General features: G+C 47.0%; 185 protein-coding genes, 12 tRNA genes, 6 rRNA genes, 2 other RNA genes, 1 pseudogene and 2 riboswitches (2 of these 208 cut by a window edge). Of the genes and pseudogenes, 29 read left to right on the forward strand and 177 right to left on the reverse strand.

Annotated features, from left to right (window positions below):
* A protein-coding gene (locus ACDJ59_RS24750; protein ID WP_413406496.1) for a DUF5704 domain-containing protein crosses the window boundary here: on the forward strand, positions 1 to 1,891 show its 3' portion. It extends 1,013 nt beyond the left edge of the window; 1,891 of the gene's 2,904 nt are visible here — the last part of the coding sequence; its start codon lies beyond the left edge, outside the window; it ends in the stop codon at positions 1,889 to 1,891.
* A gap of 717 nt (positions 1,892 to 2,608) precedes the next feature.
* Positions 2,609 to 2,796, reverse strand: a riboswitch (cobalamin riboswitch).
* A gap of 77 nt (positions 2,797 to 2,873) precedes the next feature.
* Here ACDJ59_RS24750 and ACDJ59_RS24755 read toward each other — a convergent pair.
* Positions 2,874 to 3,701, reverse strand: a complete 828-nt coding sequence (locus ACDJ59_RS24755) for an AraC family transcriptional regulator (protein WP_413406498.1) — start codon at positions 3,699 to 3,701, stop codon at positions 2,874 to 2,876.
* 204 nt (positions 3,702 to 3,905) lie between these two features.
* On the opposite strand from ACDJ59_RS24755, the gene ACDJ59_RS24760 reads away from it, so the two are divergent.
* On the forward strand, positions 3,906 to 5,207 hold the full coding sequence (locus tag ACDJ59_RS24760) for an alpha-glucosidase/alpha-galactosidase (protein ID WP_413406500.1): 1,302 nt from the start codon (positions 3,906 to 3,908) through the stop codon (positions 5,205 to 5,207).
* A 115-nt stretch (positions 5,208 to 5,322) separates the two neighbouring features.
* Here the strand turns inward: ACDJ59_RS24760 and ACDJ59_RS24765 are convergent, their stop codons facing one another.
* The 10 genes from ACDJ59_RS24765 to ytxJ all read right to left on the reverse strand — a co-directional run bounded on the left by ACDJ59_RS24765 (position 5,323) and on the right by ytxJ (position 16,844).
* Complete coding sequence (locus tag ACDJ59_RS24765; protein WP_076210273.1) at positions 5,323 to 6,024, reverse strand: response regulator; 702 nt, start codon at positions 6,022 to 6,024, stop codon at positions 5,323 to 5,325.
* A 1-nt stretch (position 6,025) separates the two neighbouring features.
* The gene (locus tag ACDJ59_RS24770; RefSeq protein ID WP_413406501.1) at positions 6,026 to 7,624 is read right to left on the reverse strand and encodes an ATP-binding protein; all 1,599 of its coding nucleotides are present in this window, start codon (positions 7,622 to 7,624) and stop codon (positions 6,026 to 6,028) included.
* Between the two features lie 7 nt (positions 7,625 to 7,631).
* Complete coding sequence (locus ACDJ59_RS24775; RefSeq protein WP_413406502.1) at positions 7,632 to 9,971, reverse strand: histidine kinase; 2,340 nt, start codon at positions 9,969 to 9,971, stop codon at positions 7,632 to 7,634.
* Between the two features lie 88 nt (positions 9,972 to 10,059).
* The gene (gene kdpC / locus ACDJ59_RS24780; protein ID WP_413406504.1) at positions 10,060 to 10,620 is read right to left on the reverse strand and encodes a potassium-transporting ATPase subunit KdpC; all 561 of its coding nucleotides are present in this window, start codon (positions 10,618 to 10,620) and stop codon (positions 10,060 to 10,062) included.
* A 61-nt stretch (positions 10,621 to 10,681) separates the two neighbouring features.
* A complete protein-coding gene (kdpB, locus tag ACDJ59_RS24785) occupies positions 10,682 to 12,682 on the reverse strand; it encodes a potassium-transporting ATPase subunit KdpB (RefSeq protein ID WP_413409912.1) in 2,001 nt (666 codons plus the stop codon).
* Positions 12,683 to 12,890: 208 nt separating this feature from the next.
* On the reverse strand, positions 12,891 to 14,570 hold the full coding sequence (gene kdpA, locus ACDJ59_RS24790; RefSeq protein WP_413406506.1) for a potassium-transporting ATPase subunit KdpA: 1,680 nt from the start codon (positions 14,568 to 14,570) through the stop codon (positions 12,891 to 12,893).
* A 58-nt stretch (positions 14,571 to 14,628) separates the two neighbouring features.
* The gene (locus ACDJ59_RS24795) at positions 14,629 to 14,706 is read right to left on the reverse strand and encodes a potassium-transporting ATPase subunit F (RefSeq protein ID WP_074096687.1); all 78 of its coding nucleotides are present in this window, start codon (positions 14,704 to 14,706) and stop codon (positions 14,629 to 14,631) included.
* 21 nt (positions 14,707 to 14,727) lie between these two features.
* Positions 14,728 to 14,910 carry a hypothetical protein gene (locus ACDJ59_RS24800; RefSeq protein WP_413406508.1) on the reverse strand — a complete coding sequence of 61 codons (183 nt, stop codon included), beginning with the start codon at positions 14,908 to 14,910 and terminating at the stop codon, positions 14,728 to 14,730.
* A 121-nt stretch (positions 14,911 to 15,031) separates the two neighbouring features.
* Positions 15,032 to 16,228 carry a helix-turn-helix domain-containing protein gene (locus ACDJ59_RS24805; protein WP_413406510.1) on the reverse strand — a complete coding sequence of 399 codons (1,197 nt, stop codon included), beginning with the start codon at positions 16,226 to 16,228 and terminating at the stop codon, positions 15,032 to 15,034.
* Between the two features lie 76 nt (positions 16,229 to 16,304).
* Entirely contained in the window at positions 16,305 to 16,844 is a 540-nt protein-coding gene (ytxJ, locus tag ACDJ59_RS24810; RefSeq protein ID WP_413406512.1) for a bacillithiol system redox-active protein YtxJ, read from the reverse strand.
* A gap of 416 nt (positions 16,845 to 17,260) precedes the next feature.
* On the opposite strand from ytxJ, the gene ACDJ59_RS24815 reads away from it, so the two are divergent.
* Positions 17,261 to 18,115, forward strand: coding sequence for a hypothetical protein (locus tag ACDJ59_RS24815; protein WP_413406514.1), 855 nt, complete (start codon positions 17,261 to 17,263; stop codon positions 18,113 to 18,115).
* 102 nt (positions 18,116 to 18,217) lie between these two features.
* Here ACDJ59_RS24815 and ACDJ59_RS24820 read toward each other — a convergent pair whose 3' ends face one another.
* The 3 genes from ACDJ59_RS24820 to ACDJ59_RS24830 all read right to left on the reverse strand — a co-directional run bounded on the left by ACDJ59_RS24820 (position 18,218) and on the right by ACDJ59_RS24830 (position 19,681).
* A complete protein-coding gene (locus ACDJ59_RS24820) occupies positions 18,218 to 18,646 on the reverse strand; it encodes a VOC family protein (protein ID WP_413406516.1) in 429 nt (142 codons plus the stop codon).
* 167 nt (positions 18,647 to 18,813) lie between these two features.
* Positions 18,814 to 19,374 (reverse strand): hypothetical protein, encoded by a 561-nt coding sequence (locus ACDJ59_RS24825; RefSeq protein WP_413406518.1) that lies wholly within the window; start codon positions 19,372 to 19,374, stop codon positions 18,814 to 18,816.
* A gap of 79 nt (positions 19,375 to 19,453) precedes the next feature.
* Positions 19,454 to 19,681 (reverse strand): hypothetical protein, encoded by a 228-nt coding sequence (locus ACDJ59_RS24830; protein WP_017691180.1) that lies wholly within the window; start codon positions 19,679 to 19,681, stop codon positions 19,454 to 19,456.
* A gap of 177 nt (positions 19,682 to 19,858) precedes the next feature.
* Between ACDJ59_RS24830 and ACDJ59_RS24835 the strand changes: the two genes are divergently transcribed.
* Both ACDJ59_RS24835 and ACDJ59_RS24840 read left to right on the forward strand, forming a co-directional pair.
* Entirely contained in the window at positions 19,859 to 20,734 is an 876-nt protein-coding gene (locus tag ACDJ59_RS24835; RefSeq protein ID WP_413406520.1) for a type II CAAX prenyl endopeptidase Rce1 family protein, read from the forward strand.
* Positions 20,735 to 20,751: 17 nt separating this feature from the next.
* Positions 20,752 to 21,513, forward strand: a complete 762-nt coding sequence (locus ACDJ59_RS24840; RefSeq protein ID WP_413406522.1) for a MerR family transcriptional regulator — start codon at positions 20,752 to 20,754, stop codon at positions 21,511 to 21,513.
* Positions 21,514 to 21,561: 48 nt separating this feature from the next.
* Here the strand turns inward: ACDJ59_RS24840 and ACDJ59_RS24845 are convergent, their stop codons facing one another.
* From ACDJ59_RS24845 to ACDJ59_RS24960, 24 genes are all read right to left on the reverse strand, one after another.
* A complete protein-coding gene (locus ACDJ59_RS24845) occupies positions 21,562 to 22,434 on the reverse strand; it encodes a sugar phosphate isomerase/epimerase family protein (RefSeq protein ID WP_413406524.1) in 873 nt (290 codons plus the stop codon).
* 12 nt (positions 22,435 to 22,446) lie between these two features.
* Complete coding sequence (locus tag ACDJ59_RS24850) at positions 22,447 to 23,322, reverse strand: sugar phosphate isomerase/epimerase family protein (RefSeq protein ID WP_413406526.1); 876 nt, start codon at positions 23,320 to 23,322, stop codon at positions 22,447 to 22,449.
* A gap of 38 nt (positions 23,323 to 23,360) precedes the next feature.
* Positions 23,361 to 26,507 (reverse strand): alpha-mannosidase, encoded by a 3,147-nt coding sequence (locus tag ACDJ59_RS24855; RefSeq protein ID WP_413406528.1) that lies wholly within the window; start codon positions 26,505 to 26,507, stop codon positions 23,361 to 23,363.
* The gene (locus tag ACDJ59_RS24860) at positions 26,504 to 28,816 is read right to left on the reverse strand and encodes a glycoside hydrolase family 3 N-terminal domain-containing protein (protein WP_413406530.1); all 2,313 of its coding nucleotides are present in this window, start codon (positions 28,814 to 28,816) and stop codon (positions 26,504 to 26,506) included. Before ACDJ59_RS24860 ends, ACDJ59_RS24855 begins: the two co-directional genes overlap by 4 nt.
* 45 nt (positions 28,817 to 28,861) lie before the next feature.
* Positions 28,862 to 31,081: a helix-turn-helix domain-containing protein gene (locus ACDJ59_RS24865; RefSeq protein WP_413406532.1), complete on the reverse strand. Its 2,220-nt coding sequence runs from the start codon at positions 31,079 to 31,081 to the stop codon at positions 28,862 to 28,864.
* Between the two features lie 175 nt (positions 31,082 to 31,256).
* Positions 31,257 to 32,894: an ABC transporter substrate-binding protein gene (locus tag ACDJ59_RS24870; RefSeq protein WP_413406534.1), complete on the reverse strand. Its 1,638-nt coding sequence runs from the start codon at positions 32,892 to 32,894 to the stop codon at positions 31,257 to 31,259.
* Positions 32,895 to 33,023: 129 nt separating this feature from the next.
* Complete coding sequence (locus tag ACDJ59_RS24875; RefSeq protein ID WP_017691189.1) at positions 33,024 to 33,932, reverse strand: carbohydrate ABC transporter permease; 909 nt, start codon at positions 33,930 to 33,932, stop codon at positions 33,024 to 33,026.
* Positions 33,933 to 33,947: 15 nt separating this feature from the next.
* Entirely contained in the window at positions 33,948 to 34,925 is a 978-nt protein-coding gene (locus tag ACDJ59_RS24880) for an ABC transporter permease (RefSeq protein WP_074093076.1), read from the reverse strand.
* A 497-nt stretch (positions 34,926 to 35,422) separates the two neighbouring features.
* Positions 35,423 to 36,835, reverse strand: a complete 1,413-nt coding sequence (locus tag ACDJ59_RS24885) for an alpha-L-fucosidase (protein ID WP_413406537.1) — start codon at positions 36,833 to 36,835, stop codon at positions 35,423 to 35,425.
* A 496-nt stretch (positions 36,836 to 37,331) separates the two neighbouring features.
* Positions 37,332 to 38,390, reverse strand: a complete 1,059-nt coding sequence (locus ACDJ59_RS24890; RefSeq protein WP_413406539.1) for a Gfo/Idh/MocA family protein — start codon at positions 38,388 to 38,390, stop codon at positions 37,332 to 37,334.
* A gap of 252 nt (positions 38,391 to 38,642) precedes the next feature.
* Positions 38,643 to 39,509, reverse strand: coding sequence for a sugar phosphate isomerase/epimerase family protein (locus tag ACDJ59_RS24895; RefSeq protein WP_413406541.1), 867 nt, complete (start codon positions 39,507 to 39,509; stop codon positions 38,643 to 38,645).
* A gap of 266 nt (positions 39,510 to 39,775) precedes the next feature.
* A complete protein-coding gene (locus tag ACDJ59_RS24900; RefSeq protein ID WP_413406543.1) occupies positions 39,776 to 41,557 on the reverse strand; it encodes a beta-galactosidase in 1,782 nt (593 codons plus the stop codon).
* 1 nt (position 41,558) lies between these two features.
* Entirely contained in the window at positions 41,559 to 43,019 is a 1,461-nt protein-coding gene (locus ACDJ59_RS24905) for an alpha-L-fucosidase (RefSeq protein WP_413406545.1), read from the reverse strand.
* A gap of 73 nt (positions 43,020 to 43,092) precedes the next feature.
* Complete coding sequence (locus ACDJ59_RS24910) at positions 43,093 to 43,815, reverse strand: copper homeostasis protein CutC (RefSeq protein WP_413406547.1); 723 nt, start codon at positions 43,813 to 43,815, stop codon at positions 43,093 to 43,095.
* Positions 43,816 to 44,265: 450 nt separating this feature from the next.
* Positions 44,266 to 44,439 (reverse strand): hypothetical protein, encoded by a 174-nt coding sequence (locus tag ACDJ59_RS24915; RefSeq protein ID WP_244661153.1) that lies wholly within the window; start codon positions 44,437 to 44,439, stop codon positions 44,266 to 44,268.
* A 207-nt stretch (positions 44,440 to 44,646) separates the two neighbouring features.
* A complete protein-coding gene (locus ACDJ59_RS24920) occupies positions 44,647 to 47,430 on the reverse strand; it encodes a glycoside hydrolase family 3 C-terminal domain-containing protein (protein WP_413406549.1) in 2,784 nt (927 codons plus the stop codon).
* A 456-nt stretch (positions 47,431 to 47,886) separates the two neighbouring features.
* The gene (locus tag ACDJ59_RS24925; protein WP_413406551.1) at positions 47,887 to 48,975 is read right to left on the reverse strand and encodes a low temperature requirement protein A; all 1,089 of its coding nucleotides are present in this window, start codon (positions 48,973 to 48,975) and stop codon (positions 47,887 to 47,889) included.
* 241 nt (positions 48,976 to 49,216) lie between these two features.
* Positions 49,217 to 50,173: a ring-cleaving dioxygenase gene (locus tag ACDJ59_RS24930; protein WP_413406553.1), complete on the reverse strand. Its 957-nt coding sequence runs from the start codon at positions 50,171 to 50,173 to the stop codon at positions 49,217 to 49,219.
* A 132-nt stretch (positions 50,174 to 50,305) separates the two neighbouring features.
* Positions 50,306 to 50,536, reverse strand: coding sequence for a DUF896 domain-containing protein (locus ACDJ59_RS24935; RefSeq protein WP_164783174.1), 231 nt, complete (start codon positions 50,534 to 50,536; stop codon positions 50,306 to 50,308).
* A gap of 247 nt (positions 50,537 to 50,783) precedes the next feature.
* On the reverse strand, positions 50,784 to 51,827 hold the full coding sequence (locus tag ACDJ59_RS24940; protein ID WP_413406555.1) for an SPFH domain-containing protein: 1,044 nt from the start codon (positions 51,825 to 51,827) through the stop codon (positions 50,784 to 50,786).
* A 77-nt stretch (positions 51,828 to 51,904) separates the two neighbouring features.
* Positions 51,905 to 52,705: a TPM domain-containing protein gene (locus tag ACDJ59_RS24945; RefSeq protein WP_413406557.1), complete on the reverse strand. Its 801-nt coding sequence runs from the start codon at positions 52,703 to 52,705 to the stop codon at positions 51,905 to 51,907.
* Complete coding sequence (locus tag ACDJ59_RS24950; RefSeq protein ID WP_413406559.1) at positions 52,702 to 53,733, reverse strand: TFIIB-type zinc ribbon-containing protein; 1,032 nt, start codon at positions 53,731 to 53,733, stop codon at positions 52,702 to 52,704. Before ACDJ59_RS24950 ends, ACDJ59_RS24945 begins: the two co-directional genes overlap by 4 nt.
* A gap of 36 nt (positions 53,734 to 53,769) precedes the next feature.
* Positions 53,770 to 54,474: a PspA/IM30 family protein gene (locus ACDJ59_RS24955; protein ID WP_413406561.1), complete on the reverse strand. Its 705-nt coding sequence runs from the start codon at positions 54,472 to 54,474 to the stop codon at positions 53,770 to 53,772.
* Positions 54,475 to 54,678: 204 nt separating this feature from the next.
* Positions 54,679 to 55,632, reverse strand: a complete 954-nt coding sequence (locus tag ACDJ59_RS24960; protein ID WP_413406563.1) for an alpha/beta hydrolase — start codon at positions 55,630 to 55,632, stop codon at positions 54,679 to 54,681.
* Between the two features lie 235 nt (positions 55,633 to 55,867).
* On the opposite strand from ACDJ59_RS24960, the gene ACDJ59_RS24965 reads away from it, so the two are divergent.
* The 7 genes from ACDJ59_RS24965 (at position 55,868) to ACDJ59_RS24995 (ending at position 63,893) form a co-directional block, all read left to right on the forward strand.
* Positions 55,868 to 57,550, forward strand: coding sequence for a PrpR N-terminal domain-containing protein (locus tag ACDJ59_RS24965; RefSeq protein ID WP_413406565.1), 1,683 nt, complete (start codon positions 55,868 to 55,870; stop codon positions 57,548 to 57,550).
* 167 nt (positions 57,551 to 57,717) lie between these two features.
* Positions 57,718 to 58,704 carry a 2-keto-3-deoxygluconate permease gene (locus ACDJ59_RS24970; protein ID WP_211083811.1) on the forward strand — a complete coding sequence of 329 codons (987 nt, stop codon included), beginning with the start codon at positions 57,718 to 57,720 and terminating at the stop codon, positions 58,702 to 58,704.
* 95 nt (positions 58,705 to 58,799) lie between these two features.
* Positions 58,800 to 60,095: a four-carbon acid sugar kinase family protein gene (locus tag ACDJ59_RS24975; protein WP_413406568.1), complete on the forward strand. Its 1,296-nt coding sequence runs from the start codon at positions 58,800 to 58,802 to the stop codon at positions 60,093 to 60,095.
* Positions 60,092 to 61,093, forward strand: coding sequence for a 4-hydroxythreonine-4-phosphate dehydrogenase PdxA (pdxA, locus tag ACDJ59_RS24980; protein WP_413406570.1), 1,002 nt, complete (start codon positions 60,092 to 60,094; stop codon positions 61,091 to 61,093). Before ACDJ59_RS24975 ends, pdxA begins: the two co-directional genes overlap by 4 nt.
* A gap of 306 nt (positions 61,094 to 61,399) precedes the next feature.
* Positions 61,400 to 61,966 (forward strand): TetR/AcrR family transcriptional regulator, encoded by a 567-nt coding sequence (locus tag ACDJ59_RS24985; protein WP_413406572.1) that lies wholly within the window; start codon positions 61,400 to 61,402, stop codon positions 61,964 to 61,966.
* 122 nt (positions 61,967 to 62,088) lie between these two features.
* Positions 62,089 to 63,210, forward strand: a complete 1,122-nt coding sequence (locus ACDJ59_RS24990) for an ABC transporter permease (RefSeq protein ID WP_413406574.1) — start codon at positions 62,089 to 62,091, stop codon at positions 63,208 to 63,210.
* Positions 63,210 to 63,893, forward strand: a complete 684-nt coding sequence (locus ACDJ59_RS24995; protein ID WP_413406576.1) for an ABC transporter ATP-binding protein — start codon at positions 63,210 to 63,212, stop codon at positions 63,891 to 63,893. The genes ACDJ59_RS24990 and ACDJ59_RS24995 overlap by 1 nt, the downstream gene beginning before the upstream one ends.
* A 123-nt stretch (positions 63,894 to 64,016) precedes the next feature.
* On the opposite strand, the gene ACDJ59_RS25000 is transcribed toward ACDJ59_RS24995, so the two are convergent.
* On the reverse strand, positions 64,017 to 64,958 hold the full coding sequence (locus tag ACDJ59_RS25000) for a helix-turn-helix domain-containing protein (protein WP_413406578.1): 942 nt from the start codon (positions 64,956 to 64,958) through the stop codon (positions 64,017 to 64,019).
* Positions 64,959 to 65,157: 199 nt separating this feature from the next.
* On the opposite strand from ACDJ59_RS25000, the gene ACDJ59_RS25005 reads away from it, so the two are divergent.
* Positions 65,158 to 68,331, forward strand: a complete 3,174-nt coding sequence (locus tag ACDJ59_RS25005; protein WP_413406580.1) for an alpha-mannosidase — start codon at positions 65,158 to 65,160, stop codon at positions 68,329 to 68,331.
* A 116-nt stretch (positions 68,332 to 68,447) separates the two neighbouring features.
* Here ACDJ59_RS25005 and ACDJ59_RS25010 read toward each other — a convergent pair whose 3' ends face one another.
* The 25 genes from ACDJ59_RS25010 to ACDJ59_RS25130 all read right to left on the reverse strand — a co-directional run bounded on the left by ACDJ59_RS25010 (position 68,448) and on the right by ACDJ59_RS25130 (position 99,842).
* Positions 68,448 to 69,302 (reverse strand): aldo/keto reductase, encoded by an 855-nt coding sequence (locus ACDJ59_RS25010; RefSeq protein WP_315370701.1) that lies wholly within the window; start codon positions 69,300 to 69,302, stop codon positions 68,448 to 68,450.
* A 165-nt stretch (positions 69,303 to 69,467) separates the two neighbouring features.
* Positions 69,468 to 70,715: a macrolide family glycosyltransferase gene (locus ACDJ59_RS25015; protein WP_413406583.1), complete on the reverse strand. Its 1,248-nt coding sequence runs from the start codon at positions 70,713 to 70,715 to the stop codon at positions 69,468 to 69,470.
* A gap of 184 nt (positions 70,716 to 70,899) precedes the next feature.
* Positions 70,900 to 71,349 (reverse strand): hypothetical protein, encoded by a 450-nt coding sequence (locus ACDJ59_RS25020; protein ID WP_413406585.1) that lies wholly within the window; start codon positions 71,347 to 71,349, stop codon positions 70,900 to 70,902.
* A gap of 380 nt (positions 71,350 to 71,729) precedes the next feature.
* Entirely contained in the window at positions 71,730 to 72,983 is a 1,254-nt protein-coding gene (locus ACDJ59_RS25025) for a mechanosensitive ion channel family protein (protein ID WP_221822323.1), read from the reverse strand.
* Between the two features lie 116 nt (positions 72,984 to 73,099).
* Positions 73,100 to 75,904 (reverse strand): AAA domain-containing protein, encoded by a 2,805-nt coding sequence (locus ACDJ59_RS25030; RefSeq protein ID WP_413406587.1) that lies wholly within the window; start codon positions 75,902 to 75,904, stop codon positions 73,100 to 73,102.
* 132 nt (positions 75,905 to 76,036) lie between these two features.
* Positions 76,037 to 76,678: a polysaccharide deacetylase family protein gene (locus tag ACDJ59_RS25035; protein WP_413406589.1), complete on the reverse strand. Its 642-nt coding sequence runs from the start codon at positions 76,676 to 76,678 to the stop codon at positions 76,037 to 76,039.
* A 182-nt stretch (positions 76,679 to 76,860) separates the two neighbouring features.
* A complete protein-coding gene (locus ACDJ59_RS25040) occupies positions 76,861 to 77,736 on the reverse strand; it encodes a carbohydrate ABC transporter permease (protein WP_413406591.1) in 876 nt (291 codons plus the stop codon).
* A gap of 15 nt (positions 77,737 to 77,751) precedes the next feature.
* Complete coding sequence (locus ACDJ59_RS25045; protein WP_413406593.1) at positions 77,752 to 78,621, reverse strand: carbohydrate ABC transporter permease; 870 nt, start codon at positions 78,619 to 78,621, stop codon at positions 77,752 to 77,754.
* 206 nt (positions 78,622 to 78,827) lie between these two features.
* Complete coding sequence (locus ACDJ59_RS25050; RefSeq protein WP_413406594.1) at positions 78,828 to 80,141, reverse strand: extracellular solute-binding protein; 1,314 nt, start codon at positions 80,139 to 80,141, stop codon at positions 78,828 to 78,830.
* Between the two features lie 187 nt (positions 80,142 to 80,328).
* Positions 80,329 to 82,086, reverse strand: a complete 1,758-nt coding sequence (locus tag ACDJ59_RS25055) for a response regulator (protein ID WP_413406595.1) — start codon at positions 82,084 to 82,086, stop codon at positions 80,329 to 80,331.
* Positions 82,077 to 84,209 carry a cache domain-containing sensor histidine kinase gene (locus ACDJ59_RS25060; RefSeq protein WP_413406596.1) on the reverse strand — a complete coding sequence of 711 codons (2,133 nt, stop codon included), beginning with the start codon at positions 84,207 to 84,209 and terminating at the stop codon, positions 82,077 to 82,079. The genes ACDJ59_RS25055 and ACDJ59_RS25060 overlap by 10 nt, the downstream gene beginning before the upstream one ends.
* 562 nt (positions 84,210 to 84,771) lie before the next feature.
* The gene (locus ACDJ59_RS25065; RefSeq protein ID WP_074093049.1) at positions 84,772 to 85,134 is read right to left on the reverse strand and encodes a hypothetical protein; all 363 of its coding nucleotides are present in this window, start codon (positions 85,132 to 85,134) and stop codon (positions 84,772 to 84,774) included.
* A 108-nt stretch (positions 85,135 to 85,242) separates the two neighbouring features.
* Complete coding sequence (locus ACDJ59_RS25070; protein ID WP_413406597.1) at positions 85,243 to 85,950, reverse strand: uracil-DNA glycosylase; 708 nt, start codon at positions 85,948 to 85,950, stop codon at positions 85,243 to 85,245.
* A 213-nt stretch (positions 85,951 to 86,163) separates the two neighbouring features.
* On the reverse strand, positions 86,164 to 86,736 hold the full coding sequence (locus ACDJ59_RS25075; RefSeq protein WP_413406598.1) for a zeta toxin family protein: 573 nt from the start codon (positions 86,734 to 86,736) through the stop codon (positions 86,164 to 86,166).
* Entirely contained in the window at positions 86,729 to 86,926 is a 198-nt protein-coding gene (locus ACDJ59_RS25080; RefSeq protein ID WP_076329609.1) for a hypothetical protein, read from the reverse strand. The genes ACDJ59_RS25075 and ACDJ59_RS25080 overlap by 8 nt, the downstream gene beginning before the upstream one ends.
* Before the next feature lie 88 nt (positions 86,927 to 87,014).
* Positions 87,015 to 87,379: a transfer-messenger RNA gene (gene ssrA / locus ACDJ59_RS25085) on the reverse strand.
* Positions 87,380 to 87,956: 577 nt separating this feature from the next.
* Positions 87,957 to 88,439 carry an SsrA-binding protein SmpB gene (gene smpB / locus ACDJ59_RS25090; protein WP_413406599.1) on the reverse strand — a complete coding sequence of 161 codons (483 nt, stop codon included), beginning with the start codon at positions 88,437 to 88,439 and terminating at the stop codon, positions 87,957 to 87,959.
* A 261-nt stretch (positions 88,440 to 88,700) separates the two neighbouring features.
* On the reverse strand, positions 88,701 to 91,499 hold the full coding sequence (rnr, locus tag ACDJ59_RS25095) for a ribonuclease R (RefSeq protein ID WP_413406600.1): 2,799 nt from the start codon (positions 91,497 to 91,499) through the stop codon (positions 88,701 to 88,703).
* Between the two features lie 560 nt (positions 91,500 to 92,059).
* The gene (gene secG, locus ACDJ59_RS25100; protein ID WP_339298775.1) at positions 92,060 to 92,293 is read right to left on the reverse strand and encodes a preprotein translocase subunit SecG; all 234 of its coding nucleotides are present in this window, start codon (positions 92,291 to 92,293) and stop codon (positions 92,060 to 92,062) included.
* Between the two features lie 213 nt (positions 92,294 to 92,506).
* Complete coding sequence (eno, locus tag ACDJ59_RS25105) at positions 92,507 to 93,793, reverse strand: phosphopyruvate hydratase (protein WP_036616228.1); 1,287 nt, start codon at positions 93,791 to 93,793, stop codon at positions 92,507 to 92,509.
* Positions 93,794 to 94,032: 239 nt separating this feature from the next.
* A complete protein-coding gene (gene gpmI, locus ACDJ59_RS25110; RefSeq protein WP_413406601.1) occupies positions 94,033 to 95,577 on the reverse strand; it encodes a 2,3-bisphosphoglycerate-independent phosphoglycerate mutase in 1,545 nt (514 codons plus the stop codon).
* Position 95,578: 1 nt separating this feature from the next.
* The gene (gene tpiA, locus ACDJ59_RS25115; protein WP_413406602.1) at positions 95,579 to 96,331 is read right to left on the reverse strand and encodes a triose-phosphate isomerase; all 753 of its coding nucleotides are present in this window, start codon (positions 96,329 to 96,331) and stop codon (positions 95,579 to 95,581) included.
* Positions 96,332 to 96,367: 36 nt separating this feature from the next.
* On the reverse strand, positions 96,368 to 97,549 hold the full coding sequence (locus ACDJ59_RS25120; RefSeq protein WP_127546334.1) for a phosphoglycerate kinase: 1,182 nt from the start codon (positions 97,547 to 97,549) through the stop codon (positions 96,368 to 96,370).
* Between the two features lie 151 nt (positions 97,550 to 97,700).
* Complete coding sequence (gap, locus tag ACDJ59_RS25125; protein WP_017691243.1) at positions 97,701 to 98,708, reverse strand: type I glyceraldehyde-3-phosphate dehydrogenase; 1,008 nt, start codon at positions 98,706 to 98,708, stop codon at positions 97,701 to 97,703.
* Between the two features lie 108 nt (positions 98,709 to 98,816).
* Positions 98,817 to 99,842, reverse strand: coding sequence for a sugar-binding transcriptional regulator (locus ACDJ59_RS25130; protein ID WP_036616216.1), 1,026 nt, complete (start codon positions 99,840 to 99,842; stop codon positions 98,817 to 98,819).
* 426 nt (positions 99,843 to 100,268) lie between these two features.
* On the opposite strand from ACDJ59_RS25130, the gene ACDJ59_RS25135 reads away from it, so the two are divergent.
* Together ACDJ59_RS25135 and clpP are read left to right on the forward strand one after the other, a co-directional pair.
* A tRNA-Arg gene (locus tag ACDJ59_RS25135) sits at positions 100,269 to 100,343 on the forward strand.
* A gap of 176 nt (positions 100,344 to 100,519) precedes the next feature.
* Positions 100,520 to 101,116, forward strand: coding sequence for an ATP-dependent Clp endopeptidase proteolytic subunit ClpP (clpP, locus tag ACDJ59_RS25140; protein ID WP_017691245.1), 597 nt, complete (start codon positions 100,520 to 100,522; stop codon positions 101,114 to 101,116).
* A gap of 168 nt (positions 101,117 to 101,284) precedes the next feature.
* Here the strand turns inward: clpP and ACDJ59_RS25145 are convergent, their stop codons facing one another.
* The 10 genes from ACDJ59_RS25145 to ACDJ59_RS25190 all read right to left on the reverse strand — a co-directional run bounded on the left by ACDJ59_RS25145 (position 101,285) and on the right by ACDJ59_RS25190 (position 112,554).
* Positions 101,285 to 102,382, reverse strand: a complete 1,098-nt coding sequence (locus ACDJ59_RS25145; RefSeq protein WP_413406603.1) for a stalk domain-containing protein — start codon at positions 102,380 to 102,382, stop codon at positions 101,285 to 101,287.
* A 387-nt stretch (positions 102,383 to 102,769) separates the two neighbouring features.
* Positions 102,770 to 103,522 (reverse strand): SIMPL domain-containing protein, encoded by a 753-nt coding sequence (locus ACDJ59_RS25150; protein ID WP_047841458.1) that lies wholly within the window; start codon positions 103,520 to 103,522, stop codon positions 102,770 to 102,772.
* A gap of 156 nt (positions 103,523 to 103,678) precedes the next feature.
* On the reverse strand, positions 103,679 to 103,948 hold the full coding sequence (locus ACDJ59_RS25155) for an HPr family phosphocarrier protein (protein WP_017691248.1): 270 nt from the start codon (positions 103,946 to 103,948) through the stop codon (positions 103,679 to 103,681).
* 255 nt (positions 103,949 to 104,203) lie between these two features.
* Positions 104,204 to 105,142 carry a DNA-binding protein WhiA gene (whiA, locus tag ACDJ59_RS25160; RefSeq protein ID WP_413406604.1) on the reverse strand — a complete coding sequence of 313 codons (939 nt, stop codon included), beginning with the start codon at positions 105,140 to 105,142 and terminating at the stop codon, positions 104,204 to 104,206.
* Between the two features lie 6 nt (positions 105,143 to 105,148).
* Positions 105,149 to 106,135, reverse strand: coding sequence for a gluconeogenesis factor YvcK family protein (locus tag ACDJ59_RS25165; RefSeq protein ID WP_017691250.1), 987 nt, complete (start codon positions 106,133 to 106,135; stop codon positions 105,149 to 105,151).
* A 13-nt stretch (positions 106,136 to 106,148) separates the two neighbouring features.
* Complete coding sequence (rapZ, locus tag ACDJ59_RS25170; protein ID WP_017691251.1) at positions 106,149 to 107,048, reverse strand: RNase adapter RapZ; 900 nt, start codon at positions 107,046 to 107,048, stop codon at positions 106,149 to 106,151.
* Between the two features lie 51 nt (positions 107,049 to 107,099).
* Positions 107,100 to 108,050: an ROK family glucokinase gene (locus ACDJ59_RS25175; protein ID WP_017691252.1), complete on the reverse strand. Its 951-nt coding sequence runs from the start codon at positions 108,048 to 108,050 to the stop codon at positions 107,100 to 107,102.
* 445 nt (positions 108,051 to 108,495) lie between these two features.
* On the reverse strand, positions 108,496 to 109,527 hold the full coding sequence (locus ACDJ59_RS25180) for an AI-2E family transporter (RefSeq protein ID WP_036616412.1): 1,032 nt from the start codon (positions 109,525 to 109,527) through the stop codon (positions 108,496 to 108,498).
* Between the two features lie 162 nt (positions 109,528 to 109,689).
* Positions 109,690 to 110,649 carry a thioredoxin-disulfide reductase gene (gene trxB / locus ACDJ59_RS25185; RefSeq protein ID WP_036674745.1) on the reverse strand — a complete coding sequence of 320 codons (960 nt, stop codon included), beginning with the start codon at positions 110,647 to 110,649 and terminating at the stop codon, positions 109,690 to 109,692.
* A 171-nt stretch (positions 110,650 to 110,820) separates the two neighbouring features.
* Positions 110,821 to 112,554 carry a tetratricopeptide repeat protein gene (locus ACDJ59_RS25190; RefSeq protein ID WP_413409913.1) on the reverse strand — a complete coding sequence of 578 codons (1,734 nt, stop codon included), beginning with the start codon at positions 112,552 to 112,554 and terminating at the stop codon, positions 110,821 to 110,823.
* Between the two features lie 477 nt (positions 112,555 to 113,031).
* Between ACDJ59_RS25190 and ACDJ59_RS25195 the strand changes: the two genes are divergently transcribed.
* Positions 113,032 to 113,439, forward strand: coding sequence for a hypothetical protein (locus ACDJ59_RS25195; RefSeq protein ID WP_413406605.1), 408 nt, complete (start codon positions 113,032 to 113,034; stop codon positions 113,437 to 113,439).
* Between the two features lie 139 nt (positions 113,440 to 113,578).
* Here ACDJ59_RS25195 and ACDJ59_RS25200 read toward each other — a convergent pair whose 3' ends face one another.
* From ACDJ59_RS25200 to rpoE, 49 genes are all read right to left on the reverse strand, one after another.
* Entirely contained in the window at positions 113,579 to 115,330 is a 1,752-nt protein-coding gene (locus tag ACDJ59_RS25200; protein ID WP_413406606.1) for a hypothetical protein, read from the reverse strand.
* Positions 115,331 to 115,585: 255 nt separating this feature from the next.
* Entirely contained in the window at positions 115,586 to 116,536 is a 951-nt protein-coding gene (locus tag ACDJ59_RS25205) for a sugar phosphate isomerase/epimerase family protein (RefSeq protein WP_413406607.1), read from the reverse strand.
* Between the two features lie 49 nt (positions 116,537 to 116,585).
* Positions 116,586 to 117,458: a carbohydrate ABC transporter permease gene (locus ACDJ59_RS25210; protein ID WP_036616194.1), complete on the reverse strand. Its 873-nt coding sequence runs from the start codon at positions 117,456 to 117,458 to the stop codon at positions 116,586 to 116,588.
* A gap of 70 nt (positions 117,459 to 117,528) precedes the next feature.
* Complete coding sequence (locus tag ACDJ59_RS25215; protein WP_036616191.1) at positions 117,529 to 118,428, reverse strand: ABC transporter permease; 900 nt, start codon at positions 118,426 to 118,428, stop codon at positions 117,529 to 117,531.
* A gap of 114 nt (positions 118,429 to 118,542) precedes the next feature.
* A complete protein-coding gene (locus tag ACDJ59_RS25220) occupies positions 118,543 to 120,144 on the reverse strand; it encodes an extracellular solute-binding protein (protein WP_047841539.1) in 1,602 nt (533 codons plus the stop codon).
* 448 nt (positions 120,145 to 120,592) lie between these two features.
* Complete coding sequence (locus tag ACDJ59_RS25225; protein ID WP_413406608.1) at positions 120,593 to 122,854, reverse strand: helix-turn-helix domain-containing protein; 2,262 nt, start codon at positions 122,852 to 122,854, stop codon at positions 120,593 to 120,595.
* Between the two features lie 254 nt (positions 122,855 to 123,108).
* A complete protein-coding gene (locus ACDJ59_RS25230) occupies positions 123,109 to 124,056 on the reverse strand; it encodes a ribose-phosphate diphosphokinase (protein ID WP_405158265.1) in 948 nt (315 codons plus the stop codon).
* 80 nt (positions 124,057 to 124,136) lie between these two features.
* Positions 124,137 to 124,961: a histidinol-phosphatase HisJ gene (gene hisJ, locus ACDJ59_RS25235; RefSeq protein WP_047841451.1), complete on the reverse strand. Its 825-nt coding sequence runs from the start codon at positions 124,959 to 124,961 to the stop codon at positions 124,137 to 124,139.
* Between the two features lie 13 nt (positions 124,962 to 124,974).
* Positions 124,975 to 125,709 carry a bifunctional phosphoribosyl-AMP cyclohydrolase/phosphoribosyl-ATP diphosphatase HisIE gene (gene hisIE / locus ACDJ59_RS25240; RefSeq protein WP_370739117.1) on the reverse strand — a complete coding sequence of 245 codons (735 nt, stop codon included), beginning with the start codon at positions 125,707 to 125,709 and terminating at the stop codon, positions 124,975 to 124,977.
* Complete coding sequence (hisF, locus tag ACDJ59_RS25245; protein WP_413406609.1) at positions 125,702 to 126,463, reverse strand: imidazole glycerol phosphate synthase subunit HisF; 762 nt, start codon at positions 126,461 to 126,463, stop codon at positions 125,702 to 125,704. Before hisF ends, hisIE begins: the two co-directional genes overlap by 8 nt.
* 30 nt (positions 126,464 to 126,493) lie before the next feature.
* The gene (gene hisA, locus ACDJ59_RS25250; RefSeq protein WP_047841450.1) at positions 126,494 to 127,228 is read right to left on the reverse strand and encodes a 1-(5-phosphoribosyl)-5-[(5-phosphoribosylamino)methylideneamino]imidazole-4-carboxamide isomerase; all 735 of its coding nucleotides are present in this window, start codon (positions 127,226 to 127,228) and stop codon (positions 126,494 to 126,496) included.
* A gap of 62 nt (positions 127,229 to 127,290) precedes the next feature.
* Positions 127,291 to 127,917 (reverse strand): imidazole glycerol phosphate synthase subunit HisH, encoded by a 627-nt coding sequence (gene hisH, locus ACDJ59_RS25255; RefSeq protein ID WP_047841449.1) that lies wholly within the window; start codon positions 127,915 to 127,917, stop codon positions 127,291 to 127,293.
* A gap of 3 nt (positions 127,918 to 127,920) precedes the next feature.
* Positions 127,921 to 128,550 (reverse strand): imidazoleglycerol-phosphate dehydratase HisB, encoded by a 630-nt coding sequence (hisB, locus tag ACDJ59_RS25260; RefSeq protein ID WP_036674766.1) that lies wholly within the window; start codon positions 128,548 to 128,550, stop codon positions 127,921 to 127,923.
* The gene (gene hisD / locus ACDJ59_RS25265) at positions 128,543 to 129,847 is read right to left on the reverse strand and encodes a histidinol dehydrogenase (protein WP_413406610.1); all 1,305 of its coding nucleotides are present in this window, start codon (positions 129,845 to 129,847) and stop codon (positions 128,543 to 128,545) included. The genes hisB and hisD overlap by 8 nt, the downstream gene beginning before the upstream one ends.
* A 182-nt stretch (positions 129,848 to 130,029) precedes the next feature.
* Complete coding sequence (gene hisG / locus ACDJ59_RS25270; RefSeq protein ID WP_413406611.1) at positions 130,030 to 130,689, reverse strand: ATP phosphoribosyltransferase; 660 nt, start codon at positions 130,687 to 130,689, stop codon at positions 130,030 to 130,032.
* A gap of 1 nt (position 130,690) precedes the next feature.
* Positions 130,691 to 131,890 (reverse strand): ATP phosphoribosyltransferase regulatory subunit, encoded by a 1,200-nt coding sequence (locus ACDJ59_RS25275; protein ID WP_076254314.1) that lies wholly within the window; start codon positions 131,888 to 131,890, stop codon positions 130,691 to 130,693.
* A gap of 404 nt (positions 131,891 to 132,294) precedes the next feature.
* On the reverse strand, positions 132,295 to 132,837 hold the full coding sequence (locus ACDJ59_RS25280) for an acyltransferase (RefSeq protein WP_413406612.1): 543 nt from the start codon (positions 132,835 to 132,837) through the stop codon (positions 132,295 to 132,297).
* Positions 132,834 to 133,490, reverse strand: coding sequence for a pyrophosphatase PpaX (gene ppaX, locus ACDJ59_RS25285; protein ID WP_413406613.1), 657 nt, complete (start codon positions 133,488 to 133,490; stop codon positions 132,834 to 132,836). The genes ACDJ59_RS25280 and ppaX overlap by 4 nt, the downstream gene beginning before the upstream one ends.
* Positions 133,491 to 133,496: 6 nt before the next feature.
* Positions 133,497 to 134,522 carry a prolipoprotein diacylglyceryl transferase gene (gene lgt / locus ACDJ59_RS25290; RefSeq protein WP_076320055.1) on the reverse strand — a complete coding sequence of 342 codons (1,026 nt, stop codon included), beginning with the start codon at positions 134,520 to 134,522 and terminating at the stop codon, positions 133,497 to 133,499.
* A 121-nt stretch (positions 134,523 to 134,643) separates the two neighbouring features.
* Entirely contained in the window at positions 134,644 to 135,582 is a 939-nt protein-coding gene (hprK, locus tag ACDJ59_RS25295) for an HPr(Ser) kinase/phosphatase (RefSeq protein WP_017691278.1), read from the reverse strand.
* 418 nt (positions 135,583 to 136,000) lie between these two features.
* Complete coding sequence (locus ACDJ59_RS25300; RefSeq protein ID WP_017691279.1) at positions 136,001 to 137,128, reverse strand: ABC transporter ATP-binding protein; 1,128 nt, start codon at positions 137,126 to 137,128, stop codon at positions 136,001 to 136,003.
* A gap of 103 nt (positions 137,129 to 137,231) precedes the next feature.
* Complete coding sequence (locus ACDJ59_RS25305) at positions 137,232 to 138,449, reverse strand: PucR family transcriptional regulator (protein ID WP_413406614.1); 1,218 nt, start codon at positions 138,447 to 138,449, stop codon at positions 137,232 to 137,234.
* Between the two features lie 119 nt (positions 138,450 to 138,568).
* Positions 138,569 to 138,641, reverse strand: a tRNA-Lys gene (locus tag ACDJ59_RS25310).
* Positions 138,642 to 138,648: 7 nt separating this feature from the next.
* Positions 138,649 to 138,734, reverse strand: a tRNA-Tyr gene (locus tag ACDJ59_RS25315).
* Positions 138,735 to 138,746: 12 nt separating this feature from the next.
* A tRNA-Phe gene (locus tag ACDJ59_RS25320) sits at positions 138,747 to 138,819 on the reverse strand.
* A gap of 21 nt (positions 138,820 to 138,840) precedes the next feature.
* Positions 138,841 to 138,918 (reverse strand) — tRNA-Asp (locus ACDJ59_RS25325).
* 9 nt (positions 138,919 to 138,927) lie between these two features.
* Positions 138,928 to 139,003 (reverse strand) — tRNA-Thr (locus ACDJ59_RS25330).
* A gap of 5 nt (positions 139,004 to 139,008) precedes the next feature.
* Positions 139,009 to 139,084 (reverse strand) — tRNA-Val (locus ACDJ59_RS25335).
* A 9-nt stretch (positions 139,085 to 139,093) separates the two neighbouring features.
* Positions 139,094 to 139,170 (reverse strand) — tRNA-Met (locus tag ACDJ59_RS25340).
* A 43-nt stretch (positions 139,171 to 139,213) separates the two neighbouring features.
* A tRNA-Ser gene (locus ACDJ59_RS25345) sits at positions 139,214 to 139,305 on the reverse strand.
* An 81-nt stretch (positions 139,306 to 139,386) separates the two neighbouring features.
* Positions 139,387 to 142,312 (reverse strand): 23S ribosomal RNA (locus tag ACDJ59_RS25350).
* A gap of 209 nt (positions 142,313 to 142,521) precedes the next feature.
* A tRNA-Ala gene (locus ACDJ59_RS25355) sits at positions 142,522 to 142,597 on the reverse strand.
* 22 nt (positions 142,598 to 142,619) lie between these two features.
* Positions 142,620 to 142,696: transfer RNA gene (locus tag ACDJ59_RS25360), tRNA-Ile, on the reverse strand.
* Positions 142,697 to 142,732: 36 nt separating this feature from the next.
* A 5S ribosomal RNA gene (rrf, locus tag ACDJ59_RS25365) occupies positions 142,733 to 142,849 on the reverse strand.
* Between the two features lie 100 nt (positions 142,850 to 142,949).
* A 16S ribosomal RNA gene (locus ACDJ59_RS25370) occupies positions 142,950 to 144,502 on the reverse strand.
* The 16S, 23S and 5S rRNA genes sit together here with 10 tRNA genes alongside, the layout of an rRNA operon.
* A 349-nt stretch (positions 144,503 to 144,851) precedes the next feature.
* On the reverse strand, positions 144,852 to 145,121 hold the full coding sequence (locus tag ACDJ59_RS25375; RefSeq protein ID WP_074092952.1) for a pro-sigmaK processing inhibitor BofA family protein: 270 nt from the start codon (positions 145,119 to 145,121) through the stop codon (positions 144,852 to 144,854).
* Between the two features lie 34 nt (positions 145,122 to 145,155).
* The gene (locus ACDJ59_RS25380; RefSeq protein WP_413409915.1) at positions 145,156 to 145,383 is read right to left on the reverse strand and encodes a DUF2508 family protein; all 228 of its coding nucleotides are present in this window, start codon (positions 145,381 to 145,383) and stop codon (positions 145,156 to 145,158) included.
* A gap of 232 nt (positions 145,384 to 145,615) precedes the next feature.
* The gene (gene recR, locus ACDJ59_RS25385; protein WP_413406615.1) at positions 145,616 to 146,215 is read right to left on the reverse strand and encodes a recombination mediator RecR; all 600 of its coding nucleotides are present in this window, start codon (positions 146,213 to 146,215) and stop codon (positions 145,616 to 145,618) included.
* 36 nt (positions 146,216 to 146,251) lie between these two features.
* Positions 146,252 to 146,563 (reverse strand): YbaB/EbfC family nucleoid-associated protein, encoded by a 312-nt coding sequence (locus ACDJ59_RS25390; RefSeq protein ID WP_036607248.1) that lies wholly within the window; start codon positions 146,561 to 146,563, stop codon positions 146,252 to 146,254.
* A gap of 41 nt (positions 146,564 to 146,604) precedes the next feature.
* A complete protein-coding gene (dnaX, locus tag ACDJ59_RS25395) occupies positions 146,605 to 148,350 on the reverse strand; it encodes a DNA polymerase III subunit gamma/tau (protein ID WP_413406616.1) in 1,746 nt (581 codons plus the stop codon).
* Between the two features lie 174 nt (positions 148,351 to 148,524).
* Positions 148,525 to 148,792: signal recognition particle sRNA large type (gene ffs, locus ACDJ59_RS25400), an RNA gene on the reverse strand.
* A gap of 146 nt (positions 148,793 to 148,938) precedes the next feature.
* Entirely contained in the window at positions 148,939 to 149,136 is a 198-nt protein-coding gene (gene rpmE / locus ACDJ59_RS25405; protein ID WP_036607255.1) for a 50S ribosomal protein L31, read from the reverse strand.
* 102 nt (positions 149,137 to 149,238) lie between these two features.
* On the reverse strand, positions 149,239 to 150,513 hold the full coding sequence (locus ACDJ59_RS25410) for a radical SAM protein (protein WP_413406617.1): 1,275 nt from the start codon (positions 150,511 to 150,513) through the stop codon (positions 149,239 to 149,241).
* A 96-nt stretch (positions 150,514 to 150,609) separates the two neighbouring features.
* Complete coding sequence (rho, locus tag ACDJ59_RS25415) at positions 150,610 to 151,935, reverse strand: transcription termination factor Rho (protein WP_036607258.1); 1,326 nt, start codon at positions 151,933 to 151,935, stop codon at positions 150,610 to 150,612.
* Between the two features lie 465 nt (positions 151,936 to 152,400).
* Complete coding sequence (locus ACDJ59_RS25420; RefSeq protein ID WP_036607261.1) at positions 152,401 to 153,654, reverse strand: UDP-N-acetylglucosamine 1-carboxyvinyltransferase; 1,254 nt, start codon at positions 153,652 to 153,654, stop codon at positions 152,401 to 152,403.
* A gap of 147 nt (positions 153,655 to 153,801) precedes the next feature.
* Positions 153,802 to 154,656, reverse strand: coding sequence for a class II fructose-1,6-bisphosphate aldolase (gene fba / locus ACDJ59_RS25425; protein WP_036607263.1), 855 nt, complete (start codon positions 154,654 to 154,656; stop codon positions 153,802 to 153,804).
* Positions 154,657 to 154,916: 260 nt separating this feature from the next.
* On the reverse strand, positions 154,917 to 155,303 hold the full coding sequence (locus ACDJ59_RS25430; RefSeq protein ID WP_017691292.1) for a response regulator: 387 nt from the start codon (positions 155,301 to 155,303) through the stop codon (positions 154,917 to 154,919).
* 229 nt (positions 155,304 to 155,532) lie between these two features.
* A complete protein-coding gene (locus tag ACDJ59_RS25435) occupies positions 155,533 to 157,137 on the reverse strand; it encodes a CTP synthase (RefSeq protein ID WP_076217010.1) in 1,605 nt (534 codons plus the stop codon).
* A 451-nt stretch (positions 157,138 to 157,588) separates the two neighbouring features.
* On the reverse strand, positions 157,589 to 158,158 hold the full coding sequence (gene rpoE, locus ACDJ59_RS25440) for a DNA-directed RNA polymerase subunit delta (RefSeq protein ID WP_047841137.1): 570 nt from the start codon (positions 158,156 to 158,158) through the stop codon (positions 157,589 to 157,591).
* 461 nt (positions 158,159 to 158,619) lie between these two features.
* Here rpoE and ACDJ59_RS25445 point away from each other — a divergent pair, with 461 nt between their 5' ends.
* Complete coding sequence (locus ACDJ59_RS25445; protein WP_017691297.1) at positions 158,620 to 159,774, forward strand: S8 family peptidase; 1,155 nt, start codon at positions 158,620 to 158,622, stop codon at positions 159,772 to 159,774.
* 288 nt (positions 159,775 to 160,062) lie between these two features.
* Here ACDJ59_RS25445 and argS read toward each other — a convergent pair whose 3' ends face one another.
* From argS to ACDJ59_RS25470, 5 genes and pseudogenes are all read right to left on the reverse strand, one after another.
* Positions 160,063 to 161,742, reverse strand: a complete 1,680-nt coding sequence (argS, locus tag ACDJ59_RS25450; RefSeq protein WP_405171223.1) for an arginine--tRNA ligase — start codon at positions 161,740 to 161,742, stop codon at positions 160,063 to 160,065.
* Positions 161,739 to 162,164, reverse strand: a complete 426-nt coding sequence (locus tag ACDJ59_RS25455; protein WP_017691299.1) for a DUF1934 domain-containing protein — start codon at positions 162,162 to 162,164, stop codon at positions 161,739 to 161,741. Before ACDJ59_RS25455 ends, argS begins: the two co-directional genes overlap by 4 nt.
* Before the next feature lie 266 nt (positions 162,165 to 162,430).
* Positions 162,431 to 162,700, reverse strand: a complete 270-nt coding sequence (locus ACDJ59_RS25460; RefSeq protein WP_413406618.1) for a DUF6171 family protein — start codon at positions 162,698 to 162,700, stop codon at positions 162,431 to 162,433.
* A pseudogene (locus ACDJ59_RS25465) lies at positions 162,700 to 164,179 on the reverse strand (alpha-N-arabinofuranosidase). Before ACDJ59_RS25465 ends, ACDJ59_RS25460 begins: the two are co-directional and overlap by 1 nt.
* A gap of 218 nt (positions 164,180 to 164,397) precedes the next feature.
* A complete protein-coding gene (locus ACDJ59_RS25470) occupies positions 164,398 to 165,585 on the reverse strand; it encodes a WD40/YVTN/BNR-like repeat-containing protein (protein WP_413406619.1) in 1,188 nt (395 codons plus the stop codon).
* A gap of 628 nt (positions 165,586 to 166,213) precedes the next feature.
* On the opposite strand from ACDJ59_RS25470, the gene ACDJ59_RS25475 reads away from it, so the two are divergent.
* Entirely contained in the window at positions 166,214 to 166,345 is a 132-nt protein-coding gene (locus ACDJ59_RS25475) for a hypothetical protein (protein WP_017691304.1), read from the forward strand.
* 308 nt (positions 166,346 to 166,653) lie between these two features.
* Here ACDJ59_RS25475 and speB read toward each other — a convergent pair whose 3' ends face one another.
* Positions 166,654 to 167,523 (reverse strand): agmatinase, encoded by an 870-nt coding sequence (gene speB / locus ACDJ59_RS25480; protein WP_036607280.1) that lies wholly within the window; start codon positions 167,521 to 167,523, stop codon positions 166,654 to 166,656.
* Positions 167,524 to 167,538: 15 nt separating this feature from the next.
* Positions 167,539 to 168,366 (reverse strand): polyamine aminopropyltransferase, encoded by an 828-nt coding sequence (gene speE, locus ACDJ59_RS25485; protein WP_017691306.1) that lies wholly within the window; start codon positions 168,364 to 168,366, stop codon positions 167,539 to 167,541.
* A 412-nt stretch (positions 168,367 to 168,778) separates the two neighbouring features.
* Here speE and ACDJ59_RS25490 point away from each other — a divergent pair, with 412 nt between their 5' ends.
* On the forward strand, positions 168,779 to 170,857 hold the full coding sequence (locus ACDJ59_RS25490; RefSeq protein WP_413406620.1) for a transglycosylase domain-containing protein: 2,079 nt from the start codon (positions 168,779 to 168,781) through the stop codon (positions 170,855 to 170,857).
* Between the two features lie 197 nt (positions 170,858 to 171,054).
* On the opposite strand, the gene ACDJ59_RS25495 is transcribed toward ACDJ59_RS25490, so the two are convergent.
* Positions 171,055 to 171,558 (reverse strand): YwhD family protein, encoded by a 504-nt coding sequence (locus ACDJ59_RS25495; RefSeq protein ID WP_017691308.1) that lies wholly within the window; start codon positions 171,556 to 171,558, stop codon positions 171,055 to 171,057.
* Positions 171,559 to 171,659: 101 nt separating this feature from the next.
* On the opposite strand from ACDJ59_RS25495, the gene ACDJ59_RS25500 reads away from it, so the two are divergent.
* From ACDJ59_RS25500 to ACDJ59_RS25520, 5 genes are all read left to right on the forward strand, one after another.
* A complete protein-coding gene (locus ACDJ59_RS25500; protein ID WP_413406621.1) occupies positions 171,660 to 173,651 on the forward strand; it encodes a M1 family metallopeptidase in 1,992 nt (663 codons plus the stop codon).
* 10 nt (positions 173,652 to 173,661) lie between these two features.
* Positions 173,662 to 174,513, forward strand: a complete 852-nt coding sequence (locus tag ACDJ59_RS25505) for a hypothetical protein (protein ID WP_413406622.1) — start codon at positions 173,662 to 173,664, stop codon at positions 174,511 to 174,513.
* 245 nt (positions 174,514 to 174,758) lie between these two features.
* Positions 174,759 to 174,896, forward strand: a riboswitch (cyclic di-AMP (ydaO/yuaA leader).
* Positions 174,897 to 174,899: 3 nt separating this feature from the next.
* Entirely contained in the window at positions 174,900 to 175,370 is a 471-nt protein-coding gene (locus ACDJ59_RS25510; protein WP_036607285.1) for a C40 family peptidase, read from the forward strand.
* 351 nt (positions 175,371 to 175,721) lie between these two features.
* Entirely contained in the window at positions 175,722 to 176,216 is a 495-nt protein-coding gene (locus ACDJ59_RS25515; RefSeq protein ID WP_413406623.1) for a GNAT family N-acetyltransferase, read from the forward strand.
* 150 nt (positions 176,217 to 176,366) lie between these two features.
* Positions 176,367 to 176,723, forward strand: coding sequence for a c-type cytochrome (locus ACDJ59_RS25520; RefSeq protein WP_036607288.1), 357 nt, complete (start codon positions 176,367 to 176,369; stop codon positions 176,721 to 176,723).
* Positions 176,724 to 176,797: 74 nt separating this feature from the next.
* Here the strand turns inward: ACDJ59_RS25520 and rbsK are convergent, their stop codons facing one another.
* The 4 genes from rbsK to ACDJ59_RS25540 form a co-directional block, all read right to left on the reverse strand.
* Complete coding sequence (gene rbsK, locus ACDJ59_RS25525; protein WP_413406624.1) at positions 176,798 to 177,781, reverse strand: ribokinase; 984 nt, start codon at positions 177,779 to 177,781, stop codon at positions 176,798 to 176,800.
* Between the two features lie 44 nt (positions 177,782 to 177,825).
* Positions 177,826 to 178,122, reverse strand: coding sequence for a 4a-hydroxytetrahydrobiopterin dehydratase (locus ACDJ59_RS25530; protein WP_017691315.1), 297 nt, complete (start codon positions 178,120 to 178,122; stop codon positions 177,826 to 177,828).
* A 30-nt stretch (positions 178,123 to 178,152) separates the two neighbouring features.
* Positions 178,153 to 178,308, reverse strand: coding sequence for a hypothetical protein (locus ACDJ59_RS25535; RefSeq protein WP_413406625.1), 156 nt, complete (start codon positions 178,306 to 178,308; stop codon positions 178,153 to 178,155).
* A gap of 64 nt (positions 178,309 to 178,372) precedes the next feature.
* On the reverse strand, positions 178,373 to 178,666 hold the full coding sequence (locus ACDJ59_RS25540) for a hypothetical protein (protein WP_413406626.1): 294 nt from the start codon (positions 178,664 to 178,666) through the stop codon (positions 178,373 to 178,375).
* Between the two features lie 233 nt (positions 178,667 to 178,899).
* Here ACDJ59_RS25540 and motA point away from each other — a divergent pair, with 233 nt between their 5' ends.
* Positions 178,900 to 179,700, forward strand: coding sequence for a flagellar motor stator protein MotA (gene motA / locus ACDJ59_RS25545; protein ID WP_036607291.1), 801 nt, complete (start codon positions 178,900 to 178,902; stop codon positions 179,698 to 179,700).
* Entirely contained in the window at positions 179,687 to 180,505 is an 819-nt protein-coding gene (gene motB / locus ACDJ59_RS25550; RefSeq protein ID WP_036607292.1) for a flagellar motor protein MotB, read from the forward strand. The genes motA and motB overlap by 14 nt, the downstream gene beginning before the upstream one ends.
* 213 nt (positions 180,506 to 180,718) lie before the next feature.
* Here motB and rluF read toward each other — a convergent pair whose 3' ends face one another.
* A complete protein-coding gene (gene rluF / locus ACDJ59_RS25555; RefSeq protein ID WP_036607293.1) occupies positions 180,719 to 181,420 on the reverse strand; it encodes a 23S rRNA pseudouridine(2604) synthase RluF in 702 nt (233 codons plus the stop codon).
* A gap of 18 nt (positions 181,421 to 181,438) precedes the next feature.
* The gene (locus ACDJ59_RS25560) at positions 181,439 to 183,778 is read right to left on the reverse strand and encodes an ATP-binding protein (RefSeq protein WP_413406627.1); all 2,340 of its coding nucleotides are present in this window, start codon (positions 183,776 to 183,778) and stop codon (positions 181,439 to 181,441) included.
* 332 nt (positions 183,779 to 184,110) lie between these two features.
* Between ACDJ59_RS25560 and tadA the strand changes: the two genes are divergently transcribed.
* Positions 184,111 to 184,617: a tRNA adenosine(34) deaminase TadA gene (gene tadA / locus ACDJ59_RS25565; protein WP_413406628.1), complete on the forward strand. Its 507-nt coding sequence runs from the start codon at positions 184,111 to 184,113 to the stop codon at positions 184,615 to 184,617.
* Between the two features lie 43 nt (positions 184,618 to 184,660).
* Positions 184,661 to 185,230, forward strand: a complete 570-nt coding sequence (locus ACDJ59_RS25570) for a GNAT family N-acetyltransferase (RefSeq protein ID WP_413406629.1) — start codon at positions 184,661 to 184,663, stop codon at positions 185,228 to 185,230.
* Positions 185,231 to 185,489: 259 nt separating this feature from the next.
* On the opposite strand, the gene ACDJ59_RS25575 is transcribed toward ACDJ59_RS25570, so the two are convergent.
* The 16 genes from ACDJ59_RS25575 to ACDJ59_RS25650 all read right to left on the reverse strand — a co-directional run bounded on the left by ACDJ59_RS25575 (position 185,490) and on the right by ACDJ59_RS25650 (position 204,269).
* Entirely contained in the window at positions 185,490 to 186,584 is a 1,095-nt protein-coding gene (locus ACDJ59_RS25575; protein WP_036607295.1) for a hypothetical protein, read from the reverse strand.
* A gap of 235 nt (positions 186,585 to 186,819) precedes the next feature.
* Positions 186,820 to 186,972, reverse strand: a complete 153-nt coding sequence (locus tag ACDJ59_RS25580; RefSeq protein WP_036607296.1) for a small acid-soluble spore protein P — start codon at positions 186,970 to 186,972, stop codon at positions 186,820 to 186,822.
* A gap of 21 nt (positions 186,973 to 186,993) precedes the next feature.
* A complete protein-coding gene (locus ACDJ59_RS25585; RefSeq protein ID WP_017691325.1) occupies positions 186,994 to 187,170 on the reverse strand; it encodes a hypothetical protein in 177 nt (58 codons plus the stop codon).
* A gap of 29 nt (positions 187,171 to 187,199) precedes the next feature.
* Positions 187,200 to 187,538, reverse strand: coding sequence for a hypothetical protein (locus tag ACDJ59_RS25590; RefSeq protein ID WP_036607297.1), 339 nt, complete (start codon positions 187,536 to 187,538; stop codon positions 187,200 to 187,202).
* A 462-nt stretch (positions 187,539 to 188,000) separates the two neighbouring features.
* Positions 188,001 to 188,786: a toll/interleukin-1 receptor domain-containing protein gene (locus ACDJ59_RS25595; protein WP_413406630.1), complete on the reverse strand. Its 786-nt coding sequence runs from the start codon at positions 188,784 to 188,786 to the stop codon at positions 188,001 to 188,003.
* Positions 188,783 to 189,409 (reverse strand): hypothetical protein, encoded by a 627-nt coding sequence (locus ACDJ59_RS25600; RefSeq protein ID WP_413406631.1) that lies wholly within the window; start codon positions 189,407 to 189,409, stop codon positions 188,783 to 188,785. The genes ACDJ59_RS25595 and ACDJ59_RS25600 overlap by 4 nt, the downstream gene beginning before the upstream one ends.
* A 30-nt stretch (positions 189,410 to 189,439) precedes the next feature.
* Entirely contained in the window at positions 189,440 to 190,723 is a 1,284-nt protein-coding gene (locus tag ACDJ59_RS25605) for a hypothetical protein (protein ID WP_413406632.1), read from the reverse strand.
* A 1,301-nt stretch (positions 190,724 to 192,024) separates the two neighbouring features.
* Positions 192,025 to 192,113, reverse strand: a tRNA-Ser gene (locus ACDJ59_RS25610).
* 197 nt (positions 192,114 to 192,310) lie between these two features.
* Complete coding sequence (gene serS / locus ACDJ59_RS25615) at positions 192,311 to 193,594, reverse strand: serine--tRNA ligase (RefSeq protein ID WP_076254817.1); 1,284 nt, start codon at positions 193,592 to 193,594, stop codon at positions 192,311 to 192,313.
* A gap of 273 nt (positions 193,595 to 193,867) precedes the next feature.
* A complete protein-coding gene (pdxT, locus tag ACDJ59_RS25620) occupies positions 193,868 to 194,458 on the reverse strand; it encodes a pyridoxal 5'-phosphate synthase glutaminase subunit PdxT (protein ID WP_036671585.1) in 591 nt (196 codons plus the stop codon).
* Positions 194,459 to 194,674: 216 nt separating this feature from the next.
* Complete coding sequence (locus ACDJ59_RS25625; RefSeq protein ID WP_413406633.1) at positions 194,675 to 196,063, reverse strand: D-alanyl-D-alanine carboxypeptidase family protein; 1,389 nt, start codon at positions 196,061 to 196,063, stop codon at positions 194,675 to 194,677.
* A 416-nt stretch (positions 196,064 to 196,479) separates the two neighbouring features.
* A complete protein-coding gene (gene guaB, locus ACDJ59_RS25630) occupies positions 196,480 to 197,937 on the reverse strand; it encodes an IMP dehydrogenase (RefSeq protein ID WP_413406634.1) in 1,458 nt (485 codons plus the stop codon).
* A 367-nt stretch (positions 197,938 to 198,304) separates the two neighbouring features.
* A 5S ribosomal RNA gene (rrf, locus tag ACDJ59_RS25635) occupies positions 198,305 to 198,421 on the reverse strand.
* 74 nt (positions 198,422 to 198,495) lie between these two features.
* Positions 198,496 to 201,421: ribosomal RNA gene (locus ACDJ59_RS25640) — 23S ribosomal RNA — on the reverse strand.
* A 305-nt stretch (positions 201,422 to 201,726) separates the two neighbouring features.
* Positions 201,727 to 203,279: ribosomal RNA gene (locus ACDJ59_RS25645) — 16S ribosomal RNA — on the reverse strand.
* 438 nt (positions 203,280 to 203,717) lie between these two features.
* On the reverse strand, positions 203,718 to 204,269 hold the full coding sequence (locus ACDJ59_RS25650) for a hypothetical protein (RefSeq protein ID WP_127551168.1): 552 nt from the start codon (positions 204,267 to 204,269) through the stop codon (positions 203,718 to 203,720).
* Between the two features lie 86 nt (positions 204,270 to 204,355).
* Between ACDJ59_RS25650 and ACDJ59_RS25655 the strand changes: the two genes are divergently transcribed.
* Complete coding sequence (locus ACDJ59_RS25655) at positions 204,356 to 204,946, forward strand: TetR/AcrR family transcriptional regulator (RefSeq protein WP_413406635.1); 591 nt, start codon at positions 204,356 to 204,358, stop codon at positions 204,944 to 204,946.
* A gap of 83 nt (positions 204,947 to 205,029) precedes the next feature.
* Here ACDJ59_RS25655 and ACDJ59_RS25660 read toward each other — a convergent pair whose 3' ends face one another.
* From ACDJ59_RS25660 to spoIIE, 24 genes are all read right to left on the reverse strand, one after another.
* Positions 205,030 to 206,367 carry a TrkH family potassium uptake protein gene (locus ACDJ59_RS25660; protein WP_076320270.1) on the reverse strand — a complete coding sequence of 446 codons (1,338 nt, stop codon included), beginning with the start codon at positions 206,365 to 206,367 and terminating at the stop codon, positions 205,030 to 205,032.
* Positions 206,368 to 206,570: 203 nt separating this feature from the next.
* Positions 206,571 to 208,082, reverse strand: a complete 1,512-nt coding sequence (lysS, locus tag ACDJ59_RS25665) for a lysine--tRNA ligase (RefSeq protein WP_413406636.1) — start codon at positions 208,080 to 208,082, stop codon at positions 206,571 to 206,573.
* 116 nt (positions 208,083 to 208,198) lie between these two features.
* Positions 208,199 to 208,678, reverse strand: coding sequence for a transcription elongation factor GreA (gene greA / locus ACDJ59_RS25670; protein ID WP_036606099.1), 480 nt, complete (start codon positions 208,676 to 208,678; stop codon positions 208,199 to 208,201).
* A gap of 251 nt (positions 208,679 to 208,929) precedes the next feature.
* Positions 208,930 to 209,949, reverse strand: coding sequence for a tRNA dihydrouridine synthase DusB (gene dusB / locus ACDJ59_RS25675; RefSeq protein ID WP_413406637.1), 1,020 nt, complete (start codon positions 209,947 to 209,949; stop codon positions 208,930 to 208,932).
* A 96-nt stretch (positions 209,950 to 210,045) separates the two neighbouring features.
* A complete protein-coding gene (locus ACDJ59_RS25680; protein ID WP_036668438.1) occupies positions 210,046 to 210,240 on the reverse strand; it encodes a helix-turn-helix domain-containing protein in 195 nt (64 codons plus the stop codon).
* Entirely contained in the window at positions 210,201 to 210,749 is a 549-nt protein-coding gene (gene folK, locus ACDJ59_RS25685; protein ID WP_047844503.1) for a 2-amino-4-hydroxy-6-hydroxymethyldihydropteridine diphosphokinase, read from the reverse strand. The genes ACDJ59_RS25680 and folK overlap by 40 nt, the downstream gene beginning before the upstream one ends.
* A gap of 9 nt (positions 210,750 to 210,758) precedes the next feature.
* Complete coding sequence (gene folB, locus ACDJ59_RS25690) at positions 210,759 to 211,121, reverse strand: dihydroneopterin aldolase (RefSeq protein ID WP_036606103.1); 363 nt, start codon at positions 211,119 to 211,121, stop codon at positions 210,759 to 210,761.
* A 117-nt stretch (positions 211,122 to 211,238) separates the two neighbouring features.
* On the reverse strand, positions 211,239 to 212,102 hold the full coding sequence (gene folP / locus ACDJ59_RS25695; RefSeq protein ID WP_413406638.1) for a dihydropteroate synthase: 864 nt from the start codon (positions 212,100 to 212,102) through the stop codon (positions 211,239 to 211,241).
* A complete protein-coding gene (locus ACDJ59_RS25700) occupies positions 212,099 to 212,983 on the reverse strand; it encodes an aminotransferase class IV (RefSeq protein WP_413406639.1) in 885 nt (294 codons plus the stop codon). The genes folP and ACDJ59_RS25700 overlap by 4 nt, the downstream gene beginning before the upstream one ends.
* Position 212,984: 1 nt before the next feature.
* The gene (gene pabA, locus ACDJ59_RS25705; RefSeq protein WP_036606106.1) at positions 212,985 to 213,560 is read right to left on the reverse strand and encodes an aminodeoxychorismate/anthranilate synthase component II; all 576 of its coding nucleotides are present in this window, start codon (positions 213,558 to 213,560) and stop codon (positions 212,985 to 212,987) included.
* Between the two features lie 55 nt (positions 213,561 to 213,615).
* Positions 213,616 to 215,229, reverse strand: a complete 1,614-nt coding sequence (locus ACDJ59_RS25710) for an anthranilate synthase component I family protein (RefSeq protein WP_413406640.1) — start codon at positions 215,227 to 215,229, stop codon at positions 213,616 to 213,618.
* 140 nt (positions 215,230 to 215,369) lie between these two features.
* The gene (gene cysK / locus ACDJ59_RS25715; RefSeq protein WP_413406641.1) at positions 215,370 to 216,308 is read right to left on the reverse strand and encodes a cysteine synthase A; all 939 of its coding nucleotides are present in this window, start codon (positions 216,306 to 216,308) and stop codon (positions 215,370 to 215,372) included.
* A gap of 345 nt (positions 216,309 to 216,653) precedes the next feature.
* On the reverse strand, positions 216,654 to 217,604 hold the full coding sequence (locus tag ACDJ59_RS25720) for a peptidyl-prolyl cis-trans isomerase (RefSeq protein ID WP_413406642.1): 951 nt from the start codon (positions 217,602 to 217,604) through the stop codon (positions 216,654 to 216,656).
* A gap of 23 nt (positions 217,605 to 217,627) precedes the next feature.
* Positions 217,628 to 218,518: an Hsp33 family molecular chaperone HslO gene (gene hslO, locus ACDJ59_RS25725; RefSeq protein ID WP_413406643.1), complete on the reverse strand. Its 891-nt coding sequence runs from the start codon at positions 218,516 to 218,518 to the stop codon at positions 217,628 to 217,630.
* A 103-nt stretch (positions 218,519 to 218,621) separates the two neighbouring features.
* Positions 218,622 to 219,392 (reverse strand): type III pantothenate kinase, encoded by a 771-nt coding sequence (locus ACDJ59_RS25730; RefSeq protein ID WP_026081372.1) that lies wholly within the window; start codon positions 219,390 to 219,392, stop codon positions 218,622 to 218,624.
* 6 nt (positions 219,393 to 219,398) lie between these two features.
* Positions 219,399 to 220,265, reverse strand: a complete 867-nt coding sequence (nadC, locus tag ACDJ59_RS25735; RefSeq protein WP_413406644.1) for a carboxylating nicotinate-nucleotide diphosphorylase — start codon at positions 220,263 to 220,265, stop codon at positions 219,399 to 219,401.
* Positions 220,262 to 221,893, reverse strand: coding sequence for an L-aspartate oxidase (gene nadB / locus ACDJ59_RS25740; protein WP_413409917.1), 1,632 nt, complete (start codon positions 221,891 to 221,893; stop codon positions 220,262 to 220,264). Before nadB ends, nadC begins: the two co-directional genes overlap by 4 nt.
* A gap of 35 nt (positions 221,894 to 221,928) precedes the next feature.
* Positions 221,929 to 222,867, reverse strand: coding sequence for a quinolinate synthase NadA (nadA, locus tag ACDJ59_RS25745; RefSeq protein WP_017691350.1), 939 nt, complete (start codon positions 222,865 to 222,867; stop codon positions 221,929 to 221,931).
* A gap of 299 nt (positions 222,868 to 223,166) precedes the next feature.
* On the reverse strand, positions 223,167 to 225,212 hold the full coding sequence (gene ftsH, locus ACDJ59_RS25750; RefSeq protein WP_100528131.1) for an ATP-dependent zinc metalloprotease FtsH: 2,046 nt from the start codon (positions 225,210 to 225,212) through the stop codon (positions 223,167 to 223,169).
* A 100-nt stretch (positions 225,213 to 225,312) separates the two neighbouring features.
* Positions 225,313 to 225,852 (reverse strand): hypoxanthine phosphoribosyltransferase, encoded by a 540-nt coding sequence (gene hpt / locus ACDJ59_RS25755; protein ID WP_017691352.1) that lies wholly within the window; start codon positions 225,850 to 225,852, stop codon positions 225,313 to 225,315.
* A gap of 52 nt (positions 225,853 to 225,904) precedes the next feature.
* The gene (gene tilS, locus ACDJ59_RS25760; protein ID WP_413406645.1) at positions 225,905 to 227,344 is read right to left on the reverse strand and encodes a tRNA lysidine(34) synthetase TilS; all 1,440 of its coding nucleotides are present in this window, start codon (positions 227,342 to 227,344) and stop codon (positions 225,905 to 225,907) included.
* Positions 227,345 to 227,388: 44 nt separating this feature from the next.
* Entirely contained in the window at positions 227,389 to 228,336 is a 948-nt protein-coding gene (locus ACDJ59_RS25765; RefSeq protein WP_036668459.1) for a serine/threonine protein kinase, read from the reverse strand.
* Positions 228,320 to 229,072 carry a VWA domain-containing protein gene (locus ACDJ59_RS25770; protein WP_413406646.1) on the reverse strand — a complete coding sequence of 251 codons (753 nt, stop codon included), beginning with the start codon at positions 229,070 to 229,072 and terminating at the stop codon, positions 228,320 to 228,322. The genes ACDJ59_RS25765 and ACDJ59_RS25770 overlap by 17 nt, the downstream gene beginning before the upstream one ends.
* 85 nt (positions 229,073 to 229,157) lie before the next feature.
* On the reverse strand, positions 229,158 to 230,686 hold the 3' portion of the coding sequence (gene spoIIE / locus ACDJ59_RS25775) for a stage II sporulation protein E (protein ID WP_413406647.1). It continues 979 nt past the right edge of the window; the window shows 1,529 of its 2,508 coding nt (coding positions 980–2,508); its start codon lies beyond the right edge, outside the window — the gene reads right to left on this strand; the stop codon is at positions 229,158 to 229,160.

Below are 230,686 nucleotides of genomic sequence, written 5' to 3' on the forward strand. Positions count from 1 at the left end.
TGTACGACCAGGGCAAACCACTTCAATCTCATATACTCCACCCAAATTAACAGGTGGTTTGAACCAACCTCCCAGTGTGCCTGATGATACATCACGGTTAAAAGGGATGGCTGAATCCAACACACCTCAAAGTAAAGTGAATAATGATTTAGTGAAATTCAACAACACACCCATTATGAATGATGTGGAAGCAACCAAAGATGGCCCAACACCATCCAACATTCCTAATCCAACAACGATTGGGCGGGATGTGCTGTACAAACCGGGTAATATGATCAGCAATTCCCTGCTGAATAAAGCAAACACCACAAGCTCTGGTGAGATCTATTATGATTTGCTACCGGGTAACGTGAATGGCGGCTCCAATAAAATATTACCGATTAACGGCATCAACACCGTCACGGTACACACCCCTGTCGTCAACTACGCCTGGGTATCGGATGATCAGCCCCATAATCAGAAAACCGTACCAGACCCAACCAGCGCTGCACTCATTCTGGAACGCCCGTTCATTGTGCGAATTCCCACATCGGGACAGCACTTGGACGCAGCGAGTTATCCCGGTTATGGGAATCGGGACTATGCCAAATATTTTCGAATCAAACAGGTGCAATTTCCGTTTGATGTCTACAATGCTGACTGGAGTCAGTTTATCCCTGCCAAGACATGGGTTGATATTCCGGTCAATCAACTGGATACCACATTTTATCTCCCTGTCTGGGTAGAAGAAGGCAAATATCACATTGCATTCCGCAATATTGCAGAGAATGCACCTGCAAACTTTACTGAGCAGCAAGATGCCAATACCAATCTGGCACATCATGTTGCAGCAGACACCGTACCGGTAGATGTTATCGGAAGGTTATATGATTTTCACGTCACTGATATCTCTGATTACAACTGGGAAAGTGTATTTCGCAAGCGGTTGGGTAGTCCCGAACCAACGGGCTATAGCTACTGGACCGGGATGAATAGCATTGATGGTGATCCGCGAGGTAACCTGGCTCCATTTGCATTGCCTATTCGACCAGGAAGCCATCCGGTGCAGGGATTCGCTAACGCAACTGTGAAGACAGGGTACCATTTCAAGTTCGATCTGAAGACCAAGGGCAATATGTTTGGCAAGCAGGATGGTATTCGAATTACACCCACTTTTGCTTTTGTGAGTAAAGATGGGTCCTCCCGGCAAGAAGTGGATCTGTACTACCATCGAGGCCAGGAACGCCTAATCCGTATCGGATCGGCTCAGGATCTGGAGAAACGCTTTGTTGTCCTTAACTCACGTCTTCGAAATGTACCCGGTACAGAGTTAGGCGATACAGCGCGTTATCAGTATACTTATGAGCTGACAGCGGAAGAACGCAACCAGCGTACGTTGGCAGAACATATGGTTCGCCTGGTCGATCAGACTTCCCATCAAAAAACATGGGTAGGTCGTTATGACTGGATGATCCTGTCTGCTCCGATTCGGACACTCATTGGGCCGAAAACGGACATTCCTTCCGGGGTCAACGTGGACCGGGCCAATGCAGCAATCCAACGCTGGTACGGGGAGTACAGCTTACCGGCCGATGTATATGCCGTACCAAAAGGTACGGATCTTGAACCCCTCGCCCGACAAAATCAGCTGGATGAGAAATCGAATGTTTTTCTAAAGAATGGTTATATCGTGGTCAACTTCAACATGGAGAGCCTGCGAAATGGAAATACAGAGGCACCCCATCTGCAATACATTCATGCACCTCTGATGAATCAATGGCAGATGGAAGGTTTCAACAAAACCCCAACAGACAGTCAAGGCAGAACCTGGCCGCTGGAGGATGGCGACATTGTCTTTTACCATGCTGATCAGTCCAGCCGGAATGACTTCCAATCCCAAGTACCACACTAGTTTGAATCTCTCATGTCAGTACGACTGGCTAAGCATATGTGGCCAACTACTTGTGGACAAAAGAGTCTATATGTGGAGTACCTCTCCAAAATAGACTGACTGTCTTTATAGCGTTCATCACCCAATGAAGCAATCAATAATTGTATGATAAAATAGCCATGAAGTGTCAGACTAAGTACTATACAGCCTGCGTAAAACTATGGTGTACTGAATGACATAGGTGCACTGAACCACATACGATAAAACTTTCACAAGTTATTCCATTGTCACATCCCAGATACACACAACATGCCTGTTATACAACAAAAGGGTTATCCTGAAAGTCATCTATGGACTTCTGGGGTAACCCTTCTTGCATCATTCTCTTTTTAAAACCTTACTTAGACTATAAAGAAAACCAGCACATTAGTATTATCCTGACAGACTTTCTCCAGGAGACAGGTAGGTTAGCAGGAACGTCAGGAACGTGATGCCGAACAATACGACTACGAGTTGTAATAATCGTTTAACGATATATCTGCTCAAGTGCTCTAACGTCCTTCCCCAAAACTTTATGTATGTGTCATGATGTTCTTCATCCACAGCTCCGCTGAAAACTTATAAATTCTATCAAAAAAGGCCTCCCTCTCTGTGTTACTGGATGAGGACGCCTTAAATAAATAGATTTTCAGAAAAAATCATGCTCTCTAAACACCTTCCTATCTCCCGTAGGGTACTACTGTGTTTGTTAAACCTGGCACCTGGCTCCAGAATCATGGTCATTGCAGCTCCTTCCCGGTCTAAAACAGTGGATTATCGCTACCTCACTCCTCTGTTACAGTGACGGGACCGCGCCGGTATTACACCGGACTTCCCTATTAAGCTTTCACCCTGACGGGCAAAGCACCAAGTTCCACATATGCAATTACACTTCTGTATCAGTATGGCGGGACGACGAATACTGATCAAAATTTTTCTTTTAAATTTAAAACACTAGATGCATTTAATCTCGATTTCTCGAACCCTTTGGAGACACACCCGTCACACGCTTGAACATCTTGGAAAACAGTAATGGGTCCGTATAACCGACAGAATGAGCCACTTCACTGACCGACAGCCCTGGATTCTGAAGAAGTTCGGCAGCCCGATTCATACGGTACTCCAGGAAAAAGGACTGTAGCGACATGCCATATCGCTCTTTGAACAATCCCGACAGATACGTGCGATCCAGCCCTACAGCTTGGGCAATATCCAGAATGGAGGTTCGCTGACTGTACCTGTTCTCCATAAACTGCACCGCCTGCCTGATATACGTCTCTTTGTTCGAAAGAAGCTGTCCTATTTCTTCCTCTACAGGAGAAGAAGAGATTAATTCTGCCATCAAGCGGTACAAGAGACTCTGATTCATCACATCGCCTCCCGGACGCGTGAAAGCCTGGACCATCTCCGTATACAACTGTTCCATCGTATTTGTATCATGGGCATCATATATCGGGCGCTCCGGGCTCAATTGGGCACGTTGCATGAATGCTTTGGCTTGTACGCCTTTAAAACCAAACCACGAATACGTCCAGGGTTCCTGCGGATCTGCCTCATAATGAATAAGTGTGTCTGGGAGAATGACAAACCCCTGTCCCTGAGTCAGCTTGTACTCCTGATCCCCCATGTACACAGTGCCACGTCCTTCATGGATGTAGTGCACAATGTAAGAATCACGTACACCCGGTCCCCAATAATGCGCAGGATCACATGCCTCCCACCCAAAAAACAACAAAATCAATTCCATCTGTGTCCAGCCGGCGGGAACCACATTCATCTCAATGCGACTCACTTTTTCGCCCTCCCTCCTTATTTCCTTCCGCGGTTCACCATCTGTATGTCTAATTAAATTATAACAGCTAAAGTACACAATTATTAGTTGAAAGCGAAAACAAAAATGGGATTATGACATGTTTGAGAGGGGTTGAGCCATAGTTATATGTGCCGAATCGGCCTATAGTTGGGGTACAACATTTTTCAGGGAGGCTAAACTTAAATGAATAAAATTACGTTTCTTGGTGCGGGAAGCACCGTCTTTGTCAAAAATGTATTGGGTGATGTCATGATGACCGAAGCACTGCAGGATTTTGAATTGGCATTGTTTGATATCGATGCTGAACGTTTGAGCGATTCAGAGCGTTTGCTGACCAGTCTGGCCCGTTCACTCGGAAGTCGTTGCGTTGTGAACGTATATCATGACCGCAAAGAAGCGCTGCGCGGGGCCAAATATGTCATTAACGCCATACAGGTCGGTGGATATGATCCATGTACCATTACAGACTTCGAGATTCCGAAGAAATACGGTCTGCGTCAAACGATTGCAGATACACTCGGTATCGGTGGAATTTTCCGTAATCTGCGTACGATTCCGGTCATGCTGGATTTTGCCCGAGATATGCAGGAAGTATGTCCGGATGCGTGGTTCCTGAACTACACCAACCCGATGGCCGTGCTTACCAACGTCATGAATGTGCATGGCCGGATCAAAACCGTAGGATTGTGTCATAGTGTGCAGGTATGTGTACCACATCTGTTTGATGCGCTGGGGATTGATCAGACAGGTGTCGTGGCTAAGATTGCAGGGATCAACCACATGGCGTGGCTGCTCGAAGTTACCAAAGACGGGCAGGATCTGTACCCCGAGATTAAACGTCTGGCGAAGGAAAAACAGAAGGAGCAGCATGACGACATGGTTCGTTTTGAGCTGATGCAGCGTTTTGGCTATTATGTAACGGAATCCTCCGAGCACAATGCTGAGTACCACCCGTACTTCATCAAGCAGAATTACCCAGAGCTGATTGAACGTTTCAACATTCCACTGGATGAGTATCCACGCCGCTGTGTGAACCAGATTGAAGGTTGGAAGGAAATGCGTACCAAGCTATTTGCCAGCGAAAATATTGAACATACCCGCAGCCGGGAATACGCATCGCATATTATGGAAGCGATGGAGACGAATAACCCGTACAAGATTGGCGGCAACGTTATGAACAACGGATTGATTACGAACCTGCCGCGTGAGGCATGTGTCGAGGTACCTTGTCTGGTCGATGGATCAGGAATCAGCCCTACGTACATTGGGGATCTGCCACCACAACTCGCAGCACTGAACCGGACAAACATCAACACGCAACTGCTGACAATTGAAGCGGCAATCACTGGCAAAAAAGAACATATCTATCACGCCGCTATGCTTGATCCACATACGGCTGCGGAACTGTCTATCGATGACATCGTAGCGATGTGTGATGAGTTGATTGAGGCTCACGGCGACTGGTTGCCAAAATATACGTCATAATATAAAAGCACTGTTTCCTTTGCTGTTAAAGGGGACGGTGCTTTGTCGTTCCATAGCGCTCACCCGCTGAAGCGTGCATCACATCATTTATAAGAAACGCCCCGCTCCCTTGAACCTATTCGGCGGGGAGCAAAAAGCGATAACCAATGCCAGGCTCCGTTTGAATATATCGCGGATTCGTCGGATCTTCATTTAATTTTTTACGCAGATGTCCCACATATACCCGAAGATAATGGCTGTCAGACTCATGATGATGCCCTCCCCATACTTGCTGCAAAAGCTGGCGCTGAGTGATGATTTTCCCCGCATTCGAGGCGAGCACCTTCAGCATCTCATATTCCGTTGGGGTTAATTTGACCAAAGTCCCCTCCAGTTCCACCTGCCTTTGGGCCAGATCAATCGTGAGTGATCCGAAACGCAGTATTGGCTCATCCGTCGTTTTGGCTACATGACGTAGCGCCACCCGAATACGGGCGACCAACTCACCCATCCCGAATGGTTTGGTTACATAATCATCTGCACCACCATCCAACGCGGCAATTTTGTCTCCCTCCTGATCCTTCGCTGTCAGCACAATAATCGGTACCTGTGACCATTCGCGAATCCGACGAAGTACTTCCATGCCGGACATGCCTGGCAAACCAAGATCAAGGATGATCAGATCCGGATGTACAATACTTGCCTGAATAACGCCCTCTTCGCCATCCCCACACTCGTGGAGTTCGAATTGGTGTGCCTGAAGGGTAACCTTGAGCAATTTGCGAATCTGCGGCTCATCATCGATCACCAGTATGCGAGCCCCTAGTGGTGCGTTCATGTTATTCTTCAACCTCTCCTTGTTCTGAATAGGGAAACCGTGATCCGTGAGCCTCTATGGGGATATCTATGCGCATTCTCGTTCCCCCGCCCGGATTTGGCTCTGCCACAATGGTACCTCCGTGGACTTCCACAATGCCTTTGCAGATCGCCAGACCAAGCCCCGTTCCTGTGACATGCTGAGTCGACTCCGAGCGATAGAACTTATCAAATATACGCAATCTTTCCGCTTCCGGTATACCGATGCCTTGATCAGCTACCACGATCGTCAATTGACTTGGACTCTTATCACTCACCACAGTAATGACAATCAGGCTCTCATCAGGCGAATATTTGATGGCGTTGCTGACGATATTGACCAGTACCTGTTCCAGCAACACCTCATCTCCGTAGATGAAGGCCGGAGCATCAGGCAGTTCAACTTGAATGTTACGATGCGGACTGAATTCCCGAACTTGTGTCAGTACAACGCTAATTATGTCTCCCACGTCACACCATTTCCGGTTCAGTTGCAACATGCCGCTCTCCAGCCGAACCATACCCAGCAGATTCGTGACGAGACGATTCATACGCATGGCCCCATCCCGAATGTTGCCTGTTAATTCTCTCCGATCCTCGGGTGTAAAAAGCGTATCATTCTCCAACAATCCCGTAGCCGAGCCGATAATGGCGGTTAGGGGCGTACGCAATTCATGAGAGACAGAATCCAGCAGCGCTGTGCGTATGCGCTCTGATTCAGCAGTAATCTGCGCCAATCTGGCCTCTTCCGCCAGCTTCACTCGGGCAATAGCACCTGCGGCCAGTCCTCCGCATGCTTCCAACAGACGAAGCTGTTCTTGCTGCTCATGAACCTCACCAGCGTCCATGCTCACGGCGAGCACGCCATGAATCTGCTCCTCTGTGCGTAGCGGCACATATAGCCCGAGAGATTCCCGCAATGTGGATGATCCTTTACCAGCGATGTGTCCATGATTATACACCCATTTGGCAATGGCAATCTCCGACTCTCCATCTCCCCAGCCATCCTTTTCCCATTCTGATGCGGGTGCAGAAGAGCTTGTAACCAGCAGATCCCCCTGCCCATTCGGAAGATACACAGCTGCTGGCTTACCCAGTGTAAGCGATACTTGGGTTGCGATGTTAACCAGTAATGTGTTCAGATCCGTAATAGCTGTCATCTGACGACTCAATGCGTACAGGGAGTTAGTCGTGGCCTCCCGTGCTTTTACCATCTCCAACTGTTGTCGCAATCGACCTGCAAGACTCGCTGTCAGGATCGCCACCGCAAGATACACAACAAAGGAGATGAGGTATCTCAAGTCTTCAACCGTAAAACTCAAATATGGCGGTACAAAAAAGAAGTCAAACATAATCACGCTAAAACTCGCGGCATATATAGCTGGCCCCATTCCCCAATACACGGCACTCACCAGTACAGGAAATAGGTATACTAGTGCTACATTAACCAGATCTCCACTCATGCCGATGGTATGAAGCAGCAAAGTTAGCAGCGTCACCCCGAGGGTCACCCATACATATGCATATGCCGGAACCCTTTTCCCATGGGCTGCCCGCGTTTCTTTTTTTATTTGTTCAGACAAAATCCATTCACATCCCGCTCAGTTCATAATCATAATCTGCAACGATCAATACATCCAGATGCCGCGACAAGCGTACAAGTCGGTTGACCACCGAGCCTGAGCCTCGGTAGCCATTCAGCCACCACACCCGTCTTGCCTGCCCGACCACCAGCTGGGTTGCTCTCGCCTCCGATGCCTTTCTGGCCAAAATCTCAGGTATATCCCGCAGCCTTGGACTGTGATGAATATGAAATTGACCACCAAGCCGAATCGTCAGCTGCTCCAACGCCTCCAGATGGCACTTCACTTCGTCACTCATGGACTCACCGATGTGTATATGATGTACATGCCAGATGGCTTTTAGACGAAAAGCCATGCGGAATCCACGTCGGATCAGCCGCTCGGCATGACGATCACTGCTTACACATACAAAGACCGCTTCCTGTCTGCGCCAAGGTCCTCGAAGTGTAATTTTGGCCTGCTGTGTTTCAAGCCGTTCATCCACATCGTCCGCCAGCTCGCGCAGAGCAAGTTCTCGCAGGGCAATCAGATTACCGATTTTGAAGAAATTCGCAAGGGCTTGCTCGACCTTGGCAGTTGCATAGATTTTACCCTCCCTCATGCGCTGCCGCAAGGCCTGGGGTGCCACATCAATCAGCTGCACCTCATCCGCCATCTGAATGATCCGATCGGGTACGGTCTCGCGGACACGAACACCTGTAATATGTTCAACGGCATCATTCAGACTTTCGAGATGCTGTACATTCATTGTGGTAATCACCGAGATGCCTGCATTCAACAGGAGCAGAATATCTTCATAACGCTTTTGCCGAACACTCCCGGGTACATTCGTATGCGCCAGTTCATCCACAAGCACCACTTCTGGGCAAAGATGCAGAATGGCCTCCGTGTCCATCTCTTCCAGACGAGTTTCCTGATAAACGCGCTTCGCACGAGGGATCACAGACAGGTGACCCATCTGCTCCACGGTTTCCGCCCGCCCATGTGTCTCCAGCAAGCCGATCTGCACATCGATGCCCTTGCGGAGCAAATCATTGCCTTCCCGAAGCATCATGTAGGTTTTGCCTACTCCTGGTGCAGCTCCGATATATATTTTGAATGTGCCTCGCTGAATCTGACCAATCTGTTCCTTCATTTCCTGCTCGCTTAGTCTGCGGTATGTCAGCGACTCCACATCGTTAACTTTAGCCGGAACCACACGTTCACCCTCCCGGGCAGCTCGATCAGCAACCAGAAACAGGTCGACACTACGTAATCTGCGCAGCAACGAGTTAACAACGGACCCTTGCCACAGTTCCTGCCAGCGCGTACGTCGGGAGTGTCCCATCACAATGCGGGTAATCTGGTGCTCCATTGCGTAACGTGCCAGGGTAGACGGGATGTAGCGACGGTGTAATATAGACAGCTCCTCCATATGGCCGCCAAACTTCTCTACCAACTTGATCATATTGCGCCGAAATACGATTGCCTCCTTGGTTAATGGCTGCTTCATATTCCGAAAAACCACGGCGCACAAATCACCATTCAGCCGTTTGGCAATCTGTTGTCCACGCCGAATATAGATCGAGCCGTTCCAATGATATTGCGTGGACACCAGAATCCGTTCCATGATGCCTGTTGTGACGGTAATTCCCATCTCCTCCCGATGCTCACGCAGGGATTCATTCACCCCTTCTGCAACCAATCTCAGGGCCAGTTCGCGCAGAATACCCAGATTACCTTGACGAAATACAGCTTCTCCCTCATGCCCCTTCAGATGACCTTCTGCCAGACGGCTCAGTATGGTTTCTGGTGTGACGTCAATCAGCTTGACTTCATCCGCTAGTTCCAGTGTATCCGCAGGTACCGTATGTTCTGCTGCGATCCCTGTAAGTTGTCGTGCCAGCTCGGTATACCCTTCCAGCTCATACACATTCACCGTTGTCATGACACTGATGTTGTTTTGGAGCAAGAACTGAATATCCTCCAGCCGGGTAGCATACCGGGCGCCTTCTCTGTTGCGATGTGCCAAACCATCCACCAGCACAACCTCCGGATTACGCGCCAACAGTGCATCCAAGTTCAGATCCTTCATCTCTACATCATCACTCTGGCGTAACCAGTGAATGCTTGGAATCCGTTCGAGTGCGCCAAGCTGTTCCACCGTTTCCGGTCTGCGCATTGTGGAGACGGCGCAGATGACCACATCAATGCCCTGCTCACGCAACGTGTTCCCTTCCCGCAGCATGTGATACGTTTTGCCCGATCCGCTGACTGGGCCGATGTAGATTTTGAGGGTACCCTGTTGCAGCTTCGTAATCATCTTCAACATCTCTTCCGGTGACTTGCGCTTAAAGCTGTCTTCCATCCGTCCTCTCCCCTTTCTTGATAATGTGAAGATAAAAATGGAGAAAGCCCCTCCCGATATATCGAGAGCAGGCTAATATGTTCGTTCGTTAGTTCAGTTCTGCTGTCAGCGCCAGATTCAGAGCCGTTACATTTACACGTGGTTCCCCGAATATACCCATTTGCCTGCCTTGCATATGCTCATTTACAAGTTGTACAAGTTGTTGTTCACTAAGCCCTGTAGCTTCACTAATGCGCGGGATCTGTGCCTCAGCGGCTTCGGGAGAGAGATCCGGGTCAAGTCCAGAGCCTGAACCCGTCACGAGATCAGCAGGGATCTGCTTCAATCCCGGGTTTTCCTGCTGGAGCTGAGCAATCTTTTCTTTCATCTCGCCGATATACTCCTCCGAGGCTACGGCGCGATTCGAACCGGCTGAAGCCGTTGGATCATAATCGGCATTTGATGCCCGGGGCTGGAACAGCCCCGGCGATTGGATTTCCTGCGCCAGCAGGGACGAGCCGATGATTTTCTCATCTTGCGTAATCAAACTTCCATTCGCCTGCGCAGGAAAGAGAAGTTGAGCTACGCCAGTCGTTACGAGGGGATAGATTAGGCCGCATATCAGCATAAGCACAACGGATAACCGTATGGCGGGCAAGAACATGTTCATACAGATCACTTCCTGAATTCATTAGGATAAAAGAACAGTTTTGATAAGTGTTGTTATCTCGTTAAAGAATCCCCGACAGAACCATATCAATCAGCTTAATCCCGATAAAAGGCACAATCACACCGCCTACGCCATAAATGAATACATTGCGGCCAAGCATTCGTTCGGCTGACATCGCCCGGTACTTGACCCCTTTCATCGCGATGGGAATGAGCAGTGGAATAATAATAGCGTTGAAGATGAGCGCCGACAGGATCGCGGACTGCGGCGAAGCCAGATTCATAATGTTCAGCGCCTGAAGCTGCGGCATGGCGAGAATAAACATGGCTGGAATGATGGCAAAATATTTCGCGATATCATTGGATATCGAAAAGGTTGTGAGCGCGCCGCGTGTAATCAGCAGCTGCTTGCCAATGGAGACGACCGACAATAATTTCGTCGGGTCAGAGTCCAAATCAATCATGTTGGCCGCTTCCTTGGCCGCCATGGTGCCCGAATTCATCGCCAGGCCCACATCGGCCTGCGCCAGAGCAGGAGCATCGTTGGTACCGTCGCCCGTCATGGCGACGAGTTTGCCCTCCTGCTGCTCTTTTTTGATCGCTGCAATCTTGTCTTCGGGCTTCGCTTCGGCAATGAAATCATCCACGCCCGCTTCCAGCGCTATGGTCGCTGCGGTCAGCGGATTGTCGCCTGTACACATAATGGTCTTGATGCCCATGGCGCGCATCTCGGCGAACTTCTCCTTCAGCCCTGGCTTCACAGTGTCTTTCAGATAGATCACACCGTAGATTCGCTCATCGACGGCTACAGCAAGCGGCGTGCCTCCAGCCTTCGCAATACGATTTGCAATCTCATCCAGATCATCGGGTATGCGACCTCCTTCGGAAGCAATATAACGTTTGATCGCATCCACGGCACCTTTACGAATCTTCATACCGTTACTCAGATTGAGACCGGACATCCGAGTCTCTGCTGTGAATTCCACATTTTCCGCATTTGCATACTCCGTCTCAGACCAGCTCTGACCTTGTTTGCCTGCCAATTCCACAACAGAACGTCCTTCCGGGGTCTCATCCCGCACAGAAGCCTGTAAAGCAGCTTGCGTCATCTCTGAAGTAGTAATGCCCTGAACGGGAATAAACTCAGATGCCATGCGGTTTCCGTATGTGATCGTTCCTGTTTTGTCCAAAATCAACGTATCAATATCTCCGGCCGCTTCTACCGCTTTACCCGACATAGCCAGCACATTGAACTGCGTAACACGGTCCATCCCGGCAATACCAATCGCAGACAGTAACCCACCAATTGTGGTTGGGATCAAGCAGACGAGCAGCGCGATTAGGGTTGCCAGATCCAGTCGAATACCCAGGTAATTCGCCATCGGGACCATCGTCAGAATGACGATCAGAAAGATCAGGGTTAATACGGCGAGCAGGGTTGTCAACGCAATTTCATTGGGTGTTTTCTGGCGCTGAGCACCCTCAACCAGAGAGATCATCCGGTCAAGGAATGACTCACCCGGATCGGTCTGAACACGCATGACGATGTAATCGGACACGACGCGTGTACCTCCGGTAACCGAGGAGAAATCCCCTCCTGCTTCCTTGATGACAGGGGCAGATTCTCCCGTAATGGCCGATTCATCAATGGAGGCCAAGCCTTCCATAATTTCACCGTCCGTCGGGATCAGTTCACCGACTTCCACACGGACCATATCGCCTTTTTTCAATTGGGTCGAAGACACTTGTCTAACCGTTCCATCCTTCTGCACCAGGTTGGCCAGGGTGTCCGACTTCGTCTTGCGTAACGTATCCGCCTGCGCCTTGCCTCTTCCTTCTGCAAGTGCCTCCGCGAAGTTAGCGAATAGCAGCGTGAACAGCAAAATGAAAAATACAGCAATGTTGTACCCGCGCCCAGCCTCGGATGCGGTGAAAAGATCGGGATTGATGCATAATAAGAGTGTAATGAATGTACCTACCTCGACAATAAACATGACCGGATTTTTGATCATGACCACCGGATTTAGTTTCTTGAACGCATCGAGTGAAGCCTGAAGTATCATATCCTTGTTTAACGACCGTTTCGATCCGGAATCACGTTGAATATTACCGCGGTTGTTATCTGGCTCATTGCCCTTCGTTCTAAACATTTCTGTATCCATGTGTTGCATCGTCTGCTCCTTCTTTCGTTCGACTGCATTCATCGTGCACTGCCACCTCCGTACGTTACGTCCTTATACCAATTCCTCTTTTGCTCCCCTGTCATATCTCTCATTGAATCATTGCCAGATGCTCTGCGATCGGTCCAAGGGCAAGCGACGGGAAGAACGTAAGCGCACCGACTACAATGATCATCATGACCAAAATGCCAGCAAACAGAGGTGTGTGTGTCCGCAACGTGCCCGTAGTTACCGGTACAACCCGTTTCGTAGCGAGTGAACCCGCAATAGCCAGCATGGCGATCATTGAAACGTACCTTCCCAGCAGCATAACGATACCAATCGCGATGTTGTAAAAGTCTGTATTGGCATTCAGTCCGGCAAAGGCCGATCCATTATTGGCTGCACCCGAGGCAAAAGCATAGAGAACTTCAGTCAGGCCATGCATGCCCCCGTTCGAGATGGACGCAATGGCTTCGGGCCGCATAAGCGCGATTGCCGTTGGCCCCAGAATAATCAAAGGATGAATGAGCAAGGCGATGGATGCGAGCTTCACCTCTTTGCCCTCGATTTTTTTGCCCAGAAACTCAGGTGTTCGTCCCACCATCAATCCACAGATAAACACAGCCAGAATCACATACAGCAGTCCGTTGATCAGCCCTACCCCTTTGCCCCCAAACACGTTATTGAGCATCATTTGGGCCAGTGAAACCAGACCTCCAAGCGGGGTAAGCGACTCGTGCATATTGTTGACCGAACCTGTTGTAGCCGCCGTCGTGACTGCCGTGAATAAAGCCGATTCGGGTATGCCAAACCTGACCTCTTTCCCCTCCATATTGCCCTGCAGACCTGCTGCATCCAGCGCGGGTACACCGCGATATTCGGAGACAAATACGGTGGTCAACATCACAAGGAAAAGAAAACTCATCGCTGCGAACAATGCCCAACCCTGCTTCCGGTTATTGACCCTCAAGCCGAAGGCATATACCAGTGCTGTTGGCAGCAGCATCATGCAGACGATATGCACCAAGTTGCTCAGGGCCGTTGGATTCTCGAATGGATGTGCAGCATTGGTTCCAAACCAGCCGCCACCGTTGGTGCCAATGTGTTTGATCGACTCCAGTGAGGCGACCAGTCCACGTGAAATGGTCTGCTGCGCGCCTTCTAGCGTGGTTGCATTCACTGCTCCCGCAAGCGTCTGAGGCACCCCCTGGAACACGAGGAACAAGGCTACGATGAAACTCAGCGGTAAAAAAATACGTGTAATCGACCGGACAAGGTCGACGTAAAAGTTCCCCAGTTCATCCCGGCGGCCTATCAGCCCGCGAATGAACGCAATAGCCACCGCAAATCCCGTTGCTGCGGACGTAAACATCGGGAACGTCACGGCCAGCATCTGTGACAGATACGACAAGGCGTTCTCGCCCGTATACGACTGCCAGTTCGTGTTGGTCATAAAAGATACGGCTGTATTAAATGCCTGCGCCGCTGGCATATTGCCGATGCCATCCGGATTGAGCGGTAAATATTTTTGCAGTCGCAGCACCAGAAACATCAATACCAACATTACAAAGTTCGAGAGGAGAACCGCCGTGAGGTACTTTTTCCACCCCATGGATTCGTCCTCACGTACGCCCATCACTCGATAGAGCAGTCGCTCCGGCCCACCAAAAACCCGATCCAGCCCCGTTCGCTGTCCGTCGAACACCTTCACTACATATTTTCCCATCGGTTTCACCAACAGCAAGATGATTAGTAGCGTCACCGCTACTTGCACTACACCGATACCCATATCCGCATTTCCTCCCTATTCGACGTTCCCTTGTTCCGCATTACGCACATCGCCAGCATCAGAATTTCTCCGGCTTCACCAGCACATAACCGAGATATATCACCAGTGCGAGCACAATCATGCCAATGACGATCATCTGGCTTCCCCCTCTCTACCCTCAAGCCTTCTCGCAGAATTTCAAGAATCCCCAAAACACCGCAAACAACAGCACAAGCAATCCAATCATCGTGGCATCATTCACCATGCGCCCTTCCTCCCTCTCTCTACCGTTCTCTGCACCTGCTACATGTAAAATCGTAATACGAAACGCTGTAAAAAAGGGGTAAAGAAATGCCTCCATGGGTGTAAAAAAAACGTAAAAAAGACCCGATCTCCTCAGCTAAGGGCTGAAAAGAACGGGTCTATCATCATTTTTATACGGAGCAATCCATTACGTGCCGATCTATTACCTACCCGTCATTTCAAGAGCTACGTGTGGGCATTTTCCTAACATTTTGAATACTAGTTTCAGGCTTGTTCGTCATGTACTTGTTAAAAAAGTCCGTGTTTATTCCTGTCATATGATGAAAGAAAGAAGTTTCCACTTTCCAATCCTCCTCAATCATATAACGGATATCCACAAGACCTTTCTTGGAAAGCAGGTCAATAATGGTTTTAATTCGCATCGGCTTTTGAAGTGGAATCTCCCTGTCGAAAGGCTCCTTTTCCAGATATCCTCTTCGGTGCATCGCCGCATAGAAATTACGATGATCCTTAGCTTCCATCATTCCTAGATGTGCTGCTCTGTATCCCAGCACTTGTAGGGAAGTCTTCCATTTATTTTTCAAATCAAGATATTGATCGGGATTCGTCTTATAAGTGATTTCATTCATGTCCGATGAAAACTCTTCTTCGGGCAATAAAAATGCACCCGCAAACAGATTAGCTTCATTTTCAATCAATTTGTGTTCTTTTCGGTCCAGATTGACAAATTCAAGACGATAATGAAGCAACAAATGACCAAGCTCATGTGCAATATCGAAATTCCTGCGAACCGCAGAACGTTTGATGTTGCCCAGTATGATAAACGGACGATCATTTCGTGTCCAAAGGCTGTACGCGTCAATTTCTTCACCAATCGCTTTTTCAAAAACATATACACCACTTTTTTCGATCCGGAACATCAGGTTCTCATTCGTGGATGGCTCCATATTCAGCCGTTGTCTCGCAAGATGGGCAACATAATGAATCTGAGTTGTACGATCATCGTCTGTATGGTTCATGTACTCAATTGCCTCTTCCCGCAATTGGATAATATTCAGTGTGGGAAGGCTAATCTGAGCGGTAATATAATTAATGAACGTGTCCAGATATTCTACATGCTTTGCTTCTGTCTGTATCTTGGATATCACATTCATCACTTTCGAACGATAGGCAATGTTCATAACATCAATGTTGGCTGCGTTATTACGCTGTGTAAGCATATCTTTCGTATAAAAATACTTGCTTTTTACACTGAAAATGCGTTTCAACTCATTCACAATTGGCACCTTCGGAGAGGTATACGCATTTTCATATTGCCAGACTGCTTGTTCTGTCACACCTAATTGTTCGGAGAGCTGTTTTCTCGAATACCCATGCATGATCCGCAAATTGGTCAAATTTTCACCAACGAACATGCTGCTCCCTCCTTACTGGACTGCGAACTACCAAGGAATCAACCTCGCTGTTCTTCTTCCAAGATTTCAATGGCCTTCATCCAAACGGATTCTCTGCCCACTGCAATAATCTCTTCTTCGTGATTTTGCCATGGGAGGTATGTTTGACAACTTGTCCATGATCGAGCAAAAGTACCTGTGGTGACTCATGATGAACCTCTGTTTCCTCTGCAATATGACGGGATAACGAGCGATTTTCAATCACTTTGACGATGCGGTAATCCATGGGTTGTTTGGGATCTGATGCATGGGTGCCTACAAACGCCATAAACTCTCTGTACGCTCTCGCACTGGTTGGACAAGTTGTGCTGTGTTTCAGGATAAGCACCGGATGATCCTGCGAGCGGTGAAGCGCCTCTTCCCAGTCACCTGGTTTGTGCAATTCCCGGACATGCTCGCTGAGCATATGTTCCGAGTCTGACCCTGCACGTTTGCTAACCACCGAACCAATCACAATGCCAAGCACCAAGCCAAAAGCAATCCCGAGTCCTAGCTGCTGCGTAGCCGTACCAATGCTGACTCCCATGGCAACACCTATAGCAAGCCATACGGCTTGATTATTTACTTTTTTATCCATACGAATCTTCCCTTCCTGATATATGTATATCAAGGCTATACAAGTTCAACTAATCATTTACACAATAACGGAGAGGACAGAAAAAACCTGAAAAAGCGAAGCGTTCGCGTTTATCACCGGATTTTCCTTTAGAAAAAGGGAATCGAAAAAATCTGGGGATAACAGCGGTTGGAAGGTTGCTCTGTCATCGTAGTGTCTGTGTAAATAATCTTTAGTTCAACATATATAGTAACAACTTCCCACCTTATATTCTGATCAAATTATAGCATAGGCCTCTGCGAGCAGGCTTTGATAATCTTCATCTTCGAGTACAGATTTCAACGTTTCGATTTATGCAAAATGCTCATTTGTGATACACTGGTTGTAATTTGGAAACGATGAACATGAAGAATGGATTGGAAGGGCGGAAATTCCATATGACATACGCGTTTATGATTGAACCGCAGGATTTTATTGCGCTGGATAACGAAGATGAGCTGATTGAGAAATGTCAGGAGTGGGGCCTGCTTTCTGGTAAAGCGACCAAACTCAAAACGTTCTATTATAAAGGAAACGGATTAAACATGCCGTGCACCATCATTGGATATGTGGATCACATGGCAGCCGTTATTCAACTGGATAATGGTCAAAAGCATTGTATTCACCCGTCTTATCTGAAGGAAATGCAAGCATCCAGTTACAGCGCCAGAAGCATAAGTAATGCCGGGTCAGATCGCAGCACAGAATCGACAACTTCGGTTACAGTCGCACCAGTCGCTGCTAATGTTACGCCAACTCCAGATGCCTTGGTTAACCTGGATGAAATTTCGCCGGATCTGGATGATTCCGACGATACGGACACAGATGAATTCTCCTCTGGGCTGAAGGGTGATCCGGATGGGCTAGTAGAGGAGTATGTTGGACCTCAGTCTGGGGCAGCCAGTGAAGCCAAACCTAAAGCCAAAACAGCGAGCAAAGCTAAGAGCGTCAAGATTGATCTACCAGAAGGTAAAGTGAAGATGAGTGCCGTTGTCAAAGAGTTCACCACCGTACCGAATCACTTCTCGGACAATGACGATGAAATCATCATCTATGAAGCAGTTACCATTACGGAGCCAGACGTCATCGATGTTGGGGAAGCCTGGTCAAGCCACAGTGCTACCGTTAAGAAACAGGAACTGGAAGTGGGCGATGTTATCACGTTTGAAGCGAAAATTATCAAGAAGAAGCTGACACGTAACCCGGTTCCCTATAAAATCAACAATCCTTCCAAGATTCAGAAGGAAGACTAATCACGAGTCATTACAAAAAAAAGCAAAAAACCTCCACAACTGCTCAAAGCAGACCGCGGAGGTTTTTGCCATTTGAAGGCTATATTAGCGAAGAGTACGCTCTTAAGCTTGTCCAGGCGTAGCATTAACCTGAAAATGTACGCCGAATTTGTCGACAACCGTGCCGTAGGCTGGACTCCAGAACGTCTCTTGTATCGCCATTTCCACTACCCCGCCATCTTCCAGTTGGCTGAAAATAGCTTTGGCTTCATCCACAGTATCCGTGTTTACAGTAATACTAACATGATTACCTATGGTGTACGGCATACCTGGAAATGTGTCGGACAACATTAATACCGAGCTGCCAATCTGCAAAGAAGCATGCATAATACGGTCTTTCGCTTCTGGCGGGATGGGATGATTCGGGTCGGATGGACCTTCGCCAAATGTTTGAAGCGCGAGCACTTCCGCTCCAAATGCCTTTTGATAAAAATCTACCGCTTCACGTCCATTACCATCTGTTATCAGATACACATTCAAGCTGATCGACATGCGTTCTTCATCTCCTTGGGCTCATGTAATTTACACGATTCACGCTACTTGCGACATGAGTATATATGAACAGGTTGTCCTTTGACAAGCGTATATTTCCTCACTTACTCTGTGGATCGTTACACCATTAGGGTCACCAATATATTTTTAATCCATACGTCTCTCCATTACTTCTTGCACCTGCGTATATAATAGAGGACACCGATCAGAACACCCGGAACCAGTGCTGCAAAACTGGCATAGATCAGGCACCATTTCAACAGGGTAAATATCGGAGTGAGTTCAGCAAGCACAGGCGTACGTTCAGGATAACGATACATGATCAGGGATGCACCTATATTTTCAAGCATGTCCATAGCCCAACCTAAGACCGGAATCAGATTCACCCAACGCCAGCGACTCTTTACCGGAAGCACGCGATAGAGTATCGATAACAGAACCACCAAGAGGAACAGATAGGCCAACGGCCATATGAGATCAAATGTGAACCGTGCCTGAATATAGGCGCTTCGCCCTGCTTCTCCATACTGCTCAGCCATCTGATAAAGATCATCCGCCGTGTACAGAAACGATGAATCCGGGGACTGCCCACCACCTGTGGCTTCCTCCGACTTTGCCGCCTGCCAGGGCAGAATAAATGCAATAAAACAGGCAAAAACAACAATCGCAGCTACAACCCATTTCCAATTCACCCGCTGATAGAACCAACCTGACACTTTATTCAGCACGTTCTGTCCCCTTTCCGATAAAAAAAAGACCACTCTCCCGAATCCTATCGGTAAAATGGTTGTGTTCAATCCTATGAAGTTATCGAGCTTGAACGATGTTATCTATTTCACTTTTCAATAAGAGGTATCGGTGAACACTTCTCATGATCGGGACCTTCGTTAGTTTGTTCTTGTCCACGTACAGTTTCATCTGGTCTTTGGTCAAACCAAGCAAACTTCCAGCTTCCGATACCGTCAATACTACCTCGGGGTTCGTAGCATTAAACGTCCTCTTTACTTTCTGATTCCAGTCCTCGAATACCTGCATAGATCAGTGACATCTCCTATCCATAGCCAGTTATTATCAGGCTGAATATATCCAGTATACCACACTTGTGCTGCTCGTAACTTAATCCTTGCGCAGAACCATATTCTGATAGGCATATTTCCTGCTTGACCCTGACGTTAACTCGAGGGTTTATACTGGCTTCAGGAGGGGATTAGCATGAGTATGTCACCTGAACATGTAACCAAGAAACGACGCAGTAGTGGAATAGCCATTATTGGAATGAGTTGGTTGACGATGACATTGGGTCTGTTTTTTGCTACACTCGCAGGGGAGTTGGTCAGCACTATTGGTGCTGCTGAATGGATGGTTCATCTCACCCAAGCTGTTGTCATTATTAGTATCGTCTTACCCGTATTATTCGTCATTCGAAGACACTTCCATATGAAGTCCGTTCTTCTTCCTCTGACAGGAAAAAGCATAATTCACTTGCTCTTTGGCGCATTATTTGCCACTTCTCTGGCCTTCATCGGGTTGGCGATAGCTAGTATGAACAACTGGATTACGATTACGGAGTGGCACTTCTCAGCCGAGTTCTTGCTTGCTGTTGCACTTAATAGTTGTATTGCTTTCTTGTACGAAGCTTTGCCAGAGGAACTATCCATGCGAGGCATGGTCTATGATGGATTACGCTTCAGACTGCGACTTCCTGCGTTTTTCGCTTATGTAACTCAAATCATACTCTTTCTGCTGATTCCGATGAGTGTCAGCCTATTGCAAGAGCTCGTCGGTATGGATGCCGGAAACCGGATAACCTTAGATTATATGGTCCTGCTCTTGACCTATGGTATTACGTTACAGCTTCTGCGCAGTTTGACCGGATCTTTATGGGCCTCCATCGGATTTCATGTCGCTTACCTGGAAGTAGCCCGATTCGTTGTTATGCCAGGTGATAGACCGGCATTGTTAAGCTATACCGCACAAGATAACGGGTTAGCCGAAATATTCATTTTGTATATGATGATAATCTTCGTCGGTGGGATCATTCTGGCGGTGCTCAATGCATGGCGCTGGTGGAGAATACATAAATCATGAGGGGGGGGATCTGCCTGTTGTATACCGTTGGACAACTATCCAAACATACCGGAGTATCCATCCGAACACTTCATTATTATGAGAAGCTGGGTTTACTGCGACCGGCCCGTAACGAGATCAATCAGTATCGCTTATATGGTGAAAAGGATATTTTACGGCTTCAGCAGATTACCATTCTGAAGAAAATGCATTTTAAATTGAATGAGATTGGAGAATTCCTCGATCAGGATGCTGCTCGCTCCGAACCAGAGAGCACCCTTACTTTATGGAATAATACGTTGGAACAACAACTGAACGTCGTCAAGGAGCAGCAGGAGAGATTAAGCAAGGTCGAGCATCTTCTTTTTTCAACCCTATATGCCATCAGAGCCTCCGGTACAATCAGTCTGGATGAGATGTTGGGTTTCATCCGTGAGCTGGATCAGCCTCCGGGCAGGTTACGTCAAGATGTTTTCACACCTGAAGAAATGGAATCGTTACCTCTGAATAATCAGAACAATTCAATATCCATGGAATGGGCTGATATTCTTAAAGATGTTCATACATGCAAGATGGAACCTCCGGATTCCGAAGCCTCACGGTTACTGGCCATCCGAATCTCTGATTATGCTGAAAGGGCTTTTCAAGGGAATGCAGAATTGGCAGAAAAATATTGGGATTATATCGCCCCAGAGGATGATCAGTCAGCTCGTGTATATGGTATGACAACGGATACCATGCGTTACATCGAAATGATCCTGGACCGATGGACAGTCCAGAATCCTGATGATCAACAATAAGAGCCACTTCGAAAAGTGGCCCTTGATCCATTCCCTCGTTATGCTTTGTTACGCCTCTTCCCAGAAGCGGCGCAGGTTGTCCATGGCGATTTTGGATGCGGATTTGCATTCCTCCATGCCTTCGAACTCCACCGTAATGTTGCCATCATAGCCGGAGTCTTTGATTAGCTTTACAATTTTACGAATTGGAATGTCTCCTTGTCCAACGATGGCCCCACGCAGGAAGTTACCGTAGGCTGTCGTAAACCATTCACCCTCACCCGGATGCTCATCATAAGGACGGAAGTAGAAATCTTTGAAGTGGACCAGAGAAGCGTACGGCAGATTTTTCATGACACCGATGATCGGTTTCTCATCCACGCACATGAAGTTGCCAATATCGAGTGTTGTTTTGAAGTTCGGACGATCTACAGCATGCAGAACACGCTGCACCCGATCACTCGCCTGCACGCTGAAGCCGTGATTTTCAATGGTTGTCGTGATGTCAAACTGCGCGGCATAGTCCGCAATAATCTGGCTTCCCCGCACCATCAGCGGCAGATGTTCCTCGAACCAGGTGATGGTCATCTTCTCCTTTGGCAGGGTAAACGCCGTGACGTCATGACGCAGATGTTTTACACCCATCTGGTGTACGACATCCACATGTCTTTTGACCCTGGCCATCTCCTCTTCAAACGCCTCTTCCGTCTCCTGCACGAAATTCGCTGGCATGGAGTAGTTGGACAGTTCAATACCCGCAGACGCTGCCCGTTCCCGAATCGCATCCGCCAGATCGTGATTATCCTCAACAGTGTAACCGTAAGGCACCATTTCCATATGCTCGCCGCCGTTCGCCGCAATCCAGTCGATCACATCCAGCACCGTCATCTCACCCGAATTCAAATCGTTCAACAAACTATACGTGCTCAGGCCCACTTTCATCTGCTCAGCTCCCTATCGATATTGTTGGATAAATTGAACCGCTTTGCGAATGTCCTGCTCCGGTTGATGCCCAACCTCACGTTCAATCGTCAGATAACCGGTGTAACCAATCTCCTGAAGCGCTGCAAAGTATCCGTCAAAATCAACGCCACCTTCGCCCAGCGGCACCTCACGGAAGAACGTTCCGGAAGAGACCATTTCGGCTATCTTATCGTGATCCATAGGGGCATAACCGACCGCTCCGTATACGTCTCGTGGGTCAACTTCCTTCAGCCGCACACCATCCTTCACATGGGTATGTACGATGTAATCCTTGAGCAGACGAACGCCCTGCGCCGGATCATCTCCAGTCACCATCACCATATTCGCCGGGTCAAAATTCACTGATACTCCGTTGGTGGACAGTGTATCCAGGAATTCTTTTAAGTCAGTAGCCGTTTCCGGTCCTGTCTCAATGGCAAAGTATGCACCAGCACTTTTGGCGTATTGGCCCAACTCCTCACAAGCAGCATGCAGCGTAGCGTAGACTTCCGATGAAGGGTCGTGTGGAACAATGCCGATATGTGTTGTGACGATGTTGGTACCCAGATCGAGGGCCAGATCCACGATCCGCTTCGACTTCTCCACTTTCCACGGATTATCTGCCTTGACTTGAAAACCATGTCCACCCAGATCGCCAACCAATGCTGAAATTTCAAGACCCAGAGAATCAATGTAACTTTTCAGCTCCTTGCGCGCCGCAGGCGACAAATTTTCAGGGTCCATCTCCCCCTTGACGGCGTAGATCTGCACACCTTCTGCACCTACGTCTTTGGCTTTGTTCAACCCTTCCCGTACACCTACGCCAAAGCTATCCACGATGACACCGATCTTATTCGTTAATTTCATGTCATACCTCCTGTGATTGAGTGAGTAACTCTACGTTCTCATGTAAATGTAAGGTTCGACTCATTACTGACATCAACAAGTTTCACCGACTTGATCTCATACGGTTTGAATGTCAATTCGATTGTGCCGTTTGAACAAGCCAACGGATGGATCTCATCCTCCAGCAAATTAATGATGGACGCTTTGATTTCCTTTTCAGCCCACTGAACCTGCACCGTTTCCCGACCTCCTGATGATTCGTAGAAACGTAACACCGTTCCAGAGCCGTCTTCTGCGGGCTTAATTGCATCCAGAATGACATGCTCACTGTGGAACTGAACCCAAGCGTGTTCGGCTGGCAATTGACCCGAAGAATGACTCGCTGTCACAACCTCCACCGGATGATTCAGCTCCATCGCCCGGCGAACGACGGCAGCTTGTCGCCAATCGCCCTGGTGGGGCAGGATCGAATACGTGAATTCATGATCGCCTTGATCGGCATGTTCATCCGGCCATTTCGGAGCACGAAGCAGAGACAGGCGGATCGTCCGATCCTTGATGTCATACCCGTACTTGCAATCATTCAGCAAACTCACACCGCTGTTGCCCTCCGAGATATCCGCCCAACGATGTCCACAGACCTCGAACTGCGCCTGCTCCCAACTGGTGTTGTTATGAGTTGGACGCTCCAACGCTCCAAACGGAATTTCATAAGCCGCTTTGGCTGCCACCAGGTCCACCGGAAATGTCACCTTGAGCAGTTTATGGCTCTCATTCCAGTTCACTTTTGTACGGAAATCAACACGCCGCTGGTAACGATGCAAAATGATATCCTGACTGATCTCCGATTGATTCAACTTCCAGACAAAGCGTAGTACATCTCGCGTAGCCCCGCGCTGTACAATCTCTCTGGAGATCAACTGCACCGCACCAGCTCGCTGGGATTCAAATCGTGGATCGATATCCCATGCATCCCAGTACGTCGGTTTGTCGTGGAAAAACTGCCACTCATTCGCCCGATCACCAGGCTTCAGCCAGTCACGTCCTACCGTTTTGTCATACCATCGAGTGATCTCTCCCAAGTCATTAAACTCAAGCGTGTAAAATTCAGTTTCCCACGTGGAAGGGAAAGATTCTTCTTCCCTTAATGGAAGGATAACATCCGATGCCTCGCGCAGCCATATGGTTGTATACCCAAAAGCAGGAATCGATGGAACATACACGAGCAGCGTATACTTGTCTTCCTTTTGTTCCAGATCATTAGCCAGACGGTTTCCTTGACGATCGAATGCTGCCATCCCGGCGAGGTGGGCATCCCCTGTAATGGTGATATTCTCTCCACGTTCCCAGCCAAGGCTGTTGAATATAATGTAGGGGAGACCATCAACTTCATCTGTTGCAATGTTCTCCGCAAGGCTATCCAGCGTTTCCCGCAGTGCGGATGTACCTAATGCAAATACCTTCGCGTACTCCTCGGTGGACGTTACGTATACTTCAGGAATCGACGTTCCCGGAATAATATCATGGAATTGGTTGAGCATAATCAACTTCCAGCCTTCATCCAGATCATTCTTCGTGTGTGTGGCGTAAGTCCCGGCAAATTGCCCCCAGATCTCCGCTTCCCGATATAATACCTCTGCCTTACGGTTGCTACGTTTGTTCCTTGCATGGGTCGTATAGGTTCCGCGATGCAGCTCCAGGTACAAGTCCCCGTGCCATTTCGGCAACGTCGGTTTATTAATCGATATGTCTTCAAAAAAAGCGCCTGCTGTGCTGAATTTGCTGATCGGCTGCCCCACCATCAAATGGGATCGCTCCGCAAACTCCACCATCTCATTCGTCACGCCGCCACCACCATCGCCATGTCCATAAAGCAACATTTGCTCAGGGTGCACATCCTTTTGTTTAAATGATTGCCAATGTTCATCCACATCTTTGGGACGCGTATGCTCATTCACTCCATGATTCAGATACGCAAGCACTGAAGTACCATCTATGCCTACCCAGTCGAAGAGGTCATACGGAAACGCATTGGTGTCATTCCAATTCAGCTTCGTGGTCATAAAATAAGGAATATTCGCGAGCTTCAGCATCTGCGGTAAAGAAGCACAGTAACCAAAGGTATCTGGCAGCCACTCGATGTTGGAGCGTTTACCAAACTCCGCCTGGTAGAAGTTCTGCCCATACAGAATCTGCCGAACCAACGACTCACCACTCGGAATATTCAGATCCGGCTCCACCCACATGCCTCCGACCAGCTCCCAGCGTCCTTCAGCAATGCGTGCTTTTACTCGCTCATACAACTCCGGGTAATGGTCCTTCACGAAGGCATACAACTGCGGCTGGCTCTGGGAATACACAAAATCCGGGTACGTGTCCATCAAGGTGCACATGGTCGAGAACGTGCGACTGGACTTGCGAACCGTCTCACGTACAGGCCACAGCCAGGCTATATCAATGTGGGATTGTCCAACCAGATGCATGAAGCCACTTCGATATTCCTCTGGATCTTCCTGCTGTACCGACTGTGCTAATACATATTCGAAGTTCTGTATCCAGGCTGTATCACTCCAGCGTTCCGGGTCATTGTACATGTTATCCATCACCTGATGAATAGCCTGAACAAGTGCCATCCGCTTGGGCTCCTTCTCGTTATATGCCCGGAGCGACTCGGCGAGTACCGTAACGCTGTACATCAGGCTCTGCAGTGGCTGATTAACATGAACCAATGCTGCCCGAATGCCCTGAATAGGTGGCTGAATAACAGCTTGTCGGTTGAGTGGATCATGCGGCTCTGGAATTGGATCGTAGAGTTCAATCTCCAACTGCAGCGTATTGCCAACCCGACTTCTCGGAAGAGGTACGAATCCGTGATTTCGATCCAGCCCGTGATAAGGCATACCATTCACCTTCAGCAGCCCTTCTCCTCCAGCCTCGAAGATCAGCCCAACAGCCTGATCCTGCCATTCCGCCGGAATCTCCACACGTTTGCTCAGAAAATACGTCGTTCCATGTACGCTGTTCAGCGGATTCAAGTTTTGCATGGCCTTGTCTTCCTGCTCATCTTCATTTACTTCTGCCTGTTCGTACTCGTATTCCCCTGGCCGAATGTATCTGGCCCTCTGCATCTCCCACGCTGGAAGCTCGATCGTATCCAGCCATTGCCGCTGTTTCAGATCTTCGATGAATCGCTGAATTCGAATCATACCTCCACCCCCACCTTCTGAATGTGCAGACTGCAGGCGGTCCAATCCATAGAATTGCGGCCAACCATGAGCCTGAATTCACCCGGTTCTACGACAGACTGGAGACGGGAGTCGATCAGTGCGAGATGTTCTTTTTGCACAGGGAATGTAACGGTCTGGGTCTGTCCTGGTTCCAGATGGATTTTACGAAAACCCTTAAGTGACATTTCAGCCCGCGTAACCGAAGCCGACACATCCGTGATGTACAACTGCACAACCTCGCTTCCCGATACCGCTCCGGTATTCGTGACTTCAACCATCACCTGTGCTTCATCGTCCGGGCCGATCACATCCGGTATAACCCTTACGTTCTCGTATTTGAATTCGGTGTAGCTCAGTCCATATCCAAACGGATACTGCGGCGCCAGATCCATCTCCAGATACCGCTTGCCACGAGTACGTTTGGCATGATAGTAGACCGGAAGTTGCCCAACATGCTTGGGAATAGAAACCGTAAGGCGCCCCGATGGATTCACATCGCCAAACAGAATATCCGCAATCGCGTTACCACCTTCCTGTCCGGGGTACCACGCTTCCACAATGGCATGGACATGTTCATCAATCCAAGGTTCAGCAATGGGGCGGCCGTTAATATACACCACGATAACGGGTTTCCCGAGCTTATGTAATTCCTGCACCAGCTCCAATTGAACACCCATGAGATTCAGGGAAGCCCGGTCAATGCCCTCGCCACACTCCATGTCGTTCCATGGATCATCGGTCACCACTGAAGCACCTGTCCGCAAATCGATCGTACCTTCACCAAAATCGCGAGCGCTGGAGCCACCCATCACCATCACGATGGCATCGGCCTGTTCCGCACAGGCGAGCGCTTGCGCAAATCCCTCTTTGGAATCGCCCTTAATCCGGCAGCCGGGTGCGTAAAGCACTTGACCCGAATCCGCGCCAAGCTTGCGCGTAATGCCATCCAGTACGGTGACGATCTGTTCTCTCGGCTGTGGCGAGGTATAGTCCCCAAGCTGGTTATAAATATGGTTCGCGTTCGGACCAATGACAGCTAGCTTTGTACCTGTTTTGGCAAGCGGAAGAGTATTTCCCTCATTTTTCAGTAAAACAATCCCCTCTTGTGCAACTTCCCTCGCCAGCTGAGTATGGTCTTCACATCCGATGACCTGTTCTGCAAACTCTGGATCAACGAAAGGCTTTTCAAATAACCCGAGTCTGAATTTCATCTCCAGCACCCGCCACACAGCCAAGTCCAGATCCTTCTCTTCGATCAATCCCTGCTCAAGCGCCTGAGCGAGATGTTTGCGATACATGTACCCGGACATCTCCATGTCTACCCCTGCTCGAAGGGACTGTGCTACTGCTTGCTCCCCGTTCTCGGCGGTGTTATGTCCATGGACCAACATCTGAATGGCGCCAAAATCAGTAATCACGAATCCATCAAAACCCCACTGCTCACGCAGAAGGTCATTCAGCAGATACGTACTGGACGTGCAAGGTACGCCATCAATCTCGTTATAAGCGGTCATCACGGAGCAAGCCCCGGCTTCCACTGCCTTTTTGAACGGCAACAGGTCTATTTCATGTAATTCACGTAATCCCATATGCACAGGTGCTGCATTGCGACCACCCTCCGAGCTGCCATAAGCCGCAAAATGCTTAAGTGTCGCCACAATTGTCTGGTTGGAATCGAGCCGATCACCCTGTAGTCCCTTCATGGCTTCTACTGCAAATTCACCGATTAGGTATGGATCTTCGGCAAAACATTCCTCCGTCCGCCCCCATCTCGGGTCACGTACGACATCAAGCACCGGGGAATACGTTGCCGCTCCCCCCTGACTCCGGGTTTCCACAGCGATGGCTTCGCACATCTTGCGGTATAACTCCATATTCCACGTGCTGCCCACCGTTAACGGTACCGGAAATACGGTTGCCCCAATCGCCATATGCCCATGGGAACACTCTTCTCCGAACAAAATGGGAATGCCCAGTCGAGAATGCTCCATGGCATACTGCTGAATGACATTTGTGGCAACGGCTCCCTGCCGTGGGGTCAGCCCCGTTTCCAGCGTCACTTCGGTCCATGGATCGGCCCGAAGCACACCATACAGAGAACCGACACCACCCTGTTCCATGTCCGCTTTGAACTCTTCCGTCACCTGTACTGTACCATCAGCTGCTTTATCATACGTCTTCCATCCCATCGGCTGAATGAGTTGTCCAATCTTCTCTGCCGTTGTCATCCGTCCGATCAGATCCTGAACCCGCTCCTGAATGGGAAGCGAAGCATCTTTATAGTCCATATGCACATTCTCCTTATGCGTTCGGAATTAGTTAGGCGCGTGCACTCACATGGCTTTGCGGTAGTCACTTGGTGCCACACCCACCACGTTCTTGAAAGCCCGGTTGAAGGAATTATAGTTCGTGTATCCCACTTCCTCACTGATCTCCTGAATGGCCTTATCGGTCTCCTGCATGAGCAGCTTGGCTTTTTCAATGCGATGACTAATGAGCAGATCCACAAACTTCTCCCCAATCTCATCCTTAAAAAGCTTGCTCAGATACTTCGGATTAATATCGAATAGATCACTAAGGTAGTTCAGTGACAGATCAGGATTGTTGTAATGCTCTTCGATGTATTTGCGAATCTCCAAAATATTCGATCTGTGTTTTCGGGAACAATGCAGCGTCTTCATCTGCAGCGCCAGTTCTCTGAACCCTTCCCAGCACAGCTCACGCAGGTCATCTAACGTCTCCCAGCCCTCAAGCCTTGGGAGAAGCGGGGTGAATATAGCGGCCCACGAATCCTGATACTCCCGTGGAAGTTCGGCGAATTCCCGATTGTAATGTTGAAATAACAATTGGATCGTATTCATAATCTCCTGACGGGACAGAACGGACTCACTGATTTGTTCAAACAGTCTTTCAAAATGCTTTTCCCACACATCGTCCGACAAGCGCATCGCCTGTACCAGCAGTGAGATGGTCTTCAGGAACTCATACACATCATTGGTCGAATTCGGCACATCGCTACACGGAATGATGCGATTTATGCCCAGTACAGCCTTGTACTCCAGCGCGTGCACAGCTTCTTTCAATGAAGCTCTCAGTCCCCGAATATCAACAGCGACCCGACCAATACCAATGGTCACAGTGAAGTTCAGATACTGATCGATTCTGTCAAGATAACCAGCGAGCAATCGATGCTCGGTCTCCTCGGCCTGTTCCATTTCCGGAATCCAGAGGATGGCGTACAGACGCTGATCGGAGATCCATTCAGCCCATACTTCCGTTCCTTCATGACGCGCACTCTCCTGCAGAATACTGGATAACACAAATTTCAGGAGGGATTGGTCCTGATTATGATACTCCGTCACAAATGCATCATACCGATCCATTTCAACTACCATGACGGCCCAACGATGCTCCAGCTCAGGCAGTTTGAACTTCTTCATCTCCGCTGTCAGCTCCGTGCTCGTAAAGTCTCGTGTGCCCTCCAGCAACTCCTGAAAGAACATTTTTTTCTGCAAAATCAGATTCTCTTCGTGCTCCTCCTTATATTGCCTCGTCTGATCAATCATGCGTTCCAGCGTTGTATGGATAAATCGGAACTCATTCTCCTTGCCATAGTTGAGCCCCGATTGTTTCTGCGAAGAGACGGTCTGAATTAACGTGACAATCTGCTGAATCGGCTTGTAGTTTCTGCGGGTCACATAGATCACCCACACCACCCCGGTCAACACAACCACTACAGCAAAGGCAAACCAGATATTATAAAATTGCAGAGTCCATTTGACGATTTTTCCATTATTGAGACCTGTCTGCACCTTCCAACCGCTATAACTCGACGTAAATTCGGAGAAGACTTCTCCCGTCGTGGTTTTAGTAGAAGCTGCAACCCCTTCTGGCATGCTGCTATCCCACAGATTGCCGCCCGAACGGTTGAAGATGTTCACAAACGTAAATTCCGGATCATACATCTGCATAATGGATTTTCTAAGGGTAGTCAGGTCCACGTTTGTCACCACAAGTCCTTTGCCGTTCCCCACACTCCGTACAATAGTAATTACCTGCTCCGTCGCTTGCGATGGAAAAGCCCGGAACGCTCGTGCTCCTGCCCACTTCTGTTCATCCCTTGACCGGCTATCTGCAATAAAGTCTGCATCCGGGAACTCTTCAATCGGAACAGCCTTCCCGTTACTGAAGACCGTGCCATCCCCGTATCGAACGAGATAAATTGAATCAATCAGCGGATACTCTATTTTCAATTCATCAACCACCTGGACCGCCTGAATGCCGGCATACACATCATCGCTGCCAGATACCGAGAAATAATTCTTCAAGTTAGGGTTGGTCAAAATCTCACGCAGTACCTTGAAGTCGATGGAGCGCAGGGAGTTGTCCAGATATTGCGTGACCTGAGAGGCCAGAAATTCATTGGCCTTAAGCGCTTCTCTACGGTTCTGCTCATTGAATACTTGAAAGAAAATAAAGAATAGAATGGTCGTCACAATAAAGAAAACAGGCAGATACGATAACAGCAAACGTCTAAACCAATTGTTGTTCATCTCCGAGATCCCCCCACCATTACTGTTCATGCTGAATGACGACAAACACCTGTGCTGATCGCTAATTTTCCATAAATATTCAGTACATTATATCGGATGACGTGGGGTTGTCATAGGAGAAGACCGTCCCGGTCACGGGTGACAGACGGGACAGCCTCTATATTGAATCCTTCAATTATTGATTCTTCTCAATGGCACGCTGGTAGATCTCAAGATAATTACTCAGTCCGAGACCATCAAAGCCTTTGACATATGAATCCCATTCCTTATCAATGCTCTTGCTGCCAATAATAAACTGTGCCATATTCGTCTGCACATAATCCTTGATGGCCGTAGTCAGTTGTGCAGCTGATTCCGTATCCTCTGGACGAATAAATACGTTCGCAGGGTATACTTCTTTGGGTGCATAAGGTTCATACACATTAGTAGCTTGAGCCAGACGTGTACCATAACCCTCTGCTTCTAAAGGATTCTGTCCTTCGGCAAACAGATTACGGAACGTGTTGGACAAGTCATGTGCTCCGATCTGTGACCAGCTCTCGTTCACAACAACGTTCGCGTCACGCTCAGGCAGATTGTAGTAGCTGTATTTGGCAGGCTCGCCACTGATGTTTTTCTCATCGGCATCTGCCTTCTTCCAGCCTTTGCCTTCAGTTGGACCATACTCTGCGTACAGCGCACCTTCTTCACTGAACATGTAGTCTACGATTTTGATGGCAGCAATCTGCTGTGCTTCTGTCGCTTTGTTCGTGATGGCAAACTCAAACTCACCTACGCTCTGTGTGGCGCCTGTCGTCTGCACTCCATCTGGTCCTTTCAATGGAGGAACGATCTCCCAGTGCTGGTGACGGGTGATGTCTTTGTCATAAGTATTCACGAGATAACTGACCAGCGCCGTTGTAATGGAGCCGACCACTTCATCGCCTTCCTTGTTGCCCAGTTGTCCGATTGCCTGATCGTTCTGTGTAAAGGAAGCCGGATCAATCAGGCCATCTGCATACAATTTATTCATGTACTCCAGCCCTTTCTTCCAGCCTTCCTGATTGGCGGCAAAACTCACCTTGCCATCGTTCACGATCAGGTATTTGTCGTTATCATTGTATATAAAACTATTCATCAGGTAGGCATCAATGTTGCCATTCCATACATACTTGTTCGGTGCGCCTGTAAGTGGAATCTCGTCCGCTTTCCCGTTACCGTTTGGATCTTGTGTCTTAAACGCCTTCAGAACGGTATACAGTTCATCAGTTGTGGTTGGCATTTTCAGACCCAGATTGTCGAGCCACTCCGTGTTGATCCAGTATTTCTGTGCATACGTACAGTGGTAACATTCATTGAAGATAGGCAGCGCATAGATGTTGCCGTCCGGTGCCGTGATGGCTTCTTTGAAGTATGGCTTCTCTTCCATAATCTTGGTCAGGTTCGGACCATACTCCTTAATCAGATCCTGTAGCGGAAGGAACACGCCCTGTTTGCCATAGGTTTGAAGGTCTGAAGTAGTGAACTTGCCGTGAAGAAACACTTCCGGATAATCACCACTAGCCAGCAGCAATTGTCTGCGATCCTGCAAGGCGTCCGTTGGGGCCAGATCCCATTTCAGGGTAACGTCGAACTTGTCTTCGATAAATTGGGTAAATTCATTCTCTTCCATGGACGCTTTGCCTTGCGGAGCAAAGAGGGTCATGGTTACAGGACCGCCGCTCTCCCCGCTACCGTCGCTACTTCCACCCGACTCCTCGGATGAACTGCATGCGGACAACAAAGCCATCGAAGCAAAGACCAGAAACAACATCGAAATCCAAGATTTTCTCAATCTGACTCCTCCTTTTTGTTCATAACGGCAAATTATTGACTTGTACTGCACGTTTATAAAATCGATCCCGGAAGCCGGCGTGTTCCTTCCACCTCCTTTCAAGAGGCAACCGGGCTTAACTCACTAGGATTAACCTTTGAGGGAACCAACCATGACCCCTTTAACAAAATGCTTCTGTACAAATGGATACATGATCAGAATTGGAATACTCGCTACAACGATCAGTGCATATTTCAACACCTGCTCGAACCCTTGGTCCCGCATCTGTTGGCTGGTATTGGCGAGCATCGCCGGATCAGCCGCGTTGAGGATGAGCAGATTGCGAAGCACGTATTGTAGAGGAAACAATTTCTCGGAACGCAGGTAGATCAGTGCATCAAAGTACGCATTCCAGTGACCTACAGCATACATGAGTGTCATGACTGCCAGAATAGGCTTTGATAAGGGAAGAACTACGCTGATCAGATACCGGATATCCCGGCAACCGTCCATTTCCGCGGCCTCCCCGAGTTCTTCCGGGATGGAAGATTGGAAGAAAGTCCTTGCCACGATGACCTGGAATACTGCGAGCGCCCCGGGCAGCCACATCGCCCAACGTGTATCGAGCAGGTGCAGGTCCTTCATCAAGAGGTAGGTGGGAATCAGACCGCCATCAAAGAACATCGTGATCATCATGAAAATAATGATGGCCCCTCGTCCATAGAACGATTTGCGTGACAAAGGATACGCCAGCATGACGGTCAGCACCACGTTAATGAACGTACCCACCACGGTGTAAATGATCGTGTTATAGAAACCGAGCATAAGTTGTTGGCTTTTGAAAATGGAGATGTACGCCTTGATATTAAAATCGACCGGGAACAGCCACACCTGACCGGATGTCACGGCTCGTGAAGAGCTAAACGAAGAACTGATGATATACAAGAGCGGATAAAACACCGTTAGCAGTATGGCGAACAGAAAGATGTAGTTGAATGTCATGAAAATGCGGTCACCGAGCGGGTCCTTGATCCGGTTACGATTAATCAGGTTGAACATGGATAAGCTCCTCCTTTACCACAAGCTGTTCTGGGATACTTTGCGCGATATGCCGTTGACGATAACCAGCAGGATCAGGTTGATAATGGAGTTGAAGAATCCTACTGCCGAGGAGAAGCTGAAATTTGCCCCGATCAGACCCACCTTGTACACATACGTGGAGATGACCTCCGAAGCGCTTGTGTTGAGCGGATTCTGCATCAGGTATATTTTCTCGAAGCCCACGCCCATAATGCTGCCCAGACTCAGAATCAGCATGATAACGGTGACTGGAACGAGCGACGGGAGGTCGATGTGCCATATTTTCCGAAGCCTTGATGCGCCGTCCATCTTGGCTGCTTCATAGAGAGATGGATCAACACCAGCAAGAGCTGCGATATATATAATTGATGAATATCCCATGCCCTGCCACACACCTGACCAGACATAGATCGATTTGAAGTATTCCGGAATGCCCATGAAGTTCGTCATCGGGAAGCCGAGTAGTGTGAACAGCTTGTCTACCACGCCGACATGCGGGGAGAGCATCAGAATGATAATGGATACCATGACAACCGTTGAGATAAAATGCGGAGCGTAAGTGACCATCTGCACGGTCTTCTTGAAGTAACCCGTTCGAATCTCATTCAGCGCCAGCGCCAGCAAGATGGGAATAGGGAAACCTGCGATTAAAGAATAAAAGCTGATGCCTATCGTGTTTTTGATTAACAGCCAGAAGTTTGGAGATTGGAAGAATGCCTCAAAATGTTTGAATCCGACCCACGGGCTTCCCCAGATTCCTTTGACTACACTGAAGTCCTTGAAGGCGATCTGGACACCCACCATAGGAATGTACTTGAAGATCAACAGATACAACACCGGGGGCAGCACGAGCAGGTAGAGCTCCCAGTGTTTCTTGAGGCTTTTGATGAATGGATGCTGCCGCTTGGGCTCCACATGTTTCCTCTGCTGGAGTTCCATCTTAGCGGGTATGCTTTCCGTAGCTCGACTCATTTGCGTCACTCCTTCTACACCTCAAGTGTAATAATACATTACATTTACATCCCTTAAACATCCTTTTTTCTGTTCCTAGTTCCTTGTTCAACAAATATGATGTAAACATTCATATCAGGTAGCGCTTTCTTGATTTGATAGTACATCGCCCGATAAACTTTTATCAATTTGCAATTTTCTCCGACTTCTCTTTATTCCACAAACCCTTGTGTGACAAGCGATTACGAGCCGTTTCTGTTGGAAATTGTGTTCCTTATGTATGAATAAAAAAATCCCGGAGGTGGTTATATCTCCCCCGGAATTGACATGGCATTCTATACATGAAGTTCAAAAAGTTAACGATTCAGCACCGAGAAGGTTGCGAGAACCTGAAGGAGGAGGAGCGGAGTGTAGGCAAACCTACATGAGCACCGGACTCCGAAGGTGAACGCAAGATTCGATGTCAAGTTCGCTTCGTGGTTTACTTCGTGATCAATTGGGTACTTTTTGAACAACCTCTATGCGCTTGTGATCAATCTGAACGTATGTGTGATCGGCGCTTCATTGGTTGTAGCGGATTGGGGCAGATCCACAAGAAGTCCGTCTTCTGTCTGCTGATACGAAAGTACGTCATCGCTACCAATGAGTTCGATCCGCTCTACCTTTTTCAGATAAGGAATGATTAACTGTGGTTGTACGAGCTCATTCTCGTTTCGGTATATCCGGAAGGCATACACGGTGTTGATCTCTTCTTTCTGTGTGAAAGCCCAATCTTTCGTAAAATATGGCCCGCAGATCCGGGTTCCATAGATGCCTTCTCCATGAGTACCCAACCATTCACCGAGGCCCTTGATACCTCGAATTGCCCCTTTTGGCAGACGGCCATCGGGTTGTGGTCCTACATTCAGCGCCAAGTTACCACCCTTGGACACGACTTCAAGTAGAATATGTGCCAGCTGTCTTCCCGTTTTATACTGATCATCGAATCCAAAAGCAAAGGAGTTCCCCACGGTAATACAACTCTCCCACGGAATGTTCATCGGATGTTCCGGTATGGTCTGCTCGGGGGTAACGATATTCTCATACGGCCCACCCACGGTGCGATCTGCGGACAGAAGCCAAGGTTGTGTGGTCTGACGCGCCCGTTCCACGACTTCTCCAAGCCTGATATCCTGACCATGGCGACCTTCGCGCACCCAGCCGGCATCCAGCCACAGACATTCGATCCGTCCGTAATTCGTCAGCAGCTCCATGATCTGCTCATGTGTGAACTCCACGAATTTCTCCCACAGCCACGGATACTTATGGGGATCATACGAAGGGCCGCGCCACATGTGACGTCCACGCTCCATGCCCGGTGCCCAGTAATATGGGGTATGCCAGTCCGCTTTGGAGAAATACGCTGAGATGCCGAGTCCTTTGGCCCGGAAAGCGTCAAATAGTGATCGACAGATGTCCGCATACTTATGGGTATGAAAAGGCGTGTCCTTGCCCGTAATCCGGTAATCCGTCGTCTTGGTATCCCACATGCAGAAACCGTCGTGGTGCTTGGTGGTGAACAGGAAATATTTGAACCCGTTATCTGCCGCCATCTGTGCCCATTCCTCAGGCTGAAAGCGAATCGGATTGAAGGTTTTGTTCAGATCAAAATATTCCCGCTTGAAGTCTTCCATGTCATCCGTCCAGTCGATGTCATCACGCGACCAATCGCCGTCCTCATCGCTCAGCGCCCAGGATTCCACGAGGCCAAGCTGGGAATACGGCCCCCAGTGCATCATCAGCCCCAGCTTCTGATCCTTGAACCATTCCAACCGCTCATTCAGCAGCGGGTCCTCCGGTTTGATCCACTCATCCTCTTTGCTAAAATTGTGTACGCCAGCTTCGACGATCTGCTCTTCCTGCTCCAGTACGGTTTCTTTGGTTTCGCTCATCCTGTTTCATCTCCTCTGGATTAGATAAAAGATAAACCATGCATGTTACGCCTGGTCACTCCGAGTGCAGTACCATCTTTCGATCGCTGTTATCCCCGGACTTCTCTTATTTCACTTTATAATTGTTGGAAATCCGGTGATAAAGGCGAGCGCTTCGCTTCTTCAGATTGGTTCTGCACTCTCCGTTTTGGCGTAAACGCTTAGTTTAACTATTAAGGGGCGTAGTAACTCTGTTATTTCGATTGCAGTGCCATCTTCAATTACCAGGGAACCCCATATTTTCCTCGTTTCTATAGGGAAATCCAAGAGCAGAGAGAGTGTTCCTTAGATTTCTGCTAGCGCTCCATGCTCTGCCCCAACCTCAAGCGGAGAGGACGAATCCACACCCGCCCGGAGCGGAGCTTTTCATTGAAAAGGAGCGGAGTGCTCATAACTTTTAATGCCACGGGAGTAGTAAAGTATCAACTTGGAGCATCTCCGTATTGCAAGGCCCCAATTACAGCGTGATTTCGCGGCCCTGACGGGCTGATTCGTAGATGGCGCAGAGCATTTTCATCACTTCGACGCCGTCTTCGACGGGGCTAAGTGTTTCTTTGCGGCCCTGTGTGCTATCGATAAAATGGTTGATTTCATTGCGGAACGATCCCATAAAATCGAAGGATTTGAAATCCACCTGTGGGGTCATGTTCAAAATGGTGTTGAATTTCTCGCCTATGATCGAAATTTCCGGCTCCAGCTCGGCACCGCCTTTGTCCCCATATAGTTTGACCGAAGTCTCATCCGCTTTGGCATGGAGCGTGAAGCTGACATCCACGAGTAGGCTCGCACCGTTCTCAAAACGAATCAGGGCATTCGCCATATCCTCAACGGTATTTTGCTCCGCGTCATAATCGGCTGCTTTGTAAAACGACAGATTGTTAATGTTCGAGCGGTTTCCCAATCGATTGGACACGTTGGCGGAGACGGATTTCACCTTCGGTCTGCCCATCAGATACCAGCAAATGTCGATCACATGCACCCCGATATCGATCAGCGGGCCACCTCCGGAACGATTGATATCCGAGAACCAGCCACCCGGATTGCCCAGACGACGCAGACTGGAGGCTTTGGCATAATAGATCTCGCCCAGCTCACCCTCGTCGATAAACTTCTTCAGAATCTGTGCATTGTCGCTATAACGGCGAACAAAACCAACTTGCAGCAGCTTTCCGCTGCGATGAACCGCCTTCTCTACTTCGAGGGCATCCTCTACCGTTTGGCAGAGTGGTTTCTCACACAGCACGTTTTTGCCCGCGTCCAGAGCAGCAATGCTAATCTCTGCATGGGAGTCGTTCCATGTACAGATGCTGACGGAATGAATTTCGGGCATTGCGAGCAATTCTTTGTACTCAGTAAACACATGAGGTGCATTATATTGCTTCGCCACTTCTGCGGCACGTGCTTCATTCAGGTCGCAGATGGCATATATTTCAACGTCCGGGTTACTGGCATAAGCTTGCAAATGGCAATCGGATATGGACCCGGCACCGATAACGGCGACTTTCAATTTGGACATAGTGCTGATTCCTCCATCGTTTTCATATGAATTGACTCAAGAAATTATAATAATCGGCTTAACGTAACGACGATGAATGCTTGGACTTTCGGCCGCTGTTGTCTGCAAATTTCTTTTATTGACCGCTCTAACGGTTGAAATCCGCAGACAAAGGCGGTCGCTAACGCTCCTACAGTTCCAAGCCTCCCCTCTGTTACTCACGCCTTCTTCAGAATTTGATTCAATTTATTCATTTAAAACAAGTACTCGGCCCTATGCCTCTACCCATAGGCGGCGGACGTTATCCATGGCAATGCGTGAGGCGGTTTTGCAATCCTCCATGCCTTCAAATTCAACCGAGATATATCCGTCGTACCCGGATTGTTTCAACACCCGGAACACCTCAGGCATGTCGATATCGCCATGGCCCACAATGGCACCGCGCAGGTAATTGCCATGCGAGGTTTGGAACCAGCCTTCACCGGGGTTCCGGTAGGAAGGTCTCCAGTAGAAGTCTTTGGCGTGCACGATCGACGCGTACGGAATGTTATTTTTTACGGCACTCACCGGGTCTTCGTCCACACAGAGGAAATTGCCGACATCCAGCGTGGTCTTGAAGTTACTCCGCGCCGTTTCGTGTAACAAACGCTGAATTCGCTCACTCGACTGCGCATAGTAACCATGGTTCTCCACGCTTGTTGTGATTCCAAAATCCGCCGCATAATCGGCTATCCGCTGACAAGCCTTCACCAGTACCGGCAGGTCGATCTCGAACTGTGCTACGGTTCCCTCTGGTGCTGGGCGGAAAGCCACGTCATGACGCATCAGCTTCACGCCGAGCGAAGCAGCCACATCCACATGTCGCATTACATTCTGGATCTCTTGCTCCAACGCTTCGGCGTCCTCCTGCACAGCAAAGTTAGCGCCAATGGCATAATTCGAAATGTCGATCCCGACCTCTTTTGCCACAGCTTTAATCTCATCAATCAACTCCGGGTTATCGATCAGACTGAAACCCATCGGCACAATCTCCACATGTTCCCCGCCCTGATCGGCGATCCAACGAATGGCATCTGGTACGTTTAATTCTTTGCGATCCAATGCTTGTTGCAGACTGTAGGTGCTGAGTCCAACTTTCATTTTTCCTCATCCTCTCCTGTAGGACGTGTCTCAAAACTCACTGAAGTGCATCTTTTACCACCTTTTCGCCCCCTGCTGCGTCACTTTCCCTTGACGTGCCCCGGCACGCCTGCGGAAAATTTCCTTGCTTGGAACGAAAATTCGGCAAAATCTGCGTCCTTCGGAGTTTTCAGACACGCCCTAGTCAATGTCCATACCCAACGTATACCTTTTTCTGGCGGACACAACAATTGCCAATAATCGTTTGACTCACCTATTTTCCTTTTCTAGCCCAAATCCGGTGTATCCACGAATGTTACTACCAGATCATCCGTCTGATGAAGCTCGAACATGATGATTTCATTCTCACCTTCACGAAGGAGCGGGGCTGGTACATATAACGTTTTTTGCGGTCCTTTATTCCAGTAGCGCCCCAGATTGAATCCGTTTACAAATACAACCCCTTTGGTCCAGCTATCCAGTCGCAGAAAAGTATCTCTTACATCCGTGATATTAAACTCTCCTCGATAAAATGCCGGTCCCTGTACTTCATTAATTGTTTCGTTAATTACTTCGCTAATCACATCACTAAATTGCAAACCCGACAGATCAGTTAATGGCAGACAATGAATCGTCCAATCATATAAAAATTGAAAGCCATGTCGCACACCCTCGGTGATGCCCTTCGGATCTCTCAGGTACGGACCATAGTTGATTCGCCCCATATTTTCAACAAGGATCAATAGATCTGCGCCCTCTGGCGGCACTTCAAAGGAAATCGATAATTCCGTATTTCCCCGTTCGAGCACACCTTGAAATTGCCCATCAACAAACACAAGTGCACGGTCACAAACCTCCTGAACCACTAGTTCCTGTCGCTCCCTTGGCCCGGATATCCGGGTTTGATAACAAATAAATCCATAATCCTGACCCAGCTTCTCCATAGGTTCCGGATTTGTACGTTGCACCGGGACTGATATCCGGTCCATCTGCGCCAGTAATGACGCCTGTTGGGTCAACTCCACCCGCCCATAGGCGATAGTCCCCTTCGATTTTGGTAGCACAAGCTCACCCAGATCTTCGCCGCTATACTGAGCAATAAGGTCCCTCACCGCATGGAACTTCGCTGTCGGCTCCCCGGATTCACTGAGCATTGAATCATAGTCGTAACTTGTAATTGTGGGTTCGTATTGATCCTTCTGCTGACAGTTCGCCCCGTTATAAAATCCAAAGTTCGTTCCACCGTGGAACATATAAAAGTTAACCGAAGCTCCTGCTAGAAGCATCTCCTCAAACACACCAGCCACATCTGCGGCTTCTCGGGTATGATGCGACTCACCCCAGTGATCGAACCAGCCGTTCCAATACTCCATGCACATTAAAGGTTCGTCCGCCTGATATTCACGCAGCTTGGCGAACGCTCCCTCCGTTCCTGATCCAAAATTGACTGTAGCCAGATGTCCCGGCACTGATCCCGCTTGCAGCATGTGGTCTGTCGGTCCGTCCGAGGTAAATAACAACACATCCATACCGCGCTCCACCATGCCATCACGTAAATATTGCAGGTAACTCGCATCGTTCCCGAAGCTGCCGTACTCATTTTCAATCTGCATCGCGATGATCGGCCCGCCATGGGTGCTCAGAAGGGGTTTCAATTTGGGCAAAAGCACATCATAATAACGATCCACATTCGTCAGAAATTTTGCATCATTACATCGCAGACGAATCTCATCATCAGCGAGCAGCCAGGCAGGTAATCCGCCAAACTCCCACTCGGCACATATATAAGGACTTGGGCGAACAATCACAAGCAGACCCACACCTCCCGCAATGCGAATAAAACGTTCCAGATCAGCCATGCCTTCAAAACAATACTGTCCCGGCTCCGGCTCATGAACATTCCACGGCACATACGTTTCCACCGCATTAAAACCACAGGCTTTCAGCTTGAGTAACCGATCCTCCCAATAGTCGGGGACCACTCTGAAATAATGGATGGCACCCGACAAAATCCGAATGGGCTCGCCACCATACATGAATTGTGAACCTTTATACGTCAGCACAGCCATGTTACAACCCTCCCCGCTCGCTCAGATATATGCCTAACCTAGACAACGTTGGGCACCATCTGGATTCATGAATGCTTAATCGTATCTTTCTCGATGTGACCTGTGGGAAACAGCAAATTCGCTTATGCCCCACCACCGTCTCCTTGTAAAACTCTTCCCAACCACCATCTGCCCTCTGCGACTCCAGTGTAAAACGCTCAATCCGTTGGCCTGTCTGGATATGTTCCATCAGCACCACCCGGTCAAATGATCGTTCCTCCTGCAAATCCAGCTCGATCCAAGCCTGCTCCGTTCCTTCGTGAGGACACCAATACGTATCCCGTCGTTCCCTCAGCACTTCCGATACAGCATGTTGTTCATCCATCGTCTCCGATGCTTTTACCAGCGCCTGCAAGGCGAAATTTTCCTGAAAAATGGTGCGCAGCGAATCTCCCAATTCCTGTAGTCGCTCGACATCCGTTTCGTGAATGAGACCACGTGTATCCGGTGGCAGATTGAGTAAAAAGGTGGCATTGCCCCCCACTGCGCCGTAATAGACGGCGAGCAGTTCATCCAGTGTTTTGACCTGATCATCTTCACTGGCATGATAGAACCATCCTGGGCGAATCGAGGTATTCACCTCGGCAGGGTACCAGATCAGTTGCTCACCTTGGGAACGAATGACCTCTCGGCTTCCCAAATCACTGTCCTGCGTATTGATCCTTGTGGCAAACTCACCATCATCCACCTGTTGTGATTGCTCCTGAATCTTCTCATTATCCTGCATATGCGCTGGCACAACGCTCCATTCCGATTCCCGTGTATGCCCCGCCTCATTGCCGCACCAGCGAACATCCGGGCCACATACTGAGATGACAGCCTCAGGCTGAAGTTCACGAATAAGCGCATAATAGGCGTCCCAGTCATAGACCTGCCTTTTGCCATTCGGACCCTCCCCACATGCACCATCAAACCATACACAGAAGATGTCGCCATAATTCGTAAGCAGCTCGCGTAACTGTTGGAGAAAAAACTCGTTATACCTCTCGGAATCTCCATAAGTGGCTTCATGACGATCCCAAGGAGACAGGTACACGCCAAACTTCAACCCGCCCTCACGGCAGGCATCGGAAACTTCCCGAACCAAATCCCCCGTACCATTCCTCCACGGACTAGCCGCGACCGTATGCGCTGTAAACTGACTGGGCCACAAACAAAATCCATCATGATGCTTACAAGTCAAAATCAGCCCCTTCATCCCCGCAGCCTTGCACGCCTGCATCCATTGCGCTGCGCTCAGTTCAGAAGGATTGAAGATCGCCGGGTCTTCCTCCCCAGTGCCCCATTCCTGATCCGTAAATGTATTTACCGTAAAATGAATAAACGCGTAGAACTCCATCTCCTGCCACCTCAGCTGGCGTTCGGATGGGCTGACCTGTGCTGCGGACTTAATCCATTCGGCTGGTTGCAGTTCTTGATTCATGGCGTATCACTCCTTTTATTTCGTACATTCCTATGTCACTAGATCTCCATCGCTTGGACCGCTACTCAGTGCACTACTGTCCATGAAATGGCTGTGATGCAAGCAATAACTGTTGCTTGGCTTCTTCAACCAAATGTGGATCAATGGGATAATTAAAGCTGCCTTTGTACCTCACGCCTGATCCCATATGGATTTCCGTGATACCCGTCTGACTCACTAGCGTTTGAATTCCCTCTATGGTGACCCCCGACCCTGCCATGACAGCGATGTTCAAGGTTTGCCCCAATTGCTGAAGTTGTTTCAGTTCCAGTATGGCTTCAGGCGCTGTCTGTTTCCCTCCCGATGTAAGAACACGCTCCACGTTGCCCAATGTGTTAATAGCCTTGAGCGCCTCAGTCAAGCTTGTGCTCACATCAATTGCACGATGAAACGTAACGCCCAAACCCTGAGCTTCGGCCATACATAATTGCATGGATAAAAGGTCCACTTCACCATCCCCGGTGAGGGCGCCGATCACGATGCCAGCGGCTCCAAGTTCCCTCGCCACGCGTACATCCCGGGTCATGGCGTGGATGTCATCTGCGCTATAGCGGAACGAGCGGCTATGCGGACGGATCATGACATACACCGGAATGGATACCTGGGATACCACATGCTCCATGACGCCATAACTGGGGGTAAGTCCTCCTTCAGACATCGCAGACACCAGCTCAATCCGATCAGCCCCTCCCTCCTCAGCTGCTTTGGCATCTGCCGCATCTACAGCGATGACTTCCAATACAGGCTGTCTCTTCATAAGGTCGCTCCCTTCACTTCATCGTAGATTATTCCAGAACCGTTAACCCGTATCGATACACATCTCTCGAACTGCACACAGCCTGATCCATGACATAAAGGACCGACTGAACGCTTCATCAACGCTCCTGCGGTCCTTCCTCATCATTATTTGACGACGGTCAGCTTCCAGATCCCAATTTGCAAAGGTTGACCGTCCTGAACGATATATGGTTTGTCGGTAATGATCTTCATGATTGGATTCTCCTTTGGGGACCGGAATGGGCTAGCAAATAGAGAGCGCAACGGATATCATATACTTTGTTTGATGATTTTTGTTATTTTTGTTATTTATAATGTTATTATCAATTAGCAATAGTCTAAAACGTTAGGATCAGAACGTCAATACAAAAAAAGACACCCAGAGGGTGTCTTCATGTCTTGGATAACCTTCTGGTTATCCGAGCTTTTTCTATTTTCTACGCCGAGCCTTCGTCATTCGATTAAACATAATCAGTGCAGCAATAATCATGGCTATCATGGCAATATTACTCGCCACTTCTTGTGATAGTCCGAAAAGAACTCCCAGGTTAGTCACCAGGCCTCTTACAATCAGCGCCACCACAACCAGCAGGATTGGACTCAAAAAATTATAATTTCTCATTCCTCGCAACACCCCTGACCCCATTGTTCAGAACTACGAATCTCATAACACTATCATAACAGTAGCTATTCTGTGTTACAACAAAGGACACCCGCGTACAGTGTCCTTTGTCTTATACCAACGTATTCTACTTTTGATGACAGAACAATCTTTCGATTGCTCTTATCACCTGATATTTCCGCTTATCTTCTACACCTGCTTGAATTCGATCCAATCAATCTGGAGACCTGGTTTGGTGAAGTCCAGTTTCAATTCATACAGTCCTGCTTCAAGATCTACTTTGACAAGTTTCTGTCTGATCCATTTGCCTTCCGTACCATTCGTTTGAATGGTGGTCACCAACTGATCATTCAGGAGCAGGTTACATGCACTTTGAGCAAGTTCCGGCTCAGGGGACATGATCTGTACGATAATCCGATAATGACCTGCCTCGCTCACTTTCATGTAGACGGGTTCAGCTACTGCAGGTTTCACCTGTGCGTTCTCAACCAGATCCTGAGCTTGTGCAGCAGATAGGGAGGCATTCGCTTGGAACGAAGCGACATTCTCCACGATCTCATGTTTTCTGCCGGACACCGGTGCATTCATGATGAACTTGCAGATATTAATCGCCGAGCGTTGCAGCTCTCCGCGAGTCAATGTTCCATTTTCCAAGGATTCAATCGTGTTGTCGTCCCAGCCATTGATCTCTGCGCCGTAGTTCGGTACAACCATGTAGAGATCATTCTGCGCACGAATCATCCAGTTGGTGTATTTGCGATCAGCCTCTCCACCTTCGGTCACATCATTCATAATCGCCCACCAGTCGGTCATTACGATTCCGTCGAAATTCCATTCGCCGCGCAAAATCGTGGTGTTCAGGTCGTAGTTGGATGCCGCCCAGTGTCCGTTAACCGGGTTGTAGGAGGTCATGATGGAGTTTGCTCCGCCTTCTTTTACAGCGATTTCGAACCCTTTCAGGTAAATTTCACGCAGTGCACGTTCGGAGACAACAGCATCTACTTTACTGCGGTGTTTCTCCTGATTGTTGCAGGCAAAGTGTTTCAGTGTGGCATTGGAACCACCCTTCATGATACCTTTCGTACATGCTGCGGCAAATACACCCGAGATCAGTGGATCTTCGGAGAAGTACTCAAAGTTCCGGCCATTAAGCGGGCTCCGGCGGATATTGAGTCCAGGTCCGAGCAGGGTATCTACCTGATTTCTCAGCAATTCCTGTCCTTCCATCACATACAACTCTTCAACAAGATCCTTGTTCCATGTCGCGGCAAGCAACGTACCGATGGATACCTGTGTTGCCTTCTCGCCACTATCCATACGAATACCGGACGGGCCATCTGCCGTACATGCTACCGGAATACCGTAGTTAAACAGGCTGTCGCTGACACCACCAAATGCAGATGCCGTTCCCGAAGTAACGAGCGGACTGCTCATGCCTTCGCCACGGACAATCGCCGCCAGATCCTGATCACTCAGTTGAGCGATGAAGGTTTCCAGACTCACTTTGCCAGCCTTAACGTCACTCAGCTTGTGGCCCTGGTTACCTGTCTGCTCCAGCGTTTGCGGGAGATTCTGCTCGATCCGATTCGCCATGGATATCTTACGTTTCGGTACTTCTGCATAAGTCAGTTCATAAGATCCATCTTCCTTGCGCGTACCTGGTTTCATCCGTGTAAAATCTTCAGTTGGGGCCATCGCTTCTTGCAGTTGCTCCACCAATTGAAGAGATTCAATCACATATCCATCCTGGCCATCAATGCTGATATGCTGCACTTGTTTCACACTGGTTCCTACATGCAGTCGGTATGTGCCTTCTTCCAATACGTACGCGGAAGCAAGACCTGTAACGCCTGCATCATCGTAAGATGCCATGGCATGGATCGGGAAGCTGATCGTGAGAATTTCTGACTCGCCCGGCTGCAACAATCCTGTTTTACCAAAAGCCACCAAAGCCTTCACCGGTTGTCCCAGTTTGCCTTGTGGTGCTTCATAGTAGACTTGTACAACCTCTTTGCCCGCATATGTTGTACCGGAGTTGGTCACATTTACACGAACTTCGATGTAGGTTTCGCCATCTTTGGTTACTGATTTTGCTTCTTCGTGCTGGGCCAAAAACGTCGTATAAGACAGGCCGTAACCGAATTCAAACTGAACACGCTCAGGTCGAAACGTTTCGAAATAACGATAACCTACATAGATATCTTCCTGATACAGGTTCTTGAACTCATTGCCGTAGTTGCTTGTCGAAGGGTAATCTTCGATGGAATATGCAATCGTATCTGTCAGTTTACCGCTTGGTGTAACGTCCCCCGCCAGCACATCGGCAATCGCATTACCACCCTCCATACCGCCATGCCATGAGTAAATTACGCCTTGGATCGGATGTAGATACGTTTCGTTTAACCAGCTCATGTCGATGATATTTGAGACATTCAACACAACGATTGTGTGTTCAAACTGCGAAGTAACTTGCTTCAACATCGCTTTCTCATCTTCTGTCAGTTGGTAACTTCCTGGCGCATCCGCATTATCCTGGTCCTCTCCTGCTGTACGTCCAATCACAATAATGGCTTTGCTGGATTTGCTTCTAGCCTGTGCAACAAGTTCATCCGTCAAAGGCATTTCTTTCTGATTCCATGGCTCGGCCGCCCATACTTTTCCGCCATCATCAAATGGATTTTCCTCAATCCACTTCTCATAGACAGCTGCTAGCTCTTCATTGACCGTTATATTCTTTTTGCTGCGCAGACCATCCAATAGATTCGTTGTGTAGGCCACATGAACGCTACCGCCTGAACCCGTGCCGCTCCGATAATAATTGACTTGAATCCGTCCAAAAACTGAAACGTTTTCGTTTTCACGAAGTGGAAGCACTTGGCCTTCATTTCTGAGTAAAACGGCTCCTTCTGCGGCAACCGTACGACTAAACTCTGCAAACCCTTCCAATGGAACTCCGATTTGATGTGTGCTCAATGATTTCCCTCCTGATTGTCATCCCCATATCTACGAATCGCTATATATAAAATGAACTATATAAATTGAACTAAAGAATATTTACACTGGACACTCCGATGACAGAATAACCTTCCGATCGCTGTTATCCCCAGATTTTATGAATCCCCCTTATATGGGGAAAATCCGGGGATAAAGGCGAACGCTTTCGCTTCTTCAGGTTTTTTCTGTCCTCTCCGTTTCGTGTAAATGTTTAGTTCAATTTATATAACAAAACGTACACTCATTTTATAAAAAGATATTCTATGATCTGGTAGATTCACTTGTACCTAGTCTCATATTAACAGATTCCATAGAAGAAATTAAATTAGATTTGTGCTTTATTTATATTATTAAAAAATGTCCAGAATTAGCGGCATAATAAAAAGCCACGGACACCTGTTGTCCGTGACTTTTCTTCATTTTATTTTACTTATATCAAGTCGTAAGTTTCGCATACACCAGGAAGAATAACATCTCTTCGCCCATGATGACATAACCCGGAACCCGATAGATCAGATCAACAAGGACAAATGCCACCAGCAACCCTACCATCACTGCCAGATGAAATGGCCGGAGTCGTAGATGTGCGTGTCTGTAACGGTGGAACACAAGTGAGGTCGACAAGAAATATAGCAGCGTTGATCCAAACACAAACCCTAGCATGAACACATAGTTTAACTGATTCTGATATAACAGCTGAATTGAGGCAGCGATCATACTCATGGAGATGTAGATGAACAGATGGCCGTATATGATCGCTTGCCCGGCAGTCTGAATCTCTTTGCTGACTTTTTTCTCCACGTTGTCGAAGTATTGCCACCATATCGCAATGACAAAGATGGACGTAAAGGCGGCGAACAGAATGGATTTCATATCCCAATGATCGGCTTGCAGCACAGCGATAATGCTTACCACCGATTCACCCAGCAGGATAAGTGTAAAGAGCGCGAAACGTTCCAACAAGTGATGGGTCTGAACCGGTACCTTCACCAGATTTTTGCGTCCGATCAACGGAAGTACGATGTCCACAGCAATCCCCGCATATAAAATCACGTAGCGTAACCAGGAATCGAAGAACAATGAACCCGATGAGATCAATATGCCAATAAGGAAACAGATACCCAAGTAACGAGCCGCTTGCTGCTGATGCTCGCCTTTTGACTTGTGAGCCGTCAGATACTGAATCGCCGTAAATGCCCTTGAGCCGATATATCCAATGAAGAAGGACAGGTAGTATTGGTCAAAATGGGTAGAGAGGCTCGCCGTCATGACCATAACGGACAGAAGCTGAAGGATGAGGAATATTCGATGGATCAGGATATCTTGACCGTAGCGGTTAATAAACAAGGTCTGACCGACCCATGCCCACCAAACAGGGATAAAAATAAGCACAAACTTCATTAAATATTCAAACGTAATTACTCCATGTTCGGCATGTAACAAGACATGACCCGCTTTGGAGACCGCTGCTACAAAGAGCAGATCGTAAAACAGCTCCAGCCAGGTAACCTTTTTCTCCATCATCCTTCGTTGCTCCTTTAGGTTTTCTCATAATCTACCGTCAGCTATATAAGTTGAACTAAAGCTGATTCACACATACACTCCGATGACAGAATAACCCTCCAATCGCTGTTATCCCCAGATTTTTTTGATTCCCTTTTCCTAAGGGAAAAATCCGGGGATAGCGTATACTTCCGATGTAGCTTTCTTTCAGAAAGCTTTTAGGCGAACGCTTCGCTTTTTCAGGTTTTTTCTAGAACTCTTATTAATTCGCAGCTGTAGCAGGTACGAGCGTTCTGACTTCGATCGGTTGCAGATTGTCCTCAATTTGAGGGCGGTATTTCTCAAACCACTCTGGCAGCATCAATTTTTGTCCAAGCGAATCAGCAGGTTCATCTTTGGCAAAGCCCGGAGGATCTGTAGCAATTTCAAACAGAATGCCGCCAGCTTCTCTGAAGTAGATTGCGTTAAAGTACTGACGATCCCGAACTGGAGTCGGTTGGTACCCGTAATCACGTACAGCTTCACTCCACTGTGCATGTTCCTCATCGTCTTTGGCGCGCCATGCAATATGGTGTACGGTTCCTGCGCCGCCCATACCCAGAGGTATACGGGTCACTGGAACATCTACGACATTACCGATATCCCCGCTGGACCGGAAACGAGCATATTCTTCATTTTCACTCACTCTGACAAATCCCAAAATTTTCTCAAGAGCATCCATCGTTCTTTGCGGGTTAACACTGAACAGGACAGCACCACCAAAGCCTTTGATTGCTTTATCTGTTGGAATGCCTTCGTGCGCCCAAGTGCTGGTTGCTCCCTCTTCCCGTTCAACAAGCTCAAGCCGCAGGCCTTCGCCATCTTCGAATTGAAGCAGGTCTTCATTGAAGCGACTTGTTTTGGTTACCTCAATGTTATACTGTTCCAGCCGATTCTGCCAGAAGCCAATCGACCCAGGAGGAATGACATAGGAAGTGATGCCGACCTGACCTCCGCCAATTTTGCCCCGTGGTGATCCAGCGGATGGGAAGAAGGTAATGATGGTACCTGGGCTTCCGTGTTCATCGCCAAAATACAGATGATATACATCAGGTGCATCGAAGTTGATTGTTTTTTTCACCAGACGAAGTCCCAGAACTCCGGCATAAAAATCAACGTTGGCCTGTGGATCTCCTGCGAAAGCTGTAATATGGTGAATACCTGCTGTTTGAATAGTCATGATTAATTCCTCCTTGGTTTGGTAAGCGTGTTTTGAATTGAGTAGGTGTTATATATATTTGAGTTAGATGATTGATTTATAGTAAGTTTGTATTATCTTTAAATTAAGATATGTGATCTAGCGAATTGTATTCTAGTTGTTATTTTGATTGGCCTGTTCTTGTTTCAATTTATCAGGAGTCACGTCATCGCCGTTTGGATCATAGATGGTTGCATTCAGCAGAATGTCGTTGACCGAACCGCGAAAAGTTTGCAGATATTCTTGGCGAAGACGAACCTGTTCCTCTTTCTCCATCTCCGTCAATCCGCCCTCTTTGGCTTTTCTTGAAAGTTCATTTATTCTGGTCAATGTTGGGATAATCATCTTGATCTCTCCTTGTGTAATGGATTAAAGATATTTTGTTTTGGTTGTTATTTATATTTAAATTAAATATCTTAAGTTAAAGATAAATGATTTGTGAGCGGTTGTCAACACTTTTATAAAAATTAAATTACTGCATCCGTTCCTCTGCTCTATTCCATGTTGCTTTAAGTATGACTCCAAACAAAAAAGGGCTAGCTTCGCAGTAATTTCACTTACTACGAACCTAGCCCTACATGTATTTATTTGATTAGCCCAGCTTTTGCCCACAATTCGGACAGAAGTTGGCTCCTTCATTTTTGGCTCCACAGTTCGGGCAGAAGTTTGGCTTCTTGTTGCCTTCTGTAGATGAAGATGTATTTGAATTACCGTTGCTATTTCCCGCTGGCTTCTGGTCGGCATTCTGATTCGAAGACGAATTGGCATTGTTGTTCTGATTCTGGCCTTGGTTCTGGTTCATGTTCTTCATCATTTCATTGGCCATGTTCATGCCCATCATCATGCCCGCCATATCCGAAGCCGCGCCGCCGCCCTGTACTTTACCGGATGAGATGCCGTCTGTCATGCTGACCTGCTGATACTTTTGCAGATTACCAATCATCTCATGCGAAGCGGTCTTTGTAATCATATCCTGAATCTCTTTTGGATAGTTGAAGCTCATCACTTGGAAACCGGTAATTCCAATGCCGATGTCCATCATCTGCATATCCAGATCTTCCTGAATCCCCTTGGCAATATCCGATGCATTGGCCTGCAGGTTGAACATATCCTTCCCTTCACGGCTAATCCACTTCATTAGAAGCTGATCCAGCACGGAAGTAATTCGGATTTTGACATCCTCCACCAGATAACTCTGCTTGATCCCTGCAATCTTATCAATCAGGGTTACATAGTCACTTACTTTAAAATTAAATGTACCGTTGGCCCGAATCGGCATCCCGCCCGGGAGTTGTGGTGTTGGAATCAACACCGGGCTTTGTGTGCCCCAGCGCACGGTAAACTCTTTTGTATTTACAAACAAGACTTCGACCCGCATGCCACTGTTGAATCCGAATTTGAACCCTTTTAATGTAGAAAGAAACGGAATGATCTCGGAATCGATATTAAATGATCCTTCGTCCTCGAAAATGCCTTCCACTTTACCGTTATTCAGGAAAATGGCGTCCTGACCCGAACGGATGATCAGTTTACTCCCCTTCTTGATCTCTCTGTTGCTCCACTTCCAAAATATCATGTCATCTCTAAATTCTTCCCATTCCACCACATTCGAAAATTGATTTCTGAAAAATCCCATACTCGTTCCCATCCCTTCTATTAGTAAGCATTGTGTGCCATCATGCCTGCGTTAAGTTATTGCGAGTGTCCGTGATGCTAGAAAGATCGGCTGCTACCGCTATGGGAATGGCCACCTCGGGTGGTTCCGCCACCGCCACCGCCGCCACCGTTATTATTGTTCTTCTCAATCTTGCGTTTGGTGACCGTTGTACGAATGTACCGATCCTGACGATCAATTACACTGGAATTACTGGAATCCTCATACGTTGCACGATTGACAGTCACTCGCCCGCCAGAACGATGGGTCATTACACCAACTACAATTCCCCCGATTGCCACGGATACAGCAAGTTGAAACCACGTCTTGAAGAGGATATTATCCGGGTTTACCCCGGGTTTAAGATCCATATATTCGTAAGAGAGCTCCAAATATTTTTCAAAGGCCAATCTATAATTTCCGTCCGATACATCTGAGGCAATTTTGGCCGTAATTTTAGCGGCTCTGCCATTGTCGATATACTCTTCCCCTTTGTAAAAGCCAGCCAGATACATCTTCCGATTGTACATGTCTATTGTAAGAATAACTGCGTTACCATGCGTTTTATCGTAACCAAATCCCTGATGGTCATAAAAATCCTCGGTAAGCAGTATTTCACTTTTATGCTCCTCGTTATTGGAGGTATAGATAACAAAGTCCGTCTGCCGTTCCGCGCCATACTGATTCGCAAGTAGATTCAGTTCACTGATCTCCTGCTCACTCAGCAGGTTGGCCTCATCGTAGATGAGATTTTTGCTCTCCGCTGCGGATGCCGATGACATGGGAATCGACGGAGCAACTAGGGTGATCATAAGTAAAATGAGCGCAGCCATCACGGCCAGAGGGGTTCTTTTTCTCATAAGAATCCACCTCCCATCATCCAGGAAACCAGCTTCAGTGACAACAACGAGACCGCAGAGACTCCTGCGAACCATCCGGCCACTTTGGCTTTGCTGATCGGTGGTTTGCCGACCACTTTACCTGTCTGACCATTCATGGCAAAGGTATACTGTGCCCGATTGTAGTCATAGTTGACCATCCACACCGGGAGCAGCACATAGTCTGCATTTTTGAGCGTGGTATCAATCTGTTTGTCCGTGTAGCTCACGCTGCTATAACCGGACACGGTTGAAGCAATATAAGAATCAATGTAAGATCTCGTTTTATCCTTGGCCCGAGGAAAAAGTTCCTCGTCCGTATAACTGTATTTTTCCGCAATGTACCCCGCCAGATACGGGGTCTTGAACAATTTCAGCTGATTATATGGAAAAGGCTCAAGCTTATCCATCAGTTCATCCTTCATTTTCTCCGATGCATCGATGGGCAGGTTCACGTAATTCAGCCGAATCCGGCGGTATATATCGAAATGCTGTGTTTCCGTGTAATGGTAGTCGCCCTGGGTGTAGGATCTGACCTTGGTGCCACGACCATGCACTTCGATTTTGTTATGTAACTCGTACAACCAGAACGGAACGTACATGCCGGTAATGCTCTGAATCCGATTGGCGGACATGAAGCCACTTGGCGTTAACAGGCCGTTTTTGCACCACTTTTTGAAAGCCTGCTTGGCTTGATCCTTGTTGATCGAAAAAGGAATCACCATCGCGGGGGCCAGATTGCCCGTCAGCCGATCACTGAGTACAACCGCTGCACCGCAGAAACTACATGTCGTCGCACTGGTCTCCGGTTCTGTCACAATGTCAGCTCCGCAGCTGTTACAGTGGTATTCTTTGACCTCATTTTCGGTGAATACTTGTCTCTTCAAGGGATCGGGGATCTGCTCTATGTTGTCTTGGCGGCCGCAGCTGGGACAGGATAATGCACCTGACACACTGTCAAAGATCATACCACTGCCGCAGTTTGGACATTTATATTCAATAACCGGCATCTGCTCACCTCAATGTTAACGAAATGGTGTAACGTATTACTTATTCTTCAGCTTTTCCTGAATCGCTGCGAGTTCTTCCTCCGCACTTGGCGACGCACTCTCATTATTACCCGCATCTGCGTTCATGTCCCTCTCCAACTGGGCAATTAATTCATCCAAATCATCTTCCTGTGCCCCAGCACGAAGTTCTGCCAAAGCTTCTGCTTCGTTCAGCGCCTGATTCGCCTTGTCTTCCATGGCCTTAAATGCAGCATCAGCTCTGCCCGCAGATGCATTCCGTTCGTTGGCCTGTTGCTGCGCCTTTGCATCTGCGATGCGACCTTTCAGTTCTGCATGCCGCGCCTCCAATTGCCCTAGATCTGCAACCAGTTTATCGTTCATATGCTTCATCATCTTGGCTTTGGCAGAAGCACGTTCATAAGCCGCCTGTAATTCGTTCATTTTGTCAGCCAGCTTCACTTTCTTCTCCAGAAAACCACGTGCCTTGTCTTCGTCTCCCAACTCCGCTGATTTCTCCGCATACCGCTGTAACTTCTTGACCTCGGCGCTACACTCATCCAATGCTCGCTTCGCCCGGCTCTCATCCGACAGCACCGCTGCCGTTTCAGCCTTCACCTTACCCAGATCACTGCTCAGGCTTCGCATATACTCATTCACACTTTTCTCCGGGTCTTCAGCCCGAGACAGCATGTGGTTCACATTCGCCTTCATCACGTCTCTAAACCTCGATAAGATTCCCATTACTTGTTCCTCCTCCGAAAAGTTCATATGTATACTATAATACATGAATACGCCCACATACGTTTCACATTTCACGATGGCACGTAGAGTCCATACGATCCAAATCCACACAATAATAGCGCAATATAAGAAAAGACGAACACCTATAGTGTCGCCTTATAATCCAAAAATCCTCTCCTAATTCTCAGTATCTTTCTTCCTAGTTCACAGTCCTTTAATGAACAGCACACTTTTCTCTGCAATCCGATCTGAATCCGTATTATGTATGTAATGACCGCCATCTAAAATCTGATATTGTCCCATCTTCACAGACTCGATATAAGTTATTAGGTACGTTTTCCAATTCTCAACGGGTAACTCTTCTCCATTAGATATGAAAAAATACATCGGCACATCCGGAATTCCCTGTGTAGCAACTTTTGCTGCATTCTGTTTAATCATGTTGACTTCATCATTCATATTCGATGTCTGCGTATTCTTGTAGAATAGCGCCCGGTAAAGTTCCTCTTCCTGAGGAGACAGGTGATTCTCCTTAATCGCAGCGGATGAATCCACAATTCCGGGGAAAAAGCGTGTAATCCCCATTCGTGCTCCCAAACCTGTCAGACTCATCATGCATTCCGAGGGCAAAGGATATGCTTCATATACCTCTGGAATAGCAGGGTCCAATCCAATAATCGCCTTAACTTCGGTTGGATACCGTTGTGCCCAATATAATGCTTCAATGCCTGACATGGAATGCGGAAACAACACATAGGGTGGATTCTGACCTGCTAAAGTCAGCGCTGTTCTGGTTTCTTCCAATATCGTATCGATATCGCGGGATACCTCGGCCGTTTCACTGAAGCCATACCCTGCCTTCTCAACTACAGCAATTTTGTATTGTTCAGACAATCTGGAGTAAAGTGCCTTGAAATCCAATACAGGAGCGGATGTACCCCCACCTGACAGAAAGACCAGTGTTTGTGACCCAGAACCTTCTGTATAGACATGCATTTGGTGATTATTCACGTTAAACATTGCACCTGGCGGCGACAGAATACTCAACTCACTCTTGAGCTTAATCGTATGATTCGTGAAACTAATTACAATGCACATTAGCATGACACCCAATATTGCCAAGGCACCATACCCCAATCTCTTCAACACAATTCTCATTGGTTCCCCCTCCAACATGATGTACACTCTTATTTATTTTATCATGTACATTGGAAGTTATATGAGATTTAATCCTTTTCTCATCGCGCTCTAATAAATCATTATCGGAGAGTTATGGATGCATATCACACAGGCATTTTGCAGACACAACAGGGCTGGTTCCCCCATAGGTGCCATTCCCTCGCAAGTTGGCTATAATAAGGGGATCAAAGTTTTCTATAAAGGCAGGAAAAATATGCGTACACGAGTTCACTTTATTGCTCCCTACGAATCGATGATTCCTATTATACAAGAGTGCATTCCTCGCTTTCCCCAGTTAACCATTCAGACGGACGTGGGCGACTTGGCAAACGGTGTGGAATTAGCAACTCAAGCTGAGAAAAATGGTGCAGAGATTATCATCAGCCGCGGCGGAACCGCCCAACTCATTAAAAAAGCAGTGACCATTCCCGTCATTGATGTGCAGTTATCGGGCTATGATATGATTCGTTCACTTACACTGGCAAGCCAGTTTAACGGCCAAACAGCCATTGTTGGCTTCTCCAACATCACCTCAGGTGCACAATCGATTATTGATCTGATGGATCTGCCCCTCAAGGTCTATACCATACATAGCTCGGAAGATGTCGCCCGATTACTCTTGGAGTTGAAAGCTTCCGGGTACCGACAGATTGTCGGAGATGTGATCACCGTCAACACCGCGAAGACCTACGGTCTGGAGGGGTTGTTAATCCAATCCGGACAGGAATCCATCCTTAGAGCGATGGAGGATGCACAGCTGGTCTATCGTTATTTGAGCAAAAATCATGCGATATCGATCATCCTGAATGACCTGGTTACACGGGAACATCCCAATTTACTTATTTTAAATGAACGGAATGAAGTTGTATTCGAGAACCTGACTGATTTTGGGAAAAATCCGCTGACCGATAATCACATATATCTGACCAATACCAGTCTGGAGTTCCATCAATCCCAGATCCAAAATGTGTTCATGGTGGACGATTACCAGCTCACGGTTAACGCCTATGAAACGACCCTGGACAACAAGAACTACAAGGTATATATGCTGGAAAAAGGACAACCCTATGCCTTTGCACAATTCGGCATAACAACGTTTACGGACGCATCGATGGAGCCTATCGTTGCCGAATCCCCTGCCATGCAGGCGGTATTACAGAACATTCGGGCACTCTACGAGAATCATGAACCGATCTATCTGCGGGGTGAAGCAGATTCCGGTAAATCTTTTCTGGTCAAACATATTCATCAGATGTACTCCGGTGGCGGACTCTTATTACAGATGGATCTCTCGCAAGTTCCGCCCGGTCATTTGCACAAGATACCACTCGCCAAGGTTAGAAATGTAGAGATTAACCACATGGAAACACGTATGGAAGATCCGGAGTTGCTCGCCTTTATCCAGAGCTGCCTTCAAAATCAGATTGGGGTGTTTATACTCGGGGAACAGATATTGAACCCGCAGTGGTCACTTGATCTGGAGCTTAATACAATCATGATGCCAAATCTTGCGGATAGACCAGAGGATCTGGCTCCACTGATGCAGCATTTCCTGACGGATTACTACCACAAATACGGAACTACTGCGGTGAGAATCAAAGAAGATGCTCTACAGCTGATCCAAGATCAGATCACACATATGAATGTCAACCAGCTGAAACATCTGATCAAGCAGGCTGCACTCAACGAACAAGATTATGTAATCACCACGGCTACCTTGTCCCGCTTGCTGGATCAGCAACCTTCTTCAAGCCCAATGAAGTTGAACGGTACGTTGAAGGAGATTGAGAAGGAAGTTATTCAGTTCGTGCTTCAGGAGGAAAATAATAATCAATCAAAGGCCGCAGAGCGTCTGGGGATTAACCGGGCCACATTATGGCGTAAACTTAAAGATTAACTTTAAGTTTGCGTCTTTTTTTATTGCTTTTATGTGTTGCATTTTTAAACAGTTAACCAAGTATTTAAAATTTACAATAAATTATTGTTGCTATATTAAACGATATGGGATAATATAATCCCTGCAAGCGCTTCATAAAAACGATTACTTCATAAGGAGCTACTACTATGAACATTAAAGCAACTTTAGATCGCATCCCTGGCGGTATGATGGTCGTTCCCCTGTTACTTGGTGCAACCATCAATACATTCTTCCCGAATGCCCTGCGCATTGGCGGATTCACGGAAGCACTTTTTGTTAACAGTGCCAGTACTTTGATTGCCCTGTTCCTGTTCATTGCGGGTACACAGATTACGTTTAAAACAGCAGGTTCCTCTGTCGGAAAAGGTTTGACCTTGCTTACGTTCAAATGGGTGATTGGTGCAGCCCTTGGTTTTATCGCTATTTTGTTCGCGGATTCAAACGGGTTATTTCTCGGCCTGGCCCCGCTTGCCATTATTGCTGCAATGACTAACTCCAACGGTGGTTTGTACATTGCTCTCGCCGGCCAATATGGGAAAGAAGATGACAAAGCAGCCTACCCTTTCCTAGCACTCAGTGATGGTCCTTTCCTGACCATGGTAGCGCTCTCCGTCTTTGGTGCGATGGGTTTTGCGAACGGTATGTTTTCCCCAATGGCCTTTGTCGCGGTATTGCTTCCGCTTATCGTTGGTGTCATTATTGGTAATCTGGACCGCAATCTGGGGGAATGGCTGCATAAAGGCAGTGACAAACTTGTTCCGTTCTTTGCATTTGCTCTGGGTATGAACATTAGCTTCTCCTCCATCATTCAAGGTGGTCTTAGCGGAATTTTACTGGGTGTGTTAACCGTGTTATTAACGGGCGGAATCGGTTTCCTGCTCTTTAAAGCCATCGGCTGGAACCCCATCGTGGGTGCTTCCGAAGGTTCAACAGCCGGGAATGCCGTAGGTACACCTGCTGCCATCGTGGCTGCTAATGCTTCATTTGGCCCAATTGCCGAGATTGCTACGGTGCAAATTGCAGCGAGCGTTGTAACAACAGCCATCCTGTTGCCGATCTTCATCGGGTTCCTCTCCAAACGATTAGAGAAATCAGGTGGAGTGGAGAAATACAATCAACGACCAACCACATAAATGGGTATCACCTGATTTAATGTGCTTAATCTGTGCTTAATGGATGATCTGAACGGACTTTTTATTAAATTGTGCTTACAAGGAGGGATGACTGCATGAAATTAGCCATTATTGCAGATGATTTGACCGGTGCCAATGACAGCGGGGTGCAGCTTGCCCGTCATGGCTTGAAGACCAGTGTTCTTTTTAATATAGATGAAGGCCCTCTTACACGTTACGATGCCGTCGTCTTTGATACAGATAGTCGTTCCATATCTTCGCAGGAAGCGTATGACCGTGTATATCAGGCTGCTGAATTGCTGACGAACAACGGATTTGAGACGATTTTCAAAAAAATGGACTCCACCATGCGCGGTAATATCGGCATCGAGATTGATGCTGTATATGATGTCGTAAAGCCGGACTTTATGATGATTGCCCCGGGTTATCCAAAGAATAACCGGACGATATTGGAAGGAATCCACTATCTGAACGGCGTTCCGCTGGCAGATACTGAAATTGCCCATGATCCGAAGACACCTGTAACGATTTCCTACCTTCCGGACTTGTTGAAACAACAGACCAAGTACGAAGTTGGCGAAATCACCGTCGCCGATCTGGAAGCCGGGCAGAATCATACTCGCACCAAGCTAGAGCAGTTGAAAACAAATAATATCCCGTATGTAATGGTGGACTCCACCGAAGAAAGACATCTGGAACTGATTCTGCAGATGACTCGCGAGTTGGAGTATACGTTTACTTGGGCAGGTTCGGCGGGTATTGCCAATTATCTCCCCGCGCATTACGAGTTGGAATCCAGGGCTGCATCACTTGATATCCCGGAGAATTCCGGTCCAATCCTAACGGTGGTTGGCAGCGTGAACAAAAACTCCCGCGAGCAGCTGCATCGATTGATGCGTAACTCCCGCGTAGCTTCAGTCTCTTTCCATTCCTTCAAAGCGGTATCCGCAACCGCAGACCGCGCGGAAGAGATGGAACGTGTCTATAATGAGGTCCGAGACAAAGCGCTGGAAGGACAAGATGTTGTCCTCTACTCCACCGCTGAACAGGTGGATATCGAACTGGCACGGGCAACGGGCGAAATTCGTGGTCTCAATCACACGGAAGTCAGCAACGAGATTGTACTTGCGATGGGTGAGATCTGTGCCAGACTGCTGGAAGAGGGACTGTTCAAAGGGGTATCCATGACCGGTGGCGATACAGCAAAACAAATCTGCCTGAAATGGAATATTAGCGGCTTCGAGCTGCTGGATGAGCTTGAAATCGGCGTACCGATCTCCAAGTTTATCGGGATTGATGATCTACATGTGATTACCAAAGCAGGCGGATTCGGTAAACCGGATGTCTTTATCCATGCGATTCAAAAATTAAAAGGGGGTATTCTCGTATGAAACCTACAATTGGAATTACAATGGGCGACGCAGCAGGTATTGGACCGGAGATTATTATGAAAGCACTGGGTCATCAAGAAATGTACGATCAGTGTAATCCACTCGTTATCGGTGATGCAAAGATTCTGGAGCGTGTTTTGCCTGTCATCGGTTCAAGTCTGAACGTTAATGCGATTCAAGAGCCTTCTGAAGCCAAGTATGAATTCGGTACTGTGGATGTGATTGATCTGAACCTCGTTCCTGCGGATCTGGAATATGGTAAAGTATCTGCCATGGCTGGAGATGCAGCATTCCAGTTTCTCGCCAAAGCCATTGATCTTGCCAAAAAACAGCAGATTCACTCCATCTGCACCGCACCTTTGAATAAAGAAGCTCTCCATCAAGGGGGGCACCTGTATCCGGGGCACACCGAGATTCTGGCTGACCTGACGGATACGCAGGACTTCTCGATGATGCTGACCACGCCTAATCTGCGCGTTATTCACCTGACAACACATATGGGTCTGATCGATGCCATTGCGAGTATTAACCCGGAAAGAACCTACACCGTCGTGAAGCTTGCTCATGATACGTTGAAAAAAGCAGGCTTTGAGAATCCGCGCGTTGCCGTATGCGGAATCAATCCTCATGCCGGAGAGAACGGCTTGTTCGGTAATGGTGAAGAAGAAGAGAAACTGCAGCCCGGCATTGAGCGTGCGCAGCAGGAAGGCATTAACGTCGTTGGTCCACTCCCGGCGGACACACTCTTCTTCCGCGCTGGTCGCGGTGACTTCGATATCGTTGTAGCCTGCTACCACGACCAAGGTCATGCACCGATCAAGGTGATGGGCATCGAAGAAGGTGTGAACATAACCGTTGGCCTGAAAGGTGGCATCATCCGTACATCCGTTGACCACGGTACAGCCTTCGATATCGCCGGAAAAAATATTGCCGATGATAAAAGTATGCTGGCTGCCATCCGCTCTGCTATTGAGCTGGCGCCGAAGGATCAGGGATAACATCAAGATTCATTCGGTACATGCGTGAGTCTGATCGTAAGATCAATTGTATTCGTATCGGTATATATTCGGTATTCAATAAATAGAAGGAAAAAGGCAAACCCTCTGTAAGTTCAAGGGTTTGCCTTTTTGTATATCGTCCACCCATTTATTCAGACCAATAGTCTTGGTTGGTATTATGGCCATCAAACATATGCTAAACTGATCATAATAAGCAAGTAAAGTGAAGAACTTCTACAGACCTGCAGTACACATCGATTACGTGAAGTTCACACCGACTTTAAATGATAAAAAGGAAGAGATTTAATGGGACGAAAACAATCTTTTACTGAAACAGAGCTACTGGACACAACTAAAAAATTAGTACTTGAGCATGGCTACGACGGTTTTCATCTCAAGCTGCTCTCACAGCATCTGTCCGGAGCCCGGAGCACGATATATCAATATTACTCTAATAAAGAAGAGATTGTTGCTGCTTGTATGAAGCGCTCCATATCAACCGTATTAGAGAATTCATTAGCCATTGATGAGACTGATCCAATGGATGCTCTTGAGCAACTGCTTCTGATCTACGCAGAAGAATCTACGCTCCATCAACTTTTGGGAGATGCCAGTAAAATTAATACGACTAATTCTTCCGCAGCAGCGAGAGATATTGAATTTATTGAGAAAGCACATATGACTCTTAAAATTCAATTATCACGCTTGTTTGAACGCGCTCAGCAGGATCAAGCCCTCCGGCAAGATATTCCTCTACCTGTACTTGTTGGTGTTTTCTTCAACTTAATTAATACGCCTAACATGATGAATATCCCTACGCCTGATTGGGGGAAGCTGTTGTTTCAAATGTGGGTTGGAGGAGCCAAGAGCTAACTTTATTCTTGGCTTTAATTTGACACAAGTGTCATTTATATCGTTTAATTATATAAACCACGTGACTACACCTCTAATTTGACACATGTGTCAAAAAAATGAAAGAAGGAGTTGAACAGATCATGTTTTTAGCGATGAAGGAGTTAATGCATAGTAAAATGAAGTTTTTGATGATTATCATTATCTTCGTACTAATGGCTTGGTTGGTATTTATTTTATCCGGTCTGGGAAATGGATTATCTACGCTAGCCGCATCAACATTCAAGACCATGAAGGCTGATTATGTCATCTTTGAAGAAGGAGCTCAGTCTTCCATGAGCAAGTCACTACTGTCAGATCAATTGGTCGCTGAGGCAGAAAAACTGCCAAATGTGGATGCTGCTGCACCCATGGGAAGCACGATGGCAACGGCACTGAAAGAGAATAGCACCAAGAATGAAGATAAAGTCGATATAGCGATTATAGGAATTGACCCAGGAAGCTTCCTGGAACCAGCTATTGTAGAAGGTGAAAGCCTGTCTTCCGAGAACCCTACGGGTGTCGTGGTGAATTCAACCATGAAAGATGAGGGCTATCAACTTGGGGACACGTTTCAACTGGATGGAACGACTGAATCCTTGACAATTATCGGATATGTGGAGAATCAGACGTATAACCACGTTGCATCCGTATTTACCCCAATGGCTGAATGGCGAAAGATTGCCTTCGCGGCTCCAAGTTCAGATAAAGGAATTGCCGGACCGGTTAATGCGATCATGTTACAAGGCGAGAATATTGATCCAGAAGCTATAAATAAAGAGTTATCCAGCACGGATACAGTTACCCGGTCGGAAGCTGTGCCAGGCATGCCAGGGTACAAAGAGGAGAACGGAACTATTCTGATGATGCTTGCATTTCTACTCGCGATCTCTGCATTTGTACTCGGGGTATTCTTCTATGTCATTACGATGCAAAAAACCAACCAGTTTGGCATTATGAAAGCGATAGGCGCTAGTAACCGTTTCTTGGGAAAAGCCATTATCTCGCAAGTGTTTGTACTTGCGCTGACTAGTATTGTTGTTGGAATCTTGCTGACTTATGGGACAGCAGCAATTATGCCAAAAGGAATGCCATTTAAGCTGAAAACCAGTCTTGTCTTCAATTATTCTGTTATCTTGCTGGTTATTGCTATGTTAAGTTCACTGGTATCTGTTCGCAAAATTACTAAGATTGATCCGCTTAAGGCGCTCGGGAGGGTTGAATAATGAGTAAGGGACTGCACATGCGGGAAGTCACCATGTATTATGCCGAAGGAAACAATCGGATCACCGCGCTTGATCATGTATCCATATCCGTGGAACCGGGGGAGTTTGTTGCTGTAGTTGGACCTTCTGGTTCTGGTAAAAGTACATTCTTATCTATTGCTGGGGCCATGCTGAAAGCCTCCGAAGGAGATATTCAACTAAACGGAAATCATATTTCGAAGCTTACGGAGAAAGAGTTATCTAATATAAGGCTGCAAGAAGTTGGATTTATTATGCAATCTTCAAATCTAGTTCCCTATCTAAATGTTCTGGATCAACTGCTAGTTGTAAAAAGGATGGCGGGGACGATTAAAAAAGAGGATAAGGTATTTGCCACCAAGCTGCTGGAAGAACTGGGGCTGGGTTTGAAGTTAAAAAGTTTTCCCGAAGAGTTATCCGGTGGTGAGAAACAACGGACAGCAATAGCTCGTGCTTTAATGAATAATCCCAACATCATCTTAGCCGATGAACCAACTGCCAGTTTGGATACCAAACGAGCCCATGAAGTGGTTAGTCTAATCGCGCAAGAAGTGAAATCACGCCAAAAAGCGGCCATTATGGTTACCCATGATGAGCGTATGCTTGAATATTGTGACAGAGTATATCGGATGTATGATGGCGGTTTGTCCCTAGCTGAATCGTAAATATATGCACCAAACGATATACCATTTCTCTTCTCTATTCTTTCTTTTATAAAAAGCTTCTATTCAGAAAAGAGTAACATGTTAAGTAGATTTTGGGTCTGTCCATCACTCTCCTCGTCCCTCTCACTCTAGGCTCCCAATTGGTTCGGGTCTCTCACCCACAAGCATAACTTCACGCTCGCTCTGCGAATGTCTGCTTCGGCGATATGCACTTGGTGACATTCCGTTCTGTTTGTTGAAGATGCGATTGAATTGGGAAAAGCTTGTAAACCCACACTGTGCAGCAATATCTGTGATTTTCTCACTCGAATTCAGCAGCATTTGCTGGGCATTCCGAATACGGGTCATCTGCACATACTCTGTGAAGGTGAAGCCAGTAACCTTATTGAATTGGCGAGACAAGTGATGGGCACTTACATAAAAGCGCTTGGATACTTCGTCCAAAGATAAATCCTGCTGATAATGGCTGTGAATATAAGAGGCAATGGCATACATGCGCCTGGACATCGTTGATCCAGTCTCTTCACGCACATACCCGTTCTCTGGTGAGTAACGATGAAGAGCACAGAGAAACTCCACGAACTTGCTATGAATCATAACCGATTGAAGGGCAGAAGGCTGCTGCGATATAGCAAAAATATCATTGATCGGCGCGAGGACTTCCTTGCGTCTTTCTTCTGTAAATCGGAATATCGGGACCGGTTTATCAAAGATCGAGAACAGTTCTGTGTAACCGCTCTCAAGACCAGGTATATGACGTGGCATGGCAAAGGTGATCATCAATCGTTTAGGCGGAGCACCCTTCGGATATTGCGTTTTATGCAGCAAAGAAGGCCGCAGCAGAACGATATCCAGAGGCTGGATCTCATATAAACTGCCTTCAATGATGTGCGCAGCTGTGCGATCCAGAAGGATACAGATTTCATAGAAATCATGGAAATGCTGAAATTCCATATTCAGTTCATGGGAACGCTCGTCATAATCCAGATGATAAAAAAGCGAATCTCCAGGCTGGTTCACATGGATCGCATATCCTTGCTCGTATGCCAAAACCGATGGTGTCATGGACATGCCCCCTATCCTGATTCTAATGATTTTATTTTAGCATGAAATGCAATAAAAAGACGTTATTTTCAGCATACAATACGTAGTTTCGCCCATTTCTCTTTTGTTATGATAGATTTGATATGTTAGCGCTTGCAGTATTATAACTCCAACAACGACTACAGCCTGTACTTACTACAAACCAAGGTGGGAAACCAACATGAAAATGAATTCCTTGTATACTCGGATCCATACCATTGTGAAACACTTGGAACGTGCACGACTGACCTCAAAGACATATATCCCTGAGCTTTATCATAAAGAAAGTGGTTACCACTCCTGGGAACTGGTGCATGAGGACCCTTCCTCCTGGAACGTATTCCGTAAGGGTGATGGCTGGGGCGGCAAAGACGTACACAGCTGCTTCAAAACCCGCATTCAAATCCCGGATCAGATGGAAGGAAAAAAGGTCGTGTGTGCCATCGTCACTGGTGCTGATGACATCTGGAATTACGATAATCCGCAATTCTTAGCATTCCTCAATGGGGAACTGATCTGCGGTCTAGACGTGAACCATACGGAAATTGACCTGACACCCGCTGCGGCAAAAGGTGATGAATTCGAACTGGCATTATATGCGTATTGCAGTACGTCTGCCGCGGATGTTTTTCTAAATGTATATATCGCCGAGCATCATCAGCAAGTCTCGGATTTGTATTACGATCTCAAGGCTGCGCTGGATGCTGCGGATCTGCTGCGTGAGGATGATCTGGAGCGGCTGAAGTTGGTCGAACATCTGAATAAAGCCGTGAATTTGCTGGATTTGCGCCAGGAAAACAGTGCAGAATTCCATGTGTCGGTGCTGGAAGCGCGCCGATATCTGCAAGATCATGTCTATGGTGATATCCGCCCTGCCGGTGATCACATCCCTACCGTGCACTGTATCGGACACACGCATATCGATGTGGCATGGCTGTGGACGCTGGATCAGACTCGGGAGAAGGTCATTCGCAGCTTCGCGAGTGTATTGTATCTAATGGACAAGTTCCCAGAGTATACCTTCATGTCCTCGCAGCCCCAGCTCTATGCGTACCTGAAAGCAGATTACCCTTCCCTATATGAGAAAATCAAAGAAAAGGTGGCCGAAGGCCGCTGGGAAGCGGAAGGTTCAATGTGGCTGGAGGCTGATTGTAACTTAATTTCCGGCGAATCCATGATCCGTCAGATTATCTACGGCAAACGTTTCTTCAAGGAAGAATTCGGCGTGGAGAACCGTGTGCTCTGGTTGCCGGATGTATTTGGTTATAGTGCAGCGATGCCGCAGATTATGCGCAAGAGCGGCATTGATTATTTTATGACAACCAAAATTGCCTGGAATGATACAAACCAGATTCCAAACGACACGATGTACTGGCGAGGAATCGACGGATCAGAGGTCCTGACCCATTTCATCACAGCCACAGACTATGACAAACATCCTGATTTCAGGCAGCGCCGCTTCGAGACGACCTATAACGGACGGTTTAATGCTTCGCAAGTGAAAGGCACGTGGCAGCGATACCAGAACAAAAACATCAATGCAGATGTCCTGCAATGTTTCGGATTTGGGGATGGTGGCGGTGGACCAACTGAGGAGATGCTGGAGCATGGCAGACGACTTGATGTCGGATTGCCGGGTGTACCCGCGGTGAAACGTACCTTTGTACGCGAGTTTTTTGAGAAGCTGGAGCAAAATCTGGCGGATGTTCCTTCCGTTCCCCGCTGGTCGGGTGAGTTGTATCTGGAGTATCACCGGGGGACCTACACGTCCATGGCGCGTAACAAACGGTACAACCGTCATAGCGAATTTGCGCTGGCCGATGCCGAGCTGTATGCCATGATTCATCGTCAGGCGAATGCACAGGCGGCCTATCCAACCGATGCACTGGAGCATGCATGGAAGCTGACGATGCTGAACCAGTTCCATGATATTCTCCCGGGCAGCTCCATTGAGCAGGTATATGTGGATTCCAAGGAGCAATATGAAGAAGTCCTGCGTGTCACGGATGAGCTGAAAGACAGCGCGCTGAACGGCATTGCAAGCCAAATTACATCTGATGGCGAAGCCATTGTGGTATTTAACACCACCGGATTTGTACGGACGGATGTGGTTGAACTGCCTGCTTTTGCTAGAAAAGTAACCGTCTATGATGGAGATCGCCCTGTACCAAGCCAGCGGACTCCCGAAGGCGGACTTGTGTTCCTTGCAGAGAACGTGCCTGCATCCGGGTATAAATCTTTCCGAATCACACCAGATCTAACAGACGAGCTTGTCGCGGGAGTTTCGGTTGCACAGTGGGAAGCAGATCGGCGCCATATCCACACACCTTGGTACGATATTCACCTGAATGAAAGTGCCGAATTCACATCCGTATGGGACAAGCTGGAGGGCCGTGAGCTGCTTCAGTCTGGCAAGCGTGGTAACGTGCTGCAAGTGTTCGAGGATCGACCTGCGGAATACGAGGCATGGAACATTGACGATTATTATGAACAGCATATGTGGGAGATTAATGACCTGCAGTCACTGGAGTGGGTTGAAAGCGGGCCGGTGCGTTCCGTGTTGCAAGTGACGCGACAGTTCCTGGACTCTGTCGTTGAGCAAACGATCATCTTCTACGCGCATACGCGCCGGATTGATTTTCGTACGTTTGTGGACTGGAAGCAGGAGCATTTGCTGCTGAAAGCCGCTTTCCCGCTCGATATCTGGAGTGAGAAAGCAGTCTACGAAATCCAGTACGGCAACGTTGAGCGTGCTACCCACCGTAATACGAGCTGGGATCAAGCCCGGTTTGAAGTATGCGGGCAGAAGTGGGCCGATCTGGCGGAGAACGGGTACGGTGCTGCTCTGCTGAACGACTGCAAATACGGATATGATATTCATAACTCGGTGATGCGACTGTCGCTGATCAAGAGTGCAACGTACCCGAATGAAAATGCCGACAAAGAGCAGCACGTATTCACCTACGCGCTCTATCCGCATCAGGGCGACTTCCGTGAAGGACGTGTCATCCAAGCCGCTTATGACCTCAACCGTCCGTTGGTTGCCCGTGAAGTAAGTCCGCAAACCGGTACGTTGCCGGGAACATGGTCACTTGCTTCGGTCGATCAGGATAATGTCGTGCTGGAGGTTATCAAAAAAGCCGAGAACAACGATGATATGATCATCCGTCTCTATGAAGCACACGGCCGTCGCAGCCGTGCTTCCCTGCAATTGCCTGAGGGAGCAGGTGCTACGACGTACGCATGTGATTTGCTCGAGAATAACGAAGCGGAATGCGCTGTGGAAAATGGTCGAGTTTCTTTTGATATCAAACCGTATGAGATTCTGACCTTCCGTATCCCTGCGGGACAGTAAACAGAAATTACGCAACATGAAAACTGCAACATTGCTTACTATGCTTCAACAATAAAGCAATAAAGGGCTGCCTCCTGTCATATCTGACATGGGAGCAGCCCTTCATTTGTCGTTCTTTAAAATTCTTCATACTCGCTTGGGTCCTGATCCCACAAACGTCCATCTGGACGATTAAATGCAGAGATGACCTGCATCTCTTCTGTGCTCAACTCAAAATCGAATATATCGATATTTTCCTGCTGATGCTGCAAGGATCCAGCTTTCGGAATTGGAATGGAACCCAGCTGAACATGCCAGCGCAGAATGATCTGAGTTGGCGTTTTGCCATGCGTTTCCGCAATCCGAAGAATGTTCTCATCCTTCAGAATATCCTGTACGGCATCATTGCCACGTCCAATCGGACTCCAGGATTCGTTCACGATGCCATGCTTCGTATCCTGTTCCCGCTGATCGGCTTGGTCGAAGAATGGATGCAACTCAATCTGATTCAGACTCGGCGCTATCCCCGTTTCCTTAATCAGCCGTTCATTGTGCTCAGGCAGGAAGTTGCTGACTCCAATGGATCGGATATATCCACGCTTTTTGGCTTCGATCAGCGCTTGCCATGCCTCGACATACATATCCTTCTTCGGATTGGGCCAGTGAATCAGATACAGGTCGTAATAATCCAGATCCGCTCTGTACAGGGATTCCTGGATTGCCACGAGTGCTTTATCATGAGCGTGATAACGCCCCGGCAACTTCGAGGAAATGAGCAGTTCTTCTCTGGCGATGGAGCTTTGTTTGATTGCTCTACCCACCGTTGCCTCATTCTCATAGTTATACGCCGTATCAATTAATCGATAACCCGCATCCATTGCGGACGCGATCGATTTAACGCCTTCTTCACCTTTTAAACTATAGGTACCAAATCCAATTGCAGGCACTTTCAAGCCATCGTTCAATGTATATTCCGGAATTTGATGATTCATCTGAAGACTCTCCTTTGCAAAAGGTATACGAACAATATGGTAAAAATAATGCCCCTCTCCGTTTATCTACCCCTCCATACGCGCTTGAATCAATTGGAAGTCACCACTCCGTTTTATTCAGGTGACGGCTTCCTCTTCTAGCTCTCATGAAGAACGGTCTCCTTTTCATTCAAACGAAGAGATGGGCGTGGCCGATATCGGTTGATTGCCTATAAAGTTCTTAATGGCCATAGCAGCCTGCTTATACCCGCCAGCATCGCGTAACGTTTTCCCAATAACCTCAGCATGTTCCTTGTAAGAGGCATTACCGAGCACTTCTAATACTGCGTTTCTAAGCACATCGGGTGTAAGGTTATTTTTGTCCACGATGACCCCTGCTCCCAACTCCTGTACCCGGCCTGCTACACGCGGCTGATCCGATGTTAACGGAAGCATGATTAATGGTACATCGTAATACAAAGCTTCGCTGGTACTGTTCATGCCTGCATGTGTCAGGAAAGCATCTACGCACTGCAACACTTCCAGTTGGGGGACATAGGGCCTGATGATGAAATTATCAGGAATGAGCTCAGCAATGGGCTCCAAATCGGTATCCTTCCCAGAAGACAAGATAAACTGCACAGGCAAATCACGAAAGGCCGTAAAGCAAAGCTTATAAAACTCGAGATCTTTATTTAAAATGGTTCCCATCGAAATATAAACTGCCTGTTTATAAAGAGCATGCAGAGATTCATTTGCAAAAGCTGGCGCATCCTTACGAGGAATAATGGACGGGCCAGTGAACACAAAGCTGTCGTCCAGCTTGTCCCCCATGGGTTGAAAATAGCTGCTTGTATAGACAATCTTCAGTTGTCCTGGATGCCCTGAAAGTTCCGCCAGAGAAGGCGCAGCCACATTGAACCGGGAAGCTAATTGTTGAGACATTTCCATAATGCCGTTATATAGCTCCTGGACCTCCTCATTGTCATCCTTCAGATTATAACTACCTGACCCGAGAGGCTCTACAAAAACAAAGGTACTGGTCGAGCAGATCGTGGGTATCCCCAGCTTTTCGCCCAAAATTTGTCCGCCCCAGCCGATTAAGGAATCAAAAATTAAATAGTCATAGGTTTCATTTTCGATCAAATTCAGAACATCCGGAATAAACCGTTGAGTTATTTTTTTCAAAATCATATATAAGAATTGGTAAGGATGCTTGATTTCAAATGGCTTCATATTGGGGTTGTTGAGCAGGGTTGCCTCGTTGAAGGAGTAAGCTTTAAATTGAGCACCTAACGCTTCAATCTTCGTCCGGTATTTTTCAGTACAACAATAGACGACCTCATCTCCGCTCTCTATCAACTCCTTGATTAACCCGAGCGACGGATTGATATGCCCTTCTGCAGGCATCATCACAACTAACACACGTGCCACGAAGCTCACCTCCATTAAATTTTCCAATGAACTATCAAGTGGGGGATATGGTAACCCATTCTTCCAGACCATTGGCTTGAACAAATAAAACTCTACTACCTCATTGAGGCGGTAGAGTTCCTATTCATGAGACGGAAGCATTAAAGTCTACGATACCTAACGTTATTTTACTCTCACGAGCTGGTCACGGCACCCAGACATCCCTTTTATAAAAGGTTACGCTGTAAGCATCGGTATCGCTGTATCGTCCATCTTTGCTTACCACTTTAAAATATACATTATTGTAGTCGACAAGAACCGTATCCGCTCCTGACGTATTCGTAGAAGAAGCAACCAAATTTCCAGCGCTGTCATAGGCGTACAGATCGTAATCATAGCCGGAAGGAGAACCCAGCACGACAGATTTGCCATGCCCTCTGAATGTAAAGTAGTCTACATCTGTCGGGGAAGATAGATAAGACCAAGCACTTCCACCCCAGTAAGCCGGACCGTAGGGAGTGGCCACCGTTTGCGTTGGGATTTTATACGCGCTGCTCAAAGTGTCATTTGACTCGTAATTATCCGCCAAGGCCGTACCCACAATCGATCCTGATAAAAGCGTCACCATAATAGCAGAATACAATGTTTTCTTCATTTCATTCTCCCTCCATTTCTTATGAAAGTTAGCACGCCAAAGAGACTTCATGCTTTTCCTTCATTCTTAGACACGTCTAATCAGAATAAGCTCCAAATCACCCCTTTCAAAATATGGAATTAATTATAATATAATGAAAAATATATGTATTGTCTACTTGTTTTTACAGTAATTCTGTTTTGCTAACTGTATTTGATCCCGATTCCAGAACTGACCGTCAGTCTCATAAATAAAGCACTTGGATCTGTTCCTGTGATTTTAAAAATTAGCCAACTTACCAACACTCGACGTGTTCTCACCCATGGCCGAATTGGAGGGGCATCCAAACGTAAAAACGACCACCAATATGGTGGCCGTCACATCTATTTTGATAAATCTTCTTAGTACTCTCGCGCATATTGCTTATCCTCTTTCAGTTGCACAATGTCATGTCCGGTTGGGTTCTGGAAGGCCCGTAGTCCAAATGTTGACGCCACCGCGAAGATATGGTCAAAGATATCCGCCTGAACGTTCTCATATACCCCCCAGTTAATATCATTGCTGAATGCATAGATTTCCAGAGGCAGCCCGCGATCTTCCGGTGCTAATTGTCGCACAATCATCGTCATATCTTTATTGATTTTTGGATGATTCCTCAAATATTGATGAATATATTCCCGGAATACACCGACGTTTGTCAGTTGTCTGCCGTTCACGTTGCTTTCGGTATTCACCTGGTGCTCCATGTTGTATGCTTGAATTTCCTTCAATTTTGCCGTGACATAATCAGTCAGGTAGTGGATTTTCTCAAATTCAGCCACCATCTCTTCCGTACAAAAACGGATACTGCTGATATCAATATAGATACTCCGCTTAATCCTTCTGCCACCGGACACCTGCATGCCTCTCCAGTTACGGAACGAGTCCGAAATGAGGGCGTAGCTTGGAATCATCGTAATCGTTTTATCAAAATTCATAACCTTTACCGTGTTCAGTGTAATGTCGATGACGTCGCCGTCCGCATTATACTTTGGCATCTCGATCCAGTCACCAACGCGCACCATATCGTTCGACGATAGCTGTACACCGGCCACGAGGCCCAGGATCGAGTCTTTGAATACGAGCATTAATACCGCCGATAACGCCCCAAGTCCACTAAGGATAATGAGCGGGTTCTGTCCGATCAGGCTGGAGATGACGATAATGCCCCCGATAATGAACAGGACAATCTTGGCTACCTGAATGTAACTCTTGATTGGGCGGATCTTAGACACCTCATAGGTACGATAGATATCATCGAAGACATTCAGCAGAGCATTCAGAACCGTAATCATGATAACAATCATATAGGTCATTGCTGATTTTTCAATTATGGCCTGATAGGGCGAGAAAATATAAGCAGAATAATAGATTATAATGGCTGGCACAAGATGCGACAGCTTCTGAAATAAATTTTTTTGAACTACAATATGGCCCCACTTGAAACGGTTGTTACTTACGATACGATGAACCGTCTTCAGTACCACTCGCTTAGCAATCACATTTGCCAATATCGAGATCACTGCTATAAAAATAATCATAATGATGTTTGAAAGATAACCAATGGAGGGTCCACTCATGCCGAGTTCTTCTAGTTGATTTCTGATAAAGTCCATTGTTTCCTCCTGACATAATCTAGTTTAGCCTATTATTATAGAGTAGATCAGGATGGTAAGCAAAAATACGCGTAAAACTCTTTTCAGTTTCTCGACCCCTGCCATGGATAGAAAACTTACTCAGGATCGATCATACCGTTCAATAAATTTATAATTTTCTGTTCCTCGCCACTCTCATTTGTCTTGAACCTTGCCAGAGTGAGTCCGAATTTTCTGAAAATAGCTTCTTTAATTTCATCCCTTTTTATCTGATCGGGTTTATTTTCATGAAATTCAAAGCCGTCCACCTCAATCGCCAATGCGAGTGAACGATCTAGCTTGTGATAAATTGCAAAATCAACAGAGGAGAAATGCTTAATAAATTTCCGCTCTTCCTCGTTTAAACGATCAAGATCCACGAAAATGTTCATTAGGTATACCTGACTTGATAATGTAAAATCCTTAAACTGCGGCTCTTCCAGTATTTGAGTAAGAAGTGCTTCCATTAAGTTCTCGCTTTTGTACCTTGAGTTATTATAATGACTAGCACGGTTTCGAAACTCTCGAAGTTTCTCCGAATATTCCCGATATAACAAATCAAAAATTGATACAATCTCACTCTCCACGACATTGTCATCCAGAGTGCTGTATTCCATATAACGCATAAGGTCTCCCACTTCGTTCCCATATCTGTGGAATGCAGAATGATCTGTCACCAGAATAAACTGACGCTGAGCACGTGATACAGCAACGTTAATCAAGTTAGGATTATTAACAAATTTCATTCCCATATTCCCCAACTTGGTCCGGTCCAGAACCGTTGACATAATCATAGTATCCTTTTCTCGACCTTGATACCTGTGAATCGTGTCGCTTTCAATATCGACTGTAAAATGCTGAACTGCTTTCTCCAGCTGTTTGCGATACGGTGTTGTGAAGCCGATATTTGAAGGAATGTCAACAACATCCAGCTCTGCCTGTAGGATTTCCTGCTCAATAACTTCAAGTTCCCTTGAATTAAACCTCCCCTTCTTCCCATGTGTCAATTTTCTCATATGGTTCCCCATTGCTGTTCTATAGATCATAAGTGGAGAATCAGACATTTGTGGATCAGTGAACGTAATTAAATCACCATTGTAATATTTCCTGTTACAGAATTCTATAATTGCAGGATGACAGCGATAATGTTCTCGTAGTATTACGCTTGGGAGGGTATCACCATACAAAGCCAATAGGGAAGATAATACATTATGTTCAAAATAATCATATGCACTGCTCATATCAGGATATAAGCTATTTTTGAGTTTCTCTTTAATTTTGAGATCAACAATATGAGGTAACTGCTTCGTATCCCCCACAATGATGGCATGTTTACAACAGGACAACGCAAGCGCTCCTGTTAACAAGTCAACTTGTGATGACTCATCTATAATACAATAATCAAACATATAGTTAGGGGGCACACAGTTTCTCAATGAATGTGTCGTACTAAGCACAACAGGGTAGTTCTCAATAAAATCTTTAAACAAATTTAAATGAATATACGATTTCTCATTTGATTGGATTACGGAGCGATTATGGTATTTCTTATGTAACTTAAGTCTAAAAAGATTTTCGGAACAGTGCTGATGATCATCCAACAGGTCCTGATAATTGTAAGATTTCAGTTCCTCCTCAATCTTCAGAATTTGATTTGAAAGCTCTTCTATTCTCAAGATATAGAACTGCCTTTGGTAATTCAGAATGACATCAAGTCCTTGCTTTTTCAACTTCTTAAAATCTGTAAAACCATGCTTAAAGAATAATTTGAACGGATAGAACAATTTGTATTTTTTCTTTATTTCTACAGCAAGAAAACTGTCCTTCATAAATTCCAAAATTTTATTTGGGGTTTGTTTGTAGAATGACAATTTCTCAATATGAGAGACGTCTTGTCGTGCAAAGTAATGCTCAAAATGCTCCTGCTCAAGCAAATATGCTGAGAGCTTCTGCTTACACTGTGCCTTTTCTCGATCCATCTCCATCAAACGGTGTAACTGCCTGTCAAAATGATTAATTCGATCTCTACACTCTGCCTCCGAGATATCAACATCCCAATCTGACATGTTCACCTTCGGTAAATTTACAAAAAACTTCTTTTTATTCTCTTGGTTCCCCAAACTGGCCACAAAGAAATGATATCCTTTTCGTTCCAGCTTCTCTTGTACGTTTAGGACAGCTGCATTGTTACTGGAAACAACAGCAACCTTCTTGCCTTGCATTATCGCCAGATTTGCTATGATATTCAAGATGGTTTGGGTTTTACCTGTACCAGGCGGACCTTCAATGATGCTGATGTTGCTAGTCAATGCATGCTCAAGAGCTTTCTTTTGACTCAAGTTAAAACTGAAGGGAAAAACAGGGTCTACTGTTAGCATTTTTTCCTGCTTTATCGGATTTTTCTGGATAATCTGGCCTAGGACACTATTCGGATCGACATAGTTTAGCTTGGCAAATTCTTTGGAAAGAAACGATTCTTTTTCCTTATGCGTTCCCGGTTCCTCTATTTCATCTTTATTTTTTACATATGTTGATATTTCACGCCAGTATTCTAAAATAAATTTGGCATCCGGCTTACTCAATACATTTTGTTCAAATCGAATGCGATCCTTATCATAGACACGCATACTTGCATTCTCAAAACATATTCGAATTTTAACACCGAAGTCCCAAACACGCTTAACATTGTTAAACGGTACGTCATCGTGATAAATAGCTATGTTATCTCCTGGTTCCTGAATGTATGGCTCCTGAAAAATAAGCACATCTTGATTGCGGTAGTTATACTCTATATCTAAATCTCTGTATATAATCTGTACCCCAGAAGGACCCACCTTATAGTAGGAAACCTCCTCTGTCTTTTCTTTACCTTTAATGATAATCATTATTTTATCCAGATCCATAATAGCCTCACTATTTTCATATTGTTATGGTAACTATAGTTAAGCTTCTATAAACTAGCAACATATTCCTTTTTTGTACTTCTCCCAAACAAAAAAGGACCCTATCATTCAAAGAATGATGGGTCCACTTGATTATGTTATCTTTTCATCCTGCTCACGAGAAATGCCCAACAACTCAGTCACCGTCACCAGACGGTACCCTTCCGCGACCAGTTCCTCCACCAGCACACGAACCGCCTCCACCGTCTGGGAACGATCCCCGTACCCATCGTGGAATATAAGCACGCTGCCAGGTTTCACCGCAGACCGAGTATGCTCCAGAATGTGCTCAACGCCGGGATTGTCCCAATCCCTTGCATCACCGTTTACCGCACCAATTGTACGATATCCACGCTCCGCTGCAAGAGACAGTATATCATCGTTTACGCCAAAATACGGCGGGCGGAAGCAGCGGACAGGTTGCCCCGTAACTTCTTGAACAAGATTTTCTGCGCGTTGCAGCTCCTCCCCGACTTCCTCCAGCGTCAACTTGGTCAGATCCGGATGCGTGTACGTATGGTTGGCAATCTCATGCCCTTCACGATGCACCTCCACCGCAATCTCCGGGTGGTTCTCCATCTCTTGGCCAATCATGAAAAACGTCGTCCGCCCACCTGCACGGCGGAATATCTCAAGCACTTGAGGTGTATACACCGGATGTGGCCCATCATCAAACGTGAAAGCCACAACCTTTTCCCGAACAGACTCCTGCTCTACCATCACGATATTGACCATACTATAATGACCCCTCTCTGAAACTGACTGGCTACATACCCCTTATTATTCCATGTCTATACGCCATGGTCCAGTCCAGAGATCACACCTTGCGAAATCCCGAATCAAGCCGATATCTACCAGAAAGAGAGTACAGCGAGCGAGCAGCAAGCCCTTCTACCACCCCCCAGTCCAGCCTACAGCTAACCTTTGATCGCACCTGCGATCATACTCTTCTGCACCTGTTTGTTCAGCAGCAGATAGATGACCACCGTTGGCACTGTCGTAATCATCAGTCCGGCACCAATGATACCCCATTGCGTAATGTACGTTCCCACCATCGACATCATGCCCACCGTCAACGTCTGGTAAGCCGTGTTATTGATAAACGTAACTGCAAACATCAGCTCATTCCAACAGGACAGAAATGTGAAAATGGCTACCGTTGATATAGCCGGGGTTACCAGAGGCAGAATAATAGAGAAAAACGTCCGGTAGATACCGCAGCCATCGATAACCGCCGACTCTTCCATCTCTCTTGGGATACCTTTGAAAAAGCTACCCAGAATGAATACCGCCATCGGAATGCCAAATGCCACATAAGGAATGATCAGAGACCAGTAGCTGTTGAGCAGGCTCAGATTCTTCAAAATAATAAACAATGGCAGCAGCGCCGCATGAATCGGCACCATCATGCCCAGCAAAATAATCGTCATCGTCAACCCGCTGAGCTTCCAGTTCATTCTCGTGATTGCGTATCCCGTCATGGAGGACAGGATCAGTACCAAGACAATGGAGGCCGTAGTAACCAGCACACTATTCATAAAATAGGTCAGCACATGGCCGTCGGACATTGCTTTGGTGTAGTTGCTCCACAGAAATGCTTTGGGCAACCCGGCTACATCACCGCTGAAAATCTCACTGTTATCCTTCAGGGAAAACAGCGCCAGCCAGATGAGCGGGTAGATCTGCACAATCGCAACGAGGATCAGAAACGCTTGCAGGAACACTTTCCCGATCGGTCCGGAGATGGACCTCGACTTGGGCTTTTTTTGCAACATGACTTCTACGGTACTCATGCCTTATGCCTCCCTCTACTCCGTTTTGAACAATGAATTAATGAGGATCGTACATACCAGACACTCCACAATGATAAAGACCGAGATCGCACTGCCATATCCGTACCGGAACGTATCAAAAATGGTAGCGTACATCAGCGTGCTTGGCACTTCAGTGGTATAAAATGGCCCGCCACCTGTCAGCACATAGATCAGGTCAAACACCTTGAATGCGCCGATGACCGAAAAAACAAGGCTTACCTTCAGAATTGGCTTCATCAGTGGGATCATGATGGACCACGCCGTGCGAATACGGGAAGCACCGTCCATTCGAGCAGCTTCGAGCACATCCTGAGACACGGACTTCGCACCTGCATACATCAGCAGCATGTGATACCCCACGTACTGCCACAAGGTCGGAATAAAAGATGCCGCCAGCGCGGTGTCCTTCTGCCCCAGCCAGTCCTGTGCCAGGCTGGATAAGCCGATACTTTGCAGCAGTACGTTCAGCAGACCATAATCGGCGTTGTAGATTTTTGACCACAACTGGGCAATAACCACCGTGGAGATCAACACCGGGATGAAATACACGGTCCGGTAGAAGCCTTCCCCCTTGACGTTGGATGCCAGAATCAGTGCGAGCACCAGCGAGATCGGCAGTTGAATGAACACCGAAGCACCCGCGAATAACAGAGAGTTTTTGATCGAATTCAGTACCCGGGAATCCTTAAACATCTCTACATAGTTGTCCAGGCCGATAAATGTCCCCCTGCCCACGCCGTTCCAGTCCAGCAGACTGTAATAACTGGAGACAAAGATCGGAATAAGCACAATTCCGCAGAACAGAAGCAGGGTGGGTAGTACAAAGACAGCTATCGTACCTTTATTGGAAAATACAGAGTTCATTGTTGTTCTCCTCTCAAAGGCGTGACCGGGATATACCGGACCACGCCTTGTTTGGGTTCATCTTCATGGTTAGAAGCGGTAGCATTGCAAGCTCACAAGGTCTATGCGCAAGATATTCATAGGCATTTTGCAAAGACTTGTAGTGTAAGGACCTAGGGCCTGTAAGCATTTAAGCTTGCACGCACGTAAACCTGCCTACCTGTTTTCTATAGACTCAGCTCTGTTGGTTTGAGCTGTGCCATCTGTTTGCAGAACTCCTCCGGTGTTACATCTCCGGCAAGCAGCTGGGCAATCAGATTTTTGTGCGCTTCGGCAGACTCCGCTGGCAGAATGTTATCCCACCACGCGATGAATGAGGTCGCCGTTTTCATAATATCTGCCGCAGACAGATCAAGGGAGGACAGGCTGGATGTGTCGAGTGCATCTGTTTTCCAGCTTGGCAGACCCGCTCCAGCCAGGAAACCTTGCGTACCCAGCTGCTCGCTTAGATACATGAGGAATTCCACGGCTTCCTTCGAATGCTTGGTATTCTGGTTGATGTAGAAACCATCGACGGCTCCGCCGAAGATTTCGGTATTTGTGCCTTTGCCATCTTCAAATACGGGGAACGGAATCACTTTCACTTTGCCTTTGACTGCGGAGGACGGGTCCTCAATTCCTGCATTCACCCAGTTGGCCTGGAACATCATCGCCCCGTTGCCTGCATTAAATGCCCCAAGCATCTCGTCATAGCTCATGCTGAACATGCTGCTGTTGAACGCTCCTGCTTGCGCGAGCTGCTGCATTTTGGTGGCAGCGGCAACAAAATCGGGCGAATCCCACTTTGACGGATCTTTGAAGGCTTCCATCACGGCAGCATTGCCTGCCTGACGCATCGCAATAATGTCGTACCAGTACATGCCCGGCCAGCGGTCCTTTTCCCCAATCACAGCCGGGGTGATTCCTGCCGCTTTCAGCTTGGAGACTGCATCCAGCAGTTCGTTATAGGTGGTCGGAATCTTGGCACCCGCCTGCTCGAACAGTTCCGTATTCACGTAAAGGTTGGCGATATGTGTGTACACGGGCAATGTGTAGATTTTGCCGTCCATATTAATGGCCTCAGCCATTCCCGGGCCCATTCGTTCTTTGATATCGTCCGTCAGGTAACTTGAGATTTCCAGCACATTGCCGGATTTGATGTACGGCTGCATGAAGCTGCCGCCGCCCATACCGTAGAACAGGTCTGGTGCTTCACCAGCCGCAATCGATGTTTTGACTTTGGTTTTATACTGTTCTCCTGTCGTGCCCGTACGTTCAACCTGGATGTCCGGATGCTCGCTGTTCCATTTCTCAACAATCTCGGGCAGCAGCTTGGCCGAAGGATCGGTATTGCCTACTGATTGATCCCATAGCGTCAGCTTAATCTTGCCATCGCTCTCCCCCTGTGTACCACCGGACGAACCGGATGAACATGCCGCCAGACTGCTTACAATTCCCAGAGCCAGAATTAGACTTGCTGATTTTTTTAATAGCGCTTTCATCTCTATGGACCTCCCTATGTGTTTTAGTTGGTTCTAGCCCATATTTTAGGCGAACCGTGCGTTGTTCTCCATTTAGAAAACAGGCATCGATTTGTAATATTCGAACATATGTGGAATTGGAAGTGGTAGTGGTTTACGCTCAAACCTTCTCCGCACTCCCCAACACTCCCGACTGCATTCTCGTTTTTCATGTTTTTACATTTCGATATTCGTTCATGGATCGACCGATATGTTTTTTGAACAAGACGCTGAAATAGTGTGGGTCCGGTATGCCTACCTGCTCCCCAATCTCATACCCTTTCATATCCGTCTGTTTCAGCAGCATTTCAGCCTTCTTCATGCGGAGTTGGGTCAGATATTCCACAAATGTCTGCCCGGTTTCTTTTTTCATCAGCCGCCCCAGATGGCCCGAACTTACGTAAAAAGCAGCCGCGGTGCTCGAAAGCCCCACTTCCGCATTGCCCATTTTCTCTTCAAGATAAGCCTTTACCCGGTCGATCAGATTGCCTTCCTTGGCCTGTCGTTTGGCTTGTATGACATCCGATACCATGCGGACATGCTGCTCCAGCATACTTTTTAGTTCGGGCAGATGATCTGCTGTAAAAATGGCCGCAACGGCCTCTTTGTTCAATGCGTGCTCTCCCTCAAGCTGCTGCTCTATGGCAGCACGCTGGCACTCCGTAACCACATCCATGGCTGCCATCAGAAACTGTGAAACTTCCGAGAATTGCACAGACAGCATACGCTCCAGCAACAAGACGGCTTCTTCCCCCGCACCAACACTGACGTAAAATTGCAGTTGTTGGAGCAGCTGAGCATCCGAGTGGTAGGGCCTTTTTCCGCCTTCGATGACCAGATCCTCGAAACAAATGACCTGATTTTTCCCCACAAACGCCTGATAATCGAGTGCACGACAAGCTTCCCGGTAGCCCACACAAGCCTTTTCCCATCTTGATTGCCATTGCCCAATCCCTACGGTTACATCAACTTCACCCCCTTCGAGTTTAAGCGTATGTTGAAGTTCTTCCTGAAGCTGCTGTACCTGATTGGCAAATTCCGTATCCGCACCAAGCGAGAGTACAACGATCCGGTTATGCGGGTCCATGACGATAATGGTTTGCGAATCCTGCGGATAAAATGCCTGCACCTGCTTCATGCCTACCATTCGCAGCAAAATATGTATTTCCTCAGCGGGTTGTCGATGGGCTTCTGTCTGATGCTGGCTTAATTGGGGCTGACCGTGTTGTTGTTGGGGTCCTCGATGTGCTTCATGTGTTTGGGGTGTTGGGTGATATGGTTCGGACAGATGTTGATATACCTCTGGTGCAGCTATCTTCGCTTGCGGTACAGCAACCTTCACCTCCATTACTGCGATGCGTGATCCTGGTTCACCAGACGAGATAGGAATGCCGAAGAAACGCGCCTTCTCTTGTAGTTCATCCTCAGGCATCACATCACTTAACCATTGATTCACAAATCGCTCCCTGAGATAAGGCAAGCTCTGCTTCATCTCCTCCCGCAGCTTCATCAGCTCGTACTCACGCCCCATCTCCTGCTCGATTGCCGCTCGCAGCTTCGCCGTAACCTGTAATAACTCAGAAGCACGAATAGGTTTCAAAATAAAATCGGATATGCCCAGCTTCACACTCTGACGAGCATATTCAAATTCATCATGTCCCGTCACAACCACGATTTTCATGTTCGGGTAACGCTCCATGAGGATGCCGCTCAGTTCAATGCCGTCCATCTTGGGCATGTATATGTCCGTGAACACGATGTCTGGACGCAACAGCTCAACCTGATCCAAAGCCTCTTCAGCATCGGAGGCCTCACCAATGATGGTCATGCCTTGCTGCTCCCAATCGATACGCATGCGCAGCAGATTTCGGATGAGGTACTCGTCATCTACAATCAATACCTTTAATGGTTCCACAGTTAATTCCATGATTCATCGGCTCCCTTCGGGATCGTTATGATAATGGTGGTTCCTTTTCCAACCTCGCTCTGCAGCTTGAGTCCATCTTCTCTATCATAGAAAATGCGAAGCCGCTCCATCGTTCCCCACAAGCCAAAGCTTGGATTGTGTTTAGAGTTATAGGTAGGATTAGAAGTATTAGAAAGATTAATTGAATTAGAGGGGTTAGATGAGTTAGTTGAGTCAGAACGGTTAGAACTGTTTATTTCTTTGCGGTGAACCTGCTGAATCTCTTCCTCGGACATGCCGACTCCGTCGTCAGTAATCGTTAGAAGTACTCCCTCCTTGGATCGACGAGCTTGAATGCGTATCTTGCCTGGGCTGCCTTTGGGACGAATACCATGATACAGTGAATTTTCCACCAGTGGCTGGAGCACAAGCTTGGGAATCATCACCCGTTCACAGCCTGACTCGATATCGTACTGCACCTCAAATACACCGGGGTATCGCACCTGCTGGATCGTCAGATAATTGCGTACAATCTCAACCTCCTCGTGCAGCGTAATCAGTTCACGGCCTTTACTGACACTCAGCCGATAGTAACTTCCAAGCGCTTCTAACAGCTCACATACCTTATCGTTCATGCCCGACATCGCCAGGGAGGTAATGGAATCAAGTGTGTTGTATAGAAAATGCGGCTTGATCTGCGCCTGAAGTGTATTCAGCTCTGCTCGGCGGATCGTCTGCTGCTCCTGAATGATGCGTTTCAGCATCTGGTCAATCTGCTCAATCATTTGGTTGTATCCTCCATATAGCTGTGCGAACTCGTAACTGTTCAGCTCAACCGTCACTTTGCGGAAGTTGCCGCTTGGCGCTTTCTGCATGGAACGAAGCAGCTTATGAATCGGCTTAATGACGCTGCGGGAGATGATAAACGAACTGACGAAAAAGACAGTCCCGTTCACCGCCAGTAGGATCAGCGCAAGCAATACCATAGATTTATTACGGGTATCGGTAGCCTGGTATGGGCTCATGCTGATGAATTTCCACTGATCATCACCAGCTGAACGATAGGTCACAGCATATTCCTGACCACCCGATTGCAAGGTGATGAAGCCGGAGGATTGCTCTTGAAGGGTTTGTTTTAACTTGGCCTGATTGGCATCTAACATCTCGTACATCCCTTCCTGTCCAGAAGCGGCAGACATGGATGCGTCGGATACAGCAGGCACGCCCTTCTTTCCATCGGTTGCGTTGGTTGCGATCACCTGCTGATGCTCATTCAGGATGGCCACCTGAAATGAATCCGGTGCAGACAAGTTGGCATAGGCCTGAGCGATGGATGCCCCCTTGATGTTCATGACCAAAAATCCAAGCGGAGACGTATCATCCAAATCCCGAATGAGGCGGATAAACGAGACCACCTCGTGTCCATCATTCTCCCCCGTCGCCGAGACTCCGCTGTCGTTGTTGCCACTATTCAGCCTGAGCAGATATCGTCCGTTGTGCTTCAGTGCCTGTTCGTGCCACGGCGCTTCCTTCACATTTGCTTCCATAAACGTCGGCCATTCCTGTGTACCAACCGAGAAGCGGTGCCCCGAATTATCGTAAATATAGACTGAATCGATAATTGGAACCGCTTGCATAAGATTGGTCAAATACGCGCTGACCTTGGACTGTGTCTGTAAATTGGAGTACACATTGCCCTGCCGCAGCAGGTTCTGCAAGTTGGGATCGGAGAAAATCATTTTCGAATAATTGTTCACATTCTCGATCATCAGATTAACGTTGGTCTCAATGGATGTAATCGTCTGTAATGATGCTTCATTGATCTTTCGCTGTGCATCATTTTCAGAGATTCGATTCAAAACCAACGCACTAAACGCCACCGTTAGCAGAATAATGACAAAGTAGGCAAACGGGATTTTAAAAGCTAACGTCCTGGGCTTGCGTTGAATGAACGCTTTGAAACGGGGAGTCCACTTCTTCTTCATAGCGCTGGAGGTTGCTCTCGTGTTTGCTTTCGTATTTTCGTTTGTTTCTGCATTGGTCTCGACATCTGATGCTGTTGCTGTTGTTTTCACTTCAGTCGTTGCATCTTCTTCTACTGTTTCTTCTGCCTCTGTTGTTACATTCTTTGCTCTGTTTTTCACTGTGACCCTCCTTTGGTTCCGAGGTGTGATGGGTTTAACGGTTGTGAGCGTTGATTTTTTGTGATGTCCACCACTCTCTCGAATTTTATACAATTGTATATTATAGGACGGTGTGCGGAAGAGGCTCAATTCTTTTTTATTGCTTGAGGATGGCTTGACTGAGTGAAATAGAATGAGGTTTTGGGGATCTGATCGTTGTGAATGCTGCGGGTAGGGGCCCCTAATTGGAGCCGCAAGGAGTACTGCTTTATATAATTTTGGAGGTACAGATAATAAGTTGGAGTTTGTGCCGATTGGAGAGTGAAGCGGGGGACGCGAAGGATCTGAACACACAAAAGACGATGATAAACGTCTAGCTTGAGATGCGCATACTTTTGAGCAAGATTACAATATCTACGGGCATAATCTTACTACTTACAGAGTGCTGATCGAGTGATTAAGGTTGGGAAGTCCAGTTATGGTCTTCTCGTATGATGAATTGAAGTGGGAAAGTGTCGGGGGCAAACTGCCCTCGGGCAGGACAAGCACAGAGTTCATTATGGTATGAAACAGCGAAGCGTGATCAAAGCGAGAATTCGGTAACGCCTTTTTTGGAGGCATATTTCAGCGTGTAGCTTCCTTCTATACCGTATGGCATCGTAGCGATTTGGATACGGGTGTAATCCAGCCGACTCTCCCTCAGCACTTTTTTAATTAGCGCTATGCTCCGATCTTCGTCCGTTACCACACAGAAAATGTTCATTACATATTCCTTAGGATCAGCCACACGGCTACCCAGATCACATCCATCCACCTCTCCCAAATCGGCCTGGGTTAGAACGGTTTCCAGATATTCCATCACCTTTTCCTTCAACCAATGATCTCGTTTGCTGCCCTGCGCGCTCTTCAGTGGATATTGCACCACAAGCCAGTATTTTTCACTCATTTAGCTTCACCAACCAATCTTTATATGATAGGGAAATACGTTATGTGTAGGACACTTGAACAATGAGAATGCATATGTCAGCCTCACATTTCTCCAGTTCAAAATGGGCTAGATCATTGACCTTACTGCTTTTTGGAATTGTACTGCCCTTCCATTTGCAGGATGGGGAACATGGTGGTGTTTAATGAGATGTGAGCTTAACGTGTCTGCTGACTTTCTGCCAATAGCCACGATCTGAGCATCAGGATTCAGTTGCATAAGCTGTCTGGCGAATACCACACCATCCTCCAACTCTGCCAAAGTCGGCGTTCGATTCGTCATCCTGTTTTCAGAAGATTGATAAGGATGAAAGGGATAAATGTTCCAAAATATAAAGTCCGTTGGTTTCCACCTTGAACTGGATATCACTTCGCCCCATATGATGGATGCTGTCGGTTCTGCGAAACCATATAACGCCTGACTCCGGTTAGGTTTGGCGATATTGGGCAAGCTTGTTCGAACACCCGGCTCGCCTGAAAAAATCATCTGGTGATTCACCAGTGAGTGATTCCCCGTAACCATTCGCTCGGACGTCAAGGGTACACCGGAGAACCTCGCCCCTTGATATCCCACAGCTTCAGCAATAAAAATGTACCGAGCCTTGGACATTCGTGGTTCCAAATACCTGACCAAATGTTCAGAACGAATCTTCACCGCTTCGGGGCCGATATCATAGCCCGTCACATAATCTTTCCAAGGATTAATCACATTTACTGGCGAGACATATGCTTGCACCCCTGCAACAAACTCGCGGATCTGCTGCTGCGTTTCGCTCATGCTTTTTTGCCTCCTTTGGGAGATTACAGAGTAAATCGGGCTTGCATCAGCTTTTTTTACAAATATTATAGCATAAACAGAAAAACCACCAATCAGAACGCTGGTTGATGGTGTCTTGACTCTAATGGAGGCGAGGGGAGTCGAACCCCTGTCCGAAGATAACGGCACATAAGCTTCTAGGGGTGTAGTCACAGTTTAGATGTTACCCAGGTATCAGTAACCCACAAGAACAGGATTAGCCCAAGCAGGTATGGACTCAGCACAATAGATCAAATTACTCTGTATGATTTCCGCAACAATTAAAGGCTCGTATGTATTATCAATGATGATAACCCGATCTGCGATGGCTAGAGCCGGTTTAAGGTTCTTCAATGACTCACCATATCGATAACGAATGTCTTCTTCTGCAATCCAATGTCCACCTTGTTCAACACGAGAGGCTACACGATCTATATGCATTTGAACATCCTCAAGGCCGATATAGTAAACGACAATTTCATAACTGTTTTCTTTAGCAATTTCCATATGTTTTAAAACAAATGATCCGGACAATGTCGTTTCAATAGCGAAGTTTACACCGCTTTTAATGAGAGATCGGATTCTTATCACAGCTTCCCTACCAGCAGACAGATCAGCACTGCGCGGATTCTCTGGCTTCAACTCTCTTGCAATTTGATCCGGATCAACCAGTTCACCAAGCCACTCTCTCATTTGCATACTGAGTGTACTTTTCCCTGCTCCATTGGTTCCAGCAAACACAGTCATAACTGGTCTGATTTCACTCATGATACTCAAACTCCTGGCGTTTCCCAGTAGCATCAAATATAATTTCGAATTTATTGCCTTCAGCATCCTCACGAACGCGTTTGTTGTTCTTTATATAATAAATAGAGGCACCTAATTCTTTAGCTTGTTTCCGTGCATGTTGATTTGCTTTTTTCAAAATCTCTTGGAGCTGTTCTCGATTTTCAAACATCTTGAGTCCCCCAATCTAAATTTCTGTTTATTATATCATAAACTAAAAAACCACCAACCAGATTTACTGGTTGATGGTTTCTTGACTCTAATGGAGGCGAGGGGAGTCGAACCCCTGTCCGAAGATAACGGCACATAAGCTTCTACGGGTGTAGTCACAGTTTTGATGTCACCCGAGTATCGCCCCGTAACCGGCTATACGTTGGGTCAGCCTGATTGTCTTCTTCAGCACACCCCAGGCGGAGATGTGACAGCGTATCCCACTACTAGTTAGCCCCTATCCCTGTCACATGGGCGATGCAGGGTAGAAGCACGCACACAGTTTCTTAGGCTGCGAAAGCGTAGTTTGTTTGTTGTTTGCCGTTTAATAGGCTTTAGCGTTGATAAAGCGGACGCGTCCCCACTACCCGCTACCCATGCTCGAACTATCCCCGTCGAATCCATAAACGCCCCCTCAATGAAGAAGGGCTCCAGGATTAATCCGTGAATACGGAGCAAAGGTGCTGCACATCTTTTTCCTCCAAGGTAAAAAGATGCTTCTTTCAAACTCGGCATTCCTGTCTGCTACATGAATAATCATAACACAGGACACATCACCGAAATAGTACAGATTGCTGGAAGACATTCCAGCAGGCTGAGCATGTGTACAAGGTTATCCAATACAACAGGCTCAATCGTCTACATATTATACCGCGTCACCAATCGGAAGTAAAGTTTAACCAGATTGGATCACGAACAACTGCACCTAAGTATCTTACCCACGATTCAGCCAACTTACGCAACAGCTGATAATTTGAATTCATCACCGCACTTAGCTCCATGCTCCTGTCAATTTTCTTAGTCACAGCCAACTGCACACTTCAGCAACTCATATCAAATCACCTTCCCCAATACAAATAAATAAAGCCTCAATCTTGCCCATTGCAGGACAAACCTTGAGACTCCTTAACTCATAAATCAATCTTCCTAACTTCATCACAAAAACTATCTTATACACTTAAAAGTAAAGCTTCTCACGCCCAGCGCTCCACTTAACGCGCAACCTTCTGCTTCTCGCGCAGTACCCGTTGGATATCACGTTGTGCATCCCGCTTAGCCGCAGTTTCCCGTTTATCATACTGCTTCTTACCTTTACCCAGTCCAAGCAAAAGCTTTGCATAACCATTGCGGATATAGATTTTCAGCGGCACAATGCTGTACCCATCCTGTTTCGACAGCCCAAGCAACTTGTGAATCTGCACTTTATGCATCAACAACTTGCGCGTACGTGTCGGATCGAGCGGATTATTTCGGTTCCCTTGTTCAAAAGGACTAATATGCATATTGTGAATATGAATCTCACCGTTTCGAATCGTGGCAAATGCATCACCAATATTCGCACGGCCGTTACGAAGAGATTTGATCTCCGTTCCGGTAAGTACCATGCCCGCTTCATACGTATCTTCAATGAAGTAGTCATGGGAAGCCTTTTTATTCTGTGCGAGCACTTTACTCTGTCCAGCATTCTTGCCCATGTCCTCACTCCTTCTCCGTAAAATAAGCCAGTACCATGCTCTAATAGCAGCGTACCTAATGTTGCACCAAGGTTCCACATGCCAGACCTTAATTGTAGCAAGTACGGCTGTTAAAATCAAGAAAGAGGCGACCTCTGCCGCCCCTCCTCATTACACCACTTACAAACTGTGCGAAACAACACACCTGCTGAAGTGACTATTTTCTCCAACGCTTAACCGGAGGAACCAATTGTAATCCATCTCTCCAAAGTTACGTTAGCTTTATTTTTTCTTTTTCCGTACAAAAGCTGCCGTGCCGTTACCAGCTGCACCGTTGCTCTTCTTCCGCTTGCGTCTTGGTGCTCCGCCTTCCTGAGCGCCACCAGGAGTTGCATTCTCTCCAATAAATACGCCGCTCGGTGAAGTGTTCTTGCGTCCACTTCCGCCTTTGCCACCTTTACCGCCGCCCTTGCCGGACTTAAAGCTTCCTTCACCGCGACCGCTGCCGCTGTTCAGGCCACTTCCTTGTCCACCGGTTGAACTACTATCCGATCCACCCGATGTAGAGCCATATCCGCCTTTACCTGAGCCAAAACCAAAGCTCACCGCGCCTTTGCCCCGGCCAGTTGATCCACCAGCATCACTAGCACGACGCTCACCTTTAGGTTTGCCACCGCCTTTACCTGCGTAGCCACCGGATGAGCCTGCGCCCGCGCCTGCACTCGCTGCTCCACTGCGACCGCCACGTCCACCTTTGCTGCTTTCTTCCGTTGATCTGCCACCACGGCTGGCTCCAGCACCTGTCGAACTGCCTTTGCCGCCACGTGAACCGCTGAATCCACCTGGTCCACCCTTGGTACCGCTGTGTCCGCCGCCGCTACCAGGAGGACGTCCACCTTTCCCGCCACGTCCGCCACCAAAGCCGCCAGGACGTTCAGCGCGAGGTTTCATATCCACCATTTCAAAATCAATCGTATACTCTTCCATGCTTACACGTGCCACACGGATCTTCACCTCATCACCGATGCGGAAGACTTTTGAGGTACGTTCACCAATTAGAGCCATATGCTGATCGTCAAAATGGTAATAGTCGTCCGTGAGCGCGCTCAGGCGAATCAGACCTTCAACGGTGTTTTCCAGTTCAATGAACATACCAAAGCTGGTCACACTGCTGATCATACCTTCGAACTCTTCGCCTACTTTATCAAGCATGTACTCGGCTTTTTTCATTTTCTCCGTATCCCGCTCAGCTTCTACCGCCACACGTTCACGTTCCGAAGACTGCTGCGCAATATCGGACATGCGTGCTGCCAAATACTCCTGACGATTCTCCGGCAAAGCACCATTATTTTCAATGACTTCGCGAATCACCCGGTGAATGACGAGATCGGGATAACGACGAATTGGAGACGTAAAGTGACTATAGAATTCTGCCGCGAGGCCAAAGTGACCTGACATTTCAGAATCATACTTCGCCTGTTTCATTGAACGGAGCATCATCGTACTAATCACAGTTTGTTCTTTCGTTTCTTTGATATCCTCAAGCAACGATTGAAGCGCCCGTGGATGAATCGCATTGCCACGTCCTTTGACCTGGTGTCCAAAATTCGCTGCAAAGGCGAGGAAATTTTGCAGTTTTTCCTGATCCGGATCTTCGTGCACACGATAAATGAACGGAACCTTCAACCAGTGGAAATGCTCTGCCACTGTTTCGTTCGCTGCCAACATGAACTCCTCAATGATTTGCTCCGCAATCGAACGCTCCCGTTTCACGATATCTATCGGTTTGCATTCTGCGTCCACAATGATTTTGGATTCTTCAAAATCAAAGTCAACCGCACCACGGCGCATACGCATAGCGCGCAGCTTCAAGGCGATCTCTTTCATCAGATGGAAATCATCTACCAGATCCTTATAACGCTCGAGCAATTCCGGCTCTTCACCTTCTAGGATTTTACGGACGTTGGAATACGTCATCCGCTCTTTGGTTTTGATTACGCTCGTGAAAATGTCATGTTTTACAACCTTCATCTGATCGTTAAACTCCATCTCACAAGAAAGGGTCAAGCGGTCTACCTGCGGGTTCAAACTACAGATCCCGTTGGACAGACGTTGTGGCAACATTGGAATAACCCGGTCTACCAAATACACACTGCATCCACGGTTATAAGCTTCTTGATCAAGCTTGGAATTCTCCTGTACATAATAGCCGACATCGGCAATATGAACGCCAAGACGATAATTACCGTTAGGAAGCTTCTCTACATTAACAGCATCATCCAGATCCTTGGCATCTTCGCCATCAATCGTGACAATGTTAAGTCCGCGCAGATCACGGCGACCCTGTTGTACTATCTCTTCATCCGTGATGGAGTCTGGTGCTTTCTCCGCCTCTTCTACCACTTCATCCGGGAAAGCTTCAGGCAGCTGATGCTTGCGAATGACGGACAAAATATCAATACCCGGCTCATCCTTATGACCAAGAATCTCGATCACTTCACCCTCGGCTGCCGCACGGCCCTCCGGATAGCTGACGATCTTTGCTACGACCTTCTGTCCATCAACCGCCCCAGCAAAGTTGGTACGCGGGATGAAAATATCGCGATTAATCCGTTTGTCATCCGGAATAACAAATCCGTATACCTCATGGCTTTGGAACACACCAACGACTTGGGTCACAGCACGAGTAACAATACGGACGATCTCACCCTCCAGGCGACCGCCAGAAGGGCCCTGGGACGTGACTTTAACCAATACCGTGTCACCATTCATCGCACTCTTCATGTCATTGGCGTGAATGTACACATCCGGGTGCTCCCGATCCTCAGGGATAAGGAAAGCGAAACCTTTGGCGTGAGCCTGTAAACGTCCGCGTACCAAATCCATGCGCTCTGGCATGCCATAGCGATTGTTACGGGTCAGCAAAACTTTACCGGATTCCTCCAGCGTATTAAGCATAATCAAAAAGGCTTTGAAATCAGCTGCATCTTCAATAGCGAAGTGCTGTTCCAACTCCTGATAAGTCATAGGTTTATAAGCGGTTTCCCGCATGAAGTCGAGCAATTGTTGTTCTGTTATCATTAATATATTCACCTCGGGAAACATAAAAGTGTAAGCAAGTCTCATCTCTTTATGTATCGGAATTCTTACCATTTTCATGATACACATAGCCACTGCCGTGTAGAGTGTAGTAGTGCAACCATACTATCTCATACCCTAGTATACACGAATTCAATCCGGACCATCCGTACCTCGCAAAAAAACCACAGTGGCCTGACGCTCCGGGAAAATCACGCTTTCACATATCTCTACAGACATTTTATGCGGCACAGATGCAGTACGCTTCTGAAAAGGACTAGACCCAAAAAATATCTGTACACATGACATTCATTATAAGGAGTGAGTTCGCGTAACGAATAAGCGAGGGACATACCATACATGATAGGGGTGTGTTGCATGATAAGGAAGGAAAACCAAACAGAAGTGAGAAGAAGACCGAAAATCATGGAGTCTATAGATTAGATTGTTGGAAAAGTTTGGACGTGTAAGAATTTATTAAAAAACCCCCGTTTCTTCACGAAACGAAGGTTCATCAATTAAGCCATTAGCTTAAGCTATTCATTGAACAGCAATTCCGGATCTTACTTGGAAGCCACTGTAACAATAATAGACAAAATCATAAATCCTGCACCCAGTACCACCGTTGCACGTTGCAGGAAGAGATCCAATCCGCGCGCTTTCGTTTTACCGAAAAGATGTTCCGCACCACCGGAGATGGCACCCGCCAAACCAGCGCTTTTCCCGTGCTGCAGCAATACTACAGTGATTAGACCGATCGAGAAAACAACGAGCAGCAATTTCAAAGCAATATCCATTCTTTCCACCTCCTACCCATGTGGGCATAACATCTCACCATAAAAACAGTTACTTTAATTGTAACATAGCTATGGTTGTACTACAAGTAGTACAGTTTATACAATGCCCTAAATTTCACCATCTGCGTGATCCTTATGTTATATCATTACTCCGTTTCAATGAAAAAAGACAAGCCGGTTATCCGGCTTGTCCGTAAAAGCTGGATATCCAGCTTATTTTTTAAGGTTGTAGAATCCTTTAAGACCATTGTATTGAGCCAGTTCACCCAGTTGATCCTCAATGCGGAGCAATTGGTTGTACTTCGCGATACGGTCTGTACGGGAAGGAGCACCCGTTTTGATTTGACCAGCGTTAGTTGCAACAGCGATATCAGCGATTGTGCTGTCTTCGGACTCACCGGAACGGTGGGAGATTACAGCTGTGTATCCTGCGCGTTTAGCCATTTCGATTGCATCAAATGTTTCAGTCAATGTACCGATTTGGTTAACTTTGATCAGGATGGAGTTACCAATACCTTCGTTGATACCTCTGCCCAGACGCTCAGTGTTTGTTACGAACAGGTCATCACCAACGAGTTGTACTTTGTCTCCCAATTTCTCAGTGAGCAATTTCCAACCATCCCAGTCATCTTCGGACATACCGTCTTCGATTGTGATGATTGGGTATTTCTCAACCCATGAAGCCAGAAGGTCAACATACTCAGCGGAAGTGTAAGATTTACCTTCGCCAGCAAGTGTGTACTTACCATCTTTGTAGAACTCAGTGGAAGCAACGTCCATACCCAAGAATACGTCAACGCCTGGTTTGTAACCAGCTTTTTCAATTGCTTCGATGATTGTAGTGATTGCTTCTTCGTTCGAACCAAGGTTCGGTGCGAAACCACCTTCGTCACCTACAGCTGTGTTCAAGCCTTTGGAGCTCAATACGGATTTCAAGTTGTGGAAGATCTCTGCACCTACGCGAAGAGCTTCTTTGAAGCTTGGTGCTCCAACTGGAAGAACCATGAACTCTTGAACGTCGATGTTGTTGTCAGCATGCTCACCACCGTTGATGATGTTCATCATTGGAACTGGCAATGCTTTAGCGTTGAATCCGCCCAGGTAAACGTACAATGGCAGGTCCAGAGCGTCAGCAGCTGCGCGAGCTACTGCCATGGATACAGCCAGGATTGCGTTAGCACCCAGTTTACCTTTGTTTGGCGTACCATCCAAAGTGATCATCAATTTGTCGATACCCAGTTGATCCAATGCATCCATACCGATAACTTCTGGAGCGATTGTTTCGTTTACGTTTTTAACAGCTTGCAGAACGCCTTTACCGAGGTAACGGGATTTGTCACCATCGCGAAGCTCAACTGCTTCGTGGGCACCAGTGGATGCACCAGATGGAACGATTGCGCGTCCGATTGCGCCGGACTCCAGGTATACTTCAACTTCTACTGTAGGGTTACCGCGGGAGTCGAGGACTTCGCGAGCGTACACGTCAGAAATAATAGTCATTTGTGATAATCTCCTTTAAATTTGAAATTTTATTTTAATACGTTCAGAACAAACATGTTTCACCAAGCCACTCCGCGTGCAGTACCGTCCTTCGATCGCTGTTATCCCCCAATTCTTTGAACTCCTTATAAAAGGTGAGAATTAGGGGATAAAGGCGAGCGCTTCGCTTCTCCAGATCGGTTCTGCCCGCTTCGTTAAGGCGTAACTTAGGTCTTATTCGACAACCTATTAAAATTATATTATTTACGGGTAGCGATGACGGATGTACCTGTCATCTCAGCCGGTTTAGGCAATTGCATCAGGTCAAGGATCGTTGGCGCGATATCCGCCAAGATTGCACCCTCACGCAGGGTTACATTTGCATCGGTAACGATAAATGGAACCGGGTTCGTAGTATGAGCTGTGAACGGACGTCCCTTCTCATCGAACACCATATCCGCGTTACCATGATCCGCCGTGATCAGTACAACGCCGCCTTTGGCAAGTACTGCATCCACAACACGGCCCATGCACTCATCTGTTACTTCAACCGCTTTGATGGTAGGCACCAGCATGCCGGAGTGTCCAACCATGTCAGGGTTAGCAAAGTTCAGAATGATGGCGTCATGTTTGTCTGCTTCGATCTCGCGAACACATGCGTCAGCTACTTCATAAGCGCTCATCTCCGGTTGCAGATCATACGTTGCAACTTTTGGTGAGTTGATCAGTACACGAGTTTCGCCCGGAAGCTCCACATCACGACCGCCGCTGAAGAAGAAAGTAACGTGAGGGTATTTCTCAGTTTCTGCAATACGCAGTTGTTTTTTATTGTTCTGTACCAGAACTTCACCCAAGGTGTTGTCGAGGTTTTTCGGCGAATAAGCCACATAACCTTCAACCGTCTCGCTGAACAAAGTCAAGCATACAAAGTGCAAGCCCACAGGGAACTTCGGACCACGTTCGAAACCGCGGAAATCCTGGTTTGTGAATACTTGCGACAACTGGATCGCACGGTCAGGACGGAAGTTGAGGAAGATAACGGAATCGCCGCTCTCAACCAAACCTACCGGCTCACCATCCGCTTTGACGATAACCGTTGGTTCAACGAATTCATCAAATACGGACTTCTCATACGATTCTTCAACCGCTTTGAGTGGGTCAGTGTATTTCGGTCCATCTCCATAAACGATGGCGCGGTATGATTTCTCAACCCGTTCCCAACGTTTGTCACGGTCCATCGCGTAATAGCGACCTTGAACCGTTGCGATTTTACCTACACCGACTTCTTCAATCTTAGCGATCAGCTTCTGCATGAAGTCTTTACCACTGTCTGGCATAACATCACGGCCATCCATGAAGGCATGAATATATACATCGTTCATTCCTTCTTTTTTGGCCAGATCTAGCATAGCAAACAGGTGGTCGATGTGACTATGTACGCCGCCATCGGACAACAAGCCGTAGAGATGAAGTTTTTTGCCGCTTTGTTTCGCTTCGCGAACGGCTTTGACAAGTGTTTCATTGTCGTAGAACTCGCCGTCACGAATGGATTTGGAGATACGGGTCAAATCCTGGTATACGATCCGGCCGGCACCAATGTTCAGGTGACCTACCTCGGAATTTCCCATTTGCCCTTCTGGCAAACCTACAGCTTCACCGCAAGCAGTGAGCGTTGTATGTGGGAATTGGCTCATGAAACGGTCGTAGTTCGGTTTCTTGGCTTGCGCTACCGCATTGCCTTCCACCGTGTTACGCAGACCAAAGCCATCCATGATGATCAGTGCTACAGGTTTTGGAGCTGTCATCTTACTTCGCCCCCTCAACAAGCGCGATGAACGAAGCCGGCTGCAAGCTGGCACCGCCAACAAGCGCGCCGTCGATGTCGCTTTGTCCGAGGTATTCTGTTACGTTCTCCGGTTTAACACTGCCGCCGTATTGAATACGAACTGCATTCGCTACCGTCTCGTTGTACAGATCCTTCACCAGCGTACGGATGTAAGCAATAACTTCATTCGCATCTTGGGAAGTGGAGGATTTGCCTGTACCAATCGCCCAGATTGGCTCATAAGCGATAACAACTTGTGCCGCTTGCTCTGCAGACAGACCTGCAAAAGCAGCTACTGTTTGCACTTTGCATATGTCTTTTGTTTGGTTCGCTTCACGCTCTTCAAGCGTCTCACCAAGGCAGAAGATTGGAGTCAATCCGTGACGGAATGCTGCATGCAACTTTTTATTGACAGTCTCATCGGTTTCCGCAAAATACTGACGGCGCTCCGAGTGACCAATAATGACATAATCCACACCCAGGTCTTTCAGCATCACGCCGCTGATTTCACCTGTGAATGCACCGTTATCTTCAAAGTGAAGATTTTGTGCACCAATTTTGATGTTTGTGCCTTTAACGGCTTCTACCAGGGATGGCAGATTTGTAAACGGTGCGCAGATTACAGTCTCCACGCCTTCAACTTCCGCTTTTCCTTTAACTTCCTGAATGAAGTCATTGGATTCGGAAACCGTTTTGAACATTTTCCAGTTACCTGCGATAATCGGTGTTCTCATGGGTTTCAACTCCTTCATGCTATAGACTACTAAAACTTACTTGTCGTTCAATGCTACTACGCCTGGAAGTACTTTACCTTCCATGAACTCGAGCGATGCACCGCCACCTGTAGAGATGTGGTTCATTTTGTCAGCCAATTTGAACTTCTCAGCTGCTGCTGCGGAGTCACCGCCACCAATTACAGTGTAAGCTTCTGTCTCAGCGCAAGCTTCCGCTACTGCACGAGTACCGTGGGAGAATGGCTCGATTTCAAATACGCCCATTGGTCCGTTCCACACAACCAATTTGGAGTTTTTGATTACATCAGCATAGATCTCACGTGTTTTAGGACCGATGTCGATACCTTCCCAATCTGCTGGGATACCATCGATGTCAACGATTTGTGTGTTTGCTTTCGCACTGAAATCGTCAGACACTACGATATCTACCGGCAGGTAGAAGTTTTTGCCCAATTTTTTCGCTTTTTCGATAAAACCGAGAGCAACATCAAGTTTGGAATCATCCAGCAAGGATTGTCCAATTTCATGTCCTTGTGCTTTCAAGAACGTGTAAGTCAGACCGCCACCGATGATTACGTTGTCTGCAATGTTCAGCAGGTTGTCGATTACATCGATTTTGTCCTTAACTTTGGATCCACCAATGATAGCTGTGAAAGGACGCTCAGGGTTGGAGATTGCTTTACCCAACACTTCAAGTTCTTTCTCCATCAACAAACCGGACACTGCCGGAAGCAAGTGAGCGATTCCTTCAGTCGAAGCGTGTGCTCTGTGAGCCGCGCCAAACGCATCATTAACGAAAACGTCAGCCAGTTCAGCAAATTGTTTTGCCAGTTCCGGATCGTTTTTCTCTTCGCCTGCGTGGAAACGAACGTTTTCAAGCAACAATACGTCGCCGTTGTTCAGTTCAGCGATTTGAGCTTTAACAGCGTCACCAACAGAACCGTCAGCTTTAACAACTGTTTTACCAAGCAATTCAGACAAACGCTCAGCTGCTGGAGTCAAACGCAAGGATTCAACCACTTCGCCGTTAGGACGACCCATGTGGCTTGCCAAAATGACTTTAGCGCCTTTTTCAATCAAGAAGTTGATTGTAGGAAGCGTTGCACGAATACGTTTGTCATCTGTAATTTTACCATCTTCGAGCGGCACATTGAAATCTACACGGACAAAAGCCCGTTTTCCTGTCAATTCGATATCGCGTACACTTTTTTTGTTCATCTGTATTTCCTCCGCACCCATGTATTTGGTGGAGCAATCAAGAGCTAAAATCCCTTGTCAATCCTGGTGTTTTTGAGAAATTTGCAAAATGTAGATATATAAAGAGCGGAAACAATATAGCATCTGTTTCCGCTCTATGTTATTACAGATATTACTTAATCATTTTTGCAAAGTGCTCCAAAGTGCGAACCAATTGTGCAGTGTAGGACATTTCATTGTCATACCAAGCTACAGTTTTAACCAATTGTTGGTCGCCAACAGTCAGAACTTTAGTTTGAGTTGCATCAAACAGGGAACCGAAAGTGATTCCTTGGATATCGGAAGATACGATTTCGTCTTCTGTGTATCCGAAAGTTTCTGGATCGGAAGCTTCTTGCATAGCTGCGTTAACTTCTTCAGCAGTTACTTTTTTGTTCAGAACAGTTACGAGCTCAGTCAGGGAACCAGTAGCTACTGGTACACGTTGAGCTGCACCATCAAGGATGCCTTGCAGTTCTGGGATTACCAGACCGATTGCTTTAGCAGCACCAGTTGTGTTAGGGATGATGTTTTCAGCTGCTGCGCGAGCACGACGGAAGTCACCTTTAGGGTGTGGAGCATCCAACGTGTTTTGGTCGCCAGTGTAAGCGTGAATTGTAGTCATCAAACCTTGAACGATTCCGAATTTGTCTTGCAGTGTTTTTGCCATAGGTGCCAGGCAGTTTGTTGTGCAAGATGCGCCGGAGATTACAGTTTCAGTACCGTCGAGGATTTCATGGTTTACGTTGTAAACGATGGTTTTCATGTCGCCAGTAGCTGGTGCGGAGATAACAACTTTCTTAGCTCCACCTTTCAAGTGTTTCTCAGCTGCTTCTTTAGTTGTGAAGAAACCAGTACATTCCAGAACGATATCTACGCCCAGGTCGCCCCAAGGAAGTTCTTCCGGGTTACGGTTAGCCAATACTTTAACTTCTTTGCCGTTCACTTTGAAGAAGCCATCGTGTACTTCAACATCGCCATCGAAGCGACCTTGAGTTGTATCATATTTGAGCAAATGAGCGAGCATTTTAGCATCAGTCAAGTCGTTGATTGCTACTACCTCGATGCCTGCTACATTTTGAATACGGCGGAATGCCAAGCGTCCAATACGTCCAAAACCGTTAATACCTACTTTAATCATGAGTAAGTTCCTCCCAAGTTTTGATTAATTTTTTTTATGAAACTTATATATTCAAGACAGACGGTGAAGTCCGTCAAGACAACAATAGTTGTGATGCAAAGTAAACCCTTATTCCATTTCAGCAACGATGACTTCGGCAGCAGCCTCATCAATAATCAGAATATCTTCCTGACCAAATCGCAACACGGAGTGTATTGCAGCAGCTTTGCTTTTGCCACCTGCAATTCCAATCACAACATCGGTTCGTTCAATATCCTGAAGTCGCATACCCAGTGTAAGCATGGTATGTACCACCTTACCCTGATCATTAAAGTAATAACCGAAAGATTCAGATACGGCCCCTTGCTCCTGAAGTTCATCTATAATCTCCGTCGCAAGTTTGCGTCTTTTGGCCATCTCTACGGCATCACCAATTCCATGAATAACAATCCGTGATTGCCTGATCAGCTGCAGAATCTCCTGAACACTAGGGTCCTGGATTAATGATTCATAGGCATGATCACTGAGCAAATCCGGTACATGCAGGAGTTTATATTGCGCCCCTACCCGTTTTGCCATTGTGGATGCGATCGTATTAGCCTGAATTTCAAGGCTTTCTCCAAGTCCACCGCGTGCTGGTACGAACCAGACACCTTTTAGCGATGTTGGCGGATTTAGTTGTTCTGCGACTTCGGCCGTTGTTGAACCGCCAGTAACGGCGACAACGTCGTTGTCACTCATGATATTGCCGAGAGCCTTCGCTCCGGCTCTGCCCAGTTCCCTTTTGGCAAATGGAGAAACGTCCGAATCGCCAGGAACCACAACTACCTTTTGCAGACCGTAGGCTTGCTTGATACGCTCTTCCAGCTCGGATAATCCGAACAGCTCTTTGGCTACGGGCTCTAACTGCTGCAGCAAATCATACCCTGCCTCGCTGATCTTCATTCCTGCACTGTCAATTTCAATAAGTCCCTGAGCCTTTAACAGATCGGTCTCAGCCCTCAGAACCCGCTCGGTCATCTGCATGGAATTAGCTAACGTTCTCCGTCCGATCACATCCGATAACATGATCTGTTGCAGAATCGTATACCTCTTTTTCAAGATATCCATGAGATCAGGCAGAAGCTGCTTTTGTACTTCTAAAATCGTTCGCATGCTTTCCACTCCCGCAAGTTCTCGTTCTAAGCTCTCTTTCGTGGCCCTAAAACGTCCCGGGTTAACTTTTTAAGTCCCACGTCTATTCTACCTAAAACTGACGTGACATGCAAGTGTTTCAACGTGTTATTTCGACACGCATTCAGCGTTTGTACGCGCCTATTTTCACAATCCTAGACTTCCATGATCTAGGACTAGCTCACGCATACCATATATAGAAGAAACAAATGAATTCAATCTACATATCGCTCAGAATCATATTTCATACGGCATGTCCAAAACCTCTAATAGCATTTACTTAAATGTACTCTTTATCCACTCTTCTTCATCATGATCATTTTTAGGTTAATCCAAACCAATACGACAACGAACTGCTTGCAATTAAATATTTCATGAGCTATAATCATTATTGCTGTCACATAATGTGCGCCCGTGGTCCAATGGATATGACGTAGGCCTCCGAAGCCTGAGATCCAAGTTCGATTCTTGGCGGGCGCGCCATTTTTATTTAACAGCTCATAACCCATTTAACCAATGAAACCGGAAAGGTTTCTTTTTTTTGTAAGTTAGTTTGACTTTCTTTGACTTTTTGTTTGGAATTGTTTATTATGTGGGTAATACGGTAACAGTTTAAGTATAAACACCAATAACATTTACATTCCAAGGAGGTTTTTCACGTGAGTTTTATTCCAATGGTCGTTGAACAGAGCAACCGGGGTGAGCGCGCCTACGACATCTACTCCAGATTGCTGAAGGATCGTATTATTTTCCTTGGTAGCGATGTTAATGACGTAGTGGCTAATGCCATTATGGCACAGATGTTGTTCCTGGCTGCGGAAGATCCGGAGAAAGACATTCACTTATACATCAACAGCCCAGGCGGATCGATTACAGCCGGTATGGCGATTTACGATACAATGCAATTCATCAAACCGGATGTATCTACCATCTGTGTAGGTATGGCGGCTTCCATGGGTGCATTCTTGTTGAATGCCGGTGCAAAAGGTAAACGTTTTGCATTACCAAACAGTGAAATTATGATTCACCAACCACTTGGTGGTGCACAAGGTCAGGCTTCTGACATCGAAATCCGTGCTCGTCGCATTTTGAAAATGCGTGATACGTTGAACCGCATCATCTCTGAGCGTTCAGGTCAACCGCTGGAGCGGATTGAGAAAGATACAGATCGTGACTACTTCATGAGTGCTGCTGAAGCCGCCGATTACGGTATCATTGATAAAGTCATCGAAAACGTAGGATCACAAGGCATCTAAGTGTGACGTAGACCACGGTCTATGCGTTAACATAATCAACACCTAACGTAATCAGCAACATATAATTGTGTTGTCTATACGAGAAGAAGCCCTCATCATAATCATGATGGGGGCTTCTTTTTTTCATTTTATAAGGAAGATAACTTAAGAGTGCATAATAATGATTCTTTATTTGGTACCCGTTACATTACTGAAAGGTTCTGTGCCTTTAGGGAGAAGCTCTTTATACGTAAATGGCATTTCAGGGAATCCCTCTGCGTACGCCGTATATTCATACAACTGGAAGAACACAACTACACCCGTTGGTGTCACATAGTAATCTTGATCTTTATTCAACCCTTTATAACCGTCGAGGTATCCACCGCGGGCTTTCAGTTGTTCACCCACTTTTTTACTCAGCGTCTCGCGCATGGTTTTGTTATTTTGCAGCACATCATCTAACGTAAGCTCCTTGCCTGTGTCCAGTGCAAAGGTGTGGCCCGTACGGTATGTCATACCATGAGCGCCAGCATAATCCTCATATCGTTGTGTAATGAGTCCCAGCACGCCTTTTTCGTTGTACGTCACTACATAGGAGCTCTCAAATGCATATGGACGGTTGGCTGTTGCACCGCCGAATTCAGATGTCTGTTTCTTGAAGTCAGCTACATACGCATCCACTTCGTCTTTCAACACTTTGTTGATCGCCGCTTCAGCTTCTTTGCTGGCAAGTCCACTCACCTGTGGATATTGAACATCTACTTCAGCATTTTTCACAGTGACATTAACTGTTGCCGATTTAATTTTAACGTTATTTTGTTTCACCTTGCTGAGTGTCAACGTTTTGGTTTTGCCATCCCAGTTCCCCTGTACACCCAGATAATCTCTCATTGCCGAGAATGGGATATATAATCGACCCTGAATCAATTTCGCTTCCACCTGAGGATAATAGTTGTTAATTCGAACACTCGGCTCACCATCCAATAGGCTGATCGTCATCGTGTTATTGGCTGCTGTCAAAGCGTACTCTTTGGTTTTCGCATCATATTTCAGCGTTCCACCTGCCACATCTTTAACTGCCGTAAGAGAGACCCATGTCGATCCACCTTGAAGAAGTCCTTTTTGAGTCAGTGTTTTTCCACCCGACTTCAGAGTTACCTCAGTCGGGGTTGTCACTTTCGAGGATACCGATGCTGCCTGAACCGAACTGTCCTGCCATACCGAACCGCTACCTACAATAATTCCTGCTGCAAGCAACGCACTTGTCCATTTTTTCCATGATGTCATATATAAAACTCCTCTCTGAATTCACAATTAGGGATCATTGCGTATGTAATCCTGACCTGATCGTATATCTCATACGCTCACCTCTTTATTATAATTAACCCGATTTCGGAAAGGTTTACAGCTCGAGTTACAATGTTGATGAATATCAGACCGAAAATATAACGGGATATGACCTTTTTGTCACGAACAACTATACAAAAAAGATACCAATATACAGCATTTCATGTTGCTTCAAAAAGGTACCCTCCTATCCAACTTCATCAAAGTTTGCTTTTCCAACAAAAAAGACTCTGTCCACAGGACAAAGTCTTTGTCATTATTTCGTTGTACCCTTCACATGACACTTGAAAAGGTTACTTGAGCTTACAATCCTTAGTTCAATCTTGTTTATTTCATTTCATACGTGATATTCAGGATTGTGCTTACTTTAACCTGGCCTGTTTCAATCTCAGTGCCACCTGCTGTATCTTGTGCCTTGGACATCAACGCCTCGCTTGCATAGAATACAGGCACATTGGCATCACCTTGGCTCACGGAAAGAACAGCACCCAGTTGACGTTTAACTGCTTTTGCAATGGCGCCAGCTTTCACATCTGCATTGGCCACAGCTTTTTCAATCACTTGGGATTCATAACTTTCCGGATTTTCTACAGTAAAGCGCACATTTTCAATATTGTTGGCACCCGCACCCGAAGCAGCATCGAGCAACTCGCCAATCTTGTCCATCTGACGATATGTGACTGTCAGCGTATGATGCGCTGTATATCCTTTAATTTGTTGTCCGTCTTTTTCACTATACGTATAGTTGGGTTGTACAGAGAACTGACTCGTTTGAATGTCGTCTGCACTGATCTTCCACGTATTCTTCAGCAAATTGGATACCTTTTGAACCTTGGCAGCATTCGCTTTTTGAGCAGATGCTGCTGTCTCTGCAGTACTGTTCACACCAATCGACAGATAAGCGATATCAGGCTTCACCTGAATCTCACCTTTACCCACAACATTAATCACATTCTGTTGTACTCCCTGAACCTCTGCAGCGTAAGCATAGTTACCTGGTGCAACCCATGCTGTTCCTCCAACAAGCAACGTACTTGCCACCAGCACCGCACCAAATGGTTTCATCCATTGTTTACCCATCACGATAGCCTCCTTATGTGTTAACATCTCAAACTTTAAACGATTTGATACCTTAACAGACGGGACAAATTCCATAATGTTGCACTTGACGATAGCATAAACGTGAAAAACACAAAAAAGCCCCTTTCGGGACTTCTTCATTGGATTGATCATATCTTATTGGTTTTCGAGCTCTTCCTTACTTACCAGACTAACTAAAGCGTTTACAGCCTGTTCGGCATCCGCGCCTTCTGCACTAATCTGGATTTCCGTACCTGTGCTAATTGCAAGGCTCATGATCCCCATGATACTTTTTGCATTAACTTTTTTGTCGTCCTTCTCGACGAACACTTCAGACGAGTACTTATTCGCTTCTTGAACGAACAGTGCCGCAGGTCTGGCATGGAGACCCGTTTTCAAACGGACAACTACCGGGTGCTTTGTCATGGAAACTTACCCCCTATTATGAAATCTGGACATTAAATACACAATTATATTTATACAACATTATACCATTAACCCGTGCAGGACACTAGAAGAAAAAACTCAGGGTGCTTTGGAGGACATTATCTTGCCCTAATTTCATCTTTTGCACAGCGCATCCAATGACCTAAGTGAGTCTCCTAGATCCTTAACGGTTGACTTTCCCGACCTTACTGTTCAGCAGAAACAGCCGACCTTGTTACTTTACCCTACTCCGTCTTAACCATAACGTTCTGTGCGTACTTTCTCAGCCAGCTCATCAATTTTACGAAGCCGATGGTTCACTCCTGACTTGCTAACTGTACCTTTAAGAAGCTCGCCAACTTCCTTCAAGTTGATATCCGGATGAGCGAGTCGAACCTCCGCCACTTCGCGAAGCTTCTCAGGCAACGATTCCAGACCAACTTCCTTTTGTAACAACCGGATATTATCGATTTGTCTTACCGCCGCTCCAATCGTTTTGTTCAGGTTGGCGGTCTCACAATTGACAATCCGGTTAACGGAGTTACGCATGTCTCGCATAATTCGTACATCTTCAAACTTGAACAAGGCCTGATGAGCACCAATGATGCTGAGCAGCTCAATGATTTTCTCGCCTTCCTTAATGTATAGGATGAATCCTTTTTTCCGTTCTATACACCGTGCATTCAGATGAAATTCATTGGCCAGGTCAACCAGTGCCTGACAGTGCTCTTCATACATAGACGCAATCTCCAGATGGTACGAGGAACCTTCCGGATTATTAACCGATCCACCGGCCAGAAATGCACCGCGAAGATAGGCCCGTTTACAACAGTTTTGCTGAAACAACTCCGTACTGATCCCTGGGGTAAAGAGAAAGCCCTCAGATACAATATGAAGACTATTGAGAATCTCCTGTACCATGGTTGGAATACGAACAATATATACATTGTTCTTTTTCAGCCGCATTTTTTTGCGGACCAGTAATTCCGTATGCACTTGAAATTGCTTTTTAAGCAGAGAGTATGCCCGTCTTGCAATGGCGGCATTCTCCGTCGAAATATCCAAGATCACTTTTCTATTCGATAACTGCACTGCACCAAGCATACGGATGAGGGCTGAAAGTTCCGCCTTTTCGCAGCACGGTTCGCTCTCGATCATGGTTAATTCTTTTTTGGTCTGTGCTGCAAACGACATGGGACTTCACCTCTTCCGTAACATCCAATTTTGTACCAGTTGGTAGATGTGATGACTTAACTTGTCGGCATCATGACGCAGATAGGTTTTGAACAGAACAAGCGTATCTGCAACCACCTGATAGCCGGCACTTTCGAGTACATTCATATCCAGTACAACCGGTTTTGCTCCTTTTTCCGCATACTTATTTTGAACTTGCAGCGGAATATCACCATTATTCACGATAACATAGTCGAAGAGCTGATGACCTATATGCTCGTGTACCGCCTTAAGATGGTCACTTACCGTATAGTTATCTGTTTCTCCCGGCTGTGTCATCACATTACAGATAAACATCTTCACCGCATCAGCCTCTACCACAGCTTCTGCAAGCTTAGGTACGAGCAGATTGGGAAGAATACTTGTATAGAGGCTGCCTGGCCCGATCAGAATGGCGTCAGCTTGACGAATGGCCTCTACTGCCTCTGGCAACGGCTCCACGTGATCCGGTTCAAGGAAAACACGTTTGATGCGTCCACCCGCCTCAGGGATCTTGGACTCACCTGTAATAATTGTCCCATCTTCCATCTCCGCATGCAACACCACGGCCTGGCCGGCGGCTGGCAATACCTCACCTCGAACGGCAAACACGCGGCTAAGTTCCCGCACTGCGGTCACAAAGTCGCCCGAAATATCCGTCATTGCAGCCAAAATCAAATTTCCCAAGCTGTGGCCTGCAAGCCCCGCGCCTGTATTGAAACGGTACTTCAACATATCTGAAAGCAATGGTTCTACATCAGCCAGTGCCGTAAGCACGTTGCGAATGTCGCCAGGAGGCGGCATCTGTAGCTCATTGCGCAGGATGCCTGAACTTCCACCGTCATCTGCAACTGTGACGATGGCCGTGATATCCAGCGGCTTCTCTTTCAAACCGCGCAGCATCACGGATAATCCGGTTCCGCCGCCCATTACAACTATTCTCGGACGTTCTCTTCGTGGTCCGGCCTCTTTCATCCCTTCACCCTCTTCAATGACGGTCCCGGTCAGCGTCGCGATGGCTCACGGTAACAGCTTCTGTCTCGCTGCTTCCCAACATCTTGCCCAAATATTCCGATATTGCTACCGAACGATGCTTGCCTCCGGTACAGCCGATTCCAATAATAACCTGGCTTTTGCCTTCCTTCCGGTATTGCGGAATCAGGAAATGCAGCATATCCAGCAGCTTGGTCAGAAACGCCTGTGTCTCTGGCCACTTCATAACATATTCGTACACATCACTATTCTGTCCCGTATTCGGTCGCAAATGATCAATATAATGCGGATTCGGTAAAAAACGTACATCAAACACCAGATCAGCATCAATCGGAATGCCATACTTGAATCCAAACGACGTAATATTCACCGACAGCATTTGGCTCTCCAGATGAGAAAAGCGGGATATGATGCGTTCTTTCAGTTGAGCAGGCTTCATTGTACTTGTATTCAGTACCTGAGTCGCAGAGTTTTTGAGTTCCTCCAACATCTTGCGTTCCAGTCGGATGCCGTCCAGCGGCATGCCCTCAGGAGCCAGAGGATGTCTGCGCCTGCTTTCTTTGTAACGCTGAACAAGTACAGAATCTGTAGCATCCAGGAATAAAATCTCGCAATGAATGGTAAAATGATCTTTAATATAGTTCAAAGACTCGGACAGAGCCGTAAAGAATTCACGCCCGCGCAGATCGATAACCAATGCAACCTTACCAATCTTGCCGTTTGACTGTTCAATCAGTTCCGCAAATTTCGGAATCAATACCGGCGGCAGATTATCCACACAGAAGAAACCCAGATCCTCCAGGCTTTGTACTGCAATGGTTTTACCTGCTCCGGACATGCCCGTAATGATAATGAGCGTGGCGCCTGTGCCTGGTGAGCCTTCACCTTCAAGCATAAATGTCCCCTCCTTATCATATTGCTGTCTTCATATATTGTTACGAGGTCACTAGGAACGCAAGAGAAGACCTGCTGCACCCACAATACCTGCATTATTACCAAGTGTAGCTTCCAGAATCTGAACCCCATCTTGCAACGGTTCTGGCGTCAGCTTAGCAAACACAGTACGGATTTCATCAAACAAGAAATTGCCCGCTTTGGATACGCCGCCACCAATAATGAACATCTCCGGGTTAATGACAGCCGCTACAGTAGCCATGGACTTGCCCAGGTAGAAGGCCGCACGATTCACAATGCGCTGTGCCACTTCATCGCCTGCCTTGGCAGCATCAAATACTTCTTTGGCTGCAATCTTGTCGACAAGCGCCAGTGACGTATGATCACCACGTTCTACTGCATCCTTTGCCATACGGATAATACCCGTTGCAGACGATACTGTTTCTACACATCCCATTTTACCACAACCGCATTTAATGGCTTCCAGATCAGGTACAACACTGATATGACCCAGTTCTCCCGCCATACCGGAGAAACCCTGATAGATGTTGCCATTCAAGATCAAGCCTCCGCCAACACCCGTACCGAGTGTATAACATACGCAGTTGTCTACGCCTTTGCCGGCACCTGCCCACACTTCACCCAGTGCAGCCACGTTTGCATCGTTATCTATTTTGATTGGCTTGCCCAGACGTTCTTCCAGAATCGAACGAATGGCCACATTCCGAAATCCGATGTTAGGGGCATGAACGATAATTCCCTCGCGTACATTCGTGAAACCGGCCACTCCAGCACCTACACCCTCAAGCTGTTCCCAACTGTAAGGTGATTCGGCTACGATATGTCGGACATACTTCTCGATGTTGGCGATGACCGTGTCTACGCCCTTATCCACTTCAGTCGGTCCTTCATACGTATGCATTAGCTGACCTTGTTCATCGCATATACCGACCTTGATTGCTGTTCCGCCGAGATCGACCCCAACGTAGATTTTCTCAGACATGCTGCAAGCCACCTTTATCTATCTAAAATAGTTTAAGTCCTACGTACCAACTATAATTGAAGGATACGCCTGGGTCAAGACGATAAGACCTTGCATACATCATGCTTCACCAGGGTTGTGAACCACATCACACACCGTTTTTGAATACGTATACATACTCATTACCTTCATTTATAAACGCACGCTTCATTCCTTCCTCCATAACAGAGGAAGCCTCAACTCATGATATTGCATCTTCACTCGTTCCATTCATAAAAGATGGACTTCGTCCCCTCAGAGTGGTGACTCGTCTTATGCACCCCACCACCTGCCATTCTCAATCAGAAAGTTATCTAATGGCGGTATTGCCAACAAAAAAAGAGCCTTCCATCCACAGGAAGGCTCCCTTACTTTTATGAAAATCTGAAATTGTAGAAATTGGGCTGACTCAGTTGATTTTTCTACGTTATAACTTCGTTTCCACACGTACCGGCTCTTCCGTCTTCTCCATCTTGTTCACATCCAGAATATCGAGCAGGAAGACAAAAATCGGAATACCAATGATCAGTCCCCAGATCCCCAGGAAGTGTTGCGACAGAATTAGTACGATAAAGGTGTAGAACATTGGCAATTTGGTCTTGTGTGCCATCAGTTTTGGATTCAGGAAGTACGTCTCCAAAGCATGAATAACAATAATCATGATGATCACAATAATGCTTAATTTCAGTCCACCCATCTGATACCCAATCAAACAGAGCGGTACAAGTGAGATGATAACCCCCGCAACGGGAACCAGACTGAGCATGAACACCAGAATGGTCAAAGCGAACAGATACGGGAAACCCAGAATCCATAAGCCCAGTATCGTCAGTACCGTATTAAACACCGCAATAAGAAGCTGTGCCTCAATGACTTTACCAAAAGAAGACACGAATTTGTCTCCCAGATAAGCAACTTCATTGTAGAACCATCCAATTTTACTTGTTTTGAACTTGGACGTAAACTTGGATATCTCCTGCTTCTGCAACAAGAAGAACAGACTCAGAATGATGACGAGCAGAATAAACTCCAGCCATTTGCTCAAAGCGAAAATATATTTCAATGCATCATTGGTATAATTTTTAATATCGAAGGATTGAAGATAACCCGCAATTTTGGATGCAAAATTATCACCGTCTGCACTATCCAGAAATTTCATAATCTCATTCGTCAACTGAACGACCTGATCCACGATCCGTGGTGAATATCTGGAAATGCCAAGCACAATGACTGCGATCACAATCATATAGAGTAGGATGACCACAACTTTATAATTGATTGGAAACAACCGATTTAAACCACCTGTAATGAAATGCTGTAACCTGTTCATGACATACGTCACCAGGAACAACAGCAGAATCATGTGCAGCATACTCCCCATACTGAACAAAATTAAACAGAACAAGAGCAGGATCAAAAATCGTCTCACTGTCGCATTCTGTAACCAATCTTTTATCATTTCCCCCAAAATCTTCACCTCACAGCTAATATGCCCTATATGTATACGATCTCATGCCCACTGTAGTTTCAAAAAAAGAGAAGCCTTCCGGCTTCTCTCATTTCATGAGACTTCCCGTTGTCTCTTATTCCCAGCATATGCCTAACCTCACGCATGTAATGCTTATTTATCCAACGTTTCGCTCCAATCATGGACAATGCTTCCTTCAAGGAACTTCTCACAATCCATCGCAGCCATACATCCTGATCCTGCAGCCGTAATAGCTTGACGATACTTCGTATCTTGAACATCGCCACAGGCAAATACACCTGGAATATTGGTCTCCGTTGTTCCGGGTTTAACGACAACATAGCCATGTTCGTCCAGTGCAATCGCATTACCCAGGAATCCGGTATTCGGTGTGTGACCAATGGCAACGAATACGCCATCTGCTTCAAGCAACTCTTCCTGCCCCGTCTCGTTGTTGCGCACTTTCAGCCCTTTGACACCCAAAGCTTCTGGTACGACCTCGAGTGGAGTACGGTTCAGTGCCCACTTTACCTTCTCATTGCTGCGAGCCCGATCCTGCATAATCTTGGATGCACGCAATTCATCCCGGCGGTGAACCAATGTCACGTCTGTTGCAAAACGAGTCAGGAAACTCGCTTCTTCCATCGCGGAGTCTCCACCGCCCACGACCACGATTTTTTTACCTCGGAAGAAGAAGCCGTCACATGTCGCGCATGTACTTACACCACGTCCCACATTTTCCTGCTCACCCGGAATACCGAGATAACGAGCGGAAGCACCTGTAGAGATAATGATTGATTCAGCTTCCAGTTCACCGATTCCTCCAACTTTGACCTTGAAGGGCGGTTTGCTGAAATCAACCTCTTCCACCCAACCGTTTTTGAATTCCGCTCCAAAACGTTCAGCTTGCTTACGCATGTTGTCCATCAGTTCCGGACCCATGATACCTTGCGGGAAACCAGGGAAATTCTCAACTTCCGTTGTCGTCGTCAACTGACCACCTGGCTGAAGACCTTCGATAACCAGTGGTTTCAGATTAGCACGAGCCAGATATATCGCTGCTGTCAGACCCGCAGGTCCCGTTCCGATCACAATCGTTCTGTATTTAGACATATAGATACAGCCTCCTTAATTAAGGTGAGAATGTGTTGTACTAGCGATGAACTTGCCAAGATGATATCCTACAGGCGTTTACGAGGCCCATTCGTTAAGTTTACCCGTTTTCCCGGTTGTTGTATCCTTCACCTGATGATGTCTTTCTGAAAACGAGTTGAAGCGAACTTTCTATACTAGTGGTGGCTTGCTGTTACAAACCGAATGAATCTGTTTAGCATACTTGCTAACCGTTGATGCCGATATCCCATACCGCTCAGCAATGCTTTGATAGGTAACGGGCCGACTGTGATTCTTCGCTGCCAAATATTCAAGTCCTGCTGCCCAACCCTCAATCTGCTTCGTACCCGGAACTTCCGGATGTACCCGGGATACATAATCCGTCCAGAGCCGTTCCATCTCTTGCTGCAACTCAGCCTTTGCTTCAGACATCTGTAACGCACGATCAACAACAGCCTGCCAATGGGAAGTTGATCCAGTGTCAGATTGCCCTGATGTGGATGGAACCTTCCCAATAGACTTCAAGGCTACAGGAGAAAAGGGGCGAACCACCTGAGAATTCCGATCCTCATGTTCAGCCGATTTCAATCCGTTCAGTACAGTTTGTGCTGCCTCAAGCAGATCCTTTTCTTCTCCAGGCTCTTCAATAAAGGATTGCAGAGCCTGTTGCACCTCATAGTCACCGATCATCCCAAGCGCATGAATAACCTGTAGCTTGGTTGCCCGATCACCATGACGCAATGCCCAGAAGAAGGATGAGCGAATCAGTGGATCATTCTTCATTTCTTCAGGTATGCCACTACCGTAGTTCTCCCACTGTCTGAATTGCTCATCAAATGGCAGATGATAGTGATAGCTCAGCTTCTCTGGCTCTTGCTCGCCTTGTTTTACAGCCTCAAGACCTGACAGATAATACCGGGATACTTCGGAACCCGGATCAAGCTTGGACACATGATGCCATAAACGCTCAGCAGCATCATAACGTTCTGTATTATAAGCCGCCACTGCTGCATAGTGAGCAAGTGCCGGATCAGCAGCTGTCTCTTCGTCCTTGAGCAAACGCCGGAAGTGAACATAAGCCGTATCGTGTTGGCCCAGAATTCCCATCGTTGTCGCCAGTTTGTAGACTTGTTCGTGCTGGAAGGGCACGATGACCCGCAATTTTTTGATCAGAAGCAGCACTTGATCAGCCCGGTTCTCATTTTGATGGAAAATGGCCAAATTACAGAGTGCATGCAGATTACCTGGTTCCTGTTCAAGCACTTCGGCAATGGTCTCTTTTGCTTTGGGAAACAGACCCATATAATAGTAGGCGAGTGCCAGATTGTTACGGGCAGCCAAGTAATCAGGATAATCAGAAGACATGCCTTCGAGCAATTCAGCAGCCTGTGCAAATTTTCCTTCTTCCAGCAGTTCCCGTGCCTGATCGTGCTCCACTACACCTTTGCGTGATTTGATTCGATTCAGTTTAGTCGGACGATCCAGCTCATAATACAGAAGCTCCATCATCTCTTCGGCTTCCGTCATGAACTGACCTTGAGTGTCCTCCTCCAGATAGGTAACAAGTGCTTGCTCGGCTTCCTCAAACCGATCCATATTTGCATAATTGTTCGCCATATAAAAATAACATTCCGTCATCGACGGATCTACCACTTCCAGCACGTTAGCCAGAATGGCATTGGAGGCTTCGTAATCCCCCTTCTCCGATAATATACCCGCCATATTACAATGATTTACCGGATTTTCCGGTTCGTATTCAACAGCTTTGCGAAAATATTTTAATGCCTTGTCGACATGATTACGGTCCAGCGAGCGGACAGCTCTTTCAAAGAAGAAAGAAGCATCCAAGTGAATCGGTATAATATTGGCAAGGTGTCCCTCAGCCCGCACTAGCTTGCCCTTCATCTTCCAAGGCACCTCCTCTTTGCATTTCATTCATACTCTTCAGTATACCACATCTTAAGGCCCACTTCTCAATATGTAGTTTCATGTCGTTTATGAAAAAAATGCAAAAGAAGATGATATTCCATTTTGCGGAAACCTATCACCTTGGAGCGTTGTTTATTCAAAGGAAAACCATGTTTACCTAGAGACTCCTACACTCACTTGCCATAGACTCTCTTTGTAGTATTGCATTAGTACATTCTTGTCGGTTACGCGGCGTCTAACTGGATTCGGACCGGTTATAATGAGATGAGTGGCCTATGGTATTATTATCCTTATTGTCCTTTTTAGTAGTTTATCTCCATTAAAAATCAAACAACGTATATTAGCTCTGACGGTCAGCCTCTTTTTCGCGTATGTAATAAAAAATAAATATTTTAAGGGGATGTTATATTGAGGATCTCAAAGATAAAACCACTTATATTCATCTTAATATGCTTGTTTGCTTTGAATGGATGTTCAAAAGATATAGAAAACATAGAAAATAAGTTCACATTAGAGGATGTACTGAGAGCGCTCGAGTCTCAAGAACTGGATTTAGTGTCCTTTGGTATAACCGGGTATCCTTTGAAATTAAATGATGTTGTACCTGAGGTGTACTCCGTTGAGGTGCCCGTGGAAGAAGAACCATATAGCCCTGAATTTATACATTTTTATATTTTCAATTCTGAAAAGGATCGCATCAACGGGACAAAAAAATTCAATAAACACATGGAAAGCGCCCAATTTACAACATTCCCTTTTCTATATGAGAAAGGAAATGTTCTTATCGTTTACTGGAGCAAAACCAAAGATGATCCTCTGTTCACTAAACCAATCGAAACTGCGTTAGAGCAACTGAAATGATAATAGTTCATACATTACTGGACTGAGCTGGACATTGGGAATATCATTTTAGAACGTTAATTGCAGTCATTCGTAAAAAAAGAAGACCGAGCATTTGGGCTCGGTCTTCTAACTGTTATGGCTTAAATATCTAATAAATCTAGATCTTCGACGCCATCGAAGGAGAAAGTGAAATTTGAATGGTTTTATCAAACGGCGTCATGAAATTGACCAGCACAACCTTACACTTGTCCAGCAGTTTTGCCTCACGTACCGTTGCCGCCAGATGCCCCAGCTCGCCCCCGGTGATCTCCAGCCAGTCTTCTCCGCAGGTATAGCGTAATGTACCGCCTTTCCACAAGTAGTGACCCTCACTCGTTTCAATCGCGTCCTCACAGATCAGCTCACCTTCGCTTCCGAATACAAAGGACAACTGCATCATAATGTCCTCCGGTTCCTGTCCAGATAGATGCATGTTCCATCCGTTTTTCGTTGGCTGTAATTCTGCTCCTACACGGAAGGTCTGCTCATGAGTAAGCTGACGACTCTGATGAGGTAACAAGTACCATGGACTGATGGCTGATGCAGCCGATTCTGGCAGCATTTTTGCAGGGATTGGGCCGTAGTAACCTTTTTTCTGCTCACCAGTTAGTCGATACCCTTCGGACAGCCTCGTCATTTGCTGCATAGGTACATACCCTGGATTAAAGTAAGAGGCCAGTTGCACAGCCAGCAGGCGCACCTTGCCATGACGAAGAGCGAAGAAAGAAGGAACTTCTGTCATCACAGTCACACTTGTAGCACCATCCCGAATTCGGGCTACCGGAGCACCAAAATCCGTATGCATCCGACTGTGAGAGATCCGTCCGTGATGCCCTACTGAGTCCATCTGCTCCAGATATTCTCCCCGTACAAAATGTTCATTCAGCATGACCTCATACTGTTCCGGTAATGCATCACGTGTGCCATTCGTCTGCTGAAGCTCCGGCTCAAGCATTAATCGAATGAGCGTATTCACCGAACATACTCCCGGATCGGTCAATGTATCTCCAGCCCAGGCTGCCATACCTGCAAAGAGTGGATCACCGTCCAGCCGAGCCAAAATGGCATAAGGCAGATAATAAGGTGACAGATCATGAACACTGCCCAGATCCTGTCGCCCTGAATAATCCGTAACAATTTCCCCCGTTGGATGGACCAGATACACCATCATGTGGAGATTAAGCCTCACTGGTTCCAGCAGTTCAGGACGATTGAGCAGGCGCGCAGCATGGATTAACATGATGTCGCTAACTGCGCTGTATATCCCGTTGCTCCGTTCTGTCCACTCCCCATCGGGTGTGATATCCATGCCTTCATCCATCCACTGCTCTGCGCGCTGCACAGCTTCCTCCAAATCAAATATTTCATGCAGGAAACCAAGCGCCGCGCATAGCACCCAGCGATGATTAGGCGTATGACAACCTCCCGTAAGCATGGTTGGGATTGTACGTTCCAAGAATAGCCTCATATTGTTTAATACGGGTTGAAGCGGCTCCCATTCTTGCTGCAGAAGAAGCTGATACAACTGTGAATACCCTACAACGACAAATGCAGTATCCGGAGGGGAATGGTAATTGGTCCAGCCAGGCGATATTGAACCGTCTTCATGCTGGAAGCGGAGTACAAATTCCGTAGCTAACAGCAGTCGATTTAACAACGATTCATCCCGGTAATAGATAGAGTCCGGATTGGAGAGCGCAGCTCCCCAGTAACACATATCCGTGGGCGTTCCAGTCGTATGGTTGACCCAGGCAACACCTGTGAAGGGATCAATTGTCCCTCCATAGTAACGGCTTTCCGGGTCAAGCATCTGCCGGGATATGCCTCTTTCTACCGCTCTGTCATTACTGTCCACCAGTTGTTTGTACATGTGCAGTCCCCTCCATACCAATGCATTCTCCCGATGTGCGGAGTATGTTGCTTCAGTGCCTTCAATTCAGACCGGAAGCCTACTCATACCGCCCGTAGGTGAGTTCATTTTTCTCGTCAGAATATATCATATTTCTACAAAAGTCGCTAGAAAATCTGTGCTTGTTTTACTAAATACCCATGTGTCTCCGTCACTGAGGAAACAGTCGTTGAACACACGCTGTGAACATGCAAACTGTTTCCCACATCACCGCGCCTACTCTGTCACTCCAAGCTTCTTCATAAGCAAGTCATGACTCTCATGGATCTCTTCTGCCTTACAGGCAGACTTCAACTCATACACCTTCACCTGTGCCCGGCGAATCATCGGCAGATAGACATCATAGAAGTTCATATCCTTACTGTGTACATACGGGCACCAGTGATCCGAGAGACCAAGTGTCTCATGGATATGGACCCCTACAATATCATCCATCAGGCCTTGCATTTCTCCCACACTGTCATAAAGGCCCATTCGGTCCATCATGATGGCATGACCGGTATCGTACCAGATACCAACCGGAGCCCCTTTGAGGGCCGTGATGATAGTCTTGGCTTCGGCAAGGGTAGGAATCTGTTGTGGTCGCGATCTTGTCTCGATGCCAAAACGAACATCCAGACCTTTAGCTGCCGCCCGATTGCATACCTCATCCAGACTGGCAATAATTTTCTCCACATACCCTGAACTGAGGGCTTCCCGCCGCTCCATCAATTCAGCCCATTTGCTGCGATACTTCGGTGAATCCGGGCCTTCCTCGTTATAGATCTTTCCAAGGTCCTTGCTGATATCCTCAGGAAAAGGTACCTCTCCCGGGTGTACAACAACAGCCTCTCCCCCATAACGTTGGGCATATTCAGCCGACTCTACCAGCAGTTCGATCGCCCGCTTGCGTTTCACTTCATCTTCGAAGCCGAGCAAGATGGAATCCGTACCGTAGTCTGGATCAGGGTCATGCGGAAAAGTGTTGTGGACACTAGAAATTCCGATCTCTCCACGCTCAATCATGGGCTCAATCGTCGTGAGCATTTCCTTCGTCACATTATAATTGAGCTCCACCCGACGAAAGCCGAGATCCGCAATCTCCCGAATCATATCTTCCCCGACATCATGTTTTCGGATATTCCAGCATGTGGAGAACGAATATATACCCTTATCTATGTGCTGCATCTGTTTTCCTTCTCCTCCCTCTGGCTAAACTTTTTACATCAGCCTTAACTCAACCTTTTACCGCGCCAAGCATCGCACCACTGACAAAATACTTTTGCAGCCACGGATAAACGAGTAGAATCGGAACGGTTGCAAAAATAACAGTTGCGGCCTTGAGACTCTCGGGAGTCAATGGCGTACGGTTAGCACCCTCCATCTGGGTAAGCTCGCTGACCATATTGTTCTGTACCATTTGGAATAACTTCAGTTGAAGCGGGTACAGCTTCGGATCATTAATATACATCAGGGAATCCTGGAACCCATTCCAGCGTCCAACCGCATAGAAAAGAGCTAATGTAGCCAGTACAGGCATGGATAGCGGCAATATAATTTTGAATAGCGTGTGTACATGGGAACTGCCGTCAATCTCAGCGGATTCTTCCAGACTTTCAGGAATACCTCTGAAGAAAGAAATCAGGATAATCAGGTTAAACGGACTGACCAGTCCTGGCAGAATCAGTGCCCACACGGAATTAAGTAAGTTCAGGTCACGAATGAGCAAATACTCAGGAATGATCCCGCCACTGAAGAACATCGTAATGATGATGACATACATGAAGAGCTTGCGCCCTTTTAATTTTTTCTTGGTTAACGGGTAAGCAGCTGCCAGTGTGAACACCATGCACAGCACAGTAGTAGCAATGGTCAGAACTGTCGTGTAACCCAGTGAATAGATCATCGACTGATCAGAGAACACCTGAATATACGCATCCCAATTGAATTCTTTCGGGAATATGGTCACTTCTCCTGACGTAATCGCACGGTTAGAACTGAATGAGATCGCGATCGTGTGCAGAAATGGAGCCAGGCAGAATATAACAAACAAGGTGATAAAGGAGATATTAACGATATCAAAAATCCGGTTTGAGGTGCGTTCACTCATATGCGCACAGCTCCTTTACTGATGGTCTATACAAACAAGCCGATTGGCGTCTCTTCCGTTCATCCACAACCTACAAAATACCTTCACCGGTTGCTTTCTTCGAAATATAGTTAGATCCTAGCACGAATATGAGTCCCACCACTGCTTGGAACAGTCCGACGACAGTTGCCAGCGTGTATTGTCCTGATTCAAGACCAACTCTGTATACAAAGGTACTGAGTACATCGGAATATTCACGCACGGCCGTATTACCAATGATATAAGGCCGATCAAAACCGATGCTGACCATATGTCCAAGATTGAGAATAAGCAAGGTCACGATGGTTGGTTTAATACTTGGCAATGTAATATGCCAGATTCTCTTCAGCCGCGATGCTCCATCGATCTCAGCTGCTTCAAACAATTCCTTGTTGACGCCGGTTAATGCGGCCAGATATAGAATGGTTCCCCATCCTGCACTTTGCCAGACACCTGTGAAGAGATACGTCACAAGCCATGGATTTTTTTCTGTCAAAAATGGTATTGAATTTAAGCCCATGCTTTCCAGTACACCGTTAACCATACCGGATTGATTACCGAACAATTGGTACACAATTCCCCCGATGATTACCCATGAGATAAAGTGAGGAATGTACAATATCGTTTGTGAGATTTTTTTGAACCATTTGAATCGAACTTCATAAAGCATGATCGCCAGAATAATAGGAGCTGGAAATGAAACGACCAGATCAAGAAAATTCAGCATAAAGGTGTTGCGCAATGTCGTGTAGAAGTCCCGCATTCCAAATACTTCGCGAAAAGCATCAAAACCGATCCACTCACTGCCGCTGATTCCCTGAAACAGGTTAAAGTCCTTAAAGGCGATCTGTACACCGTACATCGGTCCATAACGAAAGATTAAAAAGTAGATAATGGGCAGTGAAATCAGAGCGTATAATTGCCAATACCTCTTCAAGTATGTGGTGGTCAAGTCGGTTTCCTCCTATCAACAAGGAAACGGCTGTGCCGCCAGTCCGGCGGCACACGTTCCTTTCTAGTTAAGCCGTAGTATGGGTATCTGTCTTGGATTGAAATGTGGAGCTACTTAATTTGCAGGAAGTGCCTGAACTGCTTCTTCAAGTTCTTTTTTCAGTTCAGTACCACCCAGAGACATGAAATCAGCCATTTCTTTTTCATATACCGCATCGAATTCTGCTGGCTTAGCCATCGCTGTTTTTACGATAATGACATTTAATTTGTCTTTGAGAGCTGTGCTGTACTTCATCTCTGCCTCAATCGGTTTGTCGAAAATGATTGGTCCTACCGTATCGGTGTTAGCAATATCAATGGATTGTTTCAGCATCTCCTGATTATTTTGCGGGAAGCCCATAATCCATGCCTTTTCATTCGTCGCTTGATCACCAATGTTTTTACCGTTCGAGATAATGGCTGTATCCCCTGCGTTAAACAGACGATCCTGCGCTTCCTGGGATGCATCCTCTTTCACTACCGGAATGCCGTCTACCAGATCATAGTTCTCGCCTTCCACACCACTGTAGATATCAATCAGATTGTTGTCAGATGCCATCCAGTCGAGATATTTGATCGCTTCGACAGAACGTTTGCTGCTCTTCGGAATCATAATGTACATACCATTTGTTCCGTAGCGTGACTTGATGTGTTTGTTGTCTGCATTTGGATTGGTGTATACATCAACCGGCAACACTTCACTGCCACTCACATTTTTATGCAAGTTATCCAGTGTGCCATCTCCGTAGAACATGGCATCCACATCTTCAGACCAGTAACCTACGTTACCGTTTTGAATGTCTTTCCCTAACTGCGTTTTGTCTTCATCCAAACTGAAGTCTTTGCTGATCAGACCTTCGTTGTACAGTTTGTTCAGGAACTGCATCGATTCTTTGAATCCTTCATGCAGCGGCAATTCATACCTTTGACCATAAGTCAGATCGCCACTAACTGGCTTGATGAATGAGTAGATGAGCGTTTCGAATTGAGCTGGTGCAAGAGCCATACCCATTGGGATATTTTTGCTTCCGAGTCCACCAGGATCTTTATCCTTGAACGCTTTCAAAGTTGTATATAATTCATCCGTGGTCTTCGGCGCTGGTAATCCCAGCTTATCGAGCCAATCCTGACGAATGTAAGAACTGTATCGGCCTGTGATAGCACGTTTACCCGGAACAGCAAACTGTTGTCCTTCCACTTGCCCAAACTTCAAAGTATCTTCACCCAGGAACTTCTTCAGGTTCGGACCGTGCTGATCAATCAACTCTCCAACATCAGTCAATCCACCCTGCTGGGCATACCGATAAAACACGCTTGAGTCATAAACAAAGACAATATCAGGGACATCCGTATTGCTAGCCATCAGGACGTTCAGCTTGGTAACTTCCTCAGAACGCTGAACGGGTACAAACTGTACATCAATATTGTTGGGATCACCGAACTTCTCCTGAATCATTTTAGATAGATAGTTGTTCGTAATTGTGTATGGTGAAGGACTGTTACCACGGTCAAAAATCTCCACCTTTAAAGTAACGCGCTCGCCATTGCCTGATGTTCCGCCTTCAGCTGATTCTTTTGATGCTGATGAGCATCCCGCAAGTAAAGAAACGCCCATTACCATCGTAAGCGCCAAACCCATCCATTTCTTTAGACTCCCTTTGGTTGCTTTGCTTCTCATTTTGTCATCCCCTTTGGCTTTGCGTGAATGTTTAAAGCTTGCCCAGAGTATTTCACATTTTTCCGTCATCCTGCAATAAACCTCTTTCGGAAGCGCTTACAAAAGGATTATGGTTTATATGTTAAGCCTATTTTCGCAGACTGATTTTTTTCCCAAAGCTGCGCTGCTCTAGGCTTTGACGGCACTCTTCGCCTCAAGGATCAGAACTGCCTGTCCCAAGTCGGATAAACCATTTTCACACACTGCCTATATTCGTAAACGGGAAAAAACAGGAATACTAGCTTGTTATCCTGCGAAAACAGTTGCATCCGATCTCAGTATAAGAGTATTGTTCAACGAAAACAGGGCGAACCTCTGCAAGCCTCTCTCTCCTAAGTGGAAAGTGACTGCATGAAATTCACCCTGTGTTGTCCTGATGTACAGATCTCAGAATATGATCACTTTTGCTTTACTCTTCGGGTTCTCGATGTTCACGTTTCAAACGACGATAATCTCCTGGTGTAATGCCCGTTACCCGCTTAAATACACGTCCCAACGTAATTCCATTTGCATATCCAACCTTTAGAGCAATATCCTGCAAAGAGTAATCGGTATTGAGCAGAAGCTGCTCCGTCTCCTTCATGCGAAGCTCTGTAACAAAATCAACAAACTTCATGTTGAATTCTGTCTTGAACAAATAACTCGCATGTTTGCCCGTAATCTGGAATCGATCGCTCAGATGTTTCAATGAAAGATCAGGATTCGCAAACTGTTCTTCGATATAATTTTTCATTTCATTAACCATGGCTTTGTAACTCTTGGTTTCCGTTACCGCTACGTACGTTCTGAACAAGTCTGTCAGACCATCAAACAAAAGACTTTTCACATCCGTAAGCGTCTCCGCCTCTTCTACAGCACTCAACCATCTGTTGATGTTTTCTTCGGACAGCTCTTCCTGGAGTCCCTCCGACATCATGGCCACCTCTCGACTGAGCATCTGTAACATGGCCTGAATCAGAGAACGAATCTCATCATCCGGCAGTTTGTTCTGTTCAAACGCTGTAAAGATCTCCTCCAACTGTTCCCGCCACTGTCCACTCGACATCCGGAACCGCTTAACAAAGTCCGCAATCATCTGCAGATAGGTATAGGTATCCAGCAAAGGATGCTGTGTTTCACCGCAGTCGGCTTGACCGACATCTCCATTCATCAACAGTTTACGTTGCATTACTGCTTCTGCGGCCGCATAGGAATCTCGTATTGTACCGATTCCCTGAGCGATAGGTCCAATGCCAAAGCTTAAGGAAATGCGTAGATTTTGTTCTACCCAAGATTTGCATTCCTCAGCTACAACACGAATCTGCCCAGACATATCCAAGTTGTTATCATTCTGTTCTTTGAACACAAAAAGGATTGCAATTCGATCCACACTAATCCATTCCGTCCAGCATTGGACTCCCGTATTACGTGACAGCTCTTGCAAAACGTTCATCAAGGCAAATTTCAGCGTATTTTGTTCACCTCTCGTGTACCTCTCCTGAAATCCCTTCTCATAACGGTTAATCTCTCCAACAACAACAACAAAACGCGACGAGTCATGCACATCATTCAGTGGAGAGAGCTCTTTTAATTGCTCTGCTGCATTTTCCATGTGTTCACCATGCAACAGGGCATTGAACAACTTGCTGCGCTGCATGAGTACATTTTCCCTGCTTTTCTTGTCATAATCCATCATATGATTAATCAGATTCTCAAGCACACCGTCAATCATCTTCATCTCATCCGTGCGAGCACCTGAGTGTTCGAACGCCCGAATCTGATGAGACTCAATGCGGTTCATGATGATCTGAATGGGTTTATAGTTACGGCGAGTAATATACACGATATATACAATCGCACAGATGACAGTCACAATAGCAATGATTACCCACACATAAGATATGACCGATACCCAGCCAAATAAGTTGCCGGCCTTAATTCCACTGGATATTGTCCAGCCCAGTCTTTCTAGCGCTAGCCTATTCAGTTCCTGACCGTCTATCGAGCCCTCTTGGTCCGAATGTGCATTATACACAACCTTACCGTCCCGATCCGTAATCGTAAGGAATGAGAGCTGACCATTAACCATACTATCTACACTCTGTTCAATGCTGCTCATCTTGATATTAATGACCAATGTGCCCTGAGAGCCAAAAGGCAAAGGCATGTCCTTGTTCACGGTTAATACGCGAATAGGGGTACGTTGAACAGAGTCCGCATCGAATTCCCGGACCGGCTGCCAGCCTGAACCGATAGACCCGTTACCCATCTGATCAATCCATGCCTTATCCGAGAAACCTTCCACTTCTCTGGAACCACTTACGGTCAGAACATGTTTATTTCGCTTGTCATATAGATAGATGGACTGAATCCATGAGGACGAATTGGATAACTCACGTAAATTCTGCGCAATTGCATACACCGTGTCCGAGCTGGTCAGGTTTGTGTTATTAAAATAGAGTTTGTATGCCTGCTGACTCTGTACCGTTTCCAGGATGGATAGTTCAATATCCCTGATTGTGCGATCCACCGTGTCTATCATATAACTGGAGGAAATCCGGTCTGCTTTTTTAGTTTCCTCTTTAGAGATGTCATTGATGAAAACAAACGCGATGAAAATGAGTATGGTCACCGTAAGAAAAAAAATTGGGAAGTACGAGAACAATAACCGATAGTACCAATTACGAGACAATAGACCCCACTCCTCACTCCACGATGCCAATGTTCTCAGCCGTGGTTCTACTGTTCAGCATCCATCTCACCTTAGGGGCTGAATACTATATGATAACGCTATCATAACTGATTTTATGTTATTATAGCACAAGCCTCTGAGCAGCAAAGCAAGAATTGAATTCAAAGAGCCAAAACAAAAAAACCGTGCTGAGCAGACAACAACTCAGACACGGAACAGTTCATCTGGCAGCACACCGTTATATCTTCGATGCTCTAAATACCAGAATCCTTAAACAATGTGGCCATGGAGCCACCATCCACAATAATGCGTACGGCGCGGGCCAGCATTGGCGCAACAGGTAACACTTTGAAGCATTCAGGGTGGTCATCTGGCAGTGCGATCGAGTCCGTAACGACCACCTCTTCAATGGACGGGTGATTCAATTTACTTACTGCCCCATCCGAGAACAATCCGTGTGTTGCACATACATATACATTTTTGGAGCCACGTTCCTTCAACCCTTCCACAACATTCAGAATGGTTGTTCCAGTATCGATCAGATCCTCAATAATAATAGGTGTCCGTCCTTCTACATCACCAATGACATGGGTAATCACCGATTCATTATGGCTTGGACGTTTCTTGATCATAATGGCAAATGGAGAATCCAGACGGTTCGCCAGCTTCTCTGCCATCGATGCTCGTCCCGCATCCGGGGAGACGACAACAGGGTTCTTGATTCCTTTGCTTAACAGATAATCACTAATCAGATCCAGTGATGTCATATGGTCAACCGGAATGTTGAAGAATCCCTGAATGGCCGCTGCGTGCAGGTCGATCGTTACCACTCGATTGGCGCCAGCCGTAGTTAATACATCTGCTACCATCTTGGCCGAGATCGGTTCCCGTGGTGCGGATTTGCGCTCTTGACGAGCATAGCCGTAATACGGAACAATGATGTTCACAGTGCGCGCTGAAGCCCTCTTTGCAGCATCAATCATCACAAGCAACTCGACAAACAGCTCATTGATCGGATGAGACAACGACTGTACCAGAAACACATCACAATTACGGATCGTTTCTTCATAATGAACGTATATTTCTCCGCTCTTGAACCTGGACAGCTTGATCTTGCCCAGTTGTACACCCAGCTTGTCACATACCTGTTCTGCCAGCTTAGGGTTCGATGAACCGGAAAAAATACGTAACGAATGCTGCATAATGCCCTCCCGAGGGTTGAAGTCCCTATATAATCCCTTAGCTAAAAGGTTATTTCCTACCCTCATTATACTCCAATGGCTTATACATTTAAAGGAATGAACGAGCGATGACGGCCTTCAAAAACAGCGACTTCCGTACAGCCCAACTCATGTAAAAGTGCTTCAGCTTCAGGCAAATAATCGCCCAGCTTCAGTGGGTCATGTGCATCAGAGCCCATGGTTAATGGAATACCCAAGCGAATGGCTTCTGTCAGCATTCTGCGACTAGGGAACATCTCGGCACAAGGCTTCGATATCCCGGAAGCATTCAGCTCCATGGCGCAACCACTTTTGGCAATAGCCTGCAGCGCTGCGTTCTCCAGTGAGATACGTTCTTCTGTCTGCTCCGTTGAAGGAACATAGCCAAACCGTTTAATGACATCCGTATGGCCCATAATATCGTACATGCCCGTGGCGGCTGCCTTGCTTACGGCATCGTAGTACTGACGATATACTTCAAGGATGTCTTTGCCCTCCCAGTGATGGGTCTGGCGGAAATCCGTAATGTCCCATTCCCCAAGAAAATGCACAGAGCCAATCACATAATCCCATGGATAACGCTCAATGATTGCACGGATCTCTGTTTCCCAGCCTTCGATATAGTCACCTTCCAGACCAACACGTACGTCAATCTGCCCACGGTAACGTTCTTTCAGGGAGAAACACTCCTCTACGTAACGCGGCAGTTCATCCATAGGCATCGCCATTTCCGGATAATATTGAGCCGGATCGACATGCAACAAGGGCATGTGATCGGACAATCCAATCTGGGATAGTCCGATCTCCACACCACGCTGCACGTACTCTTCCAGTTTGCCCACGGCATGTCCACACCGCTCATGGTGTGTATGATAGTCTATACGCACGAAACTCGCCTCCTTAATCGCGGCGAGGCCGTTCATGACGGCGGCTCAGCTCTGACATAATGTCGTCCAGCGGTAGCTTGCGCTCTTGTAACAGGACGAGCAGGTGATACATCAGGTCACTGACTTCCAGACGAAGCTCGTCATTATCTTTATTTTTGGCGGCGATGATCGTCTCGGACGCTTCTTCACCGATTTTTTTCAGTATTTTGTCTACACCTTTATCAAACAGATACGTTGTATATGCACCCTCAGGACGCTCACGTTCACGCTCTGCAATAACGGATTCCAGTTCAGCCAATACCTCAAAGCGACTTTCGGAACCGGAACTTGCAGAAGCAGATGCCGCACCCGCTTCATCCGAAGCCTTGTCTGCCGATTTCTCTGGCAAACCAATGATTTCATTATGGAAACAAGTTACCGCCCCTGTATGGCAAGCCGGACCGTTCGGTTTCACCTCAACCAACAAGGTATCGCCGTCACAATCATATTTTAGGGAAGTAATCGTCTGCACGTTGCCAGATGTTGCTCCTTTATGCCACAACTCCTGACGCGAGCGTGACCAGAACCAGGTCTCACCGGATTCCAGCGACAACTTCAGAGATTCGCGATTCATATAAGCCATCATTAAAACTTCACGGGTATCTACATCCTGCACAATGGCAGGAACCAAACCTTCACTCCAACGAATGTGTTCCACAACCTGTTCCAAGGATAACTGTTCCTTGATTTCATCGCTCACTTTAGTCACGGATCTCCACCCCTTGTTCTCTCAAATGTTGTTTTAACGCCGGTATGGCGATTTCTTTGTAATGGAAAATCGTTGCGGCCAGCCCTGCGTCCGCTTTGCCTGTGGTAAATACATCATAGAAATGAGATTCCTTGCCCGCACCGCCCGATGCGATGACTGGAATACGCACAGATTCGGATACCGCTGCCGTCAGCTTCAGATCAAAGCCGTCTTTTGTTCCGTCCGCGTCCATACTTGTGAGCAGAATCTCCCCCGCGCCCAAGCTCTCAGCCTGTTTAACCCATTCCAGCGCCTTGATCCCGGAGGGTTTCCGTCCACCATGGGTATAGACTTCCCACTCGCCCCAAGCTTCGTTATACTTGGCATCGATCGCTACCACGATACACTGCGAGCCAAAGCGACGTGCACCATCTGCAATCAACTGCGGATTAAGTACCGCGGCTGTATTCACTGCAATTTTATCCGCTCCTGCACGGAGAATCCGCTTCATGTCCTCTACCTTGGAGATGCCACCACCTACCGTAAAGGGAATAGCGATCTCGCCCGCCGTCTGCCGCACGACTTCTTCCATCGTTTCGCGACCTTCTACCGAAGCGGAGATATCGAGAAAGACCAATTCGTCCGCGCCCTCGCGGTCATATAGTGCCGCCAGCTCTACCGGATCACCCGCATCGCGGAGATTAACGAAGTTGACGCCTTTGACGACCCGGCCGTCTTTCACGTCCAGACAGGGGATGATTCTTTTTGCCAGCATGCTACCTCTTCCTCTCTATCCGAATATCCCTTACTTATTGACCGCACGTACTGCTTCAGACAGATCGATGCTTCCCGTATACAGTGCTTTACCCACAATTGCTCCACCAACACCATCATCCGCGTGGCGACTCAGACGAAGCAGATCATCCATTACACTCACACCGCCTGAAGCAATAACCGTCCGTCCGCTTGCCTTAGCTAGAGACACAATCGCTTCCACATTAGGACCCTGCATCATGCCATCACGGGAAATATCCGTAAAGATAAATGTTTCTGCTCCATATGCCGCCAGTTCCTTCGCGAGCACCTCTGCTTGCACTTCCGATGTTTCAAGCCAACCGCGAGTTGCCACGTAACCGTTACGAGCGTCGATGCCAATTGCCACTTTGTCGCCATAACGTCCCAGTACTTCCTCTGTAAATGCACGATCCTCAATCGCTGCTGTTCCAATGATCAGCCGGCTAACACCCAGACCCAGCAAACGTTCTACATCAGCTACCGTACGAAGTCCGCCACCTACCTGAACAGGTACGTTCACAGCCGAGGCAATCCGCCCGATCAGCTCATCGTTAACAGGATGACCCGCTTTCGCACCATCCAGATCGACCAGATGAACGTATGTACCGCCTTGCTTCTCCCAGGATAGAGCCACTTGAACCGGGTCATCGTTATACACGGTCTCCTGATTATAATCTCCCTGCACCAGTCTTACACATTTGCCGTCCCGGATATCAATCGCCGGATATAGGATAAAAGATGACATACAAGGCCTCCTGAATATGAATTAGATTTGTACGCTTTCTATAGTTAAGAAGAGATGATGTTTTACCTTTGTACAGGTGCTCCTGTCAGAGCCAAAAAGTTGCCGAGCAACTTCATACCGAGCTCTCCACTTTTCTCCGGGTGGAATTGCATGCCGAAGTTGGATCCTCTGCCTACAATGGCTGTCACCGGATGTCCGTAATCCGTTACCGCCAGCAGATCGTCCCTGTTTTCAGTAAGCGCATGATAGGAATGGACAAAATAGACGTGACCTGCTTCAAGCCCCGTAAATAGAGGATTTTCCGCGTGCAGGAATTCCAAACGGTTCCATCCCATATGAGGAACTTTCAGCTCTCCTGGTGCGAATCGCACCACTTTACCTGGCAAAATATCCAGTCCCTCATGCTCACCATGCTCTTCACTTGAGCTGAATAACAATTGCATGCCCAAACAGATACCGAGCAGTGGTTTAGACCCGACAGCGGCTTCCTTCACCACCTTATCCAGTCCACTCTCACGCAGATGAACCATCGCATCACCAAAAGCACCTACGCCTGGCAAAATGACACCATCTGCGCCAAGAATCTCTTCCCGGTCACCCGTGACCAGCGCTTCGTAGCCAAGACGTTCGACCGCTTTGCCGACGCTGTGCAGGTTACCCATACCGTAATCGACAATTGCAATCGCCATCGTCTACAGCACTCCCTTCGTGGAAGGCACACCCGTTACACGTGGATCAATCATCGTTGCTTCATCCAGTGCACGTCCCAGCGCCTTAAAGATCGCTTCAATCATGTGGTGGGTGTTCTGACCATAGTGCACAATGACATGTAACGTAATCCGAGCTTCCAGCGCTAATTTCCACAGGAATTCATGTACCAGCTCCGTGGAGAAACTGCCTACTTGTTGGGAAGGGTATTCTGCACGGTATTCAAAGTGAGGTCGGTTACTCACATCAATAATGACCTGAGCGAGTGCCTCGTCCATTGGTACAAAAACACTGGCGTAACGCTTAATTCCACGTTTGTCACCCAACGCTTCTCGCAACGTCTGTCCGAGACAGATTCCGATGTCTTCAACCGTGTGATGATCGTCGATATCAATATCTCCGCGGGCCTGCACGTTCAGGTCGAATTGTCCGTGCTTTGTGAACAGATCCAGCATATGATTCAGGAAAGGTACATCCGTTTCAATCGTGGATTGTCCTGTTCCATCTACATTAAAGGCCAATTGGATATTGGTCTCGTTTGTTTTGCGGTCAACCTCTGCTTGGCGCACTGCACCTTTGTTTTCAAGTTCCACACCATTATTTTGCTTATCCATTGTCCGATTCCGCCTTTCCTTCCTGTTCTAACCGTACAGCAATTGCACGGGCATGCCCTTCAAGACCCTCATGGCGGGCCAACTCTATAATAGCCGCTCCGTTCTTCAGCAGCGCTTCTTTACTATAATAGATCAGACTCGATTTCTTGATAAAATCATCCACGTCCACTGGCGAACTGAACCGCGCAGTGCCATTGGTCGGTATAATGTGATTGGGTCCTGCAAAGTAATCCCCTACCGGCTCCGAGCTGTACGGGCCGAGGAAGATCGCGCCGGCATTTTCGATCCGGCCAGCGTAAGCCATCGGCTCCTGCACCATGATCTCCAGATGCTCCGGTGCGAGCCGGTTCACCACGTCAATTCCCTCATCGATGGAATCAACCACAATAATAGCGCCATACTGCTCCACGGAAGCAGCAGCGATATCACGCCGCGGCAGCACTTCAAGCTGCCGCTGCACTTCGCCCTGCACGGCTTCCGCCAGCGTGGCCGAATTCGTGACGAGAATGGCCGATGCCATCTCGTCATGTTCCGCCTGCGACAAAAGGTCGGCGGCGACATACACTGGATTCGCCGTATCATCGGCGAGCACCACAATCTCACTCGGCCCGGCGATACTGTCGATATCGACCGCACCGTACACCTCGCGCTTCGCGAGCGCCACGTAAATATTGCCCGGTCCACAGATCTTGTCAACCGGTGCAATACTCTCCGTGCCGTAAGCGAGGGCGGCGATAGCTTGAGCGCCGCCAACCCGGTACATCTCGCTCACGCCTGCTTCCGCAGCAGCAACGAGAATGTACGGGTTAATACCTTCGCCACCGTTCGTTGACGGCGGCGTCACAAGAACAATCTCCGGCACGCCTGCCACCTGTGCCGGAATCACATTCATCAGCACAGACGATGGATACGCTGCTTTGCCGCCAGGTACATAGACGCCGACCCGCTTCAGCGGTCGGATGACCTGGCCCAGCAGGCTGCCGTCCGGCTGCCAATCCATCCACGAGTTGCGTTTCTGTTTCTCATGAAACGCACGAATGTTGGCGGCGGCTTGCCGAATCGCCGTCACAAAGGATGGCTCCACGGCTGAATAAGCCGCCTGCAGCTCTTCCTGCGGCACGCGCAATTCCGCGGCCGTCAGCTTCGTGCGGTCCAGCTGCTCCGTGTAACGCAGCAGTGCCGCATCACCCTCACGGCGAAGGTCGCTGACAATACGCCGTACCGTTTCATTTTGCTCCGGCGTGCCATACTCCACTTCCCGCTTCAGATCAAACTCCCGTGCAGGTACAATTTTCATACGTACAACCTCCTCATCCTCTGTAATACGTAATGCCTGTCATTCGAATCAATTTCATAATACCTTTTGCGGCTTCAATCAGGGCTAATTTGTTGTGTCACTTACCTTTGCTTTGCATGTTTCTCATTTATATTGTCTTTAACTATTTCGTTGTTTATCATGTATGTTTCCAACGCAGTAATTTATCCGCGAAGGCTTCCCGCAGAAATCTCATTCGATGCCGGAATGACCTCTTGAAGTGCATCACACAAAGCCTGGATTCGTGCATTTTTCATCCGATAACTTACCCGATTCGCGATAAGACGGCTCGTGATATCCAGAATGCCTGTCATCTCCACCAATCCGTTCTCGCGCAGCGTCTGACCTGTCTCCACCAGATCGACAATCCGGTCTGCCAGACCAATCAAAGGCGCAAGCTCAATGGAACCATTCAGCTTGATCACCTCGACCTGCTGCCCCTGCTCCCGGAAATACTGTGAAGCAATCCTTGGATACTTCGTTGCAACACGTTGCTGGATGCCTGGCTTCCAGTCTGGAAGTCCGATCACAGACATACGGCACTGGGCGATTCCCAGATTCAACAGTTCGTACACATCCCGATCTTCCTCCAGCAGCACGTCTTTACCGACAATTCCGATATCGGCAACACCGTACTCCACATACGTTGGAACATCTACTGGCTTCGCCATAATGAATTCCATTCCAGCTTCCGGCACTTCAATGACCAATCTGCGTGTATCGTCTACGTCTTCTGGAATATCCAGCCCCGCTTCACGAAACAATTTGGAGGCTTTTTTGTAGATTCGGCCCTTCGGCATGGCCACCTTCAGAATATCCGACATCTCAGCGTCCTCCTTCTTCAGATCCGTAAGTAATAACCTGCTCAGCCTGAGCAGTTCTTGCTTCAACCGATACGGCACTTGCCCCAGCCCCGTCTTCAGGAAGAAGGAGTGTCACTACATTTTGTCCCATACTGCGTAATCTTGCCGCTTCTGTTAGTGCCTCGGCCCGACGTTTCGGGGTATATTGGATAAGTACCGGTTTTTTCTCTTCAATGGTAATGCCATGAACACCATCAATAATACGGTTCGTTTTCAGTGCAAATCCTGTAGCTGGCAATGAACGACCAAACTGTTGTAACAGATTATCATACCGTCCACCGCTACATACCGGAGATCCCAGTTCGGCTGCATACCCTTCAAAGGTCATGCCCGTATAATAGGAGAAATCACCGATCATCGTCAGATCAATCAGCACATGCTCGGATACACCGTACGCTTCCAACACTTCGAACACGGCACACAGATGTGCAATCGACTGTGCTGCTTCAGCACTTGAACTTAGCTCTACCGCATGTGTGCATACTTCCTTGCCACCACGAAGACGAAGGATCGCTTCAAGCTGTTCTTTCAATTTAGGCTCCAAATTCAATGCTTCAATCGACTGGCGATAGCCGACATAATCACGTCCGAGCAGCCCTTCCTTCAATTGCTCCTGCTCAGCGGTCTGGCCTGGAATCACTTCCTCCAGTAATCCGTTCAGGAATCCCATATGGCCCATCGCTATTTTAAAAGAAGACACACCCGCTGCCTGCAAAGAGGCAATCGCAAGCGCAACAACTTCTGCATCCGCTTCAGGCGAGTCGTCCCCAACCAGCTCCACGCCCGTCTGAAAGAATTCAGCCTCACGTCCTGCTTCCTCTTCAATAGAACGGAATACGTTCGCATGATAGGACAGACGCAGCGGCAACTGCTCATCTTTGAGCATAGATGAAACTACGCGTGCAATCGGAGCCGTTAGATCCGATCTGAGTACCAGTGTGGTTCCCCTGCTGTTTAGCAATTTAAATAATTTACGATCTGATGTAGAACTTGCCACACCTACCGTGTCGTAATATTCAATCGTTGGTGTGATGATCTGACGGTAACCCCAGCGTTCCATACATTCCAGTACATTGCGTTCAATCGTCCGCAGCTTGGATACTACATGTGGTGTGTAGTCGCGGAATCCGGTCGGTTTTTCAAAACCTTTTGGTTTGGACATTGGTAATATTCACCCCGAGTCAGTAATTTAAGAGTTGCACTCGTTCTATTTCAACAGGATTTATGTAGTGTAAATCCCCATTCTATCTTATAAACCTGAATCACCTTATTGCTGCAAAAAGCCTTCAACTATTGGTTTAGTTCAACCTTTATCATGATTAATTTCTCCGAGAATGCTTTCACATGGTAAAGTGCTAACAAACTAAAGGATATGGGATATGATAACATGAAATCCGCACTACCGTCAACAATACCAAAGCTTGATTGCCCTTGGATCGACATATCGTTTTATATACACACCGTAACGCTCGCCAATCGGTATTTATATACGAAAAAAGCTGCCGTCAGCAGCTTTTTACTTCGAATCATCTTCATTGATTCATCTTCATTCATTACTTTATTGACTCAATGCACACTACCCTGAGAAGAACCATCCGTGTTAAAGACAGTTTCTTCCGTAGAAGCTGCCGCACGGGATAAATCACGAAGTGGATTACCTCCAACAAAAGCTCCTGGTGCAACATCCTTATGTACGACTGCTCCAGCAGCTACAACGGCTCCATCCCCTATGGTTACCCCGGGCAGAATCGTTGTGTTAGCACCAATCAGTACATTTTCCCCGATAATCACCTCACCGAGCCTGTACTCCTTAATGAGATACTCATGAGCGAGAATCGTTGTGTTGTAACCGATGACCGAGTTTTCGCCGACCGTTATTTTCTCCGGAAAAAACACATCCACCATCACCATCAGGCCAAAGGCCGTGTGTTTTCCCACCTTCATACCGAGCATTCGGCGGAAAATCCAATTCTTCACCGATAGGATCGGACAGTAACGTGACAACTGGATCCAGATAAAATTACGAACGCCCTTCCACGGACTCACTGTCTTGTAGATATGCCAAAGTGCATTCTGGTCCTCTACCGGATAGCGGGTTACTTTTCTCATGAACGTCCCGTTTCAATACGGATGAGTTTCAACAAGTCTCTCATGTCATGCAACATATGATCGGGTCCATATCCGTTCAGGATTGTTTCCCCTTTAAGGGACCATGCAACCCCCGCCGAGAGTGCGCCCGCATTCTGTGCCGATTGGATATCCACTGGACTGTCACCCACCATTAACGTTTTGGCAGGATCTGCACTCAGTTCCGTCATCGCTTTCAGTACCGGTTCAGCGTGCGGCTTCGGATTCGTTACGTCAGTTACTGTTACAATCGTCTTCATATACTTCAATAGGTCAAAACGTTCTAGCACCTTTAATGTAGATGGACGAATTTTGGTTGTGACCACACCCATCACAATGCCCGCCTGATGCAGCGCCTCTACTACCTCAATAACATGTGGAAAAGGTCTAACCATCGCTTCATGATGGATATCATTATAAGCACGGTAACCTTTCACGTACTCGGAGACTTCCTCCTGGCCAGAGAAGGTGCGCATTTGCTGCTCCAGTGTGCCACCCATATGCGGAATAATCTGTTCCCGTGTCCATGGAGCTGAATGCTCCCATCCCCCCATGACATGCTGGAATGAGCTGATAATCAACTCATTGGTATCAATAATCGTTCCGTCCAGATCAAACAATACCGTGTCAATCATGTTGCATTACTCCTTTTTATCATCAACTTGCTTGGATTCATCTTTGGCTGGAGGTGTTACCTTGTTCTCTTTGCCAGCAACCGTTCCCGTATGCTCCATATCATCTGAGGTAACTTTGGACGATACAATCGGATCACTATAACGAACATCTGCTTTACCTGTAACTCTTCTCACCACAATGAATACAACAGCAACAATAATGATGCCAATCGCGAGCAGTTGCGAGATTCTTACGTTACCGTAAGCAGGATCAAGATATCCTTGTTCGAAGCCCATTGCAGTCATTGGAGACCACAGCCCGTTCACTAATGAAGCAACCCATTGCGGAGCCTGGAAGCCAAGACTGTCCGTACGTAGAGCTTCAATGAAGAAACGACCGATAGAGTACCAGATGAAATAAGACATGAACAGTTCACCTGAACGCAGAAACTTCTGACGACGCAGAACCAGCAGCAAGACCAGACCAACGAGACTCCACATCGATTCATACAAAAACGCAGGATGGTGGAATACGCCTTCTACGTTCATTTGATTCACAATAAAGTCCGGCAGATGAAGCTTGTCTCTCAAAAATGATTCTTCTACAGGACCGCCGTAGGCTTCCTGATTCACAAAGTTCCCCCAGCGTCCGATCAACTGTCCAACGAGCAGTCCAGGCGCACAGATATCGGCCATACGCCAGAAGTTATATCCTTTACGACGGAAGAAAATAACTGCACAGATGATTGCACCAATAAGGGCACCATAGATGGCTATACCGCCATTCCATATTTTAAAGACATCCCAGAAATTATCCTTATAATCTTCCCATTTAAATGCGACGTAGTAGATGCGGGCACCAATGATGGCAGAAGGCACGCCCAGCAAGACCATGTCCATGAACACTTCCTGTGGAATATTGTAACGTTTGCCCTCCCGGATCACGAGCAGGAGTCCTATAAGTGCCGCAGCACCAAGAATAAGCCCGTACCAGTGAACCTTTAACGCTCCAATAGAGAACGCAATCGGGTTCAACAGTAATAATGTATCCATTCATTCACACTCCTATTTATTCAATCAATCGCACGCATGACGAATGGTTGGCATACACTGCGCCTTAAGAGAAGCAGTACATGTCAACCATTTATCTTCATTTCCTTGTATAAAATATTTCTTAATCCATGTCTTCCATGTCTTCCGAGATGGTTGCTGTCAGCTTGTTCGTGAATTGCAGCGCAGCATTCAGACCCATCTGTTTCAGGCGATAGTTCATCCCTGCCACTTCAATAATAACCGCCAAGTTCCGTCCCGGACGAACAGGAATCGTAACGAGAGGTACATCCGTATCAATGATACGTGTAGTCTCTTCATCCAGACCCAGACGATCATATTGTTTATCCTGCTGCCATGCTTCCAGACGTACAACCAAAGTAATCCGTTTGTTATTCCGAACCGCACCAGCCCCGAACAATGTCATGACGTTGATAATACCGACACCTCGAATCTCGAGCAAGTGGCGGATCAATTCAGGTGCAGTACCGTGCAGCTGAAAATCTGACGTTTGGCGGATCTCTACCGCATCATCGGCAATCAGTCGGTGTCCACGTTTCACCAGTTCAAGCGCTGTTTCACTCTTACCAATACCGCTGCTACCTGTAATCAGCATACCTACGCCATAGACATCACAAAGTACACCGTGAATGGTTGCAGTTGGTGCCAATTTCTTTTCCAGGAATCCCGTGATCCGGCTGGATAGAATCGTAGTAGCCATGTTGCTGCGAAGTACAGCCAGATTCTGCTCTTCACTGATATCAATCAGCTCTTGCGGAACTTCCAGTCCACGCGTGACAACGATACAAGGCGTCTCTTCCGTACAAAGACGTTGCATACGATCGCGCCGCTCTTGCTCAGGTAACATTGCAAAGAAAGCTAACTCCGTTCTTCCAAGTAGCTGTACCCGTTCTTGTGGATGGTATTCAAAATAACCGGCCATTTCCAGACCAGGACGGTTCAGGTCATCTACCGTAATGACTCTTTTCAATCCGTGAGATCCAGAAACAACCTCCAACTGAAATTGCTGTACCAGTTCAGATACTTTCACTTTTTTCGCCATTTGTCTCTTCCTTTCAGCATTAGCTGTCCCTCTATGTACATCAGATCGTGTATCAGTTATTTCCATTATTAGCGCATTCACAACATGGGGTACAGAATGCATACCCTTCCAACAGTCGATTCTCTCAAATAAATGAAGACAGACCTTCAAATAATCTTAAATGAATTCCGGGATGAATGCAATCGCAGCCTCCGACAACCATTAGTCAGAAAAGCCTTCTGATCGAAGCACCTTCTAGGATACTACATTCGTAGTTTAAGGGGTGTTTTTCTTACGATTATTAATCCTTCAACTCTGCCGAAACTTATAAATTCATTAATCTTAAAAAAGCCCCTTCCAGCAATAACGGAAGGGGCTCTCATTACAATGTATAATTGCGTTAACTGTCAGGTTCCATCGTCACCGAGGAATCCCAGTATTATTTGTCTTGAAGAAGTACGTTCACTTCAGTCTCTTTGTCAAAGATATGAACTTTGTTCATGTCGATGGCCATTTTAACTGTGGAACCATCACGAGTGTTAGAACGTCCGTCTACACGTGCGATCGTTGTATCATTACCAACACCGCTCAAGTAGAGGAGCATTTCGTGACCCAGGTTCTCTGTAACATCTACGTGTGTAGAGAATACAGAGTTCGGGGATGCTTCCAGGAATACTGGCTCTTCGTGAATGTCTTCTGGACGAACACCCAGAATCACTTCTTTACCAATGTATCCTCTAGATTTCAACACTTGTGCTTTACCTTGCGGGATTTCAACATCCACACCAGGAGCTATGAAATGCATGCTAGTACCTTGCTCAGCGAGTTTACCCGAGATAAAGTTCATTGTCGGGGAACCGATGAAACCAGCTACGAACAGGTTAGCCGGCAGGTTGTACAACTCTTCCGGAGAAGCTGCTTGTTGGATGATACCATCCTTCATAACAACGATCCGATCACCCATCGTCATAGCTTCGATCTGGTCATGCGTTACGTAGATAACAGTTGTTTCCAAACGTTTCGCAAGTTTAGTGATCTCAGCACGCATTTGACCACGCAGTTTGGCATCCAAGTTGGAGAGAGGCTCATCCATCAAGAACACTTGTGGATCACGGACAATCGCACGTCCCAAAGCGACACGTTGACGTTGACCACCGGACAATGCCTTAGGCTTACGCTCAAGCAAATGTTCGATATCCAGGATTTTAGCTGCTTCACGTACACGTTTGTCGATCTCATCTTTTTTAACCTTACGCAATTTCAAACCAAACGCCATGTTTTGATATACGCTCATATGCGGATACAAGGCATAGGATTGGAATACCATCGCGATATCGCGGTCTTTAGGTGCAACATCATTAACGACACGGTCACCGATATAGAGTTTACCTTCAGAAATTTCCTCAAGGCCTGCGATCATACGAAGTGTTGTTGATTTACCACAACCGGACGGACCTACCAGTACCAGAAATTCTTTATCTTTAATGTCCAGGTTAATGTCAACTACAGTTGCTTTATCAGAACCCGGGTATTTTTTGAAAATATGCTCTAAACGTACTCCAGCCATGATTGTTGCCTCCTCAGAGATCATTTTGTAATCGAATACAATTTGTATTTTTATAATACCCTATCTACGTGAGGTTTGACTATTCGCAAACTGCACAAAAATATCAATGCTTTTTCGTCACTTTGTACATTAGTAGTAAAAACTGCACTAGAACAGCACTTTCGAAGTGCCTCACATCGTAACCAATCTCCTGTTTTATCTTGTCCAGACGATAAACCAACGTATTACGATGAATGAAAAGTCGTTTCGCTGTCTCGCTGACATTACAGTCCAGGCTAAAAAAGGTCTCCAGCGTAGCAAGTGTCTCACTGTCATTGAAGATAATCGTGTCTTTGCCAGTTTCCTTTATAAAACGTATACGTTGATCATCTGGAATGCTCGCTACCAACCTCTCCAGGTGAAGATCCCATGGGAGATGAATATGCTGCGTAACATGGAATGCTCTCCCCAAGTGCACACTTTCTCTAAGAAGAACTGTGACCGATACTAGTTGTTTTGCAGGAATGCATGGCAGAGATGCGGACAGATGGAACACCCCAGCCCACTCGCTGGCAACCAATTCATGTAACCCAAGACAAAAAGCGTTCAGCGAATCCTTTTTGGCTTCCGTTGTATCTTCCTCGGCTTCTTCTGTAACAATTTCTTTATCACCCATGAACATCCACTCTTGCTCCCCCAAAGGAATCAAGACAATCTCCTCGCCAAAGTAACTCTCAAGCAACTTGTTGAGTTCTTTGGATCGTAAACGATGTGCATCCGGTGTATCCCCTTGCAGCAAGAACAGAATCTTCTCAGCATTCAATCCTGCGGGCACCACAAAGCGATCAGGAACCGCTTCAGATTCCTGTTTGGTTGGTTCTTCGATCTGCTCTTTAAGCCAGAGACCCAATTCAGTCAAATACTGCTCCCTATCATTCTCATATACAACAGGTTGTACCTCATCGGGTAGAGCCATGTTAGTACGGATTAAAAGCTCAATCAATTGTCGTGTTTCCACGGTAATAGATTTTGCAGGGCATCCCCAACACACGACAGTCTCTTCATGCTCATTCATCCGAACCTTAAAAAATATACGCTTTCCCGTATTCAAACTGATCACATCGGATGAAATTGGAGATGCAGATTGATCAGATAACTCCTGATGCTCACCTTTATCATCAACGGTCTCTGAATTTTCATGTCGACCAACCAGATTCACAACGGATTGCATCCATTCTGCTATTGTAATTTCATATTCGTCCAAAGTTGTGCCTATAATGACTTCAATTTGCTGTTTTAGATCAGGTATGAGCTTCATATAATGAACGTCACCACTCTGCATGTTTTCTATTAGTTTATCATATCTTGCCCAGCATTAATAAATATCCATATTGAGCTATAATCACATAACAAAAAAGAGCGACTAATCAAATTAATGATTAATCACTCTTTTCTTAAAGATGAGTCATGAAGGGCTCGAACCTTCGACACCCTGATTAAAAGTCAGGTGCTCTACCAACTGAGCTAATGACTCATAAAACTGGTGGAGGATGATGGATTCGAACCACCGAACCCGTACGGGAGCAGATTTACAGTCTGATGCGTTTGGCCACTTCGCTAATCCTCCAGGGATTAAAGGTGGCTCGGGACGGAATCGAACCGCCGACACGAGGATTTTCAGTCCTCTGCTCTACCGACTGAGCTACCGAGCCATATTTAATTTTTAGGATTAATGGCGGAACCGACGGGATTCGAACCCGCGATCTCCTGCGTGACAGGCAGGCATGTTAGGCCAACTACACCACGGTTCCAGGCATTAATGGTGCCGGCGAGAGGACTTGAACCCCCAACCTACTGATTACAAGTCAGTTGCTCTACCAGTTGAGCTACACCGGCATATATGGTGGAGGCTGAGGGGATCGAACCCCCGACCCTCTGCTTGTAAGGCAGATGCTCTCCCAGCTGAGCTAAGCCTCCTGGGTAATATGGTAGCGGCGGAGGGGATCGAACCCCCGACCTTACGGGTATGAACCGTACGCTCTAGCCAGCTGAGCTACACCGCCATATTAATTGTGTCTTGATTGCTTGTCCATCTTTAGGTAAAGATGGCGGAGAGAGAGGGATTCGAACCCTCGCACCGCTTACGCAGTCTAACCCCTTAGCAGAGGGTCCCCTTATAGCCACTTGGGTATCTCTCCAAATAACAATCATCAACATCATTCAAGGATTGCTCCCTGAAAACTAGATTCGAAACGAAACATGCGATTTAGAACTTGCTATTGGATAAGCCCTCGACCGATTAGTACTGGTCAGCTCCATGCATTGCTGCACTTCCACCCCCAGCCTATCTACCTCGTCGTCTTCAAGGGGTCTTACATACTGGGAAATCTCATCTTGAGGGGGGCTTCACGCTTAGATGCTTTCAGCGTTTATCCCGTCCGTACATAGCTACCCAGCGGTGCTCCTGGCGGAACAACTGGTACACCAGCGGTACGTCCATCCCGGTCCTCTCGTACTAAGGACAGCTCCTCTCAAATTTCCTACGCCCACGACAGATAGGGACCGAACTGTCTCACGACGTTCTGAACCCAGCTCGCGTACCGCTTTAATGGGCGAACAGCCCAACCCTTGGGACCTACTTCAGCCCCAGGATGCGATGAGCCGACATCGAGGTGCCAAACCTCCCCGTCGATGTGGACTCTTGGGGGAGATAAGCCTGTTATCCCCAGGGTAGCTTTTATCCGTTGAGCGATGGCCCTTCCATGCGGTACCACCGGATCACTAAGCCCGACTTTCGTCCCTGCTCGACTTGTAGGTCTCGCAGTCAAGCTCCCTTATGCCTTTGCACTCTTCGAATGATTTCCAACCATTCTGAGGGAACCTTTGGGCGCCTCCGTTACTCTTTAGGAGGCGACCGCCCCAGTCAAACTGCCCACCTGACACTGTCCCCGCACCGGATTACGGTACCAGGTTAGAACCTAGATACGATCAGGGTGGTATCCCAACGTTGCCTCCACGCAAGCTGGCGCTCACACTTCAAAGGCTCCCACCTATCCTGTACAGATCGTACCCAAATTCAATATCAAGCTGCAGTAAAGCTCCATGGGGTCTTTCCGTCTTGTCGCGGGTAACCTGCATCTTCACAGGTATTAAAATTTCACCGGATCTCTCGTTGAGACAGCGCCCAAGTCGTTACGCCATTCGTGCGGGTCAGAATTTACCTGACAAGGAATTTCGCTACCTTAGGACCGTTATAGTTACGGCCGCCGTTTACTGGGGCTTCGGTTCACAGCTTCGGATTGCTCCTAACCACTCCCCTTAACCTTCCAGCACCGGGCAGGCGTCAGCCCGTATACTTCGCCTTACGGCTTCGCACAGACCTGTGTTTTTGCTAAACAGTCGCTTGGGCCTTTTCACTGCGGCCCCCTCGTGCTATTCACACTACCGGGGCACCCCTTCTCCCGAAGTTACGGGGTCATTTTGCCGAGTTCCTTAACGAGAGTTCTTCCGCGCGCCTTAGAATACTCTTCTCGCCTACCTGTGTCGGTTTGCGGTACGGGCACCATCACCTGGCTAGAGGCTTTTCTTGGCAGTGTGAGATCATGACCTTCGCTACTACAATTTTCGCTCCCCATCACAGCTCAGCCTTACAATGTGCGGATTTGCCTACACATCAGCCTTACTGCTTAGACGGACATCCATCAGTCCGCGTCACTACCCTACTGCGTCCCCCCATTGCTCATAACGGCTTACGGTGGTACAGGAATTTCGACCTGTTGTCCTTCGACTACGCCTTTCGGCCTCGCCTTAGGTCCCGACTTACCCTGAGCGGACGAGCCTTCCTCAGGAACCCTTAGGCTTTCGGCGGATCAGATTCTCACTGATCTTTTCGTTACTCATACCGGCATTCTCACTTGTATAATGTCCAGCGCTCCTTACGGTACACCTTCAACCCTTATACAACGCTCCCCTACCCCTGATGCAAAGCATCAAGCCATAGCTTCGGTGGTGTGTTTAGCCCCGTTACATTTTCGGCGCAGAGTCACTCGACCAGTGAGCTATTACGCACTCTTTCAATGGTGGCTGCTTCTAAGCCAACATCCTGGTTGTCTGTGCAACTCCACATCCTTTCCCACTTAACACACACTTGGGGACCTTAGCTGATGGTCTGGGCTGTTTCCCTTTTGACAATGGATCTTAGCACTCACTGTCTGACTCCCGGAAGTAAGTCTATGGCATTCGGAGTTTGACTGAGCTTGGTAACCCTTGCGGGCCCCGCACCCAATCAGTGCTCTACCTCCACGACTCTGTTTTCCGAGGCTAGCCCTAAAGCTATTTCGGGGAGAACCAGCTATCTCCGAGTTCGATTGGAATTTCTCCGCTACCCCCACCTCATCCCCGCATTTTTCAACATGCGTGGGTTCGGGCCTCCAGTGCGTGTTACCGCACCTTCACCCTGGACAGGGGTAGATCACCCGGTTTCGGGTCTACGTCCACGTACTCAATCGCCCTATTCAGACTCGCTTTCGCTGCGGCTCCGGCTCTTCACCTTAACCTTGCACGGGAACGTAACTCGCCGGTTCATTCTACAAAAGGCACGCCATCACCCCTAAAACGGGCTCTGACTTTTTGTAAGCACACGGTTTCAGGTTCTATTTCACTCCCCTTCCGGGGTGCTTTTCACCTTTCCCTCACGGTACTGCTTCACTATCGGTCGCTAGGAAGTATTTAGCCTTGGCAGATGGTCCTGCCGGATTCATACGGGGTTTCACGTGCCCCGCACTACTCGGGATCCGTCTCGGAGGGAACAGACTTTCAACTACAGGGCTTTTACCTTCTTTGGCGGGCCTTTCCAGACCTCTTCGCTTAACCGGTTCCTTTGTAACTCCATGTGAGACGTCCCACAACCCCAAAGAGCAAGCTCTTTGGTTTGGGCTTCTCCGCGTTCGCTCGCCGCTACTGACGGAATCACTATTGTTTTCTCTTCCTCAGGGTACTTAGATGTTTCAGTTCCCCTGGTATGCCTCTACATAACCTATGTATTCAGTTATGAGTAACTGGAAATTACCCCAGCTGGGTTTCCCCATTCGGACACCCCCGGATCAAAGCTTGCTTACAGCTCCCCGAGGCAGTTTCGTTGTTCGCCACGTCCTTCATCGGCTCCTAGCGCCTAGGCATCCTCCGTGTGCTCTTAGTAGCTTAACCATTTTGTTCCGGTTTCGGTCGCTCGCTTCCCTTAGTTTGGACTACGTCCAAATCCAAAAGTCGCTCTCACCCGATACCATCACAAAAGCAATTTAACTACCTTTATACACTTGACTTGTTTACACAAGTTCAGCTTAAAGGAATGTTCTAATTCGCGTTTGTTTCGTTTCGATATCTAGTTTTCAAAGAACAAACTTGTAAAACATTTTTGGTGGAGCCAAGCGGGATCGAACCGCTGACCTCCTGCTTGCAAGGCAGGCGCTCTCCCAGCTGAGCTATGGCCCCATATAAAGTTTAAAGGTATAGATGGTGGGCCCTGGTGGACTCGAACCACCGGCCTCACCCTTATCAGAGGTGCGCTCTAACCAACTGAGCTAAGGGCCCACATTATATATACTATTTGAACCCAAAATGGGTTACGCTTGGCGGCGTTCTACTCTCCCAGGACCCTGCGGTCCAAGTACCATTGACGCTGAAGGGCTTAACGGTCGTGTTCGGGATGGGAACGTGTGGAACCCCTTCGCTATCGCCACCAAACGTTTGAGAGTTTGAGCTCTCAAAACTGAGCAACGAGTGAGTGTTTTGCAGCTAAGCTGCATATTTGAATGTTTCCGTTGCAGGAAACGATTCTCCATAGAAAGGAGGTGATCCAGCCGCACCTTCCGATACGGCTACCTTGTTACGACTTCACCCCAATCATCTATCCCACCTTCGGCGGCTGGCTCCTTGCGGTTACCCCACCGACTTCGGGTGTTATAAACTCTCGTGGTGTGACGGGCGGTGTGTACAAGACCCGGGAACGTATTCACCGCGGCATGCTGATCCGCGATTACTAGCAATTCCGACTTCATGCAGGCGAGTTGCAGCCTGCAATCCGAACTGAGACCGGCTTTGTTGGGATTGGCTCCATCTCGCGATTTCGCAGCCCGTTGTACCGGCCATTGTAGTACGTGTGTAGCCCAGGTCATAAGGGGCATGATGATTTGACGTCATCCCCACCTTCCTCCGGTTTGTCACCGGCAGTCTATCTAGAGTGCCCATCCGAAATGCTGGCAACTAAATATAAGGGTTGCGCTCGTTGCGGGACTTAACCCAACATCTCACGACACGAGCTGACGACAACCATGCACCACCTGTCTCCTCTGTCCCGAAGGAAAGATACATCTCTGCATCGATCAGAGGGATGTCAAGACCTGGTAAGGTTCTTCGCGTTGCTTCGAATTAAACCACATACTCCACTGCTTGTGCGGGTCCCCGTCAATTCCTTTGAGTTTCAGTCTTGCGACCGTACTCCCCAGGCGGAGTGCTTAATGTGTTAACTTCGGCACCAAGGGTATCGAAACCCCTAACACCTAGCACTCATCGTTTACGGCGTGGACTACCAGGGTATCTAATCCTGTTTGCTCCCCACGCTTTCGCGCCTCAGCGTCAGTTACAGCCCAGAGAGTCGCCTTCGCCACTGGTGTTCCTCCACATATCTACGCATTTCACCGCTACACGTGGAATTCCACTCTCCTCTTCTGCACTCAAGTCACCCAGTTTCCAGTGCGATCCGGGGTTGAGCCCCGGGATTAAACACCAGACTTAAATGACCGCCTGCGCGCGCTTTACGCCCAATAATTCCGGACAACGCTTGCCCCCTACGTATTACCGCGGCTGCTGGCACGTAGTTAGCCGGGGCTTTCTTCTCAGGTACCGTCACCTTGAGAGCAGTTACTCTCCCAAGCGTTCTTCCCTGGCAACAGAGCTTTACGATCCGAAAACCTTCATCACTCACGCGGCATTGCTCCGTCAGGCTTTCGCCCATTGCGGAAGATTCCCTACTGCTGCCTCCCGTAGGAGTCTGGGCCGTGTCTCAGTCCCAGTGTGGCCGATCACCCTCTCAGGTCGGCTACGCATCGTCGCCTTGGTGAGCCGTTACCTCACCAACTAGCTAATGCGCCGCAGGCCCATCCCCAAGTGACAGATTGCTCCGTCTTTCCAGTTTCCTTCAGGCGAAGAAAACAATTATTCGGTATTAGCTACCGTTTCCGGTAGTTGTCCCAAACTTGAGGGCAGGTTGCCTACGTGTTACTCACCCGTCCGCCGCTAACCATCAGAGAAGCAAGCTTCTCTTCAAGTCCGCTCGACTTGCATGTATTAGGCATGCCGCCAGCGTTCGTCCTGAGCCAGGATCAAACTCTCCAATAAAGTATTGAAAAGAGCGATAAGCTCATTTTGAATCTGACGAGATTAGAAATCTCATTTGTGCTCCAGTCGATCCAAGCCAAGGCTTGTTTCAAACTTTCGCGTTTCATTCTGCAAGCAGAATGTTTACTCACTCGTTGTTCAGTTTTCAAAGATCAAACTCGTTTTTTCGTCACCATTTTCTCTCAGCGGCGACTTTTATAATATATCATACTTCGTTTGTTTTGGTCAAGTGTTTTTTTGAAATTCTTTTTCGAAGTTCGTAATGAACTCCTTCATTTCATCTAAAGCATCTAACCAAGCAAGCAAAGCAACGAGATATAATGTACCATATAAATATCCTGCGAGTCAACTATCCGAACAAAGAAATTTTCAACCCTAATAATAGCCCCACACCTGGCAATCCCAAAACAGTTACAGTCCCTATTGTTGCAGGGTTCAGCGGGATGTAGGTTCCTGTAATCCAGCCAGAATAATTCACGATATATATCCCTACTGCAGCCAGCACCAGATGAATTCCGAATGACGTGAAAAACGATAACCCTATCCGCTTTCTGAATAAAACAACGATAAGCCCCAGTAATGATATAACCAATACACTTCCCAGTATGATACTCTTCATATGTTACACCTCCGTGTTTAATGTAAACGTGACTCTACATACTAAGCCCTCGCTGTGATGTAACATCATCATTAGCTCTGGCCCGCTTTGCTCTTCTCAAGTGGATCTGGTACTTCCGCTCAGCTGCCTCCAATACATAAATGGCATAATCAATCTCATCCTGCCCCTGTGCATCTTCAAACTGTCTCATAGCCCGTTCCCATTCCTGCTTAGCCATCTGAATATCTGCATAGATCTGATCCGCCTCAAGTTCCTTCAACATTCTGTTGTGTTTCTCTACCGAGTTCCGTGTATTTCGCCACAAAAACATAAACTCTCCCCCTCCTGATCAGCACAGCATATTCTCATACATATCAAGGAAAGGACAAACTTAGAACTCAGGCATTCATTTTCTTCACAAAAAAAAGAGAGCCCTAAGGCTCTCTTTGCACATCGAAACTTATTTAGCATCCGAAGTTTCCAAGGAAGTCACTGCGTAATACAAATTGATCACACTAACGCATCTCCCTGCGCCCTTCCAACGCTTTGGAAAGGGTCACTTCATCCGCATACTCAAGATCGCCACCTACAGGCAATCCATGCGCAATCCGGGTCACACTGATCTCAAACGGACGCACCAACCGGGAGATATACATCGCTGTAGCCTCACCCTCAATGTTGGGGTTCGTTGCCAAGATGATCTCTTTTATACGTTCATCACTTAATCGAACCAAGAGTTCCTTCAAACGAATATCATCTGGGCCAATTCCCTCCATAGGTGAAATCGCGCCCTGTAACACATGATAGTACCCATCGAATTCCTTGGTGCGCTCCATGGCCACCAGATCTTTCGAATCCTGAACTACACAGATTACAGAGACATCCCTGGACTTATCCTGACAGATGCGACACGGGTCCGTATCAGTGATATTACAACATACAGAACAGTAATGAAGATTACGCTTCACACTTACGAGCGCTTTGGCAAAATCGATAACGTCATCTTCCTTCATTTTAAGCACATGAAAAGCTAAACGCGCTGCCGTCTTGGGACCCACACCCGGCAACCGGGTGAAAGCATCAATCAGCTTGGCTATTGGTTCGGGATAATACAATCGATTGTGTCTCCTTTGACAGGATCAATTTTTTAATTAAAATAATCCCGGAATATTCATGCCGCCTGTGAACTTGCCCATATCCTTGTTGGCAATCTCATCGGCTTTGGCCATTGCATCATTAACAGCTGTCATAACGAGATCTTGCAACATTTCAACATCTTCCGGATCTACCGCTTCAGGTTTGATCGTGATAGCAAGCAATTTCTTGTGTCCGTTAACTTCAGCCGTCACTACACCGCCACCAGAAGTACCTTGGACTGTTTTGTCCGCCAGTTCCTCTTGTGCTTTCAGCATTTGCTCCTGCATTTTCTTCACTTGTTTCATCATTTGGTTCATGTTGTTCATAATTGTTCATCTCCTTTGTTATGGTTATCGCGCTATGCGCATTATTCTTTGATCACTACAAGATCCTCACCAAAGAGCTGGATGGCTTCATCAATCCAAGGCTGTTTGTTGCCTGAACCACCGTCTTCATGCTCAGGTTCAAGCTTAAAGTCCTCCTTCGGCGCTTCAGAAGCTCCCTCCATTGCTCCGGTCCAATCTTTGAGCATCATCGTCACCAATCGTGCAGGACGCCCAAGTTGTTCGGACAACACCCGCTCAATGACTTCACGATTAGCCTGCTTTTCCGTTGTTTCACGGTGAATGTTGTTTTTAAAAGCAACCAACACATTGTCTTCAAGCAATGATACCGGCTCACCATCCACAAACCAGGCGTGAACGGTAACCCTCTCTTCCTTCACTCGTTGCAGGATCTGACTCCATTTTTTGCTGATCTCTGCGAACTCAGGGGCTCCCTTGCGTGCAACATACTGATCCAACTGTGCAGGAAGCTTCGCAGGCGAATTGCCTCTCGATACCGGCGCTCTTGTTGCCGGGCGAGATGGAGTACTCGATGAACCTTCTCCACCAGACAAACCACTTTTCAGTGCACGATCCAACTTCTTCTCCAACTCAGCAAGCTGCTGCTTCAAGCGGTTGATCTCTCCCCCATCAGCAGGTGCTGCATGAGCTGAAGATCCCACCTGAACAGAAGCCTCACCTTGAGCTGGAATACTACACAGTTTAAGCAATGCAACTTCAAATAATGTCTGTGGTTGTACTGCATATTTCATTTCACTCTGGTACCGATTAAGGGTGTCAATCATGTGGAACAGTTGTTCCTTGGTGAATGACTCCGCCATATCACGGAAAGACTCCGGATTAAGTACCCGGTCCGTCAGTTTATCTGCATCAGGTACCATCTTAATCATAAGCAAATCACGGAAATAATACAGTAAATTCTCCATGCACTTGTCTGCACTCTTTCCTTCATGCATGAAACCTTCAATCATCTGCAAAATATGACCAACATCACCTTTGAGCAGCGAAGCAGCTAGTTTAGCAAATTGCTCTGAAGCAATTCCACCCGTCATGTCCATAACCTGCTGGTACGTTACTCGTCCATCCGTAAATGAAGAGATCTGATCCAGCACACTAAGTGCATCCCTCATTCCACCGTCCGATAAACGGGCAATGTATTGTAGCGCATCCTGGTCAGCTTCCATGCCTTCCTGTTCACAGATCAGTGTAAGTCTTGCTGTCTGCTCTTCCAGGGATACCCGGCGAAAATCAAATCGCTGACAGCGCGATATAATGGTAGCCGGAAGGCGGTGCGGTTCCGTTGTTGCCAAAATAAACATCACATGTGGTGGTGGCTCTTCCAATGTTTTGAGCAAAGCATTGAATGCCTCCGTTGTCAGCATGTGCACTTCATCAATAATATAGACTTTCTGCCGGACTTCGGTTGGCGCATATTTAACCTTTTCCCGAAGATCACGGATTTCTTCAACGCCCCGATTGGATGCAGCATCAATCTCTTGCACATCCATCACAGCGCCAGTCGTAATTCTGCGGCAAGCTTCACACTCGTTACAAGGTTCAGGCGCAGGCCCACGTTCGCAGTTCACAGCTTTGGCCAAAATCTTGGCGGCACTTGTCTTTCCCGTTCCTCTGGGCCCGCTAAATAAGTAGGCATGGGAAGTCCGCTGTTCACGAATCGCGTTCTGCAAGGTCTGAATAATATGCTGTTGCCCCACCATATCTTGAAACGACTGGGGACGCCAAGCCCGGTATAACGCGATATGCTCCATGATGCGTTACCTTCCTTCCACTTCGCATTCGAGTCCTTTGTCGTTCCCCTATTATACTATATTCTAGGGTGAATCCAAACTTTATCTGACTCATTCATGCGTGGTTTATTAAGACATATCAAAAAGACCTCTGCATACATACAACTGCAAAGGTCTCTACATTTAAAAGGTAAGCCGTGCACCTGCTATCGATATTTGCGATCCAAGTGGCACCCCTGAACAATAGCTCGGGCTAGGCAACCCTCCGGCACAAGAGTGATCTCACTTATGGCTGCTTCCTTCCGGACCTGACCAGGTTCATGAGTACTCATTGCGGAGGACCCAACCGTCAACACCACGTTTAGGGACCAAACCTCACATCGGCAAAACCTCTAGCAGGAATTCAACCTCGCTATAGCGGATTGCGAGTTACAGGGCACCGCTACCTCCCCATCTAGCACGGTAAGAAATAGTATAACGTAAGGTTGTCCAAATTGCAACCAGAGGAACGTGAATGCGACTTTGCTTACATATAATATATAAAAACCCCTGCCAGATCAGCAGGGGTGTGTTGGATGCAATTAGCAGACAACTCCAAGAATTGTCCAATTAGATTCCGTATTTCTTTTTGAAACGATCAACACGGCCGCCAGCATCGATAAACTTCTGTTTACCTGTGAAGAACGGGTGGCACGCGGAGCAAATCTCTACACGAAGTCCGTCTTTAACCGAACCTGTCTCAAAAGTATTCCCGCAAGCGCAAGATACTTGACCAATCGTGTAATTAGGATGAATTGCTTCTTTCATTACCTTTCACCTCTTTCCGCCCTGAGCCTCAAGCGGACCCAGAGTAAATGGCACAACCTTGAGATTATAACACGACCTTGCGCCTGTTGCAATCCATTATTGTTAAGAGGTAATCAACCGTTTTGGACGTGCCATTCCAGCGGGTGGAACATGGGTATACGATCCAATCACAACACCAGGCAACTCATCTTCAAAAATCTCAATCATCTGCTTCATGCCCAAGATATCACCTTGAGCAGAAGGAATTAATTCCAGATAGCTCTCTGGATCAATATTGAGATTACGCATCTGAATCAAGCGTAGATCGGTTCTTCTTGCAAACTCAATCATCGCCTCAATCTCTTCTTCACGATCTGTTACACCTGGGAAGATCAGATAGTTAATGGACGTGTATACACCCTGCTGCGCTGCGTATTTCATCGACTTCTCAACATTGGCTAAGGTATAACCACGTGGTTTATAGTAGGCGTTATAATGGTCATCCAGTGCACTAATTGTACTTACGCGCATCAGATCCAATCCAGCATCTACAATACCTCTAATGTGATCATTCAGACCGGCATTGGTATTAATGTTGATATACCCCATGTCCGTTACGGAACGCACTTCGCGAATCGCTTCAATAATCAGCTTGGCCTGCGTGGAAGGCTCCCCTTCACAACCTTGTCCAAAACTAATGATGGACTCCGGCGTCTTCAGATGTTCCAGCATAACCTCCACAATCTCATCCACACGTGGTCGGAAGTTCATACGTGTCTGCGGGGAAACAAAGCCGCTATCATCCGGTTGCTCGGAGATACACCCGAAACAGCCCGCATTGCAAGAATAGGATACCGGCACTCCACCTTCCCAACGATTCAGGAACGTGTTTGATGAAGTTAGACATTCATATCCAAGCGCACAGTTGGATAGATGGGTGTAAAGACGATTCTCGGGGTATTGCTCCGTCAATCGTTTGACCCCGGAACGCACATCGTCACGATCACAGTTGAGTGGATTCCATTTTTCAGGACTATCCGACTTCGAAGCGGTGACATAGAAACCGCCATCTTTCCAGACTACTGCGGAATAACCGAACAAAGGCAACTTATACTCCTTATCCGTCTTCACGTATCCAGGGAGACACAAACGAGTGAATCCCTGTGGAAGCAAAGCACCTACAGCCTGTGTGTCCGTTGGCATTGGTAGCATCTCACCGGTATCCGGGTCCATACCAATGGGCCGGGTGCTCGGGAGTCCAACCAACGTTGCACCCTCTGGCAAAGGGATGAGTTCGTCTTCCATAATCTCAACGATCATATCTCCACTGCGGGCAAGCCCGTACAGGGAAGGATGATCAAATACATTACCTTTTTCATCTGCGTATACTAAATACATGATGTTCTCCTCACATCTAATGGGTTAAACCTAACGACGAGTGTATTGTAAAATTCACAGCAACGCTGTAAAAGTATGTTATTGGTCGAACGACACTTAAGTCGATGTACCTGACGTTGCTGTCTGTCTAGGTGAGCGACGGGTTGTTGTTGTACCCGAATTGCTTGTCGGGCTATTACCAGCCGAATCAAATGCCGCCAAAAACTCTGCATTTGTCTTACTGTTACGAAGTTTTTTCAGGAATCCTTCAACAAAGTCATGGGAATCATTCATGTTTTTACGAATTGCCCAGATTGTATCCAACTCTTCCTTGCTGAGCAACACTTCTTCACGACGTGTACCCGAACGACGAATGTCGATCGCTGGGAATATGCGGCGCTCTGCCAGACGACGGTCCAGATGGAGCTCCATGTTACCTGTACCCTTAAACTCTTCATAAATGACGTCATCCATACGTGATCCGGTATCAATTAATGCCGTTGCCAAGATGGTCAGGCTTCCGCCTTCTTCCACATTCCGGGCAGAACCGAAGAAACGTTTCGGTCGATGGAACGCAGCTGGATCAATACCACCACTAAGTGTACGACCGGATGGTGGAATAACCAGGTTATATGCACGGGCAAGACGCGTAATGCTATCCAGCAGGATAACAACATCCTTTTTGGCCTCAACCAGACGAAGCGCACGCTCAAGCACCAATTCCGCCACCTTAATATGATTCTCAGGCAGTTCATCAAATGTTGAAGCCACAACTTCCCCTTTTACCGAACGCGACATATCCGTTACTTCCTCTGGACGTTCATCAATCAACAGGACAAACAGTTCAATTTCAGGATTGTTAGTTGAGATGCTGTTGGCAATTTCTTTGAGGAGAAGCGTTTTACCCGCTTTGGGAGGTGCTACGATCAATCCGCGCTGTCCCAATCCTACCGGGGCGAGCACATCCATAATTCGTGTGGACAAATGGTTGGGGGATGTTTCGAGAACCAGTTTTTTCTGCGGATACAGTGGGGTTAGTGCCGGGAAGTGAAGTCGTTCTGCAGCCGCCGATGGATTCTCACCATTTACAGCGTTGACTTGCAACAAACCGAAGTATCTCTCGTTTTCCTTAGGCGTTCTACACTTACCTGATACGAGGTCACCTGTTCTTAGGTCAAACTTGCGAATCTGAGAAGCTGAGATGTAGATGTCTTCCGTACTTGGCAAGTAGTTGATAGGTCTTAAGAATCCGTAACCTTCAGGTAAAATCTCGAGTACACCTTGCATGAACATCAGGCCGCTCTGTTCAGCTTGTGCGCGTAGTATAGCAAAGATTAATTCTTTCTTTTTTAACGTACCATAGTAAGGTATCTGATATTTTTTGGCCAGCTTGTAGAGGTCCGTTAGTTTCATTTCTTCCAAATCGGAAATTTGTAGATCCATATAATAACCACCTATTCAATTAATAAGTCCGTGTGAAATGGATAGTTTCGCTAGATGTTCCGGCTATAGAGAGCGGCGTCTGCCACAATCCCTTCTGTCCATTGTACGGAATGTAACCGTTATAATGCAAATACTTGTCTTTGAGTGTAAGTTTCCGGGTGGGATGGCCAACATTCGGCAAGATCCGCTATTGAGTGAACGATGCATTGAGGCGATCAATCCGGATAGACCGGCTATGGAGCGCAGTTCAAACAAAACCGGGGGTTGGGGATGAGAAATGATGTTCTTACAGCCATATGAAGTTTATTTCAAAAAAAGACCCTCCGGTAAAGGAAACAGAAACATTTCGTCTTATGCCGGAGAGACTGAGAACTCTATTAAAACAGGTTTACCTAATCATCAAAAAGATATGCAGTTCAGTTAAAATAAACATGTGTAGGACTGAATCATGCATAATGCTTCCTATTAATCAGTTTCCCGCCATACATCTGCACCGAGCAGGCGCAGATTAGTCACCAGATGATCATAACCGCGGTCGATATATTCGACCCCCGTTACTTCAGTCACACCTTCACTGACGGTGAGACCTGCAATCACCAGCGCTGCTCCAGCGCGAAGATCGGATGCTTTTACTTTGGCCGCGTTTAATGCACTGCCTTCAATAATCGCTGACCGTCCTTCTACTCGAATCTTTGCACCCATCCGCACCAACTCAGGCACATGCTTGAATCGATTACTGTATACAAAGTCGCTCAGGACGCTCACACCGGTTGCCTGTGTCAAAACACTGGTCATTGGTGACTGTAGATCCGTTGGGAAACCAGGATATACAAGTGCCTTCACGTCCACATGGTTATAGCTTGGTTTACCAATGACACGTATACTTTCATCCAATTCCTCAATGCCAACACCCATTTCTAGCAGCTTTGCCGTTAAAGCTTCCAGATGTTTGGGAATCACATTGTCAATCAGAACATCTCCGCGCGTCGCCGCTGCAGCGATCATATACGTACCTGCTTGGATACGGTCCGGAATGATGGAATGACGGCAGCCTTTAAGCTCCGAGACCCCTTCAATACGGATCGTTTCGGTACCTGCACCCTTGATGCTGGCACCCATGGAATTCAGAAGTGTTGCTACATCTATAATCTCAGGCTCTTTAGCCGCGTTTTCGATAATTGTAGAGCCTTTGGCACGAGTAGCCGCCAGCATGATATTAATGGTTGCGCCGACACTGCTTACATCAAGATAGATTTTTGCTCCGCGCAGCTCTTTGGCATGCAAATGGATGGAGCCATGTTCGTTTGTTACGGTTGCGCCAAGCGCTTCAAACCCTTTGATATGTTGATCAATTGGACGAGGCTCAAAATTACAGCCCCCCGGTAAACCTATGGTCGCTTCTTTGAAACGCCCTAGCAATGCACCCATCATATAATACGAAGCACGAAGCTTCTTCACGGGACCATTCGGCATAGGAATGGATTTGATGTCAGAAGGGTCAATCTTCATCTGACTGCCTTCCCAAGTCACATGTGCTCCGAGTTCCTCCAAAATTTCTGCATAAACCGCCACGTCACTCAAAAGCGGCAGGTTGTCCAACACGACTTCTGACTCGGCAAGCAATGCTGCAGGAATAAGCGCAATGGCGCTGTTCTTGGCGCCGCTTATAGTTACAGTTCCCTGTAACGGACGTCCGCCACTAATCATCAATTTTTCCATAAAGCTTAATGTCCCCCTACGTGTTTTGCAGCCGATGAACGGCAATACGTGCTGTTGGCTTCCGATGTAGAAATAAGGTGTGAAAATGGAAAGACACCGGCTAGGCGGTGTTTTTCCATTTCACAGTATGGAACTGGTAAAGATAAATTACGCTTTGTTGTTAGAACCAAACTCGCGGATTTTACCTTTAACGGTTTCTTTAATTGCTTCACGGCCTGGTACGATGAATGTACGTGGATCGTAAGCGTCTGGTTTAGCTGCAAGCACTTCACGAACCACTCTTGCAAAAGCAATTTGGTTCTCTGTGTTTACGTTGATTTTGGACGTACCCAGGGAAATGGCTTTGTCGATGTCGTGTTTAGGAATACCTGTACCACCGTGCAATACGAGTGGAACTTGTACCGCGTCACGAACTTCTTCCATTTCTTTGAAGCCCAGGTTAGGCTCGCCATGGTAAGGACCGTGTACGGAACCAAGAGCTGGTGCCAATGTATCGATACCTGTTTCTTTAACGATACGGATACACTCGTTCAGGTCAGCGTACATGATACCGCCGATAACGTCGTCTTCTTGTCCGCCTACAGTACCTACTTCAGCTTCTACAGAAACGCCTTTAGCGTGTGCATATTCAACAACTTTTTTAGTCATTTCGATGTTCTCATCGATAGAGTGGTGGGAACCGTCGATCATTACGGATGTGAATCCAGCGTCGATCGCTTCTTTACACTTGTCGAAGCTTGAACCGTGGTCCAGGTGAATTGCAACTGGAACAGTGATTTTCATGTCGTGAATGAGTCCTTCTACCATTTTAACTACAGTGTAGAAGCCACCAATGTGACGTGCTGCGCCTTCGGATACACCCAAGATTACTGGGGATTTCTCTTCTTCAGCAGCACCAAGAATCGCTTGAGTCCACTCAAGGTTATTGATGTTGTATTGACCAACTGCATATTTTCCTTCAAGTGCTTTGTTCAACATGTCTGTCATAGATACTAATGGCATGGTTTCAATCCTCCTAGGGGTTTGGGTTGTGTCTATGGTTTTTAGCCGAAATCACATACGGGCTTATTATACCACATCCCATGTCAAATACTAAACAAGCATTTGCAAAAATGCTGTGCTTTGCAGCACAGTTTTCATAGACACCGCTTTATAACTTCCCCATTTCCAATATTCCCCGGATAAAGGAGTGAAATACCTCATTTTCCCACCAAGTACCTTCTATGTTCTCCACACGCAAAAAAATCCTGTATCAACAGGATTCAGCTGCATTTATTGGCGGTACCGTTGCGAAGTTGCATATTCACAGCCACTCGCATCTCGTCGATATCAAACGGTTTCGTAAAGTGCATGAGCGCTCCGAGATCCGTGGCTTCCTTAATCATGTCCAGTTCACCATAAGCGGTCATCATGATCACCTTGATACCCGGATCAATTTCTTTAATATGCTTCAGGATTTCCAGACCGTCCATCCCAGGAATCTTCATATCGAGCAATACCAGGTCAGGCTTGTCATTATTCACAATCTCCAGAGCAACCTTGCCGTTGGGTGCTTGAAACGTGTTATACCCCTCACTGCTGAACACTTCCATTAACAGGATTCGAATACCATTCTGGTCATCAACAATCAAAACTTTTTTATCTTCCACTCTGTAACCTCCTAGAATTAGGAAAGCATGTACATCTTCGAATCTGGATAACTATCCCATAGTCGTCATGATAAGTATTCTACCTCTTCCATTAAAATCCTGCTACCTTCACAAAATGACAAAAAGCATTTCCACCTACTCTTTACGCAAAAAAAGGGATGTTCAGGCAGCCGCTATGGTTGCCAGGAACATCCCCAATATCTATTACGTTAAACAATAAAACCATGTATTACTTCTGCGCATTCTCCAGAGAAGCTTTTACAAACTCACGGAACAATGGTTGCGGACGGTTCGGACGGGAAGTGAATTCCGGATGGAATTGTACCGCCAGGAACCATGGGTGTCCTGGAAGTTCCACAATCTCAACCAGACGTCCATCCGGGGATGTACCCGAGATAACCAGTCCTGCTTTTTCGATCGTTTCACGGTATTCATTGTTGAACTCATACCGGTGACGGTGTCTCTCATACACCAGCTCGTCATCATAACAAGCCATCGCCAAAGAACCTTCCTGAAGCTTACAAGGATACAGCCCCAGACGCATCGTGCCACCCAGATTCTCGATATCTTTTTGCTCAGGCAACAGATCGATCACAGGGAATTCCGTAGCCGGATTAATTTCGGAACTGTTCGCACCATTCAAACCAACGATGGAACGCGCATACTCAATAACGGAAACCTGCATACCCAGGCAAATACCGAAGAACGGAATTTGTTTCTCACGAGCATAACGGATTGCCGATACTTTACCTTCAATACCACGATCTCCGAATCCACCAGGAACAAGGATACCGCCAATACCATGTAACAGGTCGCCTACATTCTCATCCGTAATATCTTCAGAAGGAACCCAGCGAATTTTGACATCGGCATTGGATGCAAATCCTGCATGAGACAACGACTCAACAACACTCAGGTATGCATCATGCAACGCTACATATTTACCAACAATAGCGATCTCAACTGTATGCTCCAACTTGTTGATCCGGTCAACCAGCCCTTCCCACTCGCTCATATCCGGTGCAGGAGTAGTCAGTTTCAGGTGATTTACCACGATCTCATCCAAGCCTTCTTCACGCAGGTTCAAAGGTACTTGATACAACGTGTCTGCATCACGACATTCAACCACGGCATTCTCATCAATGTCGCAGAAGAGAGCGATCTTGGCTTTCATGTCTTTAGACAATTCATACTCCGTACGGCATACAATCACATTCGGTTGAATACCGATGCTGCGTAATTCCTTAACACTATGTTGTGTTGGTTTTGTTTTCACTTCACCAGCTGCTTTGATATAAGGAATAAGTGTTACGTGGATGTACATCACATTGTCGCGACCTACATCACTCTTGATCTGACGGATAGCTTCCAGGAAAGGCAAACTCTCAATGTCGCCCACTGTTCCACCAATTTCCGTAATAACCACATCCGAACCCGCTTCACGTCCAGCGCGGAATACACGCTCTTTGATCTCGTTCGTAATGTGTGGAATAACTTGTACCGTTCCGCCCAGATATTCCCCGCGCCGCTCTTTGCTGATGACGGAAGAGTATACTTTACCAGTCGTGACGTTGCTGTTTTTGGAGAGATTGATATCAATAAAACGTTCATAGTGGCCAAGGTCCAGATCCGTTTCCGCGCCATCATCCGTTACAAAAACCTCGCCGTGCTGATAAGGACTCATTGTTCCCGGGTCGATGTTAATATATGGATCAAATTTCTGGATCGTTACCTTAAGCCCTCTGTTTTTCAGCAATCTGCCCAGAGAAGCAGCCGTAATCCCTTTGCCCAGGGAGGACACAACTCCGCCCGTCACGAAAATATACTTTGTCACTGTTATTACCCTCCTAATATAAGTACAGAAATTCAGGCGATATATGGTGTTATCGTAACCTGTTTCCCAGGTAATCATCGTTAAAAAGAGCAATGGCAGAAATTCCCTGCATCTGCGAACTGCTCTTTCTGCGAAGACGGTTTAAATACACGTTGTTCTACAGCAAAAAATGGTGCAAATATTCCGATGGCCTTCATTCCATTTGGTGTTTTTGATATACAAAAACGGGCCACGAAATGTTGGCCGGGAGCATACGGAAAAAATCATTTTGCAAAATTATGCCTCTAAAAATACAAAAAAAAGTACTCCCGCAGGACGGGGCACCTTCTATAAAAAACATAAATATATTGTCGCTCATTCATAAGCCCATGCAATAGTTTACCCGTTACCCCGTCTGCTGTCAAGGCTGACTATTCCGGGGAAACGGGTAAATTATAGACGTCAAAAATGACTACCGATTATCAGAATCGTCGTCAAATTCATCCTCGTTTTCGGACTCTTCTTCGTCTTCTTCGAGGTCTTCATCTTCCAGATCGTCATCTTCAACCAGCACTTCTTCTTCGCTGTCTTCTTCGTCAAAGATGTCGTCTTCTTCTTCCTCTTCTTCGTCTTCTTCTTCGTCTTTATCCGTGCTGTCGAAGCCTTCATCGCTGCTATAGCTGTCTTCTTCTTCACCGAAGTCTTCATCTTCCAGATCATCGTCTTCATCGTTGATGATACGCGGACGCTTCGCACCCGTCATGGAATCTTCTGTTCCAGCTACCGGATACCAGCGCTTTAAGCCCCACAGACTTGTACCGACGCAAGCAAAACGGCCATCGATATTAATCTCGGTATATAGCTGGGCGATAAACTCGTTGATTTCTTCATCAGTCATTCCGCGCTGCTTCGCTACCTCATTCATTAAGTCACGATAGTAATACGGCGTATTAGCCGCTTTCAGCACCATAAAGGCAAGGTCCACCAAAGGGATCTCTTTTACCTTTTCTTTATCAATTTTCAAATTGAGCGAGGTACTCACTGCAGACACTTCCTCTCACACAAAATTCACTTTTTAACCCCTACGAACTGGACTGTTACGTATAACATATCCATTAACAAACCTAAGTAAAACCTATTTAGCGTTAAAAAGCAAGTTTTTATGTACGGATGTGACGCAAATGCGGAGAGCAGCAACAATATGTCCACATATTAAACGTGAAGTGACATCGAACCCACAAGAATATCCTCTTTGCCAAAGAGACAACTCCATAATAAAAAAGACGGAGTCCCCTCCGCCTTCTGACTGTATACCCTTGGAGGATTACTCCTCACCAGGTTCCCCGCAAGAGCCCTCTAGCTCTCCATCCATCATATGTCCCTGCGCCCGTTTTGACACGAAGAGAATGTGTTTTTGTAAAAAAAGGGCAAGTTCCCCATGCGGCGGGATGAGCGCATTCATAGAATACCTCAGCATGTTCATCCCGAAGGGGGCTGCCCATTATGGACTATACTGGTTTATTGCATCAATTGATTGACGGAATGCGACGCCCTGAACCAGAACAGGGTGGGCGATATTTGATCCGATTTGCCAAACCGCAGCAGTACGAGGCCTGTCTCGTAGAATTGTCCCGAATGCGGAATGAATTCACCGACCTTGGGGCTGTCCGTTCCTCGCGACTGGCTCGTTCCATTATTGCTCCAGTCCAACGCCCGGAGGACCTATACCGCTATGGGGATGAAATTACGATTGAAGCAGACGTACCCATCTCCCTCCATGCCACCGCACTCCACAGCAAACCGAGCAATGCTCAAGGGATACCCTGGGGAGTGAAGCAGATTCGGGCGCCCAAAGTATGGTCTGTGTCTACCGGACACCGGATTAAAATCGGTGTGATTGATACAGGTGCTGATTATCACCATCCTGATCTTCGTTATTCACTGGCACGTGGAATCAACCTGTTAAACCGCAGCCTGCTTCCTCATGATGATAACGGACACGGCACTCACATAGCAGGGACTATCGCTGCTGCCAACAGTACCGCAGGCATGATTGGTGTAGCTCCACGCTCCCTGATCTATCCGGTGAAAGCATTTGACCACAACGGATCGGCTTATGTATCCGATATTGTACTTGGCATCGACTGGTGTGTGCGCAACAAGGTCGATATCATCAATATGAGCTTTGGCATGAAAACACGCAGCAAGGCGCTTCTTGACGTTGTCAATCGTGCATACCATGCTGGAATCGTTATCGTTGCTTCGTCAGGAAATGACGGCAAACGCCGCAGTATTGATTACCCTGCACGGTATCCCCAGACCATATCTGTTGGGGCAACCGACAAAAACAGACGTATTGCGTCCTTCAGCAATCGTGGCGCATATGTGGATGTCTATGCACCCGGTGATAAAATCGTCTCCTCCTGGGTACAAGGCAAACATCACGAGATGAGCGGCACATCCATGGCGACGTCCCATGTGAGTGGCGCTATCGCCTTGCTGCTCTCCAAACATCCGGGATTATCCCCTAGTGAAATCAAGACACTCGTCAAACGTGCTACGATCCCGTTGCGCGCCCGCAAGACCACCACCGCAAAAAGCAAGGTGCGCGGTGGTGAGATTGATGCCCTGAAGCTAATGCAAGAGGGCGGGGAGTGAGCCAGCTCTACCAGCCGTCAGCATAACTTGACTGAGGCTCGTGGCGAAACGCAGTAGCCCGGCCCAGGCAGTACGCACTAGGGAGTATACGTAGCGGCTGAAACTCTAGGTTACGCCCACTGTGATGTCAGAGCAGGCTAGTATGCCTTGCATGGGTCAGGCATTTCGTTTTCTTCAACTCCGGGTACACAACAAAAAAAGTCTCCATGTACCACGTTGAAGGCACTCAACGTGGACATGGAGACTTTTTGCCTTAGGCAGAGCTGCGGCAGGCCGCGAGTCTGGAATTTACATTTTGTCAGGAGCGGTTACGCCTACCAGACGAAGCGCTGTTGCGATAACGGTACGTACAGCACCGATCAGTGCCAGACGTGCTTGAGTTTGCTGCGCGTCTTCCGTAATGACACGTTCTGCACGGTAGTAGCTGTGGAACAGGGATGCCAGTTCGTATACATAACGGATGATACGATGAGGTGCATATCCTGTTGCTGCTGCCGAGATTTCCTCAGGCAACTCTCCCATTTTGCGGAGAAGGTCATACTCGTGCTCTGTTGTCAGCTTGGACAGGTCAATCTGTGCCAGTGGCAGCAGTTCAATACCTTGTTCTTCAGCCTGACGGTATACGCTGCATACACGTGCATGCGCGTATTGTACGTAGAATACCGGATTCTCATTGGATGTCGAAATCGCAAGGTCCATGTCAAAGTCCAGATGGGAGTCCATGCTGCGCATTGTGAAGAAGTAACGGATGGCATCAATGCCGACTTCATCCATCAGATCTTCCATCGTTACAGCTTTACCTGTACGCTTGGACATCTTCACTTTTTCACCGTTTTGGAACAAGCTCACCATCTGTGCAATCAAGACCACCAGTTTCTCAGGGTCATTACCCAGTGCTTGCATCGCGGCTTTCATCCGTGGAATATATCCGTGGTGATCGGCACCCCAGATGTTGATCATCGTGTCGTATCCACGAGCATATTTGTCGCGGTGATAAGCAATATCTGGCGTCAGGTAAGTATACGTGCCATCGTTCTTGATCAATACACGTTCTTTGTCGTCACCGTACTGCATCGTTTTCAACCAAGTTGCTCCATCTTGCTCATAGATCTCATTACGGTCACGCAATTCATCAAGCACTCGCAGCACTTCTCCGTTGTCGTACAGGGAAGTTTCGCTGAACCAGATGTCAAAGTTAACACGGAAGCGATTCAAGTCACGTTTGATCTTGTCCAGTTCCTTCTCCAGACCAAAGTCACGGAAATAAGCCGCACGGTCACCCGGATGCATGGACAGCAATTCGTCACCCTTTTCAGCAACAAGCTGCTTGGCGAATCCTTTAATATCTTCACCGTGATAACCGTCTTCAGGCATCTCAGCATCCTGACCCAGCTCTTGCAGATAACGAGCTTCAATGGAACGAGCCAGATTAAACACCTGATTACCTGCATCATTAATGTAATACTCACGAGTTACATCATATCCTGCGTAGTCAAGGATGTTACATAGTGCATCACCTACAGCTGCTCCACGGGCATGACCCAGATGCAAACTGCCTGTCGGGTTGGCACTGACAAACTCCATCTCGACTTTGCGTCCTTCTCCGATGTTAATTCTTCCGTAATCATTACCCTGCTCCTGCACAAGCCCAAGTACTGGATAAAGGTAACTCTTGTCCAATTTGAAGTTAATGAATCCTGGACCAGCAATTTCAGCCTTCTCGATTCCTGCTTCAGCCAGATTCAGATTGGCAATGATCTCTTCAGCAATCTGACGCGGATTGCGCTTGGCAATCTTGGTCAGCTGCATGGCAGCATTGGTCGCCAAGTCCCCGTGTGTCTTCTCACGCGGCACTTCCAATGTGATGGCTGGCAATTCTTCCTGCGTAACAATTCCGGCAGCCACAATGGCGTTACCGATGGCCGTGCTTACCCGTTCGTTAATCGTATCTAGTGGATTACGTGTCATGAAATTGGTTCCTCCTGTATATGCAAACTAATCGCGAAATGTCCGGATTCTTCATCAAAGCGGTAAAAGTCGTAGCTCCACGCTGCGCGTGCGCTCAATCCCTGAATGGAAAGCTCCAGCTTCTGTGTATGCGTGGACAGGGCAAACGACATGTATGGTGATCGGTAGAAACCAGGAAGCTTCCGATTCAATTCAAAAGTCTGCTCCGATTCAACCTCACCATGACGTATAATCTTGATGGATTGTCCGCCCAGCTTCAATGTTGTACGGGTTGTACCTCCCTCAGGTCCAACCTGCGGTTCTTCATAACGAACATAAAGAACAGACCCTTTTAACACGGCTTCACCCTGCATTTCCTGCAGCACATCTTCACCTTCATAACGGCTGTGCAGCCGGATGTGTACCGGTCGCATGTTCGACATGAATGTTAACCTCCATTATATTCGAGGCGACGCAAAATCAGGCACGGCTGGTGAGAACAGCCCTTCCCGTATTGTTGTGTCGCTATACGCGCTCATATTCCCGGATAGCTCGCTATCCTACACTCTACTGTATAACTATATCCAGTTCCCTCGCTCAATTCAAATCCAAATTCAGAGTTTTTTCCTCATCAAGCCAAAAAAGAAGAGCCGCACCTGTAAAGTGCAACTCCCTTTTTGCTTCATTATAATAAGATTCGTTCATCCGATCAGGCCCATTGCGATTCATAAGGAAAAGGACATGTCGACTCACTCAGCTTCGCTCGCACCTGTACGAGACAACCACAATGCCGACAAGTTGTGCCATATTGCAATCCCGGACAAGCAAAGCAGATGGATAGCCGACGTTCATATTCCTCATCCTGTACCGTCTCACGCGAGCGTGAGGCAATCTCCACAAGTCTGGCCATTTTGGCATCGCTAATCTTCACATCGTACTGATCATTACAGCCCTTGCAAGGTTCCTGCCTTTTCATCATTAACCCTCGACAGCGATGACCCCAACCGATGCTGGAGGAAGAACAAAACGCAAAGTGTTATTCTCCAGTGTAAGTCCCTCCCACGCCGCAGGCTGAACATGATTCGGCTGTTCAAAGGTATTGAATGCACCAAAATCAGTATGGTGCAGAATCTGCCCGGTTACTTTTGCCGCTTGAGCTGCGTCCAGCTGACACACAACTTCCAACTCATCGGTATGACTCAGATTACAAGCTGTCACATGAATGACCCCATCCTTGTTGCGGGACGCTGACAAGCTGAGCTGCGGAATGGTTTCTTCTCCGAAGGTATACCCCGGGCTTTCATAATTCAAATCCAGTCGCTGTGCATCCATATGAACCTGATACATATCAAATACATGATACGTAGGGGTCAGGAGCATTTTGTCCCCTTCCGTGAGCACAAGCGATTGAAGCACATTGACGATCTGCGCAAGATTTGCCATGTGTACCCGTTTATTATGTTGGTTGAAAATATTCAGGTTAACACCTGCAAGCACAGCGTCCCGCATCGTATTCTGTTGATACAGGAACCCTGGATTGGTTCCCGGCTCAACGTTATACCACGTGCCCCACTCATCCACAATAATGCCGACTCTGCCCTCTGGATCATATTTGTCCATGATTTCAGAGTGTTTCACCAGCAGTTCATCCATATGGAGTGTCTTTTTCAAGGTGGTGAACCATTCAGCCTCACCAAATCCTGTAGCTGCGCCTTTATCGTTCCACTCTCCTGTAGGGATGGTGTAATAATGAAGACTGATTCCATCCATAAAGCGAGCAGCCTCTCGCATCAGGACTTCCATCCACTCATAGTTGCCTTCGTTGGGTCCACAAGCGATTTTATAAATCTCGTTCCCGGAATAGTTACGTACATATGTAGCATACCGGCGATATTCATCCGCATAATATTCAGGACGCATATTCCCGCCGCATCCCCAGTTCTCATTTCCCACGCCAAAATATTTCAGTTTCCACGGTTCTTCCCTACCGTTACTCTTACGCCAGTTCGCCATCGGAGATTCGCCGTCAAACGTGATGTATTCCACCCATTCCTGCATCTCTTGTACTGTACCGCTACCCAGGTTACCACTGATATATGGCTCCGTGCCGAGTAGCTCACATAATCTCAAGAATTCATGTGCCAAAGTGGTTGTTCTCTTCCACACCGCCCCAGTGTGTATTAATCATACGAGCACGCTCACTCTTCGGACCTACACCATCTTTCCAGTGATATTCATCGGCAAAACAACCGCCTGGCCAGCGAAGTACTGGAATATTAAGCTTCTGCAAAGCCGTCAATACATCATTTCGAATCCCATCCGTATTCGGAATAGGTGAATCTTCTCCTACCCACAGCCCCTCATAAATACAACGTCCCAAGTGTTCGGAAAAGTGACCATATATATTGCGATTTATTAATCCTTCATCTGAATCGGCCTTTAAAATAACATCAACCATAATTTCAACCTCCATATAATGTATTGTTATCGCTTACAATAACTTGTTTTGAAGTAGGTTTCAACCGTTTTTATTTCTACACAAACAAGCCTCTTCCTGTGTAATTGATTAGGAAGAGGCTTGTTTGTTATAGAAATTCATACAGAGACTTACCAAATTGATTTTTATACATTTCTAATTTGGATTTGCCCGTTTATTATTTCAGAATAACAGGCTACTTAATCCTGCTCTGAAGGCAACAACATTTTTTGTGTCCACGTCGTTCCACCATCCGTAGTCTGATAGATCGCAGGAGAGTTATCACTTGTGACTACGAGCCAACCCGTCTTGGCCGATGGGAACGAGATACGGGAACTGTACCCCGGATCTTTCAGGTCAATATTTTTCCACGTGGAACCTTTATCATAAGAACGTCCAATACCCACTTTGCCAGCTGCGGGTGAACCTGCAGACAGATACGCCGTCTGATTACCAATCAACGCCATGTTGCCGGGATGACCACCCGGGTTGGCTGGTCCATTCCCTTTGCCCGTACTGTTTTTACCTGGTGCAGGACCTCCCCCTGCTGTGGATTGCGCAAATACTTGGGTCCAGTTCTTGCCTTGATTACCGCTCGCATAGAGGGAGTACGATTGTTGGGACATGCCTGCATCACCATACAGAAGGGCCCATACTTGCTGGCCATGTGCATACAGATCCGCTCCGCTCCATGTGTCTGAGACAACTCGAAGAGAGGTTGTCCAGTTTTTGCCGCCATCACTCGTTTGCTTCAGATGATATCCCGATCCAGGTACAACCACGACGGCATACCCTTGTTTCTCTGTCGCAAAGGCAGCTGCACGCGTGTTGGCAGGTGTACTCATTTTACTCCAGGTTACCCCGCCATCCTTCGTCTGATATGCACCATTATAGGTGTAACCATAACCTACATCTTTATTGCGAAAATCGATTCGTTTGAATTGAATGCCCGGCGTATCGAGCCGCGTCCAGTGCGATCCCCCATCATGGGTACGGATCAGATAGGTTGCAGGTGAATCCTTCACTCGCGCCAGCGCATATCCGTTCACATTATTCGGAAAATCAAGCTGTGTGAATTGCCACTGCCCGATGTATATGGACTGCCACGTACATCCTGCATTCGAGGTACCAATCAGGAAGCCTTCACCTCCAGCTCGTCCAGTCGTATCATTAAGAAAATCAATGTCAGTAAATTGCAGGTGTTGCTCTTCCACACCGCTGCCCTTTTTTAATGTAGCAGATAGTCCATGATCTCCCTTTCCACATGCCTGTGAGGATGCAGCGTTAGCACCTGATAGCGTATGTACCGGACCCATCCCCCAAGCCAGCGTTAACGATAATGCGAGTGCACCAATCCGTTTCCATGTCATTGTACTCTTGGTTGTCATCGTAACACCTCCTTTTATGGTTTTACCCAAATATGATGTTTCTAACGTAACAATCTGATTAACCCCGATGACAATTTCGCAAGAAAAAAACCACCTTTACCCATGATTGGATCATGTAGGAAAGGGTGGTTCGTCACCAAACATTGTGTACTCTAAGTTAAATGGGATACGTCACCACAGCAAGGATAACAAAACTGATACTTAATAAAAGGCATAAACTAAAATATATTTTGTTGTATTTATATTCCCGAATACTATATGCAGCAAAAAGCATAGCCAGATCAGCCACCATCAACGTAAAATTGAGAAATATCGTCACTGCTAATACAAAATTGATGACAAACACTATAAAAACTGCAGTCAGCCACTTGGGATACATACTCAATTGAGTCCGAATCACACGCATTCACATTCACCTTTCCCTTCCTATATTTCCATATTATACACAAATATTAAGATAGAGTCATACCAAGGCACGATATCTGCGTAAGAGGAGAGTCCATACTAATACATGAAATAAATGGTAGAGACAAGGGAACGTACGTGCTATAATTAGTGTTATGGACTTTTGAATATCGGTGGATGTTTTCCAGACCACGGCGCAGCTTCCCGAAAGGGGGTGACGTCGATGGTCAAACTTGTGGCGTTGCTTGATGTAATCCGATGGATTGCTGCGATCCTCAGTATTGTACTGAGTGGACGAAAGCTATACCGTTGGTTGCGTAAAAAGTTTCGTAGCAAGCGAAAACCCACCTCATAAGGTCGGAAGCCTGACGGTGGGTTTCGCTTGAATAGCATTATTTAGTTCATGCGCGCCGTGGCAATCCACAGCCTTTCGGGTCCTAAGAGTCTTTACCGTTGGCAGCGGTAAAGGCTCTTTTTAGTATATGACCGAACCCGATCACCATATACTTCACGAATGTAATATATCAATTAATATACTACTGAATACTTATGTAGTCAGTATAGCACAGCTCTGTACAAAAGTTAACAATACAAAACGCCCTCCCCTGCGCAAAGTTGAACCCGCGCAGACAGAGAGCGTTATACTAATCGATTATTCTGTGATTATTTCACGAATCCAAGCAGCATTTCACGGATCAGCTTGGCAGCTACAATCTGTGTCTGTTGTGTTGGATCATAGATTGGTGCAACTTCAACCAAGTCACAACCAACTACATTTACGTCAGATCCTGCGATCATATGAATGGCTTCAAGCAGTTCCTTGGACGTAATGCCGCCCGCTTCTGCTGTACCTGTTCCTGGTGCTGCTGACGGATCAAGTACATCGATGTCGATGGTTACGTATACCGGACGATTGCCCATCTTCGGAAGAGCTTCCTTCATTGGAGCTGCCACTTCAAATGGATAGAAGTTGATGTTCTCGCGACCATACTGGAACTCCTCACGGGAGCCAGAACGGATACCGAACTGATAAATGTTTTTGCCACCCATCAACTCAGCTGCTTTACGCACTGGTGTGGAGTGGGACAATGGCTCGCCTTCATAGTTTTCACGAAGGTCAGCGTGTGCATCAATATGAATCAGGATAAGATCCGGGTATTTCTTGTACATCTGTTGGATGACTGGCCAAGTAACCAGATGCTCGCCACCGAGACCAACTGGGAATTTGTCGTCAGCCAGCAGACTGCCGATGTATTCATGAATTACTTCAAGGCTGCGTCCCGCGTTACCGAAAGGCAAGAGCAGGTCTCCAGCGTCAAAGTATGTCATGTCTACAATGCTTTTGTCGAGATATGGGCTGTACTCTTCAAGCCCAACCGACGCCTGACGGATATGAGATGGACCGAAACGGGAACCCGGACGGAAGCTGACGGTGTAATCCATCGGCATGCCATAGATAACCGCTTTGGAGTTCTCATAATCCTCAGAGCTGCAAATAAATACGTTTCCTGAATAAGCTTGATCGAGTTTCATTAATGATTTCCCCTTTTATTTCGTTAAATCTTCCACGAATTTAGGAAGTACAAATGCTGCTTTGTGCAGACGCGGAGAGTAATACTTGGTATCCATCTCCGGGATTTGAGTCTCATCCACTTCGAGCGGGTCATGTTTCTTGCTACCCATAGTGAATGTCCACAAACCACTTGGATAGGTTGGAATATTACAGCCGTACACATGTACGATCGGGAAGATTTCTTTGACGTCTTTGTTTACCTTCTGGATCAGATCCGCCTTGAACCAAGGGTTGTCCGTTTGGGCAACGAAGATTCCGTCTTCTTTCAATGCTTCGTAGATGCCTTGGTAGAACCCACGCTCAAACAATGGCGCAGCCGGACCTACAGGCTCCGTAGAGTCTACGATGATCACATCGTATTCATTTTTATGTTCAATAATATGCATGTAGCCGTCGTTTACGAGCACTTCAACATTAGGCTCGTCCAACTTGCCGGCGATTTCAGGCAAATATTTTTTAGAGTATTCAATAACTTTACCGTCAATTTCGACGAGAACTGCTTTTTCTACAGCAGCATGTTTAATGACTTCACGAATGACTCCGCCATCGCCGCCACCAACAACCAGAACTTTTTTCGGATTCGGGTGAGTGTTTAGCGCTGGGTGTGCCGCCATTTCGTGATATACGAATTCGTCTTTTACAGTCGTCATCACCATGCCATCAAGAAGCAACATGTTACCGAATTCTTCGGTTTCTACCATGGCCAAATCTTGAAAATCCGTTTTCTCTGTAACATAGGTCTGCTTAATCTTCGCGGTGATCCCGAATACCGGGGTCTGTTTCTCCGTAAACCACAATTCCATAATCTCTACCTTCTTTCCGTAAAGTTAATGATCAGCCATACCCGACCAAGTGCTGTGCACTATAATCGGTTCGCCCAAGCACGTCCAGCGTTCGGCGCCATATCGCGTTATCATTGCTGGCCTGCGGGAAAGGTCCGCGGTTCACTTCATTATATAGATTAAATTGACCAGAGCGTGCAGAGCGTCTGACTAATCAATGAATCAATGACCATTGGTCTGTTCGTCCTTACGCGCTTTAGTATCTTGTGCCGAATCTTACCTTTTCATTACCCTTTTGCATTATACGCGATTGACGTTTATACTGCAAAACGGTTTTTCCGGCGAAAATGCTACATTTTGTTTGCTTATGCACCCGATTGAATATCCCTGCCAATCAAGTCCCATACTGGAAGAAAAGAGAGGAGCCCGTTCCATGACCAAGCCAAATCAAAAGACCCGCAAACGCGGGTTCCCTGTACGAAAATTGTTTAAAAACCTGTCTCTGCTCGCCGTGCTCGCTATGCTTGCTACCGCTGCGGGATTGGTATATCTATACGCAACCAGCCTGCCCCTCGCAGACTCTGACCGGAATTCCAGATTACTGGACAGTCAGGGTGAAGTCATCGCTACCCTCTCCGCAGGTGGCAAAGACTCTGTACCCGTTCAACTGGAGGATATCGCTCCAGATCTGGTCAATGCCACTTTAGCTGTTGAGGACCGCAAATTCTATAATCACTACGGTTTCGACGTTCAAGGGATGGGACGGGCTGTGCTCGTTAACCTCGAACACATGCAGATGTCGCAGGGTGCGAGTACATTGACCCAACAGTTGGCGCGTAACCTGTATCTGTCTCATGAGAAAACATGGACTCGCAAAGCAAAGGAAGCCATGTACACGGCGCAATTGGAGATGAACTACAGCAAGGATGAAATTTTGCAGATGTATCTGAACGAAATCTATTATGGGCATGGTGCGTACGGAATTGAAGCGGCTTCACGAATGTATTTTGGCAAATCAGCCAAACAGCTGGATCTTGCAGAGAGTGCCATGCTGGCAGGAATCCCGAAAGGACCTACCTACTATTCACCCTATAACCATATGAAGAATGCCAAAGACCGACAGAAGATTGTGCTGAATGCCATGGCTGATATCGGCAAGATCACCCAGGCCGAAGCGGATAAGGCCTATGAGAAAATGCTTTCGTTCAAACCGGAGAGCGAGCGTAAAACGGTGGAAAGTGCCCCGTATTTCCGTGATTATATCCGGAATCTGGCCATCAAAGAGTTGGGAATCAGCGAAGCGATGCTGGACCATGGGGGATTGAACATCTACACCACCCTCGATCTGCGTGTACAAAAAGCAGCGGAAGACGCCATAGCGAAGGGTATGGATGCCAAAAGTGAGCTGGAGACGGCCCTCGTGTCCATCGACCCTCGTACGGGCTACATCAAAGCCATGGTAGGCGGCAAGAATTACCGTACCAATCAGATTAACCATGTTCTAGCGACAACGCGCCAGCCAGGTTCGGCGTTTAAACCGATTATGTATCTGGCAGCCCTTGAGTCCAAGCAGCTTACCAGTGCATCCATATTTAACAGTGAACCTACCCTTTTTCACTATGACAATGACCGCAAAACCTATAAACCCGGCAACTTTGGAGACAAGTATCTGGGTGAGATTGATCTAAGACAGGCGATCGCCGCTTCAGACAATATCTATGCGGTGAACACCATTATGCAGATCGGCCCTGAGCAGGTTGTGAGTATGGCAAAAAACCTCGGCATTACAAGCAACCTGAGCGCCGTACCTTCTCTTGCACTGGGAACGTCACCTGTCAGCCCGCTGGAGATGGCGTCGGCCTTTTCCGTCATTGCTGCTGGTGGACAACGGACGCCACCTGTCGCCATTCTGCAAGTAACAGATGCCGCAGGACGTGTACTCTATGAATCGCCTCAGACGAAGGCTGAGACCGTTGTGGAACCTGCGGCAGCTTATGTCCTAACTCGTTTAATGGAAAGTGTCTTCGAAAATGGAGGAACGGGTAACCGGGTGTCTAAGGCGATCAAACGTCCGGTAGCGGGAAAAACAGGAACAACCAACACGGATGCCTGGCTCGTTGGATTCACACCGGAGCTTTCCACCGCTGTATGGGTTGGTTACGATCAAGGCAAATCCATCTCGACTTCGGATGGCCGCCGGGCAGCACCGATCTTTGCCCAGTTCACAGAGCAGGCACTTGCGAGCGTACCACCCAAAATTTTCACCGTTCCTGATCATGTCGTAAGTGTCTATATTGATCCGGAATCCGGCAAGCTGGCAGGCAACGGTTGTGAAGAGAAACGATTGGAAGTTTTTATTGATGGTACTGAACCGACAGAGGTATGCCATGGCACAACGGATGATTCGGATTCTGGAGAAGATGAGAAGACCCGTCAGGTACAGAATCAACAAGGCATACAGGAAGAGAAACATTCTTGGTGGGGAGATTTCAAACGTTGGTGGGTAGAATGACGTAAATGCGCAATGACTTAGTTACGTCACCTATAACCCCTGGTTATATTGAACAATTGGTAATTCACTTCGGATGAAAACTCATAATTATTCAGATCGATGAATACGACTAAGGCACAAGCAAAAGACCCCCGACCTAACTTTCCGGTCAAGGGGCCTTTTGCTTTTTTCTTTTAGACTGTGTTGAAAGATCTGCCTTAGGCGAGTGCTTCCTTCAATACATCTGGAGAAGCATTCCACCAGTCTTCGTTGTGTGAGATCAGCAGTGTCTTAAGTGCAGCTCGAGCTTCAGGTCCAAGCTCATCCAACATGAAGCGACGCTTCAAGGCATAATCCATGCGATTCACATGTTCCGCCAGCAGTTTCCATCCACGTCTTGCTTCCGTATCAATCCACATCTCACATGCCGTTGCTCCACCATACAGTTGGCCTTCCTCCGTGCGATCGACAGCTACCCATACCAGCCATACCTGGCGTCCGTTGGGCACATCCTCACGATTGGTAGAGAACTTGATATTGCGTTCCACTTTGCTCTTCGCATGCATCGCACCAATATCGATTTTTGCTTCGCCATTATCAATAATGACCGGGGAAAGGTTATTCAGCTCAATGGAGCCTGCACCGAAGCCTTTATGCTTGCTTTTTGCACTAACGATATTCAAGGCAATCTGTTTTTTGCCGTTTTGCTCGTTTTGGTCCATGTTTATAACCTCCAAGGGTTGATACAAATATTTTAACTAATAATTGTCCCATTGCAAACATATACATGCTGTAGATGCTTGTCAACGGGAGGTATTTAACGATGATTCCACGACGCGCCAAGAGCTGGCTCACTGCATCCCTGGCCCTGTGTGTACTTGCCGGAGGGATATGGATCACTCTGGGTTATAATCGCTCAACTCATTCCGAATTGCCAGTACTCGCCCCCGAATCGGGCAAGCCTAAGGCAATAGCCCCAACGCCAGCACCTCCAGAAAGTGTACAGACCCCTACTGCCGAAGTGTACAGCAACCGTGTTGTGGAATATCACATGGATGTAAAACTGGTCGAAGGGAATGTACTGGAAGGGACTCAGACGATTACCTGGACACATCCAGGTAAAAAAACCGTCAGCGAGCTTTACTTTCATATGTATCCCAACGCCTTCTCTTCTGCTGACACCACCTTTATGAAGGAATCCGGTGGAAAGATTCGGGGTGATGTCATGCCTACCAATGGCTACGGCTCCATGAACATTACCGAAATGAAAACGGAGGACGGGCTCTCTCTGCTGCACCGGATGCAGTATGTGCAACCAGATGACGGAAATATCAAGGACACCACCCTCATTAAAGTACGCTTGCCCAAACCCGTCAAAGGCGGGGAAAGCATCACGCTCCACACCCGATTTGAAGTGAATCTGCCGAAGATTTTTGCCCGGATGGGAACTGCTGATAATTTTGTCATGGCAGGTCAATGGTTTCCCAAATTAAGTGCCTATGAACCTGTGGGCAGACGTGGACGAACAACGGAAGGCTGGAATCTGCACCAGTACCATGGCAATTCAGAGTTTTACGCTGACTTCGGTATATATAGTGTACGTATTCGGGTGCCTGAAACATACAAAGTGGCTGCTACCGGATTTCCGACGCAGCAAGCCGTGGTGAAGAATGGAGAAAAGGTCTATCAATTTTACGCCGATGATGTGCATGACTTCGCATGGGCAGCTTCACCGGATTTTGTCTACGCCGAGGAACCCTTCTCTGCACCCAATGTGCCTGGTGTACGAATCAAGTTATATCTGGACCCAGCTCATCAGGATCTGAAAGAACGTTATTTCTACGCCGCGAAGGCCGCGCTAGCCAATTATAGCAAATGGTTTGGCCCATATCCTTACGCCACCTTATCCATCGTAGTTCCACCCAAAGCGGGGAATGGCGCTGGAGGTATGGAATACCCTACGCTAGTTACGGCCTTTGGAGCCGATGACACTACGCCGGGTTATGACCTGGAACGTACCGTAGTCCACGAGATCGGACACCAGTACTTCTACGGCATGGTTGCCAGCAACGAATTCGAGGAAGCCTGGCTGGATGAGGGGTTCACCTCTTATGCAGAAGACAAACTAATGGAGCAGGAATACGGATTGATTCCGAATCTGCCGGTACAATCGGGACTGATTACGTCTCCTTCATCCTTAACACAAGAATCCTGGAAGTTTGATTCACAGAATGAGTATGCAGCCAATGTCTATACACGTGGCAAGCTTGTATTGCTTGGTATCGAACATCAAGTCGGTGCAAAAAAGATGGAACGCATTCTCTCTACCTATGTGAAGAAGTACCGTTTCAAACATCCCACTTCGGCTGATTTTCAGAACGTTGTGGAACAAGTGACCCGCACTTCCTGGTCTGATTATTTTGATCAATACGTTTATGGTAACGGGATGGCTGACTTTGCTGTAGAGAAGATTCGTGTTACGCCCGTTCAGAAAGATGGGCAAACATTGTACGAGTCATCCGTGACGATCGCGAAAAAAGGCAGTGACTACAGCGCCGTTCCTGTTCGCATTGCTTTTGAAGACGGGCATATCCTCACCAAGCAATGGAATGGCAAAGAAGATCGCATCACGTATAAATTAACTCACACATCCCCCGTATCCTGGGCCATGACCGATCCCCTGTACTCGATCGTGCTGGAGAACCGCCATATGAACAATTTCCTGAAATCCGGACTGGATGAGCGGGCGAAGTCCCGCTGGAGCATGAGTGTAACCAAACTAATAGAAGCCATATTCGGAGGTCTGTCATGGTGAGGTGGAAACGGTGAAAGCGAAAATACGTGAAGGCTGGTTTCTCGTCCGTCAGCATATGTTCATTGCCGCACTCTTATTTCTTTATCAACTCATTTGGGGATATTTCTTCTATCGAATGGTACAATCGGCGGTCATCCCACTGCTCCTGCGCTATCCAAATGCTGATGCCGGGGAGCTGAGTACAATTTTGTTCAAAATGGAAAGTCAACTTAACCTGTCTACCCATCCGGAGGTTCATCGTTATCTATGGATTCTCGGGGGCATGCTGCTGGTTCGCATGTTGATCAGCCCCCTCATTCAGGCAGGACTGCTCTACTCACTTCAGCACTTTAATTCTACAGAAGAGCGCATCCCCTTTATCCGCGGAATCAAAAATCTGTGGAAACCGATGCTGCTGCTCCACACCATACGTACTTTATTGATACTTCTGCCCGCCTACTGGCTCATTCCGAAGCTCTATTCGATTCTCATGGACGGATTTCATTCCCTTCAATTACTTTTGCCTGGTATACCTTATGTTGCTGCCTGGATTGTATATGGTTGGATCATCCACCATGCCATACTCTACATGCAGTTCGGTGTGTCGGCACCAGAAGGAGAAGGCGGGGCTCACGGTACCCTCAAAGCACTCTGGATTGCACTGCGTCATCTCATCGCTGTAATCGGCATTGCACTCCTGCTGGGCGGAGTACACCTGCTCGTCTTTGGGGCATTCACTACAGCCTCATGGTTATTAACGGGACTTACCGGACTTATACTACAACAGACGTATCCACTTGCCAGATGTCTATTGAGTCTGTGGAAAATATGCAGCCATTTCCGATTATGGCAGTCCAAAATATCCAAAGGTGAGAGCAGATAGTTTAAAAATTGTTACCATCACATGTTAAACTCATGGCCTAATATGTACTTATAAATAGGCAAACCTCAACCTTTCCCCGTCAAAGGTCGAGGTTTTTTTTGCTAAATTTGTTGCTAAACGTTGCCAAAGCCGTACTCCTCTGTTACAATAATCGCAGTGAGTTTTTAGTAACAACTTTGTAATCTTTACATTCATATTTGTAACTACTTAAAATTAAATCGTCATTTCTTGATTTCGCAGGTGCATAACTAGCATAGCCAAATTCCTGGCACCTGGGAAGCGGGGGAACCAGTTATGGGTGAATTGATCTTGCTACAGAGGGATCATAGGGGACCTTCAACCGAATCCTTAAGCTAACCTCGCAGGCGTTGGAAGGGGAATATCTCTTGTTCAAGAAGAAATTAACCGCAGCTGTACTTAGCATCACATTCGCTTTATCGCTTGGTGCAGGTAGCGCATTCGCAGATTCAAAGATGGACACAGTAATTGATTCAGCAATGGGAACTACATACAAAAGTGGGGGAACAACGCTTAACGGCTTTGACTGCTCCGGATTTACACGGTATGTATTCGACAAGTTGGGTATTGATTTGGCACGCCAATCCAGTTCCCAATTCGACATGGGCGATTCCGTATCCCGCATGGAGATGAGAGCTGGCGATCTGGTGTTCTTTAATACAACAGGTAAAGGCGTATCCCATGTAGGAATCTTTGTAGGGGATGGAAAGTTCGCACACTCCTCTTCTTCCAAAGGCGTTACGATCAGTGCATTGAGTGAAAACTATTGGGCCAATCGTTATGTTGGCGCAAAACGGATTATGAGCACGGACGCATATGAATCACTGGCCCTTGACTAGGGACAAGCTGAGCAACATGATGCTGTAACCATTAAACATACTGGAACGAAGCAAGAAGCATAACAGAACCGCCCGGTACATTCTCCGCAGGAATGTATCCGGCGGTTTTTTTGTGCTTCAATCCTTATTCATGTTGCAAGTTATACTCGGGGCATATCCTGCGACATCAACAGGTTCATTTTGCGTTCGTTCGTCCCCTTATGATGTTTTTACCCATCCCGTTATAATATAAACGAAATTACCGGAACTTTTGTTTCATTTTTTTTCTTGGGAAGGAAGACTTGCTAAATGAACATCACTTTTGTAGAGTGGACAAAGAGTTCTGTTTCAAGGAAAGGAGCGTGCAGATGTATGAATGAAGCCCCTGTAACGTTTCACGTTGTACCCATGCGAGAAGAACATGCGGAGCTTATCTGCAGTTGGCAGTATGATCCGCCTTACAATATCTACAGCTGGCTCCCCTGGGAGCAGATGAAAGCTCTGGAAGTGGAATTCGGAGATGCACAGCTGCGGCAGGAGCAATATGCGATCGTCCTGGATCAGAACGATCGTATATGTGGGTTTGCTCAATACTTCCCACTTCAAGGGGTAACCCGGATTGGCCTTGGCATGCATCCAGAGCTGTGTGGTCAGGGTCAAGGGACAGCGTTTGTCACTGCCATTGTACAAGAAGCTATTCGCCGAAATCCCACGAATGAGATTGATCTGGAAGTACTCACTTGGAATGCTCGTGCCATTCAAGTCTATCTGAAGAGTGGATTTGTCACCCAGGATACATACGAACGACAGACCCCCAGCGGCCTGAAGCCCTTTCACTGTATGGTTTATGAAGGGCCTCGCGGTTAGAATCCATTGCAAAACAACCAAAGTTGCCCCTTGTTATGTGATTAGTTCAAAAAATTCCCACAAAATGCTATGATGTCAGTACAGGTTCCGTTATAATGATATGGATAGTTTCAGGTTAGATGATCTTTCATTCTGGAGGGGACATAAGGGATGCACAAATGGATCATGAGCGGAGTATTTTTTGCAGCATGCGCTTTAGCTATTGTTTTAATGTTTACGCTTCCAGGGAAAGAAGAAGTGGCTGAAGAAGCCAAGCCAACCATGCCGGAAGTAACATTGGATGCCGGACAAGCTGAAGCACTGGTCAAAGCCAATTGTATCTCCTGTCACGGGGATCAGCTTCAAGGTGGCGTAGGACCTGCTCTGGCCAACATCGGCAGCCAGGATGATCTGGAGAAGATCTATTCTACGATTGTCAAAGGTAAAGGTGGCATGCCTTCCTTCAAGGGCAAACTGCAGGATGAAGAGATTGCAAATATCGCCATGTGGCTGTCAGAGAAGAAATAATCTCTGCATACGCATAACAAAGAAGCGCTTAATCCCCTTTTGGGAGAATAAGCGCCTCTTTGTTATATCAATGATTAAGCCTCTGCGGCATGCTCAGCCAGAAAGGCCTCAACTTCACGTGCGGACGGCATCCCGGACTGGGCGCCGAGTTTCGTCACGGATAACGCGGCCGCACCCATGGCGAAGCCTACGGCCGCGTCCAAAGTATCACCGCGCGCGAGGGCTACTGCCAGCGCGCCGTTGAAGCAATCGCCAGCGCCGGTCGTATCGACGGCGCGTACGGCGTAGCCGGGCGCACGGCACGCGCCGGCACGCCCTGCTTGTACGCGGCCACCAGACGCCGCCGCGTACACAGCCCCCTCGGGGCCGAGCGTCGTGACGACAGCGGCCCCGAGGGATGCGGCGAGCTCTGCGACCGCCGCATCCAGGTCTTCCGGCCGGAGATGATCCCGGCCGGTAAGCACGGCAAGCTCGCTACGGTTCGGCGTGACAACGTCGACGCACCGCAGGAGCTCCTGGGGCAGATCCGGCACCGCGGGAGCCGGGTTGAGCACCACCAGTGCGCTGCCTTCAGCCGCCAGTTGGGCGGCGCGGGTAACCGCTGGCAGCGGGATCTCCAGCTGCAGCAGCACCGCTGCGGCTGCAGTCAGGCTTTTTACCGTATCCGCCTCTTCCAGCATCTCAGGCACCACTTGCCCATTCGCACCAGGAATAACGATAATCCGGTTGTCTCCCCGAGAAAGCCAGATGGAAGCCGTCCCTGTAACCGTGTCTTCCAATATGCGAACCTGCGAGGCATCTGCACCACTTTCCGTCAGACTGTGCAGCAGACGTTCGCCAAAACCGTCCGATCCCACCGCACCAATCATCGTAGTCTGTCCACCCAGACGCGCAGCGGCAACAGCCTGATTTGCCCCCTTGCCACCAGCGAGATAATGCAGCTCCTCACCGCTCACCGTCTCTCCCTCTTCCGGAATCGTGTCTGTCTTCACCACAAGATCCATATTGAGACTGCCTACGACAGCAATAAGAGGTTGTTTCTGATTATAGTCTGACATGTATGGTTCACTCACTTCTGGCCGCGCGATAATAACTGACCTCGTTATTGCGACCTCATTTTGTCATAAGCTTCGTTATATTGCCCTGCTTCCTTGATATCTACAGATGTGATACCCCCCGCATCCCATGATGTGAGACGCAGCGTAACCGTTGTATAATCAATCGTAATAAAAGGATGATGATTGAATGCTTCCGAGATCGCAGCGACCTCATCCACAAATGCAATCCCTTTCATGTAGTTGGAGAACACGAATTTACGTACAATCCACCGTCCCTCTTCCAGTTCCCAGCCTTCCAGCCTTCCCAGATGAGCTTCGACTTCCTCTTGCGAAAAAACCATGCGTTATCTTCCTCCCCATAGGATGGTACATTACAGACATGCGTCCGTATAACCACCGACACCTTCGGTGCGATCAACAGCAACCTCAAAGGCCAGGCTCACCGCCATGCGGTTGGCCCATTTCACGACTAACATCTTACCACGGACAAGCTTCAAAATCCAATCAACTACGTGGCTTAGAACCAATAACCATAAGGCTTTGAGGGGAATTCCAATTCCATTTACACCCCTAAAAATGCATGTAAACACACTAAATTAAAGGTACAAATGTCAACTCTTCTTCCCCGATCAAAATATGAATGCGGTGCTGTTCCTTATCATGGATGACCACGCCACTTCCAACCGGAATAATGGACTCCTCGCCCAGCGCATAGAACAAATCCTCCGCCAACGCCTCATCCACTTCAAGTTGGTCAGATGCAGCCAGTCTCTCCCACTCTTCCGCGTCCATTTCAAAGAAAACATACCGATCCGGTATGCGTCCGATTGCCGTTGTCAGATCTGTCAAAATTCCTTCATAATCCCGTCCATGCTTTACGCCCATTGGCTTTTCACTCCTATTCGGCCCCTAAGGAGCGGATTTGATCTTATTATACCTGAAAATAGCCCTTAAAAAAAAAGGCCTTCTGGTCGATAAATACATATATGACCGTTTTAACTGTTTTAGCAACCGTAAGGAATGCCTAACATTGAACGGATTGCGGCCAAAAATTCGTCCGGAAGCCCGAACACAGCCGCTTGAAAGGATTCAATTTTATCTCATGGATGAGGTGTATGATGAACATTTCAACGATTATTGGACTAATTTTGGGGCTGGTCTCCCTTGTATTTGGTATGTTCTTGAAGGGTGCGCCCTTAATCAACCTGGTTAACAATCCCGCAGCCTACATTATTATCTTTGTTGGTACGGCAGGAACCATCTTTATCGCATTTCCGATGTCTGAAGTTAAAAAAATCCCTAAGCTTTTCGGGATTGTTTTCAAAAATCAAGTACTTATTGATCGCGTATCCCTGATCGGCACATTTATGGATTGGGCTTCCACTACCCGTCGTGAAGGTTTGCTTGCACTGGAATCAAAAGTAGAAGAGATTGACGATCAGTTCCTTCGTGGCGGTATGCGTATGATTATAGACGGCAACGATCAGGAATTTGTAAGTGATGTGCTCATGGAAGATATTCATGCTACAGAGGAGCGCCACCGTGGCAGTGCCTTGATCTTCGCTCAGGCGGGGATGTACGCACCAACGCTCGGGGTTCTCGGGGCCGTTGTAGGTCTCATCGCAGCACTTGCCGATCTCAGTGACATGGAGAAACTCTCCCATGCGATTGCGGCAGCATTTATCGCAACACTCCTTGGTATATTTAGTGGTTACGTGTTATGGCACCCGATGTCTAACAAGCTGAAACGGATGTCCAAGCAAGAAATGGAGATCAAGCTGATGATGGTTGAAGGACTGTTATCCATACAATCCGGTGTCTCCACCATCGCCATCAACCAAAAGTTATCCGTATTCCTGACACCTTCCGAACGTAAACAACTGGAAGAGAAGGAGGGATCACCAGGTGAAAAAGGCTAAGAAGCACGAACCACATGAAGAGCATATAGACGAGAGCTGGTTGCTTCCCTATTCCGACTTGATGACCTTGTTGCTCGCTCTGTTTATTGTATTGTTCGGTATGAGTTCAATCGATGCAGCTAAGTTCGAGCAGATGGCTTCCGCACTGAACAGTGCATTAAATGGAGGTTCCGGAATTCTGGACCATTCGTCCATGAATCCGGATACGCCAGGTGCTGATTTGGGTAAGAACAAACAGGAACCTACAGAAATCACCAAGAAAACACCAGCTCAGATTACAGATGCACAGATGGCTAAGAAAGAACAAGAAGACCTGGAGAAACTCAAAGAGCGACTCGACAAATATATCTCGAAGAACGGGCTCTCGGACCAGCTGAACACCAAGCTGAATCAGTCTGAATTGAAGATCACCATCAGTGATAACGCCCTGTTCTCCTCAGGCCGAGCAGATGTGAAGCCTGAATCACGATCCCTGGCCAAAGCAATCTCAAGCATGCTGCAGGAGTTCCCTGAATATGAAGTGGTTGTATCCGGTCATACCGATAATATTCCCATTTCGAACAACCAATATAAGGATAACTGGGATCTAAGCGCAGATCGTGCGCTCAACTTCCTGAAAATCCTGTTGCTGAACTCGCAATTGGACCCTTCCAAATTCACACCAAGTGGTTATGGAGAGTATCACCCAATTGCCAGCAATGACACCAATACTGGACGGGCACAGAATCGCCGTGTAGAGGTATCTATCATTCGGAAGTATCAAAGTAACAATACAAATGTAAAAGCCGTTGGCGGAGGAAACTAGAGGCCTGCAGCGATTCATTAACCAAAGACCGTTCTCCAGTTACAAGGAGAACGGTCTTTTGGGTTTATATAAGGCTTATGCCTGGTTCATCTACATATTTCCGTACTATTCGGTATTATTGACTAGTCTTCATTAACTCTGCATCAAAAAAGCCCTGCACTCCCTTACGGAAAGCAGAGCTTTAATCGGTTAAATTAGTCGAACTCGAATCAACTATTCCAGCGAATAGTCCAACAGACCGCCCAGCTCCGCTTTTTCAGCAGGGGTAAGCTCTCTCCATGAACCTGTCGCCATTTCTCCAAGATGGATGTTCATGATCCGAATACGCTTTAACTTACGAACCTCGTAACCAAAGGCACTACACATCCGCCGAATCTGACGGTTCTTTCCTTCAGTCAGGATGATACGGAATACTCGATCCGTCATCCGGGTCACTGTACAAGGCAGGGTCATTTCACCCAGGATCTTGACCCCAGTGCTCATACCTCTAAGGAAACTGGGGGTTACAGATCGATCAACAGTAACGATATACTCTTTCTCATGGCGCCCTTCTGATCTAAGAATCCGGTTAACGATATCACCATCATTGGTCATCAGGATCAAACCTTCTGAGTCCTTATCCAGGCGCCCAATTGGAAAGATACGTTCATCGTGTCCGACAAAATCAACGATATTGCCCTGAATATGCTGCTCGGTTGTGCTTGTGATCCCGATCGGTTTATTCAGCGCAATATATACGTGTTTTCTCTTTTCCTTGATCGGCTTGCCATTAATTCGTACATCGTCGCCTTCTTCTGCCTGACTGCCCAGCTCAGCCTTAACTCCATTAATGGTTACCTGACCACTATCCACCAACTTGTCGGCTTCACGCCGGGAGCAGTAACCTGTTTCACTAATAAATTTATTAATACGCAAAAGGTAATCTCACCTCATCTATTTCTCTTCATCTGTAAGTGTGTCATCTGTTACCTGATCTACCTCAATAACTTCCGGTTGTTGCTCGGATGCAGGCAGTTCAATAATAACCGTTGTTCCCTTGTTCATGACGCTTTTAATATCCATCATGCCCTTATGTGATTGAATAATGCGCTGACTGACCATCAGGCCAAGCCCTGTTCCAGACTCTTTATTCGTAAAGAAAGGCTCCCCAAGCTTGGGCATCATCTCTTCCGGGATACCGATCCCTTCATCCCTGATCTCAATTCTGACGCGTTTCGATTGCTCGTCATGCTTGAGCTTGATATGGATGTTTCCTCCATTTGGCATGGCCTCCATACCATTTTTCAGCAAATTGATGAATACCTGCTTCAATTGGTTCTCTTCACAGTGTACCATAGCCGAATCGGATGAGGCACGCAGTACAAATTCTACACCATGCAGATGCGCCTGACTATCCAGTAACGAGATGACATCGCCAAGAATAAAACGAATATCCCGATTCTGAAAATGAACCGCCTGCGGTTTCGCCAGAATCAGAAATTCACCAACAATAAGGTTGATTCGATCCAGCTCCGATAACATCAGATCCAGATGACGATGATTCAGCTTGTTGCTCTCTTGCTGTAACTGCAGGAATCCGCGCAGCGTGGTCAGTGGATTACGAATCTCATGTGCCACACCTGCTGCAAGCTGGCCCACGGTTGTTAGCTTCTCAGAACGTCTCAGCAGCTCTTCCATCCGATTACGACTTGTAATGTCCCTGGAGACACTAATGAGCGCGGTAATCTCTCCAGCCTCGTCTCGTACCGGAGCCGTACTGACACTGACCTCTACTCGGGTCCCGTCTTTCTTCATCCAGGTGGTTTCGTTGGACGTAATGGACATCCCCTCAACGAGTTGGGCATGCTGACGTTTCATTTCTTCTTCTGCCTCTGGCGGGATGATCTTCAGATTACGACCTTCCACCTCACGACTTCGAAAGCCATATAATTGTTCAAATGCCCGGTTAACCCGCAGCACTTTTCCTTCAAGATCCGTAATGTGAATGGCATCCGCTGTCTGATTGATGATGGATTCCAGATGCTCTTTCACCGCCCGATTCTCTTCATACATCTGTTTCAGACGGCTCGTATAATGGCCCAGATTACGAATCATGGCATTAATACGATTGGCCAGCTGGCCAAGTTCATCCTTCCTCCGGACTTTCAGACGGAAATCAAAGTGCCCATCCGCTACATCATTCACTTTGCCCAGTATGGATTGGATCGGACGTGTAATATACCCTGCGAGCAAATAGCTGCCAAAGATCACAATCTCCAGCAAAACCAACGATATGGAGGCATGGCTCACCAACTGCTCAGATACCATGGAGGATATTTGCTTATAGTCCATGACAATACTGATCACATAGGAAGACTGATTGGGTGTGAAAATCGGAATAAAACTCTTCAGTACCTTCTGTTCGTGCGTTTCACTGACAAAAGATACATTTTGCCCTGTTCGAATGGCGCGCACCACAGCACGATGATCCTCATCCGTAGAACCATACTGGTATGTACCAAAACGAATCGGTCTGTTATTCAACTTGCTAAAGTTCGAATCTCTTCCGTCATCACCCATGTTCGGGCTGCCAAAAGTTAACGGATTGATGCCTGTAATCTCCAGAATGGAGGGATTGACCTCACGAATTTTATTTAAAATCTCATCCGGACTAGAGATTTTCACATAGTCATCAACTTCCGTATTATTATAGAAGGGATTGATTATGTAGTTTCTCTTTCCATCATGGTAGTAACCCCAGATATCAATATCCGAAGGACTGGATGTCGAGTATTCGAATCCATCTGACCAGAAATGCTCCAACTTCTGCCCTTGGGGAATCGTCACCTGTTGTTTTTCAAACAACTGCTTAAATGCTTGATACCAATAAGTCATGGATTTGGTGGACAGCCCGATTTCTCTCGGATCTGAGGAGCGGCTAACAACGATGTCATCATCCGTCTGCTCCATTAACGAAATATGTGAGACGCCGACCTTTTGGCTCAAGCGTACAAGTTCTTCATTTGTGATATTATTAATATCCGGGTCCAATTCTTCCGCTGCCATGACAGCAGCAAGCCACAGATTGTTTCCAATCTGCCGTTTTACATAATCCGAACTGTATTGATTCTGTTCGACAGCAATTGCAATCTGCTTTGCAGTGAGCACCATCTTGGTTTCACTGTCCTGCCTCAGATTCTCTTCTGTAGTATAATAACTCAGTGCGATATTCAACACTAAAATAACGAGCACTGAGCACGACATAATCATGGATAATTTCGTTTTAATAGACAAGTTTTTTTGTTCACCTCTCGGCTTGTACCCTCTGGCGATATATGGCAAAACATATCTCCATCATAACGCTTGTATGTCTTTTTGAAAAGGATAATTGACCTGTGTCCAAAAGTTACCGAATGACTGAAAAGCTCGAAATTCGTTGTTTTTTGCATTTTCGAACTCTACAATGAAATTAATCACTATATTTATCCACATACCCACAGGCTTGTGGATAGTTTGTTTATAACTATGTGAGCAACTACACGGTTATCCACAATTCTATACACAACATGTTAACAACCCGAATATTTGTTCGCTGAATAAACGATTTTGGAAGGAGTTATATAGTAATGACTGACCATTTACTTCAGACCGATCTTGCGCATTTATCTGAGGAAGCTCAGCATGAGCACTGGATGCGGGAGGCCATTGCCGAGGCCTACAAAGCTGAGGCTCTTGGGGAAGTGCCGATTGGAGCTGTAATCGTACAAAATAACCAAATTATTGGTCGGGGATACAATCTGCGTGAAACTACACTGGATTCCACCGCCCATGCAGAGATGGTTGCTATTCGTCAGGCCAGCGAGACCATCGGAGCTTGGCGTTTGTTGGATTGTTCTCTGTACGTCACATTGGAACCTTGTCCAATGTGTGCAGGTGCAATTGTACAATCCAGGGTCCCCCGCGTTATCTATGGTACGGCTGATCCCAAGGCAGGCTGTGCAGGTACACTAATGAACCTGCTGCAAGAGCCTCGTTTTAACCATCGCACCGAGGTTATTGCGGATATCCTTCAGCCCGAATGCTCTACGATGCTAACTCAATTTTTCAGAAGTCTGCGCCAAAAGTTAAAGTAGTCACCGACTACAAACATCCCAATTAGAAAGGAAGTGTGCTGTAATGGCACTAACACTCTATGATACAGCCAATGGCATAAGCCTTCGGTTGCTCACCCCCCAGGATACACAGTCCTATCTGGACCTGATTCAGGTCACACGCGTCCCATACCAGTCTTTAGAACCCGTGCGAGACGATGAATTCTATACACTGGATGCTCAGACCCGGCGGATTGAAGATCGGGTCAAGGCAGCAGAAGATGGTACAGGATATCAATTTGGAATCTATACCATTCAAGACAGCCTGTTGATTGGACAAGTAAGTATCAACAATGTCGTATTGGGCGTTGCCAATTATGCGGATATGGGTTACTTTATCCATCCAGATTATCAGGGTGGCGGACGAATGACAGCAGCGGTTAAACTAGCCGTAGCATATGGCTTCCGTGCCTTGAAGTTAAATCGGGTTCAGGCTGCAGTATTACCCTCCAACAAAGGTTCACAGCGCGTACTGGAGAAGAACGGATTCCAGTTTGAAGGCACTGCTCGCAAATACCTCAAGATCAACGGCAAATATCAGGATCATCAGATCTATGCTGTACTTGCTGAAGACTTGGACGAACTTGCAAACTAATTAAGAAGAAACGTATCCTCTCAACCGTCTGCATTCCAATTCAACAATATACAAGTTTAATGTACAAAACCGCACTACCCTAGTTATGTAGGAGAGAGTGCGGTTTTATTTGTATAGATCACCAGCCACGATTCAACATCAAAGATCAACTATTTTGCGTACATCCCCTCTTACGCTGTCTAACAAAAAAAACCGCCTGTACCCAAGCGGAAGGAGATTATCCTTCACTTGAATCACAGACGATTTGAACTCAGCGAGATTAGTATCCGTATGAAGCGTTCATCAGTTCTTCGAACTCTTGCATAGTAATTACGTCATCGCCAGTAGGGATGTTGATTTTGAATGCTGCTTTTTCGTTAATCTTAGTGTACGTATTGGAACCGGTAAATGCCAATTTCACTTCGTCTTTTGTACCTTCTGGCTTGATCAGCACATCAGCGACCATCTTTTGATATACAGGGAAGTCGTTTTTGTCCAATGCGAAATCGATGTTGAATTGGTTGATTGTCAGAACATCTTTCAATTTATCCAAGTCTTTAGCCATTTCAGCCTGATCTGCTTCAGTGATCTTCAGATCTTCTTTAGCTTTGTCGATATCAGCCTGATCCATTTGCAGCATTTCACGATATTCCTCTTTGGACAGAATATCCAATACTTTAGGCATAGCTTTTGTTACCAGTACAGTAACTGCTTCTTTAACATTGTCATTATTCACTGAGAATTGTACAACTTGCTTCGCATCTACACCTTCAGGAAGTTTTGCATCTTTGGTGTCTAGATTTTTGAAGAATTTAGCTTGATCGTACTCGCTCAGCACTGCGTCCATGACTTCGTTGCTCAGCTTTTGAGTTTTGGCTGCGTCCATAGCATCAGGGTTCCATTCCGTACCCTCTTGCTCAGCCAGTTCTTTCAGGTCCAACTCTAGGAACTTGTTAACAACATTCTCCGGAATCGGGAAGAACGGAATATTCGGCACTTTCACATAGAGTTTCTCTGCCGTCATCACCATTGGGATGTTAAAGGTCATACCCATGTCGCCTTTAAGCTCGATGCCAAGAGTCATCTCTGTCTGCATTGGCTCACTTTGGTATACACCTGTTACATTCAACTGAGCATCCTTCAGCATGCTCATAAACTGAGTCATGGTAGGATCAGTTTGTGAAGCATCCCCAGGTTTATAGCTCAATTCATTAATAGTGAAATTAGAACTCATTTCATACGAAGTCAATTTGGAAGCATTGGCCGCAGCCGTCTTCAATGCCTCTTTTGGTTCCTGCTTGCTGCTACATGCTGTCAATGCCATAGATACGGTCAACAGCAACGTGAGAAGAAGCGCCCCCATACGTTTAGTCATTTGTTTCTCTCCTCTCGTGATAACCCCAAAAAAAAGTAATTCAATATCAATGATATACCATATCACCAGATACCGAAACCTAATTTGGGAAAAATGTGATCTTTCCTCTTTAAAATGGCTACAAAGACCTATGTCAGCTTTGGGAATAACCATGTGCCTGTCTTTATATATGTATGAATACGCAAAAGCCCCTTGTTAGGTAACAAGGGACTTTTGCGTGAATCTGTTTCTTCTATTAACCTTGAGGATTCAAATGATCCACATGATTTTGATTTTTTACTTTTTTGGAACCGGATAATGGTTCCTGCATGGAAGAGCGTTTGGATGAATGACGATGCTGTTCGGATGCTTGCGCTTCCGGTACGGGAATTGTTTTTGGTTTGCTCATATTATTGCCCCCTCATCATTGTTAGGAATGGGATGGGTCCCTATCTTCCGTTTTGTCATGATTCAGTGCATCCTGATGACGGCGATCATTAATATCTTGCTGAATTTGCTGGGCATGATGACTGTTTACGGCAGGCTGCTCCAGATCATCGACTACATTTTGCAGGTTTTTGTCTACTCCCGCTTTGGCTTTAGTCAATTGAGTTCACTCCTTCAGATTTCAGGCTATTATCTCGTCTGGGATTGTAACGACTGGGCGCATTCATGAATGTGCCGTGTATAATCGTGAGCCAGTTCCTGAATCGGTTCTGTACGCTCATCCGTCGTTCGTCCATCCCGTTCCACATCAATCAGCTGTACGCTGACTTCACGGGAATCGACATATGCACATTTGAAATCAAAAGAGTACATCTCGTGCCCTGCTGTAGCAATGTGTATCCGAATCGCCTGCTGATCGGCTTCATCGGCCATTACCTGAGCCTGGTCTCCAACATTCAGGACTTGAGGCAAACGTTCTTGCCAAGCCCCTACAAGCTCTGTCTGATCGATGTTTAACTCGCGGTTCATCTTACCACCTCCACTCCTATAAAGTGCGGCGATGAAGATGTTTTTATACATATTAGCCTTATTCAAAATATAAAGTTGTACTGAGCAACGTATACATCGGTCACCAACCTGTATGCTCACTACGCTGGACAAACTCACAACGCAAAAAAGGACCCGAGCGAGATCGCTCGAATCCTTGTTATAAGTGTAGTATGGCGGAGAGGGTGGGATTCGAACCCACGTGGAGTTGCCCCCTAACGGTTTTCAAGACCGCCCCTCAATGTAAAACACCATCATCCTATATAGTGATTGACTTTATAGCACTTTATTATTGAACCGCTTTAGCGGTCTGCGTTAAACGTTTTTTAGGTATATGACCGTTGGATTGATACAATTTATTTTCTTCTTAAATATAAATCAATATTTTTATTATAAAAATTCTATTACTCTGCAAGATTCAAAGCCTTATACTCAGCATACCATCTACTTCCATATTGCTTGACCAACTTTGATTGGAAGTGCCTTGATAATTTCTTTGAATGCTTCCAGTTCTGTTTTAGGGGATTTCCAAACGTAATTCTCCAACATTTCTGGTATGACACCTTTAATACCTTGTCCATCTTCAAACTGTAATGTAATAATTGTAAACTGCTTTCTGCTTAGCTTTTCATTTAATGCGTAGTCGATTTCACTTTCTAAATATTGTTCGTCCTTAAATTCCGGAGTAATAAAAAAAACTACTGCACAAGATTGTTTGAACCCTTGCCGAATTGACCTCATTAATTGAACCCCAGCAGGCATATCTTCTTCATCCATCCATGGGTCAAACCCAAGTTCTTTTAAAAGTTGGTAATGCTTTCTGACCATTGGTTTGTTGGCTCCCTTGTGACTTAAAAACACTTTTTTGGGGGCTTTTTCACGTATTTCGTCTTCTGAGATAGTCAAACTAAAAATTCTGACGTCTCCTAACCCATCTTCATAAGTTGGGGAAACATTTATTAAGCCATTCATCCATTGACATTGACTAAAAATAGAGGGATACGCAGTTCCAAGTTTTTTTAAATTAATGAAGTATATACCGTTCTCATTTGAAATCCAATCTTTCGTTTTAATTATCTTGTTAACTACATACTCTATTTCACTGTCATGAATATTATTTGTAAAAAAGTAATCAATAGATAAACCATCATTAATATGATGGTCTTCATGATTAGTTAATGTCACATGTGTTTCATTTTTATCCTCAACAGTAACTGAAATTTTTCTCATGTAAGAATTTCTCCATTTTCTTTAAGATAATTTTGATAAAAGCGGTTAAAAGACTGTGCTACATTTAACGTATCATCAATACTAGCAGTTCCATCTACATTAAGATGATTATTTCGAAACGTTAAAACAGAATCACTGTTTTTAGGTTGTAATTTGATGTACTCAAAGTTGATTTCAGGTATTTTTAAAGCTTGTTTATACTCACTTGAATAATTTAATCCTTCACCGTAGATTAAGAACTTATCGAAATATTCATAATCGTCATCACCTTCAATAAACATCTCGAGCAAATTGTTACTAAATTCATGCTCAAAAAAGTACTCTATCAATTTTTTATTTGTTAGTTGAATAGGCATTAGACAGTCTGGTAGCGAATGACCCACTTCAAAACGCTTAATATGATGATTATTTTGACTTTCGTCTTTCAATATAATCCAAAAGATAGAGTCAAACATTAACAATATAATATTTTCGTATGAAACTGAAATAAACTTTTCTTCAAAACCATTCTGCTTAACACAAACTTTACTGTTATAATCCTTTTTGAGATGATTTAAGAAATGAATGATATTTTTTCTATTTTCTCTTTTCATTTTATACTGGAACACTATTAATTCATTCATATTCCCACTTCTCTTTTCAATTATCGGATATTAAATACCAATACCTAGCATTTTTTTTATTTTATCCTCGTTTTTTAAAGCACTATCCATTAAGCTCCCAATAAAAACATCTTTTAAGTCTTTGTATGCATCTTTAACAATATCTTTAATTGTATGTTCATTATTTTCAATATAAATTCTCAATGCATTTATTTTGCTTTTATCATTCACAATTCCAGCCAATATTATATGTTTTCGTGGAATTTCATTTGCATCCAAAGTTGTGTAAACAAGTTTAAACTCAATTTGGAGAATAACTCGTTTACTAAGTATATGCGTCTTGACTTCTGATTTATTAAACAAATCTCCAATATCACAACCATAAGCTTGACTTTTAATTCTATCCTTCAAATCCTTATTCAGTGAATCTTCGTGGTCGAATTTAATGTCAACACATTGAAAGCTACTAAAGCTTGTTGAGTTTTCAATTTCCAAAAATAAATCCAGCAATTTGATAGTGTTAGGGTTTATATTGTCATAAACTTTGGCTGACCTTCCATCTTCACTGAAGGAGAATTTAAGATGTTTACTCATTTTAGGTGTGGTTAGCTTAATTTTAGTGTGTTTATCATCCGCTAAAGAAATAAGAAAATTCGAAACAATAGTCTTTACCGAATTGAATTTCACTGAGTTAGATGTCTGAAAATATACGATTTGTTTATCAAAATATATCTCCACTATGACCTGATGTACCTCGAAATAATTCTTGCTCAACATATTTTGACTGTTATAAACAAATCGCTCGTTTCTTCTTGTGAATTTAAAAAGACTTCCTTTAGAATTAGAGCCAAAATCGAGTAACTCAATGTCTGCATTAAAAGTATTTCTATCCGAATCTCTATCTTGCTCAAGGTTCTTTTTCCATTCTAAAATTTTACTATTTAGCGTGACTTCACTTATATCTGTGAATTTATAATTAAATGACATAAAAAAACCATCTGTTGTGTCCAACTCTGGATTGAATGCCGCTTGTCTAAACTGATGGAATATTTCTTTAGATAACATTCCATCCCCAAAGCTCTTCTCGAGAGCATAGGTAACTTCACTAACCTTTTGTGCATCAGACGGTATTTTAATTTTATATTTGTTTATGATAGATGTTAACTCCCGCTGATTTAACAATTTTAAAGAATGTCTAAAAGTTGTGATTTCATCTACAGATGGCTTTATTGTTACTAACGGACTAATACTTCCACTGACTTTCATATTTGAAATACTATTTTCCTTAACTTCATGGTTACCTACAATCAGCATTGAATTTTCAGGATTCATCATATTATAAGTCCTTCTTCCCGTCATCTAGTAGAAATTGTAGGTATATTATCTCATATTCTAATTAGTAAATCATCAATATTTTCCATTATCAGAAGATATTAAGCTTATTTGTCGGGACAGATTGTTATCATATTTTATCATAGCAAGAAATTAAGAACAAGTGTTCCTGTTACTTTTAAGTATCTTCATACAAATATTAAGACTACATTCCGTTACAGTTTTCAGAATGAATAGCTTTTGATAATATACCTTATCTGAAGTGAGGGAGGGGGATATTCGCCGGAACGGAATCAGAACGAGGAAGTTAGGGCTACGCAGGGTCACACACACAAATTCTGGTTTACTAGGTATATTTTTTCAAATAAAGTATAAGTCATGATTATGTATCCATCGGTTCCAGCGGCAATATTCTGCTAAGCTCATAACATTCTTCTATCTGAATCTTAGCGCCCTCCACCAATAGGAATAATTAGGTCAGCGCTTAGATTTAGACGACTTGCATAAGATATATTTTATCCATTGGCAAGCAGAGTGTAGTTTTAATTAGTACGTCGTCATATTGTCTATTCCTCTGCCAATGTAAATTCGATTTTACACACGCGGCATATATGTCATTCTAGTTCAGGCGGCAAGTACCCTAACGATTCAACTAAGATGTCTGGGTACTTCAATCATATATATGTTATATCATTATCTCAGCTATATATTCTTTGCTAATGCCTATAATCTGAATCGTCAAGACAGACATATTGAATAAGATTTACAATTACTTGCTTCGCTTCGCGGTAAAAAGATTGTTTGGGTAATAATCAACCTAACACCTTTGCCTAAGGTTATAACTTTAATAATTATATCTCTCTTCTAAGATAAGAGAGATACTACTTTCGGGGAATCACTTAAACCCTTACTTGTCCTGTCGATTATTAATAAATTCAACGAAGTCTTCTTTTGTATCCGTTCCTAGTGTAGCCCTATCTAATCTGCGGGCTAACTCGTAGTTAGCATCGAATGGTCCCTCATATCTATAAGGAGGTATCTCGTCTTCTTGAATGTTGAACGAGACGTTTCCAAGACTGAAGGAGTAAGACGGTCTAATAACCGCTGAGGAATGTCTAAATTATTCTTCCTTTGCCTGCGCTTATGCGGTGTTTTTCCATGTTAAACTCATATTGAGTACCTCCCTTTAGATTTCTCTCTAACGGTCACGAACACAAAAAACGCACTAGACCGCTGTTCAACAGTCTAGTGCGTTTCAATCATATTCGCCGTAAATCCAAATACGGCGTGTCATTTAAAGGTTATGGCGGAGAGGGTGGGATTCGAACCCACGTGGAGTTGCCCCCTAACGGTTTTCAAGACCGCCCCGTTATGACCGCTTCGGTACCTCTCCAGGGAAATTAACTTTTATAAACTTGCCACGAAAAGTATCATACCACATCTCGACATTATAATGCAACCTTTTTATATTAAAATTTATGATCCCGTATCAGACAACTGCCTCAGTTATACAAAACACTCCAATCCGCCATTCCAAAATGACGGATTGAATTTGTATTCCCCTGATGAGGATGGTTAGCTAACTCTTACTTAAGAGCGACGTGCAATCACACTTGCACCGCCCATATAAGGACGCAATGCTTCAGGAATGACAACCGTACCATCTTCCTGTTGATAGTTCTCCAGGATAGCGGCTACCGTCCGTCCAACAGCCAATCCTGACCCGTTCAATGTATGAACAAATTCCGGTTTCGCTTTTGGCTCTCTGCGGAAACGGATATTGGCACGACGTGCCTGGAAGTCCTCACAGTTGGAGCACGAAGAAATCTCACGATAAGTGTCGCTCTCAGGCAACCACACTTCAATATCATACGTTTTAGCTGAAGTGAAGCCCATATCTGCCGTGCACAATGTCAGGACGCGATACGGCAAGCCCAACAATTGAAGCACACGCTCCGCATTTTGAGTCATTTGCTCCAGCTCTTCATACGAAGTCTCCGGAGTAGAGAGCTTGAGCAGCTCTACTTTGTTGAATTGATGCTGACGAATCAAGCCGCGTGTATCCCGTCCAGCCGAACCGGCTTCAGAGCGGAAACAAGAGCTGTATGCCACAAAGTGCTTAGGCAATTGATCTACATTCAGAATCTCTTCGCGATGATAGTTCGTTACCGGAACTTCAGCAGTAGGGATCAGATAATATTCAGTATCTTTCAACTTGAACAGGTCTTCTTCGAACTTAGGCAGTTGACCTGTTCCAAACAAGCTGTCCCGATTAACAATGTATGGAGGCAGAATCTCTTCATATCCATGTTGATCGCTGTGCAGATCCATCATGAAGTTAATCAATGCACGTTCCAGACGTGCGCCCAGACCTTTATAAAAGGTAAAACGGGAACCTGTTACTTTGGCAGCCGCCTCAAAATCAAGAATATCGAGATCCTGCGCAATTTCCCAGTGTGCTTTTGGTGCAAAAGTAAATGACTTCGGCTCTTCCCAACGACGAATCTCAACATTGTCGTCTTCAGAAGCCCCAATAGGTACGCTTTCGTTAGGAATGTTCGGAATCGCCATTGTGAGATCATTGATCTTCACTTCCAGTTCCCGAACTTCTTCGTCCATGGCTTTGATTCGATCAGAGACTTCGCGCATCTCCACAATCAGATCATCAGCATTCTCACGATTCTTCTTCAGTCTAGCAACTTCCGCGGAGACTGTATTCCGACGGCTCTTCAGTGTTTCACTCTCTTGAAGCAATTCCCGCCGCTTGGCATCCATCTCGGTAAATCCAGCGATAAGATCCAGCGATTTGCCACGTTTAGTCAATGCTTCTTCTACACGCGCATACTCATTCCGCAATATTTTCACATCAAGCACGATATACCCCTCCTAAATAACCTCACAACGTGAAGCCTTATGTTAAATCCATTATTAAAAATCTACTGTATATACCTTACTATATACTTATCGGAACCCGTAACCCAAAAAACAACCTATATCCCCGGTGTCACCCTCCGCTGCGATTCCCGCTATGAAGCAGATACAGGCAACATCAGGCATCCATTCAGATGCAACTGCCATCCAGCGGCCTTACACGGCTTCTGGGGAAGTGATCCGATGACCGGGAGATCATAGGTTGTACATCATGCATTATTTAGAGTCTACCGTGTGTTTGTAGGATCTGGCCATGTCTACAAAATAAGTATGCAGACGATAGTCATCCGTCAATTCCGGATGGTAGGAGCAAGCCAACAAATGTCCCTGACGAGCCGTAACAATCTCATCCTTGTATGTGGAGAGAACCTCCACCTGGTCTCCGACACTCTCGATCAAGGGCGCCCGTATAAACACAGCCCTTACCGTTTCCTCAATGCCTTTGACTGGCAAATCCGTCTCAAAACTCTCTCTCTGCCGTCCAAATGCATTTCGGGATACAGTCATATCCATTAGCTCCAAATGAGCTTCTTCTTGCCCTGCAATGTGTTTAGCCATAACGATCAAGCCCGCACAGGTACCAAATACCGGTTTGCCCTCAGCAGCAAACGCTCGAATGGCATCCATAAACCCATACTTGCGCATCAGTTTACCGATCGTCGTGCTTTCCCCACCAGGAAGAATAAGACCATCCAAGTCCTCCAACTGCTGAACCTGTTTGATAGCTATACCTTCTGCTCCAGCACGTTCAATACTTCGAATATGCTCTGTGACAGCTCCTTGAAGTGCTAAAACGCCGATCTTCATACGCTCATTCCCCTTCTCTTACCAGCCACGATCTTGCATACGGTAAACGAACATTGTACTTTTTTACTTCATCATACGTGAATTCTAACTTGATATTTTACCGGAAAAATTGTAAATATACAATCCATCCGGTCGGAATAACTTGTATTTTGTCAATGATATGACCATGTAACATTAAAATCATGATCATACTCTTTCCATAAAGTTTGCTAAGGGTTAGAACAGGTTTTTGATCCCGTCAAAGAGATCCACGAAGAAATCCTTCACGGCACGGAAGAACAAACGGAACCATCCGCCTTTTTCAGCCTCTTCAGCAGTGATCAAGTTCACTGTTTTTTCCTGTGGCTCAATTCCATCTGCTTTATACGTGTACGTTACCGTACCAACCTTTGTACCTGCCTTGATTGGTGCTACCAACTTGTCAGCCTCAGTTACGTTGGCTTTGAACGTCACATCCAGGTTCTGAGTACCTTTGGGAACAACGAAACTTACCGCATTATCAGTTACAACAGGAACGGTTGTTTCTTTCCCTTTTTTCAAAGGTACCGCTTCCCAGCCCGTCACTTTGGTCTTGCCTGCAACAGCCTGTTTCACTTCAAAGTTGTTAAATCCATAGTCCAATACCTTTTTAGTTTCTCTGAAACGTGCGGATTCCGAATCTGTGCCCATAACAACACTAATTAGACGCATACCGTTACGTTCTGCTGTACCTGTAAAGTTATTACCTGCGTTCGTGGTATGGCCTGTTTTCATTCCATCCAGACCTTCATAGGCATAGCTTTTGAAATTGGTTATATTTTTATTCGCTTCCAGCATCCAGTTGTAATTGATAATTGGAGCTTTATCATTGGGACGGAACTTGTAGGATTGAATAGTTGTAAATTCTGTGTAGTCCGGGTGATCCATAATGATGTATCGGCATAGAATTGCAGCATCCAGAGCGGACATCACTGTTTCCTTGTCTTCAGCTGGGCGGAAATCAGCAGGCATATCTGCTCGATCCAGACCCGAAGAATTGATGAAGAACGTATCCTTCATGCCCATACGCTTCGCTTCATCATTCATCATTTTCACGAAAGCTTCTTCCGAACCGGCAACATGTTCAGCCAAAGCAACCGTAGCATCATTGGCAGAGCCAACAGCCATAGCAATATAGAGATCCTTAACTGTGTGCTGGTCACCTTCCGCGAGGAAAATTCGCGACCCGATACTTTGTGCAGCATTCTTTTTAACAGTTACAATATCGTCCCAACCGAATTTACCTTGTTTGACTTGTTCGGCGACAATGTACTCTGTCATCATTTTGGTCATACTTGCAGGTGGCATCGCTTTATCCGCATCAACATTTAGTAGAATCTGTCCCGTTGAGGCTTCCATAAGCACTGCAGATCTAACTTCAAGCCCAAGTGAGTCTACCCCAGGAACCTGTACGGCTTTTTCCGTCTTTGTTGTTGTTGCCGCAGCAGTCAGAACCTGACCGGAGTTATCCGCAGCAGCCATGACCGGCATTACTGTAGACATACAAAGCATGTTAATTAGCATTACCGAGGCTACGCTCTTTTTGAGCATTTGGCGTTTCTTTTTATTCATGTGTTTGGCTTTCAATGATGAATACTCCCTTCGATCCAAAGCATTGTTAATTGCTTCAGTGCAGCTTATGCTGCGATTTTCTTGCTCCCTAACCTGTGTGTTTGATGTATGAGATGTGTGCTATATGCGCTGTATCGAACGAGCAGTATTATTGCTCCTAAAGTTCGTTATCGATTGTCACTTAGTCCGCATTTTCCAAATGCTTATGTAAAAGGACGTCCGCGCTTCTTTTTAACTGGCAGCCTTTTCTGGTACTGCATTTGCTTTTCAAAACCATATTCATAGATTCACGTCAAATAGCCGCCGCAACGCCTTAATCCATCCTTGGATCGTCACCGCTTGTTCTATTCTATCACAGGGGTATCTTCAAAAAAAGACAGACCCGGTGAAAATCACCGAGCCTGTCCTGGAAATAATTAACTCTCTTCAGATTACAACGAGTAATTAGGTGCTTCTTTGGTAATCTGTACATCATGGGGATGACTTTCACGAAGCCCCGCGCCTGTAATGCGGATAAAGCCAGTGTCGTTCCGAAGCTGCTCCAGGTTGCTTGTACCACAGTATCCCATACCCGAACGCAGACCACCAATCAGTTGATGGATCGTATCAGACAATGGTCCTTTGTAAGCGACACGACCTTCAATTCCTTCCGGAACCAGTTTCTTGTCATCATCTTGGAAGTAACGATCTTTACTACCTTGTTTCATTGCAGCCATTGAACCCATACCGCGATAAACTTTGTAGCTACGTCCTTGGAAAATCTCAGTTTCCCCCGGGCTTTCCGCTGTACCAGCAAACAAACTTCCCAGCATAACTGCGTGTGCTCCTGCAGCCAGTGCCTTCGTAATTTCACCAGAATATTTAATTCCGCCATCCGCGATAATCGGAATTCCATATTCGCGTGCCACTGTTGCACAATCATATACTGCAGTGACTTGAGGTACACCAATACCAGCGATAACACGTGTTGTACAAATCGAACCTGGACCAATACCCACTTTGACCACCGAAGCTCCTGCTTCGATCAATTCACGAGTGGCATCACCAGTAGCCACGTTACCCGCAACGATAGTCAGGCTAGGGAAACGTTCACGAAGCTGACGTACGGCTTCAATGATATTGATGTGGTGTCCGTGAGCCGAGTCTACCGTAATCAGGTCGACACCAGCTTGTACCAAAGCATCTGCACGTTCAAATGTATCTTTGGAGATACCAATCGCTGCACCAACCAACAAACGTCCTTGAGCATCTTTGGCTGCATGAGGGAATTGAATGGCTTTTTCAATATCTTTAATCGTGATAAGACCTTTCAACGTGTTTGTCTCATCAACTAATGGAAGTTTTTCAATCTTGTGCTTCTGAAGGATACCCTCAGCTTCTTGTAGTGTAGTGCCTACAGGAGCGGTAACCAGATTCTCATGAGTCATGACTTCGCTAATTTTGATGCCGTAATCATGTATAAAACGCAAATCGCGGTTAGTCAAAATACCAACCAGCTTCTGATCTCCTTCAATAATAGGTACACCGGAGATCCGATATTTCGCCATTACTGCTTCCGCATCAGATACCAGATGATCTGCCGTCAGTGAGAATGGATTCGTAATAACACCACTCTCCGAACGTTTAACACGATCTACTTCTTCTGCCTGTTGTTCAACCGACATATTTTTATGGATAATACCGATACCACCTTCACGTGCAATGGCAATAGCCAATGTCGCTTCAGTTACTGTATCCATACCCGCACTGATCAAAGGAATATTTAGCTTTACAGTATCGCTCAAACGAATAGATACATCTACTTCTTTAGGCAGTGTCTCGGATTTCCGTGGCACTAGCAATACATCATCAAAGGTGAGGCCTTCCTTACCAAATTTATCTTCCCACACGCAAGTGTTCCTCCTTATGTTTGCTCAGCTTTACGGTCCAAAACCCGAAGATTCCAGGCTGTATTTTACGCCGAAAATACGTTTTCTGAAAAATTTATTATTGCCATCTTAGCAAAGCGATATTTAGACTGTCAAGGAAAAGTACTTGGTTATATCAGGTGTATTGCCTGATGAACACAACTGTTTTTCCAGAGCGGACAAGTCTAGTTATTACGCAAAAAAACGTCAATTCGTATCGAATAACGTTACCTGTATACATCCTATTGTGCTGATAAATCACCAAATTCAATCTGTATTTTAATCCCATACTACATAATATGATTATATAATAAAAACCACCACCGAATAACATCGGCAGTGGTTCTTTGCTTGGCGGCGTCCTACTCTCCCAGGACCCTGCGGTCCAAGTACCATCGGCGCTAGAGGGCTTAACGGTCGTGTTCGGGATGGGTACGTGTGGAACCCCTCCGCCATCGCCACCAAACGCGTAGCTTACATTTCAGAGATCGTTCTCTGAAAACTAGATTCGAAACGAAACATGCGAATTACAACTTGCTATTGGATAAGCCCTCGACCGATTAGTACTGGTCAGCTCCATGCATTGCTGCACTTCCACCCCCAGCCTATCTACCTCGTCGTCTTCAAGGGGTCTTACATACTGGGAAATCTCATCTTGAGGGGGGCTTCACGCTTAGATGCTTTCAGCGTTTATCCCGTCCGTACATAGCTACCCAGCGGTGCTCCTGGCGGAACAACTGGTACACCAGCGGTACGTCCATCCCGGTCCTCTCGTACTAAGGACAGCTCCTCTCAAATTTCCTACGCCCACGACAGATAGGGACCGAACTGTCTCACGACGTTCTGAACCCAGCTCGCGTACCGCTTTAATGGGCGAACAGCCCAACCCTTGGGACCTACTTCAGCCCCAGGATGCGATGAGCCGACATCGAGGTGCCAAACCTCCCCGTCGATGTGGACTCTTGGGGGAGATAAGCCTGTTATCCCCAGGGTAGCTTTTATCCGTTGAGCGATGGCCCTTCCATGCGGTACCACCGGATCACTAAGCCCGACTTTCGTCCCTGCTCGACTTGTAGGTCTCGCAGTCAAGCTCCCTTATGCCTTTGCACTCTTCGAATGATTTCCAACCATTCTGAGGGAACCTTTGGGCGCCTCCGTTACTCTTTAGGAGGCGACCGCCCCAGTCAAACTGCCCACCTGACACTGTCCCCGCACCGGATTACGGTACCAGGTTAGAACCTAGATACGATCAGGGTGGTATCCCAACGTTGCCTCCATGCAAGCTGGCGCTCACACTTCAAAGGCTCCCACCTATCCTGTACAGATCGTACCCAAATTCAATATCAAGCTGCAGTAAAGCTCCATGGGGTCTTTCCGTCTTGTCGCGGGTAACCTGCATCTTCACAGGTATTAAAATTTCACCGGATCTCTCGTTGAGACAGCGCCCAAGTCGTTACGCCATTCGTGCGGGTCAGAATTTACCTGACAAGGAATTTCGCTACCTTAGGACCGTTATAGTTACGGCCGCCGTTTACTGGGGCTTCGGTTCACAGCTTCGGATTGCTCCTAACCACTCCCCTTAACCTTCCAGCACCGGGCAGGCGTCAGCCCGTATACTTCGCCTTACGGCTTCGCACAGACCTGTGTTTTTGCTAAACAGTCGCTTGGGCCTTTTCACTGCGGCCCCCTCGTGCTATTCACACTACCGGGGCACCCCTTCTCCCGAAGTTACGGGGTCATTTTGCCGAGTTCCTTAACGAGAGTTCTTCCGCGCGCCTTAGAATACTCTTCTCGCCTACCTGTGTCGGTTTGCGGTACGGGCACCATCACCTGGCTAGAGGCTTTTCTTGGCAGTGTGAGATCATGACCTTCGCTACTACAATTTTCGCTCCCCATCACAGCTCAGCCTTACAATGTGCGGATTTGCCTACACATCAGCCTTACTGCTTAGACGGACATCCATCAGTCCGCGTCACTACCCTACTGCGTCCCCCCATTGCTCATAACGGCTTACGGTGGTACAGGAATTTCGACCTGTTGTCCTTCGACTACGCCTTTCGGCCTCGCCTTAGGTCCCGACTTACCCTGAGCGGACGAGCCTTCCTCAGGAACCCTTAGGCTTTCGGCGGATCAGATTCTCACTGATCTTTTCGTTACTCATACCGGCATTCTCACTTGTATAATGTCCAGCGCTCCTTACGGTACACCTTCAACCTTTATACAACGCTCCCCTACCCCTGATGCAAAGCATCAAGCCATAGCTTCGGTGGTGTGTTTAGCCCCGTTACATTTTCGGCGCAGAGTCACTCGACCAGTGAGCTATTACGCACTCTTTCAATGGTGGCTGCTTCTAAGCCAACATCCTGGTTGTCTGTGCAACTCCACATCCTTTTCCACTTAACACACACTTGGGGACCTTAGCTGATGGTCTGGGCTGTTTCCCTTTTGACAATGGATCTTAGCACTCACTGTCTGACTCCCGGAAGTAAGTCTATGGCATTCGGAGTTTGACTGAGCTTGGTAACCCTTGCGGGCCCCGCACCCAATCAGTGCTCTACCTCCACGACTCTGTTTTCCGAGGCTAGCCCTAAAGCTATTTCGGGGAGAACCAGCTATCTCCGAGTTCGATTGGAATTTCTCCGCTACCCCCACCTCATCCCCGCATTTTTCAACATGCGTGGGTTCGGGCCTCCAGTGCGTGTTACCGCACCTTCACCCTGGACAGGGGTAGATCACCCGGTTTCGGGTCTACGTCCACGTACTCAATCGCCCTATTCAGACTCGCTTTCGCTGCGGCTCCGGCTCTTCACCTTAACCTTGCACGGGAACGTAACTCGCCGGTTCATTCTACAAAAGGCACGCCATCACCCCTAAAACGGGCTCTGACTTTTTGTAAGCACACGGTTTCAGGTTCTATTTCACTCCCCTTCCGGGGTGCTTTTCACCTTTCCCTCACGGTACTGCTTCACTATCGGTCGCTAGGAAGTATTTAGCCTTGGCAGATGGTCCTGCCGGATTCATACGGGGTTTCACGTGCCCCGCACTACTCGGGATCCGTCTCGGAGGGAACAGACTTTCAACTACAGGGCTTTTACCTTCTTTGGCGGGCCTTTCCAGACCTCTTCGCTTAACCGGTTCCTTTGTAACTCCATGTGAGACGTCCCACAACCCCAAAGAGCAAGCTCTTTGGTTTGGGCTTCTCCGCGTTCGCTCGCCGCTACTGACGGAATCACTATTGTTTTCTCTTCCTCAGGGTACTTAGATGTTTCAGTTCCCCTGGTATGCCTCTGCATAACCTATGTATTCAGTTATGAGTAACTGGAAATTACCCCAGCTGGGTTTCCCCATTCGGACACCCCCGGATCAAAGCTTGCTTACAGCTCCCCGAGGCAGTTTCGTTGTTCGCCACGTCCTTCATCGGCTCCTAGCGCCTAGGCATCCTCCGTGTGCTCTTAGTAGCTTAACCTCGTGCTCCGGTTTCGACTGCTCGCTTCCCTTGTTTTGCTTGCGCAAAGCCAAAAGTCGCTCCCATTCGATACCATCGTACGTGCAATCTACCGTTTTTATTGAAACTTGTTTAACACAAGTTCAGCTAAAAAGGAATGTTCTAATTCGCGTTTGTTTCGTTTCGATATCTAGTTTTCAAAGAACAAGCTCCATGCAAAAGCAAGCTGTTTGAGAGTTTGAGCTCTCAAAACTGAACAACGAGTGAGTGTTTTGCAGCTGAGCTGCATATTTGAATGTTTCCACTCAGGAAACGATTCTCCATAGAAAGGAGGTGATCCAGCCGCACCTTCCGATACGGCTACCTTGTTACGACTTCACCCCAATCATCTATCCCACCTTCGGCGGCTGGCTCCTTGCGGTTACCCCACCGACTTCGGGTGTTATAAACTCTCGTGGTGTGACGGGCGGTGTGTACAAGACCCGGGAACGTATTCACCGCGGCATGCTGATCCGCGATTACTAGCAATTCCGACTTCATGCAGGCGAGTTGCAGCCTGCAATCCGAACTGAGACCGGCTTTGTTGGGATTGGCTCCATCTCGCGATTTCGCAGCCCGTTGTACCGGCCATTGTAGTACGTGTGTAGCCCAGGTCATAAGGGGCATGATGATTTGACGTCATCCCCACCTTCCTCCGGTTTGTCACCGGCAGTCTATCTAGAGTGCCCACCCGAAGTGCTGGCAACTAAATATAAGGGTTGCGCTCGTTGCGGGACTTAACCCAACATCTCACGACACGAGCTGACGACAACCATGCACCACCTGTCTCCTCTGTCCCGAAGGAAAGATACATCTCTGCATCGATCAGAGGGATGTCAAGACCTGGTAAGGTTCTTCGCGTTGCTTCGAATTAAACCACATACTCCACTGCTTGTGCGGGTCCCCGTCAATTCCTTTGAGTTTCAGTCTTGCGACCGTACTCCCCAGGCGGAGTGCTTAATGTGTTAACTTCGGCACCAAGGGTATCGAAACCCCTAACACCTAGCACTCATCGTTTACGGCGTGGACTACCAGGGTATCTAATCCTGTTTGCTCCCCACGCTTTCGCGCCTCAGCGTCAGTTACAGCCCAGAGAGTCGCCTTCGCCACTGGTGTTCCTCCACATATCTACGCATTTCACCGCTACACGTGGAATTCCACTCTCCTCTTCTGCACTCAAGTCACCCAGTTTCCAGTGCGATCCGGGGTTGAGCCCCGGGATTAAACACCAGACTTAAATGACCGCCTGCGCGCGCTTTACGCCCAATAATTCCGGACAACGCTTGCCCCCTACGTATTACCGCGGCTGCTGGCACGTAGTTAGCCGGGGCTTTCTTCTCAGGTACCGTCACCTTGAGAGCAGTTACTCTCCCAAGCGTTCTTCCCTGGCAACAGAGCTTTACGATCCGAAAACCTTCATCACTCACGCGGCATTGCTCCGTCAGGCTTTCGCCCATTGCGGAAGATTCCCTACTGCTGCCTCCCGTAGGAGTCTGGGCCGTGTCTCAGTCCCAGTGTGGCCGATCACCCTCTCAGGTCGGCTACGCATCGTCGCCTTGGTGAGCCGTTACCTCACCAACTAGCTAATGCGCCGCAGGCCCATCCCCAAGTGACAGATTGCTCCGTCTTTCCAGTTTCCTTCAGGCGAAGAAAACAATTATTCGGTATTAGCTACCGTTTCCGGTAGTTGTCCCAAACTTGAGGGCAGGTTGCCTACGTGTTACTCACCCGTCCGCCGCTAAGTATCAAGGAAGCAAGCTTCCTTGATACTCCGCTCGACTTGCATGTATTAGGCATGCCGCCAGCGTTCGTCCTGAGCCAGGATCAAACTCTCCAATAAAGTATTGAAAAGAGCGATAAGCTCATTTTGAATCTGACGAGATTAAAAATCTCATTTGTGCTCCAGCCGATTCAAACCAAGGCTTGTCTCAAACTTTCGCGTTCATTCTGCAAGCAGAATGTTTACTCACTCGTTGTTCAGTTTTCAAAGATCAAACTTATTTTGTTACCGAATGTTGTTCTCTTCAGCAACTTTTATATCTTATCACATCCAAACCAACTTTGCAAGCTCTTTTTTTAAGTTTCTTTCGAAGCTTATTTCATTTGCTTGCCGCACCGTGTAAACCGTGTTTTCTTGGCCGGAATTAGAATATACCATGTACAGTTATTGAATGCAAGTCTTTTTTTGAAACTATATTAACAAATGGTTCGATCTAATACGGACGTACATATGGTATTCTCCCAACTTAGCAAGTTCATACACACGTCCATTTTTACTTTAACGTTTAACATTCCTAGCAGGAACCTTTCTTGGCCATAAACTGTAACTAAAGCTTATCAGAAAATCGATACCGAGTATCAATCCCCACACTCTGATCAAATTATTGAAGACAGCTGTACGTTCAGCATCTCCAATCCACCATATCATGGCCAATAAAAAAGCACTTCCTATAGCCCAAGCCAATAGATGTCTAAACCATCCACTACGCTCACGACTCGCATGTTCTCTACCATATAACTTGTTACTACGAGGGTTTTCTCCACCTTTGAACCAATATAGGAAATATCGATCCGCCCAAGCGATCATCTGGTGACCATAGGCAATGCTTACTCCTATATACACCGCAGCTATACCATGAATCATACTTGCTGTAGCTCCTCGCTGTAGATCCATAACTGTAGCTACCAGCAATAACAGATCGATAACCGGCGTCGCCATTAACAAACCGATGCCTATTCGCTTCATGCCAAGGAGATACCTGACACTCAGACCTGCGAACACAAACACCCAAAAGGCAATCTCACAACCTATAATGAAATAACCAATCATTTCAGCCTCTCCTTTTTTGATACAAATGTATTAAATATAATTTAGCACGTGTGTACTATAATAATCAACAGTGATATAATATGCCTATGCCTAAACTTGTTGATCACGATAAACAGCGCGTGCTCGTGGCCGAGGCAGCTTGGCGTATTATACGAAGAGATGGCATGGAACAGGCCTCTGTTCGGAATATTGCTGAAGAAGCTGGAGTTTCGGTTGGTTCGATGCGTCACTACTTTTCTACTCAATCGGAACTACTACGATATGCCATGAATTTGGTATCTGAACGGGTGTCTCATCGAGTCCAAAAAATGTCCTTTACCGGCTCTCCCATGGACAATATGAAATGCCTATTGCTCGAATTCTTACCAAACACGGAAGAAAAACTGGCTGAAATGGAGGTGTGGTACGCTTTTACAGCCAGATCGAAAACCGATCCTACACTCAAAGAACTTGCTAATACCGTATATGATGAACTCAGACAAGCTGTAGGTTCTGTTATCAACTACCTGATAAAGCACGACCTCTCCAGACCCGATCTGGACAAAGAACTGGAGATCGAGAGATTGTATGCACTGGTAGATGGTTTAGGCATACATACCGTGCTTAGACCGGATCAGATGAATGCCAAACTTATGGACGATGTTCTCACCTTACATCTTGCTTCCTTGTGCCGTTAAACCAAAAAAACCGCAGCACATTCGTGTGACTAAGGCCCGTTATGATAACAGGAGTTAGTTCTGAATGTCTGACGGTTTTCTTTTTATCCGATAATGATCCGGCCTTCCGGATGACGATACAGTTTCTTCTCTTTGCGCGGACGAAGGGCATACGCGATGGTTAATGGCCCAATCCGACCTACAAACATGGTAAAGGTAATAATAATTTTCCCCCAATTGGTCAACTCATCAGTCACTCCCACAGAAAGACCCACGGTACCGATTGCGGACGCAGCTTCAAACATCAGTGAAAGGAATGGCGCATCCTCTGTCGTAAGCAGAAGCATCACCACGATCATGAATATGATCAGAGAAACCATAATAATGGTCAACGCCCTCATCAGCAGTTCTTTCGGAACACGCTGGCGGAAAAACACAATATCCTTATTTCCCCGAATCATGGCATACACCGCACCAATCATGATCAGGAATGTAGTCGTCTTGATTCCGCCCCCGGTTGATCCTGGGGAAGCCCCGATAAACATCAGCAGAATGAAGAAGAATTGGGTAGCCTGCCTCATCTCCGTGATATCGATTGTGCTCGTTCCCGACGAACGTGTAGAGACAGACTGGAAGAAGGACGCATAGATCTTCTCGCTCCATGTGAGTGAAGCCAGTGTATGTCCATTGGTGAATTCGAAAACAAACAACACAATCGCTCCTATACCAATCAGCGCTCCGGATACAGACAGCACCAGTTTGGACTGAAGAGACAAACGGCGGCGTTTGCGATACTCGAACAGATCATTTAATACAACAAAACCCAGTCCACCAGAGACAACGAGCACAGAAGCAGTCACATTGAATATCCAGTCTCCGGTGTAGTATTGAAAGCTGTTGCCGAACAAATCAAAGCCGCCATTATTAAACAATGAAACGGAATGAAATATTCCATAGTATACGGCCTGACCCAATGGCATCTCCGTTGCCCAGCGCAGCGCTAGTATGACAGCAGCCACCCCTTCAATGGTAAAGGAGAAAATCAACACCTTGCGGATAATGCGTACTATCCCTTCCATACTGTCTGCATTAATGGCTTCTTTGAGTAATAGCCTGTCCTTGAGTGAGATTCGCTTGCCCAATACAAGCGCAAAGAGGGTAGCCATGGTCATGAATCCGAGTCCACCAAGCTGCATTAATACCATGATGACGAACTGACCAAACAAATTAAACGTTGTCCCTACATCCACAACAACCAATCCAGTCACACATGCAGCAGAGGTTGATGTAAAGAGCGCGTCAATAAACGCCAAATGCATACCGCTTTGGTTGGAGATTGGTAACATGAGAAGCACCGTCCCAATCGCAATGATAAGCAGAAAACCACCGACCAGAATCAACGGAGGAGATAAGAATTTGGCAAAGTGAAGCCTGAACTTCATGAAGGCACCTCTTTTAACAAAAATACGAACAGGTTAATCTAACAAATTCAAGACGCGGTGTTACCCTAATGGTGTGCTGTAAGCAAGGGCCTTCTGACAAACTTTATTTTTAGCGTCTATGTAAACCTAAAGAGGAACTTGCCCCAGCATGATACTGAACGGCAGGTTCCTCTTCTATTATGAACGTATCCTACGTTCCTTATTTAATCTTGCGTACGAGGACGCATGTGCGGGAAGAGCAGTACGTCACGAATCGACGGGGAGTTGGTAAGCAGCATGATCAGACGATCCACCCCGATTCCCAATCCGCCTGTTGGTGGCATACCATATTCGAGCGCACGGATGAAGTCTTCATCCATCTCATGAGCTTCGTCGTTCCCATGTTCTTTCTCCAGCATCTGTGCTTCAAAGCGCTGACGCTGATCGATTGGATCATTCAGCTCTGTGAAGGCATTGGCATGCTCACGTCCAACAATGAACAATTCGAAGCGATCCGTGAAGCGCGGATCTACATCATTTTTCTTCGCCAGTGGTGAGATTTCAAGAGGATGTCCCATAATGAATGTCGGTTGAATCAACGTCTCTTCCACAAACTCTTCAAAGAACGCGTTCAGAATATGACCAAATGTCATATGTTTTTCAACCGGAACCTTATGTTCCTTCGCCAAGTTGTGTGCTTCCTCATCCGTCATGTGTACGGAGAAGTCTACGCCCACAACTTCCTTAACTGCATCCACCATCGTAACACGGCGCCACTGTGGCGTAAGATCTACTTCATAATCTCCATACTGGATCACTTGCGTACCCAGTACTTCCTGTGCAATATGAGCAACCAGGTTCTCCGTCAATTGCATAATATCCTTGTAGTCGGCATATGCCTCATACAATTCAATCATGGTGAACTCCGGATTGTGACGTGTGGACATACCTTCATTCCGATATACACGACCGATCTCATATACCTTCTCCAGTCCGCCAACAATCAGACGTTTCAGGTGAAGTTCAATCGCAATCCGCATGTACAGTTCCATATCCAGCGCATTGTGATGTGTGATGAACGGACGTGCTGCTGCTCCTCCTGCAATGGTATGCAACGTAGGTGTTTCCACTTCCAGATATCCAAGGGAATCCAGGTAACGACGCATCGATTGAATGATTTTGGAACGTGCGATAAAGGTCTGTTGTACGTCCGGGCTCATAATCAGGTCAACATAACGCTGGCGGTAACGCAGCTCTACGTCAGTGAGACCATGGAATTTATCCGGAAGCGGATAGAGCGATTTGGACAGCACTTCAAGATCTTTCACTTTGACAGAAGTTTCACCTGTTTTGGTCTTAAAGATCACACCCGTTACCCCAACGATATCGCCAAGGTCCAGCAAGCTAAATGCCGCATACTTGTCTTCAGGCACGCTATCCTGACGAACATAGATCTGGATTCTGCCGCTCAAGTCCTGAATATGTGCGAAGCTTGCTTTACCCATTCCCCGCTTCGCCATAATCCGTCCCGCAATACTGACTTCGATGTGCTTCTCTTCCAGCTCTTCCTTGGTCAGTTCTTCATACTTCTTCAGAATGGAGCCGGCTTCTTCGGTACGTACGTATTTTTGGCCAAAAGGGTCGATTCCCAATTTGCGGAGCTCGTCCAATTTGTCACGGCGAATTTGTAAAAGCTCGCTAAGTTCGGTTTCCTGATTCAAGACTTCATCCGTCATGATCTGTATTCATCTCCTTATTTACATTGCAGGCATCGCGAGAGGACGTTTTTCCTCTAATGTTGAAAAAGCTTCCCTAAGGAAGCTTTTGTTTACCGTGCCCAACTGCTTCGTTGCTATAGCTTTTTAATGTCCATAATTTTATATTGAATTACGCCAGCAGGCACACTTACATCAACAACTGTACCTTTTTTCTTGCCGAGAATCGCTTTACCTACAGGGCTCTCGTTCGATATCTTGTTCTGAAGCGGGTCTGCCTCCGCAGTACCTACAATCGTATATTCCGTGATGTCGCCAAACTCCAGATCTTCTACAGTGACGGTTGCACCCACGCTTACGGCATCGGTATCGATCTCGTCGCTGTTAATAATCCGCGCGTTACGAAGCAATTTCTCCAACGTGATTACACGTCCTTCAATGAAAGCTTGCTCATTCTTCGCGTCTTCGTATTCAGAGTTTTCACTGATATCTCCATACCCGATGGCTACCTTAATCCGTTCAGCCACTTCGCGGCGCTTCACTGATTTCAATGTTTCCAATTCTTCTTCCAGCTTCTTGAGTCCTTCTGGTGTAAGGATAACTTCCTTGTCGCTCATCTCAACCGATTCTCCTGTCATGGGAATAAATTTGATTGTACGGCAACGGAATCAGTGCTAGTTACAGAGCTCCGCCCGCATACATCTTCAAAACTATATGAAGTTCTCCAGAGAAATAGAATATTCCTCCTGATGCTATAGCCTTATTAACGCACATGGCGAATTTATACTGAGAAATTATAGGGGAACGATCTCGAAAAGTCAATGTTACGTCCCCTATAGGTGTAAACGTTTTACAGATGCGTTTATAATTAAGATGCATTTCCGGCGATTACCGGTTCTGACTCCAAATTACCTTCGCTTTTCAGCTGACTCACAAAGTTCTCCAGAATCTGTACCATCTCGTCCCGCTTGGTTCCTTCCATAATAACATCCTTGATGCGGGCAGATCCTTTCAGGCCTTTCAAATACCAAGCCAGATGTTTGCGCATCTCGCGTACGGCAACTGTCTCATTCTTCAATGCGATCAGGCGATCCATATGCAGGATGGCAACACGGATCTTCTCTTCGCCATTCGGGTCAGGAAGCAATTCCCCCGTGCTTAAGTATTGAATGGTACGATACAGCATCCATGGGTTACCCAGGGCAGCACGACCGATCATAACTCCGTCACAACCCGTTTCATCCAGCATACGGCGTGCATCCTCTGGCGTATGAACATCACCATTGCCGATCACTGGGATAGAGACAGCTTCTTTTACATCTTTGATGTGTGACCAGTCAGCTGTGCCTGTATAGAGTTGCTCACGCGTACGGCCGTGTACACTTACCGCCTGTCCACCAGCACGTTCAACCGCGAGCGCATTCTCCACCGCGAAGATATGCTCGTTATCCCAGCCGATACGCATCTTGACGGTCACCGGCTTCTCCACCGCGTCCACAACAGCGGATACCATCTCATAGATTTTGTTCGGATCAAGCAACCAACGTGCACCGGCATCACATTTCGTTACCTTTGGCACAGGGCATCCCATGTTAATATCGATGATGTCTGCATTGGTTTCTTTGTCCACGATTTTGGCTGCTTCTACAAGGGAATCACGATCTCCCCCAAAAATCTGAAGGCTCAGCGGTTTCTCACGCTCATCTACAAACAACATCTCACGTGTACGCTGGTTGCCATGGACAATGGCTTTGCCACTCACCATCTCCGCGCATACGAGACCTGTTCCGAATTCTTTTGCGATCAAACGAAAAGCCTGATTACATACGCCAGCCATCGGCGCAAGTACGACCTGGTTTTTCATTTCAATGCCACCAATGTTAAGCACGGTAGTCGTTCCACTCCTTTTTTAATTCTGTATATATCACGATATAAAGTTTGATCGGTGTCTTGGTTGTTGTAACATGGCGAAACCGAAACGGTCCTAGTTGCCCCGCAACTCCTCGATACTGATTGCCAGCACACCAGCAATTCGATCGAGTTCTTGCTGTGATACCTTACGGTTTCCCCGTTCAATGGTTCCCAGAATGGCCAGCGAGATGCCGGTCTCGGCCGCAAGTTCATGTTGTGTTAAACCTTTCAGCTTCCGGAATGCCCGGATTCGGTTGGCCAATTGCATGTTTTCCAAAGCTGTATTCCATCCTTTCCATCCAGTACAGACAACGATGAGTGTACAAAGGTATACAAACCTGAAATCTCGCCCTCCGGTACGATATCCGACAGTGGTACCAGTACAAAAGCCCGTTCTCCCATGCGGGGATGAGGCAATTGAAGCAATTCGGTATCTCGCGTCTCACCGTGCATCCAGAGCAGATCCAGATCAACGGTGCGCGGTCCCCAGCGAATATCACGAACACGACCGAGACGGTTCTCGATATCCAATAATTCCGTGAGCAACTGCTCAGGTGTCAGCATCGCCTGTACGGCGACTGCCATATTCAGAAATGCAGGCTGATCTACATATCCTACAGGCTCCGTCTCATATAGTGCAGAACAACGCAGAACGGATATATGAGGGTGTTCATCCAGCAAAGACAATGCTTCAAACAGCGTCTGTTCCCGGTCACCCAAATTGGCCCCTAAAGCAATATAAGCCTCTGAAGATTCAGAGGTCGAATGTGCAATCATGATCGGTTCTCACTTTCTTGTGCGGCGAAGCTCTACCGTTACGCCCTCAAAATGAATATCGAATGGCGGATGTGGCTTCGTCACCTTGACTGTCAATGCATTGATAATAGTATAAGTGTCCAGTAAAGAAGATGCAATATGTTCGCCCAAAGCTTCAATTAACTGGAATGACTTATTCTCTACAATCTGTTTTACCAGCTCATGGATCTCCGCATAATTAATCGTTTTGGTCAGATCATCGTTTCGTCCGGCCTCACCCAGGTCCATATCAATCTCCAGATCAATATAGTACCGCTGCCCAAGCTTCCGTTCTTCTGCAAAAACACCATGATATCCGTAATACTCCATACGATGCAATACCATTCTATCCATACGATCCGCCTGCCCTCTATATATATTGAAATTTTAATCTATTTGAAGTTATCCCTTAGCTTCGCCTTTGAAAAACGCTGCGCTTCCACTGGACGGGTCACCAGGGACCCGCCAGCATTATTTCCTCCGTATACCCGGAGAAGCATACAACATGGCATCACACATGTCTGCCGTCCGCCGAATCGGCTTCACATCATGGACCCGAACCATCTGGCAGCCTTGGGCAATGCCAAATGCAACGGTCGCAGCCGTTCCTTCCAGCGCATCATCCGCCCCGACATCCAGAGTGTTCTGGATGAATCTTTTACGTGAGGTGGCTAGCAGAACCGGATACCCCATTTCATTGAGCAAACCGAGCGATGACATGAGCTTCAGATTTTCTCCGAGATCCTTAACAAAACCAATGCCCGGGTCCAGGATAATTTGCTCTGCTTTCACGCCGGCTGTTAACGCAATCTGTATACTCTCCTGCAAATCGCTCACGACATCACTCAGATAATCGGTATAGTTTCTCTCCTGCCGATTATGCATCAAAATGATGGGACACCCCAGTTCTGCTGCCGTACGAGCCATATCAGAGTCTGCCTTGGCACCCCACACATCATTAATAATATGAGCACCTGCCAGAATAGCCTGACGTGCAACATCGGCCTTATACGTGTCTACCGATAACGGAATGTGTGGGGCTTGCTGATGCAATGCTTCGATAACCGGAATGATCCGGCTCAGCTCTTCATCGGCGCCCACGACCGCTGAACCTGGACGGGTTGACTCCCCGCCGATATCAATTAGGTCCGCCCCGTCCTCCATCATCTGTTTGGCATGCGCAACCGCCCGCTCCACGCTGGTATAATGTCCACCATCCGAGAACGAGTCAGGCGTGACGTTAAGAATTCCCATGATCTGTGTTCTTTTACCCAGCTTCAACTCGGCTGGCCCCCATGCATAGTTCCGTTCATAGATGACAGGTGTAAGTGTCATGAAGTATACCCCGCTTTCTGCCGGTACATACCCAGAAGGACTGCTGTAACCGGGCCTATATGTCCGTTGCTGATTATCGTTTCGGCTCCGTCCTGATCCCGCAGAGTTGTAACCGGAACCAGTTCGGCCACCGAGCCGGTTAGAAATATTTCATCTGCTTGCAGGAGATCCTCCCAGGAAGCTAACGTTTCTATGCAGGGGATTCCTTGCTGCGAGGCAATCTCCATTACCACAGCTCTCGTGATACCCGGCAGAATGCCGGTTGAGAGTGCTGGCGTGTAGAGAACATTTTCCCGTACCCAAAACACATTGCTGACGATCCCTTCCGCTATATGACCATCCCGGGTTAATTGTAGCCCTTCCGCACCCTGCACATGCTGCCCGTATCCATTAAGCTCCCGTTTCGCCAGAATGCTGTTCATGTAATGTAGTGACTTGAACCGAATTTCTCCTTCGGGCGTGTTGCGAGGTGTAGACAACCGTTGAAGCATTTTGCCGCTCTCATATAAAGAGGGAGAAGGTTCAGGTAATGCTTTTGCCAGTAAAATATGATTCGGCTTCGAATAATCACCAGAAGGTAAGCCTAGTGGTGCTTCACCGGCTGATACCGTATAACGCACATACGCATCCCGAAGTCCGTTCGCATCCATCAAACGTTGAATCCAATCTGTCACCTCTGCTGCGGTCGTTGTAAAAGGAATGCCAAGTTCCTTGCACCCCGAAGCCATGCGCTCTAGATGCCGTTCCAAAAGATATGGAACACCTTGATACGTCCGGAACGTCTCAAACAGTCCAAGTCCGTACAAAAAGCCGTGATCCGTTACAGGAACCACGGCCGCCGCCAAATTGACCAACTCTCCACTTATCGCGGCATATTGCATGTTATACCTTCACTTGTTGGGACAAAAAGTTACGAAGCATCTGATGACCATGGTCTGTAATAATGGATTCCGGGTGGAACTGAACACCTTCAATCGCATATTCTTTGTGACGCAAACCCATAATCTCACCTTCAGCTGTCTCCGCTGTAATCTCCAGGCAGTCAGGCAAGCTGCTGCGCTCGACAATCAGGGAGTGATAACGGGTAGCTGTAAATGGGGATGGTAATCCGGCAAATACCGATGTCCCATTGTGGTGCATCTCGGATGTTTTGCCGTGCATCATGCGCTCCGCACGAATGACATTGCCACCAAACGCTTGTCCAATGGACTGATGCCCCAGGCACACACCAAAGATCGGAATGCTTCCCTTGAAATGATCGATGACTGCCAAGCTAATGCCCGCTTCATTTGGTGTACAAGGACCCGGAGAGATCAGAATATGATCAGGTGCCAGTGCCTCTATGCCTGCCAGATCAATCTCATCGTTGCGGCGAACTTCCACCGTCTCACCCAGTTCACCCAGATATTGAACCAGGTTGTACGTGAAGGAATCATAATTATCGATAACCAGTATCATATGCCTGCTCCTCCTCATCTTCCGTCAATGCAAGTGACGGTTGCTTCGTTTTATTTTAGTTTAGTTTAACAGCTTCTGTTCGCTCCGCTTGTTCTTGTTCAATAGCTCTGCTTGCTTCCGCCTCTTCGCTGTAATTCACAGCTCTCATCATGGCTCTTGCCTTGTTGCGGCATTCCTTGTATTCCCGATATGGATCGGAATCAATGACAATTCCTGCACCAGCCTGTACATAACCAATACCATCCTTAATGGCAAGCGTACGAATGACAATGTTCAATTCCATATTCCCACTGTAATCCATCCACCCGATGGAACCCGTATAAGGCCCGCGCCGCACAGGCTCAAGTTCCTCGATAATCTCCATGGTGCGAACTTTCGGCGCTCCGGTTATCGTTCCACCCGGAAATGTGGCAGCGATCACATCAAATACGGATAACCCTTCTGCCAGCCTGCCCTCCACCTGGGAAACGAGATGCATGACATGGGAATACTTCTCGATGCTCATCAATTCAGGCACATGAACCGAACCATAGGCCGCAATCCGTCCGATATCATTACGTTCCAGATCAACGAGCATAATATGCTCCGCCCGTTCCTTCTCACTGCTGAGCAGTTCATCCGCCATAGCATTATCTTCTGCTGCATCACGGCCCCTTCTTCGGGTCCCTGCAATGGGACGTGCACTGACTTTGCCATTCTCCACTTTGACCAGAAGCTCGGGAGATCCGCTTACCAGTTGAAAGTCTGGACTACGCAGCATACCCATATACGGTGATGGATTCACAAGGCGCAGCCATTCATAAATATACTCAGCGCTCGAATGAAGCCGCTTCTCCTGTCTCAAGGACAGATTCACCTGGAACACATCGCCCTGCCTGATATATTCCTGTACCGTACGCACAGCTTGTTCAAAGTCCTTCTGGGGAAAGGAGGTTTCCCATCCTTCGGATTCCCTTTCCGCATCCTCAGGCTGCGGTGTACGATTGACCTGCTTGTTGCGGCGTTCCAGTGCCTGTTGTTGTTCCTCAGCCTGTGCAGCCCCCATAATATGAAGCCATCTTTGCTGCATCGCTGTCGCTCGTGCTTCTGCCGCTGAATATAGGCTACGGATATCCGTTTCGTTCCGGTTAGGCTCTATAGCCAGATGAACCATGCAGAAAAGCGCCTGCTGCTCATGGTCATACGCCCATATTTCTTCAAAGCGCATCCACCAATAATCCGGTAGAGCTGGGTTATCCTCAGCCAAAGCTGGAAGCTTCTCCAATGATCTTGCTACATCGTAGCTGAGATAACCCGCGTATCCACCCCCAAAGTCTGGAGCCCCATTAACCTTGGGTGCGCTATACGGGGCAGTCCATCTCTTCAATACATCAAGCGGCTTGCCGCTGTCCGTCAAGGTGGTTCCTTGCGTCACATCATGAATAACCGCTTCTTGACCTTTACCGGAGATTACGGATACGGGGTCTAACCCCAGAAATGTATATCTCCCGCCTTTGCCATTCTCCAGCACAATTGCGTATGGTGACGCCTGCTGCCAGGCTGCCTCCCACGATAACGGTAAACCGCCATGATACGGTCCCTCATCCGACTTCGTGATATAGGGCATCATGGTCCAGCCTTGTTCAGCCCACTCCATCCAGTCGGCGTATGTTGTCATCAGGTGTGTCATTGCGGTGTGCCGCCCTCCATCTGTCGCTAGTTCTATTGTCTGATAGTATACTAAAGCGCCGCTCCTTTTAAAAGCATTACGCCAAAAATCCTCCATACCCGTCATACGGGCAAGGAGGATTGGTTTTGTCATTTGTAGACTTAGCCTTCGAAGTTGTAAAGAGGTGTGCTGAGGTAACGTTCGCCGTTACTTGGTACGATTACGACAACGCGCTTGCCTTCACCCAACTGTTTCGCAACCTGAAGACCTGCACGGATCGCCGCACCGGAAGAAATACCGGACAGAATGCCCTCTTCCTTTGCTACCTGACGAGCCGTCTCGAATGCATCATCATTCTCAATGTGAATGATCTCATCATAGATTTCCTGATCCAGAATCTCAGGGATAAAGTTGGCACCAATCCCCTGGATCTTATGTGGTCCTGGTTTGCCGCCCGCCAGAATTGGCGAAGCTGCTGGCTCAACCGCAACAATTTTAATACCAGCGAAAGCTTCTTTCAGCACTTCGCCTGTACCTGTAATTGTTCCGCCTGTACCAATTCCCGCAACGAAAGCATCCAACGTACCGCCTACAGATTGAATTGCTTCAACAATCTCAGGGCCAGTCGTTTCACGGTGGATCTTCACGTTGGCTTTATTTTTAAATTGCTCAGCCATGAAATAGGATGGGTTTTCTTTCAGCAGTTCTTCGGCTTTTTTAACAGCACCATTCATACCTTCAGCTCCAGGTGTAAGCACAAGCTCAGCACCATACGCACGAAGCAAGTTACGACGCTCCAAGCTCATCGTCTCAGGCATTACAATAACGGACTTGTAGCCTTTGGCTGCAGCCACCATCGCGAGTCCAATTCCCGTGTTACCACTTGTTGCTTCAATAATGGTATCACCCAGTTTCAGCTTGCCTTCTTTTTCCGCTTCTTCCACAATGCTAATTGCGATACGGTCTTTCACGCTTGAACCTGGATTCTGGTACTCCAGCTTCACGAATACTTCAGCACTGCCTTCAGGTACGATACGGTTCAGACGAACAAGCGGAGTACCTCCGATGAGTTCTGTTACGTTATTAACTACTTTAGCCATATGAATGCCCTCCTTAGTGGATGAATGAAACTTGAGTCCTGTTAACCTATACTGTGCGGCCGGTAGCCTCTAGCTGTTATAGAAGAACTGCGGAAATCCTGCTGATCCTATCCCTTACTGCTAAGATTTCTAGACAGGGCGGAGGTTTCCGAAAGTTTCTTTGTTCATAAATAAATCTTTTATATCCGAGTAAACGAGTAGGTATTTATTATTTTCATCTTATCAACGTTAACCCTTATTGTCAATATGAGTACTCAAAAAAAATACTCTGCCTTTGGCCCTAAGACCGCAGACAGAGTATTTTTATCAAGATGCAGCAGTACTATACAATCTTCTCCATTGAATTCAGGAGGCAGGAATCTCAGACAGAATTACGGCTTCATACTTGTTACGCAGCATTTGCTCTACCTGCGGCAACGGATCAGCCTGACTCAGAGCCAGTTGCATTCGAATCTCCTCACGGACCTCTTCGGCCGACTGCACCTGGCGTTCTTCTTTATCATTAAGTCTGATAATAACATAACCTTCTTCCACTCGAACCGGTCCGGCAATATCGCCTACATCCAGCCCCGCAGCAAGTTGAAGGATTTCTTCTGACTGGAATGGATCATTCCGCTCAATCCATCCCAGCCTCCCACCAGCATCACGAGAGAAGCTGTCTGTCGATTGCTTGCGAGCCGCTTCTTCAAAGTCTTCCCCCTTCTCCAACGCATCCAGTAAGGAATCGGCTTCCTCTTCTTCCTTCACTACGATGATGGACAAGTCATATTTCTCGGGGGAAACGTAATCCTCACGGTGTTCAGTCCAGTAATGCTCAATATCTGCATCCTTGATCTGTATGCTAATCGTTGCGATTTTCTCAAGCAGCAGCCTGTAGCCGGCTTCCAATTCAAGTTCCTGTTTTGACAGGCCCAATTGAGACTTCATTTCGTCAAAATATGATTTCTCTGAATCGTACCCATCCATCGCGGCGGCAAGTTCTCTTGCAATCTCTCGGGGAGTGACGATCAGCTTGCGTTCAATTGCTTCGGCATATACTGCTTTACGGTTTAACATCTGGAGTAATAACTCACTGCCGTAACGTCGTTTCAGCGCATCGGTCCACTCTTTGTCCGTGATAACTTCTCCGTTAATCGTCGCTACGGTGCTTCCTTCTTCCGTATTAGCATCATGGGATGCATCTGCCTCGTCTTTGCCCTGTCTGAGACCATGCATAGCCATCACCGTTCCCATAACCAGCATGCCCAGCGTCAAGACAATTACAGCCGTCCACAACCCTTTTTCCTGTCTTGTCATTCCGCATCCCGTCCCCGCATAGATCAGTTCTTGGCTTGCTCTAGGATGGTCTCAAGTTGTTCTTTGTTAAAGTCATAGGCTTCATTACAGAATTGGCAGACCACTTCAGCCTGGCCCTCTTCTTCAATTAATTGCTCCATCTCCGTTTGGCCCAGGCTGATCAGCGTCTTCTCTACCCGCTCACGTGAACAATCACAGCTAAAATGTATATCCAGTCCTTCCATCACTTGTACATCTGGCAACAATCGGCGAAGCAACTCTTCCAACTCAAGCCCCTGCTCCAGCAACGTCGTCACTGGCGGCAACGTACTAATGGCGTTTTCGATCGCCGTGATCTCTGGATCTGTCAATCCCGGCAACAGCTGCATAATGAATCCACCTGAGACAATAACGGAATTATCCGTATCAACGAGCACACCAACGCCTACAGCAGAAGGTGTTTGCTCCGATTGAGCAAAGTAGTACGTGAAGTCTTCGCCCAGTTCTCCTGAAATAATAGGCACACTGCCACGATATGGCTCTTTCAGTCCCAAATCCTTCGTTATGTTGATGAAACCTTCCGTTCCAACCGCGCCTGCAACGTCCAGTTTACCCACACTATTACTTGGCAAATGTACATGCGGATTAGAAACATATCCTCGTACTTCGCCTTTCGCATTGGCATCAGCTACAATCTGTCCAATGGGCCCATCACCGTTGACTTGTACCGTTAACTTCTCTTCACCTTTGAGCATTGCACCCATAATGGCTGCTGTTGTAACCGTACGCCCCATGGCAGCTGTAGCCGTGGGAAACGTATCGTGTCTTCTGCGTAGTTCCTCAACCAGTTCCGTAGTCTGGATAGCAAAGGCTCTTACCTTTCCATTCATTGCTGTACCACGAATTAACCGGTCATGCTTGTTGTTGTTTTCCAAGTCATTCAGCCTCCTTTGGCGTATCGCCATAATAGTCGTAACACAGAAAAAACGGCACAACACTTAAGCTATAATCTCAGCCCGCTGTATGCCGTCTCTATGCTCACCTTTCCCGGTTCCGCTCATATATAATACGCAGCCCTTCAAGCGTAAGCAGCGGATCAACTTCCTCTATACTACGGGTTTCTTCTGCGATAAGTGTAGCGAGACCACCCGTCGCGATAACTCGGGGCTTCGCTCCCATCTCCTCGCGAATACGTTCTACAATACCATCTACCTGCCCTGCATAGCCAAATATAATACCCGCTTGCATAGCATGAATAGTATTACGGCCAATGACCTTTTTAGGTTTCTCCAGCTCTATACGAGGCAACTTGGATGCCCGCTCATAGAGCGCTTCAGTGGCAATCTGGATGCCGGGTACAATAGCTCCCCCCAGATAGTGGCCTTTCTCGTCAATACAGTCAAAGGTCGTTGCAGTACCGAAATCGACCACGACGAGAGGGCCGCCATACTTCTCAACGGCTGCCACTGCATTAACAATACGATCTGCACCCACTTCACGAGGGTTCTCGTATCGCAGATTCAAGCCAGTTTTGATACCAGGCCCAACGAGCAAAGCTTTTTTGCCTACATACTTCTCACACATCGCTTCGATTACATTCACCAGTGGCGGAACCACAGATGAGATGATGACACCTTCGATGTCACTTGCCCTGATGCCGGACATATGAAATAAATTATAAATCAATACGCCGTATTCATCCACTGTTGACTGACGTGATGTACTCAGACGAAAGTGGTGCAGCAATTCCCGGCCTTGATATACGCCGAGCACCATATTGCTGTTCCCCACGTCTACAACTAAAATCAAAGAGGTTCACCCCTCTTTCTTTTCATTTAAATCCAGACTAATATCCAGGCTCTCAAAGGAATAGGTTAACCTGCCAACTGAAATTACATCCACACCACTCTCTGCAATACCACGAATGGTCTGAAGAGACACATTACCGGATGCTTCAACCTTCACATGAGGAGCCTGTTCACGAATAAGTTCAACTGCTTCACGCATCCGCTCTGGATGCATGTTATCCAGCATAATGATATCTGCCCCGGCTTGCAAGGCTTCTCTCACCTGCTCCAGATTTTCAGTCTCTACTTCAATCGTCATCGTATGTGGGATAACCGTTCGCGCACGCTGTACCGCCTCGGTGATTCCGCCTGCACCCTTGATGTGGTTATCCTTAATCATAACGGCATCGTACAGTCCAAATCGATGATTCGCTCCGCCACCCACGCGCACTGCATATTTCTCAAGTAATCGGTGGCCCGGCGTTGTCTTACGTGTATCCACGAGCCTGGTCTCAAGACCATCCAGAACATCCACGTAGCTACGCGTACGCGTAGCTATTCCGGACATACGTTGCAGCAAGTTAAGTGCCAGCCGTTCCCCCGTAAGCAGTGAATGTGTACTTCCCTCTACCTCGGCCAAAATCGTGCCATGGGTAACCTGGTCTCCGTCTGTTACCTTCGGTGAAAATACAAGATCAGGATCAACGACTTGAAATACAAGTTCAGCTACGGTCATGCCTGCAATAACACCATTGTCTTTGGCGTGTATAATGGCCTTCGATTGGTTGCCTGCCGGGATCGTCACACTTGTTGTAACGTCACCTGCACCAACATCTTCACGAAGCCAGTTTTTGATTGATTCGATAAGCCCTTCATTATATCCATTCAGTATCATGACATCAATTCCTCCACAATCGCTTGTTCTCGCTGCTGCAGGCTATGCTTCTGCCACACGATATCATCACGTGCCGGGAAATCCTCACGATAGTGAGCCCCCCGACTCTCCTCGCGGTGTAATGCCCCGCTGGTAACTAACCAGGCACAAGTCAGAAGGTTGGCATACTCCAGCTCTTCCTTATGAGTGAGTGTCTGATCAAAAAATTGCAATTCCTGTTGCAGCTTGTCCATGGCCTTCTGCAGGTCCTCACCATTCCGGCGCAAGCCTACCTGACGAACCATCATTTTCTGTAGTCGTAAGCGTCTTTCGGATACCGGCCTTTGCTCTTCCATGATCTTGCTATTCATGTTCACAGATGCAGTCGAAGTTCCTCTTACTTGTAATGAACCGAGCGGGGAAAGTGATTGAATACGATCAACAATTCTCCGCCCAAATACAATCGCTTCTGATAAAGAGTTGCTTGCCAGGCGGTTAGCTCCATGCACTCCTGTAGAAGACACCTCGCCACAAGCAAATAATCGGGAGATACTGCTCTCTCCACTTAAATCCGTTTTCACTCCACCCATCATGTAATGGGCAGCAGGTGCAACGGGAATCCAGTCCGTTGTCATGTCCAATCCATAACGCATACAAGTCTCATATATGGTAGGGAACCGATGCTTGATCATCTCTGGCTGTTCATGTGTAATGTCCAGGTACACAAAGGTACTGTTGGTAGACTCCATCTCACTAACAATCGCTCGTGCCACGATATCGCGTGGGGCCAGTTCAAGCTGGGCATGATAACGATCCATGAAGCGCTCGCCCTTCACATTGCGCAAATATGCCCCTTCGCCGCGTACGGCTTCTGACACAAGGAAACGCGGGGCCCCCGGGTAACAAAGAGAGGTGGGGTGGAATTGGATAAATTCCATGTCACGAACAATAGCCCCAGCCCGATAGGCCATGGCTACACCATCGGCAGTAGCTACATCCGGATTCGTCGTGTATCGGTACAGTTGTCCTGCCCCACCAGAGCAAAGAACAGTTGCCTGTGCCTTCACGAACACTTGCGATCCGTCATCCTTCTGAACCAGAGCGCCAATGCATTCCCCTCGATCTCGATCTTTAATCAGGTCAACAACAAAATGCTCATCCCATACTTCAATCCCGGGATGCTCATTCACTTCAACAGCAAGCGCACGGACAATCTCATATCCCGTTGCATCTCCGTTGGCATGCAAAATACGGCGGTGGCTATGCGCACCTTCCTGCGTCAACGCCAACTCGCCGTTCTCCAGATCAAATAAAGTACCCAAACGAATCAGTTCCTTCACTCCGTCCGGACCCTCATTCACCAATACCTCTACCGCTTCGGAGCGGCATAAGCCCGCTCCTGCTACAAGTGTATCCTGCAAGTGGTAAGCAGGTGAATCATCCTCAGCAATAACCGCAGCGATGCCTCCCTGCGCATATCTGGTGTTACTTTCAAGTAATGACTTCTTCGTGATCATTAATACACGTTGTTGTTCACTTGCCTTAATGGCGGTGAACAAACCAGCAATCCCTGAGCCTATAACCAGTACATCCGTCTCTACCATGGGTAGCGCAGACAGATCAAAATCAACTAAATATTGCGGTATCATGTTATTCACCTGTCTTGGAGCAAGAGTAGCGCATCCTACTTTACCAACAACATGCGCTCTAGTGATTCTCTGGCTTTGTCGGCAACGGCCGGTGGCACGTAGATTTGCGGCTTCATCGTTTCCAGGCATTTCACCAGTTTCTTCAAGTTGTTCACCTTCATGTTGGGACATACGAGGAACTTGGTAGCAAAGTGGAACTGTTTATCCGGACTATCCAGACGAAGCTGATATCCTGTACCATCTTCGGTACCTACGATAAATTCCTTCGCTGATGAATTTTTGCAATACTCCAGAATAGCTGTTGTGCTGCCTACAAAATCACCCATTTCTACAACCTCAGGGCGACACTCTGGATGGACAACAAACTCTGCATTTGGATGCTTGGCTCTCATCTCCACCACATCTTTGACTGTAAGCATATCGTGAGTGTTGCAGTAACCTTCCCAGATAATCATTTTCTTGTCTGTATGCTGCTGCACATAATGTCCCAGGTTTTTATCCGGTACCCAGATAATTTCGTCGGAATCCACCGATTGGATAACCCGGACTGCGTTCGCCGATGTACAACAGATGTCAGTCTCTGCTTTGATCTCAGCCGAGGAATTGATATACGTAACCACCTTGGCATTAGGGTGTTGTGCTTTCAATTTGCGTAGTCCATCCACATTCACCATATCTGCCATTGGGCAGCCCGCACGTTCGTCCGGGATAATAACTGTTTTATTTGGCGCAAGAATTTTAGCGCTTTCACCCATAAAATGAACACCACAGAAAACGATCACATCCGCATCTGTCTGTGCTGCCTTCTGGGCTAACAGAAACGAATCTCCACGGAAGTCGGCAACCTCCTGTACTTCGTCACGTTGATAATAATGGGCAAGAATAATGGCATTACGTTCCTTCTTCAACTCCATAAGCCGCTCACGCAGCTCGCGGTTCATCTCAGCCTTGCGCTCTAAAGCCAGAGCTTCCACCTGTGATCCTCTCCTTTATCGGGACAGCGTCATGCGCTGTTTCGTGGGCTAACCTAAGTCGTTATCTTCGCTTGAGAAACGAATCACAAGCGGTTTAACAACTAATTTACACAACGTTCACGACTCTGTCAATAAATGAAAAAGGCCCGGAACAGCGCTGTAACCCCCTGTTTGCTAACTGGTTCGCCATCTAACTCCCGTTTATCTTTATCTATCCTTATTTAAAATAATGGATAAAAAAAAGAGAGCCCTAGGGCTCTCTTGATTTCACCTGCTATCATAGCCAGATGTATTGTGCATTAAGACGTTGGCTTAGTTCCGCCATCATCCGGGTTATTGTTATTACCCTTTTCCAGATTCGGAGCTTCGTTTGGAATATCTCCGGCTGGTGGCTCAGGCGTTTCATCTTTACCTTGAATACGAACACGCACATCACCGATGGTGTCGATGATTGGCTCTCCGCCTTCAGTTGGTGTGCCTTCACCATCATTGTCATTCTCTGCTTTTGGAGTCAAAGAACCTGTTTCGATCAATTGCTTGATCTGATCCATTTCCAAAGTCTCAACCTCAAGCAAAGTTTGAGCGATCAGGTGCATCTCTTTTGAATGTTTAACAAGCAAGTCCTTACACTTCTCATAACAGTCATTGATAAAGCGTTGCATTTCCTGATCAATCTCGTAAGCAATGGAATCCGAGTAATTCTGTTCATGACCGATATCCCGACCAAGGAATACCTGTCCTTGTGAACTTCCGAATTGCATAGGTCCCAATTTCTCACTCATACCGTATTCCATAACCATGCTGCGAACAATACCTGTCGCTTGCTGGAAGTCACTGTATGCACCAGTACCAATTTCTCCGATGAACAATTCTTCAGCTACACGACCTCCGAGAAGGCCGGTTACTTTATCAAGCAACTCGTTTTTGGTAACCAGCATACGGTCTTCTTTAGGTAACATGATTACATATCCACCCGCACGTCCGCGCGGAATGATGGTCACTTTATGTACCATATCGGCATGTTCCAGGAAGTATCCTACAATGGTATGACCTGCTTCATGATAAGCAACAATGCGTTTCTCGCGATCACTGATGACACGGCTTTTCTTCTCCGTACCGACAATAACACGGTCAATCGCTTCGTCGACTTCTTTCATGGAAATATCTTTACGGTTACGACGTGCTGCGATCAGCGCCGCTTCGTTCAAGAGATTCTCCAAATCTGCACCGGAGAAGCCTGTTGTACGTTTCGCGATAATATCCATCTTCACATCGTTGGTCAGTGGTTTATTACGGGAATGTACTTTCAGGACAGCTTCACGACCTCTTACATCAGGGCGGTCAACCGTAATTTGACGGTCAAAACGTCCAGGACGCAACAAGGCAGGGTCCAAAATATCTGCACGGTTCGTTGCGGCTATGATGATAATACCTTCGTTAACTCCGAATCCGTCCATCTCAACGAGCAACTGATTGAGTGTTTGTTCACGTTCATCGTGACCACCACCGAGACCAGCACCACGCTGACGTCCTACAGCATCAATCTCATCGATAAAGATGATACATGGGGCATTTTTCTTCGCATTTTCAAACAAATCACGTACACGTGATGCACCGACACCGACGAACATTTCCACGAAGTCGGAACCTGAAATTGTGAAGAATGGTACACCCGCTTCACCGGCTACGGCACGAGCGAGCAATGTTTTACCGGTACCTGGAGGCCCTACGAGCAATACGCCCTTAGGAATCCTTGCACCTACTGCTGCGAATTTACGAGGGTCCTTGAGGAAGTCTACAACCTCAACAAGTTCCTGTTTCTCTTCGTCAGCACCCGCAACATCTTCAAATGTAACCCGCTTCTTCTCTTCGTTGTAGAGACGAGCACGGCTTTTACCAAAGTTCATTACTTTACCGCCGCCGCCTTGAGCCTGATTAAACAGGAAGAAGAACAGCAGGAACATAATGATCAAAGGAATAAAGGAAGTCAGCAACGTCAACCAGATGCTGTCACCTTTCATTGGCTCCTGATGATATTGGAAATTGTTAGTTTCACTTGCAGCTACAAGCTCACTAATTGCCTCATCCGTAGGAGGAATATACGTTGAGAAATTTTCTGATTTGGCGCCATCAGGTGCCTTCTTGTATTGACCGGTCACGAGATACGTTTGACCGTTGAATTGAACCGTCAATTCAGAGACATTGTTGGCTTTGATCGCTGCACGCAACTGATCATATCTAGGATTATCGGTGGCTTCGCCGCCATTGCTGACGAACTGGACTATCCCCACCACAACTAAAAAAAGAATCAAATAAAAACCAGAATTCCGGATGAACCGATTCATCCCCTACCTCCTCTCGAGACACTTTAATTATTTTAACATAGCCCGACATGGCTTCTCAACAGAAGCCAAGAACAGCTCAAGGCTTGGGTCGGGCAGGGTATTAGCTACTATAGACTTCCGGCTTCAAAATCCCGATATAGGGCAGGTTCCGGTACTTCTCCGCAAAATCCAAACCGTAACCAACGATGAACGCGTCAGGAATGTCAAAGCCTGTGTAATGAGCTTCCAACTCAACTTTACGGCCTGAAGGCTTGTCGAACAGCGTAACCACACGCACCGACTCGGCACCGCGGTTTTCTAGCAGTTCAATCAGGTAGCTGAGTGTAAGTCCGCTGTCGATAATATCTTCGACAATCAGAACTTCCCGCCCTTCAACGGATACATCCAGATCCTTAATGATTTTGACAACACCTGATGACTTGGTAGAAGCGCCGTAACTGGATACCGCCATAAAATCCATTTCAACAGGTACCGTTATGTTTTTAACCAAATCAGCCATAAATATAAACGCACCCTTGAGCACACAAATGACCAAAGGATTGCGATTTGCATATTCGGCACTTAGTGTTGCGCCTAATTCCTTGACTTTACTCTGAATTTCTTCTTCACTGATCAATACTTCCTGAATGTCGTTCTGCAACTGTGCGAACCTCCTAAGTTATACTATGAAAGCCTTACCTGAACCATAACCACTACCCCTGAATCGCTGAATCGCCTACAGTCATGTACAGGATTGCGGAAGTGCCCTCCCTGACAGGAGCCACATTGGACCGTCGAACACCCGGTAACCAGATGATATGACCTGCTCCATCACATACCACAGGAATACGTGGACGGACATATGGGGGGATTTTCTCATCGATGAAAATATTTTTCACCTTTTTGCTTCCGTTTAATCCCATCACTTTCATGGTATCTCCAGGTAACCGTGAACGCACAACCAGCGGCATAAGCAATTGATCCGCATCAAACGCGGCTTGATCCGCCGATTCCGGTACATGATAGTCCTCGGGACTCACCGTCATCAACCGAATATACCGGTTAATTGGGGTGAGTGAAAGCTCATAAGTTCCACTCCATTGCGCAAGACGATACTCGTAAGATTGATCCTGTACGTCCGTCCGTATGCCAAAAGAAATCAGATTATACTCCCGAGTGCAGGCGAGTGTCTGTCCTATATCCAGGCTCCAGGTCGTCACATGGGTCTCCATGACCTTGTGCCGAATGGTTTCTATACGGGTAAAGTCGACAAAATCACTGTCCAAAGGCAGATAATTCAATATTAGTTTAATCAACCTTCGTTGTAAAGCGACATGTAACTTCAAGAAGGAAGGCACCTCAAAGGTTTGCCTTCCGCCGTTCACCTGCACTAGACACCTGTATGTGTCATATGCACTCTGCTCCATGAAATCGTCTTCATCACCCACAATTTCGGCAAGCCGATTCAATGACGGCGTGAGTTGTCCATTATACTGCCCCAAAAAAGGAAGCACATCCAAGCGAATGGCATTACGCCGATATTTACGCAGGGCGTTGCTCTCATCATTGAAATACATAAAACCCTGGGTATTACAAGCTTCTACAAGGTCTGTCTTGTTTATACGAAGGCATGGACGAATAAGTTCCACATTTTTTTCTCGTCTTTTAAACTTCATTCCTGAGAGTCCCGACAAGCCGGTTCCACGAAGCAAATGAAGCATGACCGTCTCCGCCTGATCATCGGCATGATGTGCCAAAGCGATGCTTGCCGCATTATATTTGGAAGCCACTTCGTGCAAAAAGGCATATCGCTTGTTGCGGGCTGCTTCCTGTGGTCCTTGACCCGTAAGCTCCATATATGAAGGTACATCGGCTTTGGTCCATTCAAATGTAATACCAAGCTGCTGTGCCAGTTCCATCATTTTCTCCGCTTCATCATCAGATTCACTCCGGAAGCCATGATGCACGTGGGCACAGATCAATTCAAGTGGCACATGCCGCTTGCTGATCTCGTGCATGATATGCAAAAAAGCTACCGAGTCCGGCCCGCCCGATACTGCGACGACAATCCGATCCCCGGGAACCCATAACTGATGCTCTTCCGCTGCATCCAGCACGTTCTTCACCAGCATGTTCCAGCGTAAAGCCTCCATACCTGTTCCTCATTTCTTGCGTTATGTATATGCACTCTCACAGATCAAAAAAGTAGTGCATAGATGAGCACTCCAATAAGTAATATCACAGATACAGCGAATGCGTTCTTAAGCCAGCGCGGTGTTGTACTTTTGGAACGACGGCGGAGAGGCGTGGGGCGTGCCATCATTTCCTTCCACCCTTGTGCCGCATGACCTGCATCACGAAACTGACCTCGTAATGCCTGAGTTGTCCAATTGCGAAAAGGACCCAGTCGTTCACTGCGCTCCACCAGCGCTACGAGCTGATTCACACTTCGCAGTTGCGGTAATCCTTCGGCCGCCAGTGCCTTGAGCGCGTCTGCTTCAAGTACATGAATCAACAATAATGCAAATGCAAATACATCATAGGTACCATCTGCCGTACGGCTACCTGCATTCCAGAAGCCCCGATCATACCATTCGGTGAACTGTTTGACGCTTCGACCAATCGACGTAACTCCGCCGTAGTCGATCAATTCCACCTGCCCATAGTCGGATACTAACACATTCTGAGGTTTGAGATCACCAAACACCCATCCCGCCTGATGCAATTGTGCCAGCTTCTGCAAGAGTCTAAGTCCCACCAGAAGTGTCCAGTCTGTCCCCTGACGCCGAATGAAGTGATGAAGAGCCTCACCTCGAACGTAACGCATCACATAAAAGGGAATATCCCGGCCACGAACGGCATAATCATCCACATCTTTAAGATAGGAAGGAATGCCGCTCTGCCGAAGGGCCTCATGATTACGCTGTAGTTGAAAAGATTTGAGCACATTGACTTCCGATTGCAGATCAACCGGATCAAATCCCATTTTTAGCGCGTAGTGTTTGCCATTTTCACCCCGTTGGACAAGAAAAACGATGCCATTAGCTCCTTTGCCCAGTAGCTTCCGAATCGTGTAACGACTGCGATTCCATTTCCCTGTAACCACTGTTCCTGGCGGGAAAGAGGCGTCAGACAACGTTGTCACCGAGCATCCCTTCTCTTTCAATGCGATAGTTCCCTTCTATTTCCTGCTGTTTCTCCAGTGTACCATAACGGTAAAAATCAATCACCTTCTGAATTGCAGGACCTGTCGGCGTTGCACCCTTCATCTGCAACCTTCCAAACAAGGACCGAACACGGCCTGGATCCGTTGTCCAGTCAATATCCATTACCGCATCTTCCCCGATGTGTCGTCCCGGAAAATGAAATACGGAAAGCTTGCTTTGACCTATACGCGCCTGCAAACTCAACATTAAATCGCGGATGCCTTCTTCTACCGCAGCCAGTTTGGGCTTCATGCTGGCACTGACGTCTATTAGCAAAATAACCTGTAACGCTGTAGTTTCAGCCATATCATCCATCACTTCCACGACCCGGGCGCGTTGTGCAGGCTCCAGATCCGTTACCGTTTTGGGCTCCTTCTCTCCCAAAATTTGTGTTAACTCTCTATTAACCGCCTGCTGAATGGTCTGAACCACCGTTTTTCTTGTCATCATCTGCATCGTATGGGCAAGCTGACGTGTACCTACAATTTGGCTGATTCCACCTCCGGCTCTGGCAATATCCTCAATCTCCCGGCTACCCAACTCACCAATGGTTCCATAATCAATCACGCCAACCACATTAACCGTAATCCCCTCTTCCAGCGCTTCGGCCGCTGCCAGCACCGGACTTGGTCCTACATTGGAACAACCGTCGGTGATCAATAAGATTTGCTTCATCCGATATCCCTCCGTTATTCGTTACTCTCCAACTCTATGACTAGCATTGCCAGAATGAAGAGACTTCAAACAGAAGAATATGCAATTAACTGACGGTCCGTGGACGCTCCATCCGGTTGATGCCAGGCACACGCAGTGTGGCCCATTCAGGGCGGAAATGCTCTACTTTTCCAACAACGACGGTCATATCATCCAATATCTCATGCTGCTGATATCTTATGACACTTTCAAGCAGGCAATCGGCCAAATCTTGCGGATCATCTGTATCAATCTCTTGAATGAGCCGTTTCATCCATAACTCTTTGTTCACCGCATACCCCGGTGCATCATAGATGCCATCCGTCATCATAATGAGGATATCCCCCGGCTGAAGCTGTACCGTCACCAGATCCACTTCAATATCCTTAATAATACCGATTGGCAAATTGCTGGCCGAAACCTGAATAACCTCCTGGCCTCGTTTGATAAAACTTGGCGTCGATCCGATTTTCATAAACGTGGTCTCTGCCGTATATTCATCGATCAGCGCCATATCCACTGTGGCATACATCTCTTCAGGGGAGCGCAGCATCAGAACGGAGTTTACGGATTTGATCGCTAGTTTCTCGTCCATGCCGGACTGTAGCAACTGTTCCAGTATGTTCAGCGCCGCGCTGCTCTCCATCCGTGCCCGTTCTCCATTGCCCATTCCATCACTGAGCGCCACCGCAAATGTACCGTTGCCTAACTCAACCGTGCTGAAGCTGTCGCCTGACATCACATCTCCCCCTTTTGCGGCGGCGGCAACACCCGTGGTAACCTCGAAGGTTTTGGCTGAACCAAACGTAACGGTTGCCAGTCCCTGACGAGGATCGGTCATGGTCTCATGCAAGACGGCAATATGCTCGTCCAGTACATCCGAGATCAGCGGAGCAATCATTTTCCGGCACTCATCGAATCCACGTGTATATGCATGTACAATCTCAATCTCTACATTGCCCGCTTCCAGATTGATGATCTCAATGGAGTGAATGGACAAGCCCAATGACTCCAGTGCGTCCCGAATCTGCTCCTCCTGCTGTACCATCTCATCACTTTCCCGCTGAATTTCTTTGGCCAGGTCCTCCATGACCTGAGATACACCAGACAATTGCTCTGCAACCAGCTGCCGGCTGTCGATAATTTGGCGCTTCCATTGCATGTTATGTTGATGCAGTCCATACTGGGCACGCATGACTTCTAGGACCTCTTCCGGTTTCGCACACACCCTGTTCCAATCCACTGGAATCTGCTTGCCTGAGATCTCCGGGTTTCCTTCAATCGTACTCATCACGTCCGTCATATATTTGTAGGTTTGAATAAACTTCGCATCCCAGCATTGTGTACGCTTGAAGCAGCTTGCACATGTGCTCTCGGCAACCGCATTCATGAAATGGTCCATTCCACCTTCTTTCTGTACCTGCTCCCCTGCACCCGACATCTGATCGAAGCTACGTGATAATTGACGGAATACCTGTGAGAACCGGGTTACCCGTTCTGCCGTGATATCCCGTATCCGTTTGGCATACTCATGCTGGGATTTCGTATGATCCTGCGTACCCGGTACATATTTGGATATCGCCGTCATCAGGCTTT

Source organism: Paenibacillus amylolyticus (assembly GCF_047302515.1).
In the GTDB taxonomy this organism is placed as follows: Bacteria; Bacillota; Bacilli; order Paenibacillales; family Paenibacillaceae; genus Paenibacillus; species Paenibacillus amylolyticus_G.

Coding starts and splice junctions, on each gene's coding strand:
- ACDJ59_RS24760 (WP_413406500.1), top strand. CDS start 3,906: ATGAATAAAATTACGTTTCTTGGTGCGGGAAGCACCGTCTTTGTCAAA.
- ACDJ59_RS24765 (WP_076210273.1), bottom strand. CDS start 6,024: ATGAACGCACCACTAGGGGCTCGCATACTGGTGATCGATGATGAGCCG.
- ACDJ59_RS24775 (WP_413406502.1), bottom strand. CDS start 9,971: ATGGAAGACAGCTTTAAGCGCAAGTCACCGGAAGAGATGTTGAAGATG.
- kdpC (WP_413406504.1), bottom strand. CDS start 10,620: ATGAACATGTTCTTGCCCGCCATACGGTTATCCGTTGTGCTTATGCTG.
- kdpB (WP_413409912.1), bottom strand. CDS start 12,682: ATGATACTTCAGGCTTCACTCGATGCGTTCAAGAAACTAAATCCGGTG.
- kdpA (WP_413406506.1), bottom strand. CDS start 14,570: ATGGGTATCGGTGTAGTGCAAGTAGCGGTGACGCTACTAATCATCTTG.
- ACDJ59_RS24795 (WP_074096687.1), bottom strand. CDS start 14,706: ATGATCGTCATTGGCATGATTGTGCTCGCACTGGTGATATATCTCGGT.
- ACDJ59_RS24800 (WP_413406508.1), bottom strand. CDS start 14,910: ATGGAGGCATTTCTTTACCCCTTTTTTACAGCGTTTCGTATTACGATT.
- ACDJ59_RS24805 (WP_413406510.1), bottom strand. CDS start 16,228: ATGTTCGTTGGTGAAAATTTGACCAATTTGCGGATCATGCATGGGTAT.
- ytxJ (WP_413406512.1), bottom strand. CDS start 16,844: ATGGATAAAAAAGTAAATAATCAAGCCGTATGGCTTGCTATAGGTGTT.
- ACDJ59_RS24815 (WP_413406514.1), top strand. CDS start 17,261: ATGACATACGCGTTTATGATTGAACCGCAGGATTTTATTGCGCTGGAT.
- ACDJ59_RS24820 (WP_413406516.1), bottom strand. CDS start 18,646: ATGTCGATCAGCTTGAATGTGTATCTGATAACAGATGGTAATGGACGT.
- ACDJ59_RS24830 (WP_017691180.1), bottom strand. CDS start 19,681: ATGCAGGTATTCGAGGACTGGAATCAGAAAGTAAAGAGGACGTTTAAT.
- ACDJ59_RS24835 (WP_413406520.1), top strand. CDS start 19,859: ATGAGTATGTCACCTGAACATGTAACCAAGAAACGACGCAGTAGTGGA.
- ACDJ59_RS24845 (WP_413406524.1), bottom strand. CDS start 22,434: ATGAAAGTGGGCCTGAGCACGTATAGTTTGTTGAACGATTTGAATTCG.
- ACDJ59_RS24850 (WP_413406526.1), bottom strand. CDS start 23,322: ATGAAATTAACGAATAAGATCGGTGTCATCGTGGATAGCTTTGGCGTA.
- ACDJ59_RS24855 (WP_413406528.1), bottom strand. CDS start 26,507: ATGATTCGAATTCAGCGATTCATCGAAGATCTGAAACAGCGGCAATGG.
- ACDJ59_RS24860 (WP_413406530.1), bottom strand. CDS start 28,816: ATGGACTATAAAGATGCTTCGCTTCCCATTCAGGAGCGGGTTCAGGAT.
- ACDJ59_RS24865 (WP_413406532.1), bottom strand. CDS start 31,081: ATGAACAACAATTGGTTTAGACGTTTGCTGTTATCGTATCTGCCTGTT.
- ACDJ59_RS24875 (WP_017691189.1), bottom strand. CDS start 33,932: ATGTTCAACCTGATTAATCGTAACCGGATCAAGGACCCGCTCGGTGAC.
- ACDJ59_RS24880 (WP_074093076.1), bottom strand. CDS start 34,925: ATGAGTCGAGCTACGGAAAGCATACCCGCTAAGATGGAACTCCAGCAG.
- ACDJ59_RS24885 (WP_413406537.1), bottom strand. CDS start 36,835: ATGAGCGAAACCAAAGAAACCGTACTGGAGCAGGAAGAGCAGATCGTC.
- ACDJ59_RS24890 (WP_413406539.1), bottom strand. CDS start 38,390: ATGTCCAAATTGAAAGTCGCCGTTATCGGTGCCGGGTCCATATCCGAT.
- ACDJ59_RS24895 (WP_413406541.1), bottom strand. CDS start 39,509: ATGAAAGTTGGACTCAGCACCTACAGTCTGCAACAAGCATTGGATCGC.
- ACDJ59_RS24900 (WP_413406543.1), bottom strand. CDS start 41,557: ATGGCTGTGCTGACGTATAAAGGTTCACAATTCATGTATGGTGGCGAG.
- ACDJ59_RS24905 (WP_413406545.1), bottom strand. CDS start 43,019: ATGAATCAAGAACTGCAACCAGCCGAATGGATTAAGTCCGCAGCACAG.
- ACDJ59_RS24910 (WP_413406547.1), bottom strand. CDS start 43,815: ATGAAGAGACAGCCTGTATTGGAAGTCATCGCTGTAGATGCGGCAGAT.
- ACDJ59_RS24925 (WP_413406551.1), bottom strand. CDS start 48,975: ATGATGGAGAAAAAGGTTACCTGGCTGGAGCTGTTTTACGATCTGCTC.
- ACDJ59_RS24930 (WP_413406553.1), bottom strand. CDS start 50,173: ATGACTATTCAAACAGCAGGTATTCACCATATTACAGCTTTCGCAGGA.
- ACDJ59_RS24935 (WP_164783174.1), bottom strand. CDS start 50,536: ATGATTATCCCAACATTGACCAGAATAAATGAACTTTCAAGAAAAGCC.
- ACDJ59_RS24940 (WP_413406555.1), bottom strand. CDS start 51,827: ATGGGATTTTTCAGAAATCAATTTTCGAATGTGGTGGAATGGGAAGAA.
- ACDJ59_RS24945 (WP_413406557.1), bottom strand. CDS start 52,705: ATGAGAAAAAGAACCCCTCTGGCCGTGATGGCTGCGCTCATTTTACTT.
- ACDJ59_RS24950 (WP_413406559.1), bottom strand. CDS start 53,733: ATGCCGGTTATTGAATATAAATGTCCAAACTGCGGCAGTGGTATGATC.
- ACDJ59_RS24955 (WP_413406561.1), bottom strand. CDS start 54,474: ATGGGAATCTTATCGAGGTTTAGAGACGTGATGAAGGCGAATGTGAAC.
- ACDJ59_RS24960 (WP_413406563.1), bottom strand. CDS start 55,632: ATGAGAATTGTGTTGAAGAGATTGGGGTATGGTGCCTTGGCAATATTG.
- ACDJ59_RS24965 (WP_413406565.1), top strand. CDS start 55,868: ATGCGTACACGAGTTCACTTTATTGCTCCCTACGAATCGATGATTCCT.
- ACDJ59_RS24970 (WP_211083811.1), top strand. CDS start 57,718: ATGAACATTAAAGCAACTTTAGATCGCATCCCTGGCGGTATGATGGTC.
- ACDJ59_RS24975 (WP_413406568.1), top strand. CDS start 58,800: ATGAAATTAGCCATTATTGCAGATGATTTGACCGGTGCCAATGACAGC.
- pdxA (WP_413406570.1), top strand. CDS start 60,092: ATGAAACCTACAATTGGAATTACAATGGGCGACGCAGCAGGTATTGGA.
- ACDJ59_RS24985 (WP_413406572.1), top strand. CDS start 61,400: ATGGGACGAAAACAATCTTTTACTGAAACAGAGCTACTGGACACAACT.
- ACDJ59_RS24990 (WP_413406574.1), top strand. CDS start 62,089: ATGTTTTTAGCGATGAAGGAGTTAATGCATAGTAAAATGAAGTTTTTG.
- ACDJ59_RS24995 (WP_413406576.1), top strand. CDS start 63,210: ATGAGTAAGGGACTGCACATGCGGGAAGTCACCATGTATTATGCCGAA.
- ACDJ59_RS25000 (WP_413406578.1), bottom strand. CDS start 64,958: ATGACACCATCGGTTTTGGCATACGAGCAAGGATATGCGATCCATGTG.
- ACDJ59_RS25005 (WP_413406580.1), top strand. CDS start 65,158: ATGAAAATGAATTCCTTGTATACTCGGATCCATACCATTGTGAAACAC.
- ACDJ59_RS25010 (WP_315370701.1), bottom strand. CDS start 69,302: ATGAATCATCAAATTCCGGAATATACATTGAACGATGGCTTGAAAGTG.
- ACDJ59_RS25020 (WP_413406585.1), bottom strand. CDS start 71,349: ATGAAGAAAACATTGTATTCTGCTATTATGGTGACGCTTTTATCAGGA.
- ACDJ59_RS25025 (WP_221822323.1), bottom strand. CDS start 72,983: ATGGACTTTATCAGAAATCAACTAGAAGAACTCGGCATGAGTGGACCC.
- ACDJ59_RS25030 (WP_413406587.1), bottom strand. CDS start 75,904: ATGGATCTGGATAAAATAATGATTATCATTAAAGGTAAAGAAAAGACA.
- ACDJ59_RS25035 (WP_413406589.1), bottom strand. CDS start 76,678: ATGGTCAATATCGTGATGGTAGAGCAGGAGTCTGTTCGGGAAAAGGTT.
- ACDJ59_RS25040 (WP_413406591.1), bottom strand. CDS start 77,736: ATGAGTACCGTAGAAGTCATGTTGCAAAAAAAGCCCAAGTCGAGGTCC.
- ACDJ59_RS25045 (WP_413406593.1), bottom strand. CDS start 78,621: ATGAACTCTGTATTTTCCAATAAAGGTACGATAGCTGTCTTTGTACTA.
- ACDJ59_RS25050 (WP_413406594.1), bottom strand. CDS start 80,141: ATGAAAGCGCTATTAAAAAAATCAGCAAGTCTAATTCTGGCTCTGGGA.
- ACDJ59_RS25055 (WP_413406595.1), bottom strand. CDS start 82,086: ATGGAATTAACTGTGGAACCATTAAAGGTATTGATTGTAGATGACGAG.
- ACDJ59_RS25065 (WP_074093049.1), bottom strand. CDS start 85,134: ATGAGTGAAAAATACTGGCTTGTGGTGCAATATCCACTGAAGAGCGCG.
- ACDJ59_RS25070 (WP_413406597.1), bottom strand. CDS start 85,950: ATGAGCGAAACGCAGCAGCAGATCCGCGAGTTTGTTGCAGGGGTGCAA.
- ACDJ59_RS25075 (WP_413406598.1), bottom strand. CDS start 86,736: ATGAGTGAAATCAGACCAGTTATGACTGTGTTTGCTGGAACCAATGGA.
- ACDJ59_RS25080 (WP_076329609.1), bottom strand. CDS start 86,926: ATGTTTGAAAATCGAGAACAGCTCCAAGAGATTTTGAAAAAAGCAAAT.
- smpB (WP_413406599.1), bottom strand. CDS start 88,439: ATGGGCAAGAATGCTGGACAGAGTAAAGTGCTCGCACAGAATAAAAAG.
- rnr (WP_413406600.1), bottom strand. CDS start 91,499: ATGATAACAGAACAACAATTGCTCGACTTCATGCGGGAAACCGCTTAT.
- secG (WP_339298775.1), bottom strand. CDS start 92,293: ATGGATATTGCTTTGAAATTGCTGCTCGTTGTTTTCTCGATCGGTCTA.
- eno (WP_036616228.1), bottom strand. CDS start 93,793: ATGACTATTATTTCTGACGTGTACGCTCGCGAAGTCCTCGACTCCCGC.
- gpmI (WP_413406601.1), bottom strand. CDS start 95,577: ATGACAGCTCCAAAACCTGTAGCACTGATCATCATGGATGGCTTTGGT.
- tpiA (WP_413406602.1), bottom strand. CDS start 96,331: ATGAGAACACCGATTATCGCAGGTAACTGGAAAATGTTCAAAACGGTT.
- ACDJ59_RS25120 (WP_127546334.1), bottom strand. CDS start 97,549: ATGAACAAAAAAAGTGTACGCGATATCGAATTGACAGGAAAACGGGCT.
- gap (WP_017691243.1), bottom strand. CDS start 98,708: ATGATTAAAGTAGGTATTAACGGTTTTGGACGTATTGGACGCTTGGCA.
- ACDJ59_RS25130 (WP_036616216.1), bottom strand. CDS start 99,842: ATGCGAACGATTTTAGAAGTACAAAAGCAGCTTCTGCCTGATCTCATG.
- ACDJ59_RS25145 (WP_413406603.1), bottom strand. CDS start 102,382: ATGACATCATGGAAAAAATGGACAAGTGCGTTGCTTGCAGCAGGAATT.
- ACDJ59_RS25150 (WP_047841458.1), bottom strand. CDS start 103,522: ATGGGTAAACAATGGATGAAACCATTTGGTGCGGTGCTGGTGGCAAGT.
- ACDJ59_RS25155 (WP_017691248.1), bottom strand. CDS start 103,948: ATGACAAAGCACCCGGTAGTTGTCCGTTTGAAAACGGGTCTCCATGCC.
- whiA (WP_413406604.1), bottom strand. CDS start 105,142: ATGTCGTTTGCAGCACAGACCAAAAAAGAATTAACCATGATCGAGAGC.
- ACDJ59_RS25165 (WP_017691250.1), bottom strand. CDS start 106,135: ATGAAAGAGGCCGGACCACGAAGAGAACGTCCGAGAATAGTTGTAATG.
- rapZ (WP_017691251.1), bottom strand. CDS start 107,048: ATGCTTGAAGGTGAAGGCTCACCAGGCACAGGCGCCACGCTCATTATC.
- ACDJ59_RS25175 (WP_017691252.1), bottom strand. CDS start 108,050: ATGTCTGAGAAAATCTACGTTGGGGTCGATCTCGGCGGAACAGCAATC.
- ACDJ59_RS25180 (WP_036616412.1), bottom strand. CDS start 109,527: ATGATAAAAGATTGGTTACAGAATGCGACAGTGAGACGATTTTTGATC.
- trxB (WP_036674745.1), bottom strand. CDS start 110,649: ATGTCTAAATACAGAACGATTGTGATCGGAACGGGACCTGCGGGTCTG.
- ACDJ59_RS25190 (WP_413409913.1), bottom strand. CDS start 112,554: ATGAAGGGCAAGCTAGTGCGGGCTGAGGGACACCTTGCCAATATTATA.
- ACDJ59_RS25200 (WP_413406606.1), bottom strand. CDS start 115,330: ATGTACAAACAACTGGTGGACAGTAATGACAGAGCGGTAGAAAGAGGC.
- ACDJ59_RS25205 (WP_413406607.1), bottom strand. CDS start 116,536: ATGCAGCACATAGATAAGGGTATATATTCGTTCTCCACATGCTGGAAT.
- ACDJ59_RS25210 (WP_036616194.1), bottom strand. CDS start 117,458: ATGAGTGAACGCACCTCAAACCGGATTTTTGATATCGTTAATATCTCC.
- ACDJ59_RS25220 (WP_047841539.1), bottom strand. CDS start 120,144: ATGAGAAGCAAAGCAACCAAAGGGAGTCTAAAGAAATGGATGGGTTTG.
- ACDJ59_RS25230 (WP_405158265.1), bottom strand. CDS start 124,056: ATGCAGCATTCGTTACGTATTTTTTCCGGTTCATCGAACCCTAAGCTG.
- hisF (WP_413406609.1), bottom strand. CDS start 126,463: ATGCTGGCAAAAAGAATCATCCCCTGTCTGGACGTGAAAGACGGCCGG.
- hisA (WP_047841450.1), bottom strand. CDS start 127,228: ATGTCATCTTTTATCCTATATCCGGCGATTGATATCCGGGACGGCAAA.
- hisH (WP_047841449.1), bottom strand. CDS start 127,917: ATGGCGATTGCAATTGTCGATTACGGTATGGGTAACCTGCACAGCGTC.
- hisB (WP_036674766.1), bottom strand. CDS start 128,550: ATGGATAAGCAAAATAATGGTGTGGAACTTGAAAACAAAGGTGCAGTG.
- hisD (WP_413406610.1), bottom strand. CDS start 129,847: ATGAAAATTGTACCTGCACGGGAGTTTGATCTGAAGCGGGAAGTGGAG.
- hisG (WP_413406611.1), bottom strand. CDS start 130,689: ATGTCGGATATTCTGAAGGTGGCCATGCCGAAGGGCCGAATCTACAAA.
- ACDJ59_RS25275 (WP_076254314.1), bottom strand. CDS start 131,890: ATGTCCAAACCAAAAGGTTTTGAAAAACCGACCGGATTCCGCGACTAC.
- ACDJ59_RS25280 (WP_413406612.1), bottom strand. CDS start 132,837: ATGAGAAAAGTAACCCGCTATCCGGTAGAGGACCAGAATGCACTTTGG.
- ppaX (WP_413406613.1), bottom strand. CDS start 133,490: ATGATTGACACGGTATTGTTTGATCTGGACGGAACGATTATTGATACC.
- lgt (WP_076320055.1), bottom strand. CDS start 134,522: ATGGATACATTATTACTGTTGAACCCGATTGCGTTCTCTATTGGAGCG.
- hprK (WP_017691278.1), bottom strand. CDS start 135,582: ATGGCGAAAAAAGTGAAAGTATCTGAACTGGTACAGCAATTTCAGTTG.
- ACDJ59_RS25300 (WP_017691279.1), bottom strand. CDS start 137,128: ATGGCTGGAGTACGTTTAGAGCATATTTTCAAAAAATACCCGGGTTCT.
- ACDJ59_RS25305 (WP_413406614.1), bottom strand. CDS start 138,449: ATGCAGAGTGGTGACGTTCATTATATGAAGCTCATACCTGATCTAAAA.
- ACDJ59_RS25375 (WP_074092952.1), bottom strand. CDS start 145,121: ATGAAGAGTATCATACTGGGAAGTGTATTGGTTATATCATTACTGGGG.
- ACDJ59_RS25380 (WP_413409915.1), bottom strand. CDS start 145,383: ATGTTGAAGGAACTTGAGGCGGATCAGATCTATGCAGATATTCAGATG.
- ACDJ59_RS25390 (WP_036607248.1), bottom strand. CDS start 146,563: ATGAACAACATGAACCAAATGATGAAACAAGTGAAGAAAATGCAGGAG.
- dnaX (WP_413406616.1), bottom strand. CDS start 148,350: ATGGAGCATATCGCGTTATACCGGGCTTGGCGTCCCCAGTCGTTTCAA.
- rpmE (WP_036607255.1), bottom strand. CDS start 149,136: ATGAAAGAAGCAATTCATCCTAATTACACGATTGGTCAAGTATCTTGC.
- ACDJ59_RS25410 (WP_413406617.1), bottom strand. CDS start 150,513: ATGTATTTAGTATACGCAGATGAAAAAGGTAATGTATTTGATCATCCT.
- rho (WP_036607258.1), bottom strand. CDS start 151,935: ATGGATCTACAAATTTCCGATTTGGAAGAAATGAAACTAACGGACCTC.
- ACDJ59_RS25420 (WP_036607261.1), bottom strand. CDS start 153,654: ATGGAAAAATTGATGATTAGTGGCGGACGTCCGTTACAGGGAACTGTA.
- fba (WP_036607263.1), bottom strand. CDS start 154,656: ATGCCATTAGTATCTATGACAGACATGTTGAACAAAGCACTTGAAGGA.
- ACDJ59_RS25445 (WP_017691297.1), top strand. CDS start 158,620: ATGGACTATACTGGTTTATTGCATCAATTGATTGACGGAATGCGACGC.
- argS (WP_405171223.1), bottom strand. CDS start 161,742: ATGACACGTAATCCACTAGATACGATTAACGAACGGGTAAGCACGGCC.
- ACDJ59_RS25455 (WP_017691299.1), bottom strand. CDS start 162,164: ATGTCGAACATGCGACCGGTACACATCCGGCTGCACAGCCGTTATGAA.
- ACDJ59_RS25460 (WP_413406618.1), bottom strand. CDS start 162,700: ATGATGAAAAGGCAGGAACCTTGCAAGGGCTGTAATGATCAGTACGAT.
- ACDJ59_RS25470 (WP_413406619.1), bottom strand. CDS start 165,585: ATGACAACCAAGAGTACAATGACATGGAAACGGATTGGTGCACTCGCA.
- ACDJ59_RS25475 (WP_017691304.1), top strand. CDS start 166,214: ATGGTCAAACTTGTGGCGTTGCTTGATGTAATCCGATGGATTGCTGCG.
- speB (WP_036607280.1), bottom strand. CDS start 167,523: ATGAAACTCGATCAAGCTTATTCAGGAAACGTATTTATTTGCAGCTCT.
- speE (WP_017691306.1), bottom strand. CDS start 168,366: ATGGAATTGTGGTTTACGGAGAAACAGACCCCGGTATTCGGGATCACC.
- ACDJ59_RS25490 (WP_413406620.1), top strand. CDS start 168,779: ATGACCAAGCCAAATCAAAAGACCCGCAAACGCGGGTTCCCTGTACGA.
- ACDJ59_RS25495 (WP_017691308.1), bottom strand. CDS start 171,558: ATGGACCAAAACGAGCAAAACGGCAAAAAACAGATTGCCTTGAATATC.
- ACDJ59_RS25500 (WP_413406621.1), top strand. CDS start 171,660: ATGATTCCACGACGCGCCAAGAGCTGGCTCACTGCATCCCTGGCCCTG.
- ACDJ59_RS25515 (WP_413406623.1), top strand. CDS start 175,722: ATGAATGAAGCCCCTGTAACGTTTCACGTTGTACCCATGCGAGAAGAA.
- ACDJ59_RS25520 (WP_036607288.1), top strand. CDS start 176,367: ATGCACAAATGGATCATGAGCGGAGTATTTTTTGCAGCATGCGCTTTA.
- rbsK (WP_413406624.1), bottom strand. CDS start 177,781: ATGTCAGACTATAATCAGAAACAACCTCTTATTGCTGTCGTAGGCAGT.
- ACDJ59_RS25530 (WP_017691315.1), bottom strand. CDS start 178,122: ATGGTTTTTTCGCAAGAGGAAGTCGAAGCTCATCTGGGAAGGCTGGAA.
- ACDJ59_RS25540 (WP_413406626.1), bottom strand. CDS start 178,666: ATGGGCGTAAAGCATGGACGGGATTATGAAGGAATTTTGACAGATCTG.
- motA (WP_036607291.1), top strand. CDS start 178,900: ATGAACATTTCAACGATTATTGGACTAATTTTGGGGCTGGTCTCCCTT.
- tadA (WP_413406628.1), top strand. CDS start 184,111: ATGACTGACCATTTACTTCAGACCGATCTTGCGCATTTATCTGAGGAA.
- ACDJ59_RS25570 (WP_413406629.1), top strand. CDS start 184,661: ATGGCACTAACACTCTATGATACAGCCAATGGCATAAGCCTTCGGTTG.
- ACDJ59_RS25575 (WP_036607295.1), bottom strand. CDS start 186,584: ATGACTAAACGTATGGGGGCGCTTCTTCTCACGTTGCTGTTGACCGTA.
- ACDJ59_RS25580 (WP_036607296.1), bottom strand. CDS start 186,972: ATGAGCAAACCAAAAACAATTCCCGTACCGGAAGCGCAAGCATCCGAA.
- ACDJ59_RS25590 (WP_036607297.1), bottom strand. CDS start 187,538: ATGAACCGCGAGTTAAACATCGATCAGACAGAGCTTGTAGGGGCTTGG.
- ACDJ59_RS25595 (WP_413406630.1), bottom strand. CDS start 188,786: ATGAGAAAAATTTCAGTTACTGTTGAGGATAAAAATGAAACACATGTG.
- ACDJ59_RS25600 (WP_413406631.1), bottom strand. CDS start 189,409: ATGAATGAATTAATAGTGTTCCAGTATAAAATGAAAAGAGAAAATAGA.
- ACDJ59_RS25605 (WP_413406632.1), bottom strand. CDS start 190,723: ATGATGAATCCTGAAAATTCAATGCTGATTGTAGGTAACCATGAAGTT.
- pdxT (WP_036671585.1), bottom strand. CDS start 194,458: ATGAAGATCGGCGTTTTAGCACTTCAAGGAGCTGTCACAGAGCATATT.
- ACDJ59_RS25650 (WP_127551168.1), bottom strand. CDS start 204,269: ATGATTGGTTATTTCATTATAGGTTGTGAGATTGCCTTTTGGGTGTTT.
- ACDJ59_RS25655 (WP_413406635.1), top strand. CDS start 204,356: ATGCCTAAACTTGTTGATCACGATAAACAGCGCGTGCTCGTGGCCGAG.
- ACDJ59_RS25660 (WP_076320270.1), bottom strand. CDS start 206,367: ATGAAGTTCAGGCTTCACTTTGCCAAATTCTTATCTCCTCCGTTGATT.
- lysS (WP_413406636.1), bottom strand. CDS start 208,082: ATGACGGATGAAGTCTTGAATCAGGAAACCGAACTTAGCGAGCTTTTA.
- greA (WP_036606099.1), bottom strand. CDS start 208,678: ATGAGCGACAAGGAAGTTATCCTTACACCAGAAGGACTCAAGAAGCTG.
- ACDJ59_RS25680 (WP_036668438.1), bottom strand. CDS start 210,240: ATGCAATTGGCCAACCGAATCCGGGCATTCCGGAAGCTGAAAGGTTTA.
- folK (WP_047844503.1), bottom strand. CDS start 210,749: ATGATTGCACATTCGACCTCTGAATCTTCAGAGGCTTATATTGCTTTA.
- folB (WP_036606103.1), bottom strand. CDS start 211,121: ATGGATAGAATGGTATTGCATCGTATGGAGTATTACGGATATCATGGT.
- folP (WP_413406638.1), bottom strand. CDS start 212,102: ATGACACTTACACCTGTCATCTATGAACGGAACTATGCATGGGGGCCA.
- ACDJ59_RS25700 (WP_413406639.1), bottom strand. CDS start 212,983: ATGCAATATGCCGCGATAAGTGGAGAGTTGGTCAATTTGGCGGCGGCC.
- pabA (WP_036606106.1), bottom strand. CDS start 213,560: ATGATACTGGTTATCGATAATTATGATTCCTTCACGTACAACCTGGTT.
- ACDJ59_RS25710 (WP_413406640.1), bottom strand. CDS start 215,229: ATGACACACCTGATGACAACATACGCCGACTGGATGGAGTGGGCTGAA.
- cysK (WP_413406641.1), bottom strand. CDS start 216,308: ATGGCTAAAGTAGTTAATAACGTAACAGAACTCATCGGAGGTACTCCG.
- ACDJ59_RS25720 (WP_413406642.1), bottom strand. CDS start 217,604: ATGACAAGACAGGAAAAAGGGTTGTGGACGGCTGTAATTGTCTTGACG.
- nadC (WP_413406644.1), bottom strand. CDS start 220,265: ATGATACTGAATGGATATAATGAAGGGCTTATCGAATCAATCAAAAAC.
- nadB (WP_413409917.1), bottom strand. CDS start 221,893: ATGATACCGCAATATTTAGTTGATTTTGATCTGTCTGCGCTACCCATG.
- ftsH (WP_100528131.1), bottom strand. CDS start 225,212: ATGAATCGGTTCATCCGGAATTCTGGTTTTTATTTGATTCTTTTTTTA.
- tilS (WP_413406645.1), bottom strand. CDS start 227,344: ATGGAGGCTTTACGCTGGAACATGCTGGTGAAGAACGTGCTGGATGCA.
- ACDJ59_RS25770 (WP_413406646.1), bottom strand. CDS start 229,072: ATGAAGCAAATCTTATTGATCACCGACGGTTGTTCCAATGTAGGACCA.